Genomic DNA, 225,917 nt, shown 5'->3' with positions numbered 1-225,917 from the left:
GATTCGACCTCACGGCGTCCGCCACGATGACCGATGCCGTATCGAATCGATGCTGACTGATGACCGTCGCGACACGGCCTTCGCGAGCGGCGGCGGCAGCGCGGTCGGCCAGCACTCGAGCCCGGTTCAGATCCACATCGAGCGGTTTCTCGAGGATCACGTGTCGCCCGGCGCCCAGGGCCGTCGTCGCCTGGGACACGTGCAATCCGCTCGGCGTGGTGATGACCACCAGGTCGACCTCCGGCGTTGCGAGCGCGTCATCGAGCGTCGAGTGCTCGCCGGGACGCCGGAAGCCGGCCGCCTCGAGTCGGGCGGCGACACGCGCGGTGGCGTCCACGGACGGGTCGACGACCGCGACGACGTCGAGTTCGTCGATCCCCGATGCGATCGCGGCGTGGACAGTTCCCATGGCCCCCGCTCCCACGAGTGCCACTCCGATGGTTCGGTTGCTCACAGCGTCCTCCTGGGGTAGACGGTGTTCGGGTTGAGCTGCGTCCGGGGCTGACCTAGCCCTTGACGCCGCCGGAGGTCAGGCCCGCGATGAACCACCGTTGGAAGGCGGCGAAGATGGCGAGGACGGGAACGAAGGCGACGATGACGAAGGCGGAGAACAATCCCCAGAAGTTGCCGAATCCCGTTTGGATGTAGCGGACGATGCCGTTCTGCACCGTCTTCATGTCCTCCGTCGTTGCGAGGACGGTTCCCACGAGGAAGTCGTTCCAGACGAAGACGAAGATGAAGATCGCGATCGCCGCGATACCGGGTCGGATCAGAGGGATGACGATGCGCCACAGAATCTGGAACCGGGAGCAGCCGTCGATGGCGGCGGCCTCTTCGATCTCGACGGGGATGTTCTCGATGAAGTTGCGGAGGAACAGGATCGTCTGTCCGCAGATGATGGCGGTGTAGACCACGATCAGCATCGGGTAGGTGTTGATCAGCGAGGTCCGCACGAACATCGAGTACAGCGCGATGAAGACGACGATCGCGGGCACCATCGACAGGACGAGGATGCCGGTCATCAGTGCTTCCATGCGCCGGCTCCGATAGCGCGTGGCGACGTACGCGGCCGGGATGCAGATCGCCAGCGCCAAGACGATCGAGCCTCCGGCGTAGATGAGCGAGTTGAGGAAGAACCGGACGTTCGTGGTCGTGTAGATGCCGGCGAAGGATTCGAATGTGATGGGGTCCGGGATCCACGTCGGGGGGAAGGCGATGGTGTCGGCATCCGGCTTGAGAGCGGTGGAGATGATCCACGCGATCGGCGGGAGCACGATGGCGGCCGAGATCACGATGTAGGCCCATGCCGGGATCGCTTTCAGCCACTCGGTGCGCTTGCGACGACGCGGGGAGGACCCGGCGGTCACGATGCGTTCTGTTGCAGTGCTCATAGTGCTTCCTTCCGGCGGAAACGGATGGCGACGAGGGTGAGGGCGGTGTTCACCGCGAAGAGCAGGATCGCGGTCGCCGATGCGCCGGAGAGGTCGAAGTCGAGGAACGTCTGGTTGTAGACGCGCATGGACAACGTCTCGGTGGCGTTGAGGGGTCCGCCTCGAGTGGTCACCAGGATGATGGTCACCATCTGCACGTAGAGCATGAGGAGCACCACGGTCACGGAGACGATCGTGTTCCGGAGGAACGGCAGCGTGATGCTGACGAATTCCCGCCAGAGGCCTCCTCCGTCCATCTTCAGGCTCTCGCGGAGTTCCCCCGGGATGGTCTGCAACGCCCCCAGGAACAGGAGCATGGCCTGCGGATACGACCACCATGCGGTGATGAGTGTGACGGCCACGAGAGCGGAGGTGGGAGAGGAGAACACGTCCGTGGGCCCGAACCCCAGGGAGGTCGTGATGTACGACGCGGGACCGTAATTGGGGTTCAGGAACCACAGCCAGATGACACCGGCGATCGCCTGCGACATCAGCCACGGCAGCAGGAACAGGCTGCGCACGGTTCGCTTGAACCGGTGCAGACCGTTCAGCACGATCGCGGATATCAGCCCCGCCGGCAGAGCGATCACCAGAGCACCGAGGGAGAAGACGAGGGTGGTGCCGATCTGATTGGGGAGGTCGGGGTCGGAGAACAGCTCCACGAAGCTGTTCAGCCCCGAGAACGCGCCGATCTGGTAATAGGTCGTCTCGTGAAGGGCAGTCCACGCGGTGTAGATGAGCGGGCCGATGAAGACGAACGTGAACACCAGGAGGACCGGGACCGCATACATCCACACGCGCCAGTCGGCGCGGCGTCGGCGGACGCTGGTAGTCGGGTCGGGGGTGTTCGCTGCTTCGCGAATGCCGGAGGAGACCCCGACGATGCCGCTGGAGATTGTCATGATGTTCCGATCTCCGGGGAGCCCTGGTGGGCTCCCCGGATGTGGTGTCGGTTATTTGTTCGCGGCGTCCTGCGCCATGCTGATGAACTCGCTGCTCGACAGGCCGTTGAGGTACATCGCCTGTCCCGCCTGCGAGAGCCCGGTGGCGAGGGCGATCCAGTTGTCCTGGTACGGGTGCGGCTCGCTGTTGCTCTCGACGTACTCCGCGATGGAGTTGACGGCGTCGGCGTCGGGGGTGGAGAAGTATGCGTCGTCGTAGCTGGACGAGCGGGTGGGGACCTCGCCACCGCTTGCCAGCCCCGCTGCGGCCTGGGCACCGGTCATGTACTCGATGAACTTCCACGCGGCATCCACCTTCTTGCTCCCCGCGCCGATGCCCATCGTCCACCCGAACGTCGAGCCGCTCTGTCCGCCCGTCGAGGCGGTCGGGAGGGCGCTCCACTTGATGTCGGGATTCGACGTGCCGAAGGTGACGATGCGCTCGGTACCGAGGATCGACATGGCGACGGTCCCGTTCGCGAGCCCGTCGGTGACGGTCGAGTACGTGTCGGAGACCACGCTGCTGCCCAACGCATTGGCATCCCGGAGCTTCGTCAGGAACTCTCCGAACTCGTCGGCCTTGTCGCCGGCGTAGTCCGCGTTCCCCTCGTCGTCCCAGATGTCCCGACCGACCTGGCTCATGAAGCAGTCGAAGAAGGTCGCGATGATGGCGGAGTTGTCGGTGTCGGAGAACCCGGTGCCGAAGCCGGTGTAGCCCGCGGCGGCGGCCTTGGCGGCGACATCGACGACCTCGTCGTAGGTCGTCGGCGCGGTGGCACCGATCTGGTCGAGGATCTTCTGGTTGTAGTACAGCGCGCACGTGCGGTACTCGTAGGGCACGGCGACCTGCTGACCGTCGGGCCCGGCGAGCGTGTCGGCCGGGCGGAGCCAGTCGTCCACCGCGAGGGCGTCGGCCGGGAGCGGGGTGTAGGCACCGGCCGCCGCCATCTGCGGCACCTGCGGGGTGAACATCTTGAACACGTCGGGCGCCTGACCGGCGGCGGCCGCCTGGGGCAGACGGCTGATCATGTCGCCCAGGGCGACGACCGACAGGTCGATCTTGATGTCGGGGTTGGCCTCTTCGAACGCCGCGATGTTCTCTCGCAGCGCGTTGGACCTGGGGTTGTCCTGGCTGGGGTCCAGGAAGTCCCAGTAGGTGAGGGTCACGGGGCCGCTCTCGCCGCCCGATCCCGCACCGCCTGCGGAATCGTCCGCCGGCGCACAGGCGGACAACGTGAGGCTCGCCGCCGCGAGGGTTGCCAGAGCGATGCTCCACCGCTTCTTGATCATGTCCTTCTCTCCTTTGAGATGTGTTCGCCTGGTTCGGCTGCTGTGTGCCCGGGGAAGCGACTGGCCCGTGTCCGTGGTGTGCGGCCCGAGCGCGTCACGACGCCCGGGCCACGTCGGTGATTACGATTTCGAGGTGGGCTTGCCCGGGATATGGCTGAGGATCGATTTGGAGAAGCCTCCATCGACGCAGACGTCCTGGCCGGTGACGTAGCCCGCGAGGGGGCTGATGAGGAACTCGATGACGTTGGCGATGTCGATCGGCTGACCGATCCGGGCGAGCGGGATGATGGCTTCCCGCCCCTCCTTGATCGCGGGATCGCGATAGAGATCGGTGTTCATGCCCGTCCGGGTCATCCCTGGCGACACCACGTTGACGCGGATCCCATCCGGCGCCCACTCCAACGCGAGAGTCTGGGCGAGCAGCGTCAGCGCAGCCTTCGTCGGGCTGTAGGCACCGGATCCGGCATGCGGGATCTGCCCCGACATCGAGGAGGTGAACACCGCGGCACCTTCACTGCTGCGCAGGTGCGGGTAGCTGGCCTTGGCCAGAAGCCACGCTCCGCGGAGGTTGACGGAGAACATGTTCTCCCAGTCCTCCAGCGTGACGTCTGCCAGAGCGCCCGGCTTGGCGATGCCGGCGTTCGCCACCAGAGCGTCCAGACCCCCGAACTCCTCGACGGCGGCAGCGACCAGCTTCGCGGGAACCTCGGGGTCGCCCAGATCACCCGTCAAGCCGATCGCGGTGCCGCCGGAGGCGCGAATGGCCTCGACCACCTCTTCGTGCTGCGGGCCGGAGGTGTGCCCGCACACCGCGATCATCGCTTCCTCACCGCGCGCGAGGGCCGCTTCGGCGATCCTCACGCTGGCGGCGGCACCGATTCCACTGCTTCCCCCGCTGATCAGAGCTCTCATCGCACGACCTCCTCGGCGCGGTTGTTCTCGATGCTCCATCCCGCGGCATTCAGATCCCGCAGAGCGGTCGCGAACTCCTCGAGCGTGTTCTCGTCACGGATGACCTCCAAGACGACGTTCTCCACTCCGAGCGTCGCGTCCACGGCCGCGCCCAGCGCCGCCCAGTCGATGACGCCCGTGCCGATGGGGTCGTGCCCCCAGACGTCGGTGCCGGTATCCGAGATGTGGATGAGCGGGATGAGATCGCTGTACTCCCGCAGGGCGAGAACGGGATCCTCGCCGATGTAGGCGGCGTTGGCCACGTCGTAAACGATCTTCAGGGCATCATCGTCCACCGTGCGGACCACCTCCGCCAGGGTCTCGATGGTCGGGGTGAAGCAGTACGGGGTCTGTTCGAACAGCAGCCGCGTGCCCGCTCGCTGCGCCCGGGGGACGAGGATCTCCAGGCTGTCGTGGAGCCACCCGTTCACCTGGTCGAGACTCGGAGAGATCATGGGGCGTCGCGTGCCCGGCGAGATGATGATCTCCCCGACGTTCCATTCCGCTGCCAGGTCGATGACCGAGGTGATGTGCTCGATGCTCTTGTCGCGCATGCTGCGGGCAGGGCTGGCGAGATTGAGGTCGTATCCCCCGGCATTGAGCGAGCGGATGCCGGCGCCTGCCTCCGCGAGCGTGCGGCGGACCGCGGCGCGGTCAGCGCTGGAGATCTCGACGGGCCAGCAGTGCGGCGAGCTGATCGGCACCTCGAAGGTCGAGTACCCGTTGTCGATCAGCTCCGTGATCGCCTCGAGGGCCGACGCCTTCCAGAGGTAGGAGAACGTGTTGATGATCATGCAGGGGCTCCTTTCCGTTCTGCGATCTTCACTGCTCGGTGGCGGCTGCTCGGCGCCCGCGGACGCCGGCGGTGTCGCGGCGGCGGCGCACGTCAGGCATCGGAATGTCCGGATCGTCCACTACGACGGAGATGCTGTCGGTTGCCGAGACGGTGGCCTGCGGTGCCCGGCTGCCGGTCTCCGGCAGGGTCAGGTAGACGATCAGGCACAGAGTGACGACGACGATCATGTAGACCGCGACCCCCATGGGGTTCCCAGCGCCGACGAATGCTGCCGCGATGAGGGGCGCTGTCCCGCCGAACACGGCGATCACGATCTGGTGGGCGAAGCCGATCCCCGAGACACGGACCGCGGCGGGGAACAGCTCCGCCTGAATGGTGGGGTACACGGACTGCCAGATGCCGAGGACGACCCAGCCCGACGCCGCCACGAGCACATAGACCCAGAAGCCCGGCGTCTGCAGCAGGAGCAGCAGAGGGAAGAAGAGCACGATCATGCCGGTGGCGCCGACGATGGGGAAGATCTTGCGTCGGCCGAGTCGATCCGAGAGATACCCGCAGGTCGGCACGACGATCACGAGCAGAGCGAGTCCGATCACGCTGCCCGCCAGGGTCGAGGACAGGTCGCGACCCGAGGTGAGGTTCGCGTAGGTGGGCAGGAACGTCGCCCAGGTGTAGTAGGCCACGGCGGGGGCCGAGAGGGCGGCGGTCTGCACGATGGCCTTCGGGTGGTTGCGCAGCAGCTCGAGGAGCTTCTTGGGCGCGGACTTCTGGTCGGCCATCGCGCTGGCTTCGAACTCGGGCGACTCGTCCGAGCGGGCGCGGAGGACGAGGCCGACCACGCCCAGGATGCCGCCGACGATGAAGGGGATTCGCCATCCCCACGACGCGAGAACGTCGGGGGCGAAGGCCGAGGTGACGATGGCGGCGGCGGCGGTGGCGGCGAGCGTCGCCAGGCCACTTGCCATGTTGGTGAAGGAGCCGAAGAGGCCGCGCCGGTCGGCGGGCGCGTGTTCGACCATGAACGCGATGGCGCTCTGCCCCTCTGTTCCGGCGGAGATGCCCTGCAGGATGCGTGCGACGACGAACATGATCGGCGCGAGGTAGCCGACGGCGGCGAACGGCGGTGTGAGGCCGATGATCAGCGCACCCAGAGCCATTCCCGACACCGCGAGGGAGAGGATGCGGCGGCGTCCGTACCTGTCTGCCAGTGGAGAGAGGATGATGCCGCTGAGGGGGCGGATGATGAACCCGATGGCGTAGGTGAGGAACGCGGCCATCAGCGACGCGAACGGGGAGTCCGAGGGGAAGATCTGCGACGAGAAGACGGCCGCGAGAAGGCCGTACACGTACCAGTCGTACCACTCGACGAAGTGCCCGACGGTTCCGGCCAGCAGGTTGCGCGCCTGGCCCTTGCGGGCGGGCCGTTCGGCGGCCTCGGCAGCGGTTTCGCTGACGGTGTGGGGAGACGAAGTCATCGTGCTTCTCCTTCGAAGGCGCGCGGCGGCTCACCGGGAGCCGGCCGTGGACATGGTTGTCAGCGGTTGATCGGGTCGGATCAACCGGAAAGTGGGACGATTCTCGGCGAGCGGGCGAGGACTAGGCGGACAGTTCCTCGCTCGCCATCAGGTAGGCGTAGCTCGGCCAGCTCTTGGCGATGTCCGCCGCCGACGCCAGCAGCAGCGGGGAGAGCTCGGCCATCCGCGCGCGTGTCATCCGCACCGACGGGCCGGCGATGCTGATGGTGCCGGTGGCCTCGCGGCCCGCTCCCGCCCCGAAGATGGGAGCCGCCACGGCGTTGATGCCGAGGTCCATCTCTTCGAACGTCGTGGCATAGCCGCGGTGCCGTACCTCGTCGAGCTCGATGCTGAGAGCAGGTCGGTCCAGGGCGGAGCGGGATGTCACACTCAGACGGTCCTCCTGGTCCAGGACCGTCTCGATGCGCTCGGCGCTGAGCGTGGAAAGCCAGGCCTTGCCGGATGCGGTCGCGTGCGGGACGACGTCCTGACCCATCACGGGGTCCAGGCGGAGCGAGGAGTTGGAGCCCTGGGCCTTGGCGATCCACTGCAGCGTGTCATTGGTGGCGACGGCCAGACGCACGAGCTCCTCGCAGTCAGCGGCGAGCGAGTCCAGCGAGCGCTGGGCCCAGGTCCCCACCCCCGAGGACGAGAGCTGACGCAGGCCGAGGGCGCCGAGGCTGTGGGTGGCCACATAGCTCGAGGTGCGCGCATCCTGGAAGACGTATCCCGCCTGCATCAGCGCGGCGAGCAGGCGGTGCGCGATGGCCTTGTTGACGTCCAGGCGCTCGGCGATCTCGCTGACGCGCCGACCCTCCGGCCGGGAGGCCAGCAGTTCGAGCGTGTGCATCGCGTTCGCGACGTCTTCCGCTAGTGCCATGTTGTGATTCCTCATCGTCGGGGGATCTGTAACAGCGTTTCCGTAACGCTGTTACAGACGATCGCACGGCCCGTCGCATCTGTCAAGGATCCGTCGCGAGGTGTTCGGCGACCCGCGCGGTCGGCGTCAGATCAGCGCTGCCAGACGCTCCAGCGCGGAGTCGTCGTCGTTCGAGACGCTCACGTGCTCCCCCGTGCTCCAGCGGCACCGAAGAACGCCGAACCTCGCCCAGTAGCCGTCCCAGTCGGCGAGCTTGGCGCGATCACGCGAGCTCCCGCGTTCGATCAGACGTCGGCGAACGATGTCGGGCGATGTCTCGACGTGGATCACCCGGATGCGGGTCGTCGGCCAGCCCGCGTTCTCGGTGACACGACGCAGGAAGTCCGCGTCGTCGAGATACGCGACGAAGGGCGCGTCCAGGACGACGGAGTGCCCCAGCTCGAGGTTACGGCCCGCGGTGTCGAAGAGCGTCTCGTACTCCGCCGGCATGATCCTCCCGAGATACAACGCGTTCGATTCACGGTCGGAGGGGTCCTGCCCGAGAGCCTCGAGCGCGACTCTCACGAGCGGACCCGCGACGGTGTCCTTGTCGAGGTAGACCGCGCCGGTGAGCATGCTGAGATGCCTGGACAGGGTCGACTTTCCCGACCCCGCGCCGCCGAGCGTGATGTATGCGACCGGCACGACCGCCTCTTCGGACGCCGTCACCGCTTCACTCGCGCGAGCGCAGCCACGAACTCCGCCGCCGCGTCGGTCACCCTGGCCATGTCACCGTCCGGGCGGCCGGCCTTGGTGATGGCGCTGCCCACTCCGACGGCGGTGACGCCGGCGTCGAACCAGTCGCCGACGTTGCCCGGGGTCACCCCGCCTGCCGGGAGGAGGGGAATGTGGGCAAGGGGTGCAAGCACGGCCTTGGTGTACGGGATCCCTCCCGCTTCGGTCGGGAACAGCTTGACGATGTCCGCGCCCGCTTCGGCGGTCTCGAGGATCTCCGTGGGCGTGTAGGCCCCGCTGATGGTCGCGATCTGATAGCGGTTGGCGAGCCGGATCATCGCAGGGTTGAGGTTGGGGCTGACGAGGAATCGGGCCCCTGCTTGGATGCTCGACCAGGCCGCGTGCTCGTCGAGGACGGTACCCGCCCCGATGACCACGTCATCCTGAGCGAAGCGTTCCGCGAGGCGCTGGATGACGCTCAGCGCGCCGGGGATCGAGAGCGTGATCTCGAGTGCACGGATGCCGCCAGCCACCGCTGCGACAGCGACCTCGTAAGCCTCCTCGGCGGTGTCGAGGCGCACGATGAGCACGTTGCCGGAGTCGTGGATGGTCTGCAGGACGCGGAGTTTGGTGAACATGACATCGAGGAATACACCACTTCGGAACGTTCCGCGAGCGGGCCATCGGGTCTCGTTGACAGCGCCGCGACTCGTGTGCCACGATTCCTGAGATCGATCTCAGCAATCGATCTCATTTCTGGGAATGTGCTGGGATGAGAGAAGGAGAGGTCACTGGCGATGAAGCCCGGATCCGACGATCTGCGCCCCACGGCCGTCCTCGTGGGCGCCGCGCACTGGCACGCACCGCTCTACCTCGACGGTCTGTCGAGGCGATTCCGCGTCGCTGCGGTGCAGGACGCGGACCTCGCCGTCGCAGAAGGGGTCGCCGCCCGCCTGGGCGCCTCGGCCACATCCGACGTCGACGCAGCCCTCGACCACGATGGGATCGACGTCGCGTTCGTGCTGAGCCCCCATCACCAGATGCTCGCGGACGCTCGCCGGCTGATCCGACGACGCCTTCCCTTCGTGATCGAGAAGCCCGCCGGCGTCGGCCTGCGCGAACTCAGACAGCTCGAGGAGGAGGCACGTTCGGCCGAGGTCGCGGTGACGGTCGCACTGGTGCAGCGAGGCGCACCCATCGACTCCTGGCTGCGCCAAGCCGGAGACATCGTCTACGAGCGGATGGCCTTCGTCGCCGGCCCCGCGCATCGATATCGACGGAACGGAAACCCCTGGATGCTCGATCCGACGCTGTCGGGAGGTGGCAGCTTGATGAATCTCGGGCCGCATTTCGTCGACATGGCGCTTCGCCACATCGGCCAGCCCGCCGACGTCGTCCGCCGTCGATCCGCGGCGCTGCACGGAGAAGGCGTAGACGATCACGCGACGCTCGTGCTGAGCACCCCCACCGGTCGAGAAGCCATCGTGGAGGTCGGATACGCGTTCCCCGATTCGCCGCTGAAGCGCTATTGCAGCTTCACCGCCGCCGGGACGCGTGGCTTCGCATCCATCGACACCACCGGCAACGCCTCGTTCACCGACATCTCCGGAGTGACGACGACCGCCACCCTCGAGGTCGATAGCGACCCGCTCTACGAGAGATTGGTCGACGACGTCGCCGACACCCTCGCGAGCGGATTCTCCGGCATGTCGACCCTGGCCGAGCTGCTGTCCACGATGGAGCTCATCTGGTCGCCCGAAGAAGACACGGCGGGCCGGCATGGCTGAGGTGAGCATCGACGATGTCGCCGAAGCAGCGGGCGTCCACCGGTCCACGGTGTCTCGCGCGTTCTCACGGCCGGACGCGGTTCGCACCGCGACGCGGGAGCATGTCCTGCAGGTGGCCGCTCGGCTGGGCTACTCCATGAACCCGCTGGCCCAGGCGCTTCGCCGCGGCTCGAGCAATCTCGTCCCCCTCATCGTCCCGGACATCACCAATCCGTTCTTCGCCGAGCTCGCGCGCGCGACGACCGCCGCCGCCGAGGCACGCGGGTATCAACTGCTGCTCTGCATCACCGGAGGCGACACCGGCCAGACAGCCGGCTACCTGAGTTCGATGCGCTCGATGTTCTCCCCTTTCGGGGTCGTCGCACCGTCCACTCGCGTCGACCTGGAGGCACTGCGCGAGCACACATTCCAGAACAGGATCGTGGTCATCGACCGGGTGGAGGACGACCCCTCCGTTCCCACCGTCACCGTCGACAGTACGCACGGCATCGACCTCGCTTTCGATCACCTCCTCACGCTCGGACACACGCGCATCGCTTACGCCCCGGGCATCATCGGAACCCACACGGCACAGGACCGCTGGGATGCCTATCATCGTGCGGCCGGCCGCCACGGTGTCGCGCCGGTCGTCCTGGAGGCCGCTGCGGACGCCGACCTGGCCCCCGGGATCGTCGACCACTGGTTGCGCGAACCGGATCGCCCGACGGCGATGATCGCGAGCAACGATGCGATCGCGTTCGCGGTGATCTCCGAACTGGGTGCCCGCGGGTTCACCGTGCCCGGCGACCTGTCCGTCGTCGGCTTCGACGGTCTCGACTCGGGTGCGCACTTCAACCCCAGACTGACCAGCGTCCGTCAACCCGTCACAGAGCTCGGGCAGCTCGCGATCGAGCTGGGAGAATCCCTCATCGCCGAGGGCCCACCCGAGCACGTCGTCCTCAAGCCGACCCTCCTCATCCGTTCATCGACCCAGAGACTTCACCGATGACTCCCCTCTCTCCCGGCCTTCCCGGTCTGCAGTACGTCGATCATGTGGCGTTCACCGTGCCGGATCTCGACGACGCCACACGCCTGTTCACTGTGCTTCTCGGCGCGGAGGTGCTGTACGAATCCACTCGCGGCCCCGACGCGGCGGTGATGCCGGAGCACTTCGGAGTGCCCGCAGACGCGCATCTGAAGCTGCGCATGTTGCGACTTCCACCCAACCTCAACGTCGAGTTGTTCCAGTGGTGGAGCGAGGATCGCTCGCCGGTGTTCCCCCGCGCCAGCGACGCGGGCGGCCACCATCTGTGCTTCGTGGTGAACGACGTCGACGACGTCGTCGCCGCCATCGGCGACCTCCCCGGGATCGACGTCCTCGGCGCCCGCAAAGAAGTCGCCGGCGACAGTCCGGCCGTCGCGGGGAACCGATGGGTGTACGCGCGCACGTCGTGGGGCCTCATCCTCGAGTTCGTCGACCGGTCCCGCGTCGCCGATCCCCCGCATCTCGTCGGCCCGGCCGATTGGCACGCTCACACCCCCTCGATCACCATGGAGGCCTCCTCATGAGAATCGCCGGACACACCCTCGGCACCCCCGATCAGACCGTCCCCGAGGCGCTCCGCCTCTTCGCCCGTGCGGGCCTCGACGCCGCCGAAGTGATCTATCAGGACGATTACCGCAGTGGCCTGCCTCTCGGGGACGCCGCAGCGGCCGCGGAAGCCGCACGGGTCTCGGCCGGCGAGGGCATCCCGATCATCGGGCTCACTCCGTACACAACGGCGTTCAACTCGACTGACGAACGCGAGCGCGTCCGCGCTGTCGACGACATCCGCTCGGCCATCGACATCGCCCACACCACGGGCGCCAGCCGGATCCGCATCTACTCCGGCTCGTGGCAGCCCGACCGAGAGAACCACGCCGCGCACTGGGATCAGCTCGTACGTTCGCTCACCGAGCTCTCGGCGCCCGCCGCCGACGCCGGTGTCGTGCTGTGCGCCGAGAACCATTTCGGCACGATGACCCAGACTGCCGCCGACACCGCTCGACTCGTCCGCGAGGTCGGTTCCGCCGCCGTCCGTGTGCTCTACGACCAGGCGAACCTCACGTTCACCCATGACGAGGGTGTCGATGAGGCGTTCGCGGTCCAAGCCGACCTGATCGGGCACGTCCACGTGAAAGATCTCGTCTTCAAGGATCCTGATGCTCCATTCGTCGCGTCCGAGACGGCACGTGTGCACGCGGAGGAGCGCGCCGTCATGTCGCGCGTCGTGGGCGACGGCGCGATCGACTGGCACCACATCCTGCATCGGCTCCGCGGTGTCGGCTACGACGACGTGCTCTCACTGGAGTACGAGTACCGCTGGCACCCGCAGGATCTCGACGTGCCGGAGGTCGGGTTCCGTCGCGGCGCCGACCATCTCCGCTCGCTCCTGCTCGACATCGACAGTCGCGCGCAGGGCGAGACGGCGGAGGTGAGCTCATGAGTCGCGTTCGCGTCGGGGTCGTCGGTGCCGGCAACATCGCCAGCATCGCCCAGCTGCCGACTCTCGTCCAGCGCGAGGATGTAGAACTGCGAGCCCTGGTGTCGCGCCGCGACGACCCCAGCGCCGTGCAGCGCCGGTGGGGCTTCACGAACGTCTACCGCACCGTCGACGAGATGATGGCCGCTGAGGATCTCGACGCCGTCTTCGTCCTCACCCCGCGCTCCGAACATGTCGCTGCGGTCGAGAGCGCCCTGCGCGCCGGCGTCGACGTGTTCTGCGAGAAGCCGCTGGCCACCTCCACGGCGGACGCGATCCGCCTCGCCGAGCTCGCCGATGAGCACGGTCGAGTACTGATGGTCGGCCTCAACCGCCGGTTCGCGCCCGTGTACGTCGCGGCGCGGGAGGCCTTCGGAGCCGCTGGCGCGTCGTTCTGCGTCGCGCAGAAGAACCGGGCCGGGTCCGAGTACCGGGCCACCTTCGAGAACGCGATCCACATGGTGGACCTGCTGCGCTGGTTCTGCGGGGGCGACGTCGTCGATGTCTCGGCCGCGTCTGCCGGAACGGACCCCTGGGAAGAAGAGGGCACAGCCGCTCTCGTGCGATTCTCCACGGGCAACACCGGCGTGCTCGTCGCAGCGCGCGCCGCGGGGGCGTGGGGCGAGAAGCTCGACGCGTACGGCCAGAGGCGATCCGCCGAGGTCGTGGCTCCGGACAGCGTCGCGGTGACGGTGGACGGGGTCCGAACCGTTCGCTCCATGAGCCCCGAAGCGTTCGGCTGGGCCACAGCGACGGAGACGTTCGGGTTCGCCGACGCGGTCCGGCACTTCCTCGACCGGGTCAAAGACCGTCAGCCGCCGCTCACCTCGGGGTGGGAGGCAGCCAAGACACAACAGCTCCTCGATCAGATCCTCGCCGCGGCAGGCCTTCCGACACAGGAACAGGAGGGCCGCGCATGGTCGAGCATGGCAGTCAAGTGACGCCCGAACGTGAGCCGCAGGTCGTCCTCGTCACGGGATCCAGCGGGGGAATCGGCGCGGCCGTCGTCTCAGCTCTCCAGGCACGTGGCGACGTCGTTCTCGGGGCGGATCGTTCGCCCCTGCCGGAACAGACCCTCAGCCGATTCTTCGAGCTCGATGTCACGGACGAGATGCGAACGGCCGACGTCGTTCGAGAGGTCGTCGCCGCACACGGTCGCATCGACGTCCTCGTGCACGCGGCAGGAGTGCTCGGCGGGACGCCCGATCCGCTGACCACCACGACCGAGGAGTTCGAGCGCATCATGCGCATCAACGCCACGGGCACGTTCACGATCACCCGTGAGGTCGGCAACGCGATGAGGGACGGCGGCACGAAAGGCACGATCCTTCTCTTGTCCTCGGTGGCGGCGAAGGAAGCGCGCGTCGACTACCTGCCGTACAACGCGAGCAAGATCGCCGTACTGCACATCATGTGGTCGATGGCGAAGATCCTCGGCCCGAGCGGCATCTCGGTCAATGCCGTCAACCCGGGTCCGGTCAACACGCCGCTGTGGTCACAGCTGGCCGACCAGTCGGGCGCTGCTCAGGCAGCGCGCGACGCCCGGGCGGCGCAACTGCCCATGGGCCGGTTCGCCGAGCCCGAGGAAGTAGCCGGCGCCATCCGGTTCCTCACCGACCCGGACAACAGGTACATCACCGGGGTCTCTCTCGACGTCGCGGGTGGAGCACACCTCGGCATCGGGTCCTGACCAGCATTTCGACCGGCGACCGTGGTGTGGAGTGCGCGCCACGGTCGCCGTTTCGCAGCCGTGCCCGATCCGGGCCAGCCGATCACTTATGCCGACCCTGCTCTCGCCGCCGCGCGACCGAACATTCGGTGCCACCCGGCACGCACCGGCGGCGGTACGTGAGGCCCTCAGGAACTGAGAACGAACCTGTTGTCCCGCGCAGCGGCGAGCCGGATCTCCTGCTGGTACGTCTCCTCGTCCGCGAAGGAGAGCAGCCCGCGCGGGGTGTGTCGGTGCGCCCTGCGCAGTGCGCCGATGATGCTCGCCGGCGAACCGTCGGGCTCCTCGTGCAATGCGCCTCCGAGGAGGAGGATTGCGCTGTACACCGCTTCCGACATCGTCGACAGCGGCGGGGCCCAGCGACCGAAACGCTCACGGTAGCGGTGCACGAACATGCGATTCGACTCCGTCGACAGGGTTTCGAAGTAGCCCATCGCGGACCAGAGTCCCTCGCTCTGCTGACCTCCGATCCGCTCGAGTGTCGACTCGTCCAACACCAGGGAGAGCGTCGTCGTCGAATCCCTGAGGCCGGCGTCGTACGCCGCCCGCTCGTATCGCACCTCGTCTTGCCCGACCAGTGAGGTGAGGACGAGTTCGGCGCCCGACCGCACGATTCGTTCGACGACGGCGTCGTAGTCAGAATGGCCCAGCCCGACCGCCGCTTCGGCAACGATGCGACCGCCCGCAGCGGGAATCATCTGTCGCGCGAGCTCGAAGACGGCTGCGGACCATGAATATGTGTGACCGATGACGAACCAGTCGGTCGCACTCGTCGCGCGCATGATCGAGGGAACTGCGGCTTGGATCTGCTGCGCGGGCCGCTCTCCGAGCCTGATGGAGGTGGACGAGGGGGGTCCACCTTCGTTGAGGAGCGCGTGGATCGCGAGGATGCCGCGACGGTGGGCGACCTCCTGCACCCGCGCGAAGCTCGCCGAGGTCACGGAGGCTACGATCGCACGGCATCCGGCCCGTGCCAGACGTTCCGCTTCGATGCCGGCGATCAGAGGATCGGTCGCGTCGTCGGCGACGACCAGTTCGAGTGGTCGCTGCCCGTCCGCGTTGACCTCCTCCACCGCGAGCGTGGCGGCGTTCTCGGCGGCGAGAGCGAAGATCGCACCGGCTCCCGTCTTGCTCGTGAGCAAGCCGACGCGATCAGCCCCCGCGCCGCCACTCGTGGGCACGGGCAGTCCTGCACGTCGGGTCAGCCAGTCGATTCCCGCGTCATCGATGTCGCAGGCCAGCACGATCCGTGTGGCTCTGGTCGGTTGCTCTGTGAGTCGGATCCGAATCCGGCCCCGCCATGGCTGCGCGTGCTCGATCACAATCTCCGCGGGAAAACTCAGCTGGGTGATGCGCCCGTACAACCGGAACGGGTCGGTCCCGCGTGCGAACGGCACGATCAAAGAAATCGGCTCACCGACCGCCAGCCGATCGCATTCGGCGTCGAACAACCAGCCTCCCCGGGCGGCCGCGAAGGACTCGAACACGGTGGCCCGATCGAGCCGAACGATCTCGGTGGCGGTGAGGACGATCCCGCTCATCTGGTGTGTGCGCTTCAGCTGGCGTCGCGAAGAGGCGGTGTCACCGACGCGGAAGACGAGGTGACCGTCTTCTCCAGGCGCTCCTCGACCTGCTCGAGCGAGTTCGCCATCAGGGTCTGGAAAAAGCCCACGGCGAGAGTCGCAGAGCCTTCACGGTCGAGCGAGTACAGTCTCTGGCGCCCATCGCGACGTTCACGGACCAGCCCGGCCCCGCGCAGGATCCGCAGATGAGTAGACACCGACGTGCGCGCCACGTGGGAGATCTGATCTGCGATCGCGCCCGCGTTGCACTCGCCGTTATCGGCGAGGAAAGCGAGGATGTCGCGGCGGACGGGGCTTGCGAGCGCCTCGAACACGCTGTCGGCATCCATCGATTCCCCCGTTCTCGTCATGCATAGAATACGGGACGCGGCGTCAGATGGATGCTGTACTGATCGCGCGCGCGGCGGCGCAGACGGAGGGTCGACAGGGGCTCCGCGTCGATCCGCCAGAACGCCTCGTCGGCCCCGCCCAGGGCGATCACCATCGCACAGCGCAGCACGGTCTGCGGCACGATCGCGATCGTCGGCCCCGGGCCGAGCCGCCGGAGAAACTCCTCCACCCGGCGCATCTGCGCGTTCCTGCTCTCGCCCTCCGGGGGCGCCGCGCCCGCCCGCCAGGAGACGATGTCCGGGAGATTCAGCTCTTCGAGCGCGCGTCCCTGCCACACGCCGACGTGCTGATCACTCAGCAAAGGCTCCTCGGGCGCCTGATGCCACCCGAGCTCTGTCGCCGTCTCGCGAGCGGCGCGAGACGGCGACAGGAGCAGCCCGCCGGGCGGTGGGGACAGCGTGCCGCGCCGGCACTGGAGAACGCCGGCACGACTGAGCGCATCATCGGGTGCGGGAAAACGTGCCTCGTGCTGCGCGGTCGTCATCGCGTGGACGACGAAGTCGACGGTGGCACGCTCTCCCACCACGGGATCAGCCCACCTGCAGTGCGGGCTCGCGGCGCTCCGGTGCGACCTGCGCCCGCCGGGCGAGGGCCGTGTGGACGAGCGGCAACAGGACCCCGATCATGGCGTACAGCGCGAACGAGACGAGCAGAGAGCTCAATCGGAATCCCGCGAGCGCGTCTGCGGGAAAGCCGTCCAGCACCATGACGTCGCCATCGTGAAGCGGACCGGGGGTTTCGCTGCTCGTCCCCGATAGGTCGGCGTAGCTCGGCATGACGGCTCCCGCGATCACGACCACAGCCAGGTAACCCACGAGCGACGCGAGCGACCCGTACCACCAGCCGAGGCGGCGGGCGAGCGACCGCGCGCCCACGACGGCAATCATCATCGCGATCACCGAGATCGCCACCATCCCGAAGTACACCGCGCTGCGCTGGAGCACCGTGTCGGGATCACCCACCGCGGGAGGGTTGGTCGGGAAGATCGCGAACGGCACTGCGTAGCCCGCCACGAAGGTCAGCGCCGCCGCAGCCACGGAACGCCACCGCACAGCCAACCCCGGGAGCAAACGGCCGAGCGCGTACGCGGCGACACCGACGATGATCCCCACCGCCAAGCCGAACAGCCCGACCGAAAGGAGCACACCGCCCGTGGACTGCAGACCGCGTGAGATCTCCGTCTCCTCGCCGTGCGTGTGGGTGTGCCCGTCGGCGGCGAGGGCGTCGTCGTGACCGGAGCCCGCGAGGGAAGCCTCGACACCGGCACGAAGCTGCTCGTAAGCGATCGCAGACTCGATATGCGGTTCGACGACGACCATCGACAAGAGCGCCGCGAGCAGGCCACCGATGATCCCTGCGACCGCGCCGCTGATCACCGTGCGAGATTCGTTGCTCATCTCCATCCTCATCCTCGTGCCTGTGCCCACTCAGTGGCAGGGGAAACCGAGCAGGTGGCGGCCGTCGTGCATGATCTCGTGAATCGCCGTGCCCTCGGCGAAGACCGAGACGGCGCTCTGCTCGATGCCGACGAAGTAGTAGGCGGTCGCCGCGAGCAGGAGGCCCCCGGCGATCCAGGCGATGCGTCCCAGCACGCTGAGCTCTCGCGTCCGGACAGCCGAGAGCGGGCTCTCGATCGTGTGGGTGGTGGTCATGTGACTTCTCCTTCGGTCGTCGTCGAGCGTGGATGCTCAGTGATGGTGATGGTGATCGCGGTGCGCATGGTCGTGCGCGACGGGGTCGTGGTGTGCATGCTGATGCGTCGCATCTCGCGGAGTCTCGAGTACGTTCCTCGTACGCGCGTCGAGCTCGGACGCGTCGATGCCGACCCGATCCAGCACGAGGTTCTCGTACGCCTCGACCCAACGCGCGTAGTACTCCTCAGCGACGCCGGCCGATTCCGCGGAGTCGATCGCGTCGATCAGTGCGCCCTGGAACTCCGGCCAGGCGAATCGTCCCTGCTCGAACGATGCGATTCCGATCGCGAAGCTGCGCAGCTCCCATGGCGCGCGGAAAGACTCCTCTCCACCCGGTCGCAGCGTGGCGCCGGGGGCCTCGGATCGCAGCGTGTCGAGTTCGTCCTCTGTCAGCGTCACGCACTCGGCCACTTCACACCGCCTCAGGCGACAGGGCGAGACCCACGCCGATGAGAGAATCGCGGGTGACGAGGGCGGCGAGCTCCTCTTCGGACAACCCCTCCGAGCCTTCCGGACGCTTGGGGAGCACCCAGTAGCGCAGTTCCGCGCTCGAGTCCCACACCTTCACCTCGGTGCTGTCCGGCACCTCGACGCCGAACTCGCCGAGGACGACGCGCGGCTCGCGCACGACGCGACCGCGGTATGCGCTGGCCTTGTACCAGTTCGGCGGAAGCCCGAGCACGGGCCATGGGTAGCACGAGCACAGCGTGCACACGATCATGTTGTGCACGTCCTCGGTGTTCTCGACGGCCAACATGTCCTCACCTTGCAGGCCCCCGATGCCGAGTTCGGCGCAGGCTTCGGTCGCGTTGGCGAGCAGACGCTGTTTGAACTCGGAATCGGTCCACGCCCGCGCGACGACTTTCGCGCCCAGCTGCGGGCCGACCTCGTTCTCGTAGATGCCAGCGATCCGGTCGACCGCCTCCGCGGAGACGACGCCCTTCTCGATCAGGATCGACTCGAGCGCTTTGACTCGTGCGGTCATGTATTCGTCGAACGCGGCGCTCTCCGCGGGCACCATGGGGCCGCTGAAAGCATGTGTGTACTCCGGCATGTTCTCTCCTTGTCGTATAGGTGTGACGGGCTGCTACGCGGCGATCGGCTGGAGCAGGTACGGCTCCCAGAGATCGACGTAGACGGAGTCGTTGGGGTTGCCGATGCCCACGCCGAAGAGAGACTCGGCGGCGAACCGGACGGTGTAGACGTGCTGCGGGTCCTCGCCGCCCCCGTTCCCCGCCGTGTCCGGATAGACGAACGCCCCATGGACGGTCACGATCGTGCCGCTCCTACCGCGCACATAAGCCGCGCGACGGGTGTGATCGAAGGGGACGCTGTCGAGCACCCGCACGACATCGCCGACGGCGTATCGCGGCGCGACAGCGACGGCGCGACGCGCAGAGGCACCGTTGGCGGCGATCACTTCGACGAGGCTTTCGAGTGCGTCGTTGACGGTGGCCGGAAGCGGCGCGTCGACGTTCTCCAGGTAGAACTGCGTACGGCGCTCCAGCTCTGCCGCGTCGATGTCCTTCGCCGTCATGTAGTGCTCGAACGAGTGCATCCAGTGCGCGTAGTACGCGTGGGTCAGGTAGTCGACGGGTCGCATCTGCTCGATCCCGTAACGGAACTGGTCGATGTTGAAGTACCCGCCAGCGAATCCCTGCGAGAACATGGCGAACGCGGCGCGTTCCCACTCGGCATGGAAGACGGGCTCGTCCGCCTCGGGATCGATGGGCCCGAGCCCGTCCATCCCGCCGACGTCGTGGATTCCGTTCATGGTGATGCTTCCTTTCGTGAGGGTGCTGCCTGCCTGAGGGGAAAACGCGTCAACGGGGTGCGGCGGCGGACGCGACGACGGGGGCGCGGAGCGTGCCCTGCTGACGTTCGACGGCCTGCGCCACACGCAATCCGAGCGCATCACCGAACCGGGGCGCCACGATCATCAGACCGATCGGGAGCCCGTTCACGAGGCCGACGGGCACGGAAGTGGCAGGGTGTCCGCTGAGGTCGGTCGGCGCAGTATTCGCGATGGCAGCGAGCGCCTTCGTCAGATAGGCCGCCCGATCGTCACCGGGCTCCAGCAGCTTTCCCGCCGCATACGGTGTGGTGGGCAGGACCAGCACGTCGACGTCGCCGAGTGCGGCGTCGTAGGCGGCCCTCAACAAGGGCACGAGCATCTGCGCCTTCGCGTACGACGCACCGCCGCGCGCGTCGAGACTCCACGCCCCGGTCAGCGCGGTGACCTTCACCGTGTCCGAGAAGTCGTCGGCGTGCGCGATCTTGCCTTCGGCGAAGTGCGCGACCTGTTCGGGGTCGTAGAAGCCGGACACGCCGAGCCCGTAGCCGTTGCCGTTCAGCATTTGGTAGGTGGCTCCGTCCGTCGCGACGACCGACCACAACGCTGCGCCCGTGCGGTGCCACGGCACACTGATCGGCACGACTTCTGCCCCCTCCCCCGCCAGGGCCTCGGCGGCGGCGAGTACCGTCGCATCCGTGTCGGGATCGGAGAGCCCGTCGATGCCGAAGCCCTCCTGCAGGATTCCGATCCGCAGCCCCGCGACACCGTCATCCAGGGTCGCCGAGACATCTGCGATGGTTTCGCTCGTCTGGCGAGGATCGAGGCCGTCGGGTCCGGCGAGCACATCCAGCAGCACCGCGGCGTCACGTACGGTCCGCGCCATCGGGCCGAGGTGATCGATCGTTCGCTCGATCGGGAAAGCCCCCGTGAACGGCACGAGCCCGAATGTGGGCTTGTGCCCCACGATGCCGCTGAATGACGCTGGGATCCGCACCGACCCACCCTGGTCGCCACCGATCGCAAGATCGACCTCGCCAGCCGCGAGCAGCGCCGCGTTCCCGCTCGACGACCCGCCCGTCGTCCTCGACACGTCCCACGGGTTGAGCACCGGCCCCGAGACAGAGGTGAAACTGGAGCCTGAGAAACAGAGGTCCTCGCACACGGCCTTCCCGACCACGGTGCCGCCGGCGCCGAGAACGCGCTCGACGACGGTCGCATCACGGCTGGGGACGAATCCCTCGAGAGAACGGGACCCATTCGACATCGGTACACCCGCGACGGCGATGTTGTCCTTGATGACGACGCGCCGACCGTCCAGGGGGCCGTGGGCCCTGGGCGGGATGTGCGTCTTCACGTACCACGCGCCCAGAGGGTTCTGCTCGGGTGCGGGGAAATCCACCGCGCGCTCAGGGGGCGCCACAGCGACGTACTCGGCGTAAAGATCGTCGACCTCGTCGTAGGCGAGGGCGCCAGCGGCGACGAGCGGCAGCAGCTCGGCGACGTCGTCGTCTGACAGTCCGTAGCCGAACCGCTCGGCATACCGCCGTACATCCGCCTGTTCTGGTCGGGTGCTACTCATGTTCCCCTCCACGCTCCCTGTGTCGATCTGTCAATAGGTATTGCCGCAAAGGAATGATTCCTCATGGAGTCGTTCGTGTTTCCGGTGAGTAACACTTGGTTCGTCGCGAGGAGGTTGGTCAGCGCCGCACTGGATCAACCGTCTTGGGCGCACGGACGGCCGCGGGCTGCGGTCTGTACCAGCTGCAGTCCCGCCGGAAGTCGGCGATGTGAACGCATGGCGTGAGGGCGTGCGCGCGATCGCATCGCCAAATACCTGAAAGGGGGCGCGGACGTACGTCTTCCGCACCCTGGCCGACTCGACAGCGCGAAGATGCGCGAGCGCCTGCGGCGCTTCGTACGCACCGGCTTCCCGGCGCCGCAGCGGAGCGGGGCTGCGCTGGTCGCTGCCCATGACCTTCGCCGGCCGGACGACTACGTCTCGGTCGAGCTGCTGGTCCTTCCTGGCAGCTACGGGGAGTGCCCGCCAGCTACAGCGCTCGATGCAACGACGAGACGCTTGAGGTGACCTACCGCGGCAAGAACATCACCGACGGCCCCCGCGACCTGACCGTCGAGGGGGCCGTCGACTTCCTCGATTCGGCGAGCCGGCGAGCCGGCGAACGAGCGGGCCAGCCGGACGGCGACGTCTCTGGCGCGACGGCTGCCGCGATCAGCCGGGGGGCCGCAGATCGAGTGATTCGATGTCGATGACCTGCTTCGTGACCGCATAGATGAGCACCTGCACGCGGTCACGCACCCCCCATTTGGTCATGATTCGGCCGAGGTGAGCCTTGACCGTCGGCTCCGCGAGATGCAGCTGGCGCGCGATCTCGCCGTTCGAGCGTCCCTGCGCGAGAGCATCCACGATCGAGAGCTCGCGAGGCGTGAGAGGTGAGGGCTCTGATGCTCCGCCGATGACCCCCGGAAAGTCCCCCACCGAACGGATGAGGTCGCGCGTGACCCGCGGCGACATCACCGAACGGCCGGCATGAACCTCACGGATCGCTTCCAGGATGTCGTCCGGGTCGGTGTCCTTCACGAGGTAGCCAGACGCTCCGGCACGCAGTGCCGGAACGACGTGCCGACCACGGCACCGAGCACCGCATCCGAACGCACAGCCCCGACGGCCACCGAGTGCTCCGCGGCTGCACTCACGCCGGAGGTGAAGGTGGCGCGGCGATCAAGACGCCGTCGTACTGCCTCGCGGTCACGCGACGGGAATGCGGTCTCGGTTGTAGGTGATGTCCGTGTATCCATGGGAGATGGGCGCACCGTCAGGCTCTAGTCCGACGAACACGATTCGCTCCACAGCAAGGATTCGCTGGCGCGTCACCATGTTCCGCACTTCTGCGCGCATGGTGAGCGAGGTGCGACCAAATGCGACAGCACGAATGCCCAGTTCGACCAGGTCACCCTGCTTCGCTGAGCTCACGAACTCGATCTCGGACATGTACGGTGACGGCGCGAGGGTTGCCTATCTGGAGGATCGCGTAGATTGCCGCTTCCTCGTCGATCCATCGCAGCAGGCTCCCACCGAAGAGCGTTCCGTGGGCGTTGAGGTCTTCCGGCCGAACCCAGCGGCGCGACTGGAAGGTCATTTCTCCGTCCGTCGACACTGCGCTCACGCCGGCGGTACGAGCACATCACGCACGAGCGCGTCGAGCTGGGCGTCGGCGTCGAGGAACTGGCGCAGGGTATTCCGAGCAGCACCGAAGTCAGCGAACTCGTGATGCGCGAGACCGTAGGGCTCGTAAGCGCGGACGAACTCGGTGAGCCCCTGGAGCTCGTCGAGGATGGCGGGGTCGACGGGGACAGAGATCCGGTCACGGACCTCGATACCGTTCTCGTTGATCCGTGCCTGCCAGTCGAACGGCGGTGACACGACGAGGTCGCCTCCGACGAGCTCGGCCCACTGGAGGTGATTGCGGAAGGCCGCGGAGAGGATGCGGCTGCGGAACCCGCGCTCGACGAAGATGCCGTGCGCCCGCTTGAGCGCGGCGACGCCGGCCCACTCGAGCACGCCGGGGGTGACGAGGATGCGGTTCTTCGACGTCCAGGCCTTGAGCCAGTCGTCAAGGCGCCCGCCCATGATGGTCACGACGTGTCCGAACTCGTGCTCGGGCAGGCCGTCTGCCGCACGCCGGTCGAGCGCGCGCTCGAGCGCTTCGCCGACGGCCACAGCCTGTGCGACGGTGAATGAGAGGGTGGCGTTGATGCTTACCCCTCGGTACGCGGCCTCTTCCATCGCGGCGATCCCCGTGGCCGTCGCCGGGATCTTGACGATGATGTTCGGGGCGAGTCGGGAGAAATCCTCCGCCTGGGCAACCAGCGCGTCCTTGTCTCGGTGAAGGCGAGGGTCGGTTTGGATGGAGAGCCGTCCGTTCCGTCCCCCCGACGCCTCGAAAGCAGGCAGGAGCTGCGCGGCGCCGGCGACGGTCAGTTCCTTGACCGCGAGCCAACCGAGCTCGGACTCGCCGAGCGTGGGGTTCTCCGCCGCGAGCTCTCGGAGGCGGGGCACCCACTCGTCAGGGTGGTTCCGGATCGCGGTCAGGGCGATGACGGGATTGCAGGTCGCGCCGACGGCACCGAACTCGATGGAACGGCGAAGCTCCTCCGGGTCGGCGGAGTCGTTCCACAGCGCGGTCGGATATTGGGCGGCGGCGCGCGCGAGAGGAAGGCTCTCGGTCTGCGAGTCGAGGACGGTCATGCTGCTCCTCCGATGACGGCCTTGGCTGCGGGGACGGCGAGTTCGCCGGTGAGGTACTGCGCCCGTCCGAATCCGAACGACCAGTCCTGCGGGCCGTTCTCGACGTAACCGATGAAGACGTCTTCACCGCCGACCCCGACGCCGCTCAGGCGCTCGGCGATGGTGGCGTAGAGCTCCTGTTTCGCCTCGTCGCTGCGACCACGCTGGGTGAAGATCTGGATGACGACGGGGTCGGTGCGGTCGAATCCGAGGCCAGCGTCCTCGGCAACGATCGTCGCCGCGGGACGAGACGTGATGACCTGGAAGCGGTCCCGCTCGGGGATGCCGTAGACGGCGACGATCGCGTCGTGGATGGCGGCGGCGAGGACGTTGCCGTCGCGGGCGTCACTGTGGTCGATGCGGACGAGGGGCATGGTTCTTCTTCTTCCTGTGCGATTCGTACATGTTCAGCGACGCGCGCGGCGGCCGCGGTTGACGGTATAGATGGAGCCCGTGGTGACGCCCTCTTCGACGGCCTCCAAGGATTGGCCGCGAGTTTCGGGCAGCCATGTGTACATGACGACGAAGGCGATGGCGTTCACGACGGCGAAGCCGAGGAACGAGCCGGTGATCCCGAAGGTCGCGATGATGGTCGGGAAGAAGAGGCTGAGGAGCCCGTTGGTGATCCACAGACAGAAGACCGATAGCCCCATGCCGAAGGCGCGCACGCGCAGGGGGAAGATCTCGCTGAGGAGCACCCAGGTGGCGACGTTGAGGAACGTTCCCATGGCGCCGGCGAAGGCCACGACCAAGATCAGGATGACGAACGGCCTGGCCGGATTGCCGACAGGAAGCGCGAGCGAAGCCAGGCCGATGAGAGCGTGGCAGATCGTCGTCAGACCGTAGCCAAGGAGGAACGTCGTCCGCCGACTCATCCGGTCCATGAGCTTCAGCGCGATGAGTGCTCCGACCACGCTGATGACGCCGGGGGCGACGTTGGCGATGAGAGCGGCGCCTTCACCGAAGCCGGATTCCTTGAGGACGACCTGACCGTAGTAGAGGATCGAGTTGATGCCGGTCAGCTGCTGGAAGACCGCCACCGCGATGCCGATGAGCAGGATGCGAACGAACCATTTGTTGCTGCGGATGGCGTTCCACCCGTGATCCGTCGGTGCATCCTCTGCAGACGTGACCCCCTGCATCTCCACCAGCTCCGCCTCAGCACGCTCGTCGGAACGGACCGTCTTCAGCACCGCGAGGGCTTCCTCCGTCCGCCCTTTCGAGACGAGCCAGCGCGGCGATTCCGGCATTCGGAGCATGCCGATGAACAGCGCGGTGGCCGGGAGGGCGGCGACGGCGAGCATGATGCGCCAAACCCCATCGAGGTGACCGAGGGTGTTGCCGAGGATGGCGTTGACGATGAACGCGGCCAGCTGCCCGCTGACGATCATCACCTCGTTGCGGCCGGCGAGTGAACCGCGGATCTCGTAGGGTGCGAGCTCTGCCAGGTAGACGGGCACGACGGTCGATGCGCCGCCCACTGCCACGCCGAGCAGCACGCGCCCGATGGCGAGGACGAGCAGGTCAGGCGCGATCACACAGACGATGGCGCCGACGAAGAACGCGACGGCGAGCAACAGGATGGTCTTCCGACGCCCCCAGAAATCGGAGAGCCGCCCGATGAGCATCGCCCCGATGGCGGCACCGAAGAGGAGCGCACTGGTCACTACCCCCTCCGTGAATGCGGTCAGCCCGAGCTCCCGAGACATGGGGAGCAGTGCCCCGTTGATCACGCCCGTGTCGTATCCGAAGAGGAGGCCGCCGAAGGTCGCGATCAGCGCGACCATTCCGAGACGCCGCGAGTGCGGACCGTGGGTGAGAGGTGGCAGGCCTCCGACGACGAGACCTTGCTGAGCACCAGCCATAATCAGCTCCTTTGGAGATTTGGTTGTCCTAACATTCTCACGTCGTTACATCTAGGTCAAATCTCCATCAACACGAGAAGGCCGGGTCCCCCGGACCCGGCCTTCTTCTTGCGCCCCTGTCAGAGGGTGCCCCTCGTCACCGTGACGGGAAGATTCGTAGCCGCGGAGTCGATGGCGGCCAGTGCGATGGCGAGCGCGCGCTCGGCGTCCTGAACGCCGGGTGCGTCGACCTGCTCGCCGCGTGCGCCGGCGACGAAGACGCGGAGCTCCTCGCGGTATGCCTCGGCGAAGAGGTCGACATTCGAGCGCTCGGTCGGGGCGTGGTAGCCGGTGGCGTTCCAGGTGGACGTGCTGAGAGCCTGCGGGTGGCCGGCCTCGACGAGCCCGTCGCTGCCGAAGACTTCTCCGCGGATGTCATACCCGTACTTGGCCCAGAAGCTGGCCTCGGCGGTGGCGATGGAGCCGTTGGCGTAACGGATCTGGACCACGGCGGTGTCGAGGAGTCCGGTGTCGGCGAAGTCCGGATACGCAAGGGCTCCGGCCTGGGCGAAGACCTGGACGGGCTCGGTGCCGCGGTTGAACCAGTTGAGGGCGTCGAAGTCGTGGATCAGCGTCTCGAGGAAGATGATGTCCTTGCCGATGCGTCCGGGGTGTGAAACGCCCGGGTCACGGGTCAGAGAGCGCAGCTGGTGCGGCGTACCGATCCCGCCCTCGGCGATGACCGCTGCTGCGGCGGCGAACGACGGGTCGAACCGGCGGTTGAAGCCGATCTGGACATGCGGAGCACTGGCGGTACCTGCTGCGAGCTCCTCGATCTCGGCGAGGGTGAGGCCGGCGGGCTTCTCGATGAAGACCGACTTGCCGTTCTGCGCCGCCTTGACCGCGAGCGAGGTGTGGAAGCGCGCGGGGGTGCCGATGATGACGGCGTCGATCTCCGGGTCCGCCAGCGCCGCATCGACGTCCGTCGTGAAGCGGGCGTCGTACTTCTCAGCCAGCTTCTCGGCTGCGCCGTCGACGGGGTCGGCGACGAGCGCAAGGCGGGCACCGGGAACGTGATCGGCGATGTTGTCCGCGTGGACTCCGCCGATGAATCCGGCGCCGATGACGGCGATGTTGAGGGGCGTGCTCATGAACTTTCCTTCTCGTGGATGAGGTCTGAGGCCTCGATGGCCTCCGACAGGATGCGGACGCTCTCGGCCACACCGTCCAGGCGTGGCCGAGCTTCGTCTTCGTGTTCGATGCTGAGCATGCCGTCATAGCCGGCGCTGTGAAGCGCGGCGACGAATCGCGCCCAGTATCGAGCACCCTCGGGGTGTCCACTCCCCAGGGTGATGTAATTCCACGAACGGTCTGCAACCTGCTCGAACGGCGTCGTCTCGAGGGTGGTGTTGATCTGGGCGTCTCGAAGGATCTGCGTGTCCTTGGCGTGCACGTGACCGATAGCGCCCGGCACATCTGTCAGGGACGCGATGACCGCAATCGGATCCGCGCCCAACCACATCAGGTGGCTCGGGTCCAGGTTGATGCTGATCCGCTCGCCGACGGCGTCACGCAGTCGGCGGAATGAGCGCGGGTTGTAGACGAGCTGATGCGGGTGCAGTTCCAAGGCAACGGTGTGGACGCCGGAGTCGGCGGCCAGCGCGGCGACCTCCGTCCATGCGGGGATGGCAATGTCCCACTGATGGGCGAGAATCTCGTGATTCTCTGGCGGCCATGCTGTGGTCACCCAGTTCGGGTAGCGGTCCCCGGGTGCGGCAGGCAGCCCCGACATCGCCACGACGGTCGGGACGCCGAGCAACCCCGCGAGACGAATCGTGTCGTCGAGAACCCGCCTGTGCTCGACACCCGTCACCGGGTGGAGGATGTTCCCGCTCGCGTTCAACGCGGTGAGAGTCACCCCGTGACGAACCACGAGGTCAAGCAGCTCTGTACGCGCACCTTCGTCTGCGAGCAGTCGGTCGAGGTTCACGTGAGGCGCGGGCGACCAGTTGCCCGTGCCGAGTTCGATGTCCGTCACGCCGAGCTCGGCGGATTCGCGCACCGCCTGCTCGAGCGGACGGTCCCGAAGGCTGTCGGTGAACAGTCCGACTCTCATGCGGACACCGTGTCGCGGTAGATCGCGGGCGCCTCGAGCGCGTCCAAAGGAAGGAAGCGACCGTCACCGGCTTCCATCGCCTTCACCATGGCATCCGCCGCCCGCGTAGCAAGAAGCCCGTCCCACGCGTTCGCGAGGCGAGGATCTGGGTCACCACCGGCAGCGATGGAATCGACCCAGGCCTGCAGCTCCACCCGGTACGCGGCACTGTAGCGAGGTAGTGAGTCCGCGGGGAACCCGATACCCGCCGTGCGCTGGGCCCGGACCTCGATGAGGGCCGGTTCCGTCAGCCGGAGAGTGCCGTGCTCGAATACGGTCTCACAGCCGACTTCGTACCCGTACTCCGCCGAGATGAACATCTCGAGCGTGGTGAGCACTCCATCCGCGGTGCGGATCAGAAGCAGCTGCGGGTCGATGCGGGCCGTCCGGCTGGACGACCGACCCGACAGCCATGCCACCTCGGAGATGGGCGATCCGAGCAGCCACGGCACGAAATCGAACTCATGGACCGCGGACCCGGTGATCGTGTGGTCACTGCCGCCGGGGTACGGGTCTACGTTGCGGTGCAGGCAGTGCACCATGAGCGCCTGTCCGAACTCCTCGTTGGCCACGGCGGCGTGCAGGCGCAGACAGCCGGCGTCGAAGCGGCGCATGAAGCCGACGCTCACCAGACGGCGGCCGTGCTCAGCTTGGTACTCGACTTCACGGTCGATGACTGCCTGGCACTCGGCCTCCGTCGGGGCCAGCGGCTTCTCACACAGCACCGGCTGCCCGCGCTCGATCCCGGCGAGGATCAGCTCGGCGTGCGTCGAATCATGAGATGCGATGATCACCGCATCGACACTCTCGTGGTCGAGGGCGGCCAGCGCGTCGGAGGTGACGAGCACGTCGCCGTTCACTTCAGCAGCGACGGCTCGCGCGCGGTCGACATCGAGGTCGACGAGCGCTGCGAGGCGCGCACCGGCGATCTCGCTGCCGATGCGGCGCGCGTGGTCGCCGCCCATCATTCCGGCGCCGATGACGGCGACTCCAATAGTCATGCTGTCCACTTCTTCATCTGGTCAGATGCGGTCGCGGCCGAGCTCGTGCGCGAGAGCGTCGAGCTCGGCACCGCCCGCCATGAGGCGCGTCAGCTCGTCGACGGTGATCTCGCGCTTGTGGTGGTAGCCGATGCTCGTCCCGCGCTTGAGCAGGAGGAACTTGTCGCCGACCGGGAAGGCGTGATGGGGGTTGTGCGTGATGAAGACGATGCCCAGGCCGCGGTCGCGCGCCTGTGCGATGTACTTCAGCACGACGCCGGCCTGCTTCACACCGAGAGCCGAGGTCGGCTCGTCGAGGATGAGCACCTTCGCGCCGAAGTAGACGGCGCGAGCGATCGCTACGGACTGACGCTCTCCCCCGGAGAGCGTGCCGATCGGCTGGTCCACGTCGCGGAGGTCGATGCCCATGTTGAGCAGCTCCTGACGCGTGATCTCCTTCATCGCCTTCACGTCGAGACGACGGAACGGACCCCACCCGGCGGTGAGCTCGGAGCCGAGGAAGAAGTTGCGCCAGATCGGCATCAACGGCGCGACGGCCAGCCCCTGGTAGACGGTGGCGATTCCACTGTCGAGTGCCTCGCGCGGGGACGAGAAACTCACGTCCTCGCCGTAGAGGCGCAGGGTGCCGTCGGTGTGTTTGTGCGACCCCGCGAGGATGTTGATGAGGGTCGACTTGCCTGCGCCGTTGTCGCCGAGGACGCAGAGCACCTCGCCGGCCGCGAGACTGGCGGAGACGCCCTTGAGAGCGATGATGGAGCCGTAGGTCTTACCGATGCCTTCGACTTCGAGGATCGGAGGGGCTGGCGTGACCGCCTTGTTCAGCGGAGTGCTCTCAGTGGGGAGCTTGGTGTCGGTCATGATGTCAGTCCTTCGCGCCGGCGGTGCGCCGGACGTAGAGATTCACGAGCACGGCAGCCAGGAGCAGGATGCCGAGGATCGCCTTGAGCCAGTTGCTGTCCCAGCCTGCGAAAACGATGCCCTGGTAGGTCATGCCGTAGATCAGGGCGCCGAAAGCCGGACCGATGACGGATCCGTAGCCGCCCGTGAGCATGCAGCCGCCGACGACGGCACAGATGATGTAGATGAACTCCTGGCCCACACCGGTCGTGGCCTGCACGGTGGTGACGTCGAACAGCATGAGCATGCCGACCAGCCAGCCGCAGGTGGCGGTGGTCATGAACAGTCCGATGCGCACGCGCGTCACGGGGACACCGACCTGACGGGCACTGTTGGGCGCGCCGCCGACCGCGAAGATCCAGTTGCCGACGCGGGTGCGAAGCAGCACCCAGCTGGCGACGGCGAGGATGGCGACCCACCAGATGATGGCGACCTTGAGGTTGAACCCTCCGATGGAGATGGTGCTGCCGAAGATGGCTCGGGGCTGCTCGAAGGACGGCACGTTCGTCATACCGGAGATGGCGACCGCACCGGTGATGAGCTTGGTGACGGCGAGGTTGACGCCCTGAAGGACGAAGAACGTCGCGAGGGTGATGATGAAGCTCGGCACACCGGTCTTGACCAGGATGTATCCGTTGACGAAACCGACGGCCAGCGCCATGGCGAGCGATACGAGGATCGCGACCCAGATGTTCAGGCCCCACGTGGTGGTCGTGATGCCGACCGCGAGCCCGGTGGCGCCGGTCATCGCGCCGGCGGAGAGATCGAACTCCCCGCCGATCATCAGGAGCGCGACACCGACAGCCATGATGCCGAACAGCGAGGACGAGTACAGCCAGGTGGAGGCGCCGGCGGGGGTGAGGAAGGCGGAGGTGCCGACGGAGAAAGCGATGAACAAGAGGATCGCAGCCACTGCTGCGCCGACCTCAGGTCGGCGCAGCAGCTTTGCGAAGCCACTCGTGCGCGCAAGTCGTTCGTCAGCGACGGCGACGGTGGCTGTGGACATCAGCGGGTGCCCTCCGTGATCCACTTCTCGACGGTGTCGGCGTTGTCGGCGTCGATGAACGTCGGGCCGGTGCTGACGGCCTGTCCACCGCCGAGAAGGTTGCCGTAGCGGGCGGCGAGGGCGACGGTGCTGACGCCGACGTATCCCTGGGAGAAGCCCTGCTGGTCGACCGCGAACAGGATCTTGCCGTCAATGATGGCCTGGATGGTGTCGGCGTTCGGGTTGTACGTCGTGACGACGGCGGAGCTGCCCGTCTGCTCGACGGCCTGCGTGGCAGCCTGACCGATGTCGGAGTTGATGGTGACGACGACGTCGACCGAGGGGTTCGCCTGGAGGCTGGAGGAGATCGTGCTCTGCACGTCGGCGAGGTTGGTGCCGTCTACCTGAAGGGTGGTGGATTCGAGTCCGGCCGTCTCGGCGAGGACCTTGCAGGTCGTCTCGAGGTAGGTGTTCCCAGCCTCCTGCACGACGCAGAGAGCACTCTTCTTGCCCGCCTCGACGAGACGCTCCCCGCTCTGCTGAGCGGCCGTGGTCGCATCCTGCCCGACGTGGGTGATGGCTCCGAACTCGGCGAACCTGTCTGCGCCGGCGTTGATGGTCACGACCGGGATACCGGCGGCGGTCGCGTCCTCGATGGCGTCACGGACCCCGTCGGGGTTGGCCATCGATACGACCAGCCCGTCGACGCCGTCGGCGATGGCGGATGCGATGAACTGGCTCTGCTTCACGGGGTCGTTGTCCCCCTGATAGCTGACGGCGATACTGAGGTCGGTGCCCGCCTGCTCTGCGCCGCTCTTGACCTTGTCCCAGAACGGGTCTCCGGCCGGCGAGTGCGTGACGACGGCGATCTTGATGTCGTCCGCCGGCTTCTCTGCGCTGCCGCTGCTGTCCTGACCCGTGCCGGAACAGCCGGCTAGACCCAGCACGAGGGCCGCTCCCGCCGCCACAATGGCTACTGATCGCTTCATGTCTTCATACCCTTCATTGGATACTTGTCCCTGGAACACCGGGTGTGTTCGCTGGTCGTGGCGCCCCATCCCAGGGTGGTGGGGCCGAGCTCACGAATTCATGTCCGGTCTTCGCGGTGCGACTCCGTTGTCACGAGCTTCGTGCTTGAGAAAAATGTAAGCACAAACGTATGTACTGTCAAATGTCGTTTTGGTTACGGACTGCGTTTTACGAAAATGCGGCGCGGAACGCCTCGAGCGCGCCATCCGAGTCGTCGCGCGCCCAGCCCTCGAGACCGATGACCCCGTTGTACTGCAGATCGCGCAGCGCTGCCGCGATGGCCGGATAGGCGATCTCGCCCGTGCCGGGCTCGAAGCGTCCGGGAACGTCAGCGATCTGGATCTCGCCCACCCACGGAAGCGCCTGACGCACCAGTTCGATGAGATTTCCCTCCCCGATCTGCGCATGGTAGAGATCGAGGTTCAGCCGCAGATGCGGATTGTCGACTGCGGAGACGAGAGCGATGGTGTCAGCGGCCTTCGCGAACGGCGTGCCTGGGTGGTCCACCGCGGTGTTCAGGTTCTCAAGCGTGAAGACCCGTCCCGCCCTTGCTCCAAGTTCGGCCAGGCGCGTGAGAGTGTCGGCGGCGGTTATCCACTCGGCTCCCGTCACGCTGTCCTGCGGCCTGACCGGCAGACCGACGGAGTCCAGGCCGGTGCCGTGCAGGTTCAGGCGTGGACTGTCGATGATGTCCGCGGCGCGAAGCGACTCCTCCGCCGTGCTCAAGAGCTCCGCAATGCCCTCGTCGGTGGTGAGATCGCCGCGGAGGTACCCGGTCATGGAAGAGAAGGTCGCCTCTGTGGCGGCAAGCGCAGGCAGGTCTTTATCAGCCCAATTCCAGATCTCCACTTCGAAACCGGAATCGTGGATCCGGTTGACGCGGTCGACGAACGGGAGGTCGCGGAAGAGCATCTCGGCAGATGCCGCGAGGCGGTAGGTCATGGTGCTCCTTGGTGGACGTTCAGTGTGCCGCGGTGGGGACCCAGGCGTTGAGCGCCTGGCGGCTGGTCTGATGGTCGGCGACGCGGTCGCGGAAGAAGTCAGCGAGGTCGACGTCGGGCCCGGGAAGGATGTCTTGCTCCACGACGATCCACCCGGCGTACCCTCGAGCGAGGAGCGAGTCCAGTACCTGAGGAATGGCGAGATCACCTTCACCGAGGGCCACGAACGCTCCCGACGACCAGACGTCGAGCATCCCCGCTCCGCTGCGGAGCAGGCGGTTGAGGAGCTCGGTATTCACGTCCTTCAGGTGGAGGTGGTTCACGCGTGCGCCCCAGCGTTCGACCGCGGTGGCGAGGTCGCCGCCGGCGACGGCGAGGTGCCCGGTGTCGAGGGTGAGGCCGATGTCGACGCGGTCCAGTAGGAGGTCGACTTCGGCGGGCGACTCGACGAACGTGCCCGCGTGGTGGTGGAAGGTCGGCTCGAGTCCCGCGGAACGAACGAGGCTCACTGCAGCGTCCAGGTTGCGTGCGAGGCGGTCGCGCTGTTCCTGCGTCGTCGGCTGCACGTCCGAACCACGGCCGGGTGCGAGCACCCGCTCCGGAGAGCCGGAGTCCGCGAGAGTCGGCAGAGGCAGGAGCGACGGGCTGGTCTCGGCTACCGCGCTGAACGTCTCCAAAGCCGAGTGTAGGCGCGGCAGTGCCGCAGCGAACGCGTCGTCATCGGTGAGAGGCAGGTCCACCCACCCACCGGCGAGTTCGAGACCATACTCGCGCAGCTTCTGCGGCACGCTCGACGCGTCGCCGAGGAACCCGGTTGGTCCGAGGTCCACGCCGGTGTAGCCGTTCTCGGCCAGCGTACGGAGCATGTCGTCCGCGCTGAGGGTGGCGGCGCCGTCGGGGGTCAGTTCGAAGACTCCGAAGCTGACGGGTGCGCCTGCGACAGCCAGTGTCATCGCTTCGCCTTTCCGAGCAGGGGACGCTGCGAGAGACGCAGATCCTCGTAGGACTCCCGCGCCTGTTGCGTGCTGGGGAGTGTGGAGACCTCCGGGACGGGAACGTCCCACCATCCCGCACCGTCGGGAGCGTAGATGAGGGGGTCGCTGTTGATGTGGATGAAGGTCGAGCTGTCCGAGGCTTTGGCTGCGGTGACAGCTGCGGACAGATCGTCGATGGCGGACGGTCCAGGCTCGATCTCGACGACGTCGAGTCCGTAACTGCGAGCGTTAGCGGCGAGGTCGATGGGGAGGCGCGCATCGCCCTGGAAGTTGCGGGCGTCGGCGTTGTACTCGCGATACAACGTGCCGAAGCGCTCGGACCCGACGGTCTCGGAGAGGTGGCCGATGGACGCGTACCCGTGGTTCTGGATGAGGACGAAGATCACCTTGATGCCTTCGGCGACCGCGGTCACCAGCTCCGTATTGAGCATCAGGTACGAGCCGTCACCGACCATGACGATGACGTCGCGGTCGTCCCCTGCGGCGAGCAGGCCACGCTTGACCCCGATTCCACCAGCGATCTCATAGCCCATGCAGGAGAACGCGTATTCGACGTGGTAGCCCAGTGCATCGCGCACGCGCCACAGCTTGTGGAGGTCGCCGGGCAACGAGCCGGCGGCCTGCACGATGACGTCCTTCGGAGCCGACGCCGCCTGGACGGCCCCGATGATCTCAGGCTGCCCGGGAAGGGACAGTCCGGAGCGCGCGAAGGCGGCATCGACGGCGGAATCCCACTCACTCTTGTCCGCGCGGATGCGCTGCGCGTAGTCGCTGTCGACCGTGTAGTCCTCCAGAGCCGTGATGAGCTCCACAAGGGTCTCGCGGGCGTCGGCTATGACAGGCACTTCCGTGCCGTGCTTGTAGGCGTCGAAAGAGGCAACGTTGATGTTGACGAACGTGACGTCGGCGTTCTGGAACGCGGTGCGTGAGGCAGTGGTGAAGTCGCTGTAACGGGTACCGATCCCGATGATGACGTCAGCGTCGGCTGCGAGACGGTTGGCAGCGAGGGTGCCGGTGGCTCCGATTCCGCCGAGGTACTGCGGGTGGTCCCACGCGAGCACTCCGCCTCCGGCCTGGGACGTGCCGACCGCGATGCCGGTCACCTCGACGAACTCGCGCAATTGCTCTTCCGCTGAGGAGTAGAGCACGCCGCCGCCTGCGACGATGAACGGACGCTTCGCTCCACGAATCGCCTGAACGGCGGCCGCGAAGGCATCCCGGTCGGCGCGTGGACGGCGGATGCGCCATTCCCGGTCCTGCAGGAATTCCAGCGGCACTTCGAGACGTTCAGCCTGCACGTCTTCCGGCAGGGCGATGGTTACGGCGCCGGTTTCGACGGGGTCGGTGAGCACCCGCATCGCGCCGAGGGCGATCGAGTACAACTGCTCGGGTCGCTCGACACGGTCGAAGAATCGAGACACCGGCCGGAAGGCGTCGGTCACCTGGATGCCGAGGTCGTGCGGGTGCTCGAGTTGCTGCAAGACCGGATCCGCAACGCGCGTCGCGAAAGTGTCGCTGGGCAGAAGAAGCGCGGGAAGACGGTTCGAGGTGGCGAGAGCGGCCCCGGTGAGCATGTTCGCAGCGCCCGGTCCGACGGAGGCCGCGGACGCGAACGTGCCGCGACGACGGTGAACGCGGGCGTACCCCACCGACTGGTGCACCATGGCCTGCTCATTGCGTGCCTGGTAGTACGGCATCAGGTCGGGCTGTTCGACGTTCAGCTGTTTGAGGGCCTGGCCGACACCGGCGACGTTCCCGTGGCCGAAGATGCCGAAGATGCCCGGGATGGTCCGTTCGCGGAGGTCGCCGTCCACGGTCCACTGGTGTGCGAGGAACTCCACGAGCGCCTGGCTGACGGTCATCGTCTTCGTCGTCATCGGCGAATGCCCTTCTTGTCGTCGTGCGTATAAGGGAGCCTGGAGTCGAACTCCTGGCCATCCCAGGTCTGGCGAACCCACGCGTGTGCGGGGTCGTCGCTGATGAGCCATGCGCGCTCAGGATCGGGCCCCGCCATGACATTGAGGTAGTAGAGGTCGTATCCGGGGGCTGCAACGGCCGGACCGTGGTAGCCGAAGGGGACGAGGGCGATGTCGCCCGTGCCCACCCTGGCGTTGATGTCGATGTTTCCCGCCGGTGATGAGTATGCGCTGAACATTCCGAATGCGCCGTCGGCAGCATCCGGGTTCCCTTCCAGCCTGGCGGGGGCGCTCTCGAAGTAGTAGATCTCCTCGAGGCGTGACTCGTCGCCGGGCTTGTTCTCGTCATGCTTGTGCGGCGGATACGACGACCAGTTCTCGGCGGGTGTGATGACCTCGCAGACGATGAGCCGTACAGCGTCGAGTGCTTGAGGTGTCCCGAAGTTGTGGACCTGTCGGCTCGAGCGGCCTGCACCGCGGAGCTCTACGGGCGTCTCCTGCGGCGGGATGTACTTCCACGGCCGATGTTCGGTGGTCCGCGCCTCAGCCACGGCGACCCGCCCCTCCCCGGTGATGGCGGCGGTGGTGCCCGCCCCGAGATAGAGGACGTCGGTCGGGCCGTCGAAGACCGAGGAGCGTCCATGCAGGCGCGTGTGCCACTCACCGGGGTGGTGATGGTGAACGATGCGGAAGGTGCCAGCGAGGGGCACGATGATCCGTTCGACACCGCGGTCGGCTAGATCCATGGTGTCGCCGTCCGTGAGATCGGCGATGCGGATGCCCGTGTGCTCCCAACCAGGGAGCGAAGCATCGACGACGCTCTCCCATCCATCGCGAGCCAGCTCGCCCTGACGATGGAACCAACGGTCCTCGGTGGTGCTCATGATCTTGCTTTCGAAGTAGGGGTGCCGCCCCTTCCCTGGTGGGGCGGCACCCGGATCGTGTCAGTCGTTCTGGGGGAAGCCCAGGTTGATGCCACCGTGGGTGGCCGGGTCGAGCCAGCGACTGGTGATGGCCTTCTCACGGGTGAAGAAGTCGAAGCCGTGCACGCCGTAAGCCTTCGCATCACCGAAGAGTGACGCCTTCCACCCACCGAACGAGTGGTACGCGACCGGAACGGGGATCGGTACGTTGATGCCGATCATGCCGACCTCAACCTCGCTCTGGAACCGGCGGGCAGCTCCGCCGTCGTTGGTGAAGATCGCGGTGCCGTTCCCGAACTGTCCCGAGTTGATGAGGTCCAGTCCCTCCTGGAACGTCTTCACCCGCACGACAGACAGCACCGGGCCGAAGATCTCCTCCTGGTAAGCGCGCGACGTGGTCGGGATCTCGTCGATGAGCGTCGGGCCGAAGAAGAAGCCGTTTTCGTGGCCGGCAACGGTGAGGCCGCGGCCATCGACGACGATCTTCGCGCCATCGGCTTCGGCGATGTCGACGTAGGACGAGACCTTGTCGCGGTGAAGGTCCGTGATGAGCGGGCCCATGTCGGGTTCGACACCGTCTTGACCCGCTCCGTTGCCGATACGGAGCTTGGCGATGCGCTCGGAGATCTTCGAGATGAGCTCGTCGGCGACGGGCTCGACGGCGATGGCGACGGAGATGGCCATGCAGCGCTCCCCTGCTGCACCGTAACCAGCGTTGACAGCCTGGTCTGCCACGAGGTCGAGATCAGCGTCGGGAAGAACGAGCATGTGGTTCTTCGCGCCGCCGAGAGCCTGGACGCGCTTGCCGTTCTTGGACGCGGTCTCGTAGATGTACTGGGCGATGGGCGTGGAGCCGACGAAGGAGATGGACTGAACGACGGGGCTGTTGAGCAGGCCATCGACGGCGAGCTTGTCTCCCTGGAGAACGGTGAACACTCCGTCGGGGAGCCCCGCTTCCTTCCACAGCTGAGCGAGCCAGAGAGCTGCGGACGGGTCCTTCTCGCTGGGCTTGAGGACCACAGCGTTGCCCGCGGCGATAGCGATGGGGAAGAACCACATCGGCACCATGGCGGGGAAGTTGAACGGGCTGATGATGCCAACCACACCGAGAGGCTGCTTGAGCGAGTAGACGTCGATTCCTGTGGAGGCGTTCTCGCTGAAAGCACCCTTGATCAGGTGCGGGAAACCGGTCGCGAGTTCTACGACCTCCTGGCCGCGCAAGATCTCGCCCATGGCATCGGAGATGACCTTGCCGTGCTCGGCCGTGATGATCTGCGCCAGCTCACGCTTGCGTGCGTTGAGCAACTCACGGAAGGCGAAGACGACGGTCTGCCGCTTGGCGATGGAATAGCTCTTCCAGATCTGGTAGCCGCGCTCGGCGGAGGCAATGGCCTCGTCGATCTCGGCCTGGTCGGCGAGGGCTACATTCCCGGTGACCGCACCGGTGGCTGGATTATGGACAGGCGAGGTGCGACCACTCGCGGAGTCCTTGATGGCGCCGTCGATCCAGTGGGAGATGACGGGCAGTTCGGAGTTCGTGCTCATGTCTTTCTTTCGAGATCGAGGAGTCAGGGGGTGGGAACGACGACGCTCGGGTGCACGAGGCTCGCCGCGGTATCGACCGCGTCGGCGACGTCGCCATCAGGGGGGTAGAGAAGTGTGCGCCCGACGGTGAGTCCGCGAACGCCGGGCAGGCTGAGCGCGTCATCCCAGGCCGCGAACGTCTCGTCAGGGTCAGCGCCGGAATCGCCGCCGAGCAGAAGGGTGGGCATCGTCGTGGCCGCCATGACGCGTTCCATGTCCTCGACGACAGGCAGCTTCATCCAGGTGTAGGCGGAGGACGCCCCGAGCCCCGAAGCGATGGCGATCGAGCTGATGACAGCCTCGGTCGACAGGTCGTTGACGATGCGCCCGTCCACCCAGCGGCTGAGGAATGGCTCGAGCATGATGGGTAGGCCCGCTGCTGCGGCCTGGGTGACGGCCTCCGCGGTGGCCTCAAGCGTCGGGGAGGTTCCGGCATCGTCGAGGTTCACTCGCAGGAGGGTTTTGGCGAAGTCGATCCCGACGGCAGCCATGGCGTTCACCGTGTAAGCCCCGTAGCGGTCGTCCATCTCGAAGGATGCCCCGCGCAGGCCGCCCCGGTTCATCGATCCGACGATGATCTTGCCGTCCAGGAGACCCAGCGCCGCGAGGTCGTCGATGATGTCGGGGGTGCCGAGCACGCCGTCCACCCCGGGACGGGAGAGTGCAGTGGCCAGTCGATCCAGAAGGTCGTAGCGGTCGGCCATCGCCATCGGGTCATTGCCGACACCGAGCGCTCCGCGGGCCGGGTGATCAGCGGCCACGATGAACAGCTTCCCATCGTCGCCGAGCAGGGTGCGGCGTTGACGATTGCGCAGCGCCTCGGTGATGTCTCCGGGCGACGAGGCCCGGATCTCACGCAGGCGTGCGAAATCCTCGGCGTTGAGGGTGATTCCGCTCATCGGTGAGCTCCTTCGAGTCGTGCTTCCACCTCGTCGGCGGTTGGCATTGCGGTAGAGCATTCACGTCGCGATGCGACGATGGCACCGGCGACGTTGGCGAAGCGGAGGATGCGCTCGAGGCCCCAGCCGGAGAGCAGCCCGTGGCACAGCGCCCCACCGAAGGCATCTCCTGCGCCAAGCCCGTTGATCACATCGACGAAGTGCGGGGGGACTTCGACCGTCTCATCCTTCGTCTTCGCCAGAACTCCCTTGGGGCCCTGCTTCACGATGGCGAGATTGACTCCTCTATCGAGAAGCGCTTGTGCTGCGCGCAGCGGCTCGGTCTCGCCGACAGCGACCTCGCACTCCTCGCGGTTTCCGACCGCAACAGTTGAAAGCTCGAGAGCGCGCGCGACCAGCCGCGTCGCCTCCGCGGGGCTGGCCCAGAACATCGGCCGGTAATCCAAGTCCAGAATCGTATGGTCACGGCGGCCGCGGATTTCCAGGGCATCGAGCTGGGTCTGACGACTCGGTTCCTGCGACAGTCCTGTCACGGTGGTCCACAGCACGCCGGCGCCCGTGATGGCCTGCTCGTCGAGCTGGTTCACGGAGATGTTCAAGTCCGGAGCCTTGGGCTCACGGTAGAAGTAGAGCGGGAAGTCGTCAGGCGGGAAGATCTCGCAGAAGGTGACGGGAGTCTTCAGCTCGGGGTCTACGGCGACGTGCCGCGGGTCCACTCCGAGTCGCGCCAGTTCGCGTTGGAGATAGCGACCGAAGGGGTCATCCCCCGTGCGGGAGACCAGGCGCACCGAACGCCCATAGCGCGCCGCCGCGACGGCGACGTTCGCAGCGCTACCGCCGAGGTATTTACCGAATGTCGAGACATCTTCGAGACCGACCCCGTCCTGAAGGGGGTAGAGATCTACGCCGAGCCGACCCACAGCCAGCACGTCGATGGATACCGCTTCGCCTGTCATACTCCGGTGTACAACTTCCTGAGATCGCTCGTCGCCGGATTGCGACTATGTAAGAACAATAACACATCATCAGAGCCGCACAACAGGAGTTGTTGACCTGCTCGTGACAGGTGACATAGTCTGGTTCGTGTCAGGTTGTCGCGACAATGCGACGTCCTACGCGTAGTACCAATGCAACCGAGAGACATGCATGCCTGAAAACACGCCAGTGTGGCCCGAAGAGTTGTTCGCCGACATCGACCGCACAGGGCCCGTGCCCCTCTACTACCAGGTGTCCAGTCGACTTGAGAGCGCCATCATGTCCGGCGCCCTGCCTGCTGGCGCGCGACTCGAGAACGAACTCGCCATCGCCGACCGTCTCGGCCTATCTCGCCCCACGATCCGCCGCGCCATCCAGGAGGTCGTCGACAAGGGCCTCCTCGTGCGCCGTCGGGGTATCGGCACCCAGGTCGTGCAAGGACAAGTCACCCGGCCCGTCGAACTCACCAGTCTGTACGAGGACCTGGTGCGCACACAGCACGCGCCCGGAACGAAAGTACTGGACCGCAAGATCGTCGAGGCCTCGGAGGACGTCGCTCAGCACCTCGGCGTCGCGCCCGGAACGGAAGTCGCTTACTTCCGGCGCCTCAGGAGCACTGACGGGGTCGCTGTCGCCATCCTCGAGAACCATATGCCGTTGCAGTTCGCGGACATCACGGCCGAACAGCTCGAAGCACGGGGGCTGTACCAACTCCTCCGCGCGAAGAGCGTGACGATTCGGGTCGCCAAGCAGAAGATCGGTGCACGGCGCGCGACGAAGGAGGAGAGCGACTTGTTGGACCTCGACAAGGGGGGCCCGGTGCTGACGATGGAGCGAGTGGCGTTCGACCAGGCAGGGCAAGTCATCGAATTCGGGCATCACTGCTACCGACCGGACATGTACAGCTTCGAGACGACGCTCGTCGCCAAATGAGCTCACCGCTCATCGATCAGGCTCCCGCATCCGGGATCGTGTTCGCGGGCCCGGGCAGGGAATGCAGTACGGGCTCCCTCTAATGACGAATGCGCTTCAGCGCCGCTGATGCCTCATCTTCCTGGGGCAGGGGCGTCCGCGCTCGCTCGAAACACAGAAGGGTCGGCCATTCGGCCGACCCTTCTGTGTTTCCGGTCGGGATGATAGGATTTGAACCTGCGACCCCTTGACCCCCAGGTAGACCGTTCGGCCGACTCCTTTGATTTTCCGGGCCTCGCTGCTCCGCAGGACGCCCGCTTTCACGTCATACGTTGCATAGTTTGCATGCATCAGGTCCCGGCAGGGTCCCGGCGCTTGGTAGTCGGCCGCAACTTCATCGCGGGGTATATAGAAGCGTTCGTCACGTCGTCAAACGAGAGCCACTGTCCAAGCTGTTCGTCGCTGAGCCCGATTCCATCGGCGTCGATGCCATCCTCGCTGAGACCGACGATGACGTGGCCGTCGTCCCGTTGGTTCAAGAGCGCGACGACCGCGCGCGCGACGATCGCGGGGAAGGCCCGGTCGGTGCGATCGCCGGTGGCTTTGAACTCGACTCCTCGCTGTTCATACCCAACTCCGATGATCGCCGCGAGCTGTTCGTCGTCGAGCATGCTGCTCCTCACAGGAACGGCACACGGTGCCGCCGCCGTCTGAACCTCAGCGTATCGACGGAACGACCGCGGGATCTGAGCTCAGCAGAAGGCTCCTCCTACGGGACGACCTACAGCCCGGCGCCCTTCGAAATCGTCGACTCCAGCGTGCAGTGCCCGATCACCCATCCCGAGCGAATCCGATGACGGACACCGCATCGGAGCCGGCAGGTTTCTCGGCTGCTCAGCTCCCTCTTCCGAGACCTGCTCGCGATGGCGGGGATGCGGCGGAACCGATGTGGGGTTACGTCTGTGATGCCGGCTTGGTCCATGACGTCACGGAGCTGACGACGGACGTTGTTCGTCGTGTGCGGTGTCCCTCCTTCGGTACACCGGATCGCAAGTCGGACCGATACAGCGGATCGAAGAAGTAGCGAGCATCACGTCGGCGCCGGGATGGGTGGACTCGTTCTCGCCCGCGTGCTCGAACGACGAGGCGTGCTAGCGGTGGTCTTTGAGTGGAACAGCGCGCCGGCCACGCGCACGCAGGGCGGGGAGACTTGACCTCCACCGCCCGCCGGTACGCTGCGCTGATCGACTCGATCGCGTTGGTCGTGCAGATCACTCGGCGGATCTCGACGCGGTATCCCCAGATCGGACGTGGCAAACTTTTCTGCTCGCGCCTCACCCCAGGGGTGGATCGTTGATGGTCTCGTAACCTGAGATTAGTTGGCGTAGCAGTCGCTGGAAGGTGGGGATGTCGTCGGGGTGCCAGTCGGCGCTCAGACGGTCCAGCATCGATTGGTTCGTGTCGACTAGACGTCGGCCGATTGCCCGCCCATGAGGGGATAGGGCTACGAGCACTCCGCGCGCATCTTCTGGATCGGGGAGCCGGAGAACGAGATCCATTGCTTGCAGGCGCTCCACGATCTTGGTCGCGTTCGACCGGCCCGTATCGAGTTGCTCGGCCAGGTCCGTCGGACGCAGCGCCCCGTGCAGCACCAACTGATTCAAAGCGAGAAACGCGGGTATGTCCTCCGCAGGGAACCCGCTGAGGCGCATGAGGGTTTGCCGTACATGTCCGCTGTTCGCGAGACGGATGACCGATTCGATCAGCCCGATGAGCCCATCCGGCTCAGCCCCCGACAACGCAGACAAATCGGCTCCGTCGATTGGGTCGAGCTTGAGCTGGTCTGGTCTTGGCACGTGACGATTCTAGACAGTCGCCGCATCTATTGTCCTTAGGAAAATACTGATACATTGTTCCTGCTCGGAAAACGACGATCCCGTACTCGTGCTGCTTGACGTCGGACCATTCCGCGGACTGGTGAGAGAGGTAGATGGCTGATGACAATCAAACCAACGACCTGGCGCGAAGCAATTCGTGCCGCGAACCCTGACCTCTTGGTTCCAGTGATCCGCTTGCCGTTTCATCTCACCGGACGCACACCCCTACGCGCGGTGATGCGTTACGGTAACGCCAAGCCGACCGCCGTCCTGCCCGGGGTACGTACACGACGGGTGACCGTCGGCACGAGCCAGGTGCCGGTCACCATCCACGAGCCGGACGTGCGCGCTGCCCCAAGCGGTGCCCTGGTCTGGTGCTTCGGAGGTGGCTTGATCTCAGGTTCCGCGGAACACGCCAACGATGTCGCGTCCTACTTGGCCCGTACTCACGGGATCATCGTGGTCGTCCCGAATTACCGGCTCGCCCCTGAGTATCCGTACCCCGCGGCAATCGATGACTGTTTCGCGGCTCTGGAGTGGATCGTTGCCAACGCTGGCCATCTCGGGGTGTTCGTCGACCGGATCGCGGTAGGAGGGGATAGTGCCGGCGCGGGACTCGCCGCGGCGATGGCTCAGCGCGCACACGATGAGAGCATCGCGCTCTGCGTGCAACTGCTGACTTACCCCATGCTGGACGACCGCACGGTGCTTCGTGCGGAAGCGAACCGCGAGGTATACCTGACGTGGACGGTCCCCTCGAACCGCTACGGCTGGGCGAGCTACCTCGGGCACGCACCCGGGGACGGCGAATCGCGGCCCTACGCCGTTCCCGCCCGCCGTGCAAATCTGCACGGTCTCGCACCCGCCTGGATCGGCGTCGGCGACATCGATCAGTTCTACGACGAATGCCTCGACTACGCGGAACGGCTCAAGGCCGCGGGGGTGCCATGTGATTTGCGCGTGGTGCCCGGAATGTACCACGGCGCGGACGTGATGCGACCGAACCACCCACTGATCGTCGGGCTGCGTGAGAGCCGGGACGCGGCACTACGGAAAGCAATGGCCTCGTCGGACAACTGACCGACAGCTCCATCGAATCACTACTACTAAGGAGTAGACATGACTTCCGCGACCACCTCTGCGAAGTGGATCACCGGCCCCTCCCCTACCTCACCCAGCGACCGCACCACGCTCTATCTGCGTGGTGATGTGACTGTCGAAAGGAAAGTCCAGGAGGCGCGGGCCCGCGTGAGCGCGCTCGGCTGGTACCGGTTCTTCGTCAACTCCGTCAATCAGACCGGCACGGCGCTCGTCCCCAGGTGGACACCGTTCGATCACTACGTCGAGTACCAGGAATATGACATCACCGAGCACCTACGGGAAGGCCACAATGTGCTCGCGATGGCAATCGGGGAAGGGAGGTTCCGCGGTCACATCGGCGGCTCGAGTCGCCCAGACGTCTACGGAGACCGTCTCGCCGGACACGTCACCATCGACATCGAATACACCGACGGAAGCACCGCCACCATCGTCAGCGACTCGTCATGGCTCGCGGGTGCCGGACGGATATCCATCTCCGATCCCATGCTCGGAGAGAAAGTGGATCTGCGCGTCTCCGATGACAACTGGCTCTCTGCCACGACACCGCCACCGAACGATCCCGGCAGGTTCGGTCCCGTCGAGATTTTCCCCACCCAGCGAAACCTCATCCCAGAAGAGGGCGGACGCGTCGAGAAGGTCGACACACTGCGCCCGCTCAGCATCACCCGCACACCCGCCGGCACGCAGCTGGTCGATTTCGGGCAGAACGCCGCCGGCGTGGTTCGCATCCACCTCCAGGGAAAGGCAGGCACTGTCGTCACCCTCACCCACAGCGAGCTCGTCGCCGCCAACGGCAGCGTCGACATCGACTACCTCGCCCTCCCGCCCGTCGCAAAGGGAATAGTCCAAGCCGACAGGGTCATCCTTGACGGCACCCCGACATGGTGGCAACCATGGTTCACCATCCACGGTTTCCGCTACGTCGAAATCGACGGGCTCCCCAACACGCTCACCGCCGACGACCTCGAATATGTCGTCCTGTCCACCAACCTCGCCCCCACCGGCACATTCCAGTGCTCCGATGAACGACTGAACAAGCTATACGAGAACACAAAGTGGTCAATGCGGTCCAACTTCACTGACACCCCGACCGACTGCCCCACCCGGGAACGATCCGGGTGGACAGGTGACATTCAGGCGTTCGCCGCCACGGCCACGACCTACGCAAACGTCTCCGAGTACCTCCGCCGCTACCTCCGCAATCTCGCCGTCGAGCAGCTCCCCGACGGGCGGATCCCACCGTTCATCCCGGCTGAGACGTCCAGTTTCAGCGGCGGGCTGAGTAAGGCTTTCACCATTCTTTCCAGCTCCGCCGGCTGGGGGGACGTGAGTGTGCAACTCCCCACCGTGCTCCACCAGTACTACGACGACACCACATCGGTCGAGCTTGCTTATCCGGCCGCCAAACGCTGGGTGGACCACCTCGAACACAGAGCCGCCCACAAGCGCAGCATCAGGCGACGTCTCCGCGCTCGAGGTGCCGCGCTGGAGAACGAGAAATACATCGTCGACACAGGTTTCAACTGGGGTGAATGGCTCCGGCCCGGTGAGTCCTTCATCGCCTCCGTAGCCGACTCAGCGCTGCGCTCGGGGCCCGTCATCGCCACCGCCTACCTCGAGCACTCTGCGCGGCAACTCGCCACACTCGCCACCGCCCTGGACCGCGAGAACGACGCTAAACACTACCGGCAGCTCGCAGACCGCACCCGAAAAGCGTGGCGTGCCGCTTTCATCCACCCCGACGGGCGCATCGGCATGAACCGTCAAGACGACTACGTGCGCGCCCTCGCGTTCGGCCTCCTTCAGGCCGACGAGAAGGCCGCCGCAGTTGAGCGACTCGTGGACCTGATCGAGGAAGCCGGCGACCATCTCGGAACCGGATTCCTCAGCACCCCATGGCTTCTTTTCGTCCTGACAGACAACGGTCGTGCCGATGTCGCCGCACGTCTGCTTCTGCAGACCACGACGCCCTCATGGCTGTCCCAAGTCGAGCGGGGAGCGACCACGACCTGGGAAACCTGGGAGGGTTACACCCAGAAAGGAAAGGCACACGCCAGCCACAACCACTACGCCTACGGCGCCGTCACCGGTTTCCTCATCGAACGACTCGTCGGCATCTCACCCGCCGAACCCGGGTTCCGCACCATCAATATCCGTCCCACCCTACTCCCCGGGCTCACCCACGCTGAGGCCACCGTCGGCACACCATTCGGAAGCGCTCAAGCGGGCTGGCGCATCGACGGCGACGACCTCGACGTGAACGTCACTGTGCCTGAGGGAACCACCGCACGGTTGCTGATCGGTCCGATCGACCGGCATCTAACGCCCGGCGAGCACCAGTTGCAATACCCAATCACACCCATCTCGTCGTGAATAGCTCATCTCAGCTCGCCGGAGGAACACGGTGACCGCCAGTCGCAGACCCGCCGGCCCGGCCTTGGCCGCGCTGGCCCTCGGCACATTCGGGCTCGGAACGACCGAATTCGCGGTGGTGGGTCTACTCCCGAACATCGCCGAATCGTTCGGTTCATCGAGCCAGGCCATCGGCGCGGCCATCGCCGCCTACGCCTTCGGAGCGATGCTGGGCGCCCCGGTGCTCACCCTGCTGCTTCGCCGACTCCCTCTCAAACGTGTGCTGATCGTGGAGGTCGTGCTCCTGGCCATCGCAACCCTGATCACAGCACTCAGCCCGAACCTTGAGGTGTTTATCCTCGCTCGATTCCTCTCGGGCCTGCCCCATGGCGCGTACTTCGGGGCGGCGGCTGCAACCGCGATGACGCTGCTGGCCCCACAACACCGCGGACGAGCCGCCTCTACAGTGGTGCTCGGACAAACAATCGCAAACATCGCCGGCGTCCCCCTCGCGACCGCGCTCGGCGACACCGCCGGCTGGAGCGCCGTATTCCTAGGCATCACCGCCATATTCACCGCCACAGCTATCGCCATAACAGTGCTTCTCCCGCAGGCCCAGCCTCGGGAAGCCGGACCCGTGACGGCCGACCTGGCCGCTCTAAAGCGAGGTCAAATGTGGATCGGCATCATCGCCGGTGCCATCGGATTCGCCTCGATCAACTCCGTCTACGGGTACATCTCCGTCATCGCCGCGGCGGCAGGGCTCACCACCAGCGCCACGCCCTGGATACTGGTGCTCTTCGGAGTTGGGATGACAGTTGGCGCCGTCATCGGCGGGCGGATTGCCGATAGATCGGTCAAAGGCGCCCTCGTAATCGCCTACGCGGTGACCGGAGTGGTGATGGTCGTCTTCGCCCTCACCATGAGCAGCGAAGTATTCGTCTTCATCGCCGCCTTCGGCATCGGCATCTCTGCACAGCTGATCATCCTGCCGTTACAGATTCGACTGATCGACACCGCTCCCTTCGCACCGGCGTTTGCCGCCGCCCTTACTCAGAGTGCAGTGGGACTCGCCAACGTCCTCGGCTCTACCGTCGGCGGAGCCCTCCTCATATTTGGCCCCCCCTACACACTGAACGCATGGGCCGCGGCCGCATTCGCCGCAACAGCACTCATCCTCATCAGCATCGCCAAGCCGGTCAGAACCATCGACCGCGAATACCGAGTCTCGGTCGCCACCGGCTCCATCGCCATCGTGCCCCAACCACGCAAAGCGTGGCCGGCGCCCCGACCCACCGCATCAGAACCCAGCGCCACGGAATAACGGCCATGAACGTCGACAAGCTCAACGACGAAATCGTGCCGCAAGAGCCGGAACCCCTTCACGTCGACCCGAGCTACGACGAGGGCGGAGCCTGACCCGGTTTCCCGGACGGTTTCTCTTTGTTGATCATGCCGCGGTTGCGGCGGGGATGTGAAGTCGTTCGAACTCCACGGGGCTGTGGTTGCCGAGCGCGGTGTGTCGGCGGGTGGGGTTGTAGAACGCTTCGATCCACTCGAACATCGCCGACGACAGTTCCGCTTTCGAGGCCCAGGTCGACCGGTCGAGGAGCTCGCGTTGCATCGTTGACCAGAAGCTCTCGATGAGTGCGTTGTCGACGCTGGAAGCGACGCGTCCCATTGAGCCGAGGAGCCCGGCTTGGCGGAGCCTATGCCCGAAGAGCCATGAGGTGTATTGCGCTCCTCGGTCCGCGTGGACCACGGTCCCGGGTTCGGGGCGGCGGCGCCAGCGGGCCATCTCGAGCGCGTCAACGACGATCTCCGCAGTGATCCGGTCGCTGATCGACCAGCCAACGACCCGGCGGCTGAACGCGTCGATCACGGCCGCGCAGTAGACCCATCCGTCTTTCGCGCGGTGTTGCGTGATGTCGCAGAACCACAGCCGGTTCGGCGTGTCGGCGCGGAACTGTCGCTTCACGAGGTCCTCGTGCGTAGCGGTATCGGGCTTCCATCCGCGCCGCTTCCGGCGGTGCGAGACGCCCACAAGACCGTCGATCCGCATCAGCCGGGCGACGCGTTTCCGGCCAACGTGAACCCCGAGTCCGAGCCGAAGCTCGGCAAGCACCCGCGGCGCCCCATACGTCCCCCTCGAGTCAGCGTGGATTCGACGGATCGTGGTCGTCAGCTCCGCATCCGAGACCGCACGCCGCGATGGTGGCCGGCCGACCCACTCGTAGAAGCCGGACTTCGAGACGTTCAGGAACCGGCAGGCCACCGCGACGGGAACACCGTCAGCGGCGAGCTCCTGGACCAGCCGGAACCCTATTTTGGGAGCACGTTCTCCCTCGCGAAGTACGCCGACGCGCGCTTGAGGATCTCGATCTCCATCTCCAGCACCCGGTTCCGGCGCCGCAACTCGACGAGCTCCTTGTGCTCATCGGTCGTGATCCCGGACTTGCGGCCGGAGTCGACCGCGTCACGGTTCATCCAGTTCCGCAGGCACGACTCGCTGATCCCAAGATCACGAGCGGTCTGCGCAACCGGGTTTCCCTGGGCAACGAGATCAAGGGCTCGACGCCGGAACTCCGGCGGGTGGGCAGCAGGCATCTCACGGACTCCTTCCGAGACGATCATCGCCTCAAAACTGGTGTCCGGAAAAGCGGGTCAGGCTCCCCGCGCTCACCCCGATCGATTTCACCCTCGACGAACCAAAACGCGACAGCACAAAACCCACGACGCCCCCGAAAAGCCAAACCCCAATAGATGACTAACGCCCCATCACGCGGCCTCGCGTCATGCGGTGGCTTACCGTACCGCGAAGAATCCGGCGAAGGGACGAAAAACTTCCTCCTGAGGTGCGCTACGTCGTGATCTACATGCGTTCCCGCGTGTTTCGGAATCACCTCGACGCCGCCGTGACGAAGATCCGGCTACGGGATAAGGGGGTCACGCTCGTCTCAGCGAAGGAGAGGTTCGGTGACGGCTACATGGGAGACGCCATGGAAGCCATCACCGACATCATGAACGAAGTCCAAGTCCGCCAGTCTGGCGAGGACATCAGGATCAAGATGGCCCATAAGGTGCAGCGGGGCGGAAGTGTCGGTCGAGCGAAGCTCGGCTACCTCAACGTCCGTAAGGACTACGACGGTCGGCTCGTCAACACGATCGACCTCGACCCAGCGAGATACGAACTCATCCGCCGGGCGTTTGAGCAATACGCGACTGATCAGTACTCGATCTGGCAACTCGCGGGACTACTTGAAGACCAAGGCTTGACCACGCGGCCATCTGCGAAGCGGCCCGCCCGCCCCCTGTCGCCGAGCGCGCTTGCGAAAATTCTTCGCGATCCGTACTACACCGGTGCCATCCGCTTCAAGGGAGCTCTTTACCCCGGCCGTCACCAAGCGATCGTCAGCAAGACAACTTTCCTCGAGGTCCAGAAGATCTTGGACCGCCGGAACCGTAAAGGCGACCGAGACATGATCCACTTTCACTACCTGAAGGGTCTGCTCGCGTGTGGGACCTGCGCCGACGAGGGCCGCACGAGCAGACTCGTCTACAGCCAGAACACTGGCAACGGGGGCCTGTACGAGTACTACCTCTGCGCGGCGAAACAACGAGGCCGCTGTTCGATCGGAACTATCCGGCTCGATGACGTCGAAGCCGCCGTGCATCGCGCCGTCGCAGCGGAGCGATTCGATGCAGCCACCCTCACAGCGCTCCGAGCCGAGGTAACCGCGGCAATGGATACGTTGCAGGCGGCAGAACGGGAACTCAAGTCGAACCTCCGCAAACAGCTCCAAACGCTCGAATCACAGGAGGACCGACTGATTGACCTCGCCGCCGACGGTACGATGCCCAGCGATAAGCTGCGGACACGGCTGAATGACATCACCATGCAGAAGGCATCTATCAGCGAGCGCCTCCAGCGCACGGAGAAGCACCTGCGCTCCGGCGCCGAGACCGTGCTCGCCTACCTGGACCTGTTCGAGGAGCCTGACGAGTTCTACTCTCGGGTATCTGACAACGTGCGACGAGACCTGCTCGCGGCCTTCTTCGACCGACTAGTGGTCTATGTCGAAGACGGACGGCTTCGCATCGACCCCGTTCGCACCGACGTGATCGCCGCACTGCATTCCTGGAGCGACGCTCACTCTCGCCAAAACGAAGAAGCCCCCCGCGTTTCCGCGGAGGGCTCCTTCTCGTCGACCAAAAGGGACTTTGCGTCCATTGGTTTGAGTAACTCTCAATTGGTCGGGATGACAGGATTTGAACCTGCGACCCCTTGACCCCCAGTCAAGTGCGCTACCAAGCTGCGCCACATCCCGGTCCGCTGTCCGCACGCGGACAACTCCCCTATCCTAACCGGTCCCGGGCTTGCTCGCGAACCGCTGCACCCGGGCGCGTTGCCGGTGTCGGAGCTGGGCGCTACGGTCGGCCCATGAGCGAGACGACGATCGTGCCGGTGACACCCGGCAGCTTCAGCGACGCGCAGCAGGCGATGAGCGGTGGCGGCGACGGGGGCGAGTGTCAGTGCCAATGGTGGACGATGACGAACGCCGACTTCCAGCGCACCGACATCGCGGGACGCGCGGACGCCTTCCGCGATGAAGTGGATGCCGCGCCCTCCCCCGGGCTCGTCGCCTACGTCGACGGCGACGCCGCCGGCTGGGTCCGCGTCGGTCCGCGCACCCGCCAGGTACGCCTGAGCAAGACGCGCGCCTACGCCGGCGCAACCGAAGAGCCCTGGGACGACGCGGATGTCTGGGCCATCAGCTGCTTCGCGGTGCGCAAAGAGCACCGCGGCTCGGGCCTCAACGCCGCGCTCCTCGAGGCGGCGGTCGCCTTCGCCCGAGAGAACGGCGCCAGAGTGGTCGAGGCGTATCCGGTCGACCCGGATGCTGGGCGCAAAGTCACCTCGAACGAGCTCTACCACGGGGCACTCTCGACGTTCCTCACCGCCGACTTCCGGGAGGTCGCCCGCCCGAAGCCCCACGTCGCCCTCGTCTCGCTCGACCTGTCCGGCGCGACCGAGCACACCGACGGCGACCCGACCTGACGCGTCGGCGAGAATGGAACGCATGACCGCATCCGACGCCCCCGTCCGCGTGGACTCGTGGCTCTGGGCGGTCCGCGTCTACAAGACCCGCTCCGCGGCGACCACCGCCTGCCGTGCCGGACACGTCCGCGTCAACGGCGAGAAGGTCAAGGCATCCCAGTCGGTGCGCCCGGGAGACGAGCTGCGCGTGCGCATCGCGGGCTTCGACCGCATCCTCGTCGTCCGCCAGACGCTCACCAAGCGCGTCGGGGCCCCGGTCGCCGCGACAGCGGTCGACGAGCGCACTCCCCCGCGCGAACCCACCGCGATGCTCGCCGTCCGCGACCGCGGTGCCGGGCGCCCGACCAAGCGCGAGCGTCGCGAGATCGACCGCCTCCGCGGTGTCGAGTAACGCACCCTGTATCGAGCTGGTCGGCTTCGGCTCTGCGGTGGCGCGAGCTCAGCGCAAGGCGCGCCGCCGCACGATCTGCACCGCGATGCACAGCATCACCGTGCCGGCACCCCAGATGGCGCACGCCGGCGGCAGCACCCGGTACGCGAGGTGCTGCGCGGTCCACTCCGCCGTCAGCGGCCCGTAGGCCGCGAACCCGACGGCCGTGGCGATCACGAGCGCGACCGGCAGCGACGCCCACCACGTCACGCGCACGACGCTGGGCAGCACCCGCCGCACCGCGCCACGAGCTCCACCGCGCAGCCACACGGCGCCCGCTACCGCGAGGCCCAGCAGCCCGAGCACGCTCGAGGCGTACTGGAACCACCGGTAGCCGTGCAGCGGCCCCCAGCGCTCCGCGAGCGCCGGGATCAGCTCGACGCCCCACCGCCCCTCATGGGTGAACGCGTCCCACGCGATATGGCTGAGCACCCCGATCGCGAGGGATGCCACGATGATCGCGACCGTCATCGGCACGGTCCCCCGCCGCACCGTCCGCAGCGCCTCGCCGCCCTGCGCGTCCCACGCGGACGGCAGCCTCGACGCCATCCATCCCGGCGCGAGCTCACGCGCGGCGGGGCGCAGCAGAAGCCACCACGCGAGCAGCAGCACGCCCGCGATCACCACGGTCAGCCACGGGTACGCGTGCGTCTGCGCGTAGCTGATGCCGATCCCGCGCGCGAACAGCGGCAGATCCGGCGCCATCGCCCCGATCGCCACCGCCGCGGGCACGAGCGGGGTCCGCACGACCGCGAGCGCGACGACGGCATGGCTCGGGGTGAACGGCATCCGGCTGGTCAGCCCCCGATGAGAACGCCGGCGAGCGTCTTCTTGCCGCGTCGCAGCACCGACACCCCGCCCGGCAGGTCGCCGGTGACGATGGCCGACTCGTCGTCGACCTTCACTCCGTCGACCGACACGCCGCCCTGGGCGATCGCGCGTCGCGCCTCCGACAGGCTGCCGACCAGGCCGGTGTCGACCAGCAGCTGCACGACCCCGGTTCCCTTCGGGACGGTCGCGTGCGGCAGCTCGAGCAGGGCCGAGCGCAGCGTGTCGGCATCGAGCGCGGTCAGGTCGCCCTGACCGAACAGCGCCTCGGACGCCGCGATGACCTTGGCCGTGGCATCGACACCGTGGACGGTCGCGGTGACCTCGAACGCCAGACGCTTCTGAGCGGCGCGGCGGAACGGCTCGTCGGCGACGAGGCGCTCGTACTCGGCGATCTCGTCGCTCGAGAGGAACGTGAACACCTTCAGACGCTCGACGACATCGGCATCCGCGGTAGAGAGCCAGAACTGGTAGAACGCGTACGCGCTCGTGAGCTCCGCGTCGATCCAGATCGCGTTGCCCTCGCTCTTGCCGAACTTCGTGCCGTCGCTGTTGGTGATCAGCGGCGTGCCGAAGGCATGCACCGACGTGCCCTCGACGCGGTGGATCAGGTCGGTGCCGCTGGTGAGATTGCCCCACTGGTCCGACCCGCCGGTCTGCAGCGTGCAGCCGTACTGCCGGTACAGCTCGAGGAAGTCGAGACCCTGCAGGATCTGGTAGCTGAACTCGGTGTAACTGATGCCGGCATCGGAATTCAGGCGCGCGGCGACGGCATCCTTCTTCAGCATCGTGCCGACACGGTAGTGCTTGCCGATCTCGCGCAAGAAGTCGATCGCCGACAGCGGTGCCGTCCAGTCGAGGTTGTTGACCATGCGGGCAGCGTTCTCGCCCTCGAAGCTCAGGTACCGCTCGATCTGGCCGCGCAGGCGGTCGACCCACTCGGCGACGGTCTCACGGGAGTTCAGCGTGCGCTCGGCAGTCGGCCGCGGGTCGCCGATAAGACCCGTCGAGCCTCCGACGAGCCCGAGCGGCTTGTGCCCGGCGAGCTGCAGGCGGCGGAGCGTCAACAGCTGCACGAGGTGGCCGAGGTGCAGGGATGCCGCCGTGGGGTCGAAGCCGCAGTAATACGTGATGGGGTCTCCGCCGAGCGCCTCTCGCAGCGCTTCCTGGTCGGTGGACACATGCACGAGACCGCGCCACACGAGCTCGTCCCACACGTTCTCGAACGCGGGATCGAGCGCCACGGGGGCGGCCGTCAGGGCTTCATCAGACACGCGCTCCAGGCTATCAGCGGGCGCGCCGCCGCCCCGTGTCAGCCCACCGCGACCTCGTCGAACAACCCGATGACGTTGCCTTCGGAGTCGCGCAGGTACACCCACCGCGAGTCCTCGCCGAGCTGCTGGATCTCCCCCACCTGCTCGCCGCCGGCGGCGACCGCGGCAGCCACGACATCCTCGATGCGGTCGACCGTGAACACGATCGTGGGATGCGGCACCTCACCCCGCTGGTGCAGATCACCGTCGACACCGTGACCATCGGGCTGCCGCAGCATGCCCATGTCGTCGGCCCACGGCTCGTACTCGAACCCGAGCACCGACCGATAGAACGCCTGCGCACGCTGGATGTCGTCGGCCGGGATCTCGAAAAGCTCCATCTTCGCCATGCGGCGAGCATGACGCAGCCGGCGCGGGACGGCAAGGGTCAGCCCGCGCCACCCCACCAGACGAGAAACGCCGCTCCCAGGGCGACGACCCAGCTGACGAGACTGCCCACGAGGAAGTACTCGGCACGGTCGCCGCCGTCTTCGTCGCGGGAGATCTCGGGGAAGCGCACGATGCCCTTGGCCGCGAGGACCGCAGCCAGCAGCGTGAACGCCCCGGTGAGGGTGAGGGCGAAGACGAGCAGCCGCTCGATCGGGCCGATGAGACGGCCGCCCTTGAGCGCTTTGGTGGCCTCCTCGGCGACGGCGCCGTCGCGCAGCGACGCACGGACGATGACGTTGCCCGACTCGACGAGGAACACCAGCGATCCCGCGATCGCAACGGCGAGGTCGAGGGTGACGGCGCCGAGAGGCGAGTCTATCGGCCAGATGCGCTCGAGCGGGCCCTGCCCGTCGCGCACCCCGACGAAGGCGACCATGACGGCCACCACAACGGCGATGCCCGCCGCGGGCCAGAGTCCCCAGCGCGTGGGGTCGCGGGTCGAGGTCGTCGCCGCCCACCCGGCCGCGACGGCGACCGCGGCGAACCACCAGCCGGCGGCGCCGGCCCAGGCGGCGAGCGGGAGCAGCACGGCGCCGATCAGCACCAGGACGACCCCCAGCCGGGCACCCGCCAGGCGGCGCCGAGCGAGGTCGAGCCCGCCGACGGCGAGCAGCGCGAGCCCGGCCCCGATCATCGGAAGCCTTCCCGCAGTGCCGCGAACCCGCCGACGACGGCGGGAGCACCCGACGAGGCGAGCAGCTGCGATACCGCCGACTGCGAGATGCCCTCCTCGGCGGCGAGCGCACCCTGCGTGCGACCCAGGCACCGGCCGTAGGCGAGGCGGCGGGCACGCTGCGACATGGCACCGACCAGCTCGTCGCGCGCGAGCAGGTAGGCGTTGACGAAACGGATGCGGTCGGCCATGGCGACATCCTCCTCGCCACCGGCGACAACGCGGGTGCGGGCGCGCGGCACGGTGCGGTCCTGCAGACCGTGGACCTGCTCGATCGCCTCGCGTGCGCGCCACCATCCGGGGCCGTCTGAGATCGTCGGCGTGGCGGAGTCGACCTGGTCGACGTCTCCGACACCCACCCCGAACCGCAGTGCCGCCTCATCGGGCAGAGCGAGCTGCAGGAGCAGGAGCCAGGCCAGCGCGTCGTCGAGCTCATCGAACACGGCTTGGAACTCGTCGGCGAACGTCGCGCGCATCGGGGCTCGGCTCACCGGGAGCGCCGCGTCGACCTCGGCGATCGTCCGCTCGATCCGCGCCTGGGTGAGGCTGCGGTCATCGAGGCGGCGAGAGCCGACGATGTCGGCGATCACAGCGATCGTCATGATATGAGATTAACACTTATATCGCTGAGATATAAGTCGTGGTCTGATAACGCCGAGATATCAGCGTACGACTGATGTCAGTGCCGCCAAATGTGCACGGCCTGCTGCGCGCGGGCGATGAGCGCCGCCCGCTGCTCGTCGACACGCACCGGGGCAGTGCCGCCGGCGCCGTCGCGGCTCGCGACCGAGCCCTCGGGCGAGAGCACTTCGCGCACACGAGGGTCGAGGTGCACGGACACCGCTGCGAGGTCGTCGTCCGACGCCTCGTGCAGCTCGATGCCCCGCTCCTCGCACAGGCGGACGAGCGAGCCCGACACCTCGTGAGCCTCGCGGAAGGGCACGCCCCGCTTGACGAGCCATTCGGCCACGTCGGTGGCGAGCGAGAAACCCTGGGGTGCGAGCTCGGCCATGCGGTCGAGGTCGAAGCGCAGCGTCGCGACCATGCCGGCGAACGCGGGGAGCACGACCTCGAGCGTCTCGATCGAGTCGAAGACCGGCTCCTTGTCCTCCTGCAGGTCGCGGTTGTACGCCAGCGGCAGGGCCTTGAGCGTGGCGAGCAGCCCCGACAGGTTGCCGATCACACGGCCGGCCTTGCCGCGGGCGAGCTCGGCGATGTCGGGGTTCTTCTTCTGCGGCATGATGCTCGACCCGGTCGAGTAGCCGTCGTCGAGCGTGACGAAGCCGAACTCGCGCGTGTTCCAGATGATGATGTCTTCGGCGAAGCGCGAGATGTCGACGGCGATCATCGCCGAGACGAACGCGAACTCCGCCACGACGTCGCGCGACGACGTGCCGTCGATGGAGTTCTCGGCGGGGCGGTCGAGACCGAGCTCGGTCGCCACCAGCTGCGGGTCGAGACCGAGCGTCGCCCCGGCGAGCGCTCCCCCGCCGTACGGCGAGACGCGGGCGCGTGCCGCCCAGTCGCGTAGTCGCTCGAGGTCGCGCAGGAGCGGCCAGGCGTGGGCCTGCAGGTGGTGCGCCAGCAGCACCGGCTGCGCGTGCTGCAGGTGGGTGCGACCGGGCATGATCGCGCGCGAATGCGCCTCGGCCTGCCCGACGATCGCGTCGATGAGGCGCAGGATGTCGCGGGCGATCACCTCGGCGTGGTCGAGCAGGTAGAGCCGCACGAGGGTCGCGATCTGGTCGTTGCGACTGCGACCGGCGCGCAGCTTGCCGCCGAGGTCGGCGCCGACGGTTGCGATGAGCGCGGCCTCGAGAGCACCGTGGACGTCTTCGTCGTCCGGCGCGGGCAGGAGCGAGCCGTCACGCACGGCAGCGAGGACGGTGTCGAGACCCGCGTGCATGCGGCTCTCCTCGTCGGGGGTCAGATACCCGGCGGCGGCGAGAGCCTTGGCATGGGCGTGCGATCCGGCGATGTCGTAGCTGGCGAGCGCCCAGTCGAAGTGCGTCGATCGGCTCAGGCGCGCCAGCTCGGGTGCCGGACCCGACGCGAAGCGGGCTCCCCAGAGAGCCCCGGAGTTCGTGCCGCCTGACGTGTCTGCGCTCATCGCTCCAGCTTATCGGGGCGGGCCGAGCCGCCCCGATCGGCGGCCGAGGCGCTCGCGACCACCGCCGTTCCCGGCACGACGCGCCGGGCGAGCGCGTCGATCCCGGCCTCGAGCGGCCCGCGCCCGACGAGGAGTGCCCAGAGCGTGCAGCCGGCGACGATCCCGAGGGTCATGGGCCAGAACGGCTCCAGGGCACGGTACGCGTCGAGCTCGAACGTTCCCGGCTCGGGAGCCGGTCTCGACGCCGCCCACACGACGATCTGCGCACTGTAGGCCGTGAGCGGCATCGAGCCGACGGCCCGCAGCGGCAGCGCGAGCCACGTCAGGGGCGTGCGGCACAGGAGGATGCAGAGGCCGAGCACCAGCAGCGCGAACCCGCCGGAGCCGACGACCTCGAACAGTCCCGACGAATGCGCCTCTCCGGTCCACACCGTCTCGCCGAAGGACTCGGACTCACCCCAGACGACGTCCAGCACGGCGCCGGCGAGGGCGAGGCCGGCGCCGACGAGAACGAGCAGCACCGGCGTGTACCGGCGGCGCAGGTCGCATCGGGCGGCGGCCATGCCCGCCAGCACGAAGGCGATCCAGGTGAGGAACGGGTAGTGCCAGCCGACGGCGTTCGACAGGTCGTCACCGGCCGGCGTCGACCAGAACGCGAGCGCGTCGATCGCTGCCTGCGGGAACGGCGCGATCACTCCCACCACCACGGCGGCGATGGCAAGCGACCGGGCACGCAGCGGCAGGACCGCGGCGGCGATGATGAAGAGAACCGCGTAGGCGGGCAGGATGACGTACACCGGCACCGCGAAGAGGATCAGCACGACGCCCACGACCCAGATCGCCGCGGCACGCACCAGCAGTCGCAGCCGCGCGGTCGCGAGCCCGGGCCCGCTCACCGGCCGGAGGCCGCCGCTGATAAGCCCGATCGAGACTCCTGCGAGGGTCGCGAAGAGGATCGATGATCGTCCATGGACGAGCCCGTCGTAGGTCGCCGGGTCGGTCCAGTCGAGGTCGGGGATGACGAGCAGGTGCGCCGCGAGCATGCCGATCACCGCGAGCCCGCGCGCGAGGTCGACGCCGTCGATGCGCGACGGGGAGAACAGCGACCGCTGTCGCAGAGCTTCGCCCCACCCCGGCACCGGCGTCACCGTCCCTCCGTCACCGCCCGGTCACTGCTGACGCAGGAGCCAGACGAGCAGCGCCTTCTGCGCGTGCAGGCGGTTCTCGGCCTCATCCCACACGACGCTCTGCGGTCCGTCGATGACGTCGGCGTCGACCTCGTAGCCGCGGTCGGCGGGCAGGCAGTGGATGAAGATGGCGCCGGGGGCGGCGGCATCCATAGTCTGCTGGGTGACCTTGTAGGCGCCGAGGTCGTCGATGCGCGCGAGCTTCTCCTCTTCCTTGCCCATCGAGACCCACGTGTCGGTGACGATCACATCGGCGCCCGACGCGGCCTCGCTCGGGTCGATCAGGATGGTGACCGAGCCGCCGGTCCGCGCGGCGATGCGCTGCGCGTCGGCGACGACGTCCTCGCGCGGCCCGTAACCCTCGGGGGCGGCGACCCGAACATGCATGCCTGCGGTGACACCGGCGAGGACGTACGAGTGCCCCATGTTGGAGCGGCCGTCGCCGAAGAACGACAGCGTGAGACCGGCGAGGTCGCCCTTGTGCTCGCGGATCGTCAGGAGGTCGGCGAGCAGCTGGCACGGGTGGAAGTCGTCGCTGAGCGCATTGACGACGGGCACCCGCGTTCCCTGCGCCATCTCTTCGAGACCGGCCTGGGCGTAGGTGCGCCAGACGATCGCGGCGACCTGACGTTCGAGCACCCGCGCGGTGTCGGAGGGCGTCTCTTTGCCGCCGAGCTGGCTGTTGGCCGTCGAGATGATCAGCGGCGAGCCGCCCAGATCGGCGATGCCGACGGCGAACGACACGCGCGTGCGCGTCGACGACTTGTCGAAGATGACGGCTACCGTCTGCGGGCCCTCGAGGGGCTTGAGCTTCCAGCGGTCCTTCTTCAGCGCGAGGGCGAGGTCGAGCACCTCGGCCTGCTCGGCCGGGCTCAGGTCGTCGTCGCGGAGCAGATGGCGGGTCATGCGGATTCCTCCGTGGTCGTGTCTTCGAGAAGCAGGGCCGATTCGACGGTGTGCAAAGCGGCGGCGAACAGCTCGGCGAACTCGTCGATCTCGACGTCGCCGATGGTCAGGGGCGGCGCGATGCGCACCGTGCGGTCGTTGGCGGCGTTGACGATGAGACCGTGCTCCTGCGCCGCCGCGACGACGGACCCGGCGACCGGATGCCGCAGCGCGACGCCCAGCAGCAGACCGCGTCCGCGCACACCCTCGATGAGCGGGGAGTCCATGGTCTCGAGCACCTGGCGCACCCGAGCGCCGTGGGTTGCGGCGGCCTCGACGAGCCCGGCGTCCTCGATCTCGCCGAGCACCGCCGAGGCGACGGCGGTGCCGAGCGGGTTGCCGCCGAAGGTCGAACCGTGGGTGCCCGGGTAGAACAGGTCGCTGGCGCTCTCGAAGGTGATGAGCGCACCGATCGGGAACCCGCCGCCGATGCCCTTGGCGACCGTGATCGCGTCGGGCTCGATGCCCGCGTGCTGGAAGGCGAACCATGCGCCGGTGCGCCCCGCGCCGGTCTGGATCTCGTCGACGATGAGCAGCGCCCCGTGGCGGGACGTGATCTCGCGAGCGGCCTGCAGGTACCCCTCCGGCAGCTCCACGACACCCGCCTCGCCCTTGATGGGTTCGACGAAGAGGGCGGCGACACGCTCGTCCATCGCCGCCTCGAGCGCGTCGATCGTCGAGTCGAGGAACTCAACCCCCGGCACCATCGGCTCGAACGGCTGCTGCATGTGCGGCTTGCCGGTCAGGGCGAGGGTGCCCATGGTGCGGCCGTGGAAGGCGTCCTTCAGAGCGAGGATGCGGGGGCGACCGGTGCCGCCGTGGAGCCGTGCGAGCTTGAACGCCGCCTCGTTGGCCTCCGCTCCGGAGTTGCCGAAGTACACGCGCCCGGCCTCGCCGGTGCCGGCGAGGCGCTTCAGGCGCGCCGCGAGGGCGAGCTGCGGGGGCGTGGCGAAGTAGTTCGACACGTGCGAGAGCGTCGCGGCCTGGCGCGAGATCGCCTCGACGAACACGGGGTGGGCGTGGCCGAGGGAGTTGACGGCGATGCCCGCGAGGAAGTCGAGGTAGCGCTTGCCGTCGGCGTCCCAGACGTAGGCGCCCTCACCGCGCTCGAGGAGCGCCAGACGCGCGCCGGCGCTGCGCACCAGGTCGCGATCGACGTCTTCGGCCCATGCGGGCGTCGTCTGCTGGATCGTCGGGTTCGTCATCCCGCCACCACCTCCGTGCCGATTCCTTGCGCCGTGAAGACCTCGACGAGCACCGAGTGCGGCTGGCGTCCGTCGATGATCGCGGCCGTGTCCACTCCCCCGTCGACGGCGTCGAGGCAGGCTTGCATCTTGGGGATCATGCCCGACTCGAGGCCGGGGAGCATCGCGCGCAGGTCGGTCGCCGTCAGGTGCGAGACGAGCGAGTCGCGGTTGGGCCAGTCGGCGTAGAGCCCGGGCACATCCGTGAGCACGACGAGCTTCGTCGCATTCAGCGCCGTGGCCACTGCGGCCGCGGCGGCATCCGCGTTGACGTTGAGCGATTGCCCCGGGTTGTCGAGGTCGGGAGCGATCGACGAGATCACCGGGATGCGGCCGGCGGCGAGCTGGTCGAGCACCGGCTGCGGATCGACCGCGACGACGTCGCCGACGTGTCCGAGGTCGTGCTCGGTCCCGTCGACGATGACCCCGCGGCGTCGACCGCCGAACAGGCCGGCGTCCTCACCCGACAGACCGGTCGCGAAGGGCCCGTAGGCGTTGATGCGGGCGACCAGCTGCGGGTTGATCTGGCCGGTGAGCACCATCCGGACGACGTCGATGGCCTCGGTGCTCGTCACCCGGTACCCGCCCTTGAACTCGCTCTCGATCGAGAGGCGGTCGAGCATCTTCGAGATCTGCGGGCCACCGCCGTGCACGACGACGGGCTTGACCCCGACGAAGCGGAGGTAGGCGATGTCCTGGGCGAAGGACTCCTGCAACTCCTCCGAAACCATCGCGTTGCCGCCGTACTTGATCACGATGATCTGGTCGCGGAAGCGCTGCAGCCAGGGCAGAGACTCGATGAGGACACCGGCTTTGGCCGCCGCCTCTTCGGGCGTCGTGTGCTGCAGGTCGATGTCGTTCATGAGGAGTACGCGCTGTTCTCGTGGACGTACTCGTGCGTCAGATCGTTCGTGAGGATCGTCGCCGCCGCATCGCCGGACTTCAGGTCGATGAGGATGTGCGTCGCGCGCGGCGTCAGGTCGACGTCCTCGCGAGGGCGATCCGGTCCACCGGCGCTGCAGACCCGCACCCCGTTGAACGACACGTCGACGTCGTACGGGTCGAACGTCGCGTCGGTGGTGCCGATCGCGGCGAGCACCCGGCCCCAATTCGGGTCGTTTCCGAAGATCGCGGCCTTGAAGAGGTTGTTGCGCGCGACCGAGCGACCCACCACCACCGCGTCGTCCTCGGATGCCGCACCGACGACCTCGATCGAGATGTCGTGGCTCGCGCCCTCGGCGTCGCCCTGCAGCTGCTCCGCGAGATCGCGGCAGAGCTCGGCGAGCGCGTCGGCGAACTCGTCCGTGTCGGGGACCACGCCCGAGGCTCCGCTGACCATCAGCGTCACCTGGTCGTTGGTCGACATGCAGCCGTCGGAGTCGAGACGATCGAAGCTGGTGCGCGTCGCCGACCGCAGAGCGGCATCGGCGGCATCCCGGTCGAGCACCGCGTCGGTGGTGATGACCACCAGCATCGTCGCGAGACCCGGCGCGAGCATGCCCGCGCCCTTGGCCATGCCGCCGATCGTCCATCCGCCGCGCGAGACGACGGCGTTCTTCGGCCGCGAATCGGTGGTCATGATCGCCCGCGCCGCATCCTCGCCCCCGTCGTCGCTGAGCGATCCGATGGCAGCCGTGGTGCCGTCGAGCACCTTCGTCCGGAAGACCTCGTCCCCGGTTCCGATGAGTCCGGTCGAGCACACGAGCACGTCGCCGGGGCTCACGCCCAGCAGCTCGCCGGCCTTCTCGGCGGTCTGGTGAGTGGTCTGGAAGCCGAACGTGCCGGTGAAGCAGTTCGCGCCACCGGAGTTGAGGACGACCGCCTCGACCACGCCGTCGGCCACCGCCTGCTGCGACCACAGGATCGGGTTGGCCTTGGCTCGATTCGATGTGAACACGGCCGTGCCGACCTTGTGCGGGCCGCGGTTGACGACGACGGCCACGTCGGGCTTGCCGGTGGATTTCAGGCCCGCGGCGACCCCCGCCGCCGCGAAACCCCGGGGGGCGGTGACGCTCACGGGGCGACTCCGTTCACGCTCAGGCCCAGGGTCTCGGGGAGCCCCAGGGCGATGTTCATCGACTGGATGGCGGCACCGGCGGTGCCCTTGGCGAGGTTGTCGACCGCGGTGACCACAACGACACGACCGGCTGCGCGGTCGATCGCGAGGCCCATCAGCGCGGTGTTGGCGCCCACGACGTCGGCGGTGCGCGGGAAGGTCCCCTCGGGCAGCAGCTGCACGAACGCCTCGCCGGCGTACGCGCTCTCCCACGCGTCGCGGATCTGCGCGTCGGTGACACCCTCGGTGATCGGTGCGGTCGAGGTGGCGAGGATGCCGCGCGACATCGGCACGAGCACGGGCGTGAACGAGATGCGGATCTCGCCCACCGCACCGGCCTCGCGCAACGCCTGCCGAATCTCGGGGATGTGCCGGTGCGTGCCGCCGACCCCGTAGGCGTTGGCGGAGCCGAGGATCTCGGCCGCGAGCAGGGTGGTCTTGAGGCTCTTGCCCGCGCCGGACGGGCCGACGGCGAGCACGCTCACGATGTCGCCCGGGTCGATCACGCCGGCGGCGACCCCGGGGGCGAGGCTGAGCGCGACGGTCGAGGCGTTGCAGCCCGGTGCCGCGATGCGCGAGGCACCGACGAGCCGGTCGCGCTGCTTGGTGCCGGCGGAACCTCCGGCGACGGGCAGCTCGGGGACGCCGTAGGCCCACGGATCGTGGAAGGCGCCGCCGTAGAAGGCCGCCCAGTCGTCGGCGGAGGTGAGCCGGTGATCGGCGCCGGCGTCGATCACGAGCGAGGTGCCCGTGAGCGCGTCGGTGAAGGCTCCGGACTGACCGTGCGGCAGCGCCAGGAAGACGATGTCGTGTCCGGTGAGCACCTCGGGCGTCGAGGGTTGCAGGGTCAGGTGCCGCAGCGACCGCAGGTGCGGTTGGTGGTCGATGAGCGGCTGACCGGCGTTGGAGTGCGCGGTGACCGTGCGGATCTCGACCTCGGGGTGGGCGGCGAGCAGGCGCAGGATCTCGCCTCCCGCGTAGCCGGAAGCGCCGGAGACGGCGACGGAGAGGGGCATGGCTTCCACCTTATTGTCTGGGATGACGTCACCTCATCGGTGACGGGGACCGGCGGCGGCGACTCCACACGCTCGACCGCGTGGGCGGGAGCGTACGGGGTCGCCTAACGTCGGCGGTCGCCCAGACGTCGGCGCGCGCGGAACACCGTGACGGTGCGCTGCAGAGCCGAAGACATGGGGCGACAGTAGCGGGCCCGGACGCCCCCGGGCAAATCCGCGGACGTTGACATCCTCAGGTTTGAACTGCAAACTACTTTGCATGAGCACCGATCCTTCCGACGAACAGCAGGCCGACCCCGCGGCGATGCTCGCGCTGATGCAGCAGCAGCGGCGGCGCACGGTGCACTGGGCCAACCGCAGCTATGCCACGATGCTCATCACCTGGGCCGCGGCATGGGCGATCGGGTTCGGCGCCATCTGGAGCGCCGACGTCGGCGGCGGCAACCCGTGGCTGCGCATCCCGGCGGCGCCCGCGTGGATCGTCTTCGGGGTCGCCACGGTCAGCGCCATCGTCGTCTCGGTGGTCGCGGGCGTGCGATCGGGGGTCGGCACGCGCGGCCCCTCGCGCCTCTCGGGCGCCATGTACGGGTGGTCGTGGACGCTGTCGATGACGGGTGCCGGTCTTCTCATCGGGGCCATCCAGCGCACGGGGGCGGATGCCACCACGATGGCCGTGACGACGCCGGCGCTGTTCGTGCTCATCGTGGGCATCCTGTACCTCGCCGGGGGCGCTCTCGTGCGCTCCCCCGTGCAGTACGCGCTGGGCATCGTGATGATCGTCACGGCGATCGTCGCGTCGTACGCCGGAACGCCGACCAACTACCTCGTCTACGCGACGGTCGGCCCCCTTGCGATGGTGGTGGTGGCGACCCTCATGCTGCGCGGCGTCATCCCCGCCGAGGGCCGACGATGACAGAGCTCGATCCCGTCATCCACGCGCCCGCGCGGCTGCGCATCGTCACGGCCCTGAACGAGGCCCTCGCCGACGGCGACGAGCTCACCTTTCCGTTGCTGCAGAAGCTGCTCGGCATGACCGCCGGCAACCTCACCACCCACCTCGGCAAGCTCGAGGCCGCCGGCTACGTGGAGACGACCAAGGCCTTCGCGGGGCGCAAGCCCGTCACCTACGTCGCCCTCACCCCGGCCGGGCGCGCCGCGTTCCGCGTCTATCGGACCCACCTGCTCGACCTTCTCGGAGGAGGATCATGACCGCCCTCATCAGCACGCGCGATCTCGTGAAGCGCTTCGGCGACACCGTCGCGCTCGGCGGGATCAGCCTCGACGTCGACGCCGGCGAGTGCGTCGGCCTGCTCGGTCCCAACGGCGCCGGCAAGACGACCCTGCTCTCGCTCGTCGAGGGGCTGCGCGCTCCCACGAGCGGCGAGGTGCGCGTGTTCGGGGGCGACCCCCGGGATGCCGCCTCACGCGTGCGCCTCGGCTCGACGCCTCAGGCGACCGCGCTCCCCGACGCCCTGCGGGTCGGCGAGGTGCTCGACTTCGTCGCGGCGCACTTCCCCGCGCCCGCCGCGCGCTCGCGCATCATCGAGGAGTTCGACCTCGGCCCGGTGCTGCGTCAGCAGTGCGGTGGCCTGTCCGGCGGCCAGCAGCGGCGGGTCGCCGTCGCACTCGCCTTCGTGGGCGACCCCGAGCTCGTGCTCCTCGACGAGCCCACGACGGGACTCGACGTCGACGCTCGTCGTGCGCTGTGGGATGCCGTCCGCGCGCGGCACGCGGCGGGGTGCGCCGTCGTCGTGACGAGCCATCACCTCGAGGAGATCGAACAGCTCGCGCAGCGCGTCGTCGTCATCGATGACGGTGTCGTCCGCACCGACGACACGCTCGACGCGGTCGTCGCGAGCGTGGCCCGCCGGCGCGTGAGCCTGCGCGGCGTCGAGGCCGACGACATCCGGCGCCTCGACCCGGCGGCATCCGTCACCGTCGACGACGACGTCGTGACGGCGGTCGTAGGAGACTCCGACGCCCTCGTCCGCGCGCTGGTCGAGCGGGGACTCCCGTTCGCCGACCTCGCGGTGCGCGGCGCGACGCTCGAAGAGGCGTTCCTCACCCTGACCGACAAGACCGCCCGAACCGGGAAGGCCGCCTGATGTCCGCTCTCGCCCTCACCCTGACCGCGACGAAGTACAACCTCGTCGAGACGGCGCGGGTGCCGATCGCCGTCATCGGCTCGATCGTGTTCCCCACCCTCGCGCTGTGCCTGTTCGTGCTCCCGCAGCGTGTCGTCGTCGACGACAGCGCATTCGCCACGGCCGCCGTCGCGTCCATGATCGTGTTCGCCTACATGTCGTCGGGACTGTTCTCGGTCGGCCTCGAGCTCGCCGAGCAGCGCGCCAAGCCGTGGGCGCCGTATCTGCGCACTCTGCCCGGGAGCCCGTTGGCCCGTATCGGCGCGCTCATACTGGCGACCCTCGCGATCGCGACCGTCGCCATGGTTCCGCTGCTGCTCGTGGGCGGCCTGTTCACGAGCGCCCGCCCCGAGCCCCTGCGACTGGTCGCCGCGATCGCTCTCGTCATCGTCACGGCCCTGCCGCCGATGCTGATCGGCGCGATCATCGGAATCACCACCGGGCCCAAGGCCGCCATCGCGGTCACGCAGGTCGCACTGTTCCTGCTGGCCTTCGGCGGCGGGCTCTTCCTTCCCCCGCAGCTGTTCCCCGCGTGGCTCGACACCGCCTCGGCGTTCCTCCCCATCCGCCAGGCACGCGAGATCGTCGTCGGTACGGCGACGGGCACCGAGGTGCCCCTCTGGGCCGGCGTCGGGGTCGTCGCCTGGACGCTCGTGCTCGGTGCCCTCGCCGTACGGCTGTACCGACGCGACGAGGGCCGCCGCTACCGATGACCGCCGATCAGGTGGGGAACGCCTTGATGCGCATGAACAGGTCGGGCCCGGTCCGCTCCAGCGTGCGTCCGCCGAGGAAGACCCCGGCGATCGTCACCACGGCGCCGAAGACGACGCCGACGGCCAGCGCCGCCCAGCCCCACAGCTGATCGCCGGTCGCAGCGTTCACGATCGCCAGGACGATCGCCGGCGAGCCGAGGACGAGCACGGCACCCCAGACGGCGAAGACCAGCAGACCCACGACCGAGTTCTGCCCCGGCGTGCTCTTGAAGGGGCTGTCGCCGGGTGCCGGTACCGGCACCACGATGAGTGCGGACGACACCGCGCAGGCTCCGTAGCCGGCCAGCAGGATCCCCAAGGCGGCGCCCAGCACGGCCGGCAGGTGCGCGGCGTCACCCGCGAGCACGGCGGTCGCGATCGTCATGACGACGATCAGCGGAACGCCGACGCACGCGGCACCCAGCACGCGACCCCAACGGTCGGCACGCCCGGCGATCCCGGTGGCGAGGGTGGTGCCGAAGGCGGAACCGTCGTACGAGATGTCGGCGTAGCTGACCGCCGCCATGACGAGGGCGGCGAGGATCGGCGAGACGAGGAACATGAAGCCGTCGACCCCGCCGGTGAAGGCGAAGAGCACCGGGAAGAGCGGGATGACGATGAGCTGCCGCAGGTAGCGCGGGTCGCGCAGCCAGCCCGAGAGCGAGCGCGCCCAGGTCGCGCCGACCCCCCCGGTGGGCATGACGCCGAAGAGGCCGAGCTTGCCCGCCGCGACGGCACGCGTCGCCCGTTGGCGCGGAGACGAGGTCGATGCCTCGATCACGCGGTCCCAGACGACCCACAGCACGACCACGGTCGCCACGGCGATGAGCGTGCTCACGAGCGCCGGAACCCACTGCTCTGCCGCCACGCTCGGCGCAACGGACCACGCCGCGCCCAGCGGCGTCCAGGCGAGGATGCTCGCGGCCTGCTGCAACCGGGTCCACAGGTCGCCGCCGGCCTGGTCGAGCAGCGCGAAGATCCCCGTGAGGATCGGCCCGGTCATGATCAGCACGACGAGCACGACGGTCCCGACGATCTCGCGGCCCCGTCGGCCGCCGAGCCCGCCCGACAGCTCCCCCATCAGGCGTGACGCGAGCACGCACGTGAGCACGCCGATGAGCACGGTCGGCACCGCGGCGACGGCCGCCAAGGGCCAGCGCACCCAGACGATCAACGTCGCGAGCACCGCGAGCGTGGTCACGATGCCGGGGATGCCGGTCGCACCGGTTCCCGCCAGGGCGAGCATGACCTGTCGTCGCGTGAGCGGGAACGGGGCGAGCCGCACCGCATCGACGGTGCTCTCGAGCCCCGCGATCACGATGGGGCCGACGAGCCAACCGAGCACCAGCAGCGAGCCGCCGAGGATCATGACGACGGTAGCGGCTTGGAGATTCTCGAACACCGCCAGTGCGACCATCCCGGCGATCAGCAGCCCGAGCATTCCGAGACCCCACAGCGAGCTGAGGATGAAACCGACGAGCTGCCAGGGCCGTCGCGCCAGGGTGTTGGCGAGGACGCGGTAACGGAGCTTCAGGACTGTCGCAACCACTGCGGTCCCTCCGACTGGTGGCGTCCGCCGACGAGCGAGACGAAGGTGTCCTGCAGGCTCTGGCCCGCGCGCACCTCGTCGATCGTGCCCGCGGCGAGCACGCGTCCGGCGGCGATGACGGCGACGTGGTCGCACATGCGCTGGACGAGGTCCATCGAGTGGCTCGAGACGATGACCGAACCGCCCGAGACGGTGTAGCTGCGTAGGACGTCCTCGATGTTGGCCGCAGAGACGGGGTCGACCGATTCGAACGGCTCGTCGAGCACGAGCAGTCGCGGCGCGTGGACGAGCGCGCAGGCCAGGGCGATCTTCTTGGTCATGCCCGCGGAGTAGTCGGCGACGATCGTGCCGGCGGCGGCGCGGAGGTCCATGAGGTCGAGCAGGTCCGAGACGCGCGGTGCGATCTCCGGCCGCGGAAGCCCGAACATCATCGCGGTGTAGGTGATGAGCTGCTCACCGGTGAGCCGGTCGAACAGGCGCACGCCGTCGGCGAGGTTGCCGATCGTGCGCTTGGCTGCCACGGGGTCGCGCCACACGTCGATGCCGTGCACGCGAGCACCGCCTGCGTCGGGCCTCAGCAGGCCCGTCGCCATCGACAGGCTCGTGGTCTTGCCGGCGCCGTTCGGGCCGACGAGGCCGTAGAACGAGCCCGACGGGACGACGAGGTCGATGCCGTCGACCGCGGTCTTCTGACCGAACCGCTTGACCAGTCCCGTCAGCTCGAGGGCGGGAACGGCGGCGGACGTATCGGTCACCGGGGTGACGCTGGCAGGAATGTCGCTCACGGCCCCGACCCTATCGGGAACGGATGCGGCCTGTCGGATGCGCCTGCGAGAGTGGACGGCATGCTGCGTACCCTGGCGATATCCGGATACCGTTCCCTGCGCGAGGTCGTCGTGCCGCTCGGGGACCTCACGGTGGTCACGGGCCCCAACGGATCGGGCAAGTCGAACCTGTACCGTGCGCTGCGACTGCTGGCAGCGGCATCCCGAGGCGACATCGTGGGGGCGCTCGCCCGCGAGGGCGGACTGCCGTCCGTGCTGTGGGCCGGACCCGAGAGCGGCGGCACCGAGCCCACGGTGCGCCGCGGACCGATCGCCGTGCGCCTGGGCTACGCATCCGACGAACTGGGCTATCTCGTCGACCTCGGCATCCCGCAGAGCGACAGTGCGAGCGTGTTCGCCCGCGATCCCGAGATCAAACGCGAGCAGGTGTTCGCCGGCCCCGTCGCCAAGGCATCCACCCTGCTCATCGACCGCAGCCGCCAGATGACGCGCGTGCGCGACGAGCGGTGGACGGTGCTCGACCAGCAGCTCGCCCCGTACGAGAGCATCATCACCGACCTCGCCGACGGTGACACCGGGCTCGAGCTGCTGTCGCTGCGGCGCGCGATGGCGGCGTGGCGGTTCTACGACCACTTCCGCGTCGATCAGGACGCTCCGGCCCGGGCGCGCCAGGTGGGGACGCGCACCCACACGCTCGCGCACGACGGCTCGAACCTCGCCGCCACCTGGGCGACGATCGTCGAAGCGGGACAGGGGGCGGCTCTCGACGACGCGGTGGATGAGGCGTTCCCGGGCAGCCGGGTGCGCGTCGACACCTCCGACGGGCTGTTCCGCCTCACGATCTCGCAGCCGGGTCTGCTGCGCCCGCTCGAAGCCGCAGAGCTCTCGGACGGCACGCTGCGTTACCTGCTGCTGTGCGCCGCTCTCCTTCCCGCACGTCCGGCACCGCTCATCGTTCTGAACGAGCCCGAATCGAGCCTGCATCCCTCCCTGCTCGAGCCCCTCGGCGGGCTCGTGCGAGCGGCCGCCGAGCGGACGCAGGTGCTCACGGTGTCGCACGCTCCGGCACTGGTCGATGCCCTGCCCGAGCCGGCGCGCGTCGAACTGCGGCGCTCCGGTGCCGAGACGAGCGTGGTCGGGCAGGGCTTCTTCGACGTGCCGGCCTGGAACTGGGGCTCCCGCTGACCCACCCCCGCGGCCCCCGGGTCGGGTTCGGGGCGCGGGGCCGAGGTTCGGGGAGCGGGGCCGAGGTTCGGGGCGCTCGGGCCGAGGTTCGGGGACCGGGGCGCTCGCGCCACCCACGGCCCAGGTTCGGGGCGCTCGCGCCACCCACGGCCCAGGTTCGGGGCGCTCGCGTCACCCCGGAGCATGAAGTTCACGCCCCAGGGTGAGCAACCCGCCCCGAAAGCCCTGTGCGACCGAGCGATACGCGATTGCCACCCGCCGCGCGGGCCAGTCAGCGCGTTTGGGGCGCCCACGTCACTCCGGGTCGAGCCGCTCACGCCCCGAAGTGGAGAATCCGCCTCAAAGCTAGGCCGTGCATTCGCGGGCAGGTCCGCTCCGAACCGAGTACACATGCCGCGCAGCGGCCCCCACGAAGTGAGTCGGTGCCTAGCGGGGCTCCTGCTTCACGTCGGGGCGTCAAGTCTGCGCCCCGACGCGCGGCGCCCGCCCCAAACCGTGAACAACGCGCCCCGAGGAAGAACATCTGCCCCGAACACCACCGCGGTGAAGCGCGGGCGCACCGCGCGCGGCCTCCAGAGGTCGGCGTCAGTCGCGGATGGTCGCGCCGAAGCGCTCCGCGGCCACGGCGACGCCGGCGAGCTTGGCATCGGTCGCCTCGGCCGCCGTGAGCGTGCGGTCGGGTGCGCGGAAGCGCAACGCGAACGTCAGACTCTTCGAGCCGTCGGGCACCCCCGTGCCGCGGTAGTCGTCGACCAGTCGCGCCGATTCGAGCAGGTCGCCCGCTCCCGACACGAGAGCCGCCGACAGCTCACCGGCCGTCACCTCGGCCGGAACGACGAGCGACACGTCCTGCGTCGCGGCCGGATAGCCGGACAGGGATGCCACCACCACGCGCTCTCCCGCCAAAGACAGCAGCACGTCGAGGTCGAGCTCGGCGACGAGCACGCGGCCGGGCAGGTCGGCCGCAGCCGACACCTCGGGATGCAGCTCGCCGGCGTACCCGACCACGACGTCGCCGACCGAGAGCTCCGCGGCACGACCCGGGTGCAGGGCAGCGCGGCGGGTCTGCGCGACGTCCACCTCGACGCCGGCCGCCGTCGCGACGACGACCACGGCGGCGAGCACGTCGCTGAGATCGGCGGCGACGGGTGCCCGGCCCGGGGCCTTCGTCACGGTGTTGCCCGTGGCGAGCACTGCGACCCGGCGCGGCTGCGGCGGGATCGACGCATCGAGCGCGGCGAGGGTCTCGTCGTCCGGACGGACTGCGAGCGGCGGGACGGTGTCGGTGCCGTACGTGACGCCCGGCTCGGGCACGAAGACCGAGCCGACCTCGAACAGGGCCAGGTCGGTCAGCCCGCGCGACAGATTGCGGTGCGCGACCTGGAGTAGGCCGGGCACGAGCGAGCGGCGGAGGAACGGAGCCTGGCCGTCGAGCGGGTTCGCGAGCTTGACCGAGGGCAGCGCCTCGCCCGACGCCGAGCCGTGCAGGTCGTTGTGCTCACGAGTGGTGAACGGGAACGACGGGGTCTCGACGAAGCCGGCCGATGCCAGGGCGTTCGCGACGCGGCGACGCCCCTTCTGGGCGTCGGTGAGGCCGCGGCCGGACGGCGGGGTCGGGAGGACCGACGGGATGCGGTCGAGCCCGTGGATCCGCGCCACCTCCTCGGCGAGGGTCCACTTGTCTGTGAGGTCGGGACGCCACGACGGCGGAATGGCGTCCCACCCGGCATCCGTCGCCTCGATCTCGCAGCCGACGGTCTCGAGCGCGCCGACGATCTCGTCGTCGCGGTAGTCGACGCCGATCAGCGACGAGACGAAGTCGTGCGGGAGGGGGATCGCGGCGAGGAACACCTCGGCGAACAGCGCCCCGCCGACCGGTTCGAGCGTGCCGCCGGCGAGCTCGACCATGAGGTCGGCGACGCGCCGTGCGGCCACGAACGGGATCAGCGGATCGACGCCCCGCTCGAACCGCCGCGACGCCTCGCTGGGCAGCTTGTGGCGGCGAGCGGTGCGGGCGATCGTGACGGTGTCGAAGATCGCGGCCTCGATGAGCACGCTGCGCGTAGCGTCGGTCATCTCCGTCTCGCCACCGCCCATGACGCCCGCGAGGCCGATGGGGCCGGAGTCGTCGGTGATCAGCAGGTCCTCGGGCGAGAGCGTGCGCTCCTTGCCGTCGAGCGTCGTGAGCTTCTCGCCAGCCGTCGCCCGGCGCACCGTGATGCCACCGCTGAGCTTGTCGAGGTCGTAGCCGTGGATGGGGTTCCCGAGCTCGAGCATGACGTAGTTGGTGATGTCGACGAGCACCCCGAGCGAGCGGATGCCGGCCAGCGTCAGGCGCGCGACCATCCACGGCGGCGTGGGACGCGAGGGGTCGACGCCCGAGACGACACGCACGGCGAACTCGCTCGCCCCGACCCGCCCGCGGATGGGCGCGGCGTCGTCCACGCGCACCTCGAACCCCGACACCGGATGCTCGAGCTCGTCGAAGTCTCGAAGGCCCGGGTCGCGGAACGTGGCGCCGGTCGCGTGGGCGTACTCGCGCGCGATGCCGCGGACGGACAGGGCATAACCACGATCGGGCGTGACGTTGACGTCGACGGCGGCGTCGTCGAGACCCAGCAGCGCGATCGCGTCGACGCCCACCTCGGGCTCGAGCCCCAACTCGGTCAGACGCAGGATGCCGGAGTGCTCGTCGCCGAGACCGAGCTCTTTCGCCGAGGCGATCATGCCGTCCGAGACGTGACCGTAGGTCTTGCGCGCGGCGATCGGGAAAGGCCCGGGAAGGACGGACCCGGGGAGCGTCACGACGACCTTGTCGCCCTCGAAGAAGTTGCCGGCACCGCAGACGATGCCGCGGACTCCCCCGTTGGCCTCGCCGACATCGACCTGGCACCACCGGATCGTCTTGCCGTTGGACTGGGGCTCGGCCTCGAACGAGACGACGCGGCCCACGACGATCGGCCCGGTGAGGTCGAACGAGTGGACGTCCTCTTCCTCGAAGCCCACCGAGACCAGCGCCGCGAGGACGTCCTCAGGCGTCGCGTCGACGGGAACGTCGACGTATTCGCGCAACCATGACAGCGGAACCCGCATCAGACCACCATCCCGAACTGCTCGCTGAAGCGGACATCGCCCTCGGCCATGTCGCGCATGTCCTTCACATCCGAGCGGAACATCAGCGTCCGCTCGATCCCCATCCCGAACGCGAAACCCGAGTACTCCTCGGGGTCGATGCCGGCCGCGCGCAGCACGTTGGGGTTGACCATGCCGCAGCCGCCCCACTCGATCCAGCGTGCTCCGCCCGCAAAGGTGGGGTGCCACAGGTCGAGCTCGGCGCTCGGCTCGGTGAAGGGGAAGTAGTTGGTGCGGAAGCGCGTCTTGGCCTCGGGTCCGAACAGGACGCGGGCGGCGTGGTCGAGGGTGCCCTTGAGGTGAGCCATCGTGATCCCCTTGTCGATGACCAGACCCTCGAACTGCGTGAAGGCGGGAAGGTGCGTCGCATCGAACTCGTCGGTGCGGTACACCCGGCCCGGGCACAGGATGTACACCGGCAGGTCGCGCTCGATCATCGATCGCACCTGCACGGGGCTGGTGTGCGTGCGCATCACGAGATGACGGGCCACGGGGTCGACGAAGAACGTGTCCTGCATCTGTCGCGCCGGGTGGTCGACGTCGAAGTTGAGCGCGTCGAAGTTGAACCACTCGTGCTCGAGCTCGGGCCCCTCGGCGATCTCCCACCCCATCCCCACGAACAGGTCGGCGACCTCCTCCTGGAGGAGCGAGATCGGATGCCGCGCCCCGACGCGTCCGCGCGGCGCGATCGCGGTGACGTCGAGCGCCTCGGCCTCGAGCTTGGCGGCCGTCTCGGCGGCGGCCAGCTCCCCCTCGCGCGCCGCGAGAGCCTGGTTGACGCGACCGCGCGCCTGCCCGACGAGCTTGCCGAACTCGGCCTTCTTCTCGTTCGGTACCGACCGCAGCTGCGCGTTGAGTCGCGCGAGCGGCGACCCCTCCGCGGTGTGGGCGTTGCGGGCGGACTTGAGCTCGGCGGTGGAGGCGGCATCGGTGATGGCGGCGAGGGCCGCATCCACCGCCGCGGCGACCGCGTCAGGGGTGATCTCGGGTGCGTCGGACACGGGAGTCGAGTCTAGTGAATGTCACATACACAACAGACCGGCGGGCCCCTCCGCTGGCGCGTGAGGGGCCCGCCGGGAGGATGCCGGAGCGTCAGGCTTCGCCTGCGCTGTTCGAGTCGTTTTTGCCGATGCCCTTCTGCGCGGCGATCAGCTCCGTGTCGGTGGTCGGAGGCACCGGGTGGTGCAGCGGATCCACCGCGGCCGCGCCGCCTCCCGTGGTGCCGGTCGAACGCGGCGAGCGCGAGAGGCGCTTCTCGAGCACATTGGCGAACCACGACAGCAGCAGACACATGAGGATGTAGATCGCACCGATGACGATGCCCGCCTGCAGGATGGGCCGCCCCGGCTGCGACGTGAGCTGCTTGGCGAAGTACAGCAGCTCGGGGTAGGTGATGATGAAGCCCAGGGCGGTGTCCTTCAGCGTCACCACCAGCTGCGCCACGATGACAGGCAACATGGCCCGCACGGCCTGCGGCAGCAGAACGAGGCGCATCACGCCGCTCTTGCGGAGGCCGATGGCGTAACCCGCCTCCTTCTGACCCCGCGGCAGCGACTCGATGCCGGCGCGGAGAGCCTCGGCGAGCACGGAACCGTTGTATGCGACCAGCGCGATGACCACAGCCCAGTAGGGCTCCATCCGGATGCCGAGAGTCGGGAGTCCGTAGTACATCAGCATCATGAAGATCAGGACGGGGACGGCGCGGAACGCCTCGATGACCACGCCGAACGGCACGCGGACCCACGCGTGATCCGACAAACGACCGATCGCCAGGACGAACCCGAGCACCAACGAACCGACCGCCGCGAGCCCGAACGCCGCGAGCGTGTTGCCGAGTGCGCGGAAGATGCCCAGCCACACGTTGCCGAAGCTGAAGACGTACCACTTCTCGGCGGAGAACTGGCCGCTCTCCGCGAAGCGGAAGACGACGAAGCCGATCGCGGCTCCGACGAGGATGATCGTGACGATCCCGAGGATGCGGTTGCGCAGGATCGCGCGGGGCCCCGGTACGTCGTACAGGACGGAAGTCATCGTGCGATCCTCCACTTGTTCTCGAGGCGACGTTGCAGCGCACTCAACAGCAGCACCAGGACGACGAAGACGAGGGCGACCCAGAGCAGCACGATCAGCGCGTTCTCGCCGCGCTCGCTGAGATTCGCTCGGATGACACCGAGCTCGGCGACCGAGAACCCGGCCGCGACGGTCGTGTTCTTCAGAAGCGCGATGAACACGCTCATCATGGGCGGCACGACCGAACGGAAGGCCTGCGGCATCACCACGAGGGTCATGACCTGGCCGAAGGTGAGGCCGATCGCGCGGGCCGCCTCCGCCTGACCGACCGGAACCGTGTTGATGCCGGCGCGGAAAACCTCTGCGACGTAGGTCGCGGTGTAGATGCCCAGCGCCCAGATGCCGAGCACCGTGAATCCGGGGCTCGGCAGCCCGAGCTGCGGGTATCCGAAGGCGAAGAAGAAGAAGACGAGGGTGAGCGGGGTGTTGCGGATCGTGTTGACGTAGAGCGTGCCGAATGCACGGGCGACGGGGATCGGCGATACGCGCATCGCACCCACCAGGGTGCCGAGAACCAGCGCGATCGCACCTCCCGCGAAGAACAGCAACAGGGTGTTGCCGAGCGCCTCGCCCCACAGGTCGAGGTTTTCGGTGATGACGCCCACATCGTCTCCTTGGGTGGTGCGGGGCGGGGACGCTCGCGCCCCCGCCCCGGGGTCATGTGTCCGAGCGGATCAGTACGCGTCGACCGCGGGCTGCTCGACGGTGATGCCGGACTGGCCGAGGTTCTTGTCGAAGATCCCCTGCCAGACGTCGCCGCCGTCGGTGAGCAGCTCGTTGATGTGCGCACGGAACGCGTCATCGCCCTTGCGCAGGCCGACGCCGTAGCGCTCCTCGCTGAAGGGCTCGCCGACGACCTTGATCTCGTCGGGGTACTGGGCGGCGTAGCCGATCAGGATGGCCTGGTCGGTCGTGACCGCGTCGACGGTGCCGTTGATGAGTGCATCGACACATGCCGAGTACAGGTCGAACTCCTCGGTGGGAACCTCGGGGTAGTTCTCCTTGATGTTCTGGATCGGCGTGGAGCCGGTCGCGGAGCAGACGCGGGTGTCGGCGTTCAGGTCGTCCTCGCTCGCGATGTCGCTGTCGGCGGCGACGAGCAGGCCCTGACCGGTGATGAAGTACGGGCCGGCGAAGTCGATCTGCTGCTTGCGTGCGTCGGTGATGGAGTAGGTGCCGACGTAGTAGTCGACGTCACCGTTGACGATGGCCTGCTCGCGGTTCGCCGAGGCAATCGCCTTGAACTCGATCTTGTCCTCGTCGTAGCCGAGGGACGCGGCGATCCAGCGCGCGATGTCGACGTCGAAGCCGGTGCGCTCGCTCGTCGTGGCGTCGAGGAAGCCGAGACCGGGCTGGTCCTCCTTCACCCCGACGATCACCTGGTCGCGCGATTCGATCGCCTCGAAGGTGGGGCTCCCCTCGAGGGAGACGTCGGATGCGACCTCCCACAGGGGGCCTGTGCTCTCGTCGTCGCCGCCGGCGGACGCGCCGGGCGAGGTGGGCGAGCCGCTGTTGCAGCCGGTCAGGGCGATCGCAGCGATGGCGACACCGGCGAACGCGCCGGTGATGCGGGTCTTGCGCATGTGGTCCTCCTGGGTTGGGGTCATCCGCGCCCGGTGCAGAGCGCGGAAGTTGTGGGGCTTAGTGGGTGATGAGCTTCGAGAGGAAGTCCTTGGCGCGGTCGCTCTCGGGCGCGGTGAAGAACTGCTCGGGAACGGCCTCTTCGACGATCTGACCGTCGGCCATGAAGACGACCCGGTCGGCCGCCTTGCGGGCGAAGCCCATCTCGTGGGTGACGACGACCATCGTCATGCCGTCCTGGGCGAGGCCGACCATGACGTCGAGCACCTCGTTGATCATCTCCGGGTCCAGCGCGCTGGTCGGCTCGTCGAAGAGCATGACCTTCGGCTTCATCGCGAGCGCGCGAGCGATCGCGACGCGCTGCTGCTGGCCGCCCGACAGCTGCGCGGGGAGCTTGTCGGCCTGGTGCCCGACGCCGACGCGATCCAGCAGCTCGCGGGCGAGCTTGTCGGCCTCGGCCTTCTTCACGCCCTTGACCTTGATCGGGCCGAGCGTGACGTTCTCGAGGATCGTGAGGTGGGCGAACAGGTTGAACGACTGGAACACCATCCCCACATCGGCGCGGAGCGCCGCGAGCGCCTTGCCTTCGGAGGGCAGCTTCTCGCCGTCGATCGAGATCGTCCCCTCCGAGATCGTCTCGAGGCGGTTGATGGTGCGGCACAGCGTCGACTTGCCCGAGCCCGACGGTCCGATGACCACGACGACCTCGCCGCGGTTGACCGTGAGGTCGATGTCCTTGAGGGCCTGGAAGTCGCCGTAGTGCTTCTGCACGCCCTCGATCACGACGAGAGGATCACCGCGGCGAACCGTGATGTTCGACGTCGGCGGCGCCGGGTTTTCGGGAGTCGTCATAAGAAGTCACACTATGAGCACTCCCCGAGCGGCGACAGCCATTGCGGCGCCGAGTCACCGATCTGTAACAGAATCGGAATACACGGCTGCCCGGATTGGCCGGCTGCGATCAGCCCGCGCGCTGGGCGAAGGCGGTCTCGTACAGGCAGACGCTCGCGGCGGTGGCGAGGTTCAGCGACTCGGCCGCTCCGTAGATCGGCAGTCGCAACGCCAGGTCGACGCGAGCCAGCGCGTCATCCTCGAGGCCGCGCGCCTCGTTGCCGAACAGCCACGCCGTCGGCCCGGCGAGGGTCCCGCGGTGGGCGAGGAACTCCTCCCCCTTCACATCGGCCGCGACCACCCGCATCCCCGCGCTGTGGGCGCGCTCGACGGCAACGTCGAGATCGACGCCGACGGCGACGGGCAGGTGGAAGAGCGATCCCGTGGTGGAGCGGACCACCTTGGGGTTGTAGGGGTCGACCGTGCGCCCGGTGAGCACGATGGCGTCGGCACCGGCGGCATCGGCTGCTCGGATGATGGTGCCGAGGTTGCCCGGATCGCGAACCTCTTCGCAGATCGCCACGAGACGTGGAGCGGCGGCGAAGATGTCGCGCACCGAGGTCGGGGATTGGCGCGCGACCGCGACGATGCCCTGGGGTGTGACCGTGTCGGCCATCGCCTCGAGGACGGCCTCGCTCGCGAAGACGATGTCCAGGCCGGCGTCGTCGGCGCTGGCGCGCAGCTCCGGGTGCCGCTCGAGCGCGCTCGGGGTCGCGAAGATCTCGACGAGGGTGTCCGGTCGATAGGCCAGGGCCTCGCGCGCTGCCTGCGGCCCTTCGAGGAGGAAGAGCCCCGTCTCCTGACGAGCGCTGCGCTTCGTCAGCTTGGCGACGGCGCGAACGCGCGGCGATCGGGGGTTCTCCAGCACGCTTTCAGCATACGGCGAAGGGACGCCCTCCCTCGGGAGGACGCCCCTTCGCGCGGTGCGCTGAGCGCTGCGTGTGTCAGGCCTTGGGCGCGTTGACGTCCGCGGGCAGAGCGCCCTTGGCCGTCGCGACGAGCGAGGCGAACACGGCGGGCTCGTTGACGGCCAGCTCGGCGAGCATGCGACGGTCGACCTGGACACCCGCGAGGCCGAGGCCCTGGATGAAGCGGTTGTACGTGACGCCGTTCTGACGGGCCGCGGCGTTGATGCGCTGGATCCACAGGCGACGGAAGTCGCCCTTGCGCTTGCGACGGTCGCGGTACGCGTAGACGAGGGAGTGGGTGACCTGCTCCTTCGCCTTGCGGTACAGGCGCGAACGCTGTCCGCGGTAACCGGAGGCGCGCTCGAGGATGACGCGACGCTTCTTGTGGGCGTTTACTGCCCGCTTGACTCTAGCCATTTCGTTTGTTTCCTATTCGTGCGCAGCAGCGCTCAGATGCCGAGGAGCTTCTTGGCGACCTTCGCGTCGCCGGGAGCCAGGATCTTGTCGGCCGACAGGCGGCGCGTGCGCTTGGTGGGCTTGCCTTCGAAGTTGTGGCGGAGGTTCGCCTGCTGCTTCTTGATCTTTCCGCTGCCGGTGACCTTGAAGCGCTTCTTGGCACCCGAGTGGGTCTTCTGCTTCGGCATGTCTCTTCCTTCGTTGTGGATCCCGCCGGGCGGGAGTCGGGGGGCTACTCCGCCGAGGCGGGAGCGGCGTCTTCGGTTTCGGCGTCCACGTCGGCGTCGGAGCCGGAGCGGGCCTGACGGGCCGCTTCCTTGTTGGCGGCGCGCTGCGCGTTCTGCTCGGTCTTGACCTCGGACTTGTTCTTGTGCGGCGCGATGACCATCACCATGTTGCGGCCGTCGATGGTCGGGTTCGACTCGACGGTTCCGAGCTCGGCGACGTCCTCGGCGAACTTGCGGAGCAGGCGCACACCCTGCTCGGGACGCGACTGCTCGCGACCGCGGAACAGGATCATCGCCTTGACCTTGTCGCCCGCCTGGAGGAAGCCCTCGGCGCGCTTGAGCTTGGTGATGTAATCGTGCGCCTCGATCTTCAGACGGAACCGGACCTCCTTGAGGACGGTGTTCGCCTGATTGCGACGCGCTTCCTTGGCCTTCTGAGCCGCTTCGTACTTGAACTTGCCGTAGTCCATGATCTTGACCACGGGCGGCTTCGAGTTCGGGGCGACCTCGACGAGGTCGAGTTCGGCCTCCTGCGCCAGACGCAGGGCGACCTCGATACGGACGACGCCGACCTGCTCTCCAGCGGGGCCGACGAGGCGAACCTCGGGGACGCGGATGCGGTCGTTGGTGCGGGGATCGCTGATGTGCGGAACTCCTGTTCGTGCGGTGGTGGCCACCGGGACGCGAGGACGCGGCCCGGGCGGAAGAACATCGCATCCACCCCGCACGACGCACAGGCGTCGGCTTCTGTGTTCTGCACCCTGGCTACCCCGTACGCGGCGAACCGGACGGGGCGGAGTGCATAACCCGGTAGCCTGGAGCGGCAAGCGCGGGTGGGATGTGATCCTCTTTCGATCCGGAGTAGAACACTCCGGTGCCCGCACAGTCTAGCAGAGAGCGACACGTGGACACGAACCCCGCCGAGAACACCGCCCACGCCGACGACGAGGCCCGTCGCCGGCGGTGGGAGGACCAGGAGCGCGCCGCCTCCGCAGCCACGCGCGACATCGCCGACGTGCCCGCCGTCGAGGTGATCACCACCGCGGCCGTCCACCTGATGAGCGCGGCCGCCGTGAAGGTCGGACTCGCGGACGACCCCGCGAACCAGCTCGACCTCGACGAGGCGCGGAAGCTCATCAACGCTCTCGCGGGCCTCATCACGGCCGGCGCCCCCGAGATCAGCGACATGCACGCACGGTCGCTCCGCGACGGCCTGCGGTCGCTGCAGCTGGCCTTCCGCGAGGCGTCGACGATCCCGGACCCGATCGGAAAGGGGCCCGGCGAGAAGTACACCGGTCCCGTCACCTGAGGCCGCCGTTCGGACGCGGCCGGCGCCGCGGGCGTCAGGAGGCGCGGACGAGCTTCACCGTCAGCGAGTCCACGAGCACCGCGATGCGGTCGTCGGCCGCCCAACGCGTCGCCAGCCGAGACAGCACGGTGTCGAGCTGCGCGGCGTCCAGTCCGTCGATGAGATGCAGGCGCACGATCAGCTCGGGCCCGCGCATGCGGGCGTCGGGATCGCCCGCCGCGACCGACAGGTCGAGCACCGCCAGCTCGCCTCCGATGCTCTCCTGCAACGCGGTGAACACCGCAGGCGATGTCGGCGCCGGTTCCCACGGCTGTCCCTGTCCGATCGCCCACACCGCGGGGCGGCGAAGGACGAACTCCGTATCGGATCCCGGGTCGATCACGATGAGGTCGGTGTCGTCGGATGCCGCGGCCATCGCCGTGCGCACTCCGTCGGCCGGCACCGGGCGTGCGACCGGATCCCATCTCGACAGCGCCGAGACCGAGGTGAACACCGGCTGCACACGTCGCCCGTCGGGCGCGGCGACCGTGACGATGGAGAGCTCCTGCGTCTTGTCGACGCGCAGGCCCGTGGGCCCCACGCCCTCGTCGCCCTTCTCGGGGACCAGCGGGATCAGCAGACGCGCGGCCCGGTAGGCCTCGACCACCGCGACCGCGTCCCCCGACCCGGCTCGGAATGCTTCGAGGGCGGCGAGCAGCGCCGGGTCGGCCGACCCGTCGTCGGTGGCGTGCGGGTTCGACTCGAAGCTGCGTCCCTCCCAGGGGACACCGGCCGAATCGGCCGCATGACCGTGCGGTCCGTCAGTCTCCGGCGACATCCAGCGCCTCGGCCAGCGTGAAGGCGCCGGCATAGAGGGCCTTGCCCACGATCGCGCCCTCGACGCCCATTGGCACGAGCTCGCGGAGGGCGGCGATGTCGTCGAGGCTCGAGATGCCCCCCGACGCCACGACGGGCTTGGGGGTGCGCGAGGTGATCTCGCGGAGCAGGTCGAGGTTCGGCCCCTGCAGCGTGCCGTCCTTGGTGACGTCGGTGACGACGTACCGGGTGCAGCCGGCATCCTCGAGACGCTCCAGCACGTCCCACAGGTCGCCGCCGTCGCGGGTCCAGCCGCGCGCGGCCAGGGTCGTGCCGCGCACGTCGAGCCCGACGGCGATCGCGTCGCCGTAGCGGCCGATGACGTCGGCGGCCCACTCCGGGTTCTCCAGGGCTGCGGTGCCGAGGTTGATGCGCGACGCTCCGCTCTCGAGGGCGGCCTCCAGGGTGGCGTCGTCGCGGATGCCGCCGGACAGCTCGATCTGCACGCCCTTGACCTGCTTGATGACCTTGCGCAGGACGGCGGCGTTGTTGCCCCGACCGAAAGCGGCGTCGAGGTCGACGAGGTGGATCCACTGCGCACCCTGTCGGGCCCACGCGAGCGCCGCGTCGACCGGGTCGCCGTAGGTGGTCGCACTGCCGGCCTCGCCCTGGGTCAGGCGCACGGCCTTGCCGTCGGCGACATCGACCGCGGGAAGGAGGATCAGTTCGGGGGTGGACGCGAAGTCGTTCATCACATTCCAGATCGTGGAGGAAGACGCACCCGTCCACGCGGGCGCGCCACGGAGGACACTAGCGGCCAGGCAGGGCGCCGATCCAATTGGACAGCAGCCGGATGCCGGCCGCCCCAGACTTCTCGGGGTGGAACTGGGTCGCCGCCAACGGGCCGTTCTCGACCGCCGCGAGGAACGGCGTGCCGTAGTCGCACCAGGTCAGCACCGGCTCGGCGAACGGCCTCATCACCTCGAGGCTCCACTGCTGGGCGCCGTAGGAGTGCACGAAGTAGAACCGCTCGTCCTCGATGCCGTCGAAGAGCACCGAACCCGCCCCCGACCGCACGGTGTTCCAGCCCATGTGCGGGAGCACCGGAGCATCGAGCTCGGAGACCGTCCCGGGCCACTGACCCAGGCCCGCAGCGTCGTGTCCGCGTTCGACGCCGTTGTCGAACATGACCTGCATGCCGACGCAGATCCCCAGCACGGGCCGACCGCCCGCCAGGCGACGCTCGATGAGCTCACCGCCGCGACTCTCGCGCAGCGCCGACATGACCGCGCTGAAGGCGCCGACGCCGGGCACCACGAGACCGTCGGCATCCTGGATGAGACCGCGGTCCGACGTCAGCCGCGCGTCGGCACCCGCCGCCGAGAGCGCCTTGACCGCGGAGTGGACATTGCCCGACCCGTAGTCGAGCACGGCCACCAGAGGCGCAGCGCCCCGGTCCGTCTCGGCGCCGGTCACAGGGCACCCTTCGTACTGGGAATGCCGTGGACGAGCGGGTCGAGGGCCTTGGCCTGCCGGAACGCCCGCGCGAAGGCCTTGTACTCCGCCTCGGCGATGTGGTGCGGATCACGGCCGCCCAGCACGCACACGTGGACGGTCAGCCCCGCGTTGAACGCGATGGCCTCGAAGGTGTGACGCACGAGCGAGCCGGTGAAGTGGCCGCCGATGAGGTGGTGCTCGTACCCGTCGGGCTCGCCCGTGTGCACGAGGTACGGCCGACCGGAGATGTCGACGACGGCCTGCGCGAGCGCCTCGTCGAGCGGCACCAGCGCGTCGCCGTAGCGCGAGATGCCCGACTTGTCGCCGAGCGCCGATCGGAGCGCCTGGCCGAGCACGATGGCCACGTCCTCGACGGTGTGGTGCGCGTCGATGTGGGTGTCGCCGCTGGCACGCACGGTGAGATCGGTGAGCGAGTGCTTCGCGAACGCCGTGAGGAGGTGGTCGAAGAACGGCACGGTCGTCTCGATCGTGCTGACACCGGTGCCGTCGAGGTCGAGCTCCAGTTCGACGGACGATTCGCTCGTCGCGCGGCGGATGCTGGCCGTTCGGGGGCTGGTCATGCCTCCGAGTCTATCGAGGCCAGTGCCTCCAGGAACGCGGTGGTCTCCTCCTCCGTGCCGGCGGTGACCCGCAGCGCGTGCGGGATGCCGACGTCGCGGATCAGGATGCCGCGGTCGTACAGCGCCTGCCACGTCGCGGCGGGATCGTCGACGCCGTCGAAGAGCACGAAGTTGGTCCAGCTCTCGTAGGAGCGGTAGCCCAGGGCATCGATCGTGGCCGACATCCGGTCGCGCTGTGCGACGATCTCGTCCACCATGCGCAGCATGGTCGACGAGTGCGAGAGCGCCGCTGTCGCGGCCGCCTGCGTCAGGGCGCTGAGGTGGTAGGGCAGCCGCACGAGCCGCAGCGCGTCGATCAGGGTGGCGTCGGCGGCGAGGTAGCCCACACGCGCTCCCGCGAACGCGAAGGCCTTGCTCATCGTGCGCGACACGACCAGACGTTCGCGCTCCCCCAGCAGCGTCAGCGCCGACGGGGTCTCGCGAGGGGCGAACTCCTGGTAGGCCTCGTCGACGATGACGATTCCGGAGGCCGCCTCGTAGACGGCCTCGATGACGTCGAGACCGAGCGGCGTGCCCGTCGGGTTGTTCGGTGCGCAGAGGAACACGACGTCGGGGCGGTGCTCGGCGACCTGGGCCGCGGCGGAGGCGGCATCCAGCGTGAAATCAGGGCCGCGCTCCCCCGCGACGTAGCGCGCTCCCGTCGCCCGGGTGAGCAGCGGGTACATCGAATACGTCGGTCCGAACCCCAGAGCAGTGCGCCCCGGACCGGCGAAAGCCTGCATCAGGTGCTGAAGCACCTCGTTCGAGCCGTTCGCGGCCCAGATCCGGTCCGGAGTCAAGCCGTGCCCCAGGTAATCGGCGAACGACTCCCTCAGCCGCGTGAACTCGCGGTCGGGATAGCGGTTCACTTCGCGCAGCGCCCGGGCGATGGCGTCGAGGATGTCGTCGGCCACCTCCTCGGGGACGGGGTGGGTGTTCTCGTTGACGTTCAGCGCCACCGGGAGCGGAGCCTGCGGGGCGCCGTACGGGGTGAGGCCACGCAGGTCGTCTCTGAGGGGAAGATCATCCAGACTCGGGCTCATCCCACCCATGCTAGGCCGCGTGGCGACGGACGTCGGCGCAGAACCCCGACGGATGCCGTCACACGCCGTGTCCTGGCGTCCGGCCTCAGCTCGCGACGGCGTACTCCGCCGGGATGGCGAGCGTCTGGCCGGCGTCGAGCTGACCCGAGCCCAATGCGTTCAGGCGGATGATCGCGTCGATGACGTCGCGGGGGTCGTCGTTGGGTGCGACCTCCTCGGCGATGGTCCAGAGCGAGTCGCCCGACATCACCGTCACGGTGGCGAAAGTACCCTCGGGCGCGCCGGCCTCGTCGGAGGCGAGCGCACCGCCGCCGGACAGCACGGCGAAGCTGACGGCCACGACGGCGGGAAGAGCTGCGACTGCGACGAGGGCGCGGCGTCCACGGAGCGTCAGGCGCAGGCGCGTGCGGGGTGACGGCGCGTGGCGGACATCGATGGTGGTCATGGCTTCTCCTCTGGAGCGGTAGGAAGATTCGCTCACGGCTTCTCGGGGAGAAATCCGGGTGCGTACTTCGGTTCCGAACGTATCTTCGATATTATCTGGTGTCAACCAGGGTTCGAAATCGGATACCGATCGAAGAGACACGCGGTGCGTTCCGCACCGGCAGCTCAGGATCGGGCTACGTTTTCGACAGCGAGAGCCCACCACGAACCTCCGACATCGGGTCGGGGGCGGGCGTGACGACAGGAGACCGGCGGATGAGCGAGAAGCCGCAGACGCGACGACGCAAGAATCTGAGCGACAAGCAGCTCGCGATCCTCGAGGTGATCCAGCGCGCGATCGCGCGGAACGGCTATCCGCCGAGCATGCGCGAGATCGGCGATGCGGTCGGCCTGAAGTCCCTCTCGAGCGTGACCCATCAGCTCAACCAGCTCGAGTTGAGCGGGTACCTCCGCCGCGACCCGGGCAAGACCCGCGCCATGGAGGTGCTGATCGACCTGCCCGGCAGCGCCGCCGAGAACCCCGCCGACGCCGCTCCCGCCCTGGGCGACGCCGCCCTCGTGCCCCTCGTCGGACGCATCGCGGCGGGCGTGCCGATCACCGCGGATCAGCAGGTGGAGGAGATCTTCCCGCTTCCGCGTCAACTGGTGGGCAAGGGCGAGCTGTTCATGCTCAAGGTCGTCGGCGACTCCATGATCGACGCCGCCATCTGCGACGGCGACTGGGTGGTCGTGCGGTCGCAGGCCACCGCCGACAACGGCGAGATCGTCGCGGCGATGCTCGACGGCGAGGCCACCGTCAAGACGCTTCGCCAGCGCGACGGGCACACGTGGCTGCTGCCCCGGAACTCCGCCTTCGAGCCCATCCTCGGCGATGACGCCGTCGTGCTCGGCAAAGTCGTGGCCGTCCTCCGCGCCATCTGACGGCGGTCCGGCGTGGCCCGCCCCGCGCTCGCGTAGCGTGGCGCTATGTCGCAGCAGCTTCCCTACGGTTCCTGGCCTTCCCCGCTGACGGCCCGCTGGGCCAGCGCATCCTCGCTCCGCCTCGACGGCGCGGCGTTCGTCGGCGACGAGATCTGGTGGGGAGAGTCGCTGCCCGATGAGGCGGGGCGCGTCGCCGTCATGCGTCGGGCGATCGACGGCTCCGTCGAGGCCGTGCTCCCCGCACCGTGGAACGCCCGATCGCGCGTGCACGAGTACGGCGGCGGTGCGTGGACCGCCTCGGACGACGGTGTGCTCTTCTTCGTCGACAAGTCCGACCAGCGCATCCGTCGCCTGAGGCCGGGCGGCGAACCCGAGGCCCTGACGCCGGAGGACGGCGGCACGCACTACGGCGGGCTGCGCTGGCAACGCGGCACGCTGCTCGCCGTGCGCGAGCGCGAGCGCCCGGGCGCGACGCCCGAGCGGCACATCGTCCGCATCGACGGCGCCTCCTCCGGTGCAGCGTCCGATCCGGTCGCGGCGGTGAGCGAGCTCGCCGGTGGCAGCGACTTCGTCGCGCAGCCCGCCCTCTCGCCGGACGGGTCGCACCTCGCGTGGGTGGCGTGGGACCACCCCGACATGCCGTGGGACCGTACGCGCATCCGGGTCGTGGACCTCGACGCACCGCACGTCGTCAGGGACGTCACGAGCGGCACCACGGCGGCGCTGCAGCCCGAGTGGTCGGCAGACGGCGACCTGGTGCTCCTCGACGAGCCGACCGGCCGCTGGAACCTCTACCGCGTCGATCCGGCGTCGAGCGTCGAACCGGTGGCGATGTCACCGGCCGATGCCGACACCGGCGGCGGCCTGTGGGTGCTCGGCACACGGTGGTACGCGCCACTCGACGATGGCCGCGTGATCGCCGTCCGCACGCACGGATCCGACCAGCTCGTGATCATCGACCGCGAGGGCGGCGCCATCCCCCTCCCCTTCGCAGCCACCGCTCGTCTGCAGATCGACGACGTGCGCGGCGACCGCGCGCTCGTCAGCGGCACCATGCCGGGAGCGACCGGCCTGTGGGTCGTGGACCTCGACAGCGGTGAGGCCATCGCCGTCCGCGGCGGCACCCCGGATGTCGACGAGGCGTGGATCCCCCACGCCCGGCAGGTGACGACAGACGGCCCGCACGGGCCTGTGCACGCCTTCGCCTACCCGCCGACCAACCCGGGCGTCTCCGCCCCGACCGACGAGCTGCCGCCCTATCTCGTGTGGGTGCACGGCGGCCCCACCTCGCACGTCGGCGGCACCGCCGACAGCAAGGCCGCGTACTTCACCAGCCGCGGCATCGGCGTGCTCGACGTCAACTACGGCGGCTCGACCGGGTACGGCCGCTCCTACCGCGAGCGGCTGAAGGGACAGTGGGGCATCGTCGACGTCGACGACGTCGCGGCCGCCGCGCGGGGCCTCGCCGCCGACGGCCTCGCCGACCCGGGCCGACTCGCCATCGAGGGCGGATCGGCCGGCGGCTGGACCGTGCTCGCCGCCCTCGTCGGCACCGACGTGTTCGGCGCCGGGATCTCGCGCTACGGGGTCGGCGATGCGCGAGCCCTCGCGGCGGAGACGCACGACTTCGAGGCCCGCTACCTCGACGGCCTCATCGGACCGCTTCCCGAGGCCGAGGAGACCTACATCGAACGCTCGCCCCTCAGCCGGCCGGAGCGATTCCGCGTTCCGCTGCTGCTTCTGCAGGGAGACGAGGATGCCGTCGTGCCGCCGGCGCAGGCCGAGGCGATCCGGGACGCACTCGTGGCTCAGGACGTGCCCCACGCCTACGTGCTGTACGAGGGCGAGGGGCATGGCTTCCGCCGCACCGAGACGATCGTCCATGCGCTCGAGAGCGAGCTCGCGTTCCTGGGTCAGGTCTTCGGCTTCGCCACCCCGGATGTCGCGCCCGTGGAGCTCGCCTGACCCGCCCCTCTCGAGGCCGCCGACCCGGCAGGCGCATCACGCATCCCTGCGCCCCCCGGTGCGGCAGGCGGGCTCAGCGAGCGTAGGGCGCGAGCTCGGCGGCCAGACGCTCCGAGACGTGGGCGTGAACGGCGGTGCCGTCCTCCTCGTGCGAGGTGGCGACGATGAGCCCGTTCTCGTGGACGGCCGAGATCAGGTCGCCCCGGTCGTACGGCACGAGCGCTCGCACCTCGACGGCCGGCAGCGGCAGCGCATCCTCGATCGCGCCGCGGAGCGCGTCGATGCCCTCGCCCGTCCGCGACGACACGAAATGCGCCTCGGGCTCGAGGCCACGCAGCAACAGGCGGGTGTCGTCGTCGATGAGGTCGGCCTTGTTGAACACGACCAGCTCGCGCGTCGCGCGCGCTCCGACGTCGCCCATCACGTCACGGACGGTGGCGAGCTGCGCGGCGGGATCCGGGTGCGAGCCGTCGACAACGTGGACGATGACATCGGCCCCCGAGACCTCCTCGAGCGTGGAGCGGAACGCCTCGACCAACTGATGCGGCAGGTTCCGCACGAATCCGACCGTGTCGGTCAGGGTGAAGACCCGGCCGTCGGCGGCCTCGGCCCGTCGGACGGTGGCGTCCAGTGTCGCGAACAGGGCGTTCTCGACGAGCACACCCGCGCTCGTCAGCCGGTTCAGGAGGCTCGACTTGCCGGCGTTGGTGTAGCCCGCGATCGCCACGGACGGGATCGTGTTGCGCTTGCGTTCGGCCCGCTTCGCATCCCGGGACGGCGCGAAGTCGCGGATCTGGCGGCGCAGCAGCGCCATCCGAGTGCGGATGCGTCGGCGATCGAGCTCGATCTTGGTCTCACCCGGTCCGCGCGAACCCATTCCCGCGCCGCCAGCACCGACCTGCCCACCGGCCTGACGGCTCATCGACTCGCCCCAGCCGCGCAGACGCGGGAGCAGGTACTCGAGCTGAGCGAGCTCGACCTGCGCCTTGCCCTCGCGGCTCTTGGCGTGCTGGCTGAAGATGTCGAGGATCACCGTCGTGCGGTCGATGACCTTGACCTTCGCGACGTCCTCGAGCGCGCGACGCTGGCTGGGGGCGAGCTCGGTGTCGGCGATCACGGTGTCGGCTCCGACGGCGGCGACCAGGTCGCGCAGCTCCGCGGCCTTGCCGCGTCCGATGTACGTCGCGGGGTCGGGGTGCGGGCGTCGCTGCAGCACGCCGTCGAGCACGACGGCCCCGGCCGTCTCGGCGAGCGCGGCGAGCTCGCGGAGCGAGTTCTCGGCGTCCTCCTGCGAGCCCTGGGGGTAGACCCCCACGAGCACGACGTTCTCGAGCCGCAGCTGGCGGTACTCGACCTCGGTGACGTCCTCGAGCTCCGTCGACAGGCCGGGGACGCGTCGGAGCGCGGCGCGCTCCTCCCGGTCCCACTGGTCGCCGTCGGTGTCGCCGTAGGACACCGTCGAGGCATCCTGCAGCGCTTGAGCGCCGGCGAAGACACGGAGTCCCGCGCGGGTCTCAGCGCTCGCGAGCACGCGATTGATCGGGTCCACCGCGATGTCGTCGTCGCCGTCGGGGGTGGTGGTGTGTGTCATACCTTCTCTTCCCGGGACGCCCATGCCCGAGCGTCCGTGAATTCTAGCCTCCCGCCGGGAGCACCGGCTCCGATACGCTCGGATGCATGGGGAGCGATCACTACTTCAGCGCGTCCCCGTCCAGCGAGCAGAACCTCCGCCGCATCCGCGTCACCCTCGCGGGGCGCGCCGTCGAGGTCACGACCGCGGGCGGGGTGTTCAGCCCTGACCACGTGGACTCGGGCACGGGTGTTCTGTTGGCCAACACCCCTCCGGCACCGTCCGGTGGGGATTTCCTCGACCTCGGCTGCGGCTGGGGGCCGATCTCGCTGTCGCTGGCGATGGAGTCGCCCCGCGCCACGGTCTGGGCCGTCGATGTGAACGAACGCGCCCTCGACCTGGTGCGACGCAACGCCGCTGAACTGGGACTCGATAACATCAACGCCGTTCTGCCCGACGATGTTCCCAACGATGTCGCATTCCGCACCATCCGTTCGAACCCTCCGATCCGGGTCGGCAAGAACGAGCTGCACGGGATGCTGCAGCGGTGGATCCCGCGTCTGTCGGAGCGCAGCGACGCCTGGCTCGTCGTGCAGCGCAATCTCGGTTCGGATTCGCTGCAGCGGTGGCTCGCCGCGACGTTCGATCACGGCTACGGCGTCACACGCGCGGCCACCGGCCGGGGCTTCCGAGTGCTGCGAGTGCGGCGACACGGCGTTCCACCCACGGGCGCCATCGAGCTTCCCTGACGACGCCTCCGCGAGATCAGCCCGCGAGCGCGACCTGCCCGGAGTAGACGAGCGTCGCCGGCCCCGACAGCAGCACGTGCTCGCCGTCGTCATGGGTGACCACGCGCACGCCGAGACGCCCGCCGGGGATCTCCACGCTCCACCGGTCGGGAGCCGCGGCCCCGGCCCAGTGTCGGACGGCGAGAGCGGATGCGGCCACGCCCGTGCCGCACGACAGGGTCTCCCCCACGCCGCGCTCGAAGACGCGCATCCGGATGACGCCGACGCCTCCCTGCACCAGCGGATCGGCGGGCACGACGAACTCGACGTTCGCACCGGATGCGGGCTGCGGCTCGAGCTGCGGCTGCACCGTCAGGTCGAGGCCCGCGAGCTCGTCCTCGCTGGCGAGGGCGACCACGACGTGCGGGTTGCCGACGTCGATCGGCTGCCCGGGACGCGCGACGCCCAGCCCGCGCGCGCGAACCAGGACGTCCTCCGACTCGGTGCGCCAGAGCCCCAGGTCGACCTCGAAGCCGTTCTCGGAGCGCGTGACGGTCTTCACCCCCGCCCGCGTGCCGATGCGCAGCTCGGCTGCGTCCGCGGGGACGAGGCCCGCCTCGAAGAGGTATCTCGCGTAGACCCGGATGCCGTTGCCGCACATCTCCGCGGCGGAGCCGTCGGCATTGCGGTAGTCCATGAACCACTCGGCGCCGGCCACGGCGGCCTCGGCACCGTCGAGGAGCGCGCGGGACCGGACGACGCGCAGCAGCCCGTCCGCCCCGATCCCGAAGTGGCGGTCGCACAGCGCCGCGACCTGCTCGTCGGCGAGCTCGAGTCCTCCGTCGGGATCGGCGATCACGACGAAGTCGTTCCCGGTTCCGTGACCCTTGGTGAACGCGACAGTCGACATGGGCCCAGTTTAGGCGGGCGGAGCGGGGCTGCCCGGACCGTCGACGACGAGCCGCTTGCCCGTGGCCCAGGTGTCGAATGGCTCATAGCCGAGGGCGGCGTAGAACGCGCGCACCCCGGCGTTCTCAGGTCTCACCATCAGCTGGACCTTGGGGCAACCCTGTGCGGCGAGCAGACGTTCGGCCTCGGCGACCAGAAGCCGGCCGATGCCGCGCCCTCGCCGGGTCGGCGCCGATGCCAGGTAGTAGAGCCAGCCGCGGTGACCGTCGTATCCCGCCATCACGGTGCCGACGACCTCGCCCTCACCGCCGTCGTCCACGGCGACGAGGAAGAGCTCGGGCTGCACGACGAGCTTGCGTCTGATGTCGGCCCGGGGGTCGTTCCAGGGGCGGGTGAGGCCGACCTCGTGCCACAGGGCGACGACCACGTCCTCGTCGGCGGGCCGGAACGGACGCAGCACGATGCTCATGCCTCATCCTCTCCGACGAGGGAGGCCGCATCGACCTCCCTCGCGTCGATCCAGCGCGCCGTGTCGTAGCGCCGGAACCACGACACCTGTCGCCGCGCATAGCGGCGGGTGAGCGCCTGGGTCTGTGCGATGGCCTCGGCGGACGTCATCTCGCCGCGCAGCTGGGCCAGGGCCTGGGCGTACCCGATCGCCCGACCCGCCGTCGGGCCGTCCTCGATGCCGGCGGAGCGCAACCGCGCCGCCTCGTCGACCAGGCCGTCGGCCCACATCCGCTCGACGCGGCGGTCGAGAAGCGCGACCAGCTCGCCGCGTGGGATGCCGGTCGCGACGATCCTGGTCGCGGGATGCCACGCCTTCGGCGAAACCGGCAGCGCGCCCCCGTGGGTCGCGCCGCCCTGCGCGAGGACCTCGAGCGCGCGGACGATGCGCCGGCCGTTGCGCGGGTCGATGCGGTCGGCAGCGACGGGATCGGCCTCGCGCAACCGTGCGAACAGCGACGGCGCACCGAGGTCGTCGAGCTCGTCCTCCAGCCGCGCCCGCAGCCCCTCGTCCCGTGGCGGGAAGCGGAAGTCGAAGAGCACGCTCGAGACGTACAGCCCGGAACCGCCGACGAGGATCGCGTCGGACCCGCGCGCGGCGATGTCGGCGATCGCGCGGCGCGCGGCATCCTGGTACCAGGCCACCGCGGCCTCATCGGTCACCGACAGCGCGTCGAAGAGATGATGCGGGATGCCGCGTCGATCGGCGACCGGCACCTTGGCGGTGCCGATGTCCATGCCGCGGTAGAGCTGCATGGCATCGGCGTTGACGACCTCGGCCGATCGACCGACCGCGCCGAGCGCCTCGGCGAGGTCGAGCGACAGACCGGTCTTGCCGGTCCCCGTGGCGCCGACGACCGCCCAGAGCAGCGACCCCCCGGAACCGGGACGAACGCCCTCGGTCACACGCCGACGCGGAGCGCGGGCAGCCCGAGCGACACCGCTCGCGGCCCGCTCGCGGTGGCGGGCGCGGGAACGCCGCAGGACTCGGCCTGCGAGCGATCCCAGGCGTCCCCCGCACGCGTGCGACGCACGCGCAGCGGCGCTCCGTCGATGCTGTCGGCCAAGAGATGGAAGGGCGCGGCGCGGGTGACGGTCACCGAGACGACGTCGCCCGGTCGCGGCAGGACCGAGCCGCTCGGCACCTCGAAGTGGACGAGGCGGTTGTCCTCGGCACGACCGCTGAGCCGGTGCGTCTCGGCGCTCTTCTTGCCCTCGGCCGACGAGACGAGCACGTGCAGCTCGCGACCGACCTGCATCTGGTTCTCCTCGAGCGCGATGCGGTCCTGCAGCGCTGTGAGGCGTTCGTAGCGTTCCTGGACGATGGCCTTCGGCACCTGGTCGGGCATGGTCGCGGCGGGCGTGCCCTCGCGGATGGAGTACTGGAAGGTGAAAGCGCTCGCGAAGCGGGCCTGCTCGACGACGCGGAGCGTGTCCTCGAAGTCCTCGTCGGTCTCGCCGGGGAACCCGACGATGATGTCGGTCGAGATCGCGGCGTGCGGGATGCGCTCGCGCACGCGCTCGAGGATGCCGAGGAACTTCGCGCTGCGGTAGGACCGCCGCATGACCTTGAGGATGCGGTCCGATCCCGACTGCAGCGGCATGTGCAGCTGCGGCATGACCGCCGGCGTCTCCGCCATGGCGTCGATCACGTCGTCGGTGAAGGCTGCCGGATGCGGGCTCGTGAATCGGATGCGTTCGAGACCCGGGATCTCCCCGGCGGCGCGCAGCAGCTTGCCGAACGCCTGTCGGTCGCCGAACTCCACCCCGTAGCTGTTGACGTTCTGGCCGAGCAGCGTCACCTCGACCGCCCCGTCGTCGACGAGCAGACGGATCTCGCTGAGGATGTCACCGGGGCGGCGGTCCTTCTCTTTGCCGCGCAGGTGCGGGACGATGCAGAACGTGCAGGTGTTGTTGCAACCGACCGAGATCGACACCCACCCGCTCGAGACCGAATCGCGCTTGGTGGGAAGCGTCGAGGGGAACGTCTCGAGCGCCTCCAGGATCTCGAGCTCGGCTTCGCCGTTGTGGCGAGCGCGTTCCAGCAGACCCGGCAACGCACCCATGTTGTGGGTGCCGAAGACGACGTCGACCCAGGGCGCCTTCTGCTGAACGGCATCCTGATCCATCTGCGCGAGGCAGCCGCCGACCGCGATCTGCATCCCGTCGTGCTTGTCCTTACGCGACTTGAGATGACCGAGCGTCCCGTAGAGCTTGCCGGCCGCGTTGTCGCGCACGGCGCACGTGTTGATGACGATGACGTCGGCCTCGGCACCCGGCTCGGCGCGCAGGTACCCGGCGCTCTCGAGAGAGCCCGACAGTCGCTCGGAATCGTGGACGTTCATCTGGCAGCCGAAGGTGCGCACCTCGTACGTGCGGATGCGACCGTCGGCGGCCCGTGCGGCGGTCGAGGGCGCGATCAGGGTGGGGGCGCTCGAAGGGGACGACATGATGCGCCCATTCTACGTTCGGGCACGCTCTCGCGACGCCGTGTCGCGGCGGCACCGACGAGGAGGAGGACCACCGCCGACAGAACGGCGAGCAGCATGGGCGATGACCCGCCGGATCGCGCGAGCGCGGTCGCCGACGGCGGCACCGGCTCGCCGTCGATCGATGTCGCGGTCAGGACGACGGCGACGTCCGATCGCAGACCCTGCAGCGACGGATCCGACCGCGCCGCCGGACTGTCGCCGAGGGAGACGGTGACCAGAAGATGCACCGCGTCGTCGTCGTCGTACGGCGACGGCAGGGCGAAGGCGGGCGCACGATCGCTCGCTGCGAGCGCGACGGTATCGACCAGCGCTGTGCCGCCGACCGCGCACGCCGGTACCGGCGCCGAGACGAGCCAGGGCTCCGGGCAGGCGCGCACACCGACCTCGAGCCCGTCCGGGTGGTCGGCCAACGACCCCGAACGGTCGATCCGCACCGTCAGCATCGCCCGCTGCGCCCCGACGAGCCGCGCCGACACCGGCCAGTGCCGTTCGTCGCCGGGCGCCATCGTGAGCGCGTCGTCCGGGAGCGCGCCGGCGCTGATGACCAACCGCGCATCGGGCGGGGGTGCGCCGGCGCCACCCACGGCCGCGAACGCATTCGGCGCGGCCGACACGACCAGAGCGAGGATGAGGGCTCCGGCGGCGGCCGCCGCCGTTCGAGCGGCGTCGCGCCGTCCGGGCTCAGGCACTCGATCCCCCTGTCCCCCGCGCCCCGCCGAGTGGCGGATGTCGACGACGACGCCGCACCACGACGACCACGATCGTCACGACCGTCATCGCTCCGAGCGCGCCACCGATAGGCGTCGTCACAGCCAGCGCGACCCAGCCGAGCATGGGCGCGGTGGTCTCGATCCGCTCCATCTCCCGGATCGCCAGGACGTGAGGGGGGAGATCGGTTTCGCCGTCACCGCGCAGGGTGACGACGACGTCCGCTCCGCCGTCCCGACTCGGCATGACGCCGATCACACGCGCCGGAGCGTCGCGAGCGGGATCGAACACGACGTCGCCCGGTTCCAGGTCGCCCGCGGGCACCCGCTGGACGACGGCCAGCGAGCCCGTCACGATGGCGGGCGACATGGAGGGAGCTGCGACCGGGTGCAGCGAGACGTCGAACACCCAGGCGGCGATCAGCCATCCGACGACCAGGATCAGGGTGATCCCCGCCACCGTCGCCAGCCGGTCGTCCCGTGCGACGCCATCGGTGCCCGCGGTCGCCGCCGCGGCGGGGACGATCCGTTTCGCGTCGATCCGATCCGTATCGTGCACCGTCCCCACCCCCAGGTCTCGTGGCCGCCGCGTCGCGGTCGCGATATTCCGCGACGGTAGTACGTGAGTCGCCACGGCGTGGCCGGTGCGCCGCATCCCCGTGTGGTGTCCGTGTCACCCGCGACCGCCCGCCGACCTCACACCGCGGCGGCCCGTAGGAGTCTCGGTAGTGCGTCAGGGTTACCTCAGTAGTCAAAAAGTCCATCGACACTGGTACCTCGCGCAGGGGGCTGAGTATCTTGAGCAACTACGGGCTGGACACGGGGGGCGATGTCGGAGCATGGGGAGTACGCAAACGGGAACGCATGCGTCGCAGCGACCCCCAGAGGATGCCGCGAGAGGGATGCGTTCGGCGCCGGTCGTCGGCGCCGGCAGAGATCCTCGGGCTCTTGCGGCGTCGTTGTCACGTGGCGTCACCACCGTGATGGGCGGTCCGCTCGGTTCCGGCAAGAAGCTTCTTGCTGCATCGCGTCGTCGCCGCGCTCTCGGACGGGGGGTCACCGCCCCTTGTGCTCCGAGGCGCGACGTCGTTGTCACAGGTGCCGTTCGGAGCCCTCGAGGCGTCCTCGGATCCGCGTGCCGCCGGGCTGCGCGACGGGACGATCGACGAGCCGCTGGTGGTCGCCATCGACGATGCCCACGACCTCGACAGCGCCTCCCTGCACGCTCTGCTGCGGGGCGTGCACACCCCGCACGTGTCGGCACTGTTCGCGGTGACCGAGCCGCGGCTGGGTGCACGCGCGATCGGCCCGGAGGTCGAACGGCTGCACGACCTGTGGCTGAGCGGCGCAGCGGACCGGCTGGATCTGCGTCCACTCCAGACGGACGACGGCGCTCAACTGCTGGCGGAGTTCTCCGGCGGTCACCGGCTCGACTCGGTGACGCGCGCCGCGATCCTCTGGCAGGCCGACGGATCGCGCGCACTGCTGCGCGCACTGACAGAGATCGCCATCGAGGCCGCTCTGCGCGGCGACGACCCCATCCAGGCCATCGACGACGTCTCGGCCCACAGCCGCCTGGCAGCCACCGTGCACGCGCACATCCGGGGCTTCGACGACGAGGTGCTGCGTGCTCTGGTGCTCCTCGACCACACGCCCGGACTGAGCTTCGGCGACGCCGCACGCTTCATCCCCTCGGCAACGCTGAACGCGCTTCGCGCGGCGGGGCTGCTTCACGATGATCAGACGATCATGCACCGCTTCACCGCCAACCGGGCGATCGCGCGCGCCGCGGCGCGCCACCTCGGCCCCGCTGCGGCGGACGAGGTGGTGAAGGAGGCTCTCGACAGACTCATCTCGGATCGCGGCCTCTGGTGGAACGCCCCGCTGGCGCGTCTCCTGGCCGAGCACTGGCTACGCGATGTGCCCGATGCGGCATCGCTGCCCGGAGAGGTGCCCATCGAGCTGGTGCGACGGGTCATGAGCGACGCAGCGCGCGAGGCCAACGATCACGGTGACGCATCCTCGGCGGCTGCGTACGCGACCTGGGCGGGGGCGGAGGCCGCGACAGCGGTGCTCTCCCTCGAGGAGCACCTTGCGCACACCGCGTTGGGCTCCTCCGAGGCCGCCGGTCTCCGGCTCGACGCCCTGCCCGCCGAGGGGCAACGGCGCACGCTCAGCGTGGCGCTGGCACTGGCCCTCCCCGTCGACGCGTCGGCCACCGAGCGCTCCGGCACGCCGGAGGACGACCGCCCGCCCCGCACCACACCCGACCACGAACTCGCGGCCGCCCGCCAGGCGATCGACGCCCTGCAGATCCGGCGCGCAGACGAGATCGTCGCTCGGCTGCGCGCTCACCCGCAACTCGACACCGCCGACCGGGTCGACACCGAGCTGCTCGCCGCCACGATCGCGGCGTATCTCGGCCGCGACGAGGACATGCGCGTCGCGCTGCGTACCGTCCAGCGTCTGCTGCGTTCGGGTGAGCGGCGAGGGTCGGCCATCGAGCTCCTGCGCGCACGATGCCTCGACCTGGCCGCACGCACGATCGTCGGCGACGACGACACGGCCACGCTCGTCGATCTCGCGGCGGACCGGGACTTCGCCGCGCGCCGCGGCGGCGCGAGCCTCGCCCTCGCGGGAGCCGCCTCCGTACTCGCGCTCCTCCGGCGCGGACACGTGCTGGAGGCTCGACTCGAGCTGACCGCGTCGCTGAACCGCAGCCCACTCCTCGGCGGCACCGGCCAGGGCATGCTCACGATGGAGACCGCCCTCGGGCTCGCGCTCTTCGGGTACACCTCCGAGGCTCGCGACGTTCTCGATGCGGTGAATCCTCCCCATGGCGCGACGAATCCGCTCTACCGCCACATGATGGAGGCCACCCAGGCCACGCTCGCGCTGGCCGAAGGACGGTGGGACGACGCGCGCACGCATGCCGCCGCGGCATGGCAGATCAGCTCGACCACGGACGCCGTCATGCTGCAGGTGCGCTGCCTCCATCGGCTGATCGTCGTGCGCCATCCTGACGCCGATGAGGCGCTCGACCGGCTCCGCGCGATCGCGGAGACCGTGCAGACCGATGCGATCGAGATGATCCTCCGCAGCGCCGAGCGCGCGGCTGCAGATGAGGCGTTGGGTGCGAGCGCCGCGCTGGCGCACCTCTGCCTCGACCTGTGCCCGCCGGAGTTGCTGCGGCGCGGGCACGCGCGCCGAGCCGTCGCAGCGGATGCCGCGCGCGACCTCCTGACGGCCCGGGAGCGCGAGATCGCGGGGCTCGTGCACGAGGGACTCACCAACCGGCAGATCGCCCACGCGCTGTTCCTGTCGGTGCGCACTGTCGAGTCGCACATCTATCAGGCGCGTTCGAAGATCGGCGCTCGCAACCGCAGCGATCTGGGCTCGATGGTCGGAACCGACCGTCAGGACGAGGACGAGCCGCGACGCTCGTGGGCCTGAGCGCCGACGATCGACGTCAGCGCGCCTCTGCGGAGCTCAGCGTAATTCGTCGAGCGCCTGCCGCGCCGCCGACATCGCCCGGGATCCGCCGAATCCGCGTCGCGCGAGCTGACCGTGGAGGCGGCGCAGCGCCGTATCGGGGTCGAGCCCCGTCATTCCTCGCGCCCGGCCGCGTGCGAATTCGAGCGCACGCTCGTCTTCGTCATCGGGCAGGGACGCCAGCGCGATGTCGATGACGTCGCGCTCGAGTCCGCGTCGCGCGAGGGTCTGCGAAATGGCCTGAGCACCCTGGGCCTTGCGCCCGAGTGCGCCGTCGAGCAGCTGCTCGGCCAGTCGGCTGTCATCGAGATAGCCGTTGTCGAGGAACGCGGTGATGATCTCATCTCGCGTACCCTCATCGATGCCGCCCTCGCCGAGCACCGCTCGCGCCTCGCGTACCGAGAGCGAACGTCCGCGCAGTCGCTTCAGGAGCGAGCGCTCCGCGCGCATCCGATCATCACCGGCATCCGTCACGGGTGCCGACGCGTCGCCGGTGGGCGGCACCACTGCTGCTGCTGAGACTCCGCCAGCCGATGGGTTCGGGCTCATCGCGGTTCCACGTCTGGTCTCGGCAACCCACGTCGTGTGCCACCGCTCCGCGGGCCGCGTCTCATCGCGGTCGGCCCGCGACGTCGCCCGCGCCGCATCGGGCACCGGCGTGGGGTCGGTCCCGCCGAAGAGGGGGATGACAGGGGCGAGGCGCTCGGCCTCGCCCCCGTCGCGGCTCGATCCGCTCACGCCGGGCGACGGGCCGCGAGCTCGTCGGGCTCAGCTGCGACGGCAGGAGCGGCCGGCTGACCGATGTCGAGCTTCTGCTTGATCTTGTTCTCGATGTCGTTGGCGATGTCGGCGTTCTTGATCAGGAAGTTGCGCGCGTTCTCCTTGCCCTGGCCGAGCTGCTCGCCGTCATACGTGTACCAGGCGCCGGACTTCTTCACGATGCCGTGCTCGACGCCGAAGTCGATCAGACTCCCTTCGCGGGAGATGCCCACGCCGTAGAGGATGTCGAACTCGGCCTGCTTGAACGGCGGCGCCATCTTGTTCTTCACGACCTTCACGCGCGTCCGGTTGCCGACCGCCTCGGTGCCGTCCTTCAACGTCTCGATACGACGGATGTCGAGTCGAACCGATGCGTAGAACTTCAACGCCTTTCCACCGGCGGTGGTCTCGGGCGAACCGAAGAAGACACCGATCTTCTCGCGCAGCTGGTTGATGAAGATCGCCGTGGTCTTGGTCTGGTTCAGGCCACCGGTGAGCTTGCGCAGGGCCTGCGACATCAGTCGGGCCTGGAGGCCGACGTGCGAGTCGCCCATCTCACCCTTGATCTCGGCCTCGGGGACGAGTGCGGCGACCGAGTCGATGACGACCAGGTCGATCGCACCGGACCGGATCAGCATGTCGGCGATCTCGAGCGCCTGCTCACCGGTATCGGGCTGAGACACGAGGAGCGCGTCGATGTCGACGCCCAGCTTCTCGGCGTAGGACGGGTCGAGCGCGTGCTCCGCGTCGATGAACGCGGCGATGCCACCGGCGCGCTGCGCGTTCGCGATGGCGTGCAGGGTGAGCGTGGTCTTACCCGAGGACTCCGGGCCGTAGATCTCGACGATGCGGCCGCGCGGAAGTCCGCCGATGCCGAGCGCGACATCGAGAGCGATCGAACCGGTGGGCACGACTTCGACCGGCGCACGCTCGTCGGAGCCCAGGCGCATGACCGAGCCCTTTCCGAACTGCCGGTCGATCTGGGCGAGAGCCGATTCGAGGGCCTTCTCGCGGTCAGCGGGTGATGGCATGGCGTGCTCCTTATGCTCGCATTCCGACGCCTGTAGGCTGTCGCGCTCCCGGCTCGGTGCCGGGATGCTGCGACAAGGCATGGGGTGTCTTCCGACTTCCCTCACGGTACGGAGGGCCTCCGACATCGGTCGTCGGCCTGCCCGTTCCGGTGGAGAGCTGTCAGAAGAGACCACCTGCGAAGGAGCCTACGCTCGATTCGAACGGATATTCGACGACACGCCGCGCCGCGCGAGCTATCTGTCGCGCGGGTCGAGCCTGCCCACACCGTAGCGCCGGGATTCGGGGACATCCGCCTCGACGCACAATGCGATCCAGACGGATCGGGGCGGCTCACCGTCGGCCAACGCCTGCCGAGCCGTGCGATTGCCGAAGGGCTGCAGGCCGAGGTCGTCGATCAGGGCCGGCCCGCGCGATCCGAACTCGGCGTCGACGGCGCGCTCGAACTCACTGCGACGCATGGGGGACGCGCTGGATCAGCGCAGCGAGAGCTCGGGGGTGACCAGCTCGTCGTCCAGACCGGCGATGTCGTCGGGAACGACATCCGACAGCACCGGCAGGCCCTCCAGGACCGAGATGCGGTCGCCGACCTCACGCATGATGGTCGAGATGGGGACGTCGAGAGCCTCGGCCACGGAAGCGAGGATCTCGCTCGAGGCCTCCTTCTGGCCACGCTCGACCTCGCTCAGATACCCGAGCGCGACGCTGGCGCGGCTCGCGACCTGACGCAGGGTGCGCCCCTTCTGCTGGCGGAGGTCACGCAGAACGTCGCCGATCTCCTGTCGAACCAAGATCATCTCGGACCCCCTCCTTCGTCATGGTGCTGGCCTGTCCCGGGTGGACAACGGTATCTCATTCGCAGGCCACCCTAACCCGGTTGCGCTGTGGGTCGGATGAGAGTTGACATGCGGCTCGCACGATGACAGCAACTCGACGCGCGCTCGACGTATTCCCTCACAGCGCGTCGAGTGCCAGACGGATCGCGCGCGCCGTCGCCTCGGCCCGGATGTGTTCGCGGTCGCCGTCGAGCAGCAGGCTCTCGGTGCGCACACCGAGCGCCGTCGCGACCGCGATGTGCACTGTTCCGACGGGCTGCCCGTCCGGGGAACCGGGGCCGGCGATGCCGGTCGTGGCGATGCCCACGTCGGCTGCCGCGCCCCCCGGTCCGAGGGCGTCGCGCACCCCCTCGGCCATCTGCCGGGCAACACGCGGATGCACGGCTCCGTGAGCCTCCAGCAACGCGGCGTCCACGTTCAGCAGGCGCTGCTTGAGCTCCGTCGCGTAGGCGACCACTCCCCCGCGCACGACGGCGGACGCCCCCGTCACCGCGATCAGCTCGGACACCACGAGGCCGCCCGTCAACGACTCGGCGACCGCCACCGTCCAGCCCAGCTCGCCGAGACGCTCGACGAGGCGCTCGGCATCGGTGCGGCGCCCCGCCGACACCAGCGTCGCCTCGACGTCGTCGGGCAGGTCCGACGCATGCCCGCGGGAGCTCACGAGACGCTCCGCCCGCGGCGTGCTCCTCGGACGGCCGTGATCACGTAGTCGAGGCCGCTCGCCACGGTCAGGAGCACGGCGGCCCACATTGCGACGCCGTTGACGATGTGGATCCACTCCCCCGCGACGGTCCACAGCGGCAGCAGGGCGAGGGAGAGCGCCACGGCCTGAGCCACTGTCTTCACCTTTCCCATCCATGCCGCGGCGACGACGTGGTCGCCCGCGACGATCAGCCGGTGGACCGTGATGCCGACCTCGCGCACCAGCACGATCACCGTGACCGCCCACGGCAGCTCGCCCAGAAGCGACAGCCCGACGAAGGCCAATCCCGTCAGCACCTTGTCGGCGATCGGATCGAGCAGCTTCCCGAGGTCGGTGACGATGCGATACCGGCGGGCGAGATAGCCGTCGACACCGTCGGTGGCGATCGCGACGATGAACAGCACCGCCGCCCACCACCGCAGCGCCCCATCGGCACCGTCGTCGGCGAGAAGCATCCACAGGAAGACCGGTGCGCACAGGATGCGCACGATCGTGATCGTGTTGGGCAGTTGCCTCGGGATCGCCACGCAGCGAGCCTATCCGTCAGTCCCGGCCGGTGAGGCCCCAGGCGTCCTCCGAGCCGTCGTCGCCGTCGACGACCTCGAGGCCGTCGAACTGGGCTTCGGTGGGGTCGGACGCGGCCGGGGCCGCCGTCGGCGGTTCCTCCCCGCGCAGACGTGCGAGCACAGCGGGGAGCTGATCGGGCGTCACCAGGACGTCACGAGCCTTCGACCCCTCGGAGGGCCCGACGATCTCGCGCGACTCCAGCAGATCCATCAGACGGCCGGCCTTGGCGAACCCGACCCGCAGCTTGCGCTGGAGCATCGACGTCGAACCGAACTGCGTCGACACGATCTGCTCCGCAGCGGCGAGCAGCAGTTCGAGGTCGTCGCCGATATCGGCGTCGATCTCCTTCTTCTCGGCGACGGCGGCGACGTCGGAGCGGTACTCCGGCTGGGCCTGGCCCTTGACGTGCGCGACGACCTTCTCGATCTCCGACTCGGCCACCCACGCGCCCTGCACGCGGATCGCCTTCGACGTTCCCATGGGCAGGAACAGCGCGTCGCCCTGTCCGATCAGACGGTCGGCACCGGGCTGGTCGAGGATGACGCGCGAATCCGTGACACTGGTCACGGCGAAGGCGAGACGCGAGGGCACGTTGGCCTTGATCAACCCCGTGACGACATCGACCGACGGGCGCTGGGTCGCCAGCACGAGGTGGATGCCGCTCGCACGCGCCAGCTGCGTGATGCGGACGATGGAGTCCTCGACGTCGCGCGGGGCGACCATCATCAGGTCCGCGAGCTCGTCGACGACGACCAGGAGGTACGGGTAGGGCTTCAACACCCGCTCGCTGCCGGCCGGCAGCTGGATCTCGCCGGCGACGACGGCCTTGTTGAAGTCGTCGATGTGGCGGAACCCGAACGACGCGAGGTCGTCGTAGCGCATGTCCATCTCTTTCACGACCCACTGCAGCGCCTCGGCGGCCTTCTTCGGGTTCGTGATGATGGGGGTGATGAGGTGCGGCACACCCGCGTAACTGGTGAGCTCGACGCGCTTGGGGTCGATGAGCACCATGCGGACATCCGTGGGCTTCGCACGCATCAGCAGGCTCGTGATCATCGAGTTCACGAAGCTCGACTTGCCCGATCCGGTCGATCCGGCCACGAGCAGGTGAGGCATCTTGGCGAGGTTCGCGACGACGAACCCGCCGCCGACGTCCTTGCCGACGCCGATGGTCATGGGGTGCGTCGAGGAGGTGGCCGCGTTCGATCGCAGCACGTCTCCGAGGGTGACGATCTCGCGGTCGGTGTTGGGGATCTCGACGCCGATCGCGCTCTTTCCCGGGATGGGCGCCAGGATCCGCACCTCGTTGGACGCCACCGCGTAGGCGATGTTGTTCGTCAGGGCCGTGATCTTCTCGACCTTGGTGCCGGGACCGACCTCGATCTCGTACTGCGTGACCGTGGGGCCCCGCGAGAAACCGGTGACCTTGGCGTCGATCGAGAACTGCTCGAAGACCCCCGTGATGGCGCGGACGATCGCGTCGTTGGCCTCCGAGCGGGACTTCGCGGGCGTTCCGGCGCCCAGGGCCGCGACGGCGGGCAGGCGGTACGGGGTCGCGGGAGGCTGGCCGTGGAAGTCTCCGCCGAGGCCGGTGAGGCCGGGCAGCTCCTCGATCTCGCCGGTGTCGTGATCGTCGCGGACGGCCGTGTCGGCGGGACGACCCGAGCGTGCAGCGGTGGCTCCGCGCTCGATCACGATCGGATCGATGACCTCGGTCTTCGCGTCCGGCAGCGGCGCGGGGGGCACCGGAGGCGCGACCGCCTGCTCGAAGCCGCCGGCGACCGAAGGACCGAGCAGCTCGGTGAGGTCCTGCGATCCGGCGCCGTCGTCGGGATCCTCCTCGCGGCCGCTCTTGTTGCGTCGCCACCAGGGCAGCACGTCCTCGTCGTCGGACTCGTCGTCGACCGGGGCGGGCTTCTTGCCCTTCTTCGGCGAGAAGGCGACCGTGGGCGCTTCGCCGTCGGCATCCGTCTCGGCGCGTTCGGCACCGAACATCCAGGCGTACAGGTCGCCCAGGCGGGCGCCGATGCGGTTCGGCGGGGTCTTGGTCAGGATCAGCACGCTCAGCACCGCGACGAGTCCAAGCACGGCCGCCGCACCGTAAGGCGTGAGGATCGTCAGCGGCTCGCCCACGGCCCAGCCGAACAGACCGCCCGCGGCGCTGAGGTCGAGCGCCCCGGCCTTCGGCTCGGGACGAGAGCCGAACACGTGGCAGAACCCCGCGATCGAGAGGATGAAGAGGCCGAAGCCGATACCGATCCGACCGTTGTCGTTGACGGACGCCGGATGGCGGAAGAGCCATCCCGCGAGGAAGAGCAGCAGCACCGGCATGATGAACGCCTCGCGCCCGATGAGGAAACCCACCGTGTATGCGCTGACGAGCGTGCCGGCTTCGGTTCCGATCAGGAACCACTCCACCGCAGCCCCGACCACGGCGAGCAGCACCAGCAGGAAGGGCAGTCCGTCGCGGCGCTGCTCCTTCTCGAGCGTCTCGGGCCCGAAGGCCCGGAAGAGCCCGCCCGTGGCGTGCGCGAGTCCCATCCAGGCGCGCGCCAGGATCGGCGGACGCTCCGCGTCGTCGACGTATCGCTTCGGGGTGGGCTCGCTCTTGCGGGCGCGCGTCGGGGTCTTCGCCGGTGCGCGGCGTCCGGAGGGCGCGTTCGTGCTCCTGGCCATGCCTCCCACGCTACGCGGGGGTGGCCCCATTACCGCGGAACGACGCGGGTCAGGCCTCGATGACGACGGGCACGATCATGGGCCGGCGGCGCAGAGACTGATTGACCCACCGCCCGATCGTGCGACGCACGACCTGCGAGAGGGCGTGATTGTCGCGCGTTCCCGACTGGACGGCCTCGGCCAGGGCGGCCGCGATCTTCGGCTTGACGCCCTCGAAGACCGCGTCATCCTCGGCCACGCCGCGCGCGTGGATGTCCGGCCCGCTGACGACCCGGCCGGTCTTGCCGTCCACGACGACGATGACCGAGATGAAGCCCTCCTCGCCCAGGATGCGACGATCCTTCAGATCGGCGTCGGTGATCTCGCCGACCGTCGACCCGTCGACGTAGACGAAGCCGATGTCGAGCTGGCCCACGACCTCCGCGACGCCGCCCTTGAGGTCGACGACCGTGCCGTTCTCGCCGAGGATCGTGCGCTCGGCCGGGATGCCGGTGTCCTGTGCGAGCTTGGCGTTCGCCATCAGGTGGCGATACTCGCCGTGCACCGGCAGGACGTTGCGGGGCTTGAGGATGTTGTAGCAGTAGAGCAGCTCCCCCGCCGCGGCATGGCCCGACACGTGCACCTTGGCGTTGCCCTTGTGCACGACGTTGGCACCGAGCTTGGTGAGGCCGTCGATGACGCGGTAGATCGCGTTCTCGTTGCCGGGGATCTGACTCGACGCCAGGATCACCGTGTCGCCTTCGCCGGGCTCGATCGCGTGCTCGAGGTTCGCCATGCGCGAGAGCACCGCCATCGGCTCGCCCTGCGACCCGGTCGACATGTAGACGATCTTGTCGTCGGGGAGATCCTTGGCCTTCTTGTAGTCGATGAGCACGCCGTCGGGCACGTTGAGGTACCCCAGGTTCTCGGCGATCGTCATGTTCCGCACCATGCTGCGGCCGAGGAACGCCACACGGCGCCCGTTCGCGGCAGCGGCGTCCACGACCTGCTGCACGCGGTGCACGTGGCTCGAGAAGCTGGCGACGATGACGCGGCGCGGCGACTTGCTGATCACCTGGTCGAGCACCGGGCCGATGGCCCGCTCGGTCGGCGTGAAGCCGGGCACGTCGGCGTTCGTCGAGTCGACGAGGAAGAGGTCGACGCCCTCCTCCCCCAGTCGCGAGAACGCGCGGAGGTCTGTGATGCGGCCGTCCAGCGGCAGCTGGTCCATCTTGAAGTCGCCCGTCGCGAGCACGAGGCCGGCGGGAGTGCGGACCGCGACGGCGAGCGCGTCGGGAATCGAGTGGTTGACGGCGATGAACTCCAGGTCGAACGGCCCGACCTGTTCGCGCTGGCCCTCGGTGACCGTGAGCGTGAAGGCGCGGATGCGGTGCTCTTTGAGCTTCGCCTCGATGAGGGCGAGCGTGAGGCCCGAGCCGATGAGGGGGATGTCGCGCTTGAGCTTGAGGAGATACGGCACGGCGCCGATGTGGTCCTCGTGTCCGTGCGTGAGGACGACGCCCACGATGTCGTCCAGCCGATGACGGATGGGCTCGAAGTCGGGGAGAATGAGGTCGACGCCGGGCTGGTGCTCCTCGGGGAAGAGGACACCGCAGTCGACGATGAGGAGCTTGCCCTCGTACTCGAAGACGGTCATGTTGCGGCCGACCTCGCCGAGACCGCCGAGCGGGTACACCCGCAGCGTTCCGGATTCGAGGGCGGGCGGGCTGAAGACGTTCGTGGGCATGGGCACACTTCCTCGGGACGCCGACACGGCGGCATCCGCATCGTTTGTCTAGCGGGTCGTCCCGTGGACCTTGGGCAGTGCGCCACCGGCGGCGGCGTTGCGGTCGGGACGGAAGTTGGAGAAGTCGGCGCCGGGGACGGCGGAGACGAGGGCGAGCTCGTCCTCGATGATCGCGGCCTCCCACTCCTCGGGACCGACGAGCGGCAGGCGTACGCGGGGGCTCGAGATGCGGCCGAGGCCGTGGAGGATGTACTTCGCGCTCACGGTGCCGGGCACGTGCGTCATGACCGCGCGCACGAGCGGCTCGAGACTCTTATGGGCCGCCGTCGCCGCCGCGAGGTCGCCGCGGTTCACGGCATCGACCATCGTGCGGTACGGCGTCGCGGTGATGTTCGCCGTCACGCCGATCAGGCCGCTCGCACCGATCGACAGGTGCGGCAGCACGTTGGCGTCGTCGCCGGAGAAGTACATCAGGTCTGTCTGGTTCAGCACACGGCTGACCTCGCTGAAGTCACCCTTCGCGTCCTTGATGGCCAGGATGTTGGGGTGCTTGGCCAGGCGCAGGATCGTCTCGTACTTGATCGGCACGCCGGTGCGGCCGGGGATGTCGTAGAGGATGACCGGCAGGTCGGTGGCGTCGGCGACCAGACGGAAGTGGGTGAGGATGCCTGCCTGCGTCGGCTTGTTGTAGTACGGCGTGACAATCATGATGCCGTCGGCCCCGGCCTTCTCGCTGGCCTTGTACAGCTCGATCGCGTGGGCCGTCTCGTTCGAGCCGCCGCCGGTGATGATCTTGGCGCGACCGGCCGAGACCGACTTGCCGACCTCGACGAGGCGCAGCTTCTCGGGGTCGGTGAGCGTGCTCGTTTCGCCGGTGGTGCCGGTGACGACGATGCCGTCCGCACCCGCGGTGATGACATCGTCGATGTGCTTCTCGACGGCGGGCCAATCGACTTCGCCGTCAGCGGTCATCGGGGTGACCAGCGCGACGAGGACCTGTCCGAAGGGATTGCCCGAGTGCGTCATGGTCTCAGGGTATCGGTTCCGCCTCGGCGGCGCGGTCCCCGCCCGGCGCCGCTCTAGGGTGGCGGAATGGCGTGGACGACCCGTGGCACCCGAACCGTGTACGAGAACAGGTGGATCGCCGTCCGCGAGGACCGGGTGACCGGGCCGGGCGGCGACGGTATCTACGGCGTCGTCGAGATGCAGCATCCGGCCGTCTTCATCGTCGCCCTCGACGACGACGAGCGGGTGTGCCTCGTCGAGGTCGACCGTTACACGACGGGACGCTCGATCGAGGTCCCCGCGGGGGGCAGCGACGGGGAGGATCCGCTCACGGCCGCTCGACGCGAGCTGCTCGAGGAGACCGGGCTCATCGCCGGAAGCTGGGAGGCGATCGGCTCGATGAACGCGCTCAACGGCATCGCGGTGGCCCCCGAGCACGTCTTCCTGGCGCGTGATCTCGAGGAGCACCGGGATGCCGCCGGCTCGCAGATCGAGGAGGGGATCGAGCGCCTCATGTGGCTCCCCTTCTCCGACGCCCTGGCCCTCGTCGCGTCGGGCGCGATCAGCGACGGCGAGACGGTGGCCGCGCTCGCCTACGCGGGTCTCCGGCTGGGGCGGTTCTCCTGAGAACCGGTCGGATCAGGGGGCGACGCGGCCGTTCGCGTTGAAGGCGGCGTGCGTCAGCGGCATGAGCTCGCGCCACGACGTCTCCATCTTCTCGGCGCACATCTCGATCTCGCGCTGCGGGAAGGACGGGAAGTGGGTGCCTTCGACCTTGGTGCGCAGCGACAGGAAGTTCATGAGCGCGCGCGCGTTCATCGTCACGTACATCGACGAGTAGATGTTGAGAGGCAGCACGATCCTCGCGACCTCGCGGGCCACCCCCGCGGCGAGCATGCGCTGATACGCCTCGTAGGCCTGCACGGATGCCGCCCGCGTGCTGTCGTCGACGATCGCGAACTGCTCGTCCGTCCCGGGCAGGAACTCGTACGCCCCGGTCTTGCCGACCTGGTTGAGGTTCCGTTCGCGGGCCGGGACGTAGAACACGGGTCGCAGCTCGCGGTAGCGGCCGGACTCCTCGTTGTACGACGCCATACGGTGCCGCATGAACTCGCGGAAGACGAAGATCGGCGCCTGCACGTAGAAGGTCATCGAGTTGTGCTCGAACGGCGAACCGTGGCGATCGCGCATCAGGTAGTTGATGAGGCCACGGTCGCGGCTGGAGGCCTCGGTCCCCGCCGCAGCCGCGTCGAGCGTCTGCTCCCCCTGCGTCGACACGCGAGCGGCGAAGAGGACATCCGCGTCGGCGGCACTGGCGCGGACGATCTCGACGGTCACATCGCTGCGGAACTCGATCTCGGGCGTGTTCGGGGTCTGCTCGGCGTCGCTCACCGCTTCAGATTACCCCCGGCATCCCGGTGCTCCCCGCCCGCCGGATGGGTCTAACGTGGGGTGTTGTGGAACTTCTGACGGTGGCCCTCGTGCTGGCTGGACTGTTAGCGGTAACAGGTGGCATCGGCGTGCTCCTCCGTTGGCGCGCCTCACGCCCCTACCCCGCGCCCCGCATCGACGTCGTCGATCCGCGGAGACTGGGAGCCGATCCCGACGCCCTGGGGACGACGGCGACCCTCCTGCAGTTCAGCACCGAGACGTGCCACCGCTGCCCGTCGGTGCATCGATCGCTCGCCGCGATCGCGGCGGACGCCGACGACGTCGTGCACCTGGACGTCGACGTCACCGATCGTCCCGATATCGCCCGGCGGTTCCGGATCGCGCAGACCCCGACGACCCTCGTACTCGACAGCCGTGGCGTCGTCCGCACCCGCTTCGGCGGCGCCCCCCGCCGCGCTGTGGTCCAGCTGGAGGTCCTTCGCCTCCGCTCCGAGACCGCGCGCGTCTGACCGTCGCCGCTCCGCGGCCGGAACCCCGGCGCAGCGCCTGTCAAGACGTTCCCGCCACCGGCCGCCCGCTCTAGGCTCGTCCGCAAGCGCACCGTGCGCCGATCCGCGAGGAGGACAGTCATGAGCGTCACAAGCGAAGCCACGACCAGCTGGAAGGGCAGCCTGGCCGAGGGATCGGGGCAGATCGCCCTCGAGAGCTCCAATCAGGGCCCGTTCGAGGTCAACTGGAAGGCGCGCAGCGAGGGATCCGGCTCCGTCACGACCCCGGAAGAACTCATCGCCGCCGCGCACTCGTCGTGCTTCTCGATGGCGCTCTCACACGCGCTCGCGCAGAACGGCACTCCGCCCGAGTCGGTCGAGACCACCGCGTCGGTGACCTTCATCCCCGGCACCGGCATCACCGGCTCGCACCTGAACGTCAACGCCGTCGTCCCGGGACTGTCGGCGGAGGACTTCGATCGCCTCGCCCAGGAGGCCAAGAGCGGGTGCCCCGTCTCGGCCGCCCTCGCCGGCATCGAGATCACCCTCGAGGCCACGCTTGGCTGATCAGCCGGGCCGTGTCGTCATCGCGGGCTCGTCCGGGCTCATCGGGCGCGCACTCGTCGACGCATACCGCGCGGACGGCGTCGCAGTCACCCGTCTCGTCCGACACGAGCCGCAGGCGCCCGACGAGGTGCAGTGGTGGCCCGGAGAGCGTCCGCTCGACCCGGATGCGATCGCAGGAGCCCGCGCCGTCATCGGCTTGAACGGTGCGAGCATCGGTCGCTTCCCGTGGACCCGCTCGTACAAGCACGAGCTCGTGTGGTCGCGTCTCCTGCCGACGGAGACGCTCGCGCGGGCCGTCCGTGCGCTCGGTTCGGATGCACCGGTCTTCCTCTCGTCCTCTGCGGTCGGCTACTACCCCTCGCGCCACGGGGTGCGCATGGACGAGACGGCGCCGCGCGGCGACACGTTCCTCGCGGACCTCTGCGGCGAGTGGGAGACGGCCGCGCTCACCGCGCGCGAGAACGCCCGGGTCGTGCTGTTGCGCACGGCACCGATCGTGCATCCCGAGGGCGTACTGGCACCGCTTCTGCTGCTCACGCGAGCGGGCATCTCGGGGCCGATCGGACGTGGCACTCAGGTGTGGCCCTGGATATCGCTCGTGGACGAGGTCGCCGCCATCCGGCACCTGGTCGAGGCCGACGTCACCGGCCCGGTGAACCTCACCGGGCCCACGCGAGCCACGGCCAACGATCTCGGGTTCAGCCTGGCCCTGCGCATGAACCGCCCGTATCTGGTCCGCGCGCCGGAATGGGGGCTGCGCCTGATTCTCGGCCGCGACGCGACCGAAGCGCTGCTGACCAACGACACCGACGTGGTGCCGAACGTGCTCGAACGCTCGGGGTTCGCCTTCACCCACCGCCGGGTGGAGGACGCCATCGCGGCGGTCGTGCCGGCCCGGTGAGGCCCGGATCCCGTCAGGCGCCGCGCGCGGCTCGCTCGAGCGCGATCGCCGTGCGCACCGCCTGACGCGCCCGGCGCCGATCGCCGGCGCCGTCGTAGGCGAGACCGAGCCGGAACCACGCTCGCCAGTCCTTCGGCGCCGCCTCGACCGCTTCGCGGTACCGGGGGAACAGCGCGTCGGCCTCGGCCCGATCCGGTCGTCCGCTCGGCCGGACGTCGATCTCCTCGTCGGGCAGGTCGGACTCGGACTCGAGGCGGCGGCCCAGGCGAGCGGCGTTCGCTCCGAAGCTGAGTTCGCGCCACAGCGCCCAGGCACCGACCAGCGGCAGAACCAGGAGCGCGGCCCCCATCGCGATTCCCACCGGCTCGCCCGACATGAGCAGCAGGACCGCGCGCTGTGCGACGAACGCGATGTACAGCGCCAGAAGCGCCGACATCACGATCGCGAGGATGCGCGCGCTCATGCCCCCGTGACGCGCGCCACCTGACCGGGCACGTCCCCTTCGTCGGCGGGGGCGGCCGTGGACGGCGCCGCGGCGGGGCGGATGCCGATGTCGATGAAGCTGTCGAGGCCGACGGTGATGCCGCGGGCGACGCGCGCGGCATCCAGGGCGATGCGGATGCCCGGCTCGTAGGCTCGCGTCGGATCGATGGTGTCGTGCACGATCGAGAGCGACTCCCCCGGTCCCGAGAGGACCGTCTCCTGGCGGGCGATGACGCCCGGGCGTCGCAGCGAATGGATCGGCACGCTCGCGACCTTCTGCCCGCGGGCACGCTGATCCGCGTGGGGCGACTCGACCGGACCGACGGCGGTGCGCGCCGCGGCGATCAGCTCGGCGGTGCGGACGGCGGTGCCGCTGGGCGAGTCGACCTTCGTCTCGCGGTGCGCCTCGATGATCTCGATCGAGGGGAAGAACGACGCCGAGGCGGCGGCGAGCGCGGTGCCGATGACCGAGCCCAGCGAGAAGTTGGGGATGAAGACCACACCGGTACCCGCAGCATCCACGAGCGGGCGGATCTGCGCGATGCGCTCCTGCGACCATCCGGATGTTCCGACGAGCACGTTGATGCCGCGCTCGATGGCCGCGCGCACGACGTCGGTCGACACCGCCGGGGTCGATGCGTCGACGACGAGGTCGGCGCCGTCGATCTCGTCGAGGCCGCTGCGACGGGTGAGGACCGCCGCGAGCTCGAAGCCGTCGGATCGTTCGATCACCTCACGGATGATGCCGCCGAGCTTTCCGGTGCCGCCCACGAGGGCCACGCGCGTGGTGGTCATGATTCCCAGCCTACGCTGGCGCGAACTGCACGACCGTGTCCCAGGCGAGCTTGACGACGAGGATCGACAGCACGACGAGGAAGACGACGCGCACGAAGCCGCTGCCGTTCTTCGTCGCCATGCGCGCCCCGATGAAACCGCCGGCCATGTTCGCCAGTGCCATGACGACGCCGAGCAGCAGGAGGACCTCGCCGTGCGCCCCGTAGACCAGGAGCGCTGCGAGGTTCGTGGTGAGGTTGGCGATCTTCGCGTTGACGCTCGCCTGGAGGAAGCCGTAGCCGAGGACCGCGACGAGGAGGATGACGAAGAACGATCCTGTTCCGGGACCGAGGATGCCGTCGTAGAAGCCCACCGCGACCCCGATCGTCGCCGAGCGCCAGGCAATCGCGCCGCGGCGCTCATGACGCGGCGCGTGGTGCAGTCCCATCTTCGGCTTGAGCAGCGTGTAGACCGCCACGGCGATGACCGCGACCAGGACGATCGGCGTCAGCAGCTCTCGCGGGACGTACCGCGACAGCGCGGCGCCGACGGCCGAACCCGCGAAGGCGCCGATGACCAGCGGCACGAGCAGCACGAGCTGCACCCGGATGCGGCGCAGGTAGACCCAGCTCGCCGAGAGCGTGCCCGCGAATGACGACAGCTTGTTCGTGCCGAGGATGAAGGGAGTGGCGACGTCCTTCGGCACCCCGATCACCAGCGCCGGGAGCTGGATGAGCCCACCGCCGCCGACGACCGCGTCGACCCAGCCCGCGAGTCCGGCGGCGACGACCACGAAGACGAGCGCGGAGATCGAGACCGGAAGCCAATCGGCGAGAAGCGGACCATCGAGCACCGATCGATTCTCCGGCTCGCCGCACGCGCCGTCCAATCGGCCGGCGTCGGACGCGTCTCAGACGAGCAGGATGTCGGGCAGACCGGTGCGGAGCTCGACGGGCAGATGCGCCAGATCGTTGTGGGAGACGAGGGTCCACGGGCGACCGGGGCGCTGCGCGAGCACCGTCAGTCCGCAGTGCGCCTGGTTGATCGTGAGCCAGCGCCAGTCAGGCGCCTGCAGGACCTCGCGCACGAACCACGCGATGACGAAGTTGTGCGTGATGAGCAGCTCGTGGGTGTCTGGCTTGCGACCGAGGAACTCGCCCACGGCGTCGGCCATCTGCGCGGCACCCGCTTCGGTCTCGGCCTCGGTGTACGACCCGAAGAACGGCTCGTACGCAGGCGGGGTGTCGGGGGTCATCCCCGTCGGGACGCAGTCGAACAGCAGCGACGACGCCTGCGGCGCCAGCGCCGGCAGGCGCTTCGCGACGGCGCGTGCGGTCTCCTGGGCACGCTCGAGGGGTGAGTGCCAGACGGCGTCGAGCGGCACCCCGGAGATGCGGTCCGCCAGCAGCTCGGCCTGACGACGGCCGCGCGGTGAGAGGGGGCCGTCTTCGAGGCCGTGCTCCGCGTCCTGATGCTCCCCATGGCGCACCAGATAGAGATACTGCGTCACAGAAGCTCGATTCGAAACGATGAACAGGGCGGGATCCAGCCTACGTCACGGCCCCGACACCGGGCTGGGGCACGGGTGGAACCACCGCGGCGCCGGCGCGTCACTCGACGGCGCGGGCGATGTCGGCCAGATGCGTCCGGCCGAGCTTCGCTCCCACTCCCTGGACGAACTGGTCGACGTGGCCCGGGAGACCCGCGTTGACGATCGGTGCCGTCACGATGCGCTGCGCGAGCAGCCAGGACACCGAGATCGCCGCGGTCGGAACCGCCAATTCGTCGGAGATGCGGTCGAGAGCCTTCAGGACCCGGGCGCCACGCCGGTTCATCCACGCCGCCAGCTGCGACCCGCGCACGGTGGAGGCGAGCCCGGAGCGGTCGCGGTGGGCGCCCGTGAGATACCCGTGTTCGAGGGCCTGCGAGGGGGTGACGGCGAGCCCCTGCGCTCCCGCGATGAGCCGCAGGTCGCCGTCGAAGTCGGAGCGGTGGAGCATGTTGTACGGCACATCGAGCACCGCGAAGCGCGGGTAGCCCGCCGACGAGAGGATGCGGGCCTCGACGAGCTGCATCGCGGTGTAGCCACTGGCTCCGAGCGCACGCACCTTGCCGCTCTCCACGAGCCACTCGGCGGTGGCGAGGGTGTCCTCGAGGGCGGTCGAGCCGTCGGTGGCGGCATCCAGGTAGAGCACGTCGATCCGGTCGGTGGCGAGCCGGCGCAGCGACGCCTCGACCGAGCGCACGAGGTTCACCGAGCCGAGGCCCGGGTTGTCGGGATGTCCGCCCACGCGCACGGTGACGATGACGTCGTCGCGGATCCCGCGGCTGGCGAGCCACCGGCCGATGATGTGCTCGCTCCGTCCCGAGGCGTAGCCGTCAGCGGTGTGCAGCGCGTTGCCGCCGCGCTGCAGGTAGGCGTCGAGCACGGCGTGACTTGCGGCGAGATCGATGGTCCAGCCGAACTCGGCACCGCCCAGGATCACGGGGAAGATGCGCATGCCCGTGTCGCCGAGGGCGACGCGCACCTGCGAGCCGATCGGCTGCCCGTGGACGGGGATCGGGCTCGAGGGATGCGCGGGCACGCCAGGACGGGAGACCTGGGTCACTCGTTCCCCCGCCATCACACACCTCCGCGCCGGCGCCGAGGTCTCGTGATGCGCTGCACCTCGGCGCGCACTTCGAGAGTAGGTCACGACGCGCAGCCGTCAGCCGATTTCCGAGAACGGGCCGTGAATATCGCATAACTGTTTCATCACGACCGGTGAGACGACGGATGCCCGCCCCGAGAGGGGACGGGCATCCGGTGACGCGGTGGACTCAGCCCTCGGTCGGAGCGTCGTCGGCAGCCGCCGGCGCACCCTGATCGGCGCTCTCCTCGACCACCGGCTCGAGCGACAGCTTGCCGCGGTCGTCGATCTTGGTGATGCGAACGAGGATCTTCTGACCGACGCCGAGCACGTCCTCGACGTTCTCGACGCGCTTGCCGCCGGCGAGCTTGCGGACCTCGCTGACATGCAGCAGACCGTCCTTGCCCGGGAGGAGCGAGACGAACGCACCGAAGGTCGCGATCTTCACGACCGTGCCCAGGAACTGCTCGCCCACCTCGGGGTTGGTCGGGTTGGCGATCGCGTTGACCTGGGCGCGAGCGGCCTCGGCCGACGGTCCGTCGACGGCGCCGATGTACACGGTGCCGTCATCCTCGATCGAGATCTGCGCGCCGGTCTCGTCCTGGATCGCGTTGATCGTCTTGCCCTTGGGCCCGATCAGCTCGCCGATCTTGTCGACCGGGATCTGCACGCTGATCACGCGCGGAGCGGTCGGAGCCATCTCGTCCGGGCTGTCGATCGCCGAGTTCAGCACGCTGAGGATCGTCAGACGCGCTTCCTTCGCCTGCGTCAGCGCGGCGGTCAGCACCGACGACGGGATGCCGTCGAGCTTCGTGTCGAGCTGGATCGCGGTGACGAACTCGCTCGTTCCGGCGACCTTGAAGTCCATGTCGCCCAGAGCGTCTTCGGCGCCGAGGATGTCGGTCAGAGCCGCATAGCGGGTCTCGCCGTCGACCTGGTCGGTCACGAGGCCCATCGCGATACCCGCGACCGGAGCGCGCAGCGGCACACCGGCGTTGAGGAGCGACAGCGTCGAGGCGCAGACCGAGCCCATCGAGGTGGATCCGTTGGACCCGAGGGCCTCGGACACCTGGCGGATCGCGTACGGGAACTCCTCGCGGCTGGGCAGCACCGGCACGAGGGCGCGCTCGGCGAGGAAGCCGTGCCCGATCTCGCGACGCTTCGGGCTGCCGACGCGACCGGTCTCACCGGTCGAGTACGGCGGGAAGTTGTAGTGGTGCAGGTAGCGCTTGCTCGTCGTGGGCGAGAGCGAGTCGATCTGCTGCTCCATCTTGAGCATGTTCAGCGTGGTGACACCCAGGATCTGGGTCTCACCGCGCTGGAAGATCGCCGATCCGTGCACACGGGGCAGGACCTGGACCTCGGCGTCGAGCGGACGGATGTCGGCGAGGCCACGACCGTCGATGCGCACGCCCTCGCTGAGAATGCGGCCGCGGACGATCTTCTTCGTGACCGACTTGTATGCCGCGGAGAACTCGGCGAGAGCCGTCGCGGGAAGCTGCTCCGCCTCGACGGCAGCGGCGACCTCGCCCTTGACACGGTCCTTGATCGCGTCGTCGGCGCTCTGTCGCTCCTGCTTGTCGGCGATCTGGTACACCTTCGACAGCTCGTCGTAGGTGCGCTCGGCCACGAAGTCGTAGACGGCCGGCTGGTACGGCGGGAAAACGGGGTAGACGCCCGGCTCCTTCGACGCCGACGCGGCGATGGATGCCTGCGCCTCGACGAGCTGCTTGATGAACGGCTTCGAAGCCTCGAGGCCCTGGGCCACGATCTCTTCGCTCGGCTTGACGGCGCCGCCCTTGATGAGGTTCCAGCTGCCCTCGGTGGCCTCGGCCTCGACCATCATGATCGCGACCTCGCCATCGGGGAGGACACGACCGGCGACGGTGAGGTCGAACACGGCCTCCTCGACGGTCTTCTGGTTCGGGAACACGACCCACTGGTCTTCGTGCTCGCCGTGGCCCGGGACGAGTGCGAGACGCACACCGGCGATCGGGCCGGAGAACGGCAGGCCCGAGATCTGGGTGGACGCCGAGGCGGCGTTGATCGCGAGGGCGTCGTAGTACTCGCCGGGTGCGATCGACAGCACGGTGATGACGATCTGGACCTCGTTGCGCAGGCCGTCGACGAACGACGGGCGCAGCGGACGGTCGATGAGACGGCAGACGAGGATCGCCTCGGTCGAGGGGCGGCCCTCGCGGCGGAAGAACGAGCCGGGGATCTTGCCGGCGGCGTAGGAACGCTCTTCGACGTCGACGGTCAGCGGGAAGAAGTCGAAGCCTTCGCGCGGGTGCTTGCCGGCGCTGGTGGCCGAGAGGAGCATCGTCTCCTCGTCGAGGTATGCGGCGACGGCGCCCTGCGCCTGCTGCGCCAGGCGCCCGGTCTCGAACCGGACGGTGCGGGTGCCGAAGCGGCCGTTGTCGAGGACTGCTTCAGCTGCGGTGATTTCTGGACCTTCCAAGAGGTCTCTCCTTCTTTGTTTAGACTCGCACGCGCGTTTCGCGCACGAGATCGTGCGAAGGAGCGGGGCAGATATGGGCGCGCGGTCAGAGCCGCGAGAACCGCCTGCGCTGGTCACCAGTCGAAGATCACCATCTCCGCGATCGAGGTGTCGATCGGGATGGGAACCCACCACAGGGGACCAGCTTCCTGCCGGATCCGCTCCATGAGCTCAGTGTTGAATTGAGCGGGTGCCGGACGGCAACCTGCCCCAGCCTACCAGTGGCACCCTCGCCCTGCGTATCGTGGCCGTATGAGCGAAGCAGACAAGCCCACGGGCGCGGCATCGGACGATGTGAAGCGCAAGTTCCGCGAGGCGCTCGAGAAGAAGAACGCCCAGCACCGCACGGGCGAGGCCCACCTGGACGGCGACTCATCCGTCCACGCCTCGCACGGCGCGATGACCAAGCGCGAGTTCCGCCGCAAGAGCGGCTGACGCGCCGAGCGCACGGGCCCGCACGCTCCGGCGCGCGGGCCCGTGCCATGTTCGGGTGGATGGCGGCGCAGGTCGGTGCGGTTCGGCGATGGGGCGATGCGGCGTGGCGCGGTTCGGCCGTGGGACCACGAGCCGGAACTCCCCTCCGTCGGAGGACGGTCGGATGTCGGAGGTCCGTGACATGATTCGAACATGCATTCGAACGTCGGGTACGGCAGTGACGCGGACGTCGCCGCGCTGGCCGCGCTGGTGACGGATGCCGAGGCCGCGAAGGATGCTGTGCGGTTCGGGCAGATCCGTGAGGTGCGGGTGCTCGCCGCGGCCGGGCAGCTGGCCGAGCGGCAGGCTGCCGGTGCGTCGGAGCGGGCGAAGGCCCACGAGATGGCGCTCCGGTCGATCGCCGCGGAATTGGCGGGGGTGTTCGTCGCGACGGATCGGACGTTGCAGCGGCGGATCGATGAGGCACGGGATTTGGTGGAGAGCTACCCCGCGACGATGTCGGCGTGGGAGGACGGCCGCCTCGTTCGGGGGCATGTGCTGGTGATTCAGGATGCCGGGGCGATCGTGCCCGGTGAGGTGCGGGCGGAGTTCGAACGGCAGGCCATTGACCTGTGCCAGGGTGAGACCCCGAACCGGGTGCGGGAACGTCTGCGGATGCTCGCCGAACGACTTCACCCCCGCCCGTTCACCGAACGGCACCGGGAAGCAGCAGCCGGACGGTGCGTTCGGGTGCAGCCCGGAGTCGACGGGATGTCGGACCTCGTCGCGACCGTCCCGACCGTGATCGCGGAGGGGATCGTGGATCGCCTCACCCAGCAGGCCCGGGAGATCATCCACGCGCGAGGCGCAGCGGATGCCCGAGGGGCCGATGCCGGGGATGCGCCGGACGGCGCGCTCGTGACGGGATCCGTCGATGCCGCGCACGTCGGGTCATCCTTCGTCGATGACACCCGCACGATCGATCATGTCCGCGCGGACGTGTTCTCCGACCTCCTCCTCGCCGGAACACCATCACTGGACCCCACCGACACAGGAGACGGGAACGGTGCCCTCGGCGCGATCCGCGCGAAGGTGCAGGTGGTGGTCTCAGCGCTGACCCTGGCGGGACAGGACGAGCACCCCGCCGACCTCGTCGGCCGCTCCCCCATCGACGCCACCACCGCACGGGTCCTCGCCGGCGAGAACACCGGGTGGGACCGGCTGCTCACCCACCCCGTCACCGGCACCGTCCTCGAATGCGACACCTACACCCCCACCGCCGCGATGAAACGGCTCCTCCGGGCACGAGACCGACACTGCCGATTCCCCGGATGCCGACAACCCGCCATCCGCTGCGAAAACGACCACACCATCGCCGCATCCCACGGCGGACCCACCCACATCCACAACCTCGCCAACCTCTGCAAACGACACCACCACACCAAACACCACACCCGATGGCGAGTCAGACAACTCCCCGGCGGAACCCTCACCTGGACCTCCCCCACCGGACGGGTCTACCAAGACAACGCACCACCACCCCTCGTCACCTTCACCCCACCCGGCTTCACCCCACCCGACGGGGTCACCCGACCGGGCCTCACTCCACCGGGGCGGCTACCACCGGAGCCCCCGGCGGGTGCCGGAGCTACACCGAGTCGGCCACCGTTCTGACCGGATCAGCCCGTGCGGACCGTCGCGCCGACATGTCCGCCCGGGTATGCAAAGCGCAGTAGCCTCGTCTGGTGAACTCCGACGCAACCGAGCCGACGAGCGACGAACCCGCCGAGATCGAGCCGGATGTCGCCGAAGCGGTGCCGGGCATCGGCCTGACCTATGTCATCGGCCGCTGGGTCCTGGCTCCGCTCGCGCGCATGATGTACCGGCCGCGTATCGAGGGACGCGAGCACTTCCCGCGCAAGGGCGCGGTCATCCTGGCCAGCAACCACCTGTCGTTCATCGACTCCTTCGTCATCCCCATGGCCTCGCCGCGGCCGGTGCGCTTCCTCGCGAAGTCGAGCTACTTCGACGGCACCGGTTTTCGCGGTTGGCTCTCCCGCGAGTTCTTCTTCGCCGCCGGCGCCTTCCCGGTTCGCCGCGGCGCCGGCCAGGCAGCGCTCGACGCACTCGACCAGCAGAAGAAGATGCTCGACGCCGGATGGTCCACCGCGCTGTACCCCGAGGGCACGCGCTCCCTCGATGGACGCCTCTACAAGGGCCGCACCGGTGTGGCGTTCCTCGCGCTGCAGACTGGCGCCCCGGTCGTGCCCGTCGGCCTCATCGGCACCAGCGAGATCATGCCCGTCGGCGCCAAGTTCCCCCGCCTGCGTCCCCGCATCACCGTTCGCTTCGGCGAGCCGCTGGACCTGAGCCACCACGGCTCCGCCGACTCGGGCCGCGCGAGACGCAACGCCACCGACGAGATCATGGCGGCCATCCACGCGCTCTCAGGTCAGGAGCTTGCCGGCGCCTACAACGAGGCTCCCGCTCAGAACACGGTCGAACGCATCAGGCAGGCCCTGCCGCACGAACGACGCTGATCGCCGGCTCAGACCGAACCGGCCACCGCGATGGTCGCCTCGTGCCGCACGGGAAAGTTCACCGAATTCGCGATGAAACACCATTCGTTCGCCTGCGCATGCGCGGCTCGCGCAGCATCCACCATCGATGCGTCGGCGACCACGACGCGCGGCCGCAGCACCACCTCGGCGAAGGCGCCACCCCCGCGTCCGTCCTCGCGCATGACCCCGACGGCGTCGTCGGTGTACTCGACGACGACGACCCCCGCGCTCACGCACGCGTGAAGATACGACAGCAGGTGGCACTCGGCGAGCGCAGAGACGAGCAGATCCTCGGGGTTCCAGCGCGACGGATCGCCGCGGAACGGCTTGTCGGCGGATGCGGCGAGCTCGGGTTTTCCGGCGATACTCAAGGTAACGGCGCGGTCGTAGTCGCGGTAGCCGGTCGTGCCGGTCCCTCGGTTTCCGGTCCACTCCGCACGCACGGCGTATCGATGCTCACCCAACATGCGCTCAGTCTGACACGCGGTGTCCGGCACCCGCCGGCGGTAGGCTGACGGGGTGCCGCAGACCCTCACCGTTTCCGCCGCCGTCGAACTCGCGGTCGTGGAGCGCAGCGGCTTCATCGAGTCGCGGCACGCCGGATCCGCGGTCGTCCTAGGCGCCGACGGCACACCGATCCGCTCGCTCGGAGATGTCGACGCGCCGATCCTCCCCCGATCGACGCTGAAGCCGTTGCAGGCGCTCGCGAGCCTCACCGCGGGCGCTCCCCTCGAGGGCGAGCGTCTCGGACTGTCCACCGCGAGCCACTCGGGCACAGACCGGCACGTCGCCGTCGTCCGCGACATCCTCAACGACGCCGGGCTCGGCGAAGACGACCTGCGCTGCCCGGCGGCCTGGCCGGGCGACACCGCTACACGAGACGAGATGGTCCGCGAGCTCGGAACGCCCTCGCGCATCCGCATGAACTGCTCCGGCAAGCACGCCGCGATGCTCGCCGCGTGCGTCGCGAGCGGCTGGGACACCGACACCTACCTCGCGCCCGACCACCCGCTGCAGGTCCACACGCGCGAGGTCATCGAACGGCTCACCGGCACCAAGGCCGCCACGATGGCGATCGACGGATGCGGTGCGCCCGTCTACGCCATGAGCCTCGTGGCGCTCGGCCGGGCGATCCAGCGCATCGGCACCGCCAGCGAACGTTCGCCGTTCGCGCTCCACCGCATGGCGGGCGCGCTCGTGCGGGCGGTGCGGGAGAACCCCTGGACGATCGACGGCCCCGGCCGGCCCGACACCGTCGCGATCGAACGCCTGGGCGTGTTCGCCAAGACCGGAGCCGAGGGCGTGCTCGTCATGGTCGCGCCCGACGGCACCACAGCCGCGCTGAAGGTGCTCGACGGCGGCGGCCGCGCCGCGACGGCCATCGCCCTCACGCTGCTGGTGCGGGCCGGCGCTCTCGAGGCCGCTCAGGTGGCGCCCGTGATCTCGAAGCTCCCGCTGACGGTGTTCGGCGGCGGACAGGACGTCGGCATCATCCGACCGACGGTATAGCCGCTCCTCACGAGGGAGCGCAGAAAGGACTGCCATGCGCATCAGCGTTCCCAGCGAGGTCAAGAACAACGAGTACCGGGTCGCGTTGACCCCGGCCGGGGTGCACGACCTCGTCGTGGCCGGCCACGAGGTCATCGTGCAGCGCGGCGCCGGCGAGGGGTCATCGCTGCCCGACGCGGAGTACGACGAAGCCGGCGCCGTCCTCGTCGAGGATGCCGACGAGGTCTGGGCCCGGGCCGAGCTCGTCCTGAAGGTCAAAGAGCCGATCGCGCAGGAGTACCACCGCTTCCGCGACGACCTCGTGCTCTTCACGTACCTCCACCTCGCCGCCGACCGGCCGCTCACGGACAGGCTGCTCGAGAGCGGGATGACGGCCATCGCCTACGAGACGGTGCAGCTGCCCGGAGGCGGTCTGCCGCTCCTGGCCCCCATGAGCGAGGTGGCGGGACGCCTCGCTCCGATGGTCGGCGCCTCCACGCTGCTGCGCTCCGCGGGCGGGCTCGGGCTGCTGATGTCAGGAGTCCCGGGCACGCGACCGGCGGCGGTGACCGTCATCGGCGGCGGGGTGGCGGGCGCCAACGCGGCTTACATCGCCGCGGGACTCGGCGCCGACGTGACGATCTTCGACACGAACATCCAGCGCCTCCGGTTCCTCGACGACCACTTCCAGGGCCGGGTGAAGACGGCTGCCTCCAACCCTCTGGACCTCGAACGGGCCGTCGTGTCGTCCGACCTGGTCGTCGGCTCGGTGCTCATCCCCGGCGCCCGGGCACCCAAGCTCGTCCGAAACGAGACGGTCGCGCGGATGCGGCCCGGATCCGTCCTGGTCGACATCGCCGTCGACCAGGGGGGATGCTTCGAGGACACCCGCGCCACCACGCACGCCGACCCGACCTTCCGCGTCCACGGCAGCGTCTTCTACTGCGTCGCGAACATGCCCGGGGCGGTGCCGAACACCTCGACGGCGGCGCTGACCAACGCCACCATCCCCTACGTCCGGCAGATCGCACGCCAGGGATGGCGCGACGCGATGCGCGCCGACCACGCGCTGGCGCTCGGGCTGAACACCACGGCGGGGCTCCTCGTGAGCGACGGTGTCGCCGCGGCGCATGGGCTCGCCGCGGCTCCGCTCGTCGACGCCGTCGGCTGATCTCGCGCCCGCCGCCGCGCCCCGCCGGGGCGCGGCGTCACCCCACGGCGAGTTCGCGGATGCCCCACGGCGAGTCGTAGCCGTCCGGCGCGGCGAGGAGGTCGAGGAAGGGAGTCGCGGGGAACGCCTCCGGCCCCCGCACCCCGGTGCCGCTCCACTGCCCCGTCGACAGCAGTTCGAGGGCGATCACGGGGCCGAGCGCCGTCTGCAGCACGACGGCCTGCGAGCCGTACTCGCGCATCGTCTGCTCGTTGTCGGCGACGTGGTACAGGTAGCTCGACCGCGGCCGCCCGTCGATACCGGTGCCGGTCACGACCACACCCGCGCACGTCTTGCCCGTCATCCGGTCGCCGAGCGTCGCCGGGTCGGGCAGACACGCGGCTACGACGTCGCGGGGAGACACCGAGACGCCCTTCACCGTGACCGGATCGGTGCGGTCGAGTCCGAGCTTGTGAAGCACCTTCAGCACCTCGATGAACTCGTCACCCAGGCCGTACTTGAAGTCCACGCGTCGCGCCGAGGTCCAGCGGGGCATCAGCAGGACCTCCTCGTGCTCGACGTTCACGCACTCCACCGGCCCGATCCCCTCCGGGAAGTCGAACACCTCGGGTTCCGAGAACGGCGGTGTGGTGTACCAGCCGCGATCCCTCTCGTAGACGACCGGAGGATTCAGGCACTCCTCGATCGTCGTCCAGATGGAGAAGGACGGGGCGAAGTCGTAACCCTCGACGACGAGGTTCGCACCGTCGCGCACGCCGAGGCTCTCGATCTCGCTGAACAGCTCGTCCTCGGCGTACCGGGCGAAGACATCGGATATCCCCGGTTCCACCCCCATTCCGACGAGGGCGAGCAGGCCGGCCTCCTCCCACTCGGCGGCGACGGCGAACTGCTCGTCGCCGAGCTTCACGCCCGGCTTCTCGTGGGGCAGTTCCGGATGCGGCCGCGACAGACTCATCGCCATGTCGATGTAGGTGACCCCGGCCTGGAAGCATCCTTCGAAGATGGGCATGACGAAACGCGGGTCGACCGCATTGAGCACGTGCGTGACGCGATGCTCGGCGATCAAGGCAGCCACGGACTCGGACGACGACGCGTCGACCTGCGCGGCGGAGAGCCGGCCATCACCCACCTCCGCGACGAGGCGGCGCGGCCGTTCCGGGTCGTAGTCGGCGATGACCAGCGCCTCGAAGAACGATCGACGCACCGCCAGACGCACGGCGGCCGAGCCGACCCCCCCGGCACCGATGATGAGAATGCGCATGCGTCAGGCCCTTCCGCCGTCGACCGAGCGTGGGTGGGTGATGGACTCGTCGGGGACGAGCACCTCCGTGTCGCGGTTGAGGCTCTCGCCTCGAAAGAACGGCTTCGAGCGCGGGAACAGGTACCAGACGAGCATCAGGACGACACCCAGCGCGAGCGCGCCGACGCCGAGCACGAACGTGCCACCGACGCCGAGCAGCACGGTGTAGCCGTAGTCGACGTCGATCATGTCGATCGCCGACTGGGCGAAGGCGTACGTGAGCATGAGGGCACCGAGCAACGGCAGCACGCCTTTGACGACGAGGTCTCGGGCGGAGCGGCGCAGCTCGCGGCGGAAGTACCAGACGCAGGCGTAGCCGGTGAGGGCGTAGTAGAACGCGATGGCCAGACCGAGCGAGAGGATGGAGTCCTGCAGGATGTTGTCGCTGATGAGCGTCATGCCGATGTAGTAGACGATCGCGACGGCGCCGCCGACGAGCGTCGAGACCGACGGCGTCTTGTACACCGGATGCACCGTGCGGAACGCCCGCGGCAGGGCCCGGTACGCGGCCATCGCGAGCGTGCCCCGTGCGGTCGGCAGAATGGTCGTCTGCGTCGAGGAGATCGCCGAGATCATCACGGCGACCACGAGAGCCCACGAGAACGGACCGAGCAGCCCGTCCTTGAGGGCGAGGAAGATGTCGTCGGCGATGTCCTCGTTGCCGAGGCCCGTGGCCCCGTCTCCGAGGCCGGCGTACATCATGGCCGAGATCGTCACCCCGACGTAGGTGACGAGGAGGATGACCGTGGTGAGCACCGCGGCGCGTCCCGGGATGCGCGTGGGGTCCTTCGTCTCCTCGTTCAGGGCGAGGCAGGTGTCCCAGCCCCAGTAGATGAACAACGCCAGGAGGATGGCCTGGACGAAGCCGCTCCACTCGGTGAAGGCGAAGGGGTTCAGCCACTCCCACGAGAACGCGGTCGCATCGGGCGCGCTCCCGGCGAAGTAGTGCCACAGCGCCGAGACGACGAAGACCGCCAGCAGCAGGTACTGCACCGCCAGGAGCACGTTCTGCACCCGCTCGCCGATCTCGACGCCCCGCCAGCTGATGTAGGTCATGAGCGCGATGAAGACGACACCGGTCGCCGTCACCAGCGGGACGTTCTCGCTCAGCGATCCGTCGCCGAAGAGAGACCAGAAATAGATCCCCGCCACCTGGGCGAGGTTGGCGAGGACGACCATGCCGGCGACGGCGACACCCCAGCCCCCCATCCAGCCGGCCCACGGGCCGAACGCCTTCGTGGTCCACGTGAACGTCGTGCCGCAGTCGGGGACGGCGTTGTTGAGCTCGCGGTAGGCGAAGGCGATGAAGAGCATCGGGACGAAGGCCACGATGAACGCGATCGGGGCCTGTGCGCCGACGGCGAGCACCACGAAACCGAGGGTCGCGACGAGCGAGTAGACCGGCGCCGTGGAGGCGAGGCCGATGACGGTCGAGCCCCAGAGCCCCAACGTCCCCGCCGCGAGCCCTTTGCCGTCCGCCCGCTTCAGGTCGATGGGAGTGGTGGTCACAAGGTGCACGCTAGGCCCGCGTGTCCTCGGCGCGCAAGCATCACGATGACGGCTTCGGGGCGCCGGGCAGCACGACCCGCCGGACGCGCTCGCTGCTCGTGTCGAACAGCCAGGCGCGCGATCGTCCCGGCGTCGCGTACGGCGGGAGCTCCCGCTCGCCCGTGACCAGCCGCACCTCGCCGACGCACGAGGCATCGACCACGAGCTGACAGCGCTGCTCCGCCGTCGACGCGGCGGACCGCCACCGCGCGACCCAGGTCTCCGGCGGGGCCCATGCCACCTGTCCGGGCGCGAGACGCACGCCCGGGCCGAACGGTACGACCGCGATGCCTCGGGCGCGCCACGCCGCGAGGGTCGCCGTCGTCCGATCGTTGGCCGGTGCGACGAACCCCGTGGCGTGGCGGGGCCAGACCGTCACCGGGTGGTCGGCGGCGACCTCGAGCGCCCCGTCGTCCCGGCCCGTCTCGACGAACTGGACCAGCGTCCCCCGCCATCGCCCTCGCCCGGGCACGGGCCGCGCGTCGAAGTGCGCGGCCTCTCCCCCGAGCGCCACGTGATCCGCTCGCGACGCCGTCGCGAGCACCACACGATCGGGGATGTGGTCGATGATGCGCCCGACCGCCGCCGTGACGCGCTGGACGGAGCAGACGAGCTGGATGCCGCGCCCGAGGGCCTCGCGCGCCGTGCGCTCGAGGGCTTCCGCCGCTGCCGTGGCGTATTCGGGCGGGAACCGGCCGAGCACGAGGTCGAGATCGTCCGCCACGACGACCGCGCCGCGGGGTGCGCGGCCGAGCGCCGAGATCACGTCCCAGGCCGCCTCGGGATCGGCGGGGATCGGCCACACCCGCTCCGGCGGGAGCTGGGCGGCGACGGCGCGCAGGATCGTGGAGCGTCCGGCGCCCGCGCGTCCGACCACCACGAGTCCGGGCGCGTCCTCGTCGACGGTGACGATGCTCTGCCGTTGCTCCTCGGGCTCGTCGGCCAGGCCGAGCACGATGCGACCGACCGTCCGCAGATCGTCCAGCGGCACGCGCGCCGGCAGAGGCGGGAGCCAGGGGCGGCGCACCGGCGCATGACCGGCGTCGCGCGCCCGCCGCGCGATGACCGGGATCGCCTCGGACGGACACCGAGCCACCCGCAGCATCCGGGGTTCGGTGTCGGCCGCGCCCCGGAGCAGCGCGGTGCCCCGATCGGCCGCGCCGCCGGGCAGCGCGGCGGCATCGATGCATCCGATCACCGCTCGGGACTCGGTGTCGTCGGTCACGCGCAGCGCGATCCGCAGCGGCGCGTTCGCGAGAATCGCCTCGCGGAACCCGGCCGCCCGTTGCGTGGCGAGGATCAGGTGCATGCCCAGCGCCCGCCCGCGGGCGGCGATGTCGGCGAACGTCTCGTGCAACCTCGGGTGGGCGGCCGTCAGCGCGGCGTACTCGTCGACGACGATGATGAGTCGGGGCAGCACACCGTCGAGATCGGCGACGTCTCGCGCGCCGTGACGCGCGAGTGTGCGTTCGCGATGACGGACCTCGGCGGCGAGGCTCTCGATCGCTCGGAGCGCCGCGGCCTCGTCGAGGTCGGTGACGACGCCGGCCACATGCGGGAGCGTCGTGAGCGTGTCGAACGAGCGTCCGCCCTTGAAGTCCACGAGGAGGAAGACGACCCGATCGGGGCTCAGCCGCTGGGCCAGCGCCGCGATCCAGGTCACCAGCAGCTCGCTCTTGCCCGACCCCGTGACGCCGACCACGACGGCGTGCGGCCCGTCGTCGACGAGGTCGACGTCGACGAGGCCGGCGGCGTCGGAGCCCAGAGCCACACGGAGTCCCCCGTCGGGTGCGGCGGCGAGGTCCGCGAAGACAGCGGGCGCGGCAGCCTCACCGTCGACCGCCCTCGCGCGGGCGGCGAGGACGTCGGCGACGATCTCGGCCCGGTCGAGTCCCAGGGCATCGGGGCGCACCGCGACCGAGCCGCCGCCGTAGTCGAGGGCGGCGGCGTCGGGACCGTGGAGTCGCAGCACGGCCTCGCAGCGGGGCGGGGGTGCCCCCGACGCCGTCCACACGATCGGCAGCTCGGCGTCGCTGGGGACCGACGCCCCGGCGGCCCCGGCCCACACCCGCAGCCCCGTTCTCGCGCGGGCGTGCGGCAGGCGTCGCAGCCAGGGCTCGCCCGACGGGTCCACCCGGACGTCGCCGGGCGCTCGTGCGAGACAGAGCTGCGCCACGAGCGCCCGGGCGACCGATCGCGCAGCCGCCTCGGGACCGACGATCGCGATACCCGCCGTGGGCGGGACCGTCACCGGCGCATCGTCGAGCGCGGCCGCCTCGAGACGCAGTGCGCGCGTCGCCTCGTCATCCCCATCGACCCGCACATCGGAGCGGACCGGACCGATGCCGACGACCACCGCATCGCGTCGCCCGGGCACCGAGCGCCAGATGTCGTCCGGATCGGCCAGATAGCGCGAGACATCCGGGGTCGAGCGCCACCTTTCCTCGCGTTCCCGGGCATGGCGCCGAGCCGTCTCGGCACGGGCGGCCTCGAGCACGGCGGCGCGCTCCTCGCTCGCGCGGCGACGCTCTCGCCGTCGGGTGCGAGCGGTGTCGAGCATCGTCGCGAGGGCGACGAGCGGGCCGAGCGCTGCGAACCAGAGCATCGTCGCCGAACCGGTGACCTGCCAGAGCACCACCGCGCCGAGCGCCGGGACCAGGGCCGCCCACAGCGGGAACCCGGGACGAGGCGGTTCGTTGGGAGCCGGCGGGACGCGGATGGGATCGTCGAGAGTGGTCGGTGGTCGCACAGCCGACAGTCAAACGCGTCGGCGTCGCCCCGTCCCGCGACGACAGGCGGCCGGGGACCGATCAGTGTCAGTGCGTCGCTGGGGAGGAGTCTCGAGGTTCCGTGGCCTCGGCGAGGTCGCCGGCCGCGCGAGCGCCGACGAGGTGGGCGTCGAGCACGATGACCGTGACGTTGTCGCGGCCGCCGTTCTCGAGCGCCGCCTGCATCATCGCGGCGACAGCCGCAGCCGGGTCGTCGTTCTCGAGCAGGAAGTGGAGGATGCCGTAGTCGGTCAGCTCTTTGGTCAGCCCGTCGCTGCAGATGACGAATCGATCGCCGTCGACGAGGTCGAGACGCACGTAGTCGGGGGTGACACCGTCGCTCGGGCCCACCGCGCGGGTGATGACGTTGCCGTACGGATGCTGTTCGGCCTCTTCCGGGCTCAACCGGCCAGCCGCCACGAGCTCCTGCACGACGGAATGGTCGGTCGTCACCTGCGCGATCGCCTCGTCGCGGAGGAGGTAGACGCGCGAGTCTCCGATGTTCAGCGTGGTCCACTGCGGTTCGCCCTCGACGATGTCGAGGTAGACACCGGTCACCGTCGTGCCGGTGCCGTCGTCGGTCGTCTCGGGATGATCGGCGATATCGCCGACGGCCTGCTCGAGAGCCTCTTCGATGTCTTCGGGCGTGACCACGCCGCGGTCGGCGACCGCGCGGAGGCGGTCGACGGCGCTGGCACTGGCGATCTCGCCACCGATGTGGCCGCCCATGCCGTCGGCCACGATGAACAACGGATACTGCGCCAGCACGGCATCCTGGTTGCTGTCGCGGCGGCGACCGGTATCGGTCGCGGCTGCCCAGCGGAGTTGGATCGCACCGGACGGGACGTCCACGATCCGGGATTGGGTCGTGGGATCGGGCACGCTGTCACTCTTCCTTCATCGACGGTACGGCGTGTCACACTCTAGTAGACAGCCCCCGTGCACGTGGTTGCGCTAGCCCGCGGCCGGATCGGCTGGTAGCGGGAACAGGGTGTCGAGCGTCTCGAGCTCGGTCTCCGATGGTCGCCACGACGTGGCCGCGGCGGCGTTGGCTCGGACCTGGTCGGCCGAGGTGGCCCCCGCGATGACGCTGCTCAAGGCCGGCTGGGCGAGGAGCCATCCGAAGGTCGCCTCGACCATGGTGACCGAGCGCTCCTCGCAGAACGCGCGGAAGGCGTCCAGCGCGTCCCATGGAGCCCGCTCCCAGAGGTGCCGGCGCTCGCGGGCCACCCGCGAGTCGGCCGGAACGTGCTCCCGGGTGAACTTGCCCGTCAGCAGACCGTTGTGCAGCGGGAAGTACGGCAGGAAACCGCGGTCGTAGCGGCGGACGGCGGGCAGCACCTCACGCTCCGCCGCACGGGCCAGGAGGCTGTACTGGTTCTGCGCCGAGACGAACGGGGCATCGCCGCGCGCGCGAGCGGTCAGCTCCGCCTCGGCGATCTGCCAGCCCGAGAAGTTCGAATGCCCGATGTAGCGGATCTTGCCCTCACGCACGAGGTCTGCCAGGGCGTCCAGCGTCTCGTCGATCGGCGTCCCGGGGTCGGGGGTGTGCATCTGGTAGAGGTCGATCCAGTCCGTCTGCAACCGTTCGAGGGACGACTCCACCGCACGCCGGATGTAGGAGCGCGATCCCTTGGCACCGGGGAGTCCGATATCGACCGCGCTGTGGCCGAACTTCGTCGCCAGCACGACACGGTCGCGACGTCCTCGCAGCGCCTCGCCCATCAGCGTCTCGGACAGCCCCGGCTCGGCGCCGTAGATGTCGGCCGTGTCGAGGAAGGTCACGCCCGCATCCAGCGCTGCGTCGAGTACCGCGACAGTGCCGTCGAGATCGTGCGTCGGGGTTCCGGCGCGGCCGAAGTTGTTGCACCCCAGCCCGACGGCCGAGACCAGAAGGCCGGAGGATCCGAGTCTGCGTGTCGGCACTGCGTCGTCCATCCCCTCACGCTAGCGCGGAAAAGACGGACGGGGCCCCCACCGTGCGGCGGGGGCCCCGGGTGCGCTCAGGAGCGGGGTGCGTCGGATGCCGGCGGCTCCGTCGTCGGCGGGCTCGCCGGCTGCGGCGGAGCGGGCGGAGGGTACGCACCGGCAGGAGCGCTCGGCGGCGGCGGATAGTCCCCGGCCGGGGACGCGGACGAACCAGCGGGCGGCGGCGCGTATCCACCGCCGGCTGCGCCCGGCGTGGCCTGGGCGTCGGGCTGAACCGGAACGCCCTGCCAGACGGTGGTGTCGCGCAGGAACGAGGTCCGCCAGGGCGCGGGCTGCACACGCGGGTTCCAGGGCGAGTGGGTGAACGCCGCGATGCCCAGCCAGATGAGCTGACCGATCCCGGGGATGATGTAGAGCAGGACCAACGGCCAGTCCTTGCCGAGCTTCAGCCCGACGCGCCAGCTCGCCAGCGCCAGGGCAGCGATCGCGAGGTAGGCGAAGATGAAGCCGATGCCCGGGACGTTGCTGAGCACGCCGGTCGCGAGGATGGCGCCGAGCATGACCCAGGGAGACAGGTCGCCGAGCTTGGCGAACACCATCTCGCGATAGAACGGGACCCAGGCACGCCACCTGCCCTGCACTCCCGCCTTGTCGAAGATCTTCATCAGGAAGAACGAGGTGATGATGTAGCCCGCGAGGGCGAAGAGCAAGATGACGGGCAGAACCAGCAGCACGAGGGCCAGCAGCGCTCCCGCGCCCGCACCGCCACCGTCGTAGTAATCCGGCATGGACGACCTCCTCAGTCGTGACTCGCACCGTGCAGGCGCACCGGCGGTCGCCGCTCATGCTAGCGAAAACCCGAACCCGCGCGTGGGATCTGCCACGACGGCCCATCGCCCGCGTCGCACTCAGACGACGAGCTGCACCTCGCCGGCGCCGCCCGCGTCGCGCACCGCCCAGCCGGCCGCGTCGGCCCAGCGGACGAAACCCGACCGCGAGGCGATCCGGGGACGCGCCTGCGCCAAGGCACGCACCAGCTCGCCCTTCGCGTGCTTGTTGAAGTGATTGAGTGCCCGCACCGTTCCGTCGCCCGCCGCCGTGACGACACGGACGAACGCAGAAGGAGTCGTCGCGGGGAGGGGCGCCAGCGCGACGTAGGCCTCGGATCGCAGATCGAGCACGAACGGCGCGTCCAGGGCCTCCAGCGCCGCGGATGCCGCAGCCGCCCAGTGGCGTCGCAGCGGCGGTGCACCCGGCACCGCCGTGCCGGCGGCCAGGCGGTACGCGGGGATCGGGTCGAGGGCACCGATCGGACCGAACGGCGCCGACTGGATGAGCGCGTGCGCTCCGAGCCAACGCCGGGCAGGAGCGTCGAGCGAGTCCGCCCCCAGCGCATCGAACAGGACGCCGGTGTAGCGGTCGACGGCAGCCATCGTCGGCGCCGACTTCAGCTCGGCGTTGCGCGCGATGTCGTCGTGCTGGCGTGCGCTGAGCTTGAGCACGCGCACGGCGGTCTCGGTGTCGGCGGACAGCTTCACGAGGGCATCCACGACGACGCGGCGCTCGGGCAGCAGCTGCGGCAGCGCGAGCCGGGTGAGATCGAGCGGCTCGCCCGCTCCCCCGCTGCGCTTGGTCTCGGACGGGGGCAGCAGCACCAGCATCCGATCTCCTCCCTCAACGCGAGAGACCACACCCGGCCGGGTGTGGTCTCTCGTCGTGTTCTCGCGTCAGGCCAGTGCGGCGTTTCCGGCCACGATGGTGAGCTCGTCACCCTCCATCGACAGGAACCCGTCCTGGGCGTTGGCGACGATCTTGCCGCCGCCCGGCTGGGTGATGCGGACCTGGCCCTCGGCCAGGATGGCCAGGACCGGCTCGTGACCAGCCATGAAGCCGATCTCGCCCTCGACCGTCTTGGCCACGACGAGGGTGGCCTCGCCGGACCAGACCTCCGCCTCGGCGGAGACGAGCGTGACCGTCAGAGCCATGTCAGCTGTTCTCCTTCTGGATCTTCGCCCACTTCTCCTCGACGTCGCCGATGCCGCCGACGTTGAAGAAGGCCTGCTCGGCCACGTGGTCGAAGTCGCCCTTGACGATCGCGTCGAACGACTCGATGGTCTCCTTGATCGGGACCGTGGAGCCCTCGACACCGGTGAACTTCTTCGCCATGTAGGTGTTCTGCGACAGGAACTGCTGGATGCGGCGCGCGCGGGAGACGACGATCTTGTCTTCCTCCGACAGCTCGTCGACACCGAGGATGGCGATGATCTCCTGCAGTTCCTTGTTCTTCTGGAGGATCTGCTTGACCGACGTCGCGACCCGGTAGTGGTCGTCGCCGATGTAGCGCGGGTCCAGGATGCGGCTGGTCGAGCTCAGCGGGTCGACGGCCGGGTACAGACCCTTCGACGCGATCTCGCGCGAGAGCTCGGTCGTGGCGTCGAGGTGCGCGAAGGTCGTCGCCGGTGCCGGGTCGGTGTAGTCGTCGGCGGGGACGTAGATCGCCTGGAGCGACGTGATCGAGTGACCGCGCGTCGAGGTGATGCGCTCCTGGAGCACACCCATCTCGTCGGCGAGGTTCGGCTGGTAGCCCACGGCCGAGGGCATGCGGCCCAGCAGCGTGGAGACCTCGGAACCGGCCTGCGTGAAGCGGAAGATGTTGTCGATGAACAGCAGCACGTCCTGCTTCTGCACGTCGCGGAAGTACTCCGCCATCGTGAGAGCCGACAGGGCGACGCGAAGACGCGTTCCCGGCGGCTCGTCCATCTGACCGAACACCAGGGCCGTCTTGTCGAAGACGCCCGCCTCCTCCATCTCGTGGATGAGGTCGTTGCCCTCACGGGTCCGCTCGCCGACACCGGCGAACACCGACACACCACCGTGGTCCTGCGCGACGCGCTGGATCATCTCCTGGATGAGGACGGTCTTGCCGACACCGGCGCCGCCGAACAGGCCGATCTTTCCACCCTGCACGTACGGGGTGAGCAGGTCGATGACCTTGATGCCCGTCTCGAACATCGTCGTCTTCGACTCGAGCTGGTCGAAGCTCGGCGCCTGACGGTGGATGCCCCAGCGCTCGGTGACCTCGATGGTCTCGCCCTCTGCGGCGTTGAGCACGTCGCCCGTGACGTTGAACACCTTGCCCTTGGTGACGTCGCCGACGGGGACCGTGATCGGACCGCCGGTGTTGCGCACCTCCTGGCCGCGGACCATGCCGTCGGTCGGCTTGAGCGAGATCGCGCGGACGAGGTCGTCGCCCAGGTGCTGGGCGACCTCGAGCGTGATCTCGGTCGACTGGCCGTCGATCGTGATCGTGGTCTTGAGGGCGTTGTAGATGTCGGGGATCGAGTCGTGCGGGAACTCGATGTCGACGACGGGGCCGGTGACGCGCGCAACGCGGCCGACGACCGACGTGGCAACGGCTGTGACGGTGGTCATTGTCTGTCTCTTTCGGTTGGTCTTACTTGCCCGACGCCAGAGCGTCGGCGCCGCCGACGATCTCGGCGATCTGCTGAGTGATCTCGGCCTGGCGAGCGTTGTTGCGCAGGCGGGTGTAATCGGTGATGAGCTTGTCGGCGTTGTCGCTGGCCGACTTCATCGCCTTCTGGGTCGCGGCGTGCTTCGCGGCCGACGACTGGAGCAGCGCGTTGAACACACGGCTCTGGACGTACACCGGAAGCAGAGCATCGAGGACCGTCTCGGGGTCGGGCTCGAACTCGTACAGCGGGTAGACCGGAGCATCGTCCGCTCCCGCCGCATCGGCTTCGACGACCTCGAGCGGAAGCAGCCGGACCGACTCCGGGGTCTGCGTCATCATGCTGACGAAGCGGTTGTACACGAGGTGGATCTCGTCGACGCCGCCGTCTTCGCCGCCCTGCGCGTAGGCGTCGAGGAGGGCCCCGGCGACCTGCTCGGCCGTGCTGAAGTGCGGTGTGTCGGTGTCGCCCGTCCACTCTCCCGCGGCCCGCATGCGTCGGAACTGGAAGTACCCGACGGCCTTGCGACCGATCAGGTAGTAGTCCACTTCCTTGCCCTGCGAGCGCAGCAGCTCGGACAGCTCGAGGCCCTCACGGAGGATCTGCGAGTTGAACGCGCCGGCGAGCCCGCGGTCGGAGGCGAAGATGACCACCGCGGAACGACGGATCGTCTCGCGCTCGGTCGTCAGCGGGTGGTCGACATCGGAGTGGGTCGCCACCGCGGAGACGGCGCGCGTCACGGCCCGCGCGAAGGGGGAGGACGCGCGGACGCGTCCCATCGCCTTCTGGATGCGCGAGGCCGCGATGAGCTCCATCGCCTTCGTGATCTTCTTGGTCGTCTGAGCAGAGCTGATCTTCTGCTTGTAGACCCGGAGTTGTGCGCCCATAGTGTGTCGTCCTCCGCGTCAGCCGCGGCGGCCCTTGACGATCTGCTCCTGGTTCACGTCTTCGGCCTCTGCGGCGGCGATGTCTTCCCGGCCCGGCTTGTTGATCGCCTGGCCCTTTCCGCCCTGGAACTCGAGCACGAACTCGTCGACGACCTTCTCGAGCTCGGCGGCGATGTCGTCGCTGAGCACGTTGGTCTCACGCAGCGTGTCGAGGATCGAGGTGTTGCGCCCGAGGTGGTCGAGCAGATCCCGCTCGAAACGCAGCACGTCCTCGACCTCGATGGTGTCGAGCTTGCCGTTGGTTCCGGCCCAGATCGAGACGACCTGCTCCTCGACGGGGTACGGCGAGTACTGCGGCTGCTTGAGCAGCTCGGTCAGACGGGCACCGCGCGCCAGCTGGCGACGGGATGCGGCATCCAGGTCGGATGCGAACATCGCGAACGCCTCGAGCGAGCGGTACTGCGCGAGCTCGAGCTTCAGCGTGCCCGAGACCTTCTTGATCGACTTGACCTGAGCGTCACCGCCGACGCGCGAGACGGAGATACCCACGTCGACCGCGGGACGCTGGTTGGCGTTGAAGAGGTCGGACTGGAGGAAGATCTGGCCGTCGGTGATCGAGATCACGTTGGTCGGGATGTACGCCGAGACGTCGTTGGCCTTCGTCTCGATGATCGGCAGACCCGTCATCGATCCGGCGCCCAGCTCGTCGGACAGCTTGGCGCAGCGCTCGAGCAGACGCGAGTGCAGGTAGAAGACGTCACCGGGGTACGCCTCGCGGCCCGGCGGGCGACGCAGGAGGAGCGACACCGCACGGTAGGCCTCGGCCTGCTTCGACAGGTCGTCGAAGATGATCAGGACGTGCTTGCCCTCGTACATCCAGTGCTGGCCGATGGCCGAACCGGTGTACGGCGCGAGGTACTTGAAGCCGGCCGGGTCGGATGCCGGGGCCGCGACGATCGTCGTGTACTCCATGGCACCGGCGTCCTCGAGCGCGCCCTTCACCGAGGCGATGGTCGAGCCCTTCTGGCCGATGGCGACGTAGATGCAGCGGACCTGCTTGCTGACGTCGCCCGACTCCCAGTTGGCCTTCTGGTTGATGATCGTGTCGATCGCGATCGCCGTCTTGCCGGTCTGGCGGTCGCCGATGATCAGCTGACGCTGACCGCGGCCGACCGGGATCATCGCGTCGATGGCCTTGATGCCGGTCTGCATCGGCTCGTGCACGCTCTTTCGCTGCATGACGCCGGGCGCCTGAAGCTCGAGGGCACGTCGTCCCTCGGACGCGATCGCGCCGAGGCCGTCGATCGGGTTGCCGAGCGGGTCGACGACACGACCGAGGTAGCCCTCGCCCACGCCCACCGACAGCACCTCGCCGGTGCGGGTGACCTTCTGGCCCGCCTGCACGCCGGCGAAGTCGCCGAGGACGACGACACCGATCTCGTGCTCGTCGAGGTTCTGGGCTAGGCCCTCGACGCCGTTCTCGAAGCGGACGAGCTCGTTCGCCATGACGCCGGGCAGACCCTCGACGTGGGCGATGCCGTCGGCCGCGTCGACGACGGTGCCGACCTCGGTCGCGGCGGCCCCGGTGGGCTCGTACGCGGCGACGAAGTCTTTCAGCGCGTCACGGATGACATCCGGGCTGATGGACAGTTCTGCCATGGTGTTCCTTCGGTCCTGAGTCTGTGGGTCCGGATGCGTCCGGCCGGTCCGCCCCTGCGGGCGGTGTGGTGGTCAGCCCGCCAGTCGCTGGCGGAGATCGGAGAGGCGAGAGGCCACGGTGGCGTCGATGACGTCGTCGCCGATCTCGATGCGCAGCCCGCCGACGACCGTGGGGTCGACGAGCAGGTTGAGCGAGACGGCGGTGCCGTAGCGGCTCGAGAGGGTGTCGGTCAGGCGGGCCCGCTGATGGTCGTTCAGCGGGGCGGCGACGCGCACGGTGGCGACGACGCGCCCGCGCTGGCTCGACACGATGCGGATCGCGCGCTCGAGCAGCTGGCGCACCCGGCGCTCGCGGGGACGCTGCACGATCGCCGAGGCGATGAGGCGGGCGCCGGCCCCGGCACGGCCGTCGAGCAGACGGTCGACGAGCGCGCCCTTCTGGGCCGCCTCACCGATACGGCTGCCCAGCGCGAGCTCGAGCTCGGGGTTGGCCGCCACGGTGTGCAGCACCCCGAAGAGCTCGTTCTCGACGTCGCCGGCGTCGGCGACGGCCGCAGCCCGGATGGCGAGCTCCTCGACGGCATCCACGAAATCGTCGACCGACGACCAGCGCTGGACGACGGCCGTGCGGAGCAGCGAGACGGTCTGCGACGCGAACGCCGAGCCGAACACGTCGCTCACGACCTGGTCGCGGGCCTGCGGCGAGGCCGCGTTGTCCGTCAGCGCGCCGCTCAGCTGCGGCGAGTCCGCCAGAGCCCGCGCGGCGACGAACAGCTCACCGGCCACGTCGAGCGTCAGCCCGGCCGTCTCGCCGATCGCCGCCGTCGTCGCGACGAGTGCCTGAGTGGTCGCGCTGCCCATCAGTTGGACGCCTTCTCGGAAGCCTCGAGCTCGCTGAGGAATCGGTCGACGACGGCCTGGGCCTTCTGGTCGTCCGAGAGGGTCTCACCGATCACACCGCCGGCCAGATCGAGCGCCAACGAGCCGACCTCGCTGCGCAGCGAGACGACCGCCGCCTGGCGCTCGGCCTCGATCTGCGTGTGCGCGGCCGCGGTGAGGCGTTCAGCCTCGGCCGATGCGTTGTGCTTCGCCTCGCTGACGATCTTGCGACCGTCCTCGCGAGCGGCGTCGCGGATCTCGCCGGCTTCCTTGCGAGCCTCGGCGAGCTGCGCCGTGTACTCCTCGAGAGCCTGCTCGGCCTTGCGCTGCGCCTCGTCCGCCTTGGCGATGTTGCCTTCGATGGCAGCGCTGCGCGCGTCGAGCACCGTGTTGAGCCGGGGCATCGCATAGCGCACCACGACGAAGATGATGACGAGGAAGCAGACGGCCGACCAGATGATGTCGTAATAGGCCGGCAGGATCGGAATCTGGTCCGATCCCTCCTCAGCCGCAATCGTGACAAGAGCGTTCAGCATCCTGTCTCCTTATCTGTGGGTCGCGTCGGGATCAGAGCGCGTTGAAGATGAACGGCGTGACGATGCCGATCAGCGCGAGGATCTCGATGAACGCGACACCGATGAACATGGTGCTCTGCAGGCGGCCGGCGAGCTCGGGCTGACGGGCGGTCGACTCGATGGTCTTGCCGATCATGATGCCGAGGCCGATGGCCGGGCCGATGGCCGCGAGGCCGTAACCCACGGTCGCGATGTTGCCGGTGACCTGGGCGAGAACCGTCGTTGCGTCCACTGGTGTTTTCCTTTCGTAGGGCGAGCAGCCGGACAGCTGCTCGTCAGTGCTCTTCCGCGACCGCGAGCTGGATGTAGACCGCGGTGAGGATCGTGAAGACGTAGGCCTGGAGGATCGAGACGAAGATCTCGAAGAGGGTGAAGGCGAAGCCCATCGCGAGCGTGCCTGCGGCGAGCGGCGTGAAGGCGTTGAAGCCCATCAGGAAGAACTGGGTCGCCGCGAAGAACAGCACGAGCATGAGGTGTCCGACCATCATGTTCAGCAGGAGTCGCAGGAACAGCGACACCGGCCGCGCGATGAAGGTCGAGATGAGCTCGACCAGCGCGATGATCGGCAGCAGGTACACCGGCACGCCGCTGGGGACGAGCGAGTTCTTCAGGAAGTGGCCGACGCCGTGCTTCTTGATGCCGGCGTAGATGAACATCACGTAGGCCACCAAGGCGAACACCAGAGGTGCGCCCGCGACCGAGGTCCCGGCGATGTTCATGCCCGGGATCACACCCGTGAGGTTCATGAAGAGGATCGTGAAGAACATCGCGGTCAGCAGCGGCAGGAAGCGCCGGCCGTCCTTCTCGCCCAGGACCTGGTACACGACCTGGTCGCGGACGAATCCGAAACCGAACTCGACCACGCTCTGGAAGCGACCCGGCACCACCGAGAGGCGGCGCGTGCCCAGCACCAGGAAGAGCACCAGCAGCACGGTGGCGATGACCTGCACCATGCTGATCCGCGTGAACTCGAAGGGCGTGCCTTCGAACAGCAGAGCCGGCGGGAAGAAGTCGGAGATGGACGGCGGGTGGAACTCGTTGTCCGATGCCGCCGCTGCGACAATCGTCGTCGCTTGAGTCAACGTATTGGCTCCAGCTTCTCGGGCCAGCCAGGACTAGCTCGGTGAGGGTTTAGAAGGGGAACGACTCCAGCGGGGCCTCAGTGTCGCCACTGCACACCGGCCGCAGAGTGTAGTCCCACACTACCAAAGGTTCCGGCTCGACCTAATCGTCGATCGAGTCGGCGGTCGGGAGTGTCACGTCCGAGGCTCCGGACAGCCGCATGCGGCTGAGCACGACGAGGTCGACGACGAGCGACGCGACGGCCGCGACGATCACGGCGAGGGCGAAGATCCCCCGCTCGAGCCATTCGACCTGGAACAGCAGCAGCAGGGCGACGATGACCAGCACGAACTTCAGCAGCCACGTCCCCATCACCACCGCGAAGAAGATCTGGAGCCACTGCGGGTGGCCGTACCAGTGGTTGCCGAGGAGGATGCTGAGCGCCGTGAACGCGGGGAAGACGATCCCCACGAGTGCGCCCAGGACGCCGCTCCACGCGCCGTCGGGCCCAGCGAGCAACCCGCCCACGAGGGCCATGGCCGCGGCGACGACGACACCGACCACCATCCCCCACACCAGCGCGGCGCGCAGCACCGGGGTGCTGGAGATGCGGTTGCGGGCGGACGGGTCGGGAGTGGCGGAAGTCACGAGGTGAGCTCTTTCTCGGAGGCGGTGGAGCGCGCGGGTCGGGCGGGGATGAAGGTGACGACGAGGCAGGCCGCGACACCCAGCACGAGGAAGGCGAGCCCCAGGAGGTAGTCCCCCGGCCACGCGGCTGTCGTGCCGATGTACATCAGCAGCACCGAGAGGCTGACGACGGTCGTCCACGAATAGAAGATCAGCACCGCGTCGCGATCGGTGTGCCCCATGTCGAGCATGCGGTGGTGGAGGTGCTTGCGGTCGGGCGAGAAGGGCGACTTCCCGCGCGACATCCGGCGGATCACCGCCATGCCGAAGTCGAGCAGCGGGAGCAGCACGACCACGACCGGCAGCAGGATCGGGATGAACGCACCCAGAAGCTGCGAGCGCCCGAACACGTCGTTGTCGCCGGTGGCGGGCACGAGGGTACCCGTGACGAGGATGGCCGAGCAGGCCATCAGCAACCCGATCATGAGCGCCCCCGAGTCGCCCATGAACAGCTTGGCCGGGTTCCAGTTCAGCGGCAGGAACCCCGCGCACACACCGAGGAGCACCACGGCCAGGAACGACGCGAGATCGGCGTAGCTGCTGCTCCCGAAATCCCGCGCGAGCAGGTACGTGTACGTGAAGAACACGCCGTTGGCGATGAGGGCCACCCCCGCGACGAGCCCGTCGAGGCCGTCGATGAAGTTCACCGCGTTCATCACCACCACGATGGAGAACACCGAGATGGTGAAGCTCGCCGCGCTCGAGACGACCGTCTGCCCGCCCACCGGGATCGAGTACAGCTGAACGCCCCCGAAACCGACCACGATGCCGGCGGCGAGGAACTGCGCGCCGAGCTTGATGAGCCAGTCCAGGTCCCACAGGTCGTCGGCGACACCCACCGCGACGATCAGGGCGGTCGCGCCGAGGATGGCCCAGATGGGCTCGGGTCGGGCCCAGAAGATCGAGAAGAACGGGATCTGCGACGACGTGAGGATGGCGGCCGCGGCCCCCAGGAACATCCCGACTCCGCCGAGTCTGGGCGTCGGCGTCTTGTGCACGTCCCGCTCACGGATGGCGGGGTACAGCTTGTAGCGCAGGCTGACCCGGAGGACGAGCCAGGTGAGGCCGAACGTGAGGATCGCCGTGACGACGAAGGTCGCCAGGTACAGCCTCACGCGACGCTGCCGCCGGCGGGCCCACCGGGGTCGCCGGAGGAGCGCTGCTCCGGTGGCGTGCGGTTGGCGGCCTCGGCGTGCTCGGGCTCGGGGTCGGGTTCGAGCAGCTCCCCCAGCACGTCCCGGAGCGCCTCGCGGCTGACCGCTCCGTCGCGCAGGACGCGCACCGGTGACGGCTCCGCGCCGACCAGCGTCGTGGCGTCGATGATCGTCGACGCGATCCCCGTCGCCGCCGGTCCGCCGTCGAGATACACCGCGACGCTGTCGCCCAGCATCCGGACCGCGTCGTCGATCGAGACCGCGGCGGGCATCTTCGTGAGGTTCGCGCTCGAGACGGCGAGTGGACCGCATTCCTCGAGCAGCTCGAGCGCGAAGCGGTCGGCGGGCATGCGCACCGCGACCGTGCCCCGGGTCTCGCCGAGATCCCACGACAGCGACGGCTGCGCGGGCAGCACGATGGTGAGTCCGCCCGGCCAGAACGCCTCGACGAGTCTCTCCACCGCCTCGGGCACCTCGGCCACGAGCGCGCGCATGGTCGAGATCCCGGCGACGAGGACCGGCGGCGGCGACTGCCGCCCGCGCCCCTTGGCCGCGAGCAGCGCGGCCACGGCGGATGCGCTGAACGCGTCCGCCGCGACGCCGTAGACGGTGTCGGTGGGCATGACGATGAGCTCGCCGCGACCGATGGCCTGGCGCGCCTGACGCATGCCGGGGAGCACCTGGGTCTCATCGCGGCAGTCGAAAACGGGAGACATGACCGCTCCAGTGTACGGCGAGAGGGCCGACGGCTCAGGAACGGAGGGCCGTGGTCGTCCGATCACGCATCGTCAGGTCGGGGTGCGTCGCCGCGGCGGACCAGCCGTCGGCGGTGAGGATGCCGCGGATCGCCGCCGCCTGGAGCTCGCCGTGCTCGATGACGATGCTGCCGCCGGGGTGGACGAGCCGCAGCCCGACCCGTGACAGGGTGCGCACCACGTCGAGCCCGTCCGCTCCCCCGTACAGCGCCGCGGGCGGATCCCACAGCCGCACCTCGGGGTCGCGCGGGACCGCCTCGTCGGGCACGTACGGCGGGTTCGACACCAGCACCGAGACCGATCCGTCGAGCTCGGGGAAGGCGACTTCGAGGTCGATGAAGGCCAGGCGCGCGTTCGGAGCGCCGACCAGGGCGAAGTTCTCCTTCGTCCAGATGAAGGCGTCCACGGAGTTCTCGGCGGCGTGGACGCGCGCGTGCGGCACCTCGGTGGCCAGGGAGAGCGCGATGGCTCCCGACCCCGTGCCCAGATCGACGGCGATCGGGGCGGGCCCGGCGGCGGCGCGGAGGAGGTCGATCGCGATCTGGGCCACCGTCTCGGTCTCGGGGCGTGGGACGAACACCCCGGGTCCGACCCGCAGCTCGAGATGGCGGAAGGGAGCGGTGCCGGTGAGGTGCTGCAACGGTTCGCGGGCGGCGCGCCGGGCGACGAGGTCGGCATAGCGCCCCGCGGCAGCGGCGGGGATCTCGTCGCCGCGGAACAGCGCCGCCGACAGCTCGCCCCGTTCGATGTCGAGAACGTGCGCCGCGAGGAGCTCGGCATCGACCCGCGGGGTCGGCACGAACGCCGCCTCGAGCTCGACCGTCGCGGCGCGGACGAGGTCGGTCAGACGGGAACGGGATGCGGGTGGGGTGCTCATGGCCGCCGATAAGCCTAGCCAGCCCGTCGGATTCGTCACATTCGGCGCTGTCATCAGGTGGCGACAATAGGCTGGGCCACGATTCCGCCGCCCGCCGGCGCCCGCTCGAAACTCGAAAGGCAGTCATGTCCGAACCGGTCACCCACGGCATCCACCCCGACATCACCACCGCGTACGGCAACACCCCTCTCGTGCGCCTGAACCGCGTCAGCGAGAGCCTCCCCGGCACGGTGCTGGCCAAGCTCGAGTTCTACAACCCCGCATCGTCGGTCAAGGACCGCCTGGGCATCGCGATCGTCGACGCGGCGGAGAAGGCCGGCGCGCTGCAGCCCGGCGGCACGATCGTGGAGGGCACGAGCGGCAACACCGGCATCGCCCTGGCCATGGTGGGCGCCGCCCGCGGCTACCGCGTGATCCTGACGATGCCCTCCTCGATGTCGACCGAGCGTCGCCTCCTCCTCAAGGCCTACGGCGCCGAGCTCGTGCTCACCGATCCTTCGCTCGGGATGAAGGGGGCCGTCTCGGAGGCCGAGAGGATCGCCGCCGAGACCCCGGGCGCGGTGCTGGCGAAGCAGTTCGCGAACGAGGCCAACCCGGAGGTGCACCGCCGCACGACCGCGGAGGAGATCCTGCGCGACACCGACGGCGAGATCGGCTACTTCGTCGCCGGCATCGGCACCGGCGGCACCATCACGGGTGTCGGCCAGGTGCTGAAGGAGCGCGTCGCCGATGTGAAGGTCGTCGCGGTCGAGCCGAAGGACTCGCCCCTGCTGACCGAGGGCAAGCCGGGCCCTCACAAGATCCAGGGCATCGGGCCGAACTTCATCCCGCCCATCCTCGACCAGGGCGTCATCGACGAGGTGCAGGACGTCACCTTCGACGACGCGGTCCGTGTCGCGCGCGAGGTCGCGTCGAAGGAGGGCATCCTCGTCGGCATCTCCTCGGGCGCCGCGGTCTGGGCGGCGCTGCAGGTCGCCGCGCGCCCCGAGGCCGAGGGCAAGAACATCGTCGTGATCATCCCCTCCTTCGGTGAGCGCTATCTCTCGACGCCGCTGTTCGCGGACCTGCGCGAAGACTGATGCGCCGGCTCCGAGTACGCATCCGCGAGGATCTCGCCGCCGCCAAGCTCCGCGATCCCGCGGCGCGCAATGGACTCGAGATCGCGTTGCTGTACCCGGGGCTCCACGCCGTGTGGTCGTATCGCGTCATGCACCTGCTGTGGCTCCGGCGCGCGCGCTTCCTCGCGCGCGCCGGGTCTCAGCTGACGCGATGGGTCACCGGCATCGAGATCCATCCCGGCGCCCGCATCGGACGGAGGTTCTTCATCGACCACGGCATGGGCGTCGTCATCGGCGAGACCGCGATCGTCGGCGATGACGTGCTGCTGTACCACGGGGTGACCCTGGGAGGTCGGACGCGTCACGCCGGCAAGCGGCATCCGACCATCGAGGACGGCGTCGCCGTCGGTGCCGGCGCGAAGATCCTCGGCCCGATCACCATCGGGGCCCGCAGCGTCGTCGGCGCCAACGCCGTGGTGACGAAGGACGCGCCCGCCGACTCCGTCCTGGTCGGCGTCCCGGCGCGGCCGCGGCCACGGCGCGCCGGCGAAGACACGCGCGCGCTGCTCACGGCCCCCGAGTACCACATCTGACCCGCTGACCGACCACGGCCGGCTGGGAGAGACTCGGGCTCAGTCCTGGCCGAGGGCCGCCAGTCGCGCCTCTTCGTCGGCGGCGATGCAGCTCTCGATCACGGGGGCGAGGGCGCCGTCCATCACCTGGTCGAGGTTGTAGGACTTGTAGCCGGTGCGATGATCGGCGATGCGGTTCTCGGGGAAGTTGTAGGTGCGGATCCGCTCGGAGCGGTCCATGCCTCGGATCTGCGAGCGGCGCGCATCGGATGCCGCGGCGTCGCGCTCCTCCTGCTGCTTGGCGAGCAGGCGTGCGCGCAGCACGCGCATGCCGGCTTCACGGTTCTGCAGCTGGCTCTTCTCGTTCTGCATCGACACCACGATGCCGGTGGGCACATGCGTGATGCGCACGGCCGAATCGGTCGTGTTGACGGACTGCCCGCCCGGGCCCGAGGAGCGGAAGACGTCGATCTTCAGGTCGTTCGGATCGATGTGGATCTCTTCGGGCTCGTCGACCTCGGGGAAGACGAGGACACCGGTCGTCGAGGTGTGGATGCGGCCCTGCGACTCGGTGGCCGGCACGCGCTGCACGCGATGCACGCCACCCTCGTACTTGAGGTGGGCCCACACCCCCTGCGACGGGTCGGACGATGAGCCCTTGATGGCGACCTGGACGTCTTTGTAGCCGCCCAGGTCGGACTCGTTGCGCTCGAGCAGCTCGGTCTTCCACCCCTGGGAGGCGGCGTACTGGATGTACATCCGCAGCAGGTCGGCGGCGAACAGCGCGGACTCCGCGCCGCCCTCACCCTGCTTGATCTCCATGATCACGTCTCGCGCGTCATCGGGATCGCGCGGGATGAGCAGGCGTCGCAGTCGCTCGGCTGCCGCCCGCAGGCCTTCCTCGAGACCGGGGACCTCCGCCGCGAACGCGTCATCCTCGCGGGCGAGCTCCCGCGCGGCGTCGAGATCGTCGGAGGCCGCGGCCCACGCATCGTGGGCCGCGACGATCCGCGACAGCTCGGCATAGCGACGGTTGACGCGCTTGGCGCGCGCGGCATCCGCGTGCACCGCGGGGTCGGAGAGCTCCTCCTGCACCGCGCGGTGCTCGTCGATCAGCCCCCGGACGGACTCGAACACGATCAGCGGATGCTGTTCTCGTGCCCGTTGCTGTGTCCGCCGGGCGCCGGGATCGACTTCTGCATCTGCACCAGGAACTCCACGTTGGACTGCGTCTCCTTGAGCTTGTCGAGGATGACGCCGAGCGCGTGCTGCTGGTCGAGACCGGCCAGGGCACGGCGCAGCTTCCAGGTGATCTTCACCTCGTCGGGCGAGAGGAGCATCTCTTCGCGACGCGTGGACGACGCGTTGACATCGACGGCGGGGAAGATGCGCTTGTCGGCGAGCTGACGAGACAGACGCAGCTCGCTGTTGCCGGTGCCCTTGAACTCCTCGAAGATGACCTCGTCCATCTTGGAGCCCGTCTCGACGAGCGCCGTCGCGAGGATGGTCAGCGAGCCGCCGTTCTCGATGTTCCGCGCCGCGCCGAAGAAGCGCTTGGGCGGATACAGGGCCGAGGCGTCCACGCCACCGGTGAGGACACGACCCGACGTGGGTGCCGAGATGTTGTACGCACGGCCCAGGCGGGTGATGGAGTCCAGCAGCACGACCACGTCGCGGCCGAGCTCGACGAGGCGCTTCGCGCGCTCGATGGCCAGCTCGGCGACCGTGGTGTGGTCCTCGGCGGGACGGTCGAAGGTCGAGGCGATGACCTCGCCCTTGACGGTGCGCTGCATGTCGGTGACCTCCTCGGGGCGCTCGTCGACGAGCACGACCATGAGGTGGACCTCCGGGTTGTTCTGCGCGATCGCGTTGGCGATCTGCTGCAGCACGATCGTCTTGCCCGCCTTCGGGGGCGCCACGATCAGGCCGCGCTGGCCCTTGCCGATGGGCGCGACCAGATCGATGATGCGCTGCGTGAGCTTCTCGGGTCCGGTCTCGAGTCGCAGCCGCTCCTGCGGGTACAGCGGCGTCAGCTTGCCGAACTCGACGCGGTTCGCCGCGTCGTCGACCGACAGGCCGTTGATCGAGTCGACCTTCACGAGCGCGTTGTACTTCTGACGGCTCGACTGCTCGCCCTCGCGCGGCTGCTTGATCGCGCCGACGACGGCGTCGCCCTTGCGGAGGTTGTACTTCTTGACCTGACCGAGCGAGACGTACACGTCCTGCGTGCCCGGCAGGTAGCCGGTGGTGCGCACGAAGGCGTAGTTGTCGAGCACATCGAGCACACCGGCGATCGGGATGAGGACGTCGTCCTCGTTGATCTCGGTCTCGAACTCGTCGCCGCCGACCGGGCCGCGGCGCTTGTTGCGCTGACGCCCGCGGCCGTTCTGGCCCGAGCCGTTGTCGTCGTCCGCGGGGCCGTTGTTGCCGCCCTGCGCGTTGCCGCCCTGGTTCTGGTTGCCGCCCTGGTTCTGGTTGCCGCCCTGGTTCTGGTTGCCGCCCTGGTTCGCGCCCGGGGCGTTGTCCTTGTTGCGGTTGCGGCTGCGGTTGCGGCTCCGGCTGCGGCTGCGGCCGTTCGACTCGCCCTCGCCCTCGCCCTCGCCGCCGTCGGACTTCGACGCGTCGTCGCTGGAAGCGCCGCTGTCGACACCGTCCTCGGATGCCGCGGCGCCGGACTTCTCGTCGGACGCGGTGTCCGAGGTCTCGGCCGCGGCGTCAGATGCTGCGGACGTGTCGTCCGGGGTCTCGGCGCTCGGGGCGGGCGCCGGCTCGGCGTCCTTCTTCGCACCGCGGCCGCGACCACGGCCGCGCGCCGGCTTCTTCGGAGCCTCGTCGGCCTCCGTCGCGTCGACCGCGGCGTCGGCTGCGGCGTTGGTGTCTGCCGGTGCCGCGGCAGCCTCGCCCTCGGCGGAAGCGGATGCCTCGCCCTCGGCGGGCGCGGATGCCTCGGTCTGGGTCTCGGCGGGCGCCGCAGCCTCGGTCTCGGCGGGCGCCGCGGCGTCCTCGGCGACGGACGCCGGGGCATCGGTGCTCTTCGCGCGGCGCGGGGCACGCTTGCGGGGGGCCTTGACGGGCTTTTCCGCCGCGTCGTCCGCGACGGGCTGATCGGCGGCGGCAGCCGGCTCGGCGGCTGCCGGCGCGGCGTCAGCCGGCGCGGCGTCGTCGACCGGCTCCTGCGGCGCCTCGGCCTGGGGGGCGGCGACGCTCTCGGCTTCGCCCTCGACGATCTCGTCGACGGTCAGGTTCTCGGAGTTGGACTCCACGAGTTCTCCTCTTAAACGGTGGATATGACAGAACCGCAGGCGACGCCGTCCACGGCGGGCGTCATCCGCTGACACGCTCTTCCGGCCGATGGCGCGGGGCGTGGATCAGGGGTGTTCGCGGTGATTCGCAGAATTGCGACGGAGGCTCAGATCACAGGGGTGTGGAACCCTCCGTATGGTCCCTCACCATACCACCACGCACATCGACGGCGAGCATCCGCGCGTCCCACCGGGTCTCTGTGGTAGTGGCGGCGAGCTCCGCGGCAGCCAATCGCCGGCCGGGGCCGTCGGCGAGAACGAGGACACTCGGGCCCGCCCCCGAGACGACCGCCGCGAAGCCTTCGGCCCGCAGCGCGCGCACGAGTCGGTCGGTCTCGACCATCGCCTGAGCGCGATAGGACTGGTGCAGCTTGTCCTCGGTCGCGGCGAGCAGGAGGTCGGGGCTCTGCGTGAGGGCCGCCACGAGCAGCGCGGAGCGCGACAGGTTGAAGATGGCGTCCTCGCGGGTGACCTGGAGCGGATCGAATCCGCGCGCTACGGAGGTCGACATCGTGAACTCCGGGACGAACACGAGAGGGGCCACGCCGCGGTGCACGAGCAGCTTCTTGTGCTGCGGTCCGTGCTCGTCGACCCAGGCGATCGTGAGTCCGCCGAACAGGGCGGGCGCGACATTGTCGGGGTGACCTTCGAGCTCCGTCGCGAGACGCAGGAGCGCTTCCTCGCCGATCTCGACGTCGCCGGCGAGGAGGCCCTTCGCGGCGAGGAGGCCCGCGACGACGGCAGCGCCGGAGGACCCCATCCCCCGCCCGTGCGGGATGGCGTTGACGGCTTCGAGCCGCACGCCGGGGAGGGTCCGACCGAACGCCTCGTACGCGTAGGCCATCGCGCGCACCACGAGGTGCGTGGCGTCGGTGGGGACGTCGTGGGCGCCCTCGCCCGAGACGGAGATCTCCAGACCAGGCCGCGGCAGCTCCGTCACCACGAGCTCGTCGTAGACGCTGAGTGCCAGCCCGAGCGTGTCGAATCCCGGCCCCAGGTTCGCGCTGGTGGCCGGCACGCGGACCTGGACCGATCGGGTCACGCCGGCGCCTGCGGTGCGAGTTCGAGGACGGATGCCACCTCGCTGGTGGTCGCGTCGACGACGATCGGCTCGGCGTCGGTGCCGTCGGGGTTGCGCAGGGCCCACTGCGGGTCCTTCAGGCCGTGCCCGGTGACGGTGAGCACGACCTTGGCGCCGGAGGGGATGACGCCCGCCTCGGCCCGATCGAGGAGGCCCGCGACCGAGATGGCCGATGCCGGCTCGACGAAGACGCCCGCCGTGCTCGCCAGCAGCTTCTGCGCCGCGAGGATGCGGTCGTCGTCGATCGCGCCGAACCACCCCTGCGTGGCGTCGCGGGCCTCGAGGGCGAGGTCCCACGAGGCGGGGTTGCCGATGCGGATCGCGGTGGCGATCGTGTCGGGGTTCTTCACGACCTCGCCACGCACCAGCGGCGCGGACCCCGCCGCCTGAAATCCGAACATGCGGGGCACGCGCGTCGCGACACCACGCGCGGCCTCCTCGCGGTAGCCGCGGGAGTAGGCGGTGTAGTTGCCCGCGTTGCCGACCGGGATGAAGTGGAAGTCCGGGGCATCGCCGAGCTGCGAGACGACCTCGTACGCCGCCGTCTTCTGTCCGTCGATGCGGTCGGGGTTGACGGAGTTGACCAGGTGGACCGGGTAGTGGTCGGCGAGCTCGCGGGCGATCTCGAGGCAGTCGTCGAAGTTGCCGCGGATCTGGATGAGGGTCCCGCCGTGCGCGACGGCCTGGCTGAGCTTGCCCATGGCGATCTTGCCCTCGGGCACGAGCACCGCCGCGGTGATGCCCGCGTGAGCGGCGTACGCCGCCGCGGAGGCGGAGGTGTTTCCGGTCGAGGCGCAGATGACCGCCTTCGCACCGTGCTCGACGGCGCGCGAGAGGGCGACGGTCATGCCGCGGTCCTTGAACGAGCCGGTCGGGTTCATGCCCTCGAACTTCACCCAGACGTCGGCGCCCGTCATCCGCGAGAGCTCGCGGGCATGCACGAGCGGCGTTCCGCCCTCGCCCAGGCTCACGACGGTGGAGGCGTCGGTGACGTCCAACCGGTCGGCGAACTCACGCAGGACTCCCTGCCAAACATGTGCCATGTCAGTCTCCTTCTACCCGCAGCACCGAGACGACCCGCTGGACCACGCCGCTCGCATCGAGTGCGTCGACGGTGTCGCTGAGGTCCTGCTCGCGTGCCGTGTGCGTTCCGATCACCAGGCGCGCACTCTGCGCGTCGTCTCCGGTGACGATGGTCTGTTCGAGCGTCGCGATCGATACGCGCCCGTCGCTGAGGACGCCCGCCACGGCCGCCAGCACGCCGGGACGGTCCTCGACCTCGAGCGTGATCTGGTAGCGGGTCACCACGTGCCCGATCGGCACGACCGGCAGGTTGGCCCGCGTGGACTCCCCCACCCCGACGCCGCCGGCGATGTGACGGCGCGCCGCCGAGACCACGTCGCCGAGAACGGCGGAGGCGGTCTGGACGCCGCCCGCGCCGGCGCCGTAGAACATCAGATCGCCCGCGGCCTCGGCCTGCACGAACACGGCGTTGTTGGCGCCGTGGACGCTTGCGAGAGGGTGTTCCCGCGGCACGAGCGCGGGGTATACGCGCACCGAGATCGACTCGCCCGACGAGGACACCTCGGCGTCCGCGAGGCGCTCGCACACCGCGAGCAGCTTGATGACGAAGCCGGCCTTGCGCGCGGCATCCATCATGTCGGCGTCGATCTGCGTGATTCCCTCGCGGTGGACCGCGCTCAGCGGCACGGCCGTGTGGAAGGCGAGGGAGGCGAGGATGGCCGCCTTCTGCGCAGCGTCGTAGCCCTCGATGTCGGCGGTGGGGTCGGCCTCGGCGTACCCGAGCGCCTGAGCGTCGGCGAGGACCTCGGCGAAGTCCGACCCCTCGCGGTCCATGCGATCGAGGATGTAGTTGGTCGTGCCGTTGACGATGCCCATGATGCGCTGGACGCGATCGCCGGCGAGCGAGTCGCGCAGCGGCCGGATGATCGGGATCGCGCCGGCAGCAGCGGCCTCGTAGTAGATCGAGGCCCCCACCTGGTCGGCGGCCTCGAAGAGTTCCGGACCGTGGGTGGCGAGGAGCGCCTTGTTGGCCGTGACGATGTCGGCGCCCGCACCGATCGCCTGCAGGATGCTCGTACGGGCGGGCTCGATCCCGCCCATCAGCTCGATGACGATGTCGGAGCCGACGAGGAGGGACTCCGGGTCGGTCGTCAGGAGCTCGCGTGGGAGGTCGACGTCCCGGGGCGCGTCGAGGTCGCGGACCGAGATCCCCACCAGGTCGAGGGCGGCGCCCGCGCGGTCGGCGAGCTCGTCTCCGTGCTTGAGCAGCAGCGCGGCGACCTGCGAGCCGACGGCGCCGGCTCCGAGCAGGGCCACGCGCAGGCGGCGGTAGTCCGTCATTCGGCTCCTTCGGTGGGGATGCCCGCATCGCGTGCGAGCAGGTCGTCGATCGTCTCTCCGCGGACGATGATCCGCGCGGTGCCGTCCGAGACGGCGACCACGGGCGGGCGCGGGACGTAGTTGTAGTTGCTCGCGAGCGAGAAGCAGTAGGCACCCGTCGCGGGCACCGCGAGGAGGTCGCCCGGCGCGGTGTCGGCCGGGAGGTACTCGGCGTCGACGACGATGTCGCCGGACTCGCAGTGGCGCCCCACCACCCGCGCGAGCGTCGGCGGAGCCGCGCTGATGCGGCCGGCCAGGCGCGCGGAGTAGTCGGCGCCGTAGAGCGCCGGGCGGGCGTTGTCGCTCATCCCGCCGTCGACGCTCACGTACAGGCGCTCGAGGTCGGCGCTGACCCGGACGGACTTGGTGGTGCCGACCTCGTAGAGGGTGATGCCGGCACGCCCGACGATCGCACGCCCCGGCTCGAAAGCCAGCGTGGGAAGAGCGACGCCATGGGCGACGCACTCGCGAGCCACCGCGTCGACGATGCCGTCGGCGAGGTCCTCGATGTCGGTCGGGTCGTCGACGCTCGTGTAGGCGATGCCGAATCCGCCGCCGAGGTTGAGGACGGGCGCCTCGCCACCGGCGAGGAGCCGCGCGTGCACCTCGACGAGCCGGGACGCCGACTCGGCGAAGCCGGCCGTACCGAAGATCTGCGACCCGATGTGGCAGTGCAGACCGAGGAACCGGAGCGAGGGCAGGTCGCGGATGCGCGCGACGACCTCGTCGGCGTCGGCGAGGGCGAAACCGAACTTCTGGTCCTCGTGCGCGGTCGCGAGGAAGTCGTGGGTCTCGGCGTGGACACCGCTGTTGACGCGAACCAGCACGGGCTGCACCGCGCCTCGGGCAGCTGCGATCTCGGCGAGGCGATCGATCTCGATGAGGCTGTCGACGATGACCGAACCGACCCCCAGTTCGACGGCTCGGGCCAGTTCGAGACGGGACTTGTTGTTGCCGTGCAGCCCGATCAGGCCCGGGTCCGCACCCGCGGCGAGCGCGACGGCGAGCTCGCCGCCCGTGGCGACGTCGACGGCAAGACCCTCACCGGTCACCCAGCGCACGACCTCGGTGCTCAGGAACGCCTTGCTCGCGTAGTACACCCGTGCCGTGGTGCCGTGACGCTCGGCCGCGGCGGCGAAGGCACGCCGCACCCGTCGCGCCTGGCCGATCACGGCATCCTGGTCGAGCACGTAGAGAGGAGTGCCGAATCGCTCGGCGAGCTCGGTGGCGCTCACGCCTCCGACGGTCAGCACGCCGTCCGACGTGCGCGCACACGCGGGCGGCCACACCGCCTCGGCGAGATCGTTCGGATCGGCCGGAACACGCAGCCACTCCGGCACAGCGGGACGAACGTCGGACGCGGACACGAAGAACACCAATCGGGAAGAGCGTTGACCGCCCGGCAGACACGGCCGCGACGGTGCCGCCAGTCTAGGACACGCGCCGCTCGCCGCCCGTCCTCGTGACGCGCGGGGTCGGCGACCGCGGGCGCGGCGGTGCCGGAGCACCGGCAGCGGCCTCAGCCGCCGTCGGCGAGGCGCGCGACGGCGCGGGCGATGCGGACGGTGCGGGTCGCGGGCGAGGACGCCGTGAGGATCGGATGCAGCACCGAGTAGCGCTCGGCCGACCCGAGAGCGGCCAGCCGCGCCGCCGCGACCGGCGACGCGGCCAGCGCGGCCGCCAGGTCGTCGGGGACCTGGGCCGCGGCCTGCCCCGCGTACGCCCGGTCCCACCGGCCGTCGGAACGGGCACGATCGATCTCGACGCGTCCCCGATCACGCATGCGCCCCTCGCCGATGAGACGGTTCACGATCTCGACGTTGCGCTGCGACCAGATCGAACGCGCGCGCCGCGGGGTGAACAGCTGCAGGAACGTCTCCCCGTCCCGAGCGTTGCGGCGGCCGTCGATCCAGCCGCTGCACAGAGCCTCGTCGAGGGCGGCCGCATAGCTCAGCGACGTCGGTCGGGTGACGCCCTTCTTCGCGAGCACGAGCTGTACGCCGTCCGAGGTGCTCTCGTTCTCATCGAGCCACGACCGCCACGCTGCGGTGTCGATCAGCACCAGGGGTCCGCGGCCCTCGTCGTCCACCATCATCGCGCCTCCCGCTTGTAGCCTGGCCCAGGAGGCGACCATGGGCAATGAGCAGGTGCGCGGCGCGGCGCTGGACGAGCGGATCGGTGCGCTCAAGGAGCGCATCTACGCCACGGTCACGGGCCTGGCGATCCTCGCCGGCCTGCTGACGGCTGAGCACGTCACCGTGGCCGAGTCCATCTTCGCGCTGGTGATCGGCATCTTCGCGATCGCCGCCGCGGGTTTCGTCGCCGACGTGATCGCGCACCAGATCGGTCACCGAACATTCCCGCGCGGCCGCGAGCTCGCGCTGATGGCTCGGACCGCGGCCGTCGCCCTCGGCACCGCTTCGCTCGCCCTGGTCGCGCTCGTTGCCGTCGCGCTGCTCGTCGCCCACGGCCACTGAGAGCCGCCGCGCCGCTCAGTCGCAGGTGCCCTCCGCCTGCAGCGCCGGGTCGGAGATGATCCCGCCGTCGACATCGACCTCGGCCACCAGCGACGCCGGCTCCACACGGACCTCGCGCACCGTGAGCCCGGCCGGCAGGCGGTCGCGGACGCAGACGGGATAGTCGCGCAGCACCCGGTCGGCCACCGAGCCGAAGCGATCGCGCACGGCATCGGCGGTGAGCTCCGCGCCGGCGAGGCGCACGGCCCGCGGAGTGAGCACGATGTCGCCGTCCACGGCACTCGGGGTCAGATCGACGCCGAGCGGCACGCTCACCGCGAGGATCGGCAGCTCCACCTCGACCGTGACATCGGGAGGGTCGAGCGTGAGCCCCGCCTCGGGCACGCCGTCGACCTGGGCGAGGAGGGTCTGCAACTGGTCCTCGCCGAACACCACGGTCGCCTCGGCCGACCCGATGTCGCCGCCGTCCGCGCGGATCGGCACATCGCTGGCACGGACGGAGACGTCGGCGACGACATCGCCGAGCGGCACGTTCCGGCTCGAGATGTCGAGGCGGTCCAGCCGCCCGCCGATCACCTGGGGCAGCACGGGCTCGTCGAAGTCGACGTCGATGGGCTGATCCTCGGGAAGGGCGAGCTGGGTGATCACCTGCTGGCGCACGGTGTCGGTGAGGATGCTGCGGGTGATGTGCTCGGCGACGAACCAGGCGACGACGGCCAGCACGATCACGACGACGATCGCGATGATCCACGGGAGCCCGCCTCGTCGCCGGCGCGGCGGGCCGGCGACCGGCGCCGACGCGTCGGGGAGCGGCAGGGTGGGCTGGGTCTCGCCGCTCATCCGGGTCACATCCGCTCGGGTGCGCTCACGCCGAGAAGGTCGAGGCCGTTGCGCAGCACCTGACCCGTCGCGTCGTTGAGCCAGAGCCGGGTGCGGTGGAGGTCGGTGACCTCCTCGTCGCCCAACGGCGTCACCCGGCAGGTGTCGTACCAGCGGTGGTACAGGCTCGCCAGCTCTTCGAGGTAGCGGGCGACGCGGTGCGGCTCGCGCAGCTCGGCGGCGAAGGCGACGATGCGCGGGAACTCCTGCAGGGCGCCCAGCAGGGCCGACTCGGACTCGTGTGCCAGCAGTTCCGGGACGAACGCGTCGCGGGACACACCGGCGGATGCCGCGTTGCGCGCGACGTTGTGCGTGCGGGCGTGGGCGTACTGCACGTAGAAGACGGGGTTGTCATTGGTGCGCTTCTGCAGGATCTCGGGGTCGAGCGTCAGCGGCGAGTCGGCCGGGTAGCGCTCGAGCGAGTATCGCAGGGCATCGGTGCCCAGCCAGTCGCGCAGGTCGTCCAGCTCGATGATGTTGCCGGCGCGCTTGGACAGGCGCGCGCCGTTGATCGAGACGAGCTGTCCGATGAGCACCTCGATGTCCTTCTCGGGGTCATCGCCCGCGGCGCCGGCGAGCGCCTTGAGGCGGTGGACGTAGCCGTGGTGGTCGGCCCCGAGCAGGTAGATCTTGTGTGCGAAACCGCGATCGCCCTTGTTCAGGTAGTAAGCGGCGTCGGCCGCGAAATAGGTGTACTCGCCGTTGGAGCGCCGGATGACGCGATCCTTGTCGTCGCCGAAGTCGGTGGTCCGCACCCACACGGCCTCGTCCTGGTCGAACACGTGCCCTTGCGCCCGCAGACGGTCGACGGCCTGATCGACGAGGCTCGGACCACCGTCGGCGGGGGTCGCGTGCAGCAGCCGCTCGCTGAAGAAGACGTCGAAGTGCACGTTGAACTTCTCCAGCGACTGCTTCAGGTCGGCCATCTGCAGCTCGTACCCGAGGTCGAGTGCGATCTGCTCCTGCTCGTCCTGGGGCAGGCTCGTCAGGTCGGGGCGCGCCTCGAGCACGCGCTGCGCGAGCTCGTCGATGTAGGCGCCCGGGTAGCCGTCCTCCGGGGTGGGCTCGCCCTTCGCGCTCGCGAGCACCGAGCGGCCGAACCGCTGCATCTGCGCGCCGGCGTCGTTGATGTAGAACTCGCGCACGAGCTCGGCACCGCTCGCGAGGAGCAGCCGGGCGATCGCGTCGCCGAGGGCCGCCCACCGCGTGTGACCGATGTGCATCGGGCCTGTGGGGTTGGCGCTGACGAACTCGAGATTGATCGAGGCGCCGGCCTGGGTGTCGTTGTGGCCGAACGCGGCGCCCGCCTCGACGATCTGGCGGGCCAGGGCGCCGGCGGCGGCGGCGTCGAGGCGGATGTTGATGAACCCCGGACCGGCGACGTCGACGGATGCCACACCGGGAGTCTCGGCGAGAGCGACGGCGATCTCGGCGGCGAACTCGCGCGGGTTCGCCCCGACGGTCTTCGCGAGCTTGAGGGCGGCGTTGGAGGCCCAGTCGCCGTGGTCGCGGTTCTTGGGACGTTCGAACACGAAGTCGGCGGCGGTGAGCCCGTCGCTCGATCCCGGGCGTCGCGCCTCTGCGAGCGGGGCGACGACGGACAGGAGCGCTTCGGCGAGGGCATCGGGATTCATAGCCCTCCGATTCTAGGCGCGCCGCTGCCCCCTCCCCGCCCGCGCCGGGCGATCACGAGATCGAGACGAAGCCCACGTGGTCGTCGAGAGCGGCGTCGTCGAACTCCGGTGCGCCGCCGGCCACCTCGGCGTCGACGCGCAGATGGGTGAGCGCGATGTTGCCGCCGTAGTAGCTGAGGAAGGCGCAGTCGGCTGCGTCGCGCCCGGTCGCGATGCGCACGAGCCCGCGGCGGTTCGACAGTCTCGTGGCGTCCACGACGTACCAGACCCCATCGACGTAGGCCTCGGCGACGGCGTGGAAGTCCATCGGGCGCAGACCCGGTGCGTAGCACGCGACGTACCGCGTCGGCACGTCCATCGCCCGAAGCAGGGCGATCACGAGGTGCGCGTAGTCGCGGCACACCCCGTGCCCGCTGGCGAGAGTGGTCACCGCCGAATCGGTGCCGAGACTCAGCCCCGGACTGTAGATCGTGCTCGACGCGACGAAATCGCCCACGGCAGCGACGAGATCGCGCCCCTGCAGGCCGCCGAACTGCCGCCGCGCCTGCGCGAAGACCTCATCGGACTGCGCGTACCGGCTCGGGCGGAGATAGGCGATGGTCTCGCGCTCGTCCGTGCCGGCGACCGGTGCGGAGCCGTCGACGACGGCCTGGTAGCGAACCGAGACCACACCGGCTTCGCCCCGGATGCGGTGGAGGCGGCTGGCGAGCACCGAGTCCGGCGGGTCGAGGATCTCGGTGGCCGCGAGCTCTCGACCGCCGATCGAGACCGTCAGCCGCTCGGCCTGGAACGCCACCGAGCGGGCCGCGGCGATCTGGAGGATCACGTCGACCGGACCTGCCATCTCGAGGTCGAGCTCGGCCGTCAGGATGCGCTGCACCGGGCAATCCTCGCACGCGCGAAACCGCGCTCGGGCCGGGTCCCGTGCGACGGGCGTGTCAGGCTGGTGCACGACCCCGAGACTGGAGCGCAGCATGCCCGAGACCGTCACCCTCATCCGCTCCACAGCCCTGTCGAACGCCGCCGAGTACGCCTACGCGGCGACCGCGCCGGCCGATGCCCGGCTCATCTTCCTCGCCGGGTCGTGCCCGCTGGCCGCGGACGGATCCACGGTCGGCGTCGGCGACTACGCCGCGCAGGCGGCGTCCTGCATCCAGAACATGCGCACCGCGTTGGCGGCGGCCGGCGCCGGCATCGGGGACGTCATCAGCACGCGCGTGCTCGTCGCCTCTCGTGCGCAGGCCGACCTCGTCACCGCGTGGGAGGTCGTGCGCGACGCCTTCGGCGACCACGACGTGCCGAGCACCCTGATGGGGGTGACGGTCCTCGGCTACGACGATCAGCTCGTCGAGATCGAGGCGGTCGCCGCCGTTCGCGACGACCCGCCCCGCCCCGGCGCGCAGCACGACGAACCGGCCGCCGCAACCTCTTGACACGAAGGCCGCCGCGATGGTCGGCGGATGACGTACCCTCAGCGTGTGCCCTCCCGAATCGCACTCCCCCGCCGCCGCGCCGCTTGGGCCGTCTCGGCGGTGGCCATCGCCGCCGTTGCCGTCGTGCTGGCCGTCGCCTGGCGTCCCTGGGCGGCACCGGCGGGGACCGCTGCAGCATCGGGCACGAACGCGGTCTCGGTCGTGGCCGCCCAGCCGCTGAGCCTGCCGGCGCAGGCGCGCGTGCTGGTCTTCGGCGACTCCTGGACGTACGGCTCGGCCGCCACGGATCCGACCCTCGGCTACGCCTACGTCCTGGCCCAGCGCACCGGCTGGACGACGATCGTCGACGGCGTGCGGGGCAGCGGCTACCTCAAGCCCGGCATCGACGGCCCCTCGTTCGGTGACCGCATCGCAGCCCTCGATCCCGTTCTCGATCCCGACCTCGTGATCGTGCAGGGGTCGATCAACGACCGCAAGCAGGGCGCCGCGGGCTACCGCGACGCCGTGGACGCCGCGTGGGACGCTCTCGCGGCGACCTACCCCGACGCACGCATCGTGATCCTCGGACCCGCACCCCAGGTGCTCCCGGTCGAGACGCAGACAGCACGCATCGACCGCGACCTCGCCGATCTCGCCGCCGCGCGAGGCTGGTGGTATCTCTCCCCCATCGCGGAGGACTGGATCACCGACGCGAACTACCTCGACGTGATCGACACCGGCGCGACCGGTCGCGACCACCCCTCCACCGCCGGCCACGCCTACCTCGCCGACCGCCTCGCGGCCGACATCGCCGCCATCACCGAGGCGCCGGCCGTCGCGGCCGAACCCGCGCCCGAGCCTCTCGTTCCCTGACACCGCCGCATCCACCGCTGCGGCGGTCGGAGCACCGGCCACCGCAGTGATAGTCTCGATCGGCACGCCTCCGTAGCTCAGGGGATAGAGCGTTGGTTTCCGGTACCAAAGGTCGCTGGTTCGATTCCAGTCGGGGGCACAGTCACGAGAAGGGCAGTCGAGAGATCGGCTGCCCTTCGGCGTTCCCGCGGCCGAGCCTCGGCCGGCGTCAGTCGGCCAGGTGGATGCCGAAGTCGGTCCGGCCCGGATGGATGTCGCCGCGCAGCGCCCGCGTTCCCCGGTAGTCGCCGTCGCGGAGTGCCCGGTACCGCCGCGGCTGCTCCGCCCCGAGGCCCGCGATGCGCGCACGCAGGCGCTCCGCCTCGCGGTCGACGCCGGCGGCATCCAGCCCGTCTGCGTCGTAGACGACGTGCAGGTCGAGGGCCTCGATGCCGACGTACCAGAGCGCGCCGTGGGTGAGCGGGAAGAGCAGCGAGTCGAGGTCTCCGCTGATGCCGCGCGCTCCGATCGAGCGCACGCCGTCCCGAGAGTCCGCCGTCGCCGTAACGGCGCGGGACGCCGAGCTCGGGGTCCATGTCGCCGTATGCGAAGCCGTTGGTGAGCACGCGGTCGATCCACCCCTTGAGGATCGCCGGCGGCCCGTACCACCACAGCGGGAACTGCAGCACGAGCAGCTCGGCTGCGGCGAGCTTGCGCTGCTCCTCGATCACATCGTCGGGGAACGCCGCCTGCCCATACGCACCACCGGGCGCGCCGAAGGCCCGGCCGAGGGTGACGTCGAGCTCCTGGTCGGTGAAGACGGGGCGGAAGCCGTCGGCGTACAGATCGGACGTCGCCACCGTGTGCGTCTTCGCCAGCTCGTCGGCCCCGTCGCGGAACAGTCGAGCGTTCAGCGAGGACGAGCGCGGATGGGCCAGCACCCAGTGCGCGGCGTTCGGCGTCGGTTCGTGCGAGATGGTCATGATGCCTCCGGTCGGTCGGTGGATGGGTCGGCGAGGGCGCGGAGCACGCGGGAGAGGGAGAACCTTGCCGATTCGGCCCCGATCCGGCGTTCGAGCACCGATCGCGCGAGGGCGTCGCCGGCACCGACCACAGCTCGCGCGGCGGCGTGGTCGAGCCGCGCGCCGCAGGTCGCGAGCGCCACACGGCACAGCTCGAGATAGGCGTCCTCCGCCTCGCGGCGCACCTCGGCGAGCGTCGCCGAGCCGGCCAGAGCCGAGACGACGTCGGCCAGCTCACGCCCCTCGGCGAGCGAGCAGTCGATGTACGCGCCCGCCACGGCGGCGCAGACCGACGCCAGCGACGGGTCTGCGCCCGCCAGGGCGGCGGTCAGACTCGCACGCTGCTGCTCCTCGAACGCGCGATAGAGCTCGGCGATCGCGCCGGCGCGATCGCCGAAGTGGTCGTAGACGACCGGCTTGGTCACGCCGGCGCGCTCGGCGAGACGCCCGAGGGTGAACTCGTCGGTCCCCCCGTCGCGGATGAGCTCACGAGCGACGGCCAGCAGCTGCGCCCGACGCTCGTGTCGCGGCATCCGGCGCCGCCGCTGTTCGTCGCTCATCGGGCCTCCCGCTAAGTTACTCTTCGTAGCTTAGCGGACGCGGCAGGATGCGGGCGCTCGCCCGGCAGGTCGCGCCCCTATCCCCACCGGGAACAGACGCGACCTGCCATGCGGGCGGGCGACCGACGCCCGGCCGACGGGATCAGCTCGTGATCAGCTCGCTGTCGGCAGCACCCGGCAGCACCTCGCGCAACAGGTCGTCGAGCGTGACGACCCCGAGCAGCCGGTCGCCGTCGACGACCGTCGCCAACTGCACGTGCCCGCGGCGCATGCGTGCGAGGGCGTCATAGGCCGAGGCGTCCGGGGTCACGACCAGGGCCTCGCGGGCGATGTCGATCGCCGGGGTGCCGGGAGGGACGGCGAGGGTGTCGCGGACGTGCGCCACCCGGCTCGAGGCACCCTCCCCCACCAGGATGCGCAGGTGGCTCGACGACGCGGCGACGGCCTGCACGTCGGCGGCGGTCGCCGTCATCGGCACCGACGTGGGGACGCGGTCGGTGCGCACGATGTCGCCGACGGTCAGCGAGCCGAGCGCGATGGCCCGGGCGATGGGCTCGGAGTACTGCACCTCGAGCGTCCCCGCCGCGCGCGAGTGCGCGACGAGCTCGCGGATCGTGTCGGCATCCTGGCCACCGGCGGCGGCCTTCTCGACGGGCTCCACGCCCGATGCCTTCACGAGCCGGTTGGCGATGTGGTTGATCCACAGCAGGAACGGACGCAGTGGCCAGGTGAGCGCGCGGGCGGTGATTCCCGTCGCCTTCGCCGCGACCTCCGGGTGCGCGATCGCCCACGACTTCGGCGCCATCTCGCCGATGACGAGGTGCAGGAAGGTCACCACGACGAGGGCCAGCATGAACGCGATGACGTCGGCCAGCACGTAGGGCAGACCCCACTGCTCGAACACCGGCGCCAGCGCGTAGTCGATCGCCGGCTTGGTGATCGCGCCCAGCAGGAACGTGCACGCGGTGATGCCCAGCTGAGCGAACGCGAGCATGACGGTCAGCTCGTTGACCCCGCGCAACGCGGCGCGCGCCGAGGCACTGCGGTCGGCCTCCTCCTCCAGCCGGTGGCGTCGGGCGGCGAGGAGCGCGAACTCGACGATGACGAAGAACGCACTCGCGACGATGAGCGCGATCGTGATGATCGTGACGACCCACCAGCTCATCGGGTCACCTCCTCATCGGGCGCGCCGGCCGCGACGACGGCATCGCCGCCCTCGGCGTCGGCATCCAGGTCCACCTCGTGCAGGCGCACGACGAGCTCCGACGGGACGAGCCGCGCGACCTCGACCACCTCGACGTCCAGCCAGCGCTGCATCCGCAGGCCCTGAACGGTCTCGGACGCGCGCTCGGGCAGGTCGATTCGCACGAGAGCCCCCTCGGGCAGCAGGTCGCCGTGCTCGCTGATGATGAGTCCGGCGATGGTCTCGGCGTCGTCCCGCGGCAGGTCGTGGCCGATGAGCCGCTCGACCTCGTCGAGGTGGATGTCGCCGGGCAGGCGCCAATGGTCGTCGCCGACGCTGACGATCTCGTGGACGTCGAGGTCGTGCTCGTCCGAGATCTCGCCGATGACCTCCTCGGTCAGGTCCTCGATCGTGAGGATGCCGTCGAAGTTGCCGTATTCGTCGACGACGCACGCGAGCTCGTTGCGCGTCTGCCGCATGCGGTCGAGCGCGACGGGCAGCTGCATGGTCGTCGGAAGCACGACGGCCTCGCGCATCATCGTCGACACCGGCGCATCGTCGGCGTAATGGCCGCGCAGCAGGTCGATCAGCTCGACGACGCCGACGGGGTCGTCCTCGTGGCCGATGACCGGGTAGCGCGTGTGGCCCGTCGCCATGAGCGCGCGCACCTCGCCCACCGTCGTGTCGGGCGAGATCGAGTCGATGCGCGAGCGCGGCACCATCGCGTGCTCGACGTCGCGCTGCGGGAAGTCGAGGATGCGGTCGATGATCATCGACAGATCGTCGGGAAGGTCGCCGCTCGCGCGGGACTCCTCGATGATCGCCTCGAGGTCACGCGCGGTCGCGCTCTCGTCGACGTCCTCGAGAGGCTCGATGCGCAGCAGGCGCAGCAGCGCGTTCGCGGCGACGTCGAACACGGTGATCAGCCAGCCGAAGAGCATCAGATAGATACGGGTGGGCACCGCCAACGCGCGCGCGAGCGGCTCGGGACTCGCGATGGCGAGATTCTTCGGGTAGAGCTCGCCGAAGATCATCGTCACGACGGTCGCGAGCACCAGCGCCCCCACGGTACCGATCAGCACCGAGACGGACGGGTCGATGCCGACTCCGCCGAGGAGCGTGCCGATGGATTCGCCGATCAGAGGCTCGGCGACGTAGCCGATCATCAGGCCGGTCACGGTGATGCCGAGCTGCGCGCCCGAGAGCATGAAAGAGGTGCGCTTGGTGATGGCGAGCACGCGTGCTGCCTGCGCGTCGCCCTTCTCGGCCCGGGCCGCCATGCGCGACCGGTCGACCGACATGTAGGCGAACTCCTGCGCGACGAAGAATCCGCAGGCCGCGATGATCGCCAGCGTCAGCAGGATCCCCAACAACAGTGTCAGGACCGCTTCGGTCATTCGGTGTCACCCCCTCTCTCAGTGAGGGGGTACGAAGATCGACCCTCCTGGTCGGTGGAGGCACGGCGACGGCTCACGGGTGTTCTTTCTCGATAGGGCACGGGTGGGCGTCTACAGGATAGCCGCAAGTCCCCCCGGGCGACCGCCCGCACGGACCGTGCGACATCGGCCTCTGTCAAGCCGATGACGCGACTCCGCGGCATCCGTAGCGTGGGCGACACATCGACCGAATGGAGTACGGGATGCCGAAGCCCAAAGCCTGCCTGCTGATCCTCGTCGTGGGGGTCGCCGCCTACATCGCCGGAGCGAAGGCCGGGCGGGCCCGATACCGCGACATCAGCCACGCTGCGAAGCACCTCTGGGATGATCCCTCGTTGCGCAAGGCGCGCAAGCGTGCCCGCAAAGTCGTCGACTCCGCTGCGCGCAAGGCATCGAAGAAGCTCGGCGCCTGACCCGCCCGCACAGCGAAGCGCCCGAGACGGGAGGATGTCTCGGGCGCTTCGCTGTGATGCGACGGTCGTGAGGACCGCTGGTGCGAGGGTTGGGGACCGCGCCGCCTCCGACCCTCCGGTACGGGCCTCAGGAGGACTGCTCGTCCTCTTCGGGCTCGAAGGTGGATGCCGTCCCGGTGTGACCGGCGGCCACACCGTCGGGGTTCGAGGGAATGGTGCCGTCACCGCCGAGACCGCCCGGCTCGGGAGTCCCCTCGCTGTCGTGCTCGCCGGTGGGGACTTCGATGTCCGGACCCTCGTAGGCGTTCTCGTCGGTATCGCGGTGCGTCTCGTTCGAGGTCATCGTTTTCCTCTTCTCTCTGGGTGGCGGCCGCTTCGGGCCGAGGTCAGATGAACGGTGCGAGGGCGCCGGCCGTGAGCGCGAGCGCACCCGCGACGGCACCGGAGGCCGTGGCGGCGGCACGGATGTTGCGACGGACCATGCGCTTGCGGGCGCGGTTTCCCGGAGCATCCGTGGTGAGGAGCGAGTGCTGCGCCTCTTTCAGCGTCGCGTACCGGCCGATCGGTGTGGCGTGGCCGTCGAGGGCGATGTAATGGCCGTCCGACGACACGTCGATCGATCCGACGAACTCGCCGTCGGTGGAGGCGACGTAGAAGCCGGGCGCCACGGTCGACCAGGTGATGCGACGCGCGCTCAGGACGCGCGGGGCCGCCGGCTCGGCGAGGAGGCTGGTCATGCTGCGGTCGCCAGTTCTCCCGCGAGGGCGGGTGCGGCGGAGGCCTCGAGGGAGGCCGGTCCGGCCGCCGGCGCAGCCGCCGGGGCGTACTCGGCCAGATCGACCACCAATCCCGCCGACGATGTCGCCGACTTGGCCATCTCGGTCAGCAGGTTCGAGTCGAGCTTCTCGGGCTCGGCCGAGTCGAAGACGAACCGGAGGGGGATCGACGGCTGCAGCCAGATGGTCGAGCGCCCCGATGCAGAACCGTCGACGTGCTTCCACGTGAGCGTGAAGCTCTCGGAACGTCGCAGCTTCGTCGCCGCCAACACCTTCAGGTGGGCGAGCAGGCGGTCAGGGATCTCAATCGACTCGGAAGCGTTCCCGTAGAACAGCTGGCCCATGGTGGCTCCTCACAGATGCTGGATGACTTGTCGCTAACGCTACTAGTTGTGAAAGTATCTCGTCAAGTTAGTTATCTGATAAGTTATACCTACGAGCACAAGTGCGGAGGTGCACACATGACCGGTTTCTTCTACGACAACGACCGCCAGCGCGCGACCAGCGCCCTGGAGGCCCTGCGCCTCTACCAGGCGGCGGAAGCGGCGATGCGCCGTCGTACGCGCGAGTCGATGTCGATGGGCGAGAACGAGCTCCTGGTCATCCGGCAGTTGCTGCGCGCGCAGTCGCGCGGCTTGCAGGTCAAACCCGGAGACGTTGCGAAGTACCTCGGGATCTCGACCGCCAGCACGACGAGTCTGCTCGACAGACTGGAGAGCTCCGGTTATCTACGCCGAGTCCCGCACCCGAGCGATCGGCGCAGCGTCTATCTCGAGCCCACCGAGCGTGCGGACGACGAGGTCAGATCCACGCTCTCTGCCATGCACGATCGCATGCACCAGGTGGCGGCCGACACGTCGGCCGAGGCGACGGAAGCCGTCATCGACTTCCTCTCCCGGATGCAGGATGCCGTCGACTCGGTCGAGCCGGCGTCTGCACTCCGGCGCTGACGGACGTTCCTCCGCTCTTCCGCGCCATCACGAGCCGGAAGGCTGACAGAACGGGCACCACCAGGTCCGGCGCCGCTGCGGATCGTCGGCGACCTCGGCCCGCACGCGGATCATCGTCCCGCAGCGAAGACACGGCTTGCCGGCACGACCCGCGACCCAGTGGGACCGGCCCGGTCGCCGGTCCCCCGTCGTCACCTGATACATCCCGGCGACGGTCGCCGAGAGTCGAAGCGCACGAGCCGCCCGATCCACGAGCGCATCCGCGTCGACGGCACCGGCCGGAGCGAACGGATGCGCCCCGGAGAGGAACGCGAGCTCGTTGACCCACAGGTTTCCGAGTCCCGCGATGATCCGCTGGTCGAGCAAGGCGGCGACGAGGGGGCGATCCGCAGCCGACCGCAGCCTCCGGGCCGCCTCGGCGGCATCCCAATCGGGTCGCAGCGGGTCCGGACCCAGGTGCGCGAGAGCGGCTCGCACCGAGGACGCGCGGAGCATCTCGACCACGGGCATGTCGATTCCCCAGAGGGTGCTCCCGTCATCGAGCGACGCTCGCACGCGCACCGCCGACCTCAGCCGCGCCGGCACCGACCGTCCTGCCCGGGTGACCGACCACGACCCCTGCATGAGCAGGTGCGTGTGCAACGCCCATCCCGGGTCCAGTGTGGTGACCAGGTGCTTGCCGTGCGTGTCGAAGCCGCCGATCGCCAGACCTGCCAGCGATGTCCCCGCCGCCGTTCCTGACCGGAGCTCTCCGGCGACGATGCGCCGGTGCGCGACCTGCCGCCGAAGGCGGTCGGCCAGCCGGTAGACGCTGTCACCTTCGGGCACGACGAGTTCCCGGGGGTGTTCGACGGCGCACATCGACAGTCTGCCCGCGTTCTAGACCGCCGGACGTATTTCGTCAACTGTTCGAGTACGGTGGGGCGTCTGGCGATGATGACCTCATGACTGAGATCACCGCACACAAAGGCCTCTTCAACGACGTCGAGCTGCACGTCGACGACACCGGCGGCAGCGGCCGTCCGGTCGTGCTCATCCACGGCTGGCCGCTGTCGGCCGAATCATGGTCCGAGCAGATCCCGGCTCTCGCCGCCGCCGGATACCGTGTGGTCGCCTACGACCGCCGCGGCTTCGGCCGGAGCGACAAGCCGCGCTCGGGCTACGACTACAACACCTTCGCCTCCGATCTCGCCGCGGTGCTCGAGACCCTGGATCTGCGGGACGTGACGCTCGTCGGATTCTCGATGGGCGGCGGCGAGGTCGCCCGTTACATCGCCAATCACGGCCAGGACCGGCTGCGCAGCGTCGTCTTCGCCGCGGCGGTGCCTCCCTATCTCGCCCAGACCCCCGACAACCCGGAGGGCCCGCTGACGCAGGAGCAGGCCGACGAGATGGAGAACGGCCTCAAGGAGGACGAGGCGACGTTCTACGACGGGTTCACGACCCAGTTCTTCTCGGTCGACGGCGATCTCAAGGTCACCGAGGAGCAGCGTCAGCAGGCGATCGCGCTGACACGACAGGCCGACCACCACGCTGCGCTCAAGTCGATGGAGGCCTTCGGCACCACCGACTTCCGCCGTGACCTCGAGGCCGTCACCGTGCCCGCCCTGGTCATCCACGGTTCGGGCGACGGCACCGTCCCCTTCGAGGGCTCGGGGAAGCGCACGCACGAGCAGCTCGCGGGAAGCGAGCTCGTCCTGATCGACGACGCACCGCACGGTCTGAATGTCAGCCACGCGGGGCGGTTCAACGAGGCGCTGCTCGCCTTCCTCGCGAAGTGACGCGCTGATCGAACGAAGGGCCGTCCCGCTCCACGCGGGACGGCCCTTCGTTCGATGACCGGGCGATCGTCTCGTTCAGAGATCGAGCTTCTCGTTGCGACCCTCGTAGGTCTCGCCCGTGATCTTCGATTTGATCAGGCCGATCGCCGTCGCGACGCGTCCGCCGGCGCTGCTCCAGTACTCCCCCGAGACGGCATCGATCCGCAGCAGCGTGACGCGGGGATCGTCGGGCCCGTCGGGGAACCAGGCCTCCAGGGTGCTCGACCAGTAGTGGCCGAGCCGGGCGCGGTCGTCCACGATCCGGGCCTCCCCGGCCAGCGACACCCAGGCGTCGTTCGTGCTCAGTGCGACCCCGACGCCCGGTCGCTCGCCCACGTGGGCGGCCACCGACGACTCACGATCCACGACGAACCAGAGGTCGCCGTCGAACTCCGCCTCCTGCACGGTGAGCGGGCGGGCCGTGAGCTTGCCGTCGGCGTCGGCGGTCGTCACCATCGCGAACCGGAAGTCCGGCAACAGCTCGGCGAGGGTCGTGCGGGGATCTTCCGTGTCGCTCATGGCTCCTCCTTCATCGCGGCATCCGGGCGTGGGCGCCGTGTCCTTACACTGACATCGCCCGGGCCGGCGGCGCTCCTGCTTGACAGGGGGCGCTCAGCCTCCCGACGGGTTCTCGAGCGGATCGCCGTCCGCGTCCGTCGTCGTGTCGGAACCGTCTGTTTCGTCGGGGGCCGGCTCGTCGGGCGCCGCGCTCGGCGATCCCGGGAACGCGGAGGCTCCGCCCGTCGTGGTTCCGGTCTCGACGCCGTCGCCGGCGTCGCCCGGCTCGGCCCCGGGGCGGGTGTGCGGGTCGGTCATGGTGCGCTCCTTCGTCTTCTCGCGGTGACCCCAGAGGCTACGTCCGCCGCGGCGGCGCCGCGAAGGGCATTGACAGTCCCCCAGCGCGAGATCATCCCCGAGGAGGATGCCGTTCAGCCGCTCGACCGACGCGGTGACGCCCTGCCGCTTCGTACCGTCGATATGTGACCACAGCACCGCTCTCTGCCGCCGACCGCATCCGATCCGCTTCTGACCGCGGCCGCGCTCTCGTCGCGGCGATCCTGGGCAACATCGTCATTGTCGGGATCGTCGCAGCGGCCGCGCTCGTCGTGCCGATCGCGGCGATCGCGGCATTCGGACCGGCCCTGCTGTCGCGTCTGGGCTGATCGCCGCCGCAGCGGGGACCAGCTTGAGTCCGATCACGGCGGCGACGATGCCCGCGATGAACACCACTTTGCCGATCGAGAAGGGCTCGGCCCCCGACAGGATCGACCAGGCAACCGTGAGCGCGGCGCCGACACCCACCCATACGGCGTAGGCGGTCCCGATGGGGATCTGCTTCATCGCCCAGCCGAGTCCGACCATGCTGAGAGTCACCCCGACGACGAACACGACGGTCGCTGCCGGCTCGGTGAGCCCCTGCGAGTGGCCGAGGGCGGTGGCCCAGACCGCCTCGCACACGGCGCTGAGCAGAAGGACGAACCAGGCCATCAGCTGACCACCTTCAGCCCGATGACCGAGGCCACGAGCAGCAGAAGCAGCAGGATGCGCGCGGTCGAGGCTCGCTCGCGTCGGGTGATCATCGCCCACACGACGGTGAGCGTCGCACCCACGCCCACCCACACGGCGTACGCGGTGCCGGTGGGCAGCTCGGTCATCGCCAGGGCGAGGCCGCCCATGCTCGCCACGAGGGCGACGACGAAGACCATCGTCGGCCGCCGCCGGCGGAACCCCTCGGATGCTGCGAGCGCGGAGGCCCACACCGCTTCCAGGACGCCCGAAGCGATCAGAATCACCCATGCCATGACAGACCCGTCCGAGTCAGTCTTGTCGTGTGCGGGTACTGCTCCCTCGTCCGCGAGCCCATGACCCGGGCTCCGCGGTCGATGCTAGCGCGGCCGTCTGTGCACCGTCTGCGCACCGCGTGCTGTCAGGGTGCGGGAACGAGGAAGAGGGCGTCGAGCAGGCCGGGATTGTGGGCATGGACGAGCACGCCGAACACGACGGCGTCGAAGAGGAGGTGCACCGTCACGACGTAGGCGAGCGACTTCGTGCGGAGGAAGATCCACCCCTGGAGGAGCGCGAACGGAACCGTGAGCGCCGGACCCCAGGCCTGGTAGCCGAGCTCCCAGAGGAACGACACGAACACGATGGCCTGCAGCACATTCGCCGACGCATCGGCGAAGTGGCGCCGCAGCAGCGCGAAGCACGTGCAGATGAAGAACAGCTCGTCCCAGATGCCCACCGCCCCGACACCCACGAAGAGCCGCACGATGAGCTCGGGCGTGTCGACGACGGGCCAGTTGGTGTAGACGCCCGAGGTGATGAAGTAGAACGGCAGGATCAGCCAGCCCAGGACCAGCACGGCGGCGAGCCAGATCCACTGGAAACGCGTCCAGCGGCCGCCTCCCCGCCAGGGGAATCGGATGGCGTGATCCCGGTACAGGTACCGCGACACGAGGTAGGGCAGCAGCACGGCGCCGCCCAAGGCGAGCGTGAACCGCAGCATCGCCGGGTTGTCGAGCTCGGCCTTGAGGTCGATCAGGCTGACTACGACCAGGCCGAGCGCGATCAGCGAGAGGTCCCGCGTGAGCGAAGGGCGCGTCTCGCTGACGCGCCAACGATCGACACCGAGCGCGACGACGAGCCCCACGACGAGCAGCGTCCAGCCCAGCCAGGGCTGCAGCAGGACGAAGAACGCGGGCGCGGCCAGGCACACCAGAAGCGCCGGGACGGTGCTGACCGAGATGAACGGGCGTGACCCGAGGGCTGCGTGCGTCTTCATCGGCTCAGCGCAGGTCGTCGTCGGTGCGGAGGTAGACGAGGTCGCGGATGTCGCGCCCCTTGGCGATGCCCTTGCGCTCGAAGGCCGTCATGACACGTCCCTCGAACCGCGGCGCCCAGGCGCCGTCGAATCCGGCAGCGAAGCCCGCGGCATCCGACATCACCTCCCGCATCTGCAGCGCGTAATCCTGCCAGTCGGTGGCCAGTCGCAGCGCCCCGCCCGGCTTGAGGACCCGAGCGGCCAACGGCGCGAAGTCGGGCGAGATGAGTCGGCGCTTCGTGTGTCGATTCTTGTGCCACGGGTCGGAGAAGAAGATCCAGAGCTCGTCGACCGATGCCGGCGGCAGCAGATGCTCCAGCACCTCGGGCGCGTTCGCCTCGACCAGGCGCAGGTTGCGCACGCCGGCTCGATCGGCGTCGAGCATGGTCCGGGCCAGGCCCGCCCGGAAGACCTCCACGGCGAGGAAGTCCGTCGCGGGCGCGGTCTCGGCCGCGGCGACGATCGCGTGGCCCTGCCCCGATCCGATCTCGACGATGAGCGGGGCCGACCGCCCGAACAGAGTCGCCGGATCGACCTGCGCACCGGGGCGCACGCTCAACACCGCCTGATCACGCTCGACCGGCACGGCGTAGAAGGATCCGAGCTGGTTCCACGCGCGCTCCTGACCGTCGCTCATCCGGCCGCTGCGACGCGCGAACGACACGGGGCGCTCGCGGTAGCGGGGCTCGTCGCCGGTGTCGGGCTCGTCGGTCTCGGGCATGGGTCCAGGCTATCGAGCCGTCGAGAGCGCGCCGAGCCGTTGCGCCCTCTCCCCTCAGACCGTGACGAAATCGATCAGCTCCTCCACCCGCCCGAGCAGAGCGGGGTCGAGGTCGCGGTACGTCCGCACAGATCCGAGGATGCGCTGCCAGGCGTGCGCGATGTCGGCCTGGTCTTTTGCGGGCCAGCCGAGTGCGCGGCAGACCCCCGTCTTCCAGTCGATCCCCCGCGGCACGACGGGCCACGCCCGGATGCCGACCGCCTCGGGGCGGACGCACTGCCAGACGTCGATGTGGGGGTGGCCGACGATCTTCAGGTGCGCCCCGTGCGGCCCGCGCAGGATCTGTTCGGCGATACGCGTCTCCTTCGACCCCGCGACGAGGTGGTCGACGAGAACGCCGTAGCGTCGCTCGGCCGAGGGCGGCTCGTCCCGCAGGAGGTCGTCGAGCAGATCGACGCCCTGTAGGTACTCCACGACGACACCCTCGACACGCAGGTCGGCGCCCCATACCTTCTCGACCAGCTCGGCGTCGTGCCGGCCCTCGACGAGGATGCGCGAGGCGCGTGCGACACGGGCCCGCTGCTGCGGTGCCACGAACGATCCGGATGCCGTCCGCAGCCGACCGGCGGACGCCTGGGCCTGCGGCGCGACGAGCTTGACCGGCTCGCCGTCCACGAGGAAGCCGCCACCGAGGGGGAAGATGCGCACCTTGCCGAGACGGTCCTCGAGCTCGACGTTGCCGCCGCGCACCGCGACGACGGCCCCGCAGTATCCGTCCGCGGCGACCTCGACGACGAGATCGACCTCTGCGGCCGTCTCTGGGACGACCTTGCGACCCGCCTCGCGCCAGCCGGCCGCGAGCACATCGGTGCCGTACCTGTCGTCCATTGCAGCCTCCCGCCTCACGGCCGTGCGGCCGCCGGTCAGCGTAGTCGCCGGCGCACGCACCCGCGGGTATCCGCGCCGCGATTCCGCTGCCCGCTGATTCCCAGTCCCCGCATAGGCTCGGACTCGGGGCCCTCAATAGAGTGGGGGCGAGGCCGGTCCTCCGTCCTCGGAAGGGGAACGGATGCGCGTGCTCCGAGCAGTGACGCTCTCGATCGTGGCGACTCTGATGCTCGTCCTCGGCGGTTCCGCCGCAGCGTGGGCCACCGATCCTGTCGACTTGGGCGCCGGCCGCGTGGTCGATCGGGTCGACGCGCTGTCGGAGGGGGAGGAACGATCCCTCGACGAGAGGCTCACCGCTCTCAGCAGCGAGGCCGGAATCGATCTCTGGGTGGTCTACGTCGACGCCTTCACCTCACCCTCCGACGCGGAGGGCTGGGCGAACGACGTCGCGCAGAAGGGCGGTCTCGGCGTGAACCAGTACGTCCTCGCCATCGCGACCGAACAGCGCAACTTCTATCTCTCGGGCGACACCGCCGGTCCGGTCGACGCCGATGCCCTCGGACGCATCGAGACGGAGGACATCCTGCCGGAGCTCCGCTCGGGCGACTGGAGCGGAGCGGCCTTCGCCGCCGCCGGCGGCCTGGCCGCTGCCGTCGGCGTCTCCGGCGACGACGCGGGCGGCGGTTCGGACAGTGGCAGAGGTGTCCCCGTGCTCACGATCGTCCTCGGCATCCTGGCCGTGGGCGCCGTCATCGCCGTCGTCGTCATCGTCGTCCGGCGCCGTCGCGCCGGCGCGTCGGTCGAACGCGGCCCGGCCTCCGAGCCGATCGAGGAGCTCGCCCGCCGATCGGCCAGTGCGCTCGTCGCCGCGGACGACGCCATTCGCACGAGCGAACAGGAGCTCGGGTTCGCCCGAGCACAGTTCGGGGACGACGCGGCGACCGCATTCACCGAGACGCTCGCGCAAGCCCGCCGCGATCTCGACGAGGCTTTCTCGCTCCAACAGCGACTCGACGACGACCAGCCCGACACCGAGGCGGACGTGCGTGCCGTCCACACGCGGATCCTCGAGCTCTGTGCACACGCCGACGCCGAGCTCGACGCCCGGACGGAGGAATTCGATCGTCTGCGCGCCCTCGAGCAGAACGCCCCCGAGGCGCTCGTGCGCATCCAGCAGGAGCGCGCGACCGCCGCGACCGGCCTCGACGACGCGATCGCCTCTCTCGAGCGGCTCCGTTCGACCTACGCGCCCGACGAGCTCTCGACCGTCGGCGACAACCACGACCAGGCACGAAGCCGCCTCGACTACGCGGACGAGCAGCTCGCCGCGGCTCAGGCAGCGATCGCAGCGGGCGACGGCTCCGCCGCAGCCGTTGCGCTGCGGGCTGCGGAGGGAGCCGTGGCCCAGGCCGCCCGGTTGGAGGCCGCGGTCGACAAGGTATCCGCCGACCTCGCGACCGCCGAACGCGACGCGGCGGCCCTCATCGGCGAGCTCGAGCAGGATGTCGCTGCAGCCGTCGGCGTGCCCGACCCCGATGGGTCACTCGCCGCGGTCGTCTCGGCGACGCGCCAGCAGATCGACGCCTCACGCGCCCAGCTCACCGGCACTCACCGCCGCCCGCAGACGGCTCTGGCAACCCTCCTCGGCGCCAACTCGGCCATCGACGCAGCACTCGCGGGAGCCCGCGACGCCGCCCAGCGGGCGACGCGCGCCCGGCAGACGCTGGAGCAGCAGCTGCAGCAGGCCCGAGCGCGGGTCTCAGCGGCCGAGGATTACATCGGGACGCGACGCGGGGCAGTCGGAGCCACGGCGCGGACACGCGTCGCCGAAGCGCGCGCGTCCCTGGACCGGGCCGAAGCCACCGCTCAAATCGAGCCCGAACGCGCCCTCGCCGATGCCGCGCGCGCGACGCAGCTCAGCGGCCTCGCGATCGACGCGGCACGGACGGATGTCGGCGGCTTCGCGCAGGGCTCGCCCGGCTCGAACTCCAACGGCATGATGGGAGCCATGATCGGCGGCATGGTGCTGAACTCGCTGTTGGGCGGCGGCTCCACGGGGCGTCGTTCGTCGGGATTCGGCGGCAGCGGCTTCGGCACACCCCGCGGCGGATTCGGCGGCGGCTCACGCGGCCGCAGCGGCGGCGGATTCGGCGGCGGCCGTTCGCGGCGCGGCGGCGGCCGCTTCTGACGACTCACTCTTCTCCACAGATCACCCACGAAAGGAACCCCGATGGCAAAGCAGTCCATCTTCGGTCGCATCTCGACGCTCATGAAGGCGAACATCAACGCCCTGCTCGATCAGGCCGAGGACCCGCAGAAGATGCTCGACCAGCTCGTGCGGGACTACACGAACTCGATCGCCGACGCGGAGTCGGCCATCGCCGAGACCATCGGCAACCTGCGCCTGCTCGAGCGCGACCACCAGGAAGACATCCAGGCGGCGACCGAGTGGGGCAACAAGGCCCTGGCCGCGAGCCGCAAGGCCGACGAGCTGCGCGGAACCGGCAACACCGCCGACGCCGACAAGTTCGACAACCTCGCCAAGGTGGCCCTCCAGCGCCAGATCAGCGAGGAGAACGAGGCGCGGGCCATCGCCCCGACGATCGCCACGCAGACCGAGGTCGTCGAGAAGCTCAAGGACGGCCTGAACGGCATGAAGGTCAAGCTCGACCAGCTGCGCTCGAAGCGCTCCGAGCTGCTGGCCCGCGCCAAGACCGCCGAGGCGCAGAACCGCGTGCACGACGCCGTGAAGTCCATCGACGTCCTCGACCCCACCAGCGAGCTGGGACGCTTCGAAGACAAGGTGCGGCGCCAGGAGGCTCTCGCCACCGGCAAGCAGGAACTGGCCGCGTCGAGCCTGGACGCCCAGTTCGAGAGCCTCGAGGACGTCGGTCAGCTCACCGAGGTCGAGGCGCGCCTCGCCGCGTTGAAGACCGGCGGCGCCGCCGGGGCGATCGAGCGCTGACCGCTCCCCCGCGAACACCGACGTCCGGGCCGGCGCAGCCGCCCGGACGTCGGTGTTCGTGCTCCGCGCACGAACGAAGGATGACGACATGACCCGATTCATCGTGGTCCCGCAGTGGCAGGGATCCCCCTCCGCGCGATCGATGACCCTGATCGACGGTGCCGAGGCGATCGCCGGAGACCTCCCCCGCAGCGCGACCGAGCGCGTGGACGTCCCGGTCGAGGCCGGGGAGGCACTCGACACCGGCATCCGACGTTTCAGCTCGATCCAGCGCACCCGGGACCTGATCGCGACCGCCCTCGATCGCACCGACGGCGACGCCTCACCCTCGGCCGAGCACGCCGTGGTGATCGGCGGCGACTGCGGCGTCGCCGTGCCAGCCGTGGCTCACGCCGCGACGAGGACGAGCGGCATGGCCGTGGTGTGGTTCGACGCGCACGCGGACCTCCACACGCCGCTCTCGTCGCCGTCGGGGGCCTTCGCGGGCATGGCGCTGCACGCGCTCTTCGGCCACGGCCCGCTCACCGCCGACGGCGCCGTGCCGCCGGCGAGGATCGTCCTGGCAGGCGCACGGGAGTTCGACGACGCGGAGAGCGAGGTCGTCCGCGCCGAGGGCCTGCGGGTGCTCAGCGCCGACGAGCTCGCTGCGCCCGGGGCTCTCGCCGACGCCGTGGCGGCCACCGGCGCGACATCCGTCTACGTGCACGTCGATCTCGACGTGCTCGATCCCGCGGTGATCACCGGTGTCGCCGCTCCCGTACCCTTCGGCCTCGACGTGCCCACCGTCACCGCGGCGATCGCCGGACTGCGCGAGAGGCTGCCGCTGGCGGGCGCCTCCCTCTCGGGCTTCGCGCCGGCGCATCCCGGCGCCGCGGTGGAGGACATGGGATCGGTCCTGCGCATCGTCGGAGCCCTCGCATGAGTCCCGTCGCGCCGCCGCCGCAGTGGCGTGAGCGCGCCGATGATGCCGTGCGGCGCGGCGTCGCGTTCGACCGACGTATCCCGCCGGTCCTCCTCGACTCCGTCGTCAGCAGACTCGGGGCCCGTGCCGGGACGGCATTCGGGTTCGTCTGGGGGTCGCTCTGGTCGACCGGACGCGTACGGCGCCGGGACGGCCTGTGGGTGTTCACGGGGATGCCCGGGTGGACGTTCGGCCGGGGCGGAGTGTGCGTCGGATCGTGCTTCCTCACCGGCGACCGCGAACCCGACGAGCGGGTGCTGACGCACGAGCGCGTCCACGCCCGCCAATGGCGCCGCTACGGGCTGCTGATGCCCGTGCTCTACCTGTTGGCCGGACGCGACCCGCTGCGCAATCGCTTCGAGATCGAGGCGGGACTGGCCGATGGCAACTACATCCCCCGCCGCGGTGCGCGCGGCTGACGGCCCTCAGCGAGCGGTGGCCAGACCGAAGCGCGCGGGCGTGTGGATCTCGTCGGCCGCCAGGGCGAGGCGTCCGGTGAGGTGGTCGAGGATGTCCGCCGTCCCGAGGAACCCGCCCAGCAGATGCACACGCGTCGAGCGTGCGGCCTCGGTGCACAGCATCTCGTCGGCCCAGGCGATGACGGCACGCGACAGCGCTTCGCCCGGGGCGCACGCCCGCCCTGTGCCGGCGGCGCCGGAGCGGGCCGAGCGGTCGAGCCAGGTCACGATCATGCGGCCGGGCACCGAGAGCGCGCCGATCCACGATGCGTCGGGAACCTCGACGAACACGCGGCCCGTCGAGCACAGCGGCAGTGTCGCGAGCAGGGCCTCCAACTCGGCGAGCGCGTGCTCGTCGGCGGTGATCAGCTGCTGGACGCGTGCGTGCTTCGATGCACGGCAGGCGGAGTCGCTGTGGGCCTCGGTCATGATGGGTCCACTATACCTCGCGCAAAGGCATGCCTAACCTATGTCGTCCACATCGCGCAGCGAACGCGCGCACGCTCAGGCGACCAGGATGCGACGCAACTCGGCGAGCTCGTCGTCGTCCAGGCCCTGGGCGCGCAGATACTCCCTCGGCGAGCCGAAGCGTTCGCGCAGATCCTCGAGGAGCGCCCGCATCACCGGCGCCGGCGACCGGGTCGCGAGGTCGACGAGGTGCGGCGCATCCGGATGCCGCTCGCGGAGGTACGCGATGATCGGCGCGTTCCGCTCGGCCGGCAGCAGCGTCTCGGTGCGCGCGTAGTCGGCGATCACGGCATCCTCGTCGACGCCGGCCGCCGCGAGGATCAGGGCGATCGTGACGCCCGTGCGGTCCTTGCCGATCGTGCAGTGCACCAGGACGGGCTGTTCGGCCAGCACTCCCCGGACCACGTCGAGCACCCGGGGTGCGGAGTCGTCCACGAGCGAGCGGTACATCGAGTCGAGTGACATGTCCGCGCGGAACAACGAGGCCACCGAGCCGACGAAGAGCGGCACCCGCTGAGTCTCGTGCGTGAAGCCGTCGAGCACGGTGGGTTCCGAGAGCACCTCGTCGTCGTCGCGCAGGTCGATGATGCGGCGCAGGCCGAGGTCTCGCAACGCCTGCCGGCCCGAGTCGTCGACGCGGAAGAGATTGCCCGAGCGGAACAGCACCCCGGCACGGGTGGCACGACCACCCGCCGGGAGTCCGCCCGTGTCGCGGAAGTTGATCGCGCCCGAGACCACGGGGGCGGACCGGCCGGTCACACCTCCGCCTTCGGCAGCGGCGGAACCGGATAGCGACCCGCGATCGTCAGCCGGTTGAACGCGTTGATCGAGATCAGCAGCCAGCTCAGGGCGACGTACTCCGCTTCCGAGAACACGCCCCCGACATGGTCGTAGAGCTCGTCCGAGATGCCGTCGTCGGCGATATGCACATAAGCCTCGGCGAGCTCGAGCGCCGCCCGCTCACGCTCGTCGAAGACGCCGGAGTCGCGCCAGGTCGAGAGTTGGCCGATCTCGTCGACCGTCACCCCCGCGGCGACGGCGCGCTCGACGTGAACACGCGCACAGTAGGCGCAGCCGTTGAGCTGCGAGCTGTGCACGAGAGCGAGCTCCTTCAGCCGATCGTCGACGCCGGCCTCGGCGGCGATGCGGCCGACCGTGCGGGCGAAGGCGTCGAGCGCATCGAAAGCGGGACGCGCCGCCTTCGCCAGGTGGATACGGCGCTCCGGACTCATGCCTTCACACTACCCACGGCCCGTGCGCGCCGGGGGAGAATGAGACCGCCCCCGACCGAAGGACAAGGACGACCGTGGCCGAGACACCGTTCGACGAATTCTCGTTCCTGCCCGTGCAGGCCGCCGAGAGCGGGGTGCCGGTGCCGTCGGCGGAGCGCCTGTTCACCTTCGCCCCGGACGGCCGACCCCTGAGCGCGCTGCGACTCGGTGACGGCCTCCCCGAGGTCACGCTGCTCCACGGCGCCGGACTGAACGCGCACACGTGGGATCGGACGGCTCTCGCCCTCGGCCGTCCGGTGCTGGCGCTCGACCTCCCGGGGCACGGCGACTCGGGCTGGCGCGACGACGCCGACTACGCGGCTCGGACCCTCGCCGCCGACATCGCTCCGGCCATCGCCCACTGGACCGAGACGCCGCAGGTCGTCGTCGGCCAATCCCTCGGGGGGCTGACCGCCGCGGCTCTCGCCGCCGCACATCCCGAGCTCGTCAGGGCCCTGGTCATCGTCGACATCGCTCCCGGCCTCGACCCTGCGGGAGGGGCGTCCCAGATCCGGCGATTCTTCGCGGGCCCGACGCACTGGGCATCGCGTGAGGAGATGGTCGATCGCGCACTGTCGTTCGGGCTCGGCGGCGACCGTACCGCCGCCGAGCGCGGGGTCTACCTGAACTCGCGCGTGCGCGAGGACGGCCGCGTCGAGTGGAAGCACCACTTCGCACGCATCGCCAACGTCCTCGCGGCCGACCCCGGTGCGTCCGCCGCCGCGTCCGCGCGCCAGGACTCGCTCGCCGGCATCCTCGCCGCCTCGGGCTGGGAGGATCTGGCGGCCGTCTCCGCTCCCGTCACCCTCGTGCGCGGCAACCGCGGGTACCTGAGCGATGCCGATGTCGAGGCATTCACGACGCGACTCCCGGACGCCGGGATCGTGACGGTGGACTCCGGACACAACGTGCAGGAGGAACTGCCGAGCGAGCTCGCCCGCATCATCCGGGACGCCGGACTGACCTCCCTCTGACAGGGCGACAGACACTCCGCCACGGAAATAACGTGACGCACTGCGACGCTGCAGGACGGGGAGATGTCACCGCCGAGCGCGGCGGACCCTAGGCTGTATGCCGCACTGAGTTCGCGGACGCGCATCGGACAGCAACGATGCCGCCGCCCTTGCGAAAGGAACCTCCTCCACATGCTCCGCCGCACCGCTCTCTCGGCCGCCGCCCTGCTGGCCGCCGGGACCCTCGTCCTCGCCGGCTGCACGGGCGGTGCCGACCCCGCCCCCTCGGCGACCGTCGGAACCTCGAACCCCGACGCCAGCGTCAGCATCCGTCTGGTGCTCGAGCCGTCCAACCTCGACATCCGCCAGACCGCAGGCATCTCGCTCGATCAGACCCTCATCGACAACGTGTACCAGGGCTTGGTGGCACGCACGGCCGAGGGCGAGATCACCGACTCCCTCGCCAGTTCGCACGAGGTCTCAGCCGACGGACTCACCTACACCTTCACCCTTCGCGAAGGCGTCGTCTTCCACGACGGGCAGCCACTCACGCCCCAGGACGTCGTGTCGTCGCTGACGACGCGACAGGCCACCCCGGCATGGGCCGACAGCGAGCGGCTGGCCAACGTCGCCTCGATCGCCGCCGACGGGCAGACCATCACCGTGACGCTGACCCAGCCCGATTCCGCTCTCCTGTGGAACCTCACCGGCCGCGCGGGCATCATCCTCAAAGAGGGCGACACGGTGGACTACAACACCGCGGCCAACGGCACCGGTCCGTTCCGGCTCGCCAACTGGCGACAGGGCGCGAGCCTCACGCTCGAGCGCAACGACGCCTACTGGGGCGACGCGGCCCAGGTCGCCGACGTCACCTTCGACTTCATCCCCGACAACCAGGCCGCCATCAATGCGGCCCTCGCCGGCGAGATCGACGTGATCGTCGGCTTCGACGCCAACCTCGCCGACCAGGTCGAAGCAGGCGGCGACTTCGCCGTCCAAACCGGCAGCGCGACCGACAAGAGCGTGCTCGCGATGAACTCCACCTCCGGAGCGCTCGCCGACCCGCGGGTGCGCGAGGCGATCCGCACCGCGATCGACCACGACGCCATCGTCGAGGCCGTGGGCGCGGGGCAGACCCTCTTCGGACCGATTCCCGAGCCCGACCCGGGGTACGAGGATCTCAGCGATGTCGTCGCCTACGATCCCGAGGCCGCCCGGGCGCTCCTCAGCGAGGCCGGTGTGGACGATCTGACCCTGACCCTCACGATCCCCTCGGCGTACGATTCGACGCTGCCGCAGATCCTGGTGTCGAACCTGAACGACGTCGGCATCGATCTGCAGGTCGATCCGGTCGACTTCGGGACGTGGCTGAGCGATGTCTACACGAACAAGGACTACGAGCTCAGCGTCGTCAACCACGCCGAGCCGCGCGACTTCGAGAACTGGGCCGACCCGGACTACTACTTCACCTACGACAACCCCGAGGTGCAAGAGCTCTACGCTCAGTCGCTCGCGGCGACGGACGAGGCCGCAGCCTCGGACCTCCTCGCGCAGGCCGCGCGCATCGTCTCGGAGGACCACGCCGCCGACTGGCTCTACAACTGGGCCTCCGTCGTCGCGGTGGCCACGAACGTCTCGGGCATGCCCGTCGACAACGTGAACGCCCGCATCGACCTGGCCGAGATCGCCAAGAGCGACGGGTGACCCGTTACGCGCTGACGCGACTGGGCCTGCTCCTGCTGGGCCTGGTCGTCGCCAGCGTGCTGATCTTCCTCACCCTGCGAGTCCTGCCCGGGGATGTCGCCCAGCAGATCGCGGGGACCAACTCCACCCCCGAGCAGGTCGCGGCCATCCGGGAACGTCTGGGGCTCGACGTTCCCCTCACGACGCAGTACGCCCAGTGGATCGGCGGGCTCCTCATGGGCGATCTCGGAGCCTCCCTCGTGACGGGTACCCCGGTGGCCGCCGAGCTCGCCGCGAAGGCGCAGGTGACGGTTCCCCTCGGCTTGATGTCGATGGCGGTGGCGCTGCTGATCGCCCTCCCCTTCGGCATCCTCGCCGCGCTGCGGCGCGGTCGCGCCGACGGAACGCTCCTCTCGTTCGGTGCGCAGACCCTCGCCGCCGTCCCCGTGGTGTGGGCGGGGATGATGCTCGTCGTCGTCTTCGCCGTGTGGCTCGGCTGGCTGCCCGCGCAAGGCTTCCCCCGCGACGGGTGGCGTGAGCCGGGACGGGCCCTCGCGTCGCTCGTGCTGCCCGCCGTCACGATCGGGGTCGTCGAGGGTGCGATGCTCATGCGGTTCGTCCGATCCGCGACGCTCGCCGCCATGGGTCAGGACTTCGTCCGCACGGCAGCGGCGAAGGGGCTCACCCGCCGGGCGGCGCTGCTCCGCCACGGCCTGCCGACGGTGGGGCTGTCGATCATCAGCGTCCTCGGCCTGCAGGTCGCGGGCATCGTCGTGGGCGCCGTCGTCATCGAGCAGCTCTTCACCCTGCCGGGAATCGGTCGCATGCTCGTCGCCGATGTCGGTCTGCGCGACCTGCCCAAGGTGCAGGGGGAGCTCCTGACGCTCACCGCCGTCGTCCTGGTCGTGGGCTTCGTCGTCGACCTGGTGCACCGCGGGCTCGACCCTCGACAGCGGGAGGCGTCATGACCGGTCGCGAAGGGTGGCTGCGCCGGCTGTGGGCGCTGCCGGCGGGGCGGTTCGGGCTGGTCGTCGTCACGGCGATCGGGGTGCTCGCCGCGGTGTCGCTGGTGTGGACGCCCTTCGACCCGCAACGGGTGGACATTCCGGCACGGTGGGCCCCGCCGGGGTGGCCGCACATCCTCGGCACCGATGCGTCGGGCCGCGACATCCTCTCGCTCCTGCTCGCCGGCGCGCGCACCACGGTCCTCGTCGCCGCCGGCGCGGGCGTCGTGGCCACCCTGCTGGGTCTCGCGCTCGCGTGCCTCGGCGCCTTGACGGGACGGTGGACGCGCGAGGTCGTCGCGGTCCTCGTCGACATCCTCATCGCCTTCCCCGTGCTGCTGATCGCCATGATGATCTCGGCGGTATGGGGAGGCTCGCTGTGGGTGGTGGTGATCTCGGTGGGCATCGGCTTCGGCGTCAACATCGCACGCGTCACCCGTCCCGAACTCCGCCGGACGCTGCACAGCGACTTCGTGCTCGCCGCACGGGCGAGCGGGCTCACCCCGATGCAGATCGCCGCCCGCCACCTCCTGCCGAACGTGGCTCCGGTGTTCATCGTGCAGCTGTCGTGGGGCATGGCGGTGGCGGTCCTCGCCGAGGCCGGGCTCAGCTATCTCGGCTTCGGGGCTCCCCCGACCCAGCCCTCGTGGGGGCTGCTGCTCAGCGAGCTGCAGAACTACCTCACCGCGTATCCGCTCAGCGTGGTCTGGCCCGGTCTGGCCATCACGATCACCGTCCTGGGGCTGAACATGCTGGGCGACGGCCTGCGCGAGGCCACCGATCCGACGCTCGCACGGCGACGCTCGGCGGCGTCGACCCACACGCCGGCGGTGGTGGCATGAGCCTCGAGGTGAACGATCTGGTCATCGCGCTCGACGGACGACGCGTCGTCGACGGCGTCTCGTTCGCGGTGCCGGACGGGGCGCGCGTGGGCTTGATCGGCGAGTCGGGCTCGGGCAAGTCCCTGACCGCGCTGGCCATCCTCGGTCTGCTGCCCGAGGGCGCGGAGGTGAGCGGCAGCATCCGTTGGGACGGCATGGAGCTCGTCGGTCGGCGCGACCGCGACATCGCCGCCCTCCGCGGCGAGCAGGTCGGCATCGTGTTCCAGGAGCCGCAGACCGCGCTCAACCCGCTGCGGACGGTGGGACGGCAGATCTCCGAGCCGCTGCGCATCCACGCCCGTGCGGGACGACGCGAGGCGCTGGCCCGTGCACAGGCCGACGCCGACCGCGTGCGCCTTCCGGAGGGCGCGCTGCGCCGCTATCCGCACCAGCTGTCGGGCGGTCAGCGCCAGCGGGTCGCGATCGCCATGGCGATCGCCGCGCGTCCGCGTCTGCTCATCGCCGACGAACCGACCACGGCGCTGGACGTCACGATCCAGGCCGAGATCCTCGCCCTCCTCGGCGAGCTGGTCGACGACGACGGGATGTCGCTGCTGTTCATCACCCACGATCTCGCCGTGCTCTCGCAGGTCGCCACGGATGCCGTGGTGCTCGAGCACGGCCGCGTCGTCGAATCGGCGCCGGTGGCCACTCTGCTGACCGCGCCGGCGTCGGAGGTCACCCGCAGCCTGCTGCGCGACGCCACGGCGACGCTCTGGCGACCGGAGGCGTCGGCATGAACGCGGAACCGCTGATCTCGGCGCGCGGGCTCACCCGACGCTACCGGGTGCGCGGCGCCGGGATCGGCGCGCCCCGCCGCGAGACCCTCGCCTTGGACGACGTCGACATCGACGTCCGTCCCGGCTCGGCGATGGGGATCATCGGCGAGTCGGGCTCGGGCAAGTCCACGCTCGTCCGGCTGCTCCTCGGGCTCGACATCCCGACCGCCGGCACGGTCACGATCGACGGGCGTTCCGTGGATGCCCGCGCGTCGGCGCGACGACTGCACTGGCTGCGCCGCGCCACCGGCATCGTCTTCCAGGACCCCTACGCCTCGCTCGACCCCCGGATGAGCGTGGGGCGCATCATCGCCGAGCCGCTGTGGGCGCTCGGGATCGACGGCGACCGACGGGCCCGCGTGCACGAGGTGCTGGCCGACGTGGGCCTCGGCCGCGATGCCGCCGACCGCTACCCGCACGAGTTCTCGGGAGGGCAGCGCCAGCGGATCGCGCTCGCGCGCGCCATCGTGCACCGCCCCGGCATCCTCGTCGGCGACGAGCCCCTGTCCGCGCTGGACGTGACCGTCCGGGCGCAGATCCTCGAGGTGCTCCGCGGCCTGCGCGAGCGCGATGGGCTGACGCTGCTGCTGGTGTCGCACGACATCGGCGTCGTGCAGAACCTCTGCGATGAGGTGGTCGTGATGACGGAGGGCCGCATCGCCGAGGAGGGGCCGACCGAGAAGGTGCTGCTCCAGCCGCAGGCCGCGTACACGCGGCGGCTGCTCGCGTCCGTTCCGGTCATCGATCCCCGCCGACCCGGGAGCTGACCCCCGGGAAGTTCCGCTGGCCGGTGTCGGCGGCCCGGGCTAGCGTGATGCCATGCGCGCGATCATCCCCCCGTATCTCCTCGCCCGCGTCGCCTCGGCCCGCGAACCCCACCTCGCCCGCGCCGCCGTGGCCGCCCGGGCGACCCTGGCCGCGCGACCCGGCGACCTGGCCGGCCGGGCCCAGTTGCGCCTGACGATCGAGGATGGCGACACGCTCGTCGCCGAGCGGGTGCCCGCACCCGATCGGGCCGTGTCCGACGCGCAGCGACGCGAAGACCTGCCGGGCGTGCTCGTCCGCGATGAAGACGCCCCGCCCACGGGCGACGCCGCCGTCGACGAGGCGTACGAGGGGCTGGGCGCGACGTTCGCGTTCTTCTCCGAGGCCTTCGGCCGCGCGTCGATCGACGGCCGGGGCGGTGTCCTGGCGGCCACCGTCCACTACGGGCGCGACTACGACAACGCGTTCTGGAACGGCGAACGCATGGTCTTCGGCGACGGCGACGGCGAGGTCTTCAGCGGCTTCACGCGCTCCCTCTCGGTCATCGCGCACGAGCTCGCGCACGGCGTGACGGAGTTCTCCGGCGGGCTCGAGTATCAGGGGCAGCCGGGCGCGCTCAACGAGTCGCTCTCCGACGTCTTCGGCGCCCTCGCCGAGCAGCACCACCGCGGCGAGACCGCCGCCGAGGCGTCGTGGCTCATCGGGGCGGGCATCTTCACCGAGGCTGTGCAGGGCACCGCGCTACGGTCGCTGGCCGCACCGGGGACGGCCTACGACGACGACGTGCTCGGTCGCGACCCCCAGCCCGGACATCTGCGCGACTACGTCGAGACCGAGAGCGACAACGGCGGCGTGCACATCAACTCCGGTATCCCCAATCGTGCCTTCCACCTGGTGGCGACGCGGCTCGGCGGGTACGCCTGGGAGCGCGCGGGGCTGATCTGGTACCGCACCCTCACCTCGGGCACGCTCTCCCCGACCGCGGACTTCGCCGCCTTCGCGCAGGCCACGCTCACCGCCGCAGAGCAGGAGTACGGTGAGGGATCGGAGGAGGTCGACGCCGTCCGAGCCGGATGGTCGGGCGTCGGCGTGATCGAGGATGCCGCAGCCGAGCGATGACGACACGACCCCCGTCCTGCGTATCGAGGTCGAGCGCACGGGAGGCTTCGCCGGGTTGAGCCGATCGTGGCACGTCGAGCCGGAGGCGACCGATCGCGAGGCGTGGCTCGGTCTGATCGAAGACTGCCCGTGGCGCGATGCCTCGCCACCACGGAGCCCGACGCGCGGCGCCGACCGGTTTCAGTGGCGCATCCGGGTCGACGACCCCGGCGGCATCCGCAGCGTCGAGCTCACCGACGATCTCGACACCGCCTGGCGTGCACTCATCGACGCCGTACGGGCGGGGCGGACACCGCCGGCCGGTGGCGCCCCGGGGCGCTGACGTCAGTCCGAACGCTGCGAGAAGAGCGCGCGCAGGCCCTTCTTCTGCTGTTCGAGCGACTTCTGCAGATAGATGGTGCCGAGCCAACGGCCGAACTTGTGACCCACGCGGCCCATGCGTCCGACCTCGACGAACCCGAACCTCTCGTGCAGCGCGATCGAGGCCTCGGCCCCCTTGTCGCTGACCACCGCGACGATCTCGCGCAACCCCAGCTCGCGGCAGGCGTCGATGAGCGCCTCCAGCAGAGCACGGCCCAGCCCTTTGCCGGTGGCGGCCTGGCCGAGGTAGATCGACGTCTCGGCGGTGTACCGGAAGCCGGTCTTGCCGTTCCACGGCGAGGCGAGCGCGTATCCCAGGATCTGGCCGGTCGGTGACGCGGCGACGAGGAAGGGGAGCTTGAGCCTGGTCAGGTGGTCGTACCTCTGACGCCACTGGAGCAACGACCACCTCTTCTCGTCGAAGGTGACGACGGAATTGGTGACGTAGTAGTTGTAGATCTCGCGGATGTCGGGCAGATCGTCCGCGCGCGCGGGCCGGATCTCGTACGAGAACGGACGTTCGGGCTCAGGGCTGCGTCGCAGGTGGCGGGGCAGCCGCCGCCGGTCCCGGTTGTAATCCTCCTCGAGCATGTCGCAACTCTACGGCGGGAACGTTTCGCGGTCGTGACGGGCGGTTCAGCGGGCCGGCACACGCCACTCGATCGGGCCGCTCCCCCGCTGCACCAGGAGCTCGTTGGCCCGCGAGAAGGGCCGGGAGCCGAAGAATCCCCGGTTCGCCGACAACGGCGAGGGATGCGGCGAGGCGATGATCGCCGCATCGCCGAGCATCGGCTGCAGCGTCGCGGCATCCTTCCCCCACAGGATCGCGACGAGCGGAGCATCCCGCGCGGCCAGGACGCGGATGGCATGTTCGGTCACCCGCTCCCACCCCCAGCCCCGGTGCGACGCGGGCGCACCGGGGGCGACGGTGAGCACACGGTTGAGCAGCAGGACGCCCTGGTCGCTCCACGCCGAGAGATCCCCGTGGTCTGCCGGCGGGATGCCGAGGTCGGCGTCGAGCTCGCGGTAGATGTTGCCGAGGCTCCGCGGCAGCGGCCGGACATGTGCGTCGACGGCGAACGAGAGCCCGATGGCATGGCCGGGAGTGGGGTAGGGGTCCTGCCCCACGATGAGCACGCGCACGTCGGCGAGCGGGCGCTGGAACGCCCGCAGCACGTGCTCGCCCGCCGGAAGGTAGGAGCGCCCCGCGGCGTTCTCGGCGCGCAGACGCTCACCCATCGCGGCGATGTCGGGGGCGACCGGCTCGAGCGCACGCGCCCAGTCGGGGGCGATGAGCCCCGCAGCGGCCAGTTCGGTCAACGATCGAGCTGTCACCTCACCAGCGTAGGACGGCGATCGCAGTATGCTCGCCCCGTGTCGACGAGCCTGCGCACCTCAGCCCTGGGCGTCACCGCGGGTCTGATCGGGTGGTTCATCCTCGTCGAGATCGTCAGCGGCATCCTGCAGGGGTACTACGTCCCGCTCCTCAGCGACATCGTCGTCGAGCTCGGCATCCGCGACGCCGACGTGAACTGGTTCGAGGCCGCTCAGTTGCTGCTCTCGGCGCTCGTCGTCCCCGTCCTCGCCAAGCTCGGCGACATGTACGGTCACAAGCGCATCCTGCTGATCGCCGCCGTGCTGACGGCCGCCGCCACCTGGTGGCTCGCCTTCGCAGCGTCGTTCTGGTCGTTCCTGATCGCCTGGGCTCTCCAGGGGTTCTACGTCGTGTGGCTGCCGCTCGAGATCGCGCTCATCTTCGAGCGCGGCCGACGTCAGGCCCGCGGCGTCTCGCTGACCCGTCGGGCCGCCGGCCTGCTGGTGGTCGGTCTGCAGGCGGGTGCGATCATCGGTGCCCTCGCGGCCGGGCGCATCTACGCGGCGACGGCGGGAGATCTGACCCTCACGCTCATCGTCCCGGCGGTCGCCGTGACGCTCGTGGCCGTGGTCATCTGGTTGGGAGTCCCCGAATCCGTGCCGGAACCGGGGCACCGCCGGCTCGACTCGCGCGGGTTCGTCCTGCTCGCCGTCGCCCTGCTGCTGGTCACGAGCGCGCTCACGTTCCTGCGACTGAACGGCCCCGGAGCGATCTGGGTCTGGGCGTTGCTCGCGGCGGGCGCGCTCGGATTCGTGGCGTTCGGGCGCTTCGAGCTGAAGCAGCCCGATCCGGCCGTCGATGTCCGCGTCCTCGCGCGTCCCGAGATGTGGCCGGTGCAGGCCACCGCGTTCCTGATCGGGATCAGCCTCCTGGGCGCGCAGGGCCCGCTGTCGACCTACGCCGGCACCGACCCTGCGCTGGGGTACGGGCTCGGACTCGACGCGACCGAGCGCTCGAACATCATCGGGGTGTACCTGGTGTCGCTGATCGTGGGCGCCGTTCTGTTCGCCCTCACCTCGCGGCGCGCGAGCCCCCGGGTCGTCCTCATCGGCGCGGCCCTGCTCGTCGGCGTCGGCTACGCCCTCTTCCTGCCCTTCCACCTCGAACTGTGGCAGGTGCTGCTCAATCTGTGCATCGCGGGCCTCGGCTGCGGCGCTCTGGTCGGCGCGATGCCCGCGGCCGCTGCGGCAGCCGCGCCGCGCGGGCAGACCGGCGTCGCCTCGGCGATGACCAACACGACGAAGACGATCGGCGGCACGTTCTCGTCCGCCGTGTTCGGTGTGGTGCTCGCCGCCGGCGCCGGCGTGGTCGCGAGTGAGACCGCCGCCTCGATCGGCGGCTACCTCACCGTCTGGGCCGTCTGCGCGGCAGGAGGCTTCATCGCGGCGCTGCTGCTGTTGGTCGTGCCCCGGGTCGCCTTCGCCGACGCCGAGCCTCCGGCCGACGACGCCACCGCCGGACACCCGACGTCTCCGGTTTGGGGCGGCCCCGACACGTCGGGGCGCGATTCGCGCGCCCCGAGGTGAGGCAGGCACCCCAAACCGTGATGAGCCCGCCCCGGGGCGCCCGGTGCTCGGGTCACTCGGTCGATCGCGGGCGGAGCGGTCGGCGGGCGAGCAGGTGCTGGGCGGACTGAGCGACGGGACGCATCGTCACGAGGTCGAGGTTGACGTGCCCGGGCGCGGCGAGCGCGAAGGCGATGACATCGGCGACGTCCGCGGCGACGAGCGGCTGCTCGACGCCCGCGTACAACTCGTCGGCGGCGGCCCGGTCGCCGCCGAGGCGGTTGAGCGTGAACTCTTCGGTACGCACCATCCCCGGGGCGATCTCGACGACACGGATGGGCTCGCCGTTGAGCTCGAGGCGCAGCGCGTGCACGAGCATCGACTCCCCCGCTTTCGCCGCGTTGTACCCGCCGCCACCGGGGTAGGCGGTCTGGGCGGCGGTGGAGGTCACGAACACCGCGTCGGCGTGCCAGCCGCCGTGTTCGACACCGCGTCGCAGCAGCGGCAGCAGGGACGATGTCACCAGCTGCGCCGAGAGGACGTTGGCCTCGAACATCCACCGCCAGTCCTCCGCCGCACCGTCCTCGACGCGGTCCGACCCCCGCGCACCGCCGGCCACATGGACGAAGGCGTGGAGTTCGCCGGATGCCGCCAGGTGCGAGGCCAGCGCCGCGACGTCGGCCTCGCTGCTCAGGTCGGCGGCGAACGACGCCGACCCGACCTCGGCATCGAGGGCCTCGAGCCGTTCGGCTCGGCGGGCGACGCCGACCACATCCCAGCCCGCGGCGCGCAACGCGCGCACGACGGCCTCTCCGATTCCCGAACTGGCACCGGTCACCACTGCACGTCGCGTCATGAGTCCACCGTAGCCGTGCCGCTGCGCCGCCTCGAGGAGCGGTGATCGGCGCGGACGGAGGGTTCGACCAGGTTACGCCCCATGTCCCCGGCGTTGTCGGCGGGTCGACGCCTCCGTACGCTCGACCCAGGCCGGCGACCGTCGCCGCTTTCCGACCCCGATGGAGCCTCGCATGCCCGCATCCGAGAACTGGCGCTTCGAGACCAAGCAGATCCACACCGGGGCCGCACCGGACCCGGTCACCAAGGCTCGTGCGACGCCGATCTACCAGACCACCTCGTACGTGTTCGACAACTCCGACCACGCGGCGAACCTCTTCTCGCTCGCCGAGCCCGGCAACATCTACACCCGGATGCAGAACCCGACGCAGGAGGTCGTCGAGCACCGACTCGCCGCCCTCGAGGGGGGCACCGGCGCCCTGCTCGTCGCCTCCGGACAGGCGGCGGAGACCATCGCGATCCTCAACATCGCCGAAGCCGGGGACCACTTCGTCTCGTCGAGCTCGATCTACGGCGGAACCTACAACCTGTTCAAATACACCCTCGCCAAGCTCGGCATCGAGGTCACCTTCGTCGAGAACCAGGACGACCTCGAAGAATGGCGCCGGGCGGTCCGACCGAACACGAAGCTGTTCTTCGCCGAGACCATCGGCAACCCGCAGATCAACGTGCTCGACATCCGCGGCGTCGCCGACATCGCCCACGAGGCCGGCGTCCCGCTCATCGTCGACAACACGATCGCCACGCCCTACCTCATCCGTCCGTTCGAGCACGGCGCCGACATCGTCGTGCACTCGGCCACCAAGTTCCTCGGCGGACACGGGACGGTCATCGGCGGACTCGTCGTCGACGGCGGTCGCTTCCCCTGGTCGGAGCACGCGGAGCGCTTCCCGGGCCTGACCACCCCCGACCCCTCGTACCACGGCGCCGTCTTTACGCAGGCGGTCGGCGACGGCCTCGCCTACGTCATCAAGGCCCGTGTGCAGCTGCTGCGCGACCTCGGGGCGGCCATCTCACCGCAGAGCGCCTGGCTGCTGATCCAGGGCATCGAGACCCTGTCGCTTCGCATCGAACGCCACGTGCAGAACGCCCAGGAGATCGCCGAGTGGCTCGAGAACCACGACGACATCGCCTCGGTGAACTATTCGGGCCTGCCGACGTCGCCCTGGTACGCCGCGGCGAACGCGTACGCCCCGAAGGGCGTCGGCGCCGTCCTGTCGTTCGAGCTCAAGGGCGGTGTGGCGGCCGGCCGGGCATTCGTCGACGCCCTCGAGCTCTTCAGCCACCTGGCCAACATCGGCGACGTGCGCTCGCTGGTGATCCACCCGGCCTCGACGACGCACTCCCAGTTGACTCCCGAGCAGCAGCTGACCACGGGGGTCACCCCGGGTCTCGTGCGCCTCTCGGTCGGTCTCGAGAACATCGATGACCTGAAGGCCGATCTCGACCAGGCCCTCGCGGCGGCGCGCACGGTGGTCGAGGCCGCTCGCGCCTGATCCGTCCCTCCTCAGCACGACGATGCCCCCGCGCCCGCCGATCGGCGGCGCGGGGGCATCGTGCTGAAGCCGGTCGAGACGTCAGTCGGCGTCGGACGCCGTCGTGATCTCCTCGCCCTGGACCTGTTCCCGGTCGTTCTTCTCCTTGTCGCCGCGCGTCTTCGCCAGGCTCGCGACGGTCGCGACCGCGACGGTCGCGGCGATGAACAGCAGCGAGAACCAGATGGGGATCTCGGGCACCCACAGCAGCGGCTCGCCGCCGTTGATGAAGTGCAGCTCGTTGACGTGCAGGGCGTGGAAGACGAGCTTCACACCGATGAACGCGAGGATGACCGCAAGGCCCTGCGCCAGGTAGACCAGGCGTTCCAGGAGGCCGCCGATGAGGAAGAACAGCTGACGCAGCCCCATGAGCGCGAACGCGTTGGCGGTGAAGACGATGTAGGCCTCGTTGGTCAGACCGTAGATCGCGGGGATCGAGTCGACGGCGAAGACGAGGTCGATGAAGCCGATGGCGATGATCACCAGCAGCATCGGCGTGACGAACCGCTTGCCGTCCTTCTTGACCGTCAGCTTGTCGCCGTTGTACTCGTCGGTCACCGGAAGGTGGCGACGAACGAAGCGCATGAACTTGCCGTTGGCGGGATCGGAGTCGCCGTGCGAGAACGCCTGGCGGTAGGCCAGGAAGAGCAGCAGGGCGCCGAAGATGTAGAAGATCCACGAGAAGTTGTCGATCAGGGCGGCGCCGATGGCGATGAACGCGCCGCGCATGATGAGGGCGATGACGATGCCGATCATCAGCACCTTCTGCTGGTACTTCTTCGGCACCGCGAACCCGGTCATGATGATCAGGAACACGAAGAGGTTGTCGATCGACAGCGCCTTCTCGGTGAGGTATCCGGCGAAGTACTCGCCGGCGAACACCCAGCCCCAGCTCGGGACGAGGCCGATGACGACGCCGAAGATGAGCGCGAGGCCGATGTAGAACGCCGACCAGCGCGCCGATTCCGCGATCGTCGGTTCGTGCGGGGTGCGGACGTGTGCGAAGAACTCGTACACGAAGAAGGCGATGGTCACCGCGATGGTGATGATCCATACGAGCGGAGTGATGTCCACGAAATCTCCAAGGGGTCGACGGAACCGAACGGCCAGGTCTCCTTCATCCCCGGAGGGACCGGCGTCCCGGAACCCGACGTCGGGTTCGTAATGACGAGATCGCCGCAGGCGGAAGTACTCCCCTTGCTTCGCGATATCTTACGTGACGTTTTCGGCTGCTCGGCGCGCTCCCTGGGTCAGTTCTCCGACGCCGGGGCGTAACACGCGGGCACGCCGCCCCGACAGACGGGAGAATGGCGATCATGGACTGGCAGACCTCCGAGGACACGGTGCCGAGCGCGCCGATCACGGAGGCCGACGCCCGGCTCCTGCGCGCACGTCCGCCGGCCACCGGTGCGTGGCGCGACGGCGACGCGGTCGGCGACCGCCGCTTCGCGTCCTTCGGTGAGCTCATCACGGAGAGCGGGGAGCGGCTGCCCGGCTTCCGCCTCGCGTACGAGACGTGGGGCGAGCTCTCCCCGACGCGCGACAACGCCGTCCTCGTGCTCCACGCCCTCACCGGCGACAGCCACCTGCGCGGGGATGCCGGCCCCGGGCACCCCACGGCGGGCTGGTGGGACGACATCGTCGGCCCGGGCGGTCCGATCGACACCGACCGCTGGTTCGTCGTCGCCCCCAACATGCTCGGCGGCTGCCAGGGATCGACGGGGCCGTCGTCGATCGCATCCGACGGGTACGAGTGGGCGGCGCGCTTCCCGCATCTGACCATCCGCGACCAGGTCGCCGCACAGGCACGCCTCGCGGACGAACTGGGCATCGAGGTCTGGGGCGCGGTCGTCGGGGGCTCGATGGGGGGCATGCACGCGCTGGAGTGGGGCGTGGGCCACCCGGAGCGCGTGGCGCGCCTCGCGGTGCTGGCAGCCCCACCGGTCAACACGGCCGACCAGATCGCTCTGAACTCCGTCCAGCTCGAGGCGATCCGCATCGACCCGCGCTTCCAGGACGGCGAATACTACGACGCGGGCGACGGCGATGGACCGCACCGCGGACTCGCCCTCGCGCGCCGGATGGCGCTGCTGAACTACCGCAGTCCCACCGAGCTCAACCAGCGATTCCAGCGCACCTGGCAGTCGGGCAAGAGCCCCCTCGGACACGGCGGCCGGTTCGCCGTCGAGAGCTACCTCGACTTCCACGGCAACAAGTTCACGCGCCGATTCGACGCGAACAGCTACATCACGCTCGTCGAGGCCATGAACTCGCACGACGTCGGCCGTGACCGGGGCGGCGTCGACGACGCCCTGGCCCGCGTGCAGGCGCGCACGCTGGTGCTCGGGATCGACTCCGACCGGCTCTTCCCGGTCGAGGGGCAGCACCGCATCGCCCGCGGCATCCGGTCGACGATCGATGAGGACGCCGTCGTCATCACCAGCGACTTCGGCCACGACGCGTTCCTCATCGAGACGCCTGTCGTCGGCAGGCATCTGCGGCGTCTGCTCGAAGGGGTCTGACCCTCAGCCGGCGGCCCGGACCGGCGAACCGCTCTTCGTCCGGCCCTCGACGGCGAAGCTCGTCGATGCGACGACGAGTCCGGCCAGGGCCAGGGCCACCCCCACCCAGACGGGCGCGACGAAGCCGAGCCCGGCGGCGATCACCGCGCCGCCGAGGGCCGCGCCGAGCGCGTTCCCCATGTTCAGCGCGGAGTGGTTCAGCGCGGCCGCGATGGATTGGTTGTCGCCGGCGACGTCCATGAGGCGGGTCTGGATGGTCGGGCTGAGCGCGGCGGAGAAGAACCCGACGAGGAAGACGAACACCGCCACTGCCACGATCCATTCCGCCGTCAGCGCGAGGAGCGTCTGCACCGCGGCGAGCGCCAGCAGGCCCCCGATGAGGCTGCGCCGCAGGTCCCGGTCGGCCACGCGCCCGCCGACGAGGTTGCCCACGGTCATTCCCACACCCGAGATGACGAGCACGATCGGCACCGACCACTGCGGCGAGCCCGCCACGTCGGTCACGAGAGTGGCGATGTAGCTGTAGACGGCGAAGAACCCGCCGAAGCCGATGGCCCCGATGCCGAGGGCGAACCAGACCTGGCCGATGCGGAACACCCGCAGCTCCGCGCGCAGGGTCCGCAGGGGCTCCCCCGCGTGATGTGGCACGGTGATGCCTATCGCCACCGTCGCGGCGGCGAAGATCACCGCGACGACGAGGAACGCGGCGCGCCATCCGAACTGCTGGCCGAGGAAGGTTCCCAGCGGCACCCCGACGACGTTGGCAATGGTCAGGCCCGTCAGCACGAAGGCAACCCCCTGGGCGCGTTTGCCGGGCCCGAGCGCGTCGGCCGCGACGAGCGCGCCGATGCCGAAATAGGCGCCGTGCGGCAACCCCGCGAGGAACCGCGAGGCCGCGACGAGCTCGAACGAGGGCAGGACGAGGGTCAGCCCGTTGAAGACGGTGAGGGCGAGGGCGAGGAAGAGCATCACGCGGTGCCGCGGATACTTCGCCGCGGTCCCGGCTATGGTGGGCGCACCCACGACGACCCCCGCCGCGTACAGGGTGATGAGCCAGCCCGCCTGCGCGATCGCCGCCTCCGGGTCGTCCGCGGACACCCCGGGCAGGAGCTCTCCGGCGATCTCGGGCAGCAGGCCCATCACGACGAACTCCGTCATGCCGATGCCGAAGCTGCCGATGGCCAGGGCGAGCAGCGCCCAGCGCGCGTGGGCGCGGGAGATCGTCGGGGTCGTCACTCAGGGAGCGTAGCGCCGCCCCCGTCGTCGTGTCGAATCGATTCGAGCGCTGTCTCGAGCCGTTCGATCTTCGCGTCGATCTCGCCGGTTCGGCCGGGACGGATGTCGGCCTTGAGAACGAGCGAGACCCGTGAGCCGAAGGGCAGCACCGCTTCGGTCGCGTCCTTCACCACGGCCATCACCTCGTCCCACTCCCCCTCGATCTCGGTGAACATCGACGTCGTGCGGTGCGGCAGACCCGATGCGCGCACGACCGCGACCGCCGCGGCGACGGCATCGTGGACCGAGCCGTCGGCGCGGCCGGTGCCGCTGGGGGCGACGGAGAAGGCGACGAGCATGAGAACCTCCGGTTCAGGCGGGGACGGGCGTCGACGGACGGACGGGCACCCGCGCGAGACGGACGACCATCCACACCCCCAGCGCGACGAGCAGGACGTTGCGGATCGTGAGCACCGCGACCCCGAACGGGTGCGCGGCGAGGACCTCACCGTACGCCACGGGGTACACGATCTGGGTGAGTGCGCACAGGACGAGTACCGCGATCGCCGGGCGCGTCCACTCCCGACGGTCGTAAAGCAGCCCGAGGACCACGGGTGGGATGAGCCAGCAGAGGTACTGCGGCGACCCGACCTTGTTGAGCGCGATGAACACCACGACGAGCGCCATCGCCGTCACCGGCAGCAGCCGCATCGCGCGCGCCCCGCGCGCGGTCTTGACCGCGGCGAGGACGGCGACGGACCCCACCCCCGCCGCCAGCAGCGGTGTCATGAGGGCGATCACGGGGTCGATATCGCGGCCGGTCACCTGGAACGTCAGGATCTCGGTGGAGTAGTACACGGAGAATCCGGGGACCCCGAGCATGCTGCCCCAGAGGTAGTACGCGCTGACCGGGGCTTCGACCTGGAGCCCGCGCGAGGTCTGATCGCCGATGAAACCGAAGGCGTGGTCGGCGCCGCCCGCGACGACGATCGCCAGGAGCGTCAGGGCCGAGACGATCGCGCTCGCGCCGATCAGGGCCCAGCGTCGACGCAGGGCGATCGCGGCGGCGGCGCTGAGTGCCGCCGGCCACACCTTGATCCACGTCGCCGCGGCCAGCAGCACGCCGGCGAGCCAGGGCCGCCCGCGCAACCACACGCACCCGAGCACCGCGACGGCCACGGTGACGGCGTCGAGGCGGTAGAGGCCGACCGGACCGAGCGCGAGGATGGCGGCAAGCCAGAACCATGCGGCCCGCGCGCGGCCTCGGGAGCGCGCATCGCCCACGAGCACCGCGAACGCCACCGCATCCAGCGCCGTGACGAAGACCGCCCAGCCGGCCGTGTACCCGGCGATCCACGCGAACCCGTGGGCGAGCACGAGCGGCACGAGTGCGAGCTGCGGGTACACCCAGTCCTCGGTCACCCCGACGATCCCGTCGCCCGCGAGCGCCGCACGCGACCAGGGTTCGTAGACGAGGTACACGTCGCCCATCGGCTGGTTCGGCATGACGAACCCCAGCACGCAGACCAGCAGGTGAACGAGCACGAAAGCGACCCACAGCGCTGCCCGTCTCGTCACGCTGTCATCCTACGTGCGGGCGTCGCACCGCCCCCGGCCGCTCCCGAGCGTCAGCGCGCCGGATCGCCTCCACCGAGAAGAAGCGCGATGACGGCGGGGACCGCCTCGGCGACGTCGAGCGCCGTCACCGGCCCCGGACCGGCGCTCCGCCCCGCGTGCCCGTGAACGAAGGCTGCTGCGGCTGCGAGCCGGGCGAGCGCCGCCGCATCGAGCTCGTGCTGCGCTCCCCGAGCGGCCACGATCGCACCCAGGATGCCGCCCAGCACATCACCCGTACCGGCGGTGGCGAGCCAGCCCGTGCCCGCCCGCACCACCGTCGTCCAGCCGTCGGGGGCCGCCACGACCGTCTCGGCGCCCTTGAGCAGCACCGCGGCCCCGCTGCCCTGCGCCGTCTCGCGGGCTGCGAACGCGCGCTCGGCGAGCGAGGCGCCAGGTGGAGCCTCGGCGAGGCCCAGGAGGTCCCTCAGTTGCGCGTGCTCACTCTGATGCGGGGTCACGACCATCGGCGCCCGGGCTCCCGGGACGAGGTCGAGGGCGCCGGCGTCGACGACCACGGGCAGCTCACCAGCCAGGACCTCCGCCAGCCGCGCCGACTCCGCGGGCAGACGCGTGGCGGCATCCGTTCCCGAGCCGATCAGCCATGCCTGGACGCGACCCGGCCGGGTCACCGTCTCGGGGCGGCGCTGGAGCACGAGGTCGGCGGGTCGCTCGGGTCCGAGGTAGCGCACCATGCCGATGCCGGTGCGCCACGCCGCTTCGACGCCGAGGACCGCGGCCCCGGGATACTCGTGCGAGCCGGTGCGCACCCCCAGCACTCCCCGGGAATACTTGTGGTCATCGGCGGTTGGCTCCCGCAGGAGCGCAGCCGTCTCGCCCGCATCCCATTCGTGGATATCGACCATGGCGTCACCCTACCGGCGCCCAGAAGGAGCTCGGCGTGAGCCAGTTGTTCAGCCCCCTGACCGTCCGCACCGTCGAGGTGCGCAACCGGCTGTGGGTCGCGCCGATGTGCCAGTACTCGTCGCAGGACGGCCTCCCGGGCGACTGGCACCACGTGCACCTCGCGCAGTTCGCCTCCGGTGGCGCGGGCCTCGTGATGGCCGAGGCCACCGCCGTCGTGCCCGAGGGACGCATCACCCCCGAAGACACCGGGATCTGGAACGACGAGCAGCGCGACGCCTGGGCGCCGATCGTCGCATCGATCCGCAGCCGCGGCGCCGTCGCGGCCATCCAGCTTGCCCACGCCGGCCGCAAGGCGTCGACCTTCTCGCCGTTCGCGACCGAGCGCGGCACCGTTCCGGGCGATCGCGGCGGCTGGCAGCCTCTCGCACCCTCGGCGCTGGCTTTCGACGGCTACGACCGACCCGTCGAGCTCGACCTCGCCCGGATCGACGACCTGGTCGCGGCGTTCGCCGCGGCTGCCGAGCGCTCCGTGGCAGCGGGGTTCGAGGTCCTCGAGATCCACGCGGCGCACGGCTACCTGCTGCACGAGTTCCTCTCTCCGCTGTCGAACACGCGCACCGACGCGTACGGCGGTCCGCTCGAGAACCGCGCTCGCCTGCTGCTGCGGATCATCGACGCCGTGCGGGCGGTGGCTCCCGGGACGCCGCTGTTCGTCCGGTTCTCGGCGACCGACTGGGCCGACGGCGGCTGGGACGTCGCCGAGACGACGGTCGTGGCGGGATGGGCCCGCGAGCACGGCGTGGATCTCGTCGACGTCTCCAGCGGCGGGCTCGTCGCGCACCAGAGCATCACGACCGGCCCCGGCTACCAGGTGCCCTTCGCGCGTGAGGTCCGCCGCGGCGCCGCGGTGCCGGTGAGCGCGGTGGGCGAGATCACCACCGGCGCCCAGGCAGAGGAGATCCTCGCCGCCGGAGACGCGGATGCCGTGATGGCCGGCCGCGAGTGGCTGCGCGACCCGCACTTCGGACTCCGCGCTGCCACCGAGTTGGGTGAGGACGCCGCGATCTGGCCGCCGCAGTACGTGCGGGCCCGCCGCCACTGACCCCGCGCCGCGCCCGTCTCGCCCGCCGAGGTCGGCGCGGCGGCTCAGCGCGGAACGCGACGGGTGGCGTCGTGGACCTCGCCGATGAGCTCCTCGATGATGTCCTCGAGGAAGAGCACCGCCGTCGTGCGGCCCTCGGCGTCGCGCACCTGGGCGAGATGCCGGCTCGAACGTCGCATCAGGGCGAGCGCGTCCTCGAGGTCGGTCGTCTCGGCGACAGGGACCATCAGATGGATCCGCTTCGCCTTGATCGGACGGGAGGCGGCGTCGTCGTCCCCCTCGGCCTCGCGCAGCACGTCCTTGAGGTGCACGTAGCCGACCGGCTGGTCGGCCTCGTCGACGATCACGTAGCGCGAGAACCCGTGCCGCGCCACGGCGCGCTCCACGTCCTCGGGTGTCGCCGACTCGGGGAGCGTGACGAGGTCGGTCAGCGGAACCGCCACGTCCTTCGCCTTCTTGTCGGTGAACTCCATGACCGCCGCGACCGTGCCGGAGGCGTCGTCGAGCACGCCCTCGATGCGCGAGGTCGCGACGATCGTGGCGACCTCCTCGAGCGTGTAGGTCGAGGTCGCCTCGTCCTTGGGCTCCACACGGAACAGCCGGACGGTGTGATTGGCGATCCAGTTGAGCACGACGATGATCGGGTAGAACACCCGCGACACCCACCGCAGCGGTGTCGCCAGCAGCAGAACGGCCCGATCGGGCAGCGAGAACGCGAGGTTCTTGGGCACCATCTCGCCGAACACGACGTGCAGGTACGACACGACCACCAGCGCGACGACGAACGCCACGACGTCCACCACGGCCTCGCCCCAGCCGGTGAGCCCCAGCGGCACCGCGAGCAGGTGGTGGATCGCCGGCTCCGAGACGTTGAGGATCACCAGCGAGCAGATCGTGATGCCCAGCTGGCAGGTCGCCAGCATGAGCGTCGCGTGCTCCATGGCCCACAGCGCCGTCTTCGCCGCGCGCGATCCCTTCTCGGCGAGCGGCTCGATCTGCGAGCGGCGCGCGGAGATGACGGCGAACTCGCTCGCCACGAAGAACGCGTTGAAGGCGAGCAGCACCACGAGCCAGGCCAGCCCCGCCCAGTCGTTCATCGGGTCGTCCCTTCCGGGCCGCGCTCACGGCCACCCGGGCCGGCCGCCGCCCCGGAGTCGGAGCCGTCCGGCATCGGCGTCGGCTCGAAGCGCACCCGGTCGACGCGTCGGCCGTCCATGCGCTGCACCGTCAGTGTGCCGTCCTCGATCTCGACCGTGTCGCCCACGACCGGGATGCGCTCCACGACGCTCATCACGAAGCCTCCGACGGTGTCGTACACGTCACCCTCGGGAACGCGGATGCCGGTGCGGTCGAGCACCTCGTCCGGCCGCAGCTCGGCGGGGAAGACGATGCCGCCGGCCACGCGCAGCACCCCGGCACGGTTGCGATCGTGCTCGTCGAGCACCTCGCCCACGATCTCCTCCACGAGGTCCTCGAGAGTGACGACTCCCGCCGTCCCCCCGTACTCGTCGACCACGATCGCCATCTGATAGCCGCGGGCTCGCAGTTCGCCGAGGACCGCGTCGAGGTGCACCGCCTCGGGCACGCGCAGCGGCTCCTCCGCGATCGCCGCCGCCGGCACGTCCGCACGCCGCTCGCGCGGCACGCTGACCGCCTGCTTGACGTGCGCGATGCCGGCGATGTCGTCCATCGACTCGTCATAGACCGGGAAGCGGCTATGACCGGTGCGGCGCGCGAGCTGGATCACGTCCTCGACGCTGTCGCCGGCCGCGACGGCGTGCAGGCTCGGGCGGGGCGTCATCACGTCGGCGGTGGTCAGCCGCGAGAAGGTGAGGGAACGGTCCAGGAGCGAGGCGGTGTCCTTCTCGAGCACGCCCGCGCTGGCCGAGCGGCGCACCAGGCTCGACAGCTCCTCCGCCGAGCGCGCCCCGGAGAGCTCCTCCTTCGGCTCGACGCCCATCGATCGCAGCACGCCGTTCGCGCTGCCGTTGAGCACCGTGACGGCCGGCCGGAACACGGCGGTGAAGGCCGTCTGGAAGGGGATGACGAGTTTCGCCGTCTGGCGCGGGATCGCCAGGGCGAAGTTCTTGGGAACGAGCTCGCCGAGGATCATCGAGAAGATCGTGGCGATCGAGACCCCGACGACCGCGGCGATCGGACGCGACACCGCATCGGACCACCCCCACGACGTGAAAACGGGGCCGAGGAGATTCGAGATCGCCGGCTCCATCGTGTAACCGGTCAGCAGCGTGGTGAGCGTGATCCCCAGCTGAGCGCTGGAGAGATGCGTCGACGTGATCCGCAGCGCCGCGATGGTCATCGACAGACGGGATTCGCCGGCTGCCTGACGAGCCTCGAGATCGGCGCGATCGAGATTGACCAGCGCGAACTCGCTCGCGACGAACAGACCGGTGCCGATGGTCAGGAGCAGCCCCACGCCCAGCATCACGACGTCCATCAGCGGTCACCCCCGAGGGGGCGGTGTCGGCGGGGCGAGGGTCGGCTACTGGGAGGGTCGTCCATCGTGCCGCCGATCTTACGCCTGTCTCGGCCCGAACGGCCGGCCGACCGAGGCGCGGACCCGCTACCAGCTGACCGGCAGCGCCTTGCCCTCCTCGTAGCCGGCCGCCGACTGGAGCCCGACGGTCGCGCGATCGTGGAACTGCGCGACGTCGGCGGCACCGGCGTAGGTGAACGACGAGCGCACGCCCGAGGTGATCATGTCGAGCAGGTCCTCCACACCCGGTCGCAGCGGATCGAGATAGATGCGCGACGACGAGATCCCCTCGGCGAACAGCTCCTTGCGCGCCCGTTCGTAGGCGTCGAGCCGGGTGAAACGGCCCACGACCGCCTTGGTCGAGGCCATTCCCCACGACTCCTTGAAGACGCGTCCCGCGTCGTCGACCTGCACCTCGCCCGGGGATTCGATCGTGCCGGCGAACCACGAGCCGATCATGACGGATGCCGCACCGGCGGCCAGCGCGAGCGCGACGTCTCGCGGGTAGCGCACTCCCCCGTCTGCCCACACGTGCGCCCCGAGGGCAGCGGCCGCCTGAGCGGTCTCGAGCACGGCCGAGAACTGCGGCCGGCCCACAGCGGTCATCATGCGGGTCGTGCACATCGCGCCGGGTCCCACCCCCACCTTGAGGATGCTCGCCCCTGCCTCGACGAGGTCGTTCACGCCGTCGGCGGTGACGATGTTGCCCGCGACGATCGGCAGCCCGAGCCCCAGCGCCGACACCTCGCGCAGCGCGCGGAGCATCCCCTCCTGGTGACCGTGGGCGGTGTCGACCACCAGCACGTCGACACCGGCGGCGGCCAGCGCACGGGCCTTCGCTGCGGCGTCTCCGTTGATCCCGATCGCCGCGGCGACGATCAGGCGGCCGTCCGCGTCGACGGCGGGGCGGTAGATGGCCGTCCGCAGGGCGCTTCGACGCGAGAGGGTCCCGACGAGCGCACCCTGATGCAGCACGGCGACGACCGGCACTCCGGCGGCATCGATGAGATCGAAGGCCGCGCGCGGATCGGGAACGTCGTCGGCGTCGATCGCCGTCGCGCGGTCGCGCACGAGGTCGCCCAGCCTCGCATCGGCGAGCGCCGTGGCGAGGCGAGCCGCCGGCACGATGCCGGCGATGTCGTCGATGCGCAGTCCCGCCGCCCGCTGGTCGGCGACCACGATGCCGTGCCCGTCGAGTGCGGGCAGCACCCGCGAGGCCTCGGCCACCGTGGCATCCGGCGACATGACGATCGGGGTGTCCCACGCGACCGGCTGATCCTTGACCCAGCGGATGGCCTCGTCGAGGTCCTGGAGGGGCATGTCCTGCGGCAGCACGCCGAGTCCGCCGCGGCGCGCGAGCGTCGCCGCCAGACGCGGGCCGGTGACCGAGTTCATGTTCGCCGAGACGATCGGGAGGGTCGCGGCGGTCCCGTCGCGCGGTGACAGATCGACGTCGAGGCGGCTCGTGACGGCCGAGCGCCGTGGAACGAGGAAGACGTCGGAGTAGGTCAGGTCGACCGTGGGCTGAGCTCCCGAGAAACGCATGCCTCTTACGGTACGCCGCCGCCCGGAGGCGGGCCCGGCCGCGCGCGGGGAGCCCGGTGGAGCGTGTCACGATGCGATACCGCGCTCGTCGCGTGCGGCGTTCGCGGTGGGGATCTGGGCTACCCTAGGACACTGTGCGCGGCGGCGGATCACCGCCGTGAGAACTGATCTTCACCGATGAAAGCAGGCGATCTGCCGTGTCCAGCCAGGCGACCGGAATCGGAACCTCGAACGACGGAGAGTTCGGAGCGAACGAGTGGCTCGTCGCGGAACTGTACGAACAGTTCCGCGAGGACCGGAACTCGGTGGACAAGGAGTGGTGGCCGACGCTCGAGGCCTACGCCCAGCACGTCGGCGCCGCGGGCGACGCAGCGGCAGCGCCCGGCTCCGCCCAGCCCGCAGCGGCGGAGCCCGCACCCCAGCCCGCGACGGGCAGACCCGCAGCCGCCGCGTCGGCCCATCCGGTGACGGCCCCCGTCCCGACGGTCGGCGCGCAGCCGGTGGCGCGCACCACCGCCCGCCCCGCCGCTGCACAGCCGGTTCCGGCTCAGGCGCCCACGGCTCCCTCGGCCGAGGTCGAGCAGCGCGAGGACGTCGTCACGCCGCTGCGCGGCATGCCCAAGACCCTCGCGGCGAACATGGACGACTCCCTCACCGTGCCGACCGCGACGAGCGTGCGGACGATCCCCGCGAAGCTGATGATCGACAACCGCATCGTCATCAACAACCACATGTCGCGCACACGCGGCGGCAAGATCAGCTTCACGCACCTCATCGGCTGGGCCCTCATCCAGGCGCTGAAGGCCTTCCCGAGCCAGAACGTGTCGTACGCCGAGGTCGACGGCAAGCCCTCGGTCGTCGCGCACGCGCACGTCGGACTCGGCATCGCGATCGACCTCCCCAAGCCCGACGGCACGCGCGCCCTCATGGTGCCCAGCATCAAGCGCGCCGAGTCGCTCACCTTCGACGAGTACCTCTCGGCGTACGAGGACCTCGTCGGTCGCGCACGCAAGAACAAGCTCACCGCGGCGGACTTCCAGGGCACGACGATCTCCCTGACGAACCCCGGCGGCATCGGCACGGTGCATTCCGTGCCGCGCCTGATGAAGGGCCAGGGCAGCATCATCGGCGCCGGCGCCCTCGACTACCCGGCCGAGTTCCAGGGCTCCAGCGAGAAGACGCTCGTCAACCTGGGCATCGGCAAGACCATCACCCTCACCAGCACCTACGACCACCGCGTCATCCAGGGTGCGGGGTCGGGCGAGTTCCTCAAGACCGTGCACGAGCTGCTGATCGGCAAGAACGGCTTCTACGACGGGATCTTCGCGGCCCTGCGCATCCCCTACGCGCCGATCCAGTGGTCCACCGACATCAACGTCGATCTGGCCGAACGCGTCGACAAGACCGCACGCGTGCAGGAGCTCATCAACTCCTATCGTGTCCGGGGCCACCTCATGGCCGACATCGACCCGCTCGAGTACCGCCAGCGCACCCACCCCGATCTCGAGATCGAGCAGCACGGACTGACCTTCTGGGACCTCGACCGCGAGTTCGTCACGGGAGGCTTCGGCAGCAAGCGCGTCATGAAGCTGCGCGAGATCCTCGGCGTCCTGCGCGACTCGTACTGCCGCACGATCGGCATCGAGTACATGCACATCCAGGACCCGGGCCAGCGCAGGTGGTTCCAGGACAACGTCGAGGTGAAGTACCAGAAGCCCGGCCACGACGAGCAGCTGCGGATCCTCGGCAAGCTCAACCAGGCCGAGGCGTTCGAGACGTTCCTGCAGACGAAGTACGTCGGCCAGAAGCGGTTCAGCCTCGAAGGCGGCGAGTCGCTCATCCCGCTCCTGGACGAGATCCTCCAGGGCGCTGCCCGCACCGGGCTCGAGGGTGCCGCCATCGGCATGGCCCATCGCGGCCGCCTCAACGTGCTCACCAACATCGCCGGCAAGACCTACGGTCAGGTCTTCCGCGAGTTCGAGGGCTCGGTCGCGATCGGATCGAAGAGCGGGTCTGGGGACGTCAAGTACCACCTCGGCACGGAAGGCACCTTCGTCGGCGACGAAGGCCAGGAGCTCCCGGTCTACCTCGCGGCGAACCCCTCTCACCTCGAGACCGTCGACGGTGTGCTCGAGGGCATCGTCCGCGCCAAGCAGGACCGCGGCCCGATCGGCTCGTTCGCCTGGCTCCCGATCCTGGTGCACGGCGACGCGGCCTTCGCCGGCCAGGGCGTCGTGGTCGAGACGCTGCAGATGTCGCAGCTGCGCGGTTACCGCACCGGCGGCACCGTGCACGTCGTCGTGAACAACCAGGTCGGCTTCACGACCCTCCCGCTCGACGCCCGGTCGTCGGTGTACGCCACCGACGTGGCCAAGGCCATCCAGGCGCCGGTCTTCCACGTCAACGGCGACGACCCCGAGGCCGTCGTCCACGTCGCGCAGCTCGCCTTCCGGTACCGCCAGGAGTTCAAGCGCGACGTCGTGATCGATCTCGTCTGCTACCGCCGCCGCGGCCACAACGAGGGCGACGACCCCTCGATGACGCAGCCCCTGATGACGAACCTCATCGAGGCCAAGCGTTCGGTGCGGCGCCTGTACACCGAATCCCTCGTCGGACGCGGTGACATCACCGAGGAGGAGTACGAGCAGGCAAAGCGCGACTTCCAGGACCGCCTCGAGGTCGCGTTCGCCGAGACCCACGCCGCCGAGACCGGCGCATCGGGTGCCGTGGGACTCTCCGGCCCGGTGGATCAGGCCGTCGGGGCGCCCGAGACCACGGGCGTCGGCGAGGACGTGCTGCACCAGATCGGCGACGCCTTCGTCAACGCGCCCGAGAACTTCACGGTGCACGGCAAGCTGAAGCAGCTGCTCGACAAGCGCAACGACATGAGCCGCAACGGCAACATCGACTGGGCGATGGGTGAGCTCTTCGCCTTCGGGTCGCTGCTGATGGAGGGCACGAACGTGCGCCTCGCCGGACAGGATGCCCGTCGCGGCACCTTCGTCCAGCGTCACGCCGTGCTGCACGACCGGTCGAACGGTCAGGAGTGGCTGCCCCTCGCGAACCTGTCCGAGAACCAGGGCCGCTTCTACGTGTACGACTCGCTGCTGAGCGAGTACGCGGCTATGGCGTTCGAATACGGCTACTCCGTCGAGCGGGCCGATTCCCTCGTGCTGTGGGAGGCCCAGTTCGGCGACTTCGCCAACGGCGCGCAGTCCGTCATCGACGAGTTCATCTCGTCGGCAGAGCAGAAGTGGGCGCAGCAATCGGGCGTCGTGCTCCTGCTCCCCCACGGCTACGAAGGTCAGGGCCCCGACCACTCCTCGGCCCGCATCGAGCGGTACCTGCAGATGTGCGCCCAGGACAACATGACGGTCGCGCGCCCCTCGACGCCGGCGTCGTACTTCCACCTGCTGCGCCGTCAGGCCTACGCCCGGCCGCGTCGCCCGCTCGTCGTCTTCACCCCGAAGGCGATGCTCCGCCTGCGCGGCGCCACGAGTCCGGTCGAGGACTTCCAGAACGGTCGGTTCGAGCCCGTGCTCGACGACCGCTCGGTCGCCGACAAGTCCGGCGTCAAGCGCGTGCTGCTGCACGCGGGCAAGATCCACTGGGACCTCAAGGCGGAACTCGACAAGAACCCCAACCCCGCCATCGCGCTCGTGCGGCTCGAGCAGTACTACCCCGCGCCCGTCGAGGAGCTCAACCGCGTTCTGGCGGGTTACCCCGATGCCGAGGTGGTATGGGTGCAGGACGAGCCCGAGAACCAGGGCGCCTGGCCGTTCATCGCGCTCGAGGTGGCATCGCAGCTGCAGGGCCGGTCGATCCGCGGGATCACGCGCCCCTCGGCGGCATCCACCGCCACCGGGTCGCCGAAGGTGCACGCCGTCGAGCAGGCGAAGCTCATCGAGCAGGCGCTCACCCTCTGACGCTCCATACGGAGATGCCCGCTCCGCCCCTTGTTCAGAGGGTGGCGGAGCGGGCATCGACGGTCACGGCGTCCGCTGTCGCGGGCCCGAGGGGTCCGTCAGGCGTGGGCGGCCGTCTGCGCCGCGCGCAGCCGCGCGAGCACCTGATCGCGCAGTTCCTCGGGCGCCGTCTCCTTGCACGCTCGCGCCACCACATCGGTCAGCGTGCGCGAGATCACGGCCTCCTCCTGACATGACGGGCAGCTCTCCAGGTGCTCGCGGATGTCGGAGTGCTCGGTCTTGCACACTTCGTTGCGCAGGTACTCTTCCAGGCTCTGGCGCGCTTTGTCGCAGCCGCAGTCGCTCATTTCTTGCTCCTCGTAGGGGGCGTGGCGATGCCACGCTCCTTCGCATAGTCGGCCAGCAGGTCGCGAAGCAGGCGTCTGCCACGGTGCAGACGACTCATGACCGTACCGATCGGGGTTTTCATGATGTCGGCGATCTCCTGGTAGGCGAATCCTTCGACGTCGGCGAAGTAGACGGCCAGCCGGAAATCCTCCGGGATCGACTGCAGGGCGTCCTTGACGGCCGACGCCGGCATGCGATCGATCGCTTCAGCCTCGGCGGACCTGCTGCTCGAGGCGGTGGTCGATTCCGCCCCGCCCAATTGCCAGTCCTCGAGGTCGTCGATGGTGCCCTGGTAGGGCTCGCGCTGCTTCTTGCGATACGTGTTGATGTACGTGTTCGTCAGGATGCGGTACAGCCACGCCTTCAGGTTCGTGCCCTGGGTGAAGGACGACCAGGACGCGAATGCCTTCACGAATGTCTCTTGGACGAGGTCGGCGGCGTCGGCGGGGTTGCGCGTCATGCGCATGGCCGCGGCGTATAGCTGGTCCATGAACGGGAGCGCCTGCTCCTCGAACTGGACACTCGGATCGGTGACCGCTTGCTCTTCCATCAGCGGCCAGTCTACGTCGGCGTCCCACGCGTCTATCACGGGATCGATCGTGGCGATCATGGACTCCTTCCCTCCAGAGGTCGAACGCGTTCGATACTGTGGAAACCCATGAGCCACCACGCGTATTCCCCTCGCCCCGTCACCGACGGCGCGCCGTGGCGCGCGCCGGTGGCCGACGGCCCCGTCCGGGCCGACGTGTCCGTCCCCGGGTCGAAGTCCCTGACCAATCGAGAGCTGGTGCTCTCGGCGTTGGCGGACTCCCCGTCGCGCCTGGTCGCACCGCTGCACTCCGACGATTCCGCGCGGATGATCGAGGCGCTGCGAGCGCTCGGCGCCGGGATCGAGGCCGTACCCGGCGACGGGCGTTTCGGCCCCGACCTGGTCGTCTCGCCGCTGAGCGGACAGACCGTCGACGCGGTGATCGATTGCGGGCAGGCGGGCACCGTGATGCGCTTCATCTCCCCGCTGGCGGGTCTCGCCCGGGGCGAGGTGACCGTCACCGCCCACGAGAGCGCCTTGCACCGTCCGATGGCCGAGATGATCCGGAGCCTGCGCGAGCTGGGCGTCGATATCGACGACGGCGGCCGATGGATGCTGCCCTTCCTCGTGCACGGGCATGGCCACGTGCGCGGCGGGGAGGTCACCATCGACGCGAGCGCCTCGAGCCAGTTCGTGTCGGGACTGCTGCTGGCGGCGCCCCGTTTCGATGTCGGCCTGCGGCTGGTGCACGAGGGCCGGCGACTGCCGAGCCTCCCCCACATCGACATGACGGTCGAGGCACTCGCCCATCGCGGCGTGCACGTCGAGCGTCCGAGCGAGCGGGAATGGCTCGTTCCCGCGGGCCCGCTGCGCGGCAAAGAGCTCGCGATCGAGCCCGACCTCTCCAACGCCGCGCCGTTCCTGGCCGCGGCCGTCCTCACCGGCGGCCGGGTCTCGATCCCGCACTGGCCGGTGCATTCGACCCAGCCCGGCGCCCTGCTGACCGACATCCTCACCGAGATGGGCGCGCGCGTGACCCGTCGCAGCGGGGTCCTCTCGGTCACCGGCACCGGCGAGGTTCGCGGCGTCGACCTCGACCTCTCCGCCGCGAGCGAGCTCACGCCCTCGCTGTTCGCACTCGCCGCCTTCGCCGATGCGCCCAGCACGCTCCACGGCATCGGCCACATCCGCGGCCACGAGACGGACCGCATCGCGGCGCTCGTGGGCAACCTCCGCGCGCTCGGCGGATCCGCCGAGGAGCTCGAGGACGGCATCCGCATCACCCCCACGCCGTTGCGGGGCGGGCTCTGGCGTGCGCACCACGATCACCGCATGGCGACCGCGGGTGCGATCATCGGGCTGCGCGTCGCGGGTGTCGAGGTCGACGACATCGGAACCACCGCCAAGACCCTCCCCGAGTTCCCGCAGCTCTGGGACGAGATGCTCGGCCGCGGGTCCGAGGATGCCGGGTGAGCTGGCTCGACGACGCCGACGACGAGGTCGACGAGGGGTATGACGACGCCGACTTCCGGACACGCCCCAATCCCAAGGCCAACCGGCCTCGCACCAAGCGCCGCCCGTCGCACGCGGATGCCGTCGTCGCGCGGGTCCTCGGTGTGGACCGGGGCCGCTACACGGTCCTGATCGACGAGGACGGCCCCGACGAGCACACGTCGCTCGGCGTCCGGGCGCGCGAGCTGCGTCGGCAGCCCATCGTGACCGGCGACCTCGCCCGCGTGGTGGGTGATGTGTCGGGCGACGAGGGCACCCTGGGGCGGATCGTGGGCATCGAGCCCCGCACGACGCTGCTGCGCCGCAGCGCGGACGACACCGACCAGGTCGAGCGGATCGTCGTCGCCAACGCCGACCAGATCGTGATCGTCGTCGCCGCGGCCGACCCCGAGCCTCGACCCCGATTGGTCGATCGCTACCTCATCGCCGCCCTGGACGCCGGCATCCATCCGCTGCTCGTGGTGACCAAGACCGATCTGGCCGACCCGACCTCGTTCCTGGCCCATTTCGAGGGTGTGGACGATCTCGAGGTCCTCACCAGCGGCCGCGGACGGATGCCGGTCGACGAGCTGGGCGCCAAGCTCGTCGGCCACGCGACGGTCTTCGTCGGGCATTCGGGGGTCGGCAAGTCGACGCTCGTGAACGCCCTGGTCCCCACGGCCGCGCGCGCGACGGGGCATGTCAACGAGGTCACCGGGCGCGGGCGGCACACCTCGAGCTCGACGGTGTCGCTGCGATACATCGCCGAGCAGGGGCGTGGCTGGGTCATCGACACACCCGGTGTGCGCTCGTTCGGCCTCGGGCACATCGACCCCGCGAACATCCTCGCGGCCTTCACCGACCTGGCCGCCGTCGCCGAGGAATGTCCCCGCGGCTGCACCCACCTGCCCGACGCGCCCGACTGCGCGATCGTCGAGGCCGTGGCCGAGGGCCGACTGGGCGAGCGCGGCGCGGCGCGGCTGGATTCGCTGCAGCGCCTGCTGAGCACGTTCGCTGCATGACGGCATGCCGCGGCGCCTCGTCCTAGGCTGGGTGCATGACGCGTCTCGAAGCCGGCTCCCCCGCTCCCGATTTCACGCTCGACGATCAGGACGGCACGGCCGTCTCGCTCGCGGATCTGCGCGGCCGGCGCGTCGTGCTGTTCTTCTACCCGGCCGCCATGACTCCGGGCTGCACGCGTGAAGCGTGCGATTTCCGCGACAGCGTCGAGAGCCTGCGCGCGGCCGGCATCGATGTCCTGGGGGTCTCGCGCGACGACGCGGCGAAGCTCCGGCGCTTCCGGGAGCAGGAAGGGCTCACCTACCCGCTGCTGAGCGACCCCGACCACGCCGTCCACGAGGCGTACGGGGCGTGGGGCGAGAAGATGAACTACGGCAAGACCGTCGAGGGCGTCATCCGCTCCACCTTCGTCGTCGACGGCGATGGCCGTCTCGAGCATGCGCTGTACAACGTCAAGGCCACGGGCCACGTCGCGCGTGTACGCACCCTGCTGGGAATCGACTGACGAACCGGCCGTCGCCTAGGCGCCGCCCCGGTCGTGGGCGGCGCGTCGGGTCGCCGCCACGAGCAGCACGAAGCCCACGACGCCCGGAACCGCCAGCAGAACGGCGGTGCCCGCGTCGGCGTACTGGCCGGTGGCCGCGCCGAGCGCGACGGCCAGGATCAGCAACTGTGCCACGATGCCCCCGGAGCGGCCCCACGAGACGCGACGCCACACCGAGACCGCGAACGCGGCAAGGGCGAGCGCACCGACCGCGGTGAGGACGATCAGCGCCACCGAGCTGGGGACGTCGATCGTGTCGCCGTCCAGGAGCGCGATGATCTCCCACCCGATCACGGCCAGCAACGCGACGGCCTCGGCAGCGAGGACGGCACCGGCGAGGCGTTCGACGGCAGTGGGCGCCATGGCATCCGACTCTCTCCTCGGGCGGCGCGAGGGACCCGGTCCTCACGGCCGGCGCGCGCGAATCCGCAGTTCACCCTTGATTCATCTGTCCGGGCTATGGGACGATGGATCAAGCCGTGTGCTCCCACAGCGAAGTGGGGCGAGCAACCGCTCGCACACTTAACCAGGGTACCGGACGACCCGAGTCCGGCCCGACGTAAACACCACCCCATCAAGGAGCACCACATGGATTGGCGCGACAAGTCTGCCTGCCTGACCGTCGACCCCGAACTCTTCTTCCCCGTCGGGAACACCGGGCCGGCCGTCGACCAGATCGAAAAGGCCAAGGCCGTCTGCGCGCGTTGCACCGTGACCGAGATCTGCCTGCAGTACGCCCTCGAGACCGGACAGGACTCGGGTGTCTGGGGCGGTCTCTCCGAGGACGAGCGTCGCGCGCTCAAGCGCCGCGCCGCGCGCGCCCGCCGCGCCTCCTGAGGCCGGGCTGAGCCCCGAGGGGCTCAACCGGCTTCGCGCTCGATGTAGCGCAGCGGGATGTCGATCGTCACCTCGGTCCCGCTTCCGACGAGCGTGTGCCAATCGATGGTGCCGCTCAACTCCCCCTGGATGAGGGTGCGCACGATCTGCGTACCGAGGCCCCGTCCGACCTGTCCCTCGGGAAGACCGACGCCGGAATCGCGAACCTTGACCTCGAGGCGCTCCTCCGAGCGTTCCGCGACGATCTCGACGTCGCCCTCGGTGCCGGCGAGTCCGTGCTCGACGGCGTTGGTGACGAGTTCGGTCAGCGCCAGCGCGAGCGGCGTCGCGTAGGCGCTCGGGAGCGTTCCGAACTGACCCGACGAGCGTGTGCGTGCACGTGTGTTGGGGGCCGCGGCGACCTCGGCGACGAGCTTGAGGACGCGAGCGAACACCTCGTCGAAGTCGACGTTCTGAGCCAGGCCCTCGGAGAGCGTGTCGTGCACCACGGCGATCGCCGAGACGCGGCGCATCGCCTGGGTGAGGGCGTCGCGCGCCTCCTCCGAATGCGTGCGGCGCGCCTGGATGCGCAACAGCGACGCCACCGTCTGCAGATTGTTCTTCACCCGGTGATGGATCTCGCGGATCGTCGCGTCCTTGGTGATGAGCTCCTGCTCCTGGTGCCGGATCTCGCTGACGTCGCGGCACAGCACGATGGCGCCGATCCGGGTGCCGTTGTCGCGTAGCGGGATGGTGCGCAGCGACACCGTCACCCCGCGCGCCTCGATGTCGGCCCGCCAGGGCGCGCGTCCGGCCATCACGATGGGAAGCGACTCGTCGAACTCCCGCTTGCTGGGCAGGATCGCGGTGGCGACATCGATGAGCGGCTCCCCCTCCAGCTCGTCCTCGAAGCCGAGCCTGTTGAATGCCGAGAGGGCGTTGGGGCTGGCGAAGGTGGTCATGCCGTCGACGTCCAGGCGGATGAGACCGTCCGAGGCGCGCGGAGCGCCGCGACGCGGAGCGGTCGGCGCGCTCAGATCGGGGAAGTCCGATGACGCGACCATGCCGAACAGGTCGTCGGCGCAGTCGTTGAAGGTGATCTGCTGGCGCGACGGCGTGCGCGCCTCGCCGAGGTTGGTGTGACGGGTGAGGACCCCGACGACGTGTGCCGCACGATCGGCGCCGGCGCGCTCGCGCACGATCGGTACCGCGCGCACCCGGGTCGGCGTCTCCTCGAACCAGTCGGGCGACGCCGAGTCGACGATGCGAGCCTGCGTGAAGGCGTCCGTGACCTGCGTGCGCCACTGCGGCCTCACCCGATCGCCGACGATGTCGCGGTAGAACAGCGTCGCGGCTCCCCCGGGGCGGGTGTGCGCGACGGCGATGAAGGAATCGTCTGCGGTCGGCACCCAGATCACGATGTCGGCGAAGGCGAGGTCGGCGAGCAGCTGGCCGTCACCGGCGAGACGATGCAGCCACTCGACATCGGCGTCGGTGGAGAGCCCCTGGGCATGGACGAGATCGCTGAGGGTCGACACGATTCCAGACTAGGGGGCGGTCGCTGTGACCGCGGCGTGCCGTTCCGCGCGGCGTTTGCGGCTGGAGGTGCGCGATCTCCGAGCCGCATCGTTCGGCCCGGGCGGCGACACCGCCTCGCCGACCAGGCGACGCACGGCAGCAGGGATCGCACCGCGGGCCGCTCCCTCGCCGATGGGCCGGGCAGCGAGCAGCGCGGCGTCCGCGGCGCGAGGATCCCACGGCACGAACCAGCAGCGCTCGATACCCGCGTACCGCTCGAGGCTGCGCCGCACCTGCCCGCGGGCGTCGATCCCGAGCGGCCCGCCGCGCAGCTTGTTCACCACGACCCTCACCGGCGTCGCGCCCACTGCCGATCGCAGGTCGGGATACGAACGGAGGAACCGCGACACCCCGACGGGGTCGGCTGCCACGACGGCCACGACGAGATCGGCCGCGGTGAGCGCGGCGAGGGTCGCGGCGTTGCGTCGTGGTCCGTCGAGGTCGCTGACGATCTCCTCGTCGCGTTCGAGCGAGGCCGACACATCGAGGATGAGATCGTCGACCCAATCGCGGGCCACGTCCACGGCCCGCTCGAGACGGTCGGCGCTCAGCTCCGGCCAGCGACCTGGGCGGTTGATTCCCGGCAGCACCTCGACGTCGCCGAGCGGCACGGCGATACGGGTGAGCTCGGCGGGGGTGAGCTCACCCCGGCCCGCCTGCCGGCATGCCGCCGCCAGGCCGGGCCCCTCGTCGGCGACGCCGAGGGCGAGGGCGAGGGACGGAGCGTGGGTGTCGGCATCGGCGAGCCCGACGCGCCGGCCGTCGCGCGCGAGCTCACGGGCGAGCTCGATCGACACGGTGGTGCGTCCCGGCGCGCCGGCCGGCCCCCACACCGCGATGGCCCGTCCGCGTGCCGGAGCGGTGTGCGCCCGCGGCAGCGCGTTCACCGCTGCGACGGCGTCGACGTCCTGGCCGACGGCGGCGAGGCCGAGGGATTCCGCCAGGCGCCGGTCGGCGTCGCGTCGGCAACGGGCGACGATGCGCGTGTCGAATCGGTCGCAGCTCGCCACGAGGGCGGGTGTGAGAACGGAACGGTCGGCAGGAAGGACGAGCACGTCGGCCCGCGCGAGCTCGCCGGCGAGCGCCGACCCGGCGGCGTCGCTCGCGAGCTCCCGGGGTGACGTCGTGGCGACGACCTCGATCCCGGCGGCACGCAACCGCGCCGCGAACCGGCCCGCGTCGGGCAGCGCGACGAGAACGCGCATCACGGAGCCCCCGTGGGGATGACCGAGATGGCGTCTCCGCGGGCGATCGCGGCGAGGGTCGGTGCGACGTCGCTGCGGTCGACCACCAACTCGACATCGGCCGTGGCCTGCGCCATGACGCCGTCGGCGACGCGGACATCGCGCACCGTCGCGTCGGCCACGAGGATGCGGGGCTCATCGAAGACGCCCCGCTCCTGTTGCGGGGCGTGCCAGACCTCGACGCGCGAGCCTGCCGCCACGGATGCGGGGACCGCGTGGCCGAGTGACACCACGACGGTCGTCACCTCGAGATCGGCGTGCCCGACCACCGCGCCGGTGGGTACGAGTTCTCCGTCGCCGATCGTGCGCACCGCCACGGCTCCCGGCTCCAGTTCGCCGGGTGCCAGGTACGCCTCGCGCAGCGACGCGAGGGAGACGTCGACCACGCGCAGATCATGCGCCTCGAGGGTCTCGCCGACGGTGATCGTGCGTCCGGCGGCGAGAACGGGGACGGTCTGACGAGCAATCGCGACGACCGACCACACCCCCGCGACCGAGACGACGACCAGGACGATGCCGAGCAGGAACCGCGCATCGGTCCAGAACGCGCGCGGCCGGGGAGCGGGAGAAGCGGACATGCACCATATGGTGGATCGGGTTGCGGATTCGCCGAGCGCGTTGTCCACAGGCTGTCAAGGGCTCGCGCGGGCACCGTCCGCCTCCTCGATAATGGGGCCATGCCCGCCTCACCCGACCGCGCGCGTCTGCTGGCGCCGGCTCAGGTCGCCGAGATGCTGCAGATCGAGGTCGACGAGGTCGTCGCCCTCGTGATCGACGGACGCATCCGGGGCGCCAAGGTGGGATCGCCTCCACGCTGGCGCATCGAGGCCGCCAGCATCGACGACTACCTCGCGGCTCAGATCGAGGATGCCCGGCGGTCGGCGCTGTGGCAGCAGTCGCAGGTCGCGAGCTTCCCCGAGCTCTGGGGCCGTCCCCGAGATCGTTCCCGCCCGGAGTCGTGAGCCGGGCGCGGATGGATCATCCGGCGCTCCCGAGCTGCACCCAGCTCACCGCGCGCAGCGCGACGACCCGCTGACCGACGACCGCCTCGGCTCGTCGTGGCGCTCCCGGATCGTGCAGGGAGAGGTCGAGATGGTCGGCTCCCGCCCGGTCGATCGTGCCGACCCACTCCCGTCCGCTGTCGGTGTGCACTCGCACGGCGGTGCGCCGACGCACGAGGTCGCGCAGAACGAAGCCGAACGTCATCCGCTCGGTCGAGGGCGGTCGCGGCGCCCGCGGGCGGGCACTGCGCAGCAGGTCGGGCTCAGGCGCCGCCACTGCCTCGATCGCCCCGGTGGGGACGAGCGCGGCGCTTCCGTGTCGTCGGGTGTCGAGGCCGAGGTCCAGGTCGAGGGACACCCAGTCCGCGCCGGCGCCGGTCGCCCGCCCTCGGAGGATCCGAGCGGCGGAGAATTCGACCGTCACCGCCGCGCCGTCATCGGCGAGCGCGCCCAGACGCTCCTGCAGCGCCAGGCGCGACAGGCGCAGGCGCTCCGCCTCGGTCTGCAGCGCAGCACGCTCGGCCTCCCACTCGGAGTCGAGCTGGTGTTCGAGATCTTCGAAGAATCGCTGCCATCGCACGGCCGGACAGTACCGCGCGGCTCCACCCGCCGCCGGCGCTCTCCACAGGTTGGAGGATTCTCATCCGGCCGGATTCGGCAGTGTGCTGTACTCATCGGCGTCGAGAAGACCGGACCAGAGGAGGCACGATGACGACCAACGCGGCGCACCAGACCCACCGATCCAGCCGCATCAGCTCGTCGCTCGACGTCGCCGAGTACTTCGCACCGCAACCCACCGCCACCGCCGAGCTGCCCGACCCCGAACCGCTGGTGCGCAACCTCACGCGCGGGGTGCTCGAGGTGCTCGCGGGGGTGCGAGAGGTCGAACAGCTGGCTCGCTGGCTCAGCGAGGACGCGTTCCGCGTGCTGGTCACCCGCGCCAATCTGTCGGCACGCGCACGCAGCGCCCGCCAGGTCGCGCCGGCGCGGCCGGTCTACTCGATCACGGCCGTCCGTCTGTGCGAGCCGGCGGACGGTGTGGTCGAGGCGTCGGCGGTCGTCACGATGCCCACCCGCACCCGGGCCGTCGCCATGCGTCTCGAGGGGCGCGACGGACGCTGGCGCGCGACGTCGCTCGCGCTGCTGTGACGTCCTACTGCCTGTACGAGGCCAGGAAGTTCCCGAGCCGTTCGACCGCCTCGGTGAGGACCCGCGCCTCCGGCAGGGTGACGATGCGCAGGTGGTCGGGGTCGGGCCAGTTGAAGCCGGTGCCCTGGACCAGCAGCACATGCTCGGCGACGAGGAAGTCGTAGACGAGCTTGCCGTCGTCATGGATCTCGTAGACCTCGGGGTCGAGCCGGGGGAAGGCGTACAGCGCGCCCTCCGGCTTGTGGCAGGTCACACCCGGGATGCTCTCCAAGCCCTTCCACGCGGCATCCCGCTGCTCGTGCAGCCGCCCTGACGGGGCGATCAGCGCCTCGATGGACTGCACGCCCGACAGCGCAGCCTGCACGGCGTACTGGGCCGGGACGTTCGGGCACAGGCGCGTCGACGCGAGCAGCTGGATGCCCTCCAGGAAGCCCTTCGCGTGGGCCTTCGGGCCGGTGATCACCATCCATCCCGAGCGGTAGCCGGCGACGCGATAGGTCTTCGACAGCCCGTTGTAGGTGAGGCAGAGCAGATCGGGAGCGAGAGTCGCGAGCGGGATGTGCTGCGCCCCGTCGTACAGGATGCGGTCGTAGATCTCATCCGAGAGCAGCAGCAGCGAGTGCTCGCGCGCGATCTCGACGATCCCCTGCAGCACCTCGCGGCTGTAGACCGCTCCCGTGGGGTTGTTGGGGTTGATGACGACGATGGCCTTCGTCTGCGGCGTCACCTTCGCCCGGATGTCATCGAGGTCGGGCTCCCAGCCCTGCGTCGCGTCGCACAGGTAGTGCACCGGCTTGCCGCCGCCGAGGCTCGTCATGGCGGTCCACAGCGGGTAGTCGGGGGCGGGGATGAGCACCTCGTCGCCCTCGTCGAGCAAGGCCTGCATGGTCATGGTGATGAGCTCGGAGACCCCGTTGCCGAGATACACGTCGTCGGGGTCGACGTGCGGGAACCCCGGCACCTGCTCGTAACGCGACACCACGGCACGCCGTGCGGACAGGATGCCGCGGCTGTCGCTGTACCCGTGGGCGTGCGGCACCGACTCGATCATGTCGCGCACGATCTGGAACGGCGCCTCGAATCCGAAGATCGCCGGGTTGCCGGTGTTCAGCTTGAGCACCCGGTGCCCGTCGGCCTCGAGACGGTCGGCCTCGGCCAGGGCGCTGCCACGGATCTCGTAGAGGACGTCCTTGAGCTTGGATGACTGGTCGAGGGTACGGCGCTTCATCCGATCAGGATATCCGGGGGCCGAGCGGGCCGATCGACGATGCGTGGCCCGCTCGGTCGACTACCTCTTCTTCCCGGCGGCGCGACGCTGAGCGCGGTTGCCCGCATCGGCGGCGTCGCTGTCGTCGCCGGTGGTGCGCTGCCCGAACGCGCCGCGCGGGGCGTCGGCGGGAGCATCCTGCTCCGCGGACTGCTGCCGGGCCTTGGCCGTGGCGGCCTTCTGGACCTGACCACGATCGTTGCGCACCTCGACCTCGCCCGATCCGGTGTCGCTCGGCGCGGAGTACTCGAGCTTCTGCGTCTCGACCGGCGCAGGACCGAGGCCCTTGGCCTCGACGTCGCCGCTCTCGGGCGAGCGCACCTCGACCTCGAGGTTGTAGAGGAAGCCGACCGACTCCTCCTTGATCTGCGCCATCATCGACTGGAACATCTCGTACCCCTCGCGCTGGTACTCGATGAGCGGGTCGCGCTGGGCCATCGCACGCAGGCCGATGCCGTCCTTGAGGTAGTCCATCTCGTAGAGGTGGTCGCGCCACCGGCGATCGAGCACCTGCAGCACGACGCGACGCTCCAGCTCGCGCATCGCGGGTTCCCCGAGGGACTCCTCACGCTTCTGGTAGGCGATCTTGGCGTCGGAGAGCAGCTCGCGCTTGAGCACCTCGGCGGTGATCCGGCCCTTGTTGCCGGCCTCGGCAACGACCTCGTCGATCGTCACGCCCACCGGGTACAGCGTCTTGAGCTCGGTCCACAGTGCGTCGAAGTCCCAGCTCTCGGTGTGGCCGGACGAGGTGTGGTCGTCGATGACGGCGCTGACCGCGTCCTCGACGAAGTGCTGGACCCGCTCGGACAGGTCGTCGCCGTGCAGCACCTGGCGACGATCGGTGTAGATCGCCTCGCGCTGACGGTTGAGGACGTCGTCGTACTTGAGGACGTTCTTGCGGATCTCGGCGTTGCGCGCCTCGACCTGAGCCTGCGCGCTCTTGATCGCCCGCGAGACCATGGACGATTCGATCGCGACGTCCTCGGGGAAGTTCGTGCGGGCGAGGATCGCCTCGGCGGCGCCGGACTGGAACAGGCGCATGAGGTCGTCGGTGAGCGAGAGGTAGAAGCGGCTCTCACCCGGATCGCCCTGACGGCCCGATCGTCCGCGCAGCTGGTTGTCGATGCGTCGCGACTCGTGACGCTCGGTGCCGAGAACGTAGAGGCCACCGGCGGCGACGACCTTCTCCGCCTCTTCGGCCACCGTCTCGCGGACGGCGGTGAAGACCTCGTCCCACGCCGACTCGTACTCCTCCGGCGTCTCGACGGGGTCGAGTCCCCGGGACTTCATCTCCTGCACCGCGAGGAACTCGGCGTTTCCTCCGAGCATGACGTCGGTGCCGCGACCGGCCATGTTGGTGGCGACCGTGACGGCCGCGAGACGCCCGGCGCGGGCGACGACCTCGGCCTCGCGGGCGTGGTTCTTGGCGTTGAGGACCTCGTGCTTGACGCCCTTCTTGGCGAGCAGGCGCGACAGGTACTCGCTCTTCTCGACGCTGGTGGTGCCCACCAGCACCGGCTGACCGGTCGCGTGGCGCTCGACGATGTCCTCGACGACCTGCACGAACTTCGCCGTCTCGTTCTTGTACACGAGGTCGGGCTGGTCCTTGCGGACCATCGGCTTGTTCGTGGGGATGGGAACCACGCCGAGCTTGTAGGTCGACATGAACTCGGCCGCCTCGGTCTCGGCGGTACCGGTCATGCCCGAGAGCTTGTCGTAGAGACGGAAGTAGTTCTGCAGCGTGACGGTGGCGAGCGTCTGGTTCTCGGCCTTGACCGGCACACCCTCCTTCGCCTCGATCGCCTGATGGATGCCCTCGTTGTACCGACGTCCCACGAGGATGCGGCCGGTGTGCTCGTCGACGATCATGACCTCGTCGTTCATGACGACGTAGTCGGTGTCGCGCTTGAACAGCGCCCGGGCCTTGATCGAGTTGTTCAGGAACGAGATCAGCGGCGTGTTCGCGGACTCGTACAGGTTGTCGATGCCGAGGTAGTCCTCGACCTTCTCGATCCCGGGCTCGAGCACGCCCACGGTGCGCTTCTTCTCGTCGACCTCGTAGTCGACGCCCGGCTCGAGGGTGGTCGCGACGCGGGCGAACTCGACGAACCAGCGGTTGGCCTCGCCCGACGAGGGGCCGGAGATGATCAGCGGTGTGCGCGCCTCGTCGATGAGGATGGAGTCCACCTCGTCGACCACGGCGAAGAAGTGGCCGCGCTGAACGAGGTCCTCGCGGCGCCAGGCCATGTTGTCGCGCAGGTAGTCGAAGCCGAACTCGTTGTTCGTGCCGTACGTGATGTCGGCGGCATACTGCTCGCGCCGCACCTCGGGCGTCTGACCCGAGACGATCGTCCCGGTGGTCATGCCGAGCGCGCGGTAGACACGGCCCATGAGCTCGGACTGGTACGAGGCCAGATAGTCGTTGACGGTGATGACGTGCACGCCCTCGCCCGCGATGGCGTTGAGGTAGGCGGCGAACGTGGCCGTCAGCGTCTTGCCCTCACCGGTCTTCATCTCGGCGATGTTGCCGAGATGCAGCGCCGCACCACCCATGACCTGCACGTCGTAGGGCCGCTGGCCGAGCGTGCGTTTGGCCGCCTCGCGGACCGCGGCGAACGCCTCGGGCAGCAGCCGGTCGAGCGTCTCACCGCCCTGGTAGCGCGCGCGCAGCTCCGCGGTCTCGCCCCGCAGCTCGTCGTCGGTGAGGTGTGCGTAGTCCTCTTCGAGCGCGCCGACGGCCTTCACGATCTGCTGAAGACGGCGGAGCACGCGGCCCTCGCCGGCGCGGAGCAGTTTCTCGAGAGGATTGGCCACGGAGGATCTCCATCTGTCGGGTGCGCCGACACCACCGCCGGCCGCGCCCGCGCTCGTCGCACGGGCATATGGAGCCATGTTATCGGGCCGTGACCTTGGCGTCGCCTGCGAGTGGAGACCGCCGCCCCGTCGTCCACCCCACGAGACCTAGGATCGAGACATGGCCGGATTCTGGGGCAAGCGCAAGCGGGAACAGCAGGAAGTCGCCGAGGCGGACGCGAACCTCGCCCGCGAGGCCGACGTCGCGCTCGTCTCGGCCGACGAGCGACTGCGGGTCACGAACGACGAGATGGCCTTCGCCGAGGCCGAACTCGGAGCTGAGGCGACCACGCCGCTGCGCGAGGCCGTCGACGCGGTGCGCCACCACCTCGGCGAGGCGTTCCACCTCAAGCAGCTCAACCACGACGAGATCCCCGACACCCCCGACGAGGTGCGCACCCGCAACGCGCGCATCCTGCAGCTGTGCGAGTGGGCCGAGGAGCTCCTCGACGACCGCACGTCCGCGTTGGCCGAGGCCATCGAACGCGCCCGCCGCGGCCCCGAGATCCTCGCCGGCATCCGTGCCGACGTCGCGTCGCTGCAGCAGCGCGTGGATCCCGCGCGGGCGGTCATCGACCGCGTCTCCGGGCGCTACCACCCCGACGCCGTGGCACGGATCGGCGGCAACGCCGATGAGGCCGCGGGTCTTCTGGAGTTCGCCGAGCACGGCGCGGAGGTCGCCGAGCGGCGCCGTGCCGCGGGTGAGCGGGGGCCGGCCAACATCGCACTCGAGACCGCCACCGAGGCGGTGCGCCGCGCTCGGACGCTGCTGGATGCGATCGACGACTTCGAGGTCGAGGCGCTGCGTGCGCAGTCCACGCTCGCCGACGTGGTCGCCGACTCGCGCGACGATCTCGTCACCGCCCGCACCGCGCCGCAGACGTCCGCCGTCTCGACGGCGATGGCCGAGCTCCAGCAGGCGCTCACGCGGGTGAGCCCCGCCGGCTCGAAGAGCGACCCGTTCGCGGAGCTGTCGATGCTCCGTGAGAAGAACGCGGCACTGGATGTCGCGGTCGACACCGCACGCGAGCGGGCGGCGCGGCCGATCCCGCCCGAGGGCCACGTGCGTCATGCGATCGACGATGCCGACCGGCAGCTCTCGGTGGCACGCAGCGTGATCGCCGGACACCGCGGCTGGATCGGCGCCGACGCGCGCACCCGACTCGCCGAGGCCGAGAGCCTGCGGTTGGCACTCGCACCGTCGGGCGCCATCCCCGAGGACGATCGCGAGAAGGCTCTCGCGGACGCCCGCCGCTGTGCGTTGCTCGCGGGCGAGGCTCTTCAGTTGGCGCAGCGCGACATCGAGGGCTCACGACCGAACGACGGCTGGGGCGGCCCCGGGGGCTACGGCGGCGGCTGGGGCGGCCGTGGCGGCGGTGGCGGCGGCAACATGGTCGGCGGCATCCTCGGCGGTCTGGTGATCGGGAGCATGCTCGACGGCATGTTCGACTGAGCCGCACCCCTCACGACACGACGAAGGGCGGATGCCGTTTCCCACGGCATCCGCCCTTCGTCGTGATCAGATCACGACGCCAGCTCGGCCTCCGGCGGGGCGGCGGCGGCGAGCGAGATCACGCCGTAGTCCCAGCCCTTGCGGCGGTATACGACGCTGGGGTGGTCGGTGCGCGCGTTGATGAAGAGGAAGAAGTCGTGGCCGACGAGCTCCATGCGATCCACCGCCTCCTCCACGGTCATCCATTCCGCTCCGAACTCCTTCGTGCGGATGACCACGGGCGTGTAGTCGTCCTCGTCCGTGCTCTCGCCGATGACGGGGACCTCCCCCGTCGCGACGGCGCGCAGCACGTCGACCGATGCCGGTTCGACGTCGATTCCGGCGAGCGAGCCGGTGCCCTTGTCGAGCTTGGCGCCGCGCGGATGATTGCGAGCGTCGACCCGCTTGTCCTTCGCCCGGCGCGCCTGCTCGACGAGCTTGTCGACCGCGAGGTCGAGGGCGACGAACTTGTCTCCGTCGGTGGCCTCCGCCCGGACGATCGGACCCTTGCCGGTGAGCGTGAGCTCGACGGTCTCGTCATCCATCCGACCGTTGTGATACGCCCGGTGGGTGACCTTGATGTCGAGGCGCTGCGCGCGTGGCGCGAGCGTCTCGATGCGAGTGGACTTCTCTTCAGCCACCGTGCGGAAGCGATCCGTGATCCCGACTCCCACGCCGACGATGCTGGTTTCCATCCTGACCTCCTTGCTCCGGTCCGCCCGGTTCAAGGGCGGACCTTCGTTCGCCTTGGTCTCCCCCACGCTAGCGGCGAGGGCCTCGATTGTCACCCTCCGGCACCCGGGGATATCCGCCGCGGCGTGTCGGCGGCGGCGACCGCGCCCAGCACCCGCGCCCCCGCGGCATCCAGAACGCGGCTCGCCTCGCGGAGGGTGGCACCAGTGGTCACGACGTCGTCGATGAGGACGACCGCGCGCCCGGCGGGGCGGGCGCGGACGGCGAAGGTCCCCGCCACGTTCCGCTCGCGGTCGCGACGTCCGAGTCCGCGCTGATCGGCGACGGCCCGCCCCCGCACGCGGAGGATCCGCGACCACGCGTGACCGGTGCGAGCGGCGAGGAGCTCGGGCACCGCGTAGCCGCGGCGACGCAGCGCGGCGGCCGACGTGGGAACGGGCACGAGCGTGGCGTCCGACCAGCCGGCGGTATCGGCGAGACCGGCGATCAGGCCGCCGAGAGGCCGAGCGACACCGGTGCGGCCTTCCTCTTTGAGGGCTCGGATCGCGCGCGCTCCCGTGCCGCTGAAGCGCATCGCGCTCCAGACCGTGAGGCCGGGCTCGATCGCACGGAGCACCGGATCGGACACCTCGGCGACACACAGCGGGCACAGAACGCGTCCGGGCTGGTCGCAGCCCGCGCACCACACCGGGAAGAGCAGATCGAGCGCCTCGACGCCGGCGTCGAGGCCGGCACCGCGCCACCGGGCGACGAGGTCGGAGAACGCGTCCATTCCTCGAGCATGTCGACGCGGCCTCGGGAGCCGCGTCCGTCGCCGCCGCGCCGGGGAGAACCCGCGCCGCGTCGCGACGGGGCAGGAGTCAGCGCGGCGAACCCTGCTGCGTGGCGAGCAGGCGGATGCCGCCCGCCACGCTCGCCCAGGTCTCGCCCTTCTGGTCGAAGAGGCGGCCGGCCCGATCGAGCAGTCGCACCGCGCGGGGTTGATTGGCCGCCGCGATCGATTCGCCGTCCGCCGGCGCCGCGATCGTCTCACCGAAGCCGCCCACCGACTGGGAGATGACCACCTCGCCGCCACCGTCCTCGGCGAGCACGGCGATGGTGGAGCCGTCGACCCAGCTCGCATCCAGACCCGCCCCCGGCAGCGCAGCGACGGTCTCGCGGTCGCCGAGGCCGACGGGCACGCCGTTGTCGTCGCGGAGGATGCCGGCCATCCAGAGCGCGGGCCGCGAGCCGTCGCGCACCAGAGCCGCGATGCGCGTGCCGTCGCGCGACACCTCGATGGTCGAGATCTGCGACGCCCCCGGCCAGGCATCGGCGAAGGGGATGACCGCACCGTCCGGGCCGGCCGCCGTGAGGGCCGAGGGCGTTCCGGCCGGAACGCTCCAGATGTAGCCCTCGGAGTCGATCGTCGGGTCGACGAGGCCGGGACGCTCGTCGACGACCTCGAACGTGCCGTCCGATCGCGCCCGCACCACGGCGCCGGCCGCGGTGCGCACGGCGGCCAGGCTCCGGTCGGCGGCCACCTGGACGGCGACCGGGTCGAGTCCGGCGATCGCCGGGGAGAGCCCCGGGATCGGCTCGACCTCGGACCCTGAGAGGAAGCCGAAGGCGTCGTCGGTGAGCACGACGGGCCGCACATCGACCCGGATGGGTCGGATCTCGACCGCTTGCGCCGCCACCGGCTCGCCGTCGACCGACATCTGCGCCCCGAGGATGCCGGCCGACTGCAGACTCGCCACCAGCTGCGCCTGCATGCGGTCGCGGGTGTCGGGCACGATCGCGAGAGCCGACTGCGACAGCGGCACCTGCGCGACGCCGGCCTCGAGCGGCACGGCGCGCGTGGCGAGCTCGAGGCTGCTGGGGAAGGCGGTGGCCACGGCGCCGGCGAGCCAGGGGCTGGGCTCGCCGTCGATCAGCGCCTCGGTGATGTGGGTCGCCGCGTTCGTCGCCGGGAACCATCGCCGATCGGGCACGAGGTACGACCACGAGAGATCGAAGTACATCACCGAGTACTCCCGGAACACCGCCTGGAACCGCGCCCGGTCGAGGACCACGCCGTCCGGCGCCTCGGAGATGCGCCACTCGCCGCCGACGTCGATCAGGCTGAAGCTCAGCGGCATCGATCCCCCGTCGGTCATCGACAGGGCGCCGGTGGCGTCCACGCTCGCCTCCGGGGTGACCGACACCGTCACGGTGCCATCCGCCGCCGTGGAGAAGACGCGTTCGCCGGGCAGGTCGATCGTGGCGCGTGCGGTCGGCTGCCACGACGAGCGGAAGTCGGGCGCGAGGAACTGCCGCGCGGTGCCCCAGTCGTCGCGCGGGCCGGAGCCGGCGGCGAGGAATCCCGAGACGATCTGCTCGGGTGTGGCCCCGGGGGGCGGATCGTCGGGCAGGAACGAGAAGTCGACCGACCCCGCCTCCTCGTCGATCGCCTCGCCCGCGACGACCGGCCCGGAGGTGGGCAGGCCCGTGCACCCCGTCAGGAGGGCGACGAGCAGAAGCCCCGCCACGGCGGCGGCGGCGCGCAGACGGATCACGGGGCGCCCTTCGAGGTGCGGGGAAGCGAGATGGGCTGGGTCAGACCCAGGTCGTCGAAGGGTACGCCATCGTCCCCGGGGTCGACCGGGATGGGCGAGTGACCCGCGAGCGGCTCGCTGCGGCGCGGGATGGTGAGCACGAAGTTCGTGCCCCGTCCGAGCTCTGACCAGACCGCGAGCGTGCCGCCGTGGAGACGCGCATCACCGAGGGCGATGGACAGGCCCAGACCGGTGCCGCCGATCGTGCGCTTGCGCGAGGGGTCGGCGCGCCAGAACCGGTCGAAGACGCGTTCGGCGTCGTCGGGCCGCATCCCGAGTCCGTAGTCGCGCACGCCCAGCGCGACGGCACGGGCGTCACTGTCGACCGTGACGACGATCGGACGCCCCTCGCCGTGCTCGATGGCGTTGCCGAGCAGGTTCCGCACGATCCGGCGAACGCGGCGCGGGTCCATCTCCACCGGAGAGTAGCCGCCGGGAGCCACGAGCCGGACGTCGCTCCCGTGCTGCTCGGAGAGCTGCGCCATGGAGGCGATGACGTCCTCGGCGAGCTGCGTCATGCTGGTGGGTTCGTTCTCGAGCTGCACGGAGCCGGCGTCGTAGCGGCTGATCTCGAGGAGATCGGTCAGCAGCACCTCGAAGCGGTGCACCTGGTCGTGCAGCAGCTCGGCGGCACGACCGGCCACCGGATCGAACGCGTCGCGCCGGTCGTTGAGCATGTCCGAGGCCAGGCGGATCGTCGTGAGAGGCGTGCGCAGCTCGTGCGAGACGTCGGAGACGAACCGCTGCTGCACCTGAGACAGCTCGGCGAGCTCGCGGATCTGGGCCTCGATGCTGTCGGCCATCGCGTTGAACGAGCGCCCGAGCGTGGCGAACTCGTCCTGGCCACGCACCTGCAGGCGCACCTCGAGGTCGCCGGCGGCCAGCCGGGAGCTGCTCTCGGCGGCCTGCGCGATCGGCTCGGTCACCGACCGCAGCACGATCCAGGAGATCGCACCGATGAGCACCACGAGCCCGACGCCGACGATCCAGAGTGTGATCTGCACGAACCGGAGGGTCTGAGCCTCGCTTCCCAGGTCGTAGCCGAGGTAGAGCTCGTAGGCGCCCACCTCGGGCAGGATGATCTGCTGCCCCACCACGATTCCCGGCATCTCGCCGCCCGAGGCGCTGAACCCCACGGGCTGCCACCACTGGAGCTCACCGTCGCTCTGCACTCGGGTGCGGAGGGGATCGCTGATGAGGTCGGCCGGCAGCCCCGCCGAATCGAAGTCCTGGGGGGCGATCGCCGACGGCTCGGAGGAGATCCGGAACGCGGCGATGCGGTCGGTGGAGGACTGCCGCTGGATCGAGGTGCGCACGCTCTCCATCAGGTTGTCGATGGCCACGACGTCTCCCCCGACCTCGGCCGCATCGAGAGTGGACTGCGCCGAGAGCGTGGCCCGCTGCGCCTCGGCCAGCAGCTGCGAGGTCCGCGAGTCGAACAGATCGTTCTGGATCGCCAGCGACATCCAGACGAGCGCCACGGTGATCGTGAGGGCCGTGGCCCCGAGCGTCACCGCGACGGTGCGGAAGCGCAACGACCGCCGCCACGTGCGCGACAGGCGCCGCGGCCACGACCGCAGCCCGCGCGTCGCGACGGTCGCCGTCGTGACGGTGCGGATCGGCATGACGGTCTCAGATCACGGCGCCGGCGCGATAGCCGACCCCGCGCACGGTCGTGACGATGCGCGGGTTGTCGGGGTCGATCTCGACCTTGGCCCGCAGGCGCTGCACGTGGACGTTGACCAGGCGCGTGTCTGCCTTGTAGTGGTAGCCCCAGACCTGCTCGAGCAGCATCTCGCGCGAGAACACCTGCTGCGGCTTCGAGGCCAGGGCCACGAGCAGCTCGAACTCGAGCGGGGTGAGGGCGATGAGCTCGCTGCCCCGACGCACCT

General features: G+C 69.6%; 230 protein-coding genes, 2 tRNA genes, 2 pseudogenes and 1 riboswitch (2 of these 235 cut by a window edge). Of the genes and pseudogenes, 65 read left to right on the top strand and 169 right to left on the bottom strand.

The features are described 5' to 3' along the window. From HW566_RS14045 to HW566_RS14000, 10 genes are all read right to left on the bottom strand, one after another. Positions 1-454: the start of a Gfo/Idh/MocA family protein gene (locus HW566_RS14045; protein ID WP_178013875.1), read on the bottom strand. 767 nt of this gene lie to the left of the window's left edge; only the first 454 of its 1,221 coding nucleotides appear in the window; it begins with the start codon at positions 452-454; its stop codon lies off the left edge, out of view. Between the two features lie 52 nt (positions 455-506). Beyond that, positions 507-1,391 carry a carbohydrate ABC transporter permease gene (locus HW566_RS14040; protein ID WP_178013873.1) on the bottom strand — a complete coding sequence of 295 codons (885 nt, stop codon included), beginning with the start codon at positions 1,389-1,391 and terminating at the stop codon, positions 507-509. Beyond that, a complete protein-coding gene (locus HW566_RS14035) occupies positions 1,388-2,332 on the bottom strand; it encodes a carbohydrate ABC transporter permease (RefSeq protein WP_256728736.1) in 945 nt (314 codons plus the stop codon). Before HW566_RS14035 ends, HW566_RS14040 begins: the two co-directional genes overlap by 4 nt. 51 nt (positions 2,333-2,383) lie before the next feature. Further along, a complete protein-coding gene (locus HW566_RS14030) occupies positions 2,384-3,661 on the bottom strand; it encodes an ABC transporter substrate-binding protein (protein ID WP_178013871.1) in 1,278 nt (425 codons plus the stop codon). 120 nt (positions 3,662-3,781) lie between these two features. Continuing rightward, positions 3,782-4,573 carry an SDR family NAD(P)-dependent oxidoreductase gene (locus HW566_RS14025; protein ID WP_178013869.1) on the bottom strand — a complete coding sequence of 264 codons (792 nt, stop codon included), beginning with the start codon at positions 4,571-4,573 and terminating at the stop codon, positions 3,782-3,784. Then, positions 4,570-5,406 (bottom strand): sugar phosphate isomerase/epimerase family protein, encoded by an 837-nt coding sequence (locus HW566_RS14020; protein WP_178013867.1) that lies wholly within the window; start codon positions 5,404-5,406, stop codon positions 4,570-4,572. The genes HW566_RS14025 and HW566_RS14020 overlap by 4 nt, the downstream gene beginning before the upstream one ends. 28 nt (positions 5,407-5,434) lie before the next feature. After that, complete coding sequence (locus tag HW566_RS14015; protein ID WP_178013865.1) at positions 5,435-6,883, bottom strand: MFS transporter; 1,449 nt, start codon at positions 6,881-6,883, stop codon at positions 5,435-5,437. A gap of 121 nt (positions 6,884-7,004) precedes the next feature. Further along, complete coding sequence (locus tag HW566_RS14010; RefSeq protein WP_178013863.1) at positions 7,005-7,802, bottom strand: IclR family transcriptional regulator; 798 nt, start codon at positions 7,800-7,802, stop codon at positions 7,005-7,007. Positions 7,803-7,928: 126 nt separating this feature from the next. Next, a complete protein-coding gene (locus tag HW566_RS14005) occupies positions 7,929-8,486 on the bottom strand; it encodes an AAA family ATPase (protein WP_256728735.1) in 558 nt (185 codons plus the stop codon). 20 nt (positions 8,487-8,506) lie between these two features. Beyond that, positions 8,507-9,154, bottom strand: coding sequence for a bifunctional 4-hydroxy-2-oxoglutarate aldolase/2-dehydro-3-deoxy-phosphogluconate aldolase (locus tag HW566_RS14000; protein ID WP_178013859.1), 648 nt, complete (start codon positions 9,152-9,154; stop codon positions 8,507-8,509). Positions 9,155-9,313: 159 nt separating this feature from the next. Here HW566_RS14000 and HW566_RS13995 point away from each other — a divergent pair, with 159 nt between their 5' ends. Genes HW566_RS13995 through HW566_RS13970 form a run of 6 tightly spaced genes read left to right on the top strand, consistent with a single transcriptional unit; the run spans position 9,314 to position 14,494 of the window. Continuing rightward, positions 9,314-10,303, top strand: a complete 990-nt coding sequence (locus HW566_RS13995) for a Gfo/Idh/MocA family protein (protein ID WP_178013857.1) — start codon at positions 9,314-9,316, stop codon at positions 10,301-10,303. After that, complete coding sequence (locus HW566_RS13990) at positions 10,296-11,291, top strand: LacI family DNA-binding transcriptional regulator (RefSeq protein WP_178013855.1); 996 nt, start codon at positions 10,296-10,298, stop codon at positions 11,289-11,291. Before HW566_RS13995 ends, HW566_RS13990 begins: the two co-directional genes overlap by 8 nt. Continuing rightward, on the top strand, positions 11,288-11,851 hold the full coding sequence (locus HW566_RS13985; protein ID WP_178013853.1) for a VOC family protein: 564 nt from the start codon (positions 11,288-11,290) through the stop codon (positions 11,849-11,851). The genes HW566_RS13990 and HW566_RS13985 overlap by 4 nt, the downstream gene beginning before the upstream one ends. Then, a complete protein-coding gene (locus HW566_RS13980; RefSeq protein WP_178013851.1) occupies positions 11,848-12,768 on the top strand; it encodes a sugar phosphate isomerase/epimerase family protein in 921 nt (306 codons plus the stop codon). Before HW566_RS13985 ends, HW566_RS13980 begins: the two co-directional genes overlap by 4 nt. Further along, entirely contained in the window at positions 12,765-13,745 is a 981-nt protein-coding gene (locus tag HW566_RS13975) for a Gfo/Idh/MocA family protein (RefSeq protein WP_178013849.1), read from the top strand. Before HW566_RS13980 ends, HW566_RS13975 begins: the two co-directional genes overlap by 4 nt. Beyond that, the gene (locus HW566_RS13970) at positions 13,742-14,494 is read left to right on the top strand and encodes an SDR family NAD(P)-dependent oxidoreductase (protein ID WP_256728734.1); all 753 of its coding nucleotides are present in this window, start codon (positions 13,742-13,744) and stop codon (positions 14,492-14,494) included. The genes HW566_RS13975 and HW566_RS13970 overlap by 4 nt, the downstream gene beginning before the upstream one ends. Before the next feature lie 167 nt (positions 14,495-14,661). Here the strand turns inward: HW566_RS13970 and HW566_RS13965 are convergent, their stop codons facing one another. The 27 genes and pseudogenes from HW566_RS13965 to iolC all read right to left on the bottom strand — a co-directional run bounded on the left by HW566_RS13965 (position 14,662) and on the right by iolC (position 40,426). Further along, a complete protein-coding gene (locus tag HW566_RS13965; protein ID WP_178013844.1) occupies positions 14,662-16,074 on the bottom strand; it encodes an ABC transporter substrate-binding protein in 1,413 nt (470 codons plus the stop codon). A 14-nt stretch (positions 16,075-16,088) separates the two neighbouring features. Then, positions 16,089-16,445, bottom strand: coding sequence for an ArsR/SmtB family transcription factor (locus HW566_RS13960; protein WP_178013842.1), 357 nt, complete (start codon positions 16,443-16,445; stop codon positions 16,089-16,091). Between the two features lie 17 nt (positions 16,446-16,462). Then, positions 16,463-16,990, bottom strand: coding sequence for a histidine phosphatase family protein (locus HW566_RS13955; protein ID WP_178013840.1), 528 nt, complete (start codon positions 16,988-16,990; stop codon positions 16,463-16,465). 46 nt (positions 16,991-17,036) lie between these two features. Next, positions 17,037-17,903 carry a CbtA family protein gene (locus tag HW566_RS13950; RefSeq protein ID WP_178013838.1) on the bottom strand — a complete coding sequence of 289 codons (867 nt, stop codon included), beginning with the start codon at positions 17,901-17,903 and terminating at the stop codon, positions 17,037-17,039. 30 nt (positions 17,904-17,933) lie between these two features. Continuing rightward, the gene (locus HW566_RS13945) at positions 17,934-18,158 is read right to left on the bottom strand and encodes a CbtB domain-containing protein (protein ID WP_178013837.1); all 225 of its coding nucleotides are present in this window, start codon (positions 18,156-18,158) and stop codon (positions 17,934-17,936) included. A gap of 36 nt (positions 18,159-18,194) precedes the next feature. After that, complete coding sequence (locus HW566_RS13940; RefSeq protein ID WP_178013835.1) at positions 18,195-18,599, bottom strand: nitrile hydratase accessory protein; 405 nt, start codon at positions 18,597-18,599, stop codon at positions 18,195-18,197. Positions 18,600-18,612: 13 nt separating this feature from the next. Continuing rightward, positions 18,613-19,254 (bottom strand): nitrile hydratase subunit alpha, encoded by a 642-nt coding sequence (nthA, locus tag HW566_RS13935; protein ID WP_256728733.1) that lies wholly within the window; start codon positions 19,252-19,254, stop codon positions 18,613-18,615. Between the two features lie 33 nt (positions 19,255-19,287). Continuing rightward, entirely contained in the window at positions 19,288-19,974 is a 687-nt protein-coding gene (gene nthB, locus HW566_RS13930) for a nitrile hydratase subunit beta (RefSeq protein WP_178013833.1), read from the bottom strand. A gap of 49 nt (positions 19,975-20,023) precedes the next feature. After that, on the bottom strand, positions 20,024-21,574 hold the full coding sequence (locus tag HW566_RS13925) for an amidase (protein ID WP_178013831.1): 1,551 nt from the start codon (positions 21,572-21,574) through the stop codon (positions 20,024-20,026). 651 nt (positions 21,575-22,225) lie between these two features. After that, complete coding sequence (locus HW566_RS13920) at positions 22,226-22,594, bottom strand: helix-turn-helix domain-containing protein (RefSeq protein ID WP_178013828.1); 369 nt, start codon at positions 22,592-22,594, stop codon at positions 22,226-22,228. A gap of 168 nt (positions 22,595-22,762) precedes the next feature. Continuing rightward, positions 22,763-23,153 (bottom strand): annotated as a pseudogene (locus tag HW566_RS13915) (acyl-CoA thioesterase). A gap of 23 nt (positions 23,154-23,176) precedes the next feature. Continuing rightward, positions 23,177-24,262: a transaldolase family protein gene (locus tag HW566_RS13910; RefSeq protein WP_178013826.1), complete on the bottom strand. Its 1,086-nt coding sequence runs from the start codon at positions 24,260-24,262 to the stop codon at positions 23,177-23,179. Beyond that, positions 24,259-24,675, bottom strand: coding sequence for a tautomerase family protein (locus tag HW566_RS13905; protein WP_178013824.1), 417 nt, complete (start codon positions 24,673-24,675; stop codon positions 24,259-24,261). The genes HW566_RS13910 and HW566_RS13905 overlap by 4 nt, the downstream gene beginning before the upstream one ends. A gap of 33 nt (positions 24,676-24,708) precedes the next feature. After that, entirely contained in the window at positions 24,709-26,166 is a 1,458-nt protein-coding gene (locus HW566_RS13900) for a sugar porter family MFS transporter (RefSeq protein WP_178013822.1), read from the bottom strand. Between the two features lie 119 nt (positions 26,167-26,285). Next, positions 26,286-27,296: a Gfo/Idh/MocA family oxidoreductase gene (locus HW566_RS13895; RefSeq protein ID WP_178013820.1), complete on the bottom strand. Its 1,011-nt coding sequence runs from the start codon at positions 27,294-27,296 to the stop codon at positions 26,286-26,288. Next, positions 27,293-28,207 carry a sugar phosphate isomerase/epimerase family protein gene (locus HW566_RS13890; protein WP_218621632.1) on the bottom strand — a complete coding sequence of 305 codons (915 nt, stop codon included), beginning with the start codon at positions 28,205-28,207 and terminating at the stop codon, positions 27,293-27,295. Before HW566_RS13890 ends, HW566_RS13895 begins: the two co-directional genes overlap by 4 nt. A 50-nt stretch (positions 28,208-28,257) precedes the next feature. Next, positions 28,258-29,301, bottom strand: coding sequence for a Gfo/Idh/MocA family oxidoreductase (locus tag HW566_RS13885; protein WP_178013816.1), 1,044 nt, complete (start codon positions 29,299-29,301; stop codon positions 28,258-28,260). A 21-nt stretch (positions 29,302-29,322) separates the two neighbouring features. Next, a complete protein-coding gene (locus HW566_RS13880) occupies positions 29,323-30,159 on the bottom strand; it encodes an ATP-binding cassette domain-containing protein (RefSeq protein ID WP_178013815.1) in 837 nt (278 codons plus the stop codon). Positions 30,160-30,163: 4 nt separating this feature from the next. Continuing rightward, on the bottom strand, positions 30,164-31,207 hold the full coding sequence (locus HW566_RS13875) for an ABC transporter permease (protein ID WP_372955804.1): 1,044 nt from the start codon (positions 31,205-31,207) through the stop codon (positions 30,164-30,166). Continuing rightward, positions 31,204-32,172: a substrate-binding domain-containing protein gene (locus HW566_RS13870; protein ID WP_178013794.1), complete on the bottom strand. Its 969-nt coding sequence runs from the start codon at positions 32,170-32,172 to the stop codon at positions 31,204-31,206. The genes HW566_RS13875 and HW566_RS13870 overlap by 4 nt, the downstream gene beginning before the upstream one ends. Positions 32,173-32,380: 208 nt before the next feature. Beyond that, on the bottom strand, positions 32,381-33,154 hold the full coding sequence (locus tag HW566_RS13865; protein WP_178013792.1) for a TIM barrel protein: 774 nt from the start codon (positions 33,152-33,154) through the stop codon (positions 32,381-32,383). Between the two features lie 19 nt (positions 33,155-33,173). Next, complete coding sequence (locus HW566_RS13860; protein ID WP_178013790.1) at positions 33,174-34,106, bottom strand: sugar phosphate isomerase/epimerase family protein; 933 nt, start codon at positions 34,104-34,106, stop codon at positions 33,174-33,176. After that, complete coding sequence (iolD, locus tag HW566_RS13855) at positions 34,103-36,025, bottom strand: 3D-(3,5/4)-trihydroxycyclohexane-1,2-dione acylhydrolase (decyclizing) (RefSeq protein WP_178014976.1); 1,923 nt, start codon at positions 36,023-36,025, stop codon at positions 34,103-34,105. The genes HW566_RS13860 and iolD overlap by 4 nt, the downstream gene beginning before the upstream one ends. Continuing rightward, on the bottom strand, positions 36,022-36,948 hold the full coding sequence (gene iolB / locus HW566_RS13850) for a 5-deoxy-glucuronate isomerase (protein WP_178013788.1): 927 nt from the start codon (positions 36,946-36,948) through the stop codon (positions 36,022-36,024). Before iolB ends, iolD begins: the two co-directional genes overlap by 4 nt. A 60-nt stretch (positions 36,949-37,008) precedes the next feature. Further along, entirely contained in the window at positions 37,009-38,532 is a 1,524-nt protein-coding gene (locus HW566_RS13845) for a CoA-acylating methylmalonate-semialdehyde dehydrogenase (protein ID WP_178013786.1), read from the bottom strand. A gap of 23 nt (positions 38,533-38,555) precedes the next feature. Further along, the gene (locus tag HW566_RS13840; RefSeq protein ID WP_178014974.1) at positions 38,556-39,470 is read right to left on the bottom strand and encodes a class I fructose-bisphosphate aldolase; all 915 of its coding nucleotides are present in this window, start codon (positions 39,468-39,470) and stop codon (positions 38,556-38,558) included. Beyond that, positions 39,467-40,426, bottom strand: coding sequence for a 5-dehydro-2-deoxygluconokinase (gene iolC, locus HW566_RS13835; protein WP_178013784.1), 960 nt, complete (start codon positions 40,424-40,426; stop codon positions 39,467-39,469). Before iolC ends, HW566_RS13840 begins: the two co-directional genes overlap by 4 nt. 190 nt (positions 40,427-40,616) lie before the next feature. On the opposite strand from iolC, the gene HW566_RS13830 reads away from it, so the two are divergent. Further along, positions 40,617-41,378 (top strand): GntR family transcriptional regulator, encoded by a 762-nt coding sequence (locus tag HW566_RS13830; RefSeq protein ID WP_178013783.1) that lies wholly within the window; start codon positions 40,617-40,619, stop codon positions 41,376-41,378. A gap of 329 nt (positions 41,379-41,707) precedes the next feature. Here HW566_RS13830 and HW566_RS13825 read toward each other — a convergent pair whose 3' ends face one another. Together HW566_RS13825 and HW566_RS13820 are read right to left on the bottom strand one after the other, a co-directional pair. After that, positions 41,708-42,028, bottom strand: coding sequence for a hypothetical protein (locus HW566_RS13825; RefSeq protein WP_178013781.1), 321 nt, complete (start codon positions 42,026-42,028; stop codon positions 41,708-41,710). 663 nt (positions 42,029-42,691) lie between these two features. Continuing rightward, positions 42,692-43,213, bottom strand: coding sequence for a MarR family winged helix-turn-helix transcriptional regulator (locus HW566_RS13820; RefSeq protein ID WP_178013780.1), 522 nt, complete (start codon positions 43,211-43,213; stop codon positions 42,692-42,694). Between the two features lie 141 nt (positions 43,214-43,354). On the opposite strand from HW566_RS13820, the gene HW566_RS13815 reads away from it, so the two are divergent. The 3 genes from HW566_RS13815 to HW566_RS13805 are packed head-to-tail and all read left to right on the top strand — an operon-like array spanning position 43,355 to position 48,011. After that, the gene (locus HW566_RS13815; protein ID WP_178013778.1) at positions 43,355-44,314 is read left to right on the top strand and encodes an alpha/beta hydrolase; all 960 of its coding nucleotides are present in this window, start codon (positions 43,355-43,357) and stop codon (positions 44,312-44,314) included. 39 nt (positions 44,315-44,353) lie between these two features. Further along, positions 44,354-46,708 carry an alpha-L-rhamnosidase gene (locus HW566_RS13810; protein WP_178013776.1) on the top strand — a complete coding sequence of 785 codons (2,355 nt, stop codon included), beginning with the start codon at positions 44,354-44,356 and terminating at the stop codon, positions 46,706-46,708. A 31-nt stretch (positions 46,709-46,739) separates the two neighbouring features. Next, entirely contained in the window at positions 46,740-48,011 is a 1,272-nt protein-coding gene (locus tag HW566_RS13805; protein ID WP_178013774.1) for an MFS transporter, read from the top strand. 126 nt (positions 48,012-48,137) lie between these two features. On the opposite strand, the gene HW566_RS13800 is transcribed toward HW566_RS13805, so the two are convergent. Then, positions 48,138-48,962: an IS3 family transposase gene (locus HW566_RS13800; RefSeq protein WP_256728731.1), complete on the bottom strand. Its 825-nt coding sequence runs from the start codon at positions 48,960-48,962 to the stop codon at positions 48,138-48,140. Between the two features lie 47 nt (positions 48,963-49,009). Continuing rightward, positions 49,010-49,294 (bottom strand): transposase, encoded by a 285-nt coding sequence (locus tag HW566_RS13795; RefSeq protein ID WP_165817905.1) that lies wholly within the window; start codon positions 49,292-49,294, stop codon positions 49,010-49,012. 248 nt (positions 49,295-49,542) lie between these two features. On the opposite strand from HW566_RS13795, the gene HW566_RS13790 reads away from it, so the two are divergent. Next, complete coding sequence (locus tag HW566_RS13790; protein ID WP_178013772.1) at positions 49,543-50,976, top strand: recombinase family protein; 1,434 nt, start codon at positions 49,543-49,545, stop codon at positions 50,974-50,976. Here HW566_RS13790 and HW566_RS13785 read toward each other — a convergent pair. Then, a tRNA-Pro gene (locus HW566_RS13785) sits at positions 50,939-51,015 on the bottom strand. The two genes, HW566_RS13790 and HW566_RS13785, sit on opposite strands and share 38 nt — an antisense overlap. A gap of 113 nt (positions 51,016-51,128) precedes the next feature. Between HW566_RS13785 and HW566_RS13780 the strand changes: the two genes are divergently transcribed. After that, positions 51,129-51,746, top strand: a complete 618-nt coding sequence (locus tag HW566_RS13780) for a GNAT family N-acetyltransferase (protein ID WP_178013770.1) — start codon at positions 51,129-51,131, stop codon at positions 51,744-51,746. 22 nt (positions 51,747-51,768) lie between these two features. Then, on the top strand, positions 51,769-52,137 hold the full coding sequence (locus HW566_RS13775) for an RNA-binding S4 domain-containing protein (protein ID WP_178013768.1): 369 nt from the start codon (positions 51,769-51,771) through the stop codon (positions 52,135-52,137). A 48-nt stretch (positions 52,138-52,185) separates the two neighbouring features. On the opposite strand, the gene HW566_RS13770 is transcribed toward HW566_RS13775, so the two are convergent. The 12 genes from HW566_RS13770 to argC form a co-directional block, all read right to left on the bottom strand. Then, on the bottom strand, positions 52,186-52,965 hold the full coding sequence (locus HW566_RS13770) for a DUF4184 family protein (protein WP_178013766.1): 780 nt from the start codon (positions 52,963-52,965) through the stop codon (positions 52,186-52,188). A gap of 8 nt (positions 52,966-52,973) precedes the next feature. Further along, positions 52,974-54,278 carry a tyrosine--tRNA ligase gene (tyrS, locus tag HW566_RS13765; RefSeq protein ID WP_178013764.1) on the bottom strand — a complete coding sequence of 435 codons (1,305 nt, stop codon included), beginning with the start codon at positions 54,276-54,278 and terminating at the stop codon, positions 52,974-52,976. Between the two features lie 38 nt (positions 54,279-54,316). Next, on the bottom strand, positions 54,317-54,667 hold the full coding sequence (locus HW566_RS13760; protein WP_256728730.1) for a VOC family protein: 351 nt from the start codon (positions 54,665-54,667) through the stop codon (positions 54,317-54,319). Positions 54,668-54,705: 38 nt separating this feature from the next. Then, entirely contained in the window at positions 54,706-55,401 is a 696-nt protein-coding gene (locus HW566_RS13755) for a hypothetical protein (protein ID WP_178013762.1), read from the bottom strand. After that, the gene (locus HW566_RS13750; RefSeq protein ID WP_178013760.1) at positions 55,398-56,042 is read right to left on the bottom strand and encodes a SatD family protein; all 645 of its coding nucleotides are present in this window, start codon (positions 56,040-56,042) and stop codon (positions 55,398-55,400) included. The genes HW566_RS13755 and HW566_RS13750 overlap by 4 nt, the downstream gene beginning before the upstream one ends. A 77-nt stretch (positions 56,043-56,119) precedes the next feature. Continuing rightward, a complete protein-coding gene (gene argH / locus HW566_RS13745; RefSeq protein WP_178013758.1) occupies positions 56,120-57,550 on the bottom strand; it encodes an argininosuccinate lyase in 1,431 nt (476 codons plus the stop codon). After that, on the bottom strand, positions 57,547-58,698 hold the full coding sequence (locus HW566_RS13740; RefSeq protein WP_256728729.1) for a heparan-alpha-glucosaminide N-acetyltransferase domain-containing protein: 1,152 nt from the start codon (positions 58,696-58,698) through the stop codon (positions 57,547-57,549). The genes argH and HW566_RS13740 overlap by 4 nt, the downstream gene beginning before the upstream one ends. A 21-nt stretch (positions 58,699-58,719) precedes the next feature. Further along, positions 58,720-59,643 carry an ornithine carbamoyltransferase gene (argF, locus tag HW566_RS13735; RefSeq protein WP_178013757.1) on the bottom strand — a complete coding sequence of 308 codons (924 nt, stop codon included), beginning with the start codon at positions 59,641-59,643 and terminating at the stop codon, positions 58,720-58,722. Then, positions 59,640-60,887 carry an acetylornithine transaminase gene (locus HW566_RS13730; protein ID WP_178013755.1) on the bottom strand — a complete coding sequence of 416 codons (1,248 nt, stop codon included), beginning with the start codon at positions 60,885-60,887 and terminating at the stop codon, positions 59,640-59,642. The genes argF and HW566_RS13730 overlap by 4 nt, the downstream gene beginning before the upstream one ends. Then, complete coding sequence (argB, locus tag HW566_RS13725) at positions 60,884-61,789, bottom strand: acetylglutamate kinase (RefSeq protein WP_178013753.1); 906 nt, start codon at positions 61,787-61,789, stop codon at positions 60,884-60,886. The genes HW566_RS13730 and argB overlap by 4 nt, the downstream gene beginning before the upstream one ends. Further along, entirely contained in the window at positions 61,786-62,943 is a 1,158-nt protein-coding gene (argJ, locus tag HW566_RS13720) for a bifunctional glutamate N-acetyltransferase/amino-acid acetyltransferase ArgJ (protein WP_178013751.1), read from the bottom strand. Before argJ ends, argB begins: the two co-directional genes overlap by 4 nt. Further along, positions 62,940-63,998 (bottom strand): N-acetyl-gamma-glutamyl-phosphate reductase, encoded by a 1,059-nt coding sequence (gene argC / locus HW566_RS13715; protein WP_178013749.1) that lies wholly within the window; start codon positions 63,996-63,998, stop codon positions 62,940-62,942. Before argC ends, argJ begins: the two co-directional genes overlap by 4 nt. 259 nt (positions 63,999-64,257) lie before the next feature. Here argC and HW566_RS13710 point away from each other — a divergent pair, with 259 nt between their 5' ends. The 4 genes from HW566_RS13710 to HW566_RS13695 are packed head-to-tail and all read left to right on the top strand — an operon-like array spanning position 64,258 to position 66,855. Next, complete coding sequence (locus HW566_RS13710; RefSeq protein WP_178013747.1) at positions 64,258-64,911, top strand: hypothetical protein; 654 nt, start codon at positions 64,258-64,260, stop codon at positions 64,909-64,911. Continuing rightward, positions 64,908-65,207: a transcriptional regulator gene (locus HW566_RS13705; protein WP_178013746.1), complete on the top strand. Its 300-nt coding sequence runs from the start codon at positions 64,908-64,910 to the stop codon at positions 65,205-65,207. The genes HW566_RS13710 and HW566_RS13705 overlap by 4 nt, the downstream gene beginning before the upstream one ends. Beyond that, positions 65,204-66,103, top strand: a complete 900-nt coding sequence (locus HW566_RS13700) for an ABC transporter ATP-binding protein (protein ID WP_178013744.1) — start codon at positions 65,204-65,206, stop codon at positions 66,101-66,103. The genes HW566_RS13705 and HW566_RS13700 overlap by 4 nt, the downstream gene beginning before the upstream one ends. After that, positions 66,103-66,855 (top strand): ABC transporter permease, encoded by a 753-nt coding sequence (locus tag HW566_RS13695; RefSeq protein ID WP_178013742.1) that lies wholly within the window; start codon positions 66,103-66,105, stop codon positions 66,853-66,855. Before HW566_RS13700 ends, HW566_RS13695 begins: the two co-directional genes overlap by 1 nt. Positions 66,856-66,862: 7 nt before the next feature. Here HW566_RS13695 and HW566_RS13690 read toward each other — a convergent pair whose 3' ends face one another. Further along, positions 66,863-68,443: a hypothetical protein gene (locus HW566_RS13690; RefSeq protein WP_178013740.1), complete on the bottom strand. Its 1,581-nt coding sequence runs from the start codon at positions 68,441-68,443 to the stop codon at positions 66,863-66,865. Next, positions 68,425-69,198 (bottom strand): ABC transporter ATP-binding protein, encoded by a 774-nt coding sequence (locus HW566_RS13685; protein WP_178014969.1) that lies wholly within the window; start codon positions 69,196-69,198, stop codon positions 68,425-68,427. The genes HW566_RS13690 and HW566_RS13685 overlap by 19 nt, the downstream gene beginning before the upstream one ends. Before the next feature lie 90 nt (positions 69,199-69,288). Here HW566_RS13685 and HW566_RS13680 point away from each other — a divergent pair, with 90 nt between their 5' ends. Beyond that, positions 69,289-70,413, top strand: coding sequence for an AAA family ATPase (locus HW566_RS13680; RefSeq protein ID WP_178013738.1), 1,125 nt, complete (start codon positions 69,289-69,291; stop codon positions 70,411-70,413). 585 nt (positions 70,414-70,998) lie between these two features. Here HW566_RS13680 and pheT read toward each other — a convergent pair. The 10 genes from pheT to infC all read right to left on the bottom strand — a co-directional run bounded on the left by pheT (position 70,999) and on the right by infC (position 80,355). Next, the gene (gene pheT, locus HW566_RS13675; protein ID WP_178013736.1) at positions 70,999-73,506 is read right to left on the bottom strand and encodes a phenylalanine--tRNA ligase subunit beta; all 2,508 of its coding nucleotides are present in this window, start codon (positions 73,504-73,506) and stop codon (positions 70,999-71,001) included. After that, positions 73,506-74,546, bottom strand: a complete 1,041-nt coding sequence (gene pheS / locus HW566_RS13670; protein ID WP_178013734.1) for a phenylalanine--tRNA ligase subunit alpha — start codon at positions 74,544-74,546, stop codon at positions 73,506-73,508. The genes pheT and pheS overlap by 1 nt, the downstream gene beginning before the upstream one ends. A gap of 91 nt (positions 74,547-74,637) precedes the next feature. Beyond that, positions 74,638-75,576: an amino acid ABC transporter permease gene (locus HW566_RS13665; RefSeq protein WP_178013732.1), complete on the bottom strand. Its 939-nt coding sequence runs from the start codon at positions 75,574-75,576 to the stop codon at positions 74,638-74,640. Further along, positions 75,573-76,220, bottom strand: coding sequence for an amino acid ABC transporter permease (locus HW566_RS13660; protein ID WP_178013731.1), 648 nt, complete (start codon positions 76,218-76,220; stop codon positions 75,573-75,575). Before HW566_RS13660 ends, HW566_RS13665 begins: the two co-directional genes overlap by 4 nt. A gap of 69 nt (positions 76,221-76,289) precedes the next feature. Further along, positions 76,290-77,198: a glutamate ABC transporter substrate-binding protein gene (locus HW566_RS13655; protein WP_178013729.1), complete on the bottom strand. Its 909-nt coding sequence runs from the start codon at positions 77,196-77,198 to the stop codon at positions 76,290-76,292. A gap of 58 nt (positions 77,199-77,256) precedes the next feature. Beyond that, positions 77,257-78,048, bottom strand: a complete 792-nt coding sequence (locus tag HW566_RS13650; RefSeq protein WP_178013727.1) for an amino acid ABC transporter ATP-binding protein — start codon at positions 78,046-78,048, stop codon at positions 77,257-77,259. 109 nt (positions 78,049-78,157) lie between these two features. Beyond that, on the bottom strand, positions 78,158-78,955 hold the full coding sequence (locus HW566_RS13645; protein ID WP_178013725.1) for a TrmH family RNA methyltransferase: 798 nt from the start codon (positions 78,953-78,955) through the stop codon (positions 78,158-78,160). A gap of 76 nt (positions 78,956-79,031) precedes the next feature. Further along, a complete protein-coding gene (rplT, locus tag HW566_RS13640) occupies positions 79,032-79,412 on the bottom strand; it encodes a 50S ribosomal protein L20 (protein ID WP_178013723.1) in 381 nt (126 codons plus the stop codon). Positions 79,413-79,444: 32 nt separating this feature from the next. Then, positions 79,445-79,639: a 50S ribosomal protein L35 gene (gene rpmI / locus HW566_RS13635; RefSeq protein WP_005048908.1), complete on the bottom strand. Its 195-nt coding sequence runs from the start codon at positions 79,637-79,639 to the stop codon at positions 79,445-79,447. 44 nt (positions 79,640-79,683) lie between these two features. Then, complete coding sequence (gene infC / locus HW566_RS13630) at positions 79,684-80,355, bottom strand: translation initiation factor IF-3 (RefSeq protein WP_256728727.1); 672 nt, start codon at positions 80,353-80,355, stop codon at positions 79,684-79,686. A gap of 227 nt (positions 80,356-80,582) precedes the next feature. Here infC and HW566_RS13625 point away from each other — a divergent pair, with 227 nt between their 5' ends. After that, complete coding sequence (locus tag HW566_RS13625) at positions 80,583-80,987, top strand: DUF1844 domain-containing protein (RefSeq protein ID WP_178013721.1); 405 nt, start codon at positions 80,583-80,585, stop codon at positions 80,985-80,987. 34 nt (positions 80,988-81,021) lie between these two features. Here HW566_RS13625 and HW566_RS13620 read toward each other — a convergent pair whose 3' ends face one another. The 6 genes from HW566_RS13620 to HW566_RS13595 form a co-directional block, all read right to left on the bottom strand. Then, positions 81,022-81,804 carry an SseB family protein gene (locus HW566_RS13620; protein ID WP_178013719.1) on the bottom strand — a complete coding sequence of 261 codons (783 nt, stop codon included), beginning with the start codon at positions 81,802-81,804 and terminating at the stop codon, positions 81,022-81,024. Continuing rightward, positions 81,788-82,534, bottom strand: coding sequence for a bifunctional 1-(5-phosphoribosyl)-5-((5-phosphoribosylamino)methylideneamino)imidazole-4-carboxamide isomerase/phosphoribosylanthranilate isomerase PriA (gene priA, locus HW566_RS13615; protein ID WP_178013717.1), 747 nt, complete (start codon positions 82,532-82,534; stop codon positions 81,788-81,790). Before priA ends, HW566_RS13620 begins: the two co-directional genes overlap by 17 nt. Before the next feature lie 58 nt (positions 82,535-82,592). Next, complete coding sequence (gene hisH, locus HW566_RS13610) at positions 82,593-83,258, bottom strand: imidazole glycerol phosphate synthase subunit HisH (RefSeq protein ID WP_178013715.1); 666 nt, start codon at positions 83,256-83,258, stop codon at positions 82,593-82,595. Then, positions 83,255-83,860, bottom strand: a complete 606-nt coding sequence (gene hisB / locus HW566_RS13605) for an imidazoleglycerol-phosphate dehydratase HisB (RefSeq protein ID WP_178013713.1) — start codon at positions 83,858-83,860, stop codon at positions 83,255-83,257. Before hisB ends, hisH begins: the two co-directional genes overlap by 4 nt. Beyond that, positions 83,857-84,942, bottom strand: a complete 1,086-nt coding sequence (locus tag HW566_RS13600; RefSeq protein ID WP_178013711.1) for a histidinol-phosphate transaminase — start codon at positions 84,940-84,942, stop codon at positions 83,857-83,859. Before HW566_RS13600 ends, hisB begins: the two co-directional genes overlap by 4 nt. Positions 84,943-85,027: 85 nt before the next feature. Beyond that, positions 85,028-85,387, bottom strand: a complete 360-nt coding sequence (locus tag HW566_RS13595; RefSeq protein WP_178013709.1) for a LysM peptidoglycan-binding domain-containing protein — start codon at positions 85,385-85,387, stop codon at positions 85,028-85,030. A gap of 254 nt (positions 85,388-85,641) precedes the next feature. Here HW566_RS13595 and lexA point away from each other — a divergent pair, with 254 nt between their 5' ends. Together lexA and HW566_RS13585 are read left to right on the top strand one after the other, a co-directional pair. Further along, positions 85,642-86,307, top strand: a complete 666-nt coding sequence (lexA, locus tag HW566_RS13590; RefSeq protein ID WP_178013707.1) for a transcriptional repressor LexA — start codon at positions 85,642-85,644, stop codon at positions 86,305-86,307. Positions 86,308-86,352: 45 nt separating this feature from the next. Then, the gene (locus HW566_RS13585; protein ID WP_178013706.1) at positions 86,353-88,272 is read left to right on the top strand and encodes a prolyl oligopeptidase family serine peptidase; all 1,920 of its coding nucleotides are present in this window, start codon (positions 86,353-86,355) and stop codon (positions 88,270-88,272) included. A gap of 73 nt (positions 88,273-88,345) precedes the next feature. Here HW566_RS13585 and hflX read toward each other — a convergent pair whose 3' ends face one another. Then, positions 88,346-89,863 carry a GTPase HflX gene (gene hflX / locus HW566_RS13580; protein WP_178013704.1) on the bottom strand — a complete coding sequence of 506 codons (1,518 nt, stop codon included), beginning with the start codon at positions 89,861-89,863 and terminating at the stop codon, positions 88,346-88,348. A gap of 86 nt (positions 89,864-89,949) precedes the next feature. Between hflX and HW566_RS13575 the strand changes: the two genes are divergently transcribed. Continuing rightward, complete coding sequence (locus HW566_RS13575; protein WP_178013702.1) at positions 89,950-90,591, top strand: class I SAM-dependent methyltransferase; 642 nt, start codon at positions 89,950-89,952, stop codon at positions 90,589-90,591. A gap of 16 nt (positions 90,592-90,607) precedes the next feature. Here HW566_RS13575 and dapF read toward each other — a convergent pair whose 3' ends face one another. From dapF to HW566_RS13545, 6 genes are read right to left on the bottom strand one after another with little or no spacing between them, the layout of a single operon-like run. Further along, a complete protein-coding gene (gene dapF / locus HW566_RS13570) occupies positions 90,608-91,480 on the bottom strand; it encodes a diaminopimelate epimerase (RefSeq protein WP_178013700.1) in 873 nt (290 codons plus the stop codon). A gap of 9 nt (positions 91,481-91,489) precedes the next feature. Beyond that, entirely contained in the window at positions 91,490-91,948 is a 459-nt protein-coding gene (locus HW566_RS13565; protein WP_178013698.1) for a GNAT family acetyltransferase, read from the bottom strand. Continuing rightward, positions 91,945-92,892: a tRNA (adenosine(37)-N6)-dimethylallyltransferase MiaA gene (gene miaA, locus HW566_RS13560; RefSeq protein ID WP_256728726.1), complete on the bottom strand. Its 948-nt coding sequence runs from the start codon at positions 92,890-92,892 to the stop codon at positions 91,945-91,947. The genes HW566_RS13565 and miaA overlap by 4 nt, the downstream gene beginning before the upstream one ends. Continuing rightward, on the bottom strand, positions 92,889-94,436 hold the full coding sequence (gene miaB, locus HW566_RS13555) for a tRNA (N6-isopentenyl adenosine(37)-C2)-methylthiotransferase MiaB (RefSeq protein ID WP_178013696.1): 1,548 nt from the start codon (positions 94,434-94,436) through the stop codon (positions 92,889-92,891). The genes miaA and miaB overlap by 4 nt, the downstream gene beginning before the upstream one ends. Beyond that, positions 94,406-95,167, bottom strand: coding sequence for a hypothetical protein (locus HW566_RS13550; RefSeq protein ID WP_178013695.1), 762 nt, complete (start codon positions 95,165-95,167; stop codon positions 94,406-94,408). The genes miaB and HW566_RS13550 overlap by 31 nt, the downstream gene beginning before the upstream one ends. Continuing rightward, positions 95,160-95,744, bottom strand: coding sequence for a hypothetical protein (locus tag HW566_RS13545; RefSeq protein ID WP_178013693.1), 585 nt, complete (start codon positions 95,742-95,744; stop codon positions 95,160-95,162). Before HW566_RS13545 ends, HW566_RS13550 begins: the two co-directional genes overlap by 8 nt. Positions 95,745-96,283: 539 nt before the next feature. Between HW566_RS13545 and HW566_RS13540 the strand changes: the two genes are divergently transcribed. Beyond that, entirely contained in the window at positions 96,284-98,638 is a 2,355-nt protein-coding gene (locus HW566_RS13540; RefSeq protein WP_256728966.1) for a LuxR C-terminal-related transcriptional regulator, read from the top strand. A gap of 36 nt (positions 98,639-98,674) precedes the next feature. Here HW566_RS13540 and HW566_RS13535 read toward each other — a convergent pair whose 3' ends face one another. The 9 genes from HW566_RS13535 to dapA all read right to left on the bottom strand — a co-directional run bounded on the left by HW566_RS13535 (position 98,675) and on the right by dapA (position 108,002). Beyond that, the gene (locus tag HW566_RS13535; protein ID WP_178013689.1) at positions 98,675-99,415 is read right to left on the bottom strand and encodes a regulatory protein RecX; all 741 of its coding nucleotides are present in this window, start codon (positions 99,413-99,415) and stop codon (positions 98,675-98,677) included. After that, positions 99,412-100,467 (bottom strand): recombinase RecA, encoded by a 1,056-nt coding sequence (recA, locus tag HW566_RS13530; protein ID WP_178013687.1) that lies wholly within the window; start codon positions 100,465-100,467, stop codon positions 99,412-99,414. The genes HW566_RS13535 and recA overlap by 4 nt, the downstream gene beginning before the upstream one ends. A 234-nt stretch (positions 100,468-100,701) precedes the next feature. Then, positions 100,702-100,926 carry a DUF3046 domain-containing protein gene (locus HW566_RS13525; RefSeq protein WP_178013685.1) on the bottom strand — a complete coding sequence of 75 codons (225 nt, stop codon included), beginning with the start codon at positions 100,924-100,926 and terminating at the stop codon, positions 100,702-100,704. A gap of 15 nt (positions 100,927-100,941) precedes the next feature. Continuing rightward, the gene (locus HW566_RS13520; RefSeq protein ID WP_178013684.1) at positions 100,942-101,262 is read right to left on the bottom strand and encodes a helix-turn-helix domain-containing protein; all 321 of its coding nucleotides are present in this window, start codon (positions 101,260-101,262) and stop codon (positions 100,942-100,944) included. A 157-nt stretch (positions 101,263-101,419) separates the two neighbouring features. Further along, positions 101,420-101,938: a CinA family protein gene (locus tag HW566_RS13515; RefSeq protein ID WP_178014963.1), complete on the bottom strand. Its 519-nt coding sequence runs from the start codon at positions 101,936-101,938 to the stop codon at positions 101,420-101,422. 23 nt (positions 101,939-101,961) lie between these two features. Continuing rightward, positions 101,962-102,534 carry a CDP-diacylglycerol--glycerol-3-phosphate 3-phosphatidyltransferase gene (gene pgsA / locus HW566_RS13510; RefSeq protein ID WP_178013682.1) on the bottom strand — a complete coding sequence of 191 codons (573 nt, stop codon included), beginning with the start codon at positions 102,532-102,534 and terminating at the stop codon, positions 101,962-101,964. Positions 102,535-102,550: 16 nt separating this feature from the next. Then, a complete protein-coding gene (locus HW566_RS13505; protein ID WP_178013680.1) occupies positions 102,551-105,250 on the bottom strand; it encodes a DNA translocase FtsK in 2,700 nt (899 codons plus the stop codon). A gap of 49 nt (positions 105,251-105,299) precedes the next feature. Further along, complete coding sequence (locus tag HW566_RS13500; protein ID WP_178013678.1) at positions 105,300-106,976, bottom strand: ribonuclease J; 1,677 nt, start codon at positions 106,974-106,976, stop codon at positions 105,300-105,302. Between the two features lie 48 nt (positions 106,977-107,024). Beyond that, entirely contained in the window at positions 107,025-108,002 is a 978-nt protein-coding gene (gene dapA / locus HW566_RS13495) for a 4-hydroxy-tetrahydrodipicolinate synthase (RefSeq protein ID WP_178013676.1), read from the bottom strand. 66 nt (positions 108,003-108,068) lie between these two features. Between dapA and HW566_RS13490 the strand changes: the two genes are divergently transcribed. Further along, entirely contained in the window at positions 108,069-108,608 is a 540-nt protein-coding gene (locus HW566_RS13490) for an NUDIX domain-containing protein (RefSeq protein WP_178013674.1), read from the top strand. Positions 108,609-108,620: 12 nt separating this feature from the next. On the opposite strand, the gene thyX is transcribed toward HW566_RS13490, so the two are convergent. After that, a complete protein-coding gene (gene thyX, locus HW566_RS13485; RefSeq protein ID WP_178013672.1) occupies positions 108,621-109,373 on the bottom strand; it encodes an FAD-dependent thymidylate synthase in 753 nt (250 codons plus the stop codon). A gap of 128 nt (positions 109,374-109,501) precedes the next feature. Here thyX and HW566_RS13480 point away from each other — a divergent pair, with 128 nt between their 5' ends. From HW566_RS13480 to HW566_RS13470, 3 genes are all read left to right on the top strand, one after another. Continuing rightward, the gene (locus tag HW566_RS13480; RefSeq protein WP_306171778.1) at positions 109,502-109,882 is read left to right on the top strand and encodes a TlpA family protein disulfide reductase; all 381 of its coding nucleotides are present in this window, start codon (positions 109,502-109,504) and stop codon (positions 109,880-109,882) included. Positions 109,883-110,002: 120 nt separating this feature from the next. Next, on the top strand, positions 110,003-110,428 hold the full coding sequence (locus HW566_RS13475; RefSeq protein ID WP_178013671.1) for an OsmC family peroxiredoxin: 426 nt from the start codon (positions 110,003-110,005) through the stop codon (positions 110,426-110,428). After that, on the top strand, positions 110,421-111,329 hold the full coding sequence (locus HW566_RS13470) for a TIGR01777 family oxidoreductase (RefSeq protein ID WP_178013669.1): 909 nt from the start codon (positions 110,421-110,423) through the stop codon (positions 111,327-111,329). The genes HW566_RS13475 and HW566_RS13470 overlap by 8 nt, the downstream gene beginning before the upstream one ends. 13 nt (positions 111,330-111,342) lie before the next feature. On the opposite strand, the gene HW566_RS13465 is transcribed toward HW566_RS13470, so the two are convergent. From HW566_RS13465 to HW566_RS13440, 6 genes are all read right to left on the bottom strand, one after another. Further along, complete coding sequence (locus tag HW566_RS13465; RefSeq protein ID WP_178013667.1) at positions 111,343-111,792, bottom strand: tetratricopeptide repeat protein; 450 nt, start codon at positions 111,790-111,792, stop codon at positions 111,343-111,345. Then, positions 111,789-112,607: a 4-hydroxy-tetrahydrodipicolinate reductase gene (locus HW566_RS13460; protein WP_178013665.1), complete on the bottom strand. Its 819-nt coding sequence runs from the start codon at positions 112,605-112,607 to the stop codon at positions 111,789-111,791. The genes HW566_RS13465 and HW566_RS13460 overlap by 4 nt, the downstream gene beginning before the upstream one ends. Positions 112,608-112,617: 10 nt before the next feature. Then, the gene (locus tag HW566_RS13455) at positions 112,618-113,439 is read right to left on the bottom strand and encodes a TSUP family transporter (RefSeq protein WP_178013663.1); all 822 of its coding nucleotides are present in this window, start codon (positions 113,437-113,439) and stop codon (positions 112,618-112,620) included. A 57-nt stretch (positions 113,440-113,496) separates the two neighbouring features. After that, positions 113,497-114,096 (bottom strand): histidine phosphatase family protein, encoded by a 600-nt coding sequence (locus tag HW566_RS13450; RefSeq protein ID WP_178013661.1) that lies wholly within the window; start codon positions 114,094-114,096, stop codon positions 113,497-113,499. A 100-nt stretch (positions 114,097-114,196) separates the two neighbouring features. Further along, positions 114,197-115,210: an aldo/keto reductase gene (locus HW566_RS13445; RefSeq protein ID WP_178013659.1), complete on the bottom strand. Its 1,014-nt coding sequence runs from the start codon at positions 115,208-115,210 to the stop codon at positions 114,197-114,199. Between the two features lie 196 nt (positions 115,211-115,406). Next, on the bottom strand, positions 115,407-117,677 hold the full coding sequence (locus HW566_RS13440) for a polyribonucleotide nucleotidyltransferase (RefSeq protein ID WP_178013657.1): 2,271 nt from the start codon (positions 117,675-117,677) through the stop codon (positions 115,407-115,409). Positions 117,678-117,968: 291 nt separating this feature from the next. Between HW566_RS13440 and HW566_RS13435 the strand changes: the two genes are divergently transcribed. From HW566_RS13435 to HW566_RS13425, 3 genes are all read left to right on the top strand, one after another. Next, positions 117,969-118,151: a DUF5302 domain-containing protein gene (locus tag HW566_RS13435; protein ID WP_178013655.1), complete on the top strand. Its 183-nt coding sequence runs from the start codon at positions 117,969-117,971 to the stop codon at positions 118,149-118,151. Positions 118,152-118,343: 192 nt separating this feature from the next. Then, positions 118,344-119,804, top strand: a complete 1,461-nt coding sequence (locus tag HW566_RS13430) for an HNH endonuclease signature motif containing protein (RefSeq protein ID WP_178013653.1) — start codon at positions 118,344-118,346, stop codon at positions 119,802-119,804. Between the two features lie 71 nt (positions 119,805-119,875). Then, positions 119,876-120,670 (top strand): lysophospholipid acyltransferase family protein, encoded by a 795-nt coding sequence (locus tag HW566_RS13425; RefSeq protein ID WP_372955780.1) that lies wholly within the window; start codon positions 119,876-119,878, stop codon positions 120,668-120,670. Between the two features lie 8 nt (positions 120,671-120,678). Here HW566_RS13425 and HW566_RS13420 read toward each other — a convergent pair whose 3' ends face one another. Further along, positions 120,679-121,158 (bottom strand): OsmC family protein, encoded by a 480-nt coding sequence (locus HW566_RS13420; RefSeq protein WP_178013651.1) that lies wholly within the window; start codon positions 121,156-121,158, stop codon positions 120,679-120,681. 52 nt (positions 121,159-121,210) lie between these two features. Here HW566_RS13420 and HW566_RS13415 point away from each other — a divergent pair, with 52 nt between their 5' ends. Together HW566_RS13415 and ald are read left to right on the top strand one after the other, a co-directional pair. Further along, complete coding sequence (locus tag HW566_RS13415) at positions 121,211-122,200, top strand: asparaginase (RefSeq protein ID WP_178013649.1); 990 nt, start codon at positions 121,211-121,213, stop codon at positions 122,198-122,200. Between the two features lie 34 nt (positions 122,201-122,234). Next, on the top strand, positions 122,235-123,350 hold the full coding sequence (gene ald / locus HW566_RS13410) for an alanine dehydrogenase (RefSeq protein ID WP_178013647.1): 1,116 nt from the start codon (positions 122,235-122,237) through the stop codon (positions 123,348-123,350). A gap of 37 nt (positions 123,351-123,387) precedes the next feature. Here ald and HW566_RS13405 read toward each other — a convergent pair whose 3' ends face one another. The 19 genes from HW566_RS13405 to prmC form a co-directional block, all read right to left on the bottom strand. Further along, positions 123,388-124,611: a saccharopine dehydrogenase family protein gene (locus HW566_RS13405; RefSeq protein ID WP_178013646.1), complete on the bottom strand. Its 1,224-nt coding sequence runs from the start codon at positions 124,609-124,611 to the stop codon at positions 123,388-123,390. Positions 124,612-124,614: 3 nt separating this feature from the next. Next, positions 124,615-126,159, bottom strand: coding sequence for an APC family permease (locus HW566_RS13400; protein ID WP_178013644.1), 1,545 nt, complete (start codon positions 126,157-126,159; stop codon positions 124,615-124,617). A 40-nt stretch (positions 126,160-126,199) separates the two neighbouring features. Beyond that, positions 126,200-128,947: an FtsK/SpoIIIE domain-containing protein gene (locus HW566_RS13395; protein ID WP_178013642.1), complete on the bottom strand. Its 2,748-nt coding sequence runs from the start codon at positions 128,945-128,947 to the stop codon at positions 126,200-126,202. A 67-nt stretch (positions 128,948-129,014) separates the two neighbouring features. After that, positions 129,015-129,848 carry a PP2C family protein-serine/threonine phosphatase gene (locus tag HW566_RS13390; protein ID WP_178013640.1) on the bottom strand — a complete coding sequence of 278 codons (834 nt, stop codon included), beginning with the start codon at positions 129,846-129,848 and terminating at the stop codon, positions 129,015-129,017. Positions 129,849-129,920: 72 nt separating this feature from the next. Then, positions 129,921-130,904: an aldo/keto reductase gene (locus HW566_RS13385; protein WP_178013638.1), complete on the bottom strand. Its 984-nt coding sequence runs from the start codon at positions 130,902-130,904 to the stop codon at positions 129,921-129,923. A 65-nt stretch (positions 130,905-130,969) separates the two neighbouring features. Beyond that, positions 130,970-131,683 carry a large exoprotein gene (locus HW566_RS13380; RefSeq protein WP_178013636.1) on the bottom strand — a complete coding sequence of 238 codons (714 nt, stop codon included), beginning with the start codon at positions 131,681-131,683 and terminating at the stop codon, positions 130,970-130,972. Between the two features lie 120 nt (positions 131,684-131,803). After that, entirely contained in the window at positions 131,804-132,556 is a 753-nt protein-coding gene (locus HW566_RS13375; protein ID WP_178013635.1) for a YaaA family protein, read from the bottom strand. A 66-nt stretch (positions 132,557-132,622) separates the two neighbouring features. After that, entirely contained in the window at positions 132,623-132,880 is a 258-nt protein-coding gene (locus HW566_RS13370) for a F0F1 ATP synthase subunit epsilon (RefSeq protein ID WP_178013633.1), read from the bottom strand. Position 132,881: 1 nt separating this feature from the next. Beyond that, positions 132,882-134,327, bottom strand: a complete 1,446-nt coding sequence (gene atpD / locus HW566_RS13365; protein ID WP_178013631.1) for a F0F1 ATP synthase subunit beta — start codon at positions 134,325-134,327, stop codon at positions 132,882-132,884. Between the two features lie 22 nt (positions 134,328-134,349). Then, positions 134,350-135,252 (bottom strand): F0F1 ATP synthase subunit gamma, encoded by a 903-nt coding sequence (locus tag HW566_RS13360; protein ID WP_178013629.1) that lies wholly within the window; start codon positions 135,250-135,252, stop codon positions 134,350-134,352. Between the two features lie 18 nt (positions 135,253-135,270). After that, positions 135,271-136,911: a F0F1 ATP synthase subunit alpha gene (gene atpA, locus HW566_RS13355; RefSeq protein WP_178013627.1), complete on the bottom strand. Its 1,641-nt coding sequence runs from the start codon at positions 136,909-136,911 to the stop codon at positions 135,271-135,273. Positions 136,912-136,983: 72 nt separating this feature from the next. Further along, complete coding sequence (locus HW566_RS13350; RefSeq protein WP_178013625.1) at positions 136,984-137,772, bottom strand: F0F1 ATP synthase subunit delta; 789 nt, start codon at positions 137,770-137,772, stop codon at positions 136,984-136,986. Next, on the bottom strand, positions 137,772-138,326 hold the full coding sequence (locus HW566_RS13345) for a F0F1 ATP synthase subunit B (protein ID WP_178013623.1): 555 nt from the start codon (positions 138,324-138,326) through the stop codon (positions 137,772-137,774). Before HW566_RS13345 ends, HW566_RS13350 begins: the two co-directional genes overlap by 1 nt. A 31-nt stretch (positions 138,327-138,357) precedes the next feature. After that, entirely contained in the window at positions 138,358-138,597 is a 240-nt protein-coding gene (gene atpE / locus HW566_RS13340; protein ID WP_023955203.1) for an ATP synthase F0 subunit C, read from the bottom strand. A gap of 43 nt (positions 138,598-138,640) precedes the next feature. Then, on the bottom strand, positions 138,641-139,447 hold the full coding sequence (gene atpB / locus HW566_RS13335; RefSeq protein WP_256728721.1) for a F0F1 ATP synthase subunit A: 807 nt from the start codon (positions 139,445-139,447) through the stop codon (positions 138,641-138,643). Positions 139,448-139,589: 142 nt separating this feature from the next. Continuing rightward, a complete protein-coding gene (locus tag HW566_RS13330; RefSeq protein ID WP_178013621.1) occupies positions 139,590-140,075 on the bottom strand; it encodes a hypothetical protein in 486 nt (161 codons plus the stop codon). Next, on the bottom strand, positions 140,072-141,229 hold the full coding sequence (locus tag HW566_RS13325; RefSeq protein ID WP_178013620.1) for an MraY family glycosyltransferase: 1,158 nt from the start codon (positions 141,227-141,229) through the stop codon (positions 140,072-140,074). The genes HW566_RS13330 and HW566_RS13325 overlap by 4 nt, the downstream gene beginning before the upstream one ends. After that, positions 141,226-141,984 (bottom strand): L-threonylcarbamoyladenylate synthase, encoded by a 759-nt coding sequence (locus tag HW566_RS13320; protein ID WP_178013618.1) that lies wholly within the window; start codon positions 141,982-141,984, stop codon positions 141,226-141,228. The genes HW566_RS13325 and HW566_RS13320 overlap by 4 nt, the downstream gene beginning before the upstream one ends. Before the next feature lie 34 nt (positions 141,985-142,018). Next, entirely contained in the window at positions 142,019-142,900 is an 882-nt protein-coding gene (prmC, locus tag HW566_RS13315; protein WP_178013616.1) for a peptide chain release factor N(5)-glutamine methyltransferase, read from the bottom strand. A 125-nt stretch (positions 142,901-143,025) separates the two neighbouring features. Between prmC and cysK the strand changes: the two genes are divergently transcribed. After that, positions 143,026-143,979: a cysteine synthase A gene (gene cysK, locus HW566_RS13310; RefSeq protein ID WP_178013614.1), complete on the top strand. Its 954-nt coding sequence runs from the start codon at positions 143,026-143,028 to the stop codon at positions 143,977-143,979. Next, the gene (gene epsC / locus HW566_RS13305) at positions 143,979-144,551 is read left to right on the top strand and encodes a serine O-acetyltransferase EpsC (RefSeq protein ID WP_178013612.1); all 573 of its coding nucleotides are present in this window, start codon (positions 143,979-143,981) and stop codon (positions 144,549-144,551) included. The genes cysK and epsC overlap by 1 nt, the downstream gene beginning before the upstream one ends. 39 nt (positions 144,552-144,590) lie before the next feature. On the opposite strand, the gene prfA is transcribed toward epsC, so the two are convergent. The 7 genes from prfA to HW566_RS13270 all read right to left on the bottom strand — a co-directional run bounded on the left by prfA (position 144,591) and on the right by HW566_RS13270 (position 153,408). After that, entirely contained in the window at positions 144,591-145,667 is a 1,077-nt protein-coding gene (gene prfA, locus HW566_RS13300; RefSeq protein WP_178013611.1) for a peptide chain release factor 1, read from the bottom strand. 2 nt (positions 145,668-145,669) lie between these two features. Then, positions 145,670-147,793, bottom strand: coding sequence for a transcription termination factor Rho (gene rho / locus HW566_RS13295; RefSeq protein WP_256728719.1), 2,124 nt, complete (start codon positions 147,791-147,793; stop codon positions 145,670-145,672). 151 nt (positions 147,794-147,944) lie between these two features. Further along, complete coding sequence (gene thrB, locus HW566_RS13290) at positions 147,945-148,874, bottom strand: homoserine kinase (protein ID WP_178013609.1); 930 nt, start codon at positions 148,872-148,874, stop codon at positions 147,945-147,947. Continuing rightward, the gene (gene thrC / locus HW566_RS13285; RefSeq protein WP_178013607.1) at positions 148,871-149,956 is read right to left on the bottom strand and encodes a threonine synthase; all 1,086 of its coding nucleotides are present in this window, start codon (positions 149,954-149,956) and stop codon (positions 148,871-148,873) included. The genes thrB and thrC overlap by 4 nt, the downstream gene beginning before the upstream one ends. A gap of 1 nt (position 149,957) precedes the next feature. Next, positions 149,958-151,277: a homoserine dehydrogenase gene (locus HW566_RS13280; RefSeq protein WP_178013605.1), complete on the bottom strand. Its 1,320-nt coding sequence runs from the start codon at positions 151,275-151,277 to the stop codon at positions 149,958-149,960. Beyond that, a complete protein-coding gene (gene lysA, locus HW566_RS13275; RefSeq protein ID WP_178013603.1) occupies positions 151,274-152,683 on the bottom strand; it encodes a diaminopimelate decarboxylase in 1,410 nt (469 codons plus the stop codon). The genes HW566_RS13280 and lysA overlap by 4 nt, the downstream gene beginning before the upstream one ends. Positions 152,684-152,835: 152 nt before the next feature. Then, a complete protein-coding gene (locus HW566_RS13270; protein ID WP_178013601.1) occupies positions 152,836-153,408 on the bottom strand; it encodes a YdeI/OmpD-associated family protein in 573 nt (190 codons plus the stop codon). Between the two features lie 40 nt (positions 153,409-153,448). Here HW566_RS13270 and HW566_RS13265 point away from each other — a divergent pair, with 40 nt between their 5' ends. Beyond that, positions 153,449-153,793 carry a hypothetical protein gene (locus tag HW566_RS13265; protein ID WP_178013599.1) on the top strand — a complete coding sequence of 115 codons (345 nt, stop codon included), beginning with the start codon at positions 153,449-153,451 and terminating at the stop codon, positions 153,791-153,793. Between the two features lie 15 nt (positions 153,794-153,808). On the opposite strand, the gene HW566_RS13260 is transcribed toward HW566_RS13265, so the two are convergent. The 3 genes from HW566_RS13260 to HW566_RS13250 are packed head-to-tail and all read right to left on the bottom strand — an operon-like array spanning position 153,809 to position 157,186. After that, complete coding sequence (locus HW566_RS13260) at positions 153,809-154,633, bottom strand: LmeA family phospholipid-binding protein (protein ID WP_178013597.1); 825 nt, start codon at positions 154,631-154,633, stop codon at positions 153,809-153,811. Between the two features lie 5 nt (positions 154,634-154,638). Further along, positions 154,639-156,306, bottom strand: coding sequence for an arginine--tRNA ligase (locus HW566_RS13255; protein WP_178013595.1), 1,668 nt, complete (start codon positions 156,304-156,306; stop codon positions 154,639-154,641). A 52-nt stretch (positions 156,307-156,358) separates the two neighbouring features. Continuing rightward, the gene (locus tag HW566_RS13250; protein WP_178013594.1) at positions 156,359-157,186 is read right to left on the bottom strand and encodes a transglutaminase-like domain-containing protein; all 828 of its coding nucleotides are present in this window, start codon (positions 157,184-157,186) and stop codon (positions 156,359-156,361) included. Between the two features lie 94 nt (positions 157,187-157,280). Between HW566_RS13250 and HW566_RS13245 the strand changes: the two genes are divergently transcribed. The 3 genes from HW566_RS13245 to HW566_RS13235 all read left to right on the top strand — a co-directional run bounded on the left by HW566_RS13245 (position 157,281) and on the right by HW566_RS13235 (position 158,730). Next, a complete protein-coding gene (locus HW566_RS13245; protein WP_178013592.1) occupies positions 157,281-157,739 on the top strand; it encodes a RidA family protein in 459 nt (152 codons plus the stop codon). 45 nt (positions 157,740-157,784) lie between these two features. After that, positions 157,785-158,591, top strand: a complete 807-nt coding sequence (locus HW566_RS13240) for an SGNH/GDSL hydrolase family protein (RefSeq protein ID WP_256728718.1) — start codon at positions 157,785-157,787, stop codon at positions 158,589-158,591. A gap of 66 nt (positions 158,592-158,657) precedes the next feature. After that, positions 158,658-158,730, top strand: a tRNA-Arg gene (locus tag HW566_RS13235). 69 nt (positions 158,731-158,799) lie between these two features. Here the strand turns inward: HW566_RS13235 and HW566_RS16255 are convergent. The 5 genes and pseudogenes from HW566_RS16255 to HW566_RS13215 all read right to left on the bottom strand — a co-directional run bounded on the left by HW566_RS16255 (position 158,800) and on the right by HW566_RS13215 (position 162,732). After that, complete coding sequence (locus HW566_RS16255; protein ID WP_372955779.1) at positions 158,800-159,108, bottom strand: hypothetical protein; 309 nt, start codon at positions 159,106-159,108, stop codon at positions 158,800-158,802. A gap of 52 nt (positions 159,109-159,160) precedes the next feature. Then, positions 159,161-159,553 (bottom strand): annotated as a pseudogene (locus HW566_RS16250) (NAD(P)H-dependent oxidoreductase); the annotation flags it as partial. Then, positions 159,550-160,152: a TetR/AcrR family transcriptional regulator gene (locus HW566_RS13225; protein WP_218621630.1), complete on the bottom strand. Its 603-nt coding sequence runs from the start codon at positions 160,150-160,152 to the stop codon at positions 159,550-159,552. The pseudogene HW566_RS16250 and the gene HW566_RS13225, both read right to left, overlap by 4 nt. Before the next feature lie 142 nt (positions 160,153-160,294). Continuing rightward, positions 160,295-161,317, bottom strand: a complete 1,023-nt coding sequence (locus tag HW566_RS13220; RefSeq protein WP_178013588.1) for a CNNM domain-containing protein — start codon at positions 161,315-161,317, stop codon at positions 160,295-160,297. Beyond that, complete coding sequence (locus HW566_RS13215) at positions 161,314-162,732, bottom strand: hemolysin family protein (protein WP_178013586.1); 1,419 nt, start codon at positions 162,730-162,732, stop codon at positions 161,314-161,316. Before HW566_RS13215 ends, HW566_RS13220 begins: the two co-directional genes overlap by 4 nt. 242 nt (positions 162,733-162,974) lie before the next feature. Here HW566_RS13215 and HW566_RS13210 point away from each other — a divergent pair, with 242 nt between their 5' ends. Beyond that, entirely contained in the window at positions 162,975-163,184 is a 210-nt protein-coding gene (locus tag HW566_RS13210; RefSeq protein ID WP_178013584.1) for a hypothetical protein, read from the top strand. A gap of 127 nt (positions 163,185-163,311) precedes the next feature. On the opposite strand, the gene HW566_RS13205 is transcribed toward HW566_RS13210, so the two are convergent. From HW566_RS13205 to HW566_RS13195, 3 genes are read right to left on the bottom strand one after another with little or no spacing between them, the layout of a single operon-like run. After that, a complete protein-coding gene (locus HW566_RS13205; protein ID WP_178009312.1) occupies positions 163,312-163,527 on the bottom strand; it encodes a hypothetical protein in 216 nt (71 codons plus the stop codon). A gap of 43 nt (positions 163,528-163,570) precedes the next feature. Further along, positions 163,571-163,921: a peptide ABC transporter permease gene (locus tag HW566_RS13200; RefSeq protein WP_178013582.1), complete on the bottom strand. Its 351-nt coding sequence runs from the start codon at positions 163,919-163,921 to the stop codon at positions 163,571-163,573. After that, positions 163,918-164,304 carry a DUF7882 family protein gene (locus tag HW566_RS13195; protein WP_178013580.1) on the bottom strand — a complete coding sequence of 129 codons (387 nt, stop codon included), beginning with the start codon at positions 164,302-164,304 and terminating at the stop codon, positions 163,918-163,920. The genes HW566_RS13200 and HW566_RS13195 overlap by 4 nt, the downstream gene beginning before the upstream one ends. 117 nt (positions 164,305-164,421) lie before the next feature. Here HW566_RS13195 and HW566_RS13190 point away from each other — a divergent pair, with 117 nt between their 5' ends. Further along, entirely contained in the window at positions 164,422-164,910 is a 489-nt protein-coding gene (locus HW566_RS13190) for a MarR family winged helix-turn-helix transcriptional regulator (protein WP_178013578.1), read from the top strand. A gap of 27 nt (positions 164,911-164,937) precedes the next feature. On the opposite strand, the gene HW566_RS13185 is transcribed toward HW566_RS13190, so the two are convergent. Beyond that, a complete protein-coding gene (locus HW566_RS13185; RefSeq protein WP_256728717.1) occupies positions 164,938-165,771 on the bottom strand; it encodes a DNA-formamidopyrimidine glycosylase family protein in 834 nt (277 codons plus the stop codon). Positions 165,772-165,854: 83 nt separating this feature from the next. Here HW566_RS13185 and HW566_RS13180 point away from each other — a divergent pair, with 83 nt between their 5' ends. Further along, on the top strand, positions 165,855-166,691 hold the full coding sequence (locus tag HW566_RS13180; protein ID WP_178013576.1) for an alpha/beta fold hydrolase: 837 nt from the start codon (positions 165,855-165,857) through the stop codon (positions 166,689-166,691). A gap of 75 nt (positions 166,692-166,766) precedes the next feature. On the opposite strand, the gene HW566_RS13175 is transcribed toward HW566_RS13180, so the two are convergent. From HW566_RS13175 to HW566_RS13145, 7 genes are all read right to left on the bottom strand, one after another. Beyond that, complete coding sequence (locus tag HW566_RS13175) at positions 166,767-167,249, bottom strand: pyridoxamine 5'-phosphate oxidase family protein (protein WP_178013574.1); 483 nt, start codon at positions 167,247-167,249, stop codon at positions 166,767-166,769. 93 nt (positions 167,250-167,342) lie between these two features. After that, complete coding sequence (locus HW566_RS13170; RefSeq protein WP_178013573.1) at positions 167,343-167,546, bottom strand: hypothetical protein; 204 nt, start codon at positions 167,544-167,546, stop codon at positions 167,343-167,345. A gap of 255 nt (positions 167,547-167,801) precedes the next feature. Then, positions 167,802-168,218, bottom strand: a complete 417-nt coding sequence (locus HW566_RS13165) for a DMT family transporter (protein ID WP_178013571.1) — start codon at positions 168,216-168,218, stop codon at positions 167,802-167,804. Further along, on the bottom strand, positions 168,218-168,532 hold the full coding sequence (locus tag HW566_RS13160) for a DMT family transporter (protein ID WP_178013569.1): 315 nt from the start codon (positions 168,530-168,532) through the stop codon (positions 168,218-168,220). The genes HW566_RS13165 and HW566_RS13160 overlap by 1 nt, the downstream gene beginning before the upstream one ends. A gap of 10 nt (positions 168,533-168,542) precedes the next feature. Next, positions 168,543-168,608: riboswitch (guanidine-III (ykkC-III) riboswitch) on the bottom strand. A 49-nt stretch (positions 168,609-168,657) separates the two neighbouring features. Next, positions 168,658-169,512 carry a CPBP family intramembrane glutamic endopeptidase gene (locus HW566_RS13155; RefSeq protein ID WP_178013567.1) on the bottom strand — a complete coding sequence of 285 codons (855 nt, stop codon included), beginning with the start codon at positions 169,510-169,512 and terminating at the stop codon, positions 168,658-168,660. A gap of 4 nt (positions 169,513-169,516) precedes the next feature. Further along, on the bottom strand, positions 169,517-170,272 hold the full coding sequence (trmB, locus tag HW566_RS13150; RefSeq protein ID WP_178013565.1) for a tRNA (guanosine(46)-N7)-methyltransferase TrmB: 756 nt from the start codon (positions 170,270-170,272) through the stop codon (positions 169,517-169,519). A 54-nt stretch (positions 170,273-170,326) separates the two neighbouring features. Then, positions 170,327-171,160 (bottom strand): DUF3097 domain-containing protein, encoded by an 834-nt coding sequence (locus HW566_RS13145; protein ID WP_178013563.1) that lies wholly within the window; start codon positions 171,158-171,160, stop codon positions 170,327-170,329. 181 nt (positions 171,161-171,341) lie between these two features. Between HW566_RS13145 and HW566_RS13140 the strand changes: the two genes are divergently transcribed. The 4 genes from HW566_RS13140 (at position 171,342) to HW566_RS13125 (ending at position 175,505) form a co-directional block, all read left to right on the top strand. Continuing rightward, positions 171,342-173,348, top strand: a complete 2,007-nt coding sequence (locus HW566_RS13140) for a TPM domain-containing protein (protein ID WP_178013561.1) — start codon at positions 171,342-171,344, stop codon at positions 173,346-173,348. A gap of 42 nt (positions 173,349-173,390) precedes the next feature. Then, on the top strand, positions 173,391-174,125 hold the full coding sequence (locus HW566_RS13135; RefSeq protein WP_178013560.1) for a PspA/IM30 family protein: 735 nt from the start codon (positions 173,391-173,393) through the stop codon (positions 174,123-174,125). Positions 174,126-174,213: 88 nt separating this feature from the next. Next, positions 174,214-175,047, top strand: a complete 834-nt coding sequence (locus HW566_RS13130; protein WP_178013558.1) for an arginase family protein — start codon at positions 174,214-174,216, stop codon at positions 175,045-175,047. Further along, positions 175,044-175,505: a Fe-S oxidoreductase gene (locus tag HW566_RS13125; protein WP_178013556.1), complete on the top strand. Its 462-nt coding sequence runs from the start codon at positions 175,044-175,046 to the stop codon at positions 175,503-175,505. The genes HW566_RS13130 and HW566_RS13125 overlap by 4 nt, the downstream gene beginning before the upstream one ends. A 6-nt stretch (positions 175,506-175,511) precedes the next feature. Here HW566_RS13125 and HW566_RS13120 read toward each other — a convergent pair whose 3' ends face one another. From HW566_RS13120 to HW566_RS13110, 3 genes are all read right to left on the bottom strand, one after another. Continuing rightward, the gene (locus HW566_RS13120; protein ID WP_178013554.1) at positions 175,512-175,973 is read right to left on the bottom strand and encodes an SIP domain-containing protein; all 462 of its coding nucleotides are present in this window, start codon (positions 175,971-175,973) and stop codon (positions 175,512-175,514) included. Between the two features lie 75 nt (positions 175,974-176,048). Further along, on the bottom strand, positions 176,049-176,771 hold the full coding sequence (locus tag HW566_RS13115) for a tyrosine-protein phosphatase (protein WP_178013553.1): 723 nt from the start codon (positions 176,769-176,771) through the stop codon (positions 176,049-176,051). After that, on the bottom strand, positions 176,768-177,244 hold the full coding sequence (locus HW566_RS13110; RefSeq protein ID WP_178013551.1) for a carboxymuconolactone decarboxylase family protein: 477 nt from the start codon (positions 177,242-177,244) through the stop codon (positions 176,768-176,770). Before HW566_RS13110 ends, HW566_RS13115 begins: the two co-directional genes overlap by 4 nt. A gap of 74 nt (positions 177,245-177,318) precedes the next feature. Between HW566_RS13110 and HW566_RS13105 the strand changes: the two genes are divergently transcribed. The 8 genes from HW566_RS13105 (at position 177,319) to HW566_RS13070 (ending at position 184,789) form a co-directional block, all read left to right on the top strand. Beyond that, a complete protein-coding gene (locus HW566_RS13105) occupies positions 177,319-178,257 on the top strand; it encodes an alpha/beta fold hydrolase (RefSeq protein ID WP_178013549.1) in 939 nt (312 codons plus the stop codon). 171 nt (positions 178,258-178,428) lie between these two features. Continuing rightward, on the top strand, positions 178,429-179,940 hold the full coding sequence (locus HW566_RS13100) for an ABC transporter substrate-binding protein (RefSeq protein ID WP_178013547.1): 1,512 nt from the start codon (positions 178,429-178,431) through the stop codon (positions 179,938-179,940). Next, positions 179,937-180,887, top strand: a complete 951-nt coding sequence (locus HW566_RS13095; RefSeq protein ID WP_178013545.1) for an ABC transporter permease — start codon at positions 179,937-179,939, stop codon at positions 180,885-180,887. The genes HW566_RS13100 and HW566_RS13095 overlap by 4 nt, the downstream gene beginning before the upstream one ends. Beyond that, positions 180,884-181,765, top strand: a complete 882-nt coding sequence (locus tag HW566_RS13090) for an ABC transporter permease (RefSeq protein ID WP_178013542.1) — start codon at positions 180,884-180,886, stop codon at positions 181,763-181,765. Before HW566_RS13095 ends, HW566_RS13090 begins: the two co-directional genes overlap by 4 nt. Continuing rightward, entirely contained in the window at positions 181,762-182,544 is a 783-nt protein-coding gene (locus tag HW566_RS13085) for an ABC transporter ATP-binding protein (RefSeq protein WP_178013540.1), read from the top strand. Before HW566_RS13090 ends, HW566_RS13085 begins: the two co-directional genes overlap by 4 nt. Next, positions 182,541-183,350, top strand: coding sequence for an ABC transporter ATP-binding protein (locus HW566_RS13080; RefSeq protein ID WP_178013538.1), 810 nt, complete (start codon positions 182,541-182,543; stop codon positions 183,348-183,350). Before HW566_RS13085 ends, HW566_RS13080 begins: the two co-directional genes overlap by 4 nt. Positions 183,351-183,402: 52 nt before the next feature. Then, a complete protein-coding gene (locus tag HW566_RS13075) occupies positions 183,403-184,467 on the top strand; it encodes a M4 family metallopeptidase (RefSeq protein WP_178013536.1) in 1,065 nt (354 codons plus the stop codon). Next, positions 184,448-184,789 carry a protealysin inhibitor emfourin gene (locus HW566_RS13070; RefSeq protein ID WP_178013534.1) on the top strand — a complete coding sequence of 114 codons (342 nt, stop codon included), beginning with the start codon at positions 184,448-184,450 and terminating at the stop codon, positions 184,787-184,789. The genes HW566_RS13075 and HW566_RS13070 overlap by 20 nt, the downstream gene beginning before the upstream one ends. A gap of 2 nt (positions 184,790-184,791) precedes the next feature. Here the strand turns inward: HW566_RS13070 and HW566_RS13065 are convergent, their stop codons facing one another. Together HW566_RS13065 and HW566_RS13060 are read right to left on the bottom strand one after the other, a co-directional pair. Next, positions 184,792-185,418, bottom strand: coding sequence for a GNAT family N-acetyltransferase (locus HW566_RS13065; protein WP_178013532.1), 627 nt, complete (start codon positions 185,416-185,418; stop codon positions 184,792-184,794). A 45-nt stretch (positions 185,419-185,463) separates the two neighbouring features. Beyond that, positions 185,464-186,162 carry a uracil-DNA glycosylase gene (locus HW566_RS13060; RefSeq protein WP_178013530.1) on the bottom strand — a complete coding sequence of 233 codons (699 nt, stop codon included), beginning with the start codon at positions 186,160-186,162 and terminating at the stop codon, positions 185,464-185,466. Positions 186,163-186,201: 39 nt separating this feature from the next. On the opposite strand from HW566_RS13060, the gene HW566_RS13055 reads away from it, so the two are divergent. Then, complete coding sequence (locus HW566_RS13055) at positions 186,202-187,728, top strand: MFS transporter (RefSeq protein ID WP_256728714.1); 1,527 nt, start codon at positions 186,202-186,204, stop codon at positions 187,726-187,728. 52 nt (positions 187,729-187,780) lie between these two features. On the opposite strand, the gene HW566_RS13050 is transcribed toward HW566_RS13055, so the two are convergent. Continuing rightward, complete coding sequence (locus HW566_RS13050; RefSeq protein WP_178013528.1) at positions 187,781-188,563, bottom strand: SDR family oxidoreductase; 783 nt, start codon at positions 188,561-188,563, stop codon at positions 187,781-187,783. Between the two features lie 172 nt (positions 188,564-188,735). Here HW566_RS13050 and HW566_RS13045 point away from each other — a divergent pair, with 172 nt between their 5' ends. After that, positions 188,736-190,058 (top strand): bifunctional o-acetylhomoserine/o-acetylserine sulfhydrylase, encoded by a 1,323-nt coding sequence (locus HW566_RS13045; protein WP_178013526.1) that lies wholly within the window; start codon positions 188,736-188,738, stop codon positions 190,056-190,058. 81 nt (positions 190,059-190,139) lie between these two features. Here HW566_RS13045 and HW566_RS13040 read toward each other — a convergent pair whose 3' ends face one another. Beyond that, on the bottom strand, positions 190,140-191,171 hold the full coding sequence (locus tag HW566_RS13040) for a TerC family protein (RefSeq protein ID WP_178013524.1): 1,032 nt from the start codon (positions 191,169-191,171) through the stop codon (positions 190,140-190,142). 242 nt (positions 191,172-191,413) lie between these two features. Here HW566_RS13040 and metX point away from each other — a divergent pair, with 242 nt between their 5' ends. Next, a complete protein-coding gene (metX, locus tag HW566_RS13035; RefSeq protein WP_178013522.1) occupies positions 191,414-192,619 on the top strand; it encodes a homoserine O-acetyltransferase MetX in 1,206 nt (401 codons plus the stop codon). Between the two features lie 3 nt (positions 192,620-192,622). Here metX and HW566_RS13030 read toward each other — a convergent pair whose 3' ends face one another. From HW566_RS13030 to HW566_RS13015, 4 genes are read right to left on the bottom strand one after another with little or no spacing between them, the layout of a single operon-like run. Continuing rightward, on the bottom strand, positions 192,623-193,855 hold the full coding sequence (locus HW566_RS13030) for an MFS transporter (protein WP_178013520.1): 1,233 nt from the start codon (positions 193,853-193,855) through the stop codon (positions 192,623-192,625). After that, positions 193,852-194,193 carry a thiamine-binding protein gene (locus tag HW566_RS13025; RefSeq protein WP_178013518.1) on the bottom strand — a complete coding sequence of 114 codons (342 nt, stop codon included), beginning with the start codon at positions 194,191-194,193 and terminating at the stop codon, positions 193,852-193,854. The genes HW566_RS13030 and HW566_RS13025 overlap by 4 nt, the downstream gene beginning before the upstream one ends. A 13-nt stretch (positions 194,194-194,206) precedes the next feature. Continuing rightward, complete coding sequence (locus tag HW566_RS13020; RefSeq protein WP_178013516.1) at positions 194,207-195,412, bottom strand: glycosyltransferase 87 family protein; 1,206 nt, start codon at positions 195,410-195,412, stop codon at positions 194,207-194,209. A gap of 50 nt (positions 195,413-195,462) precedes the next feature. Continuing rightward, positions 195,463-196,314, bottom strand: a complete 852-nt coding sequence (locus tag HW566_RS13015; RefSeq protein ID WP_178013514.1) for an ADP-dependent NAD(P)H-hydrate dehydratase — start codon at positions 196,312-196,314, stop codon at positions 195,463-195,465. Between the two features lie 35 nt (positions 196,315-196,349). Between HW566_RS13015 and HW566_RS13010 the strand changes: the two genes are divergently transcribed. Continuing rightward, positions 196,350-197,417 (top strand): NADH:flavin oxidoreductase/NADH oxidase, encoded by a 1,068-nt coding sequence (locus HW566_RS13010; protein ID WP_178013512.1) that lies wholly within the window; start codon positions 196,350-196,352, stop codon positions 197,415-197,417. Positions 197,418-197,461: 44 nt separating this feature from the next. On the opposite strand, the gene HW566_RS13005 is transcribed toward HW566_RS13010, so the two are convergent. The 3 genes from HW566_RS13005 to HW566_RS12995 form a co-directional block, all read right to left on the bottom strand. Beyond that, positions 197,462-198,514: a hemolysin family protein gene (locus HW566_RS13005; RefSeq protein ID WP_178013510.1), complete on the bottom strand. Its 1,053-nt coding sequence runs from the start codon at positions 198,512-198,514 to the stop codon at positions 197,462-197,464. Continuing rightward, entirely contained in the window at positions 198,511-199,875 is a 1,365-nt protein-coding gene (locus HW566_RS13000) for a hemolysin family protein (protein ID WP_178013508.1), read from the bottom strand. The genes HW566_RS13005 and HW566_RS13000 overlap by 4 nt, the downstream gene beginning before the upstream one ends. 126 nt (positions 199,876-200,001) lie before the next feature. Continuing rightward, complete coding sequence (locus HW566_RS12995) at positions 200,002-201,459, bottom strand: GuaB1 family IMP dehydrogenase-related protein (protein ID WP_178013506.1); 1,458 nt, start codon at positions 201,457-201,459, stop codon at positions 200,002-200,004. A gap of 197 nt (positions 201,460-201,656) precedes the next feature. Between HW566_RS12995 and HW566_RS12990 the strand changes: the two genes are divergently transcribed. Further along, positions 201,657-205,385, top strand: coding sequence for a multifunctional oxoglutarate decarboxylase/oxoglutarate dehydrogenase thiamine pyrophosphate-binding subunit/dihydrolipoyllysine-residue succinyltransferase subunit (locus tag HW566_RS12990; RefSeq protein WP_178013504.1), 3,729 nt, complete (start codon positions 201,657-201,659; stop codon positions 205,383-205,385). Positions 205,386-205,483: 98 nt separating this feature from the next. Here the strand turns inward: HW566_RS12990 and HW566_RS12985 are convergent, their stop codons facing one another. Continuing rightward, positions 205,484-205,732 carry a zf-HC2 domain-containing protein gene (locus tag HW566_RS12985; RefSeq protein WP_178013502.1) on the bottom strand — a complete coding sequence of 83 codons (249 nt, stop codon included), beginning with the start codon at positions 205,730-205,732 and terminating at the stop codon, positions 205,484-205,486. Beyond that, positions 205,729-206,382, bottom strand: a complete 654-nt coding sequence (locus tag HW566_RS12980; protein ID WP_178013500.1) for a sigma-70 family RNA polymerase sigma factor — start codon at positions 206,380-206,382, stop codon at positions 205,729-205,731. Before HW566_RS12980 ends, HW566_RS12985 begins: the two co-directional genes overlap by 4 nt. A gap of 48 nt (positions 206,383-206,430) precedes the next feature. Between HW566_RS12980 and aroA the strand changes: the two genes are divergently transcribed. From aroA to bcp, 3 genes are read left to right on the top strand one after another with little or no spacing between them, the layout of a single operon-like run. Beyond that, positions 206,431-207,774, top strand: a complete 1,344-nt coding sequence (aroA, locus tag HW566_RS12975) for a 3-phosphoshikimate 1-carboxyvinyltransferase (RefSeq protein WP_178013498.1) — start codon at positions 206,431-206,433, stop codon at positions 207,772-207,774. Continuing rightward, the gene (gene rsgA, locus HW566_RS12970; RefSeq protein WP_178013496.1) at positions 207,771-208,814 is read left to right on the top strand and encodes a ribosome small subunit-dependent GTPase A; all 1,044 of its coding nucleotides are present in this window, start codon (positions 207,771-207,773) and stop codon (positions 208,812-208,814) included. Before aroA ends, rsgA begins: the two co-directional genes overlap by 4 nt. A 35-nt stretch (positions 208,815-208,849) precedes the next feature. Next, a complete protein-coding gene (bcp, locus tag HW566_RS12965) occupies positions 208,850-209,317 on the top strand; it encodes a thioredoxin-dependent thiol peroxidase (RefSeq protein ID WP_178013494.1) in 468 nt (155 codons plus the stop codon). A 15-nt stretch (positions 209,318-209,332) separates the two neighbouring features. Here the strand turns inward: bcp and HW566_RS12960 are convergent, their stop codons facing one another. After that, positions 209,333-209,719 carry a histidine kinase gene (locus tag HW566_RS12960; RefSeq protein WP_178013492.1) on the bottom strand — a complete coding sequence of 129 codons (387 nt, stop codon included), beginning with the start codon at positions 209,717-209,719 and terminating at the stop codon, positions 209,333-209,335. A gap of 225 nt (positions 209,720-209,944) precedes the next feature. Between HW566_RS12960 and HW566_RS12955 the strand changes: the two genes are divergently transcribed. After that, on the top strand, positions 209,945-210,193 hold the full coding sequence (locus HW566_RS12955) for a WhiB family transcriptional regulator (RefSeq protein ID WP_023955350.1): 249 nt from the start codon (positions 209,945-209,947) through the stop codon (positions 210,191-210,193). Positions 210,194-210,216: 23 nt separating this feature from the next. Here the strand turns inward: HW566_RS12955 and HW566_RS12950 are convergent, their stop codons facing one another. The 3 genes from HW566_RS12950 to HW566_RS12940 are packed head-to-tail and all read right to left on the bottom strand — an operon-like array spanning position 210,217 to position 213,572. After that, positions 210,217-211,710: a sensor histidine kinase gene (locus HW566_RS12950; protein WP_178013490.1), complete on the bottom strand. Its 1,494-nt coding sequence runs from the start codon at positions 211,708-211,710 to the stop codon at positions 210,217-210,219. Between the two features lie 9 nt (positions 211,711-211,719). Continuing rightward, positions 211,720-212,955 (bottom strand): AAA family ATPase, encoded by a 1,236-nt coding sequence (locus HW566_RS12945; protein ID WP_178013488.1) that lies wholly within the window; start codon positions 212,953-212,955, stop codon positions 211,720-211,722. Continuing rightward, complete coding sequence (locus HW566_RS12940; protein WP_178013486.1) at positions 212,955-213,572, bottom strand: SAF domain-containing protein; 618 nt, start codon at positions 213,570-213,572, stop codon at positions 212,955-212,957. The genes HW566_RS12945 and HW566_RS12940 overlap by 1 nt, the downstream gene beginning before the upstream one ends. Positions 213,573-213,671: 99 nt before the next feature. On the opposite strand from HW566_RS12940, the gene HW566_RS12935 reads away from it, so the two are divergent. Next, positions 213,672-213,956: a helix-turn-helix domain-containing protein gene (locus tag HW566_RS12935; protein ID WP_178013484.1), complete on the top strand. Its 285-nt coding sequence runs from the start codon at positions 213,672-213,674 to the stop codon at positions 213,954-213,956. A 16-nt stretch (positions 213,957-213,972) separates the two neighbouring features. Here the strand turns inward: HW566_RS12935 and HW566_RS12930 are convergent, their stop codons facing one another. Continuing rightward, positions 213,973-214,575: a hypothetical protein gene (locus tag HW566_RS12930; RefSeq protein WP_178013482.1), complete on the bottom strand. Its 603-nt coding sequence runs from the start codon at positions 214,573-214,575 to the stop codon at positions 213,973-213,975. Between the two features lie 128 nt (positions 214,576-214,703). On the opposite strand from HW566_RS12930, the gene HW566_RS12925 reads away from it, so the two are divergent. Beyond that, on the top strand, positions 214,704-215,144 hold the full coding sequence (locus tag HW566_RS12925) for an Rv3235 family protein (protein WP_178013481.1): 441 nt from the start codon (positions 214,704-214,706) through the stop codon (positions 215,142-215,144). Positions 215,145-215,148: 4 nt separating this feature from the next. On the opposite strand, the gene HW566_RS12920 is transcribed toward HW566_RS12925, so the two are convergent. Beyond that, entirely contained in the window at positions 215,149-216,372 is a 1,224-nt protein-coding gene (locus tag HW566_RS12920; RefSeq protein WP_178013479.1) for a pyridoxal phosphate-dependent aminotransferase, read from the bottom strand. 60 nt (positions 216,373-216,432) lie between these two features. After that, complete coding sequence (secA, locus tag HW566_RS12915) at positions 216,433-219,225, bottom strand: preprotein translocase subunit SecA (protein WP_178013477.1); 2,793 nt, start codon at positions 219,223-219,225, stop codon at positions 216,433-216,435. Between the two features lie 160 nt (positions 219,226-219,385). Here secA and HW566_RS12910 point away from each other — a divergent pair, with 160 nt between their 5' ends. Next, complete coding sequence (locus tag HW566_RS12910; protein WP_178013475.1) at positions 219,386-220,717, top strand: hypothetical protein; 1,332 nt, start codon at positions 219,386-219,388, stop codon at positions 220,715-220,717. Between the two features lie 71 nt (positions 220,718-220,788). Here HW566_RS12910 and hpf read toward each other — a convergent pair whose 3' ends face one another. From hpf to mtrA, 5 genes are all read right to left on the bottom strand, one after another. Beyond that, complete coding sequence (gene hpf / locus HW566_RS12905) at positions 220,789-221,451, bottom strand: ribosome hibernation-promoting factor, HPF/YfiA family (RefSeq protein ID WP_178013473.1); 663 nt, start codon at positions 221,449-221,451, stop codon at positions 220,789-220,791. An 89-nt stretch (positions 221,452-221,540) separates the two neighbouring features. Continuing rightward, entirely contained in the window at positions 221,541-222,221 is a 681-nt protein-coding gene (locus HW566_RS12900) for a ComF family protein (RefSeq protein ID WP_178013471.1), read from the bottom strand. Between the two features lie 88 nt (positions 222,222-222,309). After that, positions 222,310-223,986 carry an LpqB family beta-propeller domain-containing protein gene (locus tag HW566_RS12895; protein WP_178013470.1) on the bottom strand — a complete coding sequence of 559 codons (1,677 nt, stop codon included), beginning with the start codon at positions 223,984-223,986 and terminating at the stop codon, positions 222,310-222,312. Then, on the bottom strand, positions 223,983-225,650 hold the full coding sequence (gene mtrB, locus HW566_RS12890) for an MtrAB system histidine kinase MtrB (RefSeq protein WP_178013468.1): 1,668 nt from the start codon (positions 225,648-225,650) through the stop codon (positions 223,983-223,985). The genes HW566_RS12895 and mtrB overlap by 4 nt, the downstream gene beginning before the upstream one ends. A 7-nt stretch (positions 225,651-225,657) precedes the next feature. Continuing rightward, positions 225,658-225,917, bottom strand: partial view of an MtrAB system response regulator MtrA gene (gene mtrA / locus HW566_RS12885; protein WP_178013466.1) — the end only. It continues 421 nt past the right edge of the window; 260 of the gene's 681 nt are visible here — the last part of the coding sequence; its start codon lies beyond the right edge, outside the window; its stop codon occupies positions 225,658-225,660.

Origin of the sequence: Microbacterium oleivorans (assembly GCF_013389665.1) — a bacterium.
Classification (GTDB): Bacteria; Actinomycetota; Actinomycetes; order Actinomycetales; family Microbacteriaceae; genus Microbacterium; species Microbacterium oleivorans_C.
This window is presented reverse-complemented; position numbering and strand designations above follow the sequence as displayed.

Bases quoted from the DNA above. Each gene is read 5' to 3' on its own strand.
- HW566_RS14040 (WP_178013873.1), bottom strand. From the start codon at position 1,391: ATGAGCACTGCAACAGAACGCATCGTGACCGCCGGGTCCTCCCCGCGT.
- HW566_RS14035 (WP_256728736.1), bottom strand. From the start codon at position 2,332: ATGACAATCTCCAGCGGCATCGTCGGGGTCTCCTCCGGCATTCGCGAA.
- HW566_RS14030 (WP_178013871.1), bottom strand. From the start codon at position 3,661: ATGATCAAGAAGCGGTGGAGCATCGCTCTGGCAACCCTCGCGGCGGCG.
- HW566_RS14025 (WP_178013869.1), bottom strand. From the start codon at position 4,573: ATGAGAGCTCTGATCAGCGGGGGAAGCAGTGGAATCGGTGCCGCCGCC.
- HW566_RS14020 (WP_178013867.1), bottom strand. From the start codon at position 5,406: ATGATCATCAACACGTTCTCCTACCTCTGGAAGGCGTCGGCCCTCGAG.
- HW566_RS14015 (WP_178013865.1), bottom strand. From the start codon at position 6,883: ATGACTTCGTCTCCCCACACCGTCAGCGAAACCGCTGCCGAGGCCGCC.
- HW566_RS14010 (WP_178013863.1), bottom strand. From the start codon at position 7,802: ATGGCACTAGCGGAAGACGTCGCGAACGCGATGCACACGCTCGAACTG.
- HW566_RS14000 (WP_178013859.1), bottom strand. From the start codon at position 9,154: ATGTTCACCAAACTCCGCGTCCTGCAGACCATCCACGACTCCGGCAAC.
- HW566_RS13995 (WP_178013857.1), top strand. From the start codon at position 9,314: ATGAAGCCCGGATCCGACGATCTGCGCCCCACGGCCGTCCTCGTGGGC.
- HW566_RS13990 (WP_178013855.1), top strand. From the start codon at position 10,296: ATGGCTGAGGTGAGCATCGACGATGTCGCCGAAGCAGCGGGCGTCCAC.
- HW566_RS13985 (WP_178013853.1), top strand. From the start codon at position 11,288: ATGACTCCCCTCTCTCCCGGCCTTCCCGGTCTGCAGTACGTCGATCAT.
- HW566_RS13980 (WP_178013851.1), top strand. From the start codon at position 11,848: ATGAGAATCGCCGGACACACCCTCGGCACCCCCGATCAGACCGTCCCC.
- HW566_RS13975 (WP_178013849.1), top strand. From the start codon at position 12,765: ATGAGTCGCGTTCGCGTCGGGGTCGTCGGTGCCGGCAACATCGCCAGC.
- HW566_RS13965 (WP_178013844.1), bottom strand. From the start codon at position 16,074: ATGAGCGGGATCGTCCTCACCGCCACCGAGATCGTTCGGCTCGATCGG.
- HW566_RS13960 (WP_178013842.1), bottom strand. From the start codon at position 16,445: ATGGATGCCGACAGCGTGTTCGAGGCGCTCGCAAGCCCCGTCCGCCGC.
- HW566_RS13955 (WP_178013840.1), bottom strand. From the start codon at position 16,990: ATGACGACCGCGCAGCACGAGGCACGTTTTCCCGCACCCGATGATGCG.
- HW566_RS13950 (WP_178013838.1), bottom strand. From the start codon at position 17,903: ATGAGCAACGAATCTCGCACGGTGATCAGCGGCGCGGTCGCAGGGATC.
- HW566_RS13945 (WP_178013837.1), bottom strand. From the start codon at position 18,158: ATGACCACCACCCACACGATCGAGAGCCCGCTCTCGGCTGTCCGGACG.
- nthA (WP_256728733.1), bottom strand. From the start codon at position 19,254: ATGCCGGAGTACACACATGCTTTCAGCGGCCCCATGGTGCCCGCGGAG.
- nthB (WP_178013833.1), bottom strand. From the start codon at position 19,974: ATGAACGGAATCCACGACGTCGGCGGGATGGACGGGCTCGGGCCCATC.
- HW566_RS13925 (WP_178013831.1), bottom strand. From the start codon at position 21,574: ATGAGTAGCACCCGACCAGAACAGGCGGATGTACGGCGGTATGCCGAG.
- HW566_RS13910 (WP_178013826.1), bottom strand. From the start codon at position 24,262: ATGACCGTCCTCGACTCGCAGACCGAGAGCCTTCCTCTCGCGCGCGCC.
- HW566_RS13905 (WP_178013824.1), bottom strand. From the start codon at position 24,675: ATGCCCCTCGTCCGCATCGACCACAGTGACGCCCGCGACGGCAACGTC.
- HW566_RS13900 (WP_178013822.1), bottom strand. From the start codon at position 26,166: ATGGCTGGTGCTCAGCAAGGTCTCGTCGTCGGAGGCCTGCCACCTCTC.
- HW566_RS13895 (WP_178013820.1), bottom strand. From the start codon at position 27,296: ATGAGCACGCCCCTCAACATCGCCGTCATCGGCGCCGGATTCATCGGC.
- HW566_RS13885 (WP_178013816.1), bottom strand. From the start codon at position 29,301: ATGACTATTGGAGTCGCCGTCATCGGCGCCGGAATGATGGGCGGCGAC.
- HW566_RS13880 (WP_178013815.1), bottom strand. From the start codon at position 30,159: ATGACCGACACCAAGCTCCCCACTGAGAGCACTCCGCTGAACAAGGCG.
- HW566_RS13870 (WP_178013794.1), bottom strand. From the start codon at position 32,172: ATGAAGCGATCAGTAGCCATTGTGGCGGCGGGAGCGGCCCTCGTGCTG.
- HW566_RS13865 (WP_178013792.1), bottom strand. From the start codon at position 33,154: ATGACCTACCGCCTCGCGGCATCTGCCGAGATGCTCTTCCGCGACCTC.
- HW566_RS13860 (WP_178013790.1), bottom strand. From the start codon at position 34,106: ATGACACTGGCTGTCGCAGGCGCACCCGTCAGCTTCGGAGTCTTCGAA.
- iolD (WP_178014976.1), bottom strand. From the start codon at position 36,025: ATGACGACGAAGACGATGACCGTCAGCCAGGCGCTCGTGGAGTTCCTC.
- iolB (WP_178013788.1), bottom strand. From the start codon at position 36,948: ATGAGCACCACCGAGGACCGTTGGTTCCATCGTCAGGGCGAGCTGGCT.
- HW566_RS13845 (WP_178013786.1), bottom strand. From the start codon at position 38,532: ATGAGCACGAACTCCGAACTGCCCGTCATCTCCCACTGGATCGACGGC.
- HW566_RS13840 (WP_178014974.1), bottom strand. From the start codon at position 39,470: ATGAGCGGAATCACCCTCAACGCCGAGGATTTCGCACGCCTGCGTGAG.
- iolC (WP_178013784.1), bottom strand. From the start codon at position 40,426: ATGACAGGCGAAGCGGTATCCATCGACGTGCTGGCTGTGGGTCGGCTC.
- HW566_RS13830 (WP_178013783.1), top strand. From the start codon at position 40,617: ATGCCTGAAAACACGCCAGTGTGGCCCGAAGAGTTGTTCGCCGACATC.
- HW566_RS13825 (WP_178013781.1), bottom strand. From the start codon at position 42,028: ATGCTCGACGACGAACAGCTCGCGGCGATCATCGGAGTTGGGTATGAA.
- HW566_RS13815 (WP_178013778.1), top strand. From the start codon at position 43,355: ATGACAATCAAACCAACGACCTGGCGCGAAGCAATTCGTGCCGCGAAC.
- HW566_RS13810 (WP_178013776.1), top strand. From the start codon at position 44,354: ATGACTTCCGCGACCACCTCTGCGAAGTGGATCACCGGCCCCTCCCCT.
- HW566_RS13795 (WP_165817905.1), bottom strand. From the start codon at position 49,294: ATGCCTGCTGCCCACCCGCCGGAGTTCCGGCGTCGAGCCCTTGATCTC.
- HW566_RS13780 (WP_178013770.1), top strand. From the start codon at position 51,129: ATGAGCGAGACGACGATCGTGCCGGTGACACCCGGCAGCTTCAGCGAC.
- HW566_RS13775 (WP_178013768.1), top strand. From the start codon at position 51,769: ATGACCGCATCCGACGCCCCCGTCCGCGTGGACTCGTGGCTCTGGGCG.
- HW566_RS13770 (WP_178013766.1), bottom strand. From the start codon at position 52,965: ATGCCGTTCACCCCGAGCCATGCCGTCGTCGCGCTCGCGGTCGTGCGG.
- HW566_RS13760 (WP_256728730.1), bottom strand. From the start codon at position 54,667: ATGGCGAAGATGGAGCTTTTCGAGATCCCGGCCGACGACATCCAGCGT.
- HW566_RS13755 (WP_178013762.1), bottom strand. From the start codon at position 55,401: ATGATCGGGGCCGGGCTCGCGCTGCTCGCCGTCGGCGGGCTCGACCTC.
- HW566_RS13750 (WP_178013760.1), bottom strand. From the start codon at position 56,042: ATGACGATCGCTGTGATCGCCGACATCGTCGGCTCTCGCCGCCTCGAT.
- argH (WP_178013758.1), bottom strand. From the start codon at position 57,550: ATGAGCGCAGACACGTCAGGCGGCACGAACTCCGGGGCTCTCTGGGGA.
- argF (WP_178013757.1), bottom strand. From the start codon at position 59,643: ATGACCCGCCATCTGCTCCGCGACGACGACCTGAGCCCGGCCGAGCAG.
- HW566_RS13730 (WP_178013755.1), bottom strand. From the start codon at position 60,887: ATGACGAACCCGACGATCCAGCAGACGACGCCCGCATGGGCCGAAGAC.
- argB (WP_178013753.1), bottom strand. From the start codon at position 61,789: ATGAACGACATCGACCTGCAGCACACGACGCCCGAAGAGGCGGCGGCC.
- argC (WP_178013749.1), bottom strand. From the start codon at position 63,998: ATGCCCCTCTCCGTCGCCGTCTCCGGCGCTTCCGGCTACGCGGGAGGC.
- HW566_RS13710 (WP_178013747.1), top strand. From the start codon at position 64,258: ATGAGCACCGATCCTTCCGACGAACAGCAGGCCGACCCCGCGGCGATG.
- HW566_RS13705 (WP_178013746.1), top strand. From the start codon at position 64,908: ATGACAGAGCTCGATCCCGTCATCCACGCGCCCGCGCGGCTGCGCATC.
- HW566_RS13700 (WP_178013744.1), top strand. From the start codon at position 65,204: ATGACCGCCCTCATCAGCACGCGCGATCTCGTGAAGCGCTTCGGCGAC.
- HW566_RS13695 (WP_178013742.1), top strand. From the start codon at position 66,103: ATGTCCGCTCTCGCCCTCACCCTGACCGCGACGAAGTACAACCTCGTC.
- HW566_RS13680 (WP_178013738.1), top strand. From the start codon at position 69,289: ATGCTGCGTACCCTGGCGATATCCGGATACCGTTCCCTGCGCGAGGTC.
- pheT (WP_178013736.1), bottom strand. From the start codon at position 73,506: ATGCGGGTTCCGCTGTCATGGTTGCGCGAATACGTCGACGTTCCCGTC.
- HW566_RS13665 (WP_178013732.1), bottom strand. From the start codon at position 75,576: ATGACTTCCGTCCTGTACGACGTACCGGGGCCCCGCGCGATCCTGCGC.
- HW566_RS13655 (WP_178013729.1), bottom strand. From the start codon at position 77,198: ATGCGCAAGACCCGCATCACCGGCGCGTTCGCCGGTGTCGCCATCGCT.
- HW566_RS13650 (WP_178013727.1), bottom strand. From the start codon at position 78,048: ATGACGACTCCCGAAAACCCGGCGCCGCCGACGTCGAACATCACGGTT.
- rplT (WP_178013723.1), bottom strand. From the start codon at position 79,412: ATGGCTAGAGTCAAGCGGGCAGTAAACGCCCACAAGAAGCGTCGCGTC.
- rpmI (WP_005048908.1), bottom strand. From the start codon at position 79,639: ATGCCGAAGCAGAAGACCCACTCGGGTGCCAAGAAGCGCTTCAAGGTC.
- HW566_RS13620 (WP_178013719.1), bottom strand. From the start codon at position 81,804: ATGTCGCCGGAGACTGACGGACCGCACGGTCATGCGGCCGATTCGGCC.
- priA (WP_178013717.1), bottom strand. From the start codon at position 82,534: ATGAACGACTTCGCGTCCACCCCCGAACTGATCCTCCTTCCCGCGGTC.
- hisB (WP_178013713.1), bottom strand. From the start codon at position 83,860: ATGACCAGCCCCCGAACGGCCAGCATCCGCCGCGCGACGAGCGAATCG.
- HW566_RS13600 (WP_178013711.1), bottom strand. From the start codon at position 84,942: ATGAGCCCGAGTCTGGATGATCTTCCCCTCAGAGACGACCTGCGTGGC.
- HW566_RS13595 (WP_178013709.1), bottom strand. From the start codon at position 85,387: ATGACCACCATCGATGTCCGCCACGCGCCGTCACCCCGCACGCGCCTG.
- lexA (WP_178013707.1), top strand. From the start codon at position 85,642: ATGAGCGAGAAGCCGCAGACGCGACGACGCAAGAATCTGAGCGACAAG.
- HW566_RS13585 (WP_178013706.1), top strand. From the start codon at position 86,353: ATGTCGCAGCAGCTTCCCTACGGTTCCTGGCCTTCCCCGCTGACGGCC.
- hflX (WP_178013704.1), bottom strand. From the start codon at position 89,863: ATGACACACACCACCACCCCCGACGGCGACGACGACATCGCGGTGGAC.
- HW566_RS13575 (WP_178013702.1), top strand. From the start codon at position 89,950: ATGGGGAGCGATCACTACTTCAGCGCGTCCCCGTCCAGCGAGCAGAAC.
- dapF (WP_178013700.1), bottom strand. From the start codon at position 91,480: ATGTCGACTGTCGCGTTCACCAAGGGTCACGGAACCGGGAACGACTTC.
- HW566_RS13565 (WP_178013698.1), bottom strand. From the start codon at position 91,948: ATGAGCATCGTGCTGCGTCCGTTCCGGCCCGCCGACGAGGACGTGGTC.
- miaB (WP_178013696.1), bottom strand. From the start codon at position 94,436: ATGTCGTCCCCTTCGAGCGCCCCCACCCTGATCGCGCCCTCGACCGCC.
- recA (WP_178013687.1), bottom strand. From the start codon at position 100,467: ATGCCATCACCCGCTGACCGCGAGAAGGCCCTCGAATCGGCTCTCGCC.
- HW566_RS13525 (WP_178013685.1), bottom strand. From the start codon at position 100,926: ATGCGTCGCAGTGAGTTCGAGCGCGCCGTCGACGCCGAGTTCGGATCG.
- HW566_RS13520 (WP_178013684.1), bottom strand. From the start codon at position 101,262: ATGATCTTGGTTCGACAGGAGATCGGCGACGTTCTGCGTGACCTCCGC.
- HW566_RS13505 (WP_178013680.1), bottom strand. From the start codon at position 105,250: ATGGCCAGGAGCACGAACGCGCCCTCCGGACGCCGCGCACCGGCGAAG.
- HW566_RS13500 (WP_178013678.1), bottom strand. From the start codon at position 106,976: ATGCCCACGAACGTCTTCAGCCCGCCCGCCCTCGAATCCGGAACGCTG.
- dapA (WP_178013676.1), bottom strand. From the start codon at position 108,002: ATGACGCACTCGGGCAATCCCTTCGGACAGGTCCTCGTCGCGCTGGTC.
- HW566_RS13490 (WP_178013674.1), top strand. From the start codon at position 108,069: ATGGCGTGGACGACCCGTGGCACCCGAACCGTGTACGAGAACAGGTGG.
- HW566_RS13475 (WP_178013671.1), top strand. From the start codon at position 110,003: ATGAGCGTCACAAGCGAAGCCACGACCAGCTGGAAGGGCAGCCTGGCC.
- HW566_RS13465 (WP_178013667.1), bottom strand. From the start codon at position 111,792: ATGAGCGCGCGCATCCTCGCGATCGTGATGTCGGCGCTTCTGGCGCTG.
- HW566_RS13460 (WP_178013665.1), bottom strand. From the start codon at position 112,607: ATGACCACCACGCGCGTGGCCCTCGTGGGCGGCACCGGAAAGCTCGGC.
- HW566_RS13445 (WP_178013659.1), bottom strand. From the start codon at position 115,210: ATGGCGGGGGAACGAGTGACCCAGGTCTCCCGTCCTGGCGTGCCCGCG.
- HW566_RS13435 (WP_178013655.1), top strand. From the start codon at position 117,969: ATGAGCGAAGCAGACAAGCCCACGGGCGCGGCATCGGACGATGTGAAG.
- HW566_RS13430 (WP_178013653.1), top strand. From the start codon at position 118,344: ATGCATTCGAACGTCGGGTACGGCAGTGACGCGGACGTCGCCGCGCTG.
- HW566_RS13420 (WP_178013651.1), bottom strand. From the start codon at position 121,158: ATGTTGGGTGAGCATCGATACGCCGTGCGTGCGGAGTGGACCGGAAAC.
- ald (WP_178013647.1), top strand. From the start codon at position 122,235: ATGCGCATCAGCGTTCCCAGCGAGGTCAAGAACAACGAGTACCGGGTC.
- HW566_RS13405 (WP_178013646.1), bottom strand. From the start codon at position 124,611: ATGCGCATTCTCATCATCGGTGCCGGGGGGGTCGGCTCGGCCGCCGTG.
- HW566_RS13385 (WP_178013638.1), bottom strand. From the start codon at position 130,904: ATGGACGACGCAGTGCCGACACGCAGACTCGGATCCTCCGGCCTTCTG.
- HW566_RS13380 (WP_178013636.1), bottom strand. From the start codon at position 131,683: ATGCCGGATTACTACGACGGTGGCGGTGCGGGCGCGGGAGCGCTGCTG.
- HW566_RS13375 (WP_178013635.1), bottom strand. From the start codon at position 132,556: ATGCTGGTGCTGCTGCCCCCGTCCGAGACCAAGCGCAGCGGGGGAGCG.
- HW566_RS13370 (WP_178013633.1), bottom strand. From the start codon at position 132,880: ATGGCTCTGACGGTCACGCTCGTCTCCGCCGAGGCGGAGGTCTGGTCC.
- atpD (WP_178013631.1), bottom strand. From the start codon at position 134,327: ATGACCACCGTCACAGCCGTTGCCACGTCGGTCGTCGGCCGCGTTGCG.
- HW566_RS13360 (WP_178013629.1), bottom strand. From the start codon at position 135,252: ATGGGCGCACAACTCCGGGTCTACAAGCAGAAGATCAGCTCTGCTCAG.
- atpA (WP_178013627.1), bottom strand. From the start codon at position 136,911: ATGGCAGAACTGTCCATCAGCCCGGATGTCATCCGTGACGCGCTGAAA.
- HW566_RS13350 (WP_178013625.1), bottom strand. From the start codon at position 137,772: ATGGGCAGCGCGACCACTCAGGCACTCGTCGCGACGACGGCGGCGATC.
- HW566_RS13345 (WP_178013623.1), bottom strand. From the start codon at position 138,326: ATGCTGAACGCTCTTGTCACGATTGCGGCTGAGGAGGGATCGGACCAG.
- HW566_RS13320 (WP_178013618.1), bottom strand. From the start codon at position 141,984: ATGTCTCCCGTTTTCGACTGCCGCGATGAGACCCAGGTGCTCCCCGGC.
- prmC (WP_178013616.1), bottom strand. From the start codon at position 142,900: ATGAGCACCCCACCCGCATCCCGTTCCCGTCTGACCGACCTCGTCCGC.
- cysK (WP_178013614.1), top strand. From the start codon at position 143,026: ATGTCCGAACCGGTCACCCACGGCATCCACCCCGACATCACCACCGCG.
- epsC (WP_178013612.1), top strand. From the start codon at position 143,979: ATGCGCCGGCTCCGAGTACGCATCCGCGAGGATCTCGCCGCCGCCAAG.
- thrC (WP_178013607.1), bottom strand. From the start codon at position 149,956: ATGGCACATGTTTGGCAGGGAGTCCTGCGTGAGTTCGCCGACCGGTTG.
- HW566_RS13280 (WP_178013605.1), bottom strand. From the start codon at position 151,277: ATGACGGACTACCGCCGCCTGCGCGTGGCCCTGCTCGGAGCCGGCGCC.
- HW566_RS13270 (WP_178013601.1), bottom strand. From the start codon at position 153,408: ATGGTGGACGACGAGGGCCGCGGACCCCTGGTGCTGATCGACACCGCA.
- HW566_RS13265 (WP_178013599.1), top strand. From the start codon at position 153,449: ATGGGCAATGAGCAGGTGCGCGGCGCGGCGCTGGACGAGCGGATCGGT.
- HW566_RS13260 (WP_178013597.1), bottom strand. From the start codon at position 154,633: ATGAGCGGCGAGACCCAGCCCACCCTGCCGCTCCCCGACGCGTCGGCG.
- HW566_RS13255 (WP_178013595.1), bottom strand. From the start codon at position 156,306: ATGAATCCCGATGCCCTCGCCGAAGCGCTCCTGTCCGTCGTCGCCCCG.
- HW566_RS13245 (WP_178013592.1), top strand. From the start codon at position 157,281: ATGCCCGAGACCGTCACCCTCATCCGCTCCACAGCCCTGTCGAACGCC.
- HW566_RS13225 (WP_218621630.1), bottom strand. From the start codon at position 160,152: ATGAGCGACGAACAGCGGCGGCGCCGGATGCCGCGACACGAGCGTCGG.
- HW566_RS13220 (WP_178013588.1), bottom strand. From the start codon at position 161,317: ATGAGCTGGTGGGTCGTCACGATCATCACGATCGCGCTCATCGTCGCG.
- HW566_RS13215 (WP_178013586.1), bottom strand. From the start codon at position 162,732: ATGACCGAAGCGGTCCTGACACTGTTGTTGGGGATCCTGCTGACGCTG.
- HW566_RS13210 (WP_178013584.1), top strand. From the start codon at position 162,975: ATGCCGAAGCCCAAAGCCTGCCTGCTGATCCTCGTCGTGGGGGTCGCC.
- HW566_RS13205 (WP_178009312.1), bottom strand. From the start codon at position 163,527: ATGACCTCGAACGAGACGCACCGCGATACCGACGAGAACGCCTACGAG.
- HW566_RS13200 (WP_178013582.1), bottom strand. From the start codon at position 163,921: ATGACCAGCCTCCTCGCCGAGCCGGCGGCCCCGCGCGTCCTGAGCGCG.
- HW566_RS13195 (WP_178013580.1), bottom strand. From the start codon at position 164,304: ATGGGCCAGCTGTTCTACGGGAACGCTTCCGAGTCGATTGAGATCCCT.
- HW566_RS13190 (WP_178013578.1), top strand. From the start codon at position 164,422: ATGACCGGTTTCTTCTACGACAACGACCGCCAGCGCGCGACCAGCGCC.
- HW566_RS13185 (WP_256728717.1), bottom strand. From the start codon at position 165,771: ATGTGCGCCGTCGAACACCCCCGGGAACTCGTCGTGCCCGAAGGTGAC.
- HW566_RS13180 (WP_178013576.1), top strand. From the start codon at position 165,855: ATGACTGAGATCACCGCACACAAAGGCCTCTTCAACGACGTCGAGCTG.
- HW566_RS13175 (WP_178013574.1), bottom strand. From the start codon at position 167,249: ATGAGCGACACGGAAGATCCCCGCACGACCCTCGCCGAGCTGTTGCCG.
- HW566_RS13170 (WP_178013573.1), bottom strand. From the start codon at position 167,546: ATGACCGACCCGCACACCCGCCCCGGGGCCGAGCCGGGCGACGCCGGC.
- HW566_RS13165 (WP_178013571.1), bottom strand. From the start codon at position 168,218: ATGGCCTGGTTCGTCCTTCTGCTCAGCGCCGTGTGCGAGGCGGTCTGG.
- HW566_RS13160 (WP_178013569.1), bottom strand. From the start codon at position 168,532: ATGGCATGGGTGATTCTGATCGCTTCGGGCGTCCTGGAAGCGGTGTGG.
- HW566_RS13155 (WP_178013567.1), bottom strand. From the start codon at position 169,512: ATGAAGACGCACGCAGCCCTCGGGTCACGCCCGTTCATCTCGGTCAGC.
- trmB (WP_178013565.1), bottom strand. From the start codon at position 170,272: ATGCCCGAGACCGACGAGCCCGACACCGGCGACGAGCCCCGCTACCGC.
- HW566_RS13145 (WP_178013563.1), bottom strand. From the start codon at position 171,160: ATGGACGACAGGTACGGCACCGATGTGCTCGCGGCCGGCTGGCGCGAG.
- HW566_RS13140 (WP_178013561.1), top strand. From the start codon at position 171,342: ATGCGCGTGCTCCGAGCAGTGACGCTCTCGATCGTGGCGACTCTGATG.
- HW566_RS13135 (WP_178013560.1), top strand. From the start codon at position 173,391: ATGGCAAAGCAGTCCATCTTCGGTCGCATCTCGACGCTCATGAAGGCG.
- HW566_RS13130 (WP_178013558.1), top strand. From the start codon at position 174,214: ATGACCCGATTCATCGTGGTCCCGCAGTGGCAGGGATCCCCCTCCGCG.
- HW566_RS13125 (WP_178013556.1), top strand. From the start codon at position 175,044: ATGAGTCCCGTCGCGCCGCCGCCGCAGTGGCGTGAGCGCGCCGATGAT.
- HW566_RS13120 (WP_178013554.1), bottom strand. From the start codon at position 175,973: ATGACCGAGGCCCACAGCGACTCCGCCTGCCGTGCATCGAAGCACGCA.
- HW566_RS13110 (WP_178013551.1), bottom strand. From the start codon at position 177,244: ATGAGTCCGGAGCGCCGTATCCACCTGGCGAAGGCGGCGCGTCCCGCT.
- HW566_RS13100 (WP_178013547.1), top strand. From the start codon at position 178,429: ATGCTCCGCCGCACCGCTCTCTCGGCCGCCGCCCTGCTGGCCGCCGGG.
- HW566_RS13090 (WP_178013542.1), top strand. From the start codon at position 180,884: ATGACCGGTCGCGAAGGGTGGCTGCGCCGGCTGTGGGCGCTGCCGGCG.
- HW566_RS13085 (WP_178013540.1), top strand. From the start codon at position 181,762: ATGAGCCTCGAGGTGAACGATCTGGTCATCGCGCTCGACGGACGACGC.
- HW566_RS13080 (WP_178013538.1), top strand. From the start codon at position 182,541: ATGAACGCGGAACCGCTGATCTCGGCGCGCGGGCTCACCCGACGCTAC.
- HW566_RS13075 (WP_178013536.1), top strand. From the start codon at position 183,403: ATGCGCGCGATCATCCCCCCGTATCTCCTCGCCCGCGTCGCCTCGGCC.
- HW566_RS13070 (WP_178013534.1), top strand. From the start codon at position 184,448: ATGCCGCAGCCGAGCGATGACGACACGACCCCCGTCCTGCGTATCGAG.
- HW566_RS13065 (WP_178013532.1), bottom strand. From the start codon at position 185,418: ATGCTCGAGGAGGATTACAACCGGGACCGGCGGCGGCTGCCCCGCCAC.
- HW566_RS13050 (WP_178013528.1), bottom strand. From the start codon at position 188,563: ATGACGCGACGTGCAGTGGTGACCGGTGCCAGTTCGGGAATCGGAGAG.
- HW566_RS13045 (WP_178013526.1), top strand. From the start codon at position 188,736: ATGCCCGCATCCGAGAACTGGCGCTTCGAGACCAAGCAGATCCACACC.
- metX (WP_178013522.1), top strand. From the start codon at position 191,414: ATGGACTGGCAGACCTCCGAGGACACGGTGCCGAGCGCGCCGATCACG.
- HW566_RS13025 (WP_178013518.1), bottom strand. From the start codon at position 194,193: ATGCTCGTCGCCTTCTCCGTCGCCCCCAGCGGCACCGGCCGCGCCGAC.
- HW566_RS13015 (WP_178013514.1), bottom strand. From the start codon at position 196,314: ATGGTCGATATCCACGAATGGGATGCGGGCGAGACGGCTGCGCTCCTG.
- HW566_RS13005 (WP_178013510.1), bottom strand. From the start codon at position 198,514: ATGAACGACTGGGCGGGGCTGGCCTGGCTCGTGGTGCTGCTCGCCTTC.
- HW566_RS13000 (WP_178013508.1), bottom strand. From the start codon at position 199,875: ATGGACGTCGTGATGCTGGGCGTGGGGCTGCTCCTGACCATCGGCACC.
- HW566_RS12995 (WP_178013506.1), bottom strand. From the start codon at position 201,459: ATGCGTTTCTCGGGAGCTCAGCCCACGGTCGACCTGACCTACTCCGAC.
- HW566_RS12985 (WP_178013502.1), bottom strand. From the start codon at position 205,732: ATGAGCGACTGCGGCTGCGACAAAGCGCGCCAGAGCCTGGAAGAGTAC.
- HW566_RS12980 (WP_178013500.1), bottom strand. From the start codon at position 206,382: ATGATCGCCACGATCGATCCCGTGATAGACGCGTGGGACGCCGACGTA.
- aroA (WP_178013498.1), top strand. From the start codon at position 206,431: ATGAGCCACCACGCGTATTCCCCTCGCCCCGTCACCGACGGCGCGCCG.
- bcp (WP_178013494.1), top strand. From the start codon at position 208,850: ATGACGCGTCTCGAAGCCGGCTCCCCCGCTCCCGATTTCACGCTCGAC.
- HW566_RS12960 (WP_178013492.1), bottom strand. From the start codon at position 209,719: ATGGCGCCCACTGCCGTCGAACGCCTCGCCGGTGCCGTCCTCGCTGCC.
- HW566_RS12955 (WP_023955350.1), top strand. From the start codon at position 209,945: ATGGATTGGCGCGACAAGTCTGCCTGCCTGACCGTCGACCCCGAACTC.
- HW566_RS12945 (WP_178013488.1), bottom strand. From the start codon at position 212,955: ATGCGCGTTCTCGTCGCGCTGCCCGACGCGGGCCGGTTCGCGGCGCGG.
- HW566_RS12940 (WP_178013486.1), bottom strand. From the start codon at position 213,572: ATGTCCGCTTCTCCCGCTCCCCGGCCGCGCGCGTTCTGGACCGATGCG.
- HW566_RS12935 (WP_178013484.1), top strand. From the start codon at position 213,672: ATGCCCGCCTCACCCGACCGCGCGCGTCTGCTGGCGCCGGCTCAGGTC.
- HW566_RS12925 (WP_178013481.1), top strand. From the start codon at position 214,704: ATGACGACCAACGCGGCGCACCAGACCCACCGATCCAGCCGCATCAGC.
- HW566_RS12920 (WP_178013479.1), bottom strand. From the start codon at position 216,372: ATGAAGCGCCGTACCCTCGACCAGTCATCCAAGCTCAAGGACGTCCTC.
- HW566_RS12910 (WP_178013475.1), top strand. From the start codon at position 219,386: ATGGCCGGATTCTGGGGCAAGCGCAAGCGGGAACAGCAGGAAGTCGCC.
- hpf (WP_178013473.1), bottom strand. From the start codon at position 221,451: ATGGAAACCAGCATCGTCGGCGTGGGAGTCGGGATCACGGATCGCTTC.
- HW566_RS12900 (WP_178013471.1), bottom strand. From the start codon at position 222,221: ATGGACGCGTTCTCCGACCTCGTCGCCCGGTGGCGCGGTGCCGGCCTC.
- mtrB (WP_178013468.1), bottom strand. From the start codon at position 225,650: ATGCCGATCCGCACCGTCACGACGGCGACCGTCGCGACGCGCGGGCTG.